Raw genomic sequence first — 230686 nt, 5'->3', positions numbered from 1 at the left:
TGTCCGGGGGATCATCGGAGGATCGAGATGGACGGGCGCGCCACTGCGTGACGAGGCGACGACGGCGAGTGCCAGACGGTGCGTGGCGACGGCGTCGGCGTAGGGGCATCGGATACGGTTTTCACCGCCACGCACCGCATCGATGAAGTCCCGGTCCTCTCGCCAGACCGGATCGCCGTCCGCTTGGCGAACCGGCCGGCCGCGGCCCACATCGACCATGATGTCCCGGTCGGTCAGCTCGATGGCGAGTTTGTCGGCAAAGATGTGCAGACCGACGCGGTGGCTCCAGCCGAGAAGGCAGGTCGAGGCGATGTTGGCAACCACGCCGGACTGGAAGGTAAGGCTGGCGGTGCTAACGGTCGGCACGTCGAGTCCGGGGAAGTCCTGACGGTCGACATGGCCAGCGCGGCCGTAGACCTCGGTGACGTCGCCAATGAGGAAGCGCGCCAGATCCAGAAGATGCGTCGTCTGCTCAACCATCTGGCCGCCTGATTTGTCTTCCTTCCACCACCACTGCGGCGGCGGCGTCGAATCCAGCCAGTAACCGGACAACAGCTGGGCGGGGTTCTCGGCCAGCAGTGCGCGGGCTTCCTCCACGGTGTCGAGATAGCGCCAGTGATAGCCGACCGCCGTCACGAGGTTCTTCGCCGCGATGCCGGCTGCGATCTCTTCGGCAAGAGCGATGTCGAGGGACACCGGCTTTTCAACGAAGAAGGGGATGCCATGGGCGATCAGGTCGCGCTCCGGATCGCCATGAGCAAAGGGTGGCACGCAGATGTAGACGGCGTCCAGGCGTTCGTTCTCCAGCATGTCGCGATGGCTGGTGAAGGATTTGGCGCCGAAGCGACGGGCCGCGGCATCGGCGCGGGCCGCATCCGGATCGGCGAAGGCGACCAGTTCGACATCCTCGAAGGTCGCGAGAATGTCGAGATGGCGGTGGGCGATGCCGCCGACGCCGATAAAGCCGAGACGGGTCTTTTGCATGGAATGGTCCTTTTGCAGGGATGGGTTCGGCGTCAGGAGTGGCCGGTAGACGGAGGCGGTTTCCGCGGCCATCCGGGCGGCGGAGAAGTGTTGGCGGAAGCGATCCTGTCCGGCTTGTCCAACAGCCGCTCGCCTGGCGGGGTCATCGAGAGCCCTTGCGATTGTGTCGGCGAGCGAGGCGGGATGTCCGGGTTCGGCGAAGAAGGCGTGGTCCTCGCCCAGCGCCTCCACAGTGCCGCCGATCTTTGTGGCCACCACGGGTATGCCGAGAGACATGGCTTCCAGTAGGGCGAGCGGAAGGCCCTCGAACAGGGAGGGGAGCACGAAGAGATCGGCGCATGCAACGAGATCCGCGATATCCTCGCGATGGCCGAGAAAGCGCACGGCATCGGCAACGCCGAGCTCGCTCGCCAAAGCCACGACCCGCGCCTGCTCCTCGCCCGATCCGACGAGAAGAAGAGCGAGGGATGGATGACGCTCGATCACCGCAGGCAGGGCGCGGATCAGGGATGCGTGGTCCTTCTGGGCCGAGAAGCGCGCGACGGAAAGGAGGATGATACGGCCGGAAAGATCCATGACCGTGATCGTCTGCTCCGCTTGCGCTTTCGGTTCGAGCGGGAAGATGCCATTGCGGACCACGGTCATGCGCTTGGGGTCGATATGACGGTCCGCATAGGTTTTGCGCGAGGCTTCGGAAACGACGATATGGTGGGCGAGGTGGCCCGTTTCCGCTTGGTAATGTGCCTGCTGGTCCGGGTCGGTCAGCAGATAGGGCAGGTGTTCCGTGCGGATGACGGGAATGCCGGCCGCTATGCCCGAGGCTGCGAGCGCATGGCCTTCCCATCCGATGCCGGCATGAACATGCAGCAGATCGATGCCCGCCCGTCGCAGCCATGCCTGCAACTCATCGGCAGTTGGCAGATCCTTGACGGCGATACCCCGCCTCACGGCCTTCGTTAGAAGATGGTTGGCGCTTTCGGGGTCGGCGACCAGGATGATGTCGTGATCCGGCGATAGTCCACGTGCCAATGCCAGCATGTGCTCGCCCAGCCCCGAAGGATCGCGGCTGTCGGTGGCAAGGACGATGCGGGGGCGTCTTGCGGACGGGTCAGGCATGGGATGCCGGCTGCTCCGGCGTCCGTGCGGTTAGCGGTGCCGTCGCCTCTGCCGCCAGCGGCTCTGGACCGCCCATGGACTGCTCGATAAGCAGACGCATCTGACGCGCCGTATCGTCCCACGACGAGCGGGCGAGAACGGTATCCACCGCTTCGAGCCAGGATGTGGACGATTGCCGCAGAGCCAGTGCGGCGGCGCAGGCATCGACGAAGCTTTCCACATCCTTTGCGATGTAGACGCCGGGCACATCGCTATAGCTTCTGATGACGTCGGTGATACCCGTGCTGACGACTGGCCGGCCAGCGGCAAGGTATTCCGGCGTTTTGGTCGGGCTGATGAACCGTGTCGCTTCATTGAGGGCGAACGGCATCAGCGCCACGTCCCAGCCGGAGAGATAGGCAGGAAGTTCGGCATAATTCTTCTGCCCGAGATAATGGATATTGGCCGCGCGGGGCAGGTCGTCCTGCGAGATCTTGACCACAGGGCCGAGGAAGACGAATGACCAGTCTGGACGGGCGGCTGCGGCGTCCCGGATCAGGCCGAGGTCGAGCCGTTCATCAATCACCCCGTAGAAGCCGAGGCGCGGACCCTTGATGCCGGCCTGATCCGGCGGAGAGGTGTGGCCGTTGCGCGCGGTGCGGAAGTGGTGCGCATCGACGCTTGAGGGGAAGGCGTGGAGATTGTCGTGGCGGTCGCGCTTGGCCTCGTAGAGGCTGTAGCCGCCGGTGAAGACGACATCGGCGCGCGCGAGCAGGGCCTGTTCCATGGCCTTCAACTCAGGCGGTGCGAACTTGAAATTGGCGAGTTCGTCCATGCAGTCATAGACGACGGCTGCCGCATCCACGTGGCGCGCAAACGCAAACATCAGCGGCGTATAGAACCAGAGAATTGGCTGGCGGCTGCCATACAGCGCCAGGAGGTCATCGAGAAGAGCCGCAAGCGCCGTCTCGCGTTGCACCTCATTCCACCAGTGTGGCACGCGCGGACGAATGGCCTTGACCGTGGTGCCGGCGAAGGGGTGAATTTCGAGGTAAGCGAGGTGATGGTCGGTCGGGATATATTCCTCGAAAAAGAAGACCTGCCGATCGGCTGCGAAACGCTGCATCAGATGCTGCGGCCGCTGGAGAACGAAATCCCAGCGGAGGTGGGAGAAACAGACGATCGGTGCGTCGGTGCAAAAAATGCCCTCAGAAACCTTTGAAAACGCACCCAGTAAATTCATCGAGCTCCCTTCCGTCAAGCTTGCAGGGAACTGCTTGGACATCTCTAGGTTCCAGAGGGAGACGGTCTTTTCTTGTCACTCGCCGATATCAAAGCTTCGAGTCTTCGGACCGAGTGCGGCCACGTCCAGTTTGCCCGGACGACAGCGCGCGGATCGAAGCTTGGAGAGGTCTCCAGCATCTCGGCGATCGCGAGGTGGAAGTCTTCCGCCGAAGCCGTTCGGCCGGTCTCGGGCGTGATGAACTGACGGCCGCAGTAGAGAGCGCTGTTGGCGAGAACGGGAAGGCCGGCCAGCATGTACTCCGTGAGGATCGCAGGCGCTCCATCATCGACACCGCAGACGACGCCGATGCGCGCCGTGTTCATCAGGCGGTTGACCTCCTCGAAGGGCACGCCCGGCGGATCGATGATATCGACCAAAATACCGCGTTCGGCGACCTGCTGCCGGAATGCCCCTGTCATATCGCCGTAACCACAGACGCAGAGCGCCCGCAAGGCGCGCGGCAGCCTCGCCATGGCATCGAACAGGATGTCGTGCCGCTTGTAGGCTTGAGCGGCGGCGACATAAATGATGTCGTAGGTTTTCGGCACGTCGAGCGGATGAAACGTCGTGTCCGATGCAAATTCGGGTCCGATCGGCAGGATTGCGGTCGGCATGTCGGGGTGCCGATCGTGCACGGCGTCAGACTGCCACTGGGCGCCCGTCAGGATGAGGTCGAAATGCCGGCTGACCTCGGGCGGAATGCGCAGGGCAGGTGCATCGATCGAATTGTAGATCTTGAAACTGTCGCGACAGGCGAGGAGGATCTCCTCGCTGACACCAAGACCCCAGACGCACAGGATGTGCGGCGCGCCGAACGCGGCGATGTGACCGAGGATATCGTTGGATGCGAAGGGAGCTTCCGGCCCGTTCATGCGGAAGACACTGCGTTTCAGGTGCGGGCTTGGCCCTGGCCGCGTGTCCGGCGGGTTGCTGCCACGCCAATGCGTCCAGATCTCGGCACTCTCGACAAGGCCGGCCTTCAGGCAAGCGAGCGGAAACCGCTCGATATAGCCGCCATCGACGGCGACATCATCGCGATTTTCAACCCGTTCAGGCCTGGTGCCGCGCTCGCCCGAGAGCCAGGCGGCACGGGCTTCCTCGACCGCCGGTAAAGAAGAGTCATCCCACTGCCCGTCCTGAAAGTCGCTGATGACGACGATGCGTCTGACGGTCATGGACGGGGATTGCCTTTTCTTGCTGAGGACTGATGACACTGCCTGTCAATCGATGACGCAGGCGCGACGCGGACCACTGTAGGGCTGGTACGTGTTGTCAGATGCCCGGTAGGAGGAATAGCGCTCCTGACACTGGCGAACGTGATCGTCCGTCGCCAGATCGGAAGGGGCCGACATCCTGCCGATGTCGTTGGTGGACGCAACGTCCATATAGGGGGAAATGCAGGTCCTGCGTTCGCCGCTATAGGCGCTGTAGCTGTTATCGGCCGCGCTGTAGGACCGGTAGCGACGCTCGCACCATGCCTGATGTTCCGGGTTGTTGGCGATTTCATCCTGCGCCATCGCAAGATCGGTCTCGCCCACGGGAGCGCCCGGCTCCGTCTTGTCGATCTCGGCGGACGCGTTGTCCATTGAGGCCACCGGCGGAGCGACGACCGGCTGATGGACGGCAAGGCTGTCGGACGATGCCAGATCGACCGGCGGCGCTGCCGGCGCGCGTTCAAGGCCCTGCTCAGCGGCAACGACGCGCTTCGGCTCGGATGTCCAGAGGTCGGGCACGTTGATGTTGGCAAGGGCTTCTGTCGCGGGTTTCGCCATGAGGGCGGATGCACTGAGGAAACCTGCGATAAAGAGCGTCATGGCGACGGTAAGGAAGAAAGCGAGCGCGGTCGTGGCTTTCATGATGATGCTCCTGACATGCTTGGAAACGTCTCGATTCTCAAGAATCTGATCGTCAACGCATGGTGTGGCGCAGAGTTCCGACAGCTTTTACGTGCCGAAAACATCGAACGTTCATAAAATACGTTCAGCGCGGAGGACGTTCGTTTTGACCCGACCTTACACGGCCAAAATCGCCGGTCAGACGCTCTTCAGATAGAGCACGACCGACGTTGCCATGCTGCTGACGGTGGCGAGCAAGACGATGCCGACGAGCACTGCGAAGATGAGTTTCGCCCGGCGGGAAGGCGGGGCGTGGTGGTCGAGATCATGGTTGGGCATGGCGCATCTTGGCCGATCCCGCCACCTGCCGTCAATGGCAGGCGGTGTCATCGTCCAGCGACGGATTGGCGCATCGGACTCGGGATAGACGGGCCTCAGGCCCGCCACCTGAGCAGGATCGTCGAAAGGGGCGGCAAGGTGAGCGACAGGGACTGCGGCTTGCCATGGGCGGGGTGATGCTCTGTCCAAGCTTCGACATTGCCGAGATTGGAGCCGCCATAGACGCCAGCATCGCTGTTGAACACTTCTTCCCAACGGCCTTCCGAAGGCACGCCGATCCTGTAGCCCTGGCGCGGCACCGGCGTCATGTTGGAGACGGCAAGGATCATCGAGGCTCTGTCCTCGCTGATGCGCAGCATGCCGAAGATCGAGTGCTCGGCATCGTCCGACACCGCCCAGTCGAAGCCCTGGGGATGCAGGTCGCCATATTGCAGGGCCGGCTCTGCGGCATAGAGACGGTTGAGGTCGCCGACGAGGCGCTGCATGCCGGCATGTTCCGGCCGGTCGAGCAGATCCCAGACGATCGAGCCGTCATGGTTCCACTCCGTTTCCTGCGCAATCTCGCCGCCCATGAAGAGCAGCTTCTTGCCGGGGTGCGCCCACATGAAGCCGAAATAGGCGCGCAGATTGGCGAGCTTCTGCCAGGCGTCGCCCGGCATCTTGCCGAGCAGAGAGCCCTTGCCGTGCACGACCTCGTCGTGGGACAGCGGCAGCATGAAGCGCTCGGAGTAGGCATAGACCATGCCGAAGGTCATCTGCCCATGATTGTAGCGCCGGTAGACCGGGTCTTCCTCCATGTAATGCAGCGTGTCGTGCATCCAGCCCATGTTCCACTTGAAGTCGAAGCCGAGGCCACCCTTCTCGACGGGCACCGTCACACCGGGCCATGCGGTGGATTCCTCGGCGATCATCAGCACGTTCGGGCAACGCTGGTGTACGATGCTGTTAAGATGCTTGAAAAATTCGACCGCTTCGAGGTTTTCCCGCCCGCCATATTCGTTCGGAATCCACTCGCCGGCATTGCGGCTGTAGTCGCGGTAGAGCATCGACGCGACCGCATCCACGCGCAACGCATCGACGTGGTATTCCTCCAGCCATTCGAGCGCGCTGGCGATCAGGAACCCCTTCACCTCATTGCGGCCGAAATTGTAGATCAGCGTGTTCCAGTCCTTGTGGAAGCCTTCGCGCGGATCCTCGTGCTCGTAGAGCGCGGTGCCGTCGAAGCGGGCGAGGCCCCAGACGTCGGTCGGGAAGTGGGCGGGGACCCAGTCGAGAATGACGCCGATGCCCGAGGCATGGCAGCGATCGACGAAATAGGCGAAATCCTCTGGGGTGCCGTAACGCCCGGTCGGCGCGAAAAGGCCGAGTGGCTGGTAGCCCCAGGAGCCGCCAAACGGATATTCCATGATCGGCAGGAGCTCGATGTGGGTGAAGCCGAGACGTGCGGCATAGGGGATGAGCCGCTGGCTGAATTCGATCCAGTCCAGAGACCGGTCTCCGTCCTCGGCGATGCGAAGCCAGGATTCCAGATGAACCTCGTAGACCGAAATGGCCGCTTCGCCATCGCGGATCTCCGTCTTCCGGCGCATCCAGTCTTCGTCGGTCCAGGGATAGGGTGATGCGGATGCGACGATGGAGGCCGTGGCAGGGGCTGCCTCGCTCGCGCGCGCGATCGGATCCGCCTTCTGCGCCAGGACATCGCCGGAGGCGTCGATGATTTCGAACTTGTAGCGCTCGCCCTTGCCAAGACGTGGGATGAAGATTTCCCAGACACCGGCGGAGGGGCGCAACCGCATCGGGTTGCGGCGTCCGTCCCAGGCATTGAAGTCGCCGACGACGGACACGCGCCGTGCGTTCGGTGCCCAGACGGCGAACCGTACGCCCTCGATGCCATCTACATCCATCACCCGCGCGCCAAATGTCCGGCCGAGGCTGTAATGCGTGCCTTGCGAGAAGAGGTGCAGGTCGAGGTCGCCGAGCAGCGGACCGAAGGCGTAGGGATCCTCGGTTTCCTGAACGGCTTCCGGCCAGGTGATCTGCAGCCGGTAACGGGGTAGATCGGTCAGCGCCGCAAAGAGACCGCCGGGGTGCACGAGTTCAAGGCTCGTTGCGACGGCGCCGCTCGACGGGTCGAGAAGGTCGATCCCGACGGCGCCGGGCATCAGCACCCGGACGATGGTTCGGTCGGCATGTGGATGAGGGCCGAGAACGGCGAAGGGGTCGCCGTGGCGCCCATCGATGAGGGCGGTGATGGCATCGTGGTCGATACCCTGGAGAAGGTCGAGGCGTTCCAGCATCAGGCGTTACTTTCCGAAAGTCGGCGGACGATGGCGGAGAAGCCAGCGAGCGGGATGGGCAGCCATTTCGGCCGGTTGCGGGCTTCGTAGGCGATTTCGTACGTCGCCTTTTCCAAGAGGAAGAGGTCGAGGATCTGCGTGCGGATCGCTTCCGGCATGCGCAGGTGATCCGACGTTTCGGTTACCGTGAAGTAGCTCGACAGGAATGCCGCCTCGGCCTTCTCGATGAAGGCGCGGATGAGCACGGTCCGTCTGTCGTCGTTCGGGTCGGTCACCGCCTCATTGTCGAGTTCGGCCGTTGCACCAAGGTAGCTCAGCGACCGCAACAGGCCGGCGACATCGCGCAGGGGATTGGTCTTTGCGCGGCGTTCGTCGAGGTTCCGGGCCGGCTCGCCTTCGAAGTCGATGAGATAGGCATCAGCTTCCGCAACGAGGATCTGGCCCAGGTGAAAATCACCGTGGTTGCGGATCATGAGCGTGTCCGTTGCACGATCTGCAAGCGCGCCGATGGAGGCGAACAAGGTCTCGCGCTCTTCGATCAGCCTGGAGATCTCGCCGCCAAGCGCCGGATCGATGTCGCGACGTGCGCCGTCGAGAATGTCGAGACCGTCCGAAATCTGGCCGATCACCTGACGGCGCAGGTCTTCGACGTCGTGCGTCCCGGCACGAACAGGGGCGAAGGCCTCATCCTCCGTCGGTTTCGCCAAGGCGACATGAAGTTCGCCGAGACGCGTGCCGACATTCGAGACGAAGTCCATCAGCGGCGAGAACAGGCCTTCCTGCACGTCTGTGGGGGCGATGTCGGAAACGGAGGTCAGCGTGTCGTCGAGCGTGCGGCGCAGGGTGCTGAGCATCCAGGTCCAGGCGTCACCCTGATTGCGAATGGCGCCCTGAACGATGATCAGCGTCGAGCGCGTGCCGTCCGGCGCGATGCGGGCGATCTCGCCAAGCAGCGGTGCAGTGTTGGCGTAGCCGACGCTGGTCAGATAGCGCGTCATCTCCACTTCCGGGTGGATGCCCGGAAAGATGTGGCGGATGAGCTTGACCATCGCGATATCGCCGACGATCAGGGAGCTGTTAGACTGCTCGGCCGACAGCCAGTGTATCGGCAGATCGTCGCGCACGTCGATGCCATCAAGCTGATCGCTTCCAATGAACTCCAGTGTGCCGCTGCGTCCGGAGATCTGGGTGCGTTCGCGCAATCCCTTGAGGACGCCGCGGGCAAATGCTTCGACTGCAAAGCCATCCGTCAGAAAGCCCACGCGACGACCCTGCCGCAGACGGGCAAGCGCCAGCTGTTGGGCGAGAGCCGGCGGGTTGGCGTCATCCCAGGCGATCGCGAGCGGCAGCATGTAAGTTTCTGTATGCCCTTCAAGTTCCGCCTCGAGTTCGCCGAGCAGGATGTCGTGCGGGAAGCCCATGGGCACGGCGCTGACGATCTTGGCGCTATGCAGCGTCTCGCCCTTCGAGCCGAACCAGCGGCGCTTGGCGAGATAGGAGGGAAGAACGTCGCGCGACAGGACGCTCGACAGACGCGGCTGCTCGACCACCTCGAGGAGGTCGCGGCGCAGCACCATGGTCGCGAAATCGGGCAGCTGTTCCGGCGGGTCATTGCGCCAGGTCGGGCCATCCGCTTCCGCGACGAGCTGGAACCAGAAGAAGCCGTAGGGCGGCAGGGTTAGAAGATAGGTGAGCTGGCCGATGGGCGGGAAGGGCGACATGCCGGTCAGTTCGATCGGCACGCGGTTCTCGAACTCCGAGAGATCGAGCTCGACGGCCTGCGGCAGGCGCGAGAGGTTGAAGACGCACAAGATCGTGTCGCCGTCATATTCCCTGAGATAGGCAAGGATCTTGCGGTTGCCGGGCTTCAGGAAACGCTGCGCGCCACGGCCGAAGGCGATGTGGCGACGACGGAGCGCCAGCATGTGCCGTGTCCAGTTCAGGAGCGAATGGGCATCGGCCGACTGTGCTTCGACGTTCACGGCTTCATAGCCATAGAGCGGATCCATGACGGGCGGCAGGACGAGGCGGGCGGGGTCCGCGCGCGAGAAGCCGCCATTGCGATCCGGCGACCACTGCATCGGCGTGCGCACGCCGTCGCGGTCGCCGAGATAGATGTTGTCGCCCATGCCGATCTCGTCGCCGTAATAGATGACGGGCGTTCCGGGCATGGAAAGCAGCAGCGCGTTCATCAGCTCGACGCGGCGGCGGTCGCGCTCCATCAAGGGCGCAAGGCGACGGCGGATGCCGAGATTGATGCGGGCGCGGCGGTCGGCGGCATAGATGTTCCAGAGATAGTCCCGCTCGGCATCCGTCACCATTTCGAGCGTCAGCTCATCATGGTTGCGCAGGAAGATCGCCCATTGGCAATTGTCCGGAATATCGGGCGTCTGGCGCATGATGTCGGTGATCGGGAAGCGGTCTTCCTTGGCGATGGCCATGTACATGCGCGGCATCAGCGGGAAGTGGAACGCCATGTGGCATTCGTCGCCATCGCCAAAATACTCGTTGGTATCTTCCGGCCACTGGTTGGCTTCGGCGAGCAGCATGCGGCCGGGATGGCTCGCGTCAAGCGCGGCGCGGATCTGCTTCAGGATGTCGTGGGTTTCGGCTAGGTTCTCGTTGTTGGTCCCCTCGCGCTCGATCAGGTAGGGGATGGCATCCAGCCGAAAGCCGTCGATGCCCGTCTCCAGCCAGAAGCGCATGACGGACAACAGCTCTTCGAGAACCTGTGGATTGTCGAAGTTCAGGTCCGGCTGGTGGGAATAGAACCGGTGCCAGTAATAGGCGCCGGCGACCGGGTCCCAGGTCCAGTTGGATTTCTCGGTATCGAGGAAGATGATGCGGGTTTCCGGAAACTTCTGGTCCGTATCCGACCAGACGTAGAAGTCGCGCTCCGGGGAGCCGACCGGCGCATTGCGGGCGCGCTGGAACCAGGGGTGCTGATCGGAGGTGTGGTTGATGACCAGCTCGATGATGACACGAATTCCCCGCTCATGGGCGGCATCCACGAAGGCGCGGAATTCGTCCATCGTGCCGTAGTCGGGGCTGACATCGCCATAGTCGGCGATATCGTAGCCATCGTCGCGTCTCGGCGACGGGAAGAACGGCAGCAGCCAGATCGCGGTGACGCCAAGCGAGGAGATGTGGTCGAGCTTCTCCTGCAGGCCTTTGAAGTCGCCGATGCCATCGCCGTTCCCGTCATGGAACGACTTGATGTGCAGCTGGTAGATGATGGCGTCCTTATACCATAGCGGGTCCGAGGAGCCGCTTTCGGCGTGGGTCTGCGGGCGGGTGCCACTGTCGTCCTGCATCTGATCGGTCAGCATATCCATGTCGGTTCCTCCCTATCGAACCCGCCAGATGCCGAACGGCATCGACGGATCGAGGCGGATGCGTTGTATCTTTCCCGTCCAGGTGAAGGCCCGGTCGGCAATGAGGTCTTCCATGGGAAGCGATCCGTTGTCGGGAAGGTTCCATGACCAGAGCGGCACTTCGACATCCGCTTCCTGTGCGGTGTGAGGATCGAGGCTGATGGCGATCATCAGCACGTTCTCGCGCCCGGCACTGGCCTTTTCGAAGAACATGACATTGTCGTTCCAGGCGGGCAGCAGCGTCAGGCCGAGATGCGTGTGCAGCGCCGGGTTTTCGCGGCGGATGCGGTTCAGAAGCGCGATTTCGCCCTTGATATGGCCCGGCCGGTCATAGTCCCATGCCCGGATCTCGTACTTCTCGCTGTCGGCATATTCCTTGCGCTTGGCATCCGGCCGGCCTTCGCAGAGCTCGAAGCCGTTATAGACGCCCCAGAGACCCGAAAGGGTCGCGGCAAGGGCGGCGCGGATCAGGTAGGCCGAACGCGGTGCGTTCTGTAGAAAATCCGGGTTGATATCATGCGTGTTGACGAAGAAGTGCGGGCGGAAGAAGTCTTTCGGCGCCTCTGTCGTGATCTCCCGCATATACTCCTCAAGCTCCCACTTCGCGTTTCGCCACGTGAAGTAGGTGTAGGATTGCGAGAAACCGACCTTGGCCAGTCGATACATGACCTTCGGCTTGGTAAAGGCTTCCGACAGGAACACGACTTCGGGATGACGACCGCGAATATCGGCGATCATCCATTCCCAGAAGGGAAACGGCTTGGTGTGTGGATTGTCGACGCGGAAGAGCTTGACGCCCTGATCGACCCAATGCTGGACGACGTCGCGCAGCGTCTCCCATAGCGATGGCACGGCGTCCTTCGCGTAGAAATCGACGTTGACGATGTCCTCGTATTTCTTCGGCGGGTTTTCCGCATAGCGGATCGTTCCGTCGGATCGCCAGTCGAACCAGCCGGGGTGATCCTTCAGCCAGGGATGATCCGGCGAAGCCTGGATGGCGAGGTCGAGCGCGATTTCGAGCCCGTGATCGGCTGCCGCCGCGACCAGCCTGCGGAAATCTTTGAGCGTGCCGAGTTCCGGATGGATCGCATCATGCCCGCCCTCCGGCGAGCCGATGGCGTAAGGGCTGCCGGGATCGTTCGTGCCGGGCGTCAGCGTGTTGTTGCGGCCCTTGCGGTTCGTGGCGCCGATCGGGTGGATCGGCGGGAAGTAGAGGACGTCGAAGCCCATCTCGCGAATGGCGGGAAGCCGGGCGATGACATCGTCGAACGTGCCGTGGCGGTTCGCATCGCCGCTTTGCGAGCGAGGGAAGACCTGAAACCAGCTGGCAAAACCAGCTGCCTTCCGCTCGGCATCGACGGGGATGACGGCGGAGCGGACGCTGAAGGGCCGGCGGTCTGCGCGGGCCATGAGCGAAAAGGTTTCCGGTGCGAGCAGCCGTTTGGTCTTCGCGTCGGCATCCTCGTCGGCGAGCATCGCCAGAAGCGCCTTCAACTCGGGTTGAACCCGCTGGGGACCATTCCCCTGCGCGGCCTTGATGAGGTTGATGCCTTCCTCGATCTCCAGCGTCAGGTCGAGATTGGCCTCATGCTTCTTACCGAGTTCGTAGCGGAAAATGGCGTAGGGGTTGCGCCAGGCCTCCACGACATATTCGTGGCGCCCCATGCGCTTCAGGGTGAATTCCGCTTTCCAGTGGTCGTTGACGACGAACTGCATCGGCACTTCGGTCCATTCCTGCGCATCCACCGGACGCCAGAGGAGCACGGCTGCCAGCGGGTCATGGCCGTCGCCGAAAATATCAGCTTTCACCTTCACGACATCGCCGACGACGCGCTTTACCGGGAAGCGGCCTTCGTCAACTGCCGGCGATACCTTCTCGATGGCCAGACGTGGCGTATCCGCAGCGGCGCGCGCATCCATCGCGGCACCTGCCATGAGGATCGGCCTGGAGGCCGTGCCCTCGAAAATCCGCAGCTCGCCCGGTGCAAGCCGCACATCGGCATCGAGCGCGCGTTCGGGCCGGGCGATATCGCACAGCGGCAGGAAGGCGGATGCCGCCTCGCGGATCGCATTGAACGGTGCTGCGGCACTGCGGCGAAGATCGCGGTTGCAGATGATCACGCGCACGGTCTCGGCCTGACGAAGGTCCGCATGGTCGCCCTGTACGAGCGCGCTCACGGATGTCGCGCTGCCGGCAATGAGGGTCAGCGGCGTTGCAGCCGACGGTATCGCGGCAGCCAGCCGTTCGTTGAGGGACCGTATCTCGGAGGAGATGTCAAAGGCACCAAGGGATTTCAGACCGCGAATGCCGCCGCCATGACCATGCATCGGATCTAGCGGTGTCGATGCTCCGAACTCGAAGCCCATCGGGATCAGGATGCCCTGGCCGATCGTCGCGGAGAGGCCAAGCGTGCGTATGGCACGCCGTTTCAGGATTTCGCCGCTCTCCGTGCCATGGGCTATGCGCTTTGCGAATGGCGCTTCGGGAAAGGCGATCTGGTAGGCGAAATTCCGCTGAAGTTCGTATTCATCAAGGAGCCAGCGATCCCTGAGGTTCCACCAGGCGAGCGATGAGAAGCTGCCCTCGAAACCGGCTTCGGCCAGGGTCCTGCGGTCATCGAAGGTCGTGCCTGGCGTCCAGGCGAGAAAGCGGACGTGCGGCTGACGTTGATGAACGTTCGAGATCAGCGTCCGCCATGCGTCCGCCGGTATGGCGGCAAGGCCGACGCAACGGAAGCCGCTGACACCGGCGTCGGCAAGCCTCTGAATACGATCCGTCCATGTGGTAATCAGCGTGGCTTCCGAATCCGGGTCATGTGCGCGGACAGTGCGGCTGCCGGCGACGGTGGGTGAGATACGCGGATCGACGGGAGCGCCGGCGTCGGAACGCGTATCCGCCTCGCGTCCGACGACGATATCCAGCATCAGGGAAAGGCCATGTCGCTGCGCGGCATCGACCAGAGCCGACAGGCCGTCCTCGACGCTCTCGCCAAGCCCAAGCTCCGGGCTCAGCTTTTCGAAGTCGGCCGTGACGAACACGCTGGTTGCATCGCCCTTTTGGAAGACGGGCGCCGATAGCACCGTGTCGAAACCAAGCGTTGCAGCATGCGCAAAGGCCGCGTCCCACGCTTCCATCCCTCGCAATTGCAAGGGGTGGACGTAGTAGATCCGCGGCGGCGTGATGACAGGTGTGTGTGCTTCGGCAAGCGAATGAACATTCATGAGCTGTCTCGCGTTGTTTCATCGAGAACCGTGCGAACCCCAAGCTTGTTCCACATCGTCTTGCCGATCATAGCAGAACGATGCCGCTAGCCGCGTGCAAACGTCATCCTACGACCGCGGGCGCTCCTCCCGCATGACCGTGGATAGGGTGACAAGAAGAGGCACCTCGGAAAGGGCTTCGAGCGTTACGGACAGCTTCGGCTTCCAGTTGGGATAGCTGTCGCTCGTCCCTGGAACGTTGGTCGGGTTCTTCTCTCCGGTCATATCGGCGAGACGCACGGCAGAGAGAGCCGATGCCGTCCTGGCGATGAAGCGGTGGGCATCGACCACGATACTGGTCAAGACCTGATCCTGTGCCAAACCCGAAGGCAGGTGGGAAGGTTGCTCGATACCCGCGTCGTCCAGTGCCCGTGCCAGATCCTTGCGCTCCGTCATGCGCTCTTCCTGATGCGCCTTGGTGATATCCGGCGGCAGGATGCCGTGTTCGGCGCGGGTGGTGATATCCGCGCCACGCCACCAGCCGGCGAGCGTCTGGTGGTCATGCGTGGAGATGCAGGCAAGCGACAGAGCCGGATACTCTTGCCCCGGCTTGAAGCCGTCTTCGGTGCGCTCGTACGAGAGAATCCGGTAGGAGAGGATGCGTGCCTCCGTGAGGTCGTCTTGCAGGCCATCTGGGAGGACACCGAGATCCTCGCCGATGACGAGGCATTCATGGTGCCTGGAGGTTTCCGCGAGAATGCCGAGGAGATCTTTTTCCGGATATTCGACATAGGCGCCGCCATCCGGCTTGAGGTCGAGCGGGACGAGGAACAGGCGACGCAGGGCCGCGGCGTGATCGATGCGGATGGCGCCGGCATAGCGCATGGCGGCGGTTACCATGCGCCGATAGGGCGAAGGGTCGCCGCTGGCGATGGCGGCCGGTTGGAAGGCGGCGAGATGCCAGTCCTGTCCATCGGCAGCGAAAGGATCCGGCGGGCTGCCGACGGTGGCCGCGGAAACATAGAGATCGCGCTCGCCCCAGGTGGCGGCGCCGTCCAGCGCCTCGCCGACCGCAAGATCGAGATAGAGCCCGATCCGCATGCCGGCTGCTTTCGCAGCCTTGGACGCCGCGTCGAGCTGGCCGTGTGCCAGCCATTGCAGCCACATATGGAAGCGGATCTCGTCCTCGTGCGTTTCAGCAAAGGCTGCGACGTCAAGGCTCTCCGGGTCCTTGAAGCTCTCCGGCCAAGCATGCCAGCCGGCGCCGAGGCCCTGTGCCGACATCGTGAAGGATAGGGCTTCAAACAGCGCGTGGAGACGCAGAGGCGTGCCCTCGCGCGCGATGAAGGTCTCGAAATCTTCCGGTGCGGATGATCCGCTCCGCTCGGGCATCCAGCCTGTCCAGATGTCGCGAAGGGCCTCCAGCTTCAGGCTGCAGACGCCGACATAATCAACCAGCGTGGTTTCCCGCAGTTCGGCTGCCCTGCGCTCTATCTCCGGGTGCGGCTCATAACCGGGAACGCGATCGACGGCGATGTAGAGCGGGTTCAGGCGCTGGCGGCTGGAGGGTTCATACGGGCTGCAACGATCGGGGTCGGCGAGGAACGGCGCATGCAGCGGCGTCAGTCCGATGAAGTCGGCGCCGAGCGGGCCGAAGACACGGGCGATATCGCAGAGATCCTGAAAATCGCCGATGCCCCAGTTGCGGGACGACCGAAGTGCGTAGGGCTCGAGCGTCACGCCCCAGACGCGGGTTCTTCCGAGGAAAGGCGGGAGGTAGGAGGCGGGCAGCGTTTTCGTCGTTGCGGTCTTCTGGCCGGCCAAGGGATTGCCCGGTTGATCGCGGGCATCAAGGTCGACGTTCAGCGCCTCTAGGATCTTGATCTTCGTCTCGGTGGAGACCGTAACATCGTTCTTCTCAGGGCTCGGTCGCGTTTCGCCGATACCGTGCCGGCGTGCAAGCTCGTCGATCGTCTCGCGCTTCATGGATGTCATCGCCTTCTGAGGAAGTCCTGATACGGGTGGTTCAGAAGACCTAAGGCGGTTCGTCCGGATGGCAAACGGCGGCGATGCGAATGTTATGACACGGGGCGCTTCCCGAAGACGGAGAAAAGCCCGGCTACCAGTCTCAGTGGCTCGTCGCTGCCTTGGCCTGGCGCATGGCGGCCAAATACTTCTCGCCAGGGCGCGAAGCCATGGCGGCAACCTTGATGCGGGTCTGTTCGCGGTGTGCCTCGGCACGCTGGCGGGCGGCTTCGCCCTGGGCGATCAGGATCCGGACGCTTTCGCGCAATTCGATCTGCTTATCCATCGCATACCTCATGCTGCTGCGAGATCGGCAACCTCGCCGAACTGGATGATCAGGCGGGGATCGCTCATGTCCCCGGACTCTTCGTCAACCTTGACCGCATAGGCTGCCACGCCGGGAAAGCGGGTGGACATGGACGTCGCGATCTTCTCGGCGCTGACGGCATTCGACGCCTGACGCATCTCACCGGGGGCAACGCCGCCGCGGACCTTCTTGAAGGGCAAGACAATGAATTTCTCTGCTATTGCCATCTCGAACCATCTCCTGATTTGTTCTCTAAATGTTCTGTTTTTGAACACATGTCAAGCGGTCTGTTTTCGGATGGGCAGTCATTGCTTTCAAAGGGATATCCCAAGCGTGGAGGAGGCCTTTCTTCAAAGTATGCAATCGACAAAATATTACTCCTTTAGATTGTGTAAAAAGTTCACAAATAAAAATATAAATTAATTAGAATGATGCATTAAACCGGCCTTAACGCTCTTGAGGGAAAGTTCTCTCTATCAGATCGGCCCGGGGAACCGGCTTCTGATCCGCATGAAGCGGATCGTCACGAGTGCCCGATCATTCCTCACTTTTCTTGGCCTCGGCACCTCCCAGTGTCTCCTAGATGCATGAACGGTACCGTACCGGCGCCGCCATCAACATTCCTGTCCCTCATGGGGACGCGGCTGTGGGCTCTGCCGCGCCCGTCGTTAAGGTTCTCTTCGTATGTCTGTTCAAGATCCCATGCCCTCGCTGCCTCTTGTGCTTCCGGTTGCATTGACCATTCGCCAATCCCGGGACATCGCCGAGACGCTGCGGGCCGCTTTCGAGCACTCCGGCGACGTTGTCATCAATGTTCCGGAAGCTGCTGACGCCGATCTTTCGTTCATCCAGCTTCTCGAAGCCTCGCGGCGCTATGCCGAGACGCTCGGCCGCAGCTTTTCCCTCTCAAGGCCTGCTGAAGGCAGCCTGCTGTCGACGCTCGCGCGCGGCGGATTTCTCACCGACATGACCCCGCAAGACAGCCGGTTCTGGCTGCACGGCAAGGAACAGATGCAATGAGCGCCCATATTCTCACCGTCGATGACAGCGCCAGCATCCGGATGACCACCCGGATCGCCCTGACAGGTGCCGGCTATCAGGTGACCGAGGCTGTGGATGGTGTCGATGGTCTGGCCAAGGCCAAAGGCGGCCGCTTCGACATGATCGTCACCGACCTGAACATGCCCAACATGAACGGCCTTGCCATGATCCAGGCGCTGCGCGCCTCGCCCGCCCATACCGGCATTCCCATCATCTTCCTGACGACCGAGTCTGATGCCGAGATGAAGGCCCAGGCCAAGGCCGCAGGCGCGACGGGCTGGATCACCAAGCCTTTCGATCCCGAGCAGCTCGTCAAGATCACCCGGAAGGTGTTGGGCAAATGAACCTGATGGATCCTGTGCAGGTCTTTCGCATGGAGGCCGCCGAACTGTTCGTCGTCATCGAGGAGGGTCTTCTCGACCTCCTCGGCGACCTGTCGAACCAGGCGCAAATCGACGCCGTGTTTCGCGGTCTCCACACGCTGAAGGGGTCGGGCTCCATGTTCGGCTTCGAGGCGCTGGCGGCTTTCACCCACCATTGCGAGACGGCGTTCGACCGGGTGCGCAAAGGCGAGGTGCCGGCCACGGCCGAACTCGTGGCGGCGGTGCTGGAAGCACAGGATCACATGAAGGCGCTGGTGGACACGCCGAACGGCGACCATGAGGCGACGGGGAACGACTTGCTGGCGAAGCTGCAGGCGGCCGTGGGTGCCAAGGCTGCGCAGGGTTGCGTCGTCGCGGCCCCGCTGCCAGCGGCTGTTGCGGGTATTTCCACTCCTGCCGCGTCGGCGGCCACGCGCTGGCGGCTACGCTTCCGCCTGCCGGTCAATGCCATGGCGAACGGAACCAATCCGCTCGGCCTGCTCGACGAACTGGCCGATCTCGGCGACTGCACCATCAAGGCCGATACCTCCGCCATTCCGAGCCTCGACGCGATCGAGCCCGACGACCTTCATATCGGCTGGACGGTGGAGCTGACGACATTGCTGCCGCAACCGCGCGCCGCCATCGAGGACGTTTTCATCTTCGTCATGGACGACATGGAGATGATGCTCGAAGAGGTCTCTTCCGCGCCGGCCCCGGCCGTCGCCTCTGCACCAACCCCAGCTCTGGCCCCGGCCTTGGCCCCGACCCCGACATCCGTCGTTTCCCCTCTCGCCGAAGCTGCACCCTCCGAGCCCGCGCGCGCCGTCAATACCGCCCCTGCCATCGCCGATGCCAAGCAGACGAAGCCCGCGGCCGAGAACGTTCGCGTTCCCGCCGAGCGGCTGGACGAGCTGATGGACCGCGTCGGCGAGCTCGTCATCGCCCAGTCCCGCCTGTCTCAGCTGGCCGGCGTCAGTGCCGATATCCAGCTGCGCTCGGTGTCCGAAGACGTCGAGCGGCTGTCGGGCGAGCTGCGCGACACGATGATGGTGCTGCGCATGGTGCCGGTCGGCAGCCTGTTCGGCCGCTTCCGCCGCCTCGTCCACGATCTTGCCCGGGAAACCGGCAAGGAGATCGAACTCGTCACCGAAGGCGAGACCACCGAGGTCGACAAGACGGTGATCGAGCGTTTGGCCGATCCGCTCGTCCATCTCGTGCGGAATTCGATCGACCACGGGCTGGAGATGCCCGAGGAGCGCGTGGCCTCCGGCAAGACGCGCACCGGCCGCGTCACGCTGTCGGCTCGTCAGGCCGGCGGCGAGGTCATCATCACCATTCGCGACGACGGGCGCGGCATCGACCGCGAGCGCGTCCGCGCCAAGGCCGAGGCCTCCGGTCTCATCCAGCCCGGCCAGATGCTGCTCGATCAGGAACTGCTGCAGCTGATCCTTCAGCCGGGCTTTTCCACCGCGGCCCAGATCACCAGTCTTTCCGGCCGCGGCGTCGGCATGGATGTCGTCAAGAAGACAGTCGAGGCGCTCCGCGGCGTCATCGATATGCACAGCACGCCGGGGGAAGGCTCCGAGATCTCGCTGCGCATCCCGCTGACGCTTGCCATCATCGACGGGCTTCTCGTGCGGGTCGGCACGGGCTCCTACGTCATTCCGCTCTCGGCGGTGGAGGAATGCCTCGAACTGTCGGCCGAGGAGGACCTGCGCTCGCGTGGTCGCAGCTTCATCTCGCTGCGCGATCATCTCGTGCCCTTCCTGCGGCTGCGCGAGCTGTTTCGCACCGGCACCCCGCCGGATCGCTACCAGAAGATGGTGGTCATCTCCACAGGCAACGAGCGCGTCGGGCTCGTGGTCGACCAGATCATCGGCGACCACCAGACCGTTATCAAGGCGATGTCGAAGCTGCATCACGACGTCGTCACCTTCTCCGGTGCCACCATTCTCGGCGACGGCAACGTTGCGCTGATCCTCGACGTCACGCATCTCGTGACCGTCGGCCAGCAGCAGGAGGCGCAGTTGCGGGCTGCCGGATGAACCAGCATCTCAGGAAACATGAGACCGATCTGCTCTGGAGGGACCGCGAGGATGTCGCCGTCCTGACCTTCAACCTCAATGGCGAGACCTTCGCCATCGAGGCGACGGTGGTCCAGGAGATCCTCGACCTCCTGCCCGAAACGCGGGTGCCCGGCGCCAAGGCCTTTCTCGGCGGCGTCATCAATTTTCGCGGCAAGGTCATTCCGCTGGCCGATATTCGCCTCGCCTTTGGCATGGAAGCCGGCGAAGCGACTATCGACAGCCGTATCATCGTCGTCCAGCTCGACATTGAGGGCGAGCCTTGCCTCGTCGGCATCCGCACCGACAAGGTCTACGAGGTCACCACCCTTGCCCAGGCATCCAGCGAACCCCCGCCCAGCATCGGCATGCGCTGGCGTGCGGACTTCATCGACTGCCTCGTCAAGCGAAACGGCGAGTTCATCATCGTGCCGAACCTGAAGAAGATCTTCTCGGTCGATGTCACCCCGACGGGAATGCTCTTCACGGGCTAGGGCTCCGGTTACACAGATTCCGACATTCTACCGACTCCCATATCTCGGTCACCCTTCACCCTCTCCACGAAAGCGAAATCCCGATGCGGATGACGATCAAACTGAAACTCGCCGGCGCGTTCGGCTTCCTCATTCTCCTCTCATGCGGCATGGCGGTGCTTGCCATCGTCAACCTGTCCTCGCTGAACAGTTCGATCACCGACATCATCCAGGGACCTGCGGCAAACCTCCGGGATTCCAGCGATCTTTCGGATGCCGTGCTGACATCCATCCAGCAGGAGAAGAACGCCATCATCAACACCGATGCGGCGCTGATCGAAGGCTACGTATCGGCCGTCGCCGGACAGCGTGAAACGATCGTCCGGATCGTCAAGAATTTCGACCGCGAGACCAATCCGCTCATCCGGCAGAAGGTCGCCGATTTCCAGGCGACCTATCCGGCCTGGATCAAGATGCAGGACGGGGTTCTGCAGCTCGCCCAAGAGAACACGCCCGATAGCAATCGCCGCGCAGGCGAGATTTCCATGGGCGACGGCGCACAGGTCACCAAGCAGTTGCTGGCGTCCCTCTCGGGCCTCAACGACCAGATTGCCGCCGACCTGACCACGACCGACCAAGCGACCAACGCGCAGTATGAATTCTCCCGCAACGTGTTGCTCGGCAGCCTCGTTGCCATGCTCCTGATCTCCACGGCCGTTGCTTCCATCATTGCGATGGGCATCAATAGCGGCCTGAAGAAGATCCGCATCATGGCCGAAGCCGTTGCCATCGGCGACCTCGACCAGACGGTTTCCGTGAAGACCAATGACGAAATCCGCGATGTGGTCGATGCCGTCACTGTTATGACCGGCAATCTGCGCAACACGGCAAAGTCTGCCGATCAGATCGCCAATGGCGACCTGACGAACACGCCGAAACCCCTCTCCGACAAGGATATTCTGGGCATTTCCCTGCAGCTGATGGTCGAACGCCTTCGCGGCGTCGTCGGCGATGCGCTGTCGGCCTCCGACAACGTCTCCTCGGGCAGCCAGGAACTGTCCTCGAGCTCCGAACAGCTGAGCCAGGGCGCGACCGAGCAGGCCTCGTCCGCCGAGGAAGCCTCCGCCTCGATGGAAGAGATGGCGGCCAACATCAAGCAGAACGCCGACAATGCCGCCCAGACCGAGAAGATCGCCCGCCAGTCGTCCAAGGATGCCGAAGCCAGCGGTGCCGCCGTCGCCCGCGCCGTCGTCGCCATGCGCACGATCGCCGAGAAGATTTCCATCGTTCAGGAAATCGCCCGCCAGACCGATCTGCTGGCGCTGAACGCCGCCGTGGAAGCGGCCCGTGCCGGCGAACATGGCAAGGGCTTTGCCGTCGTTGCCTCCGAAGTGCGCAAGCTCGCCGAACGCAGCCAGGCGGCCGCCGCCGAAATCAGCGGCCTCTCCGGCGAAACGGTGCAGGTGGCGACCGAAGCCGGCGACATGCTCGGACGCCTCGTGCCCGACATCCGCAAGACGGCCGAACTGATCGCCGAGATCTCCGCTGCCTGCCGCGAGCAGGACATCGGGGCGTCGCAGATCAACGAGGCGATCCAGCAACTCGACAAGGTGACGCAGCAGAATGCCGGCGCCTCCGAGCAGATGTCGGCGACATCAGAGGAACTGGCCGCCCAGGCCGAGGAGCTTCAGGCCTCCATCGCCTTCTTCCGGGTGGACAACGTCGGCCACAAGCATCAGCCGGCCCCGGTTGCCGCCGCTCCCCAGCGGGCTGCGCATCATGCGGCCCATCATGCAACACCGGCACGCCCGTCAGCCGCCCCGCGTAAGCCGGCCGCCGCCGCCCCCCGCCAGAGCGTTTCGGCCCAGCAGGCCCGCGTGAAGGGTTTTGCGCTGGATATGTCGATGGGCGGCCCGGACGCTGACGACGCCGACTTCAAGCAGAGCGCCTGATATGGACCATATGCCGGCGGAGTCCCAGTTCGTCACCTTCAGCCTCGGGGAAGAGCTGTTTGCCGTCCCCGTTACCGTGGTCCGGGAGATCCTGGACCACGAGGACCCGTTCAAGATCCCGCACGGGCCAGACTACCTGATGGGCCTGCGCGACGTGCGCGGCCAAGGCGTGCCGATCATCGACCTGCGCCTGCGGCTGGGCATGACGCCCACCGTGCGCACGCCCCACACCCGCATTCTGGTGCTGGACATTCCCCTGGGCGAGAAGGACCTCGCGCTGGGGCTGGTCGCCGACAAGGTGTTCGAGGTGACGCCCTTCCGGCGCGACAGCATCGAGCAGGCCCCCGACATCGGCGTGCGCTGGCGCTCGGACTACATCCGCGGCGTGGTCCGCCGCGAAACCGGCTTCGTCGTCATCATCGATCTTGCCCGGTTGTTTTCGGACAGCGGACCGGCGCTTGCCGCGACCGGCCTGCCGGAGCGGAGCGTCGCATGAACGCGGCAAGGCCAGCTATCCCAGGAGCATCTTTTCCGTGACACAGGCCGCTTCCTATCAAGACGCTCCCCGTCATGGCGCTTCCTCTACGGAAGGGGGACGGCTGAGTGCGCGCAACTTCAAGCGGCTCGGCGCCTATATCTACGACTATAGCGGCATCAAGATGCCGCAGAGCAAGGCCACCATGCTCGAAGGCCGGTTGCGGCGGCGGCTGCGCGCCACCGGCATCGAAACACTCGACGCCTATTGCGATTTTCTGTTCGACGGCCATGGGATCGAGCGCGAGGCGATCCACCTGATCGACGCCGTCACCACCAACAAGACGGATTTCTTCCGCGAGCCGAACCATTTCGACGTCCTGCGCCAGACGATCCTGCCGGGATTGAAGGAACAGGGCGTGCGGCGCGTCCGCACCTGGAGTGCGGCCTGTTCCACGGGTGCGGAACCCTACACGATGGCGATGGTGCTGGAGGACTACCGGCAGACCTGCAACGGTCCCGATTATTCGATCCTGGCCACCGATCTCTCGACCCAGGTTCTCGAGGTTGCGACCAAAGGCATCTATACACAGGAGATGATCCGGCCGGTTCCGGCCGATCTGCGCCGCCGCTTCGTCATGAGCGCTCGGGATCCGGCGCGCGGCGAGGTGCGGATCGTGCCTCAGCTCCGCTCCCGCGTCGGCTGCATGCGGCTGAACTTCATGGACGACGTCTATCGCGTCGGCGATCCGATGCATGTGATCTTCTGCCGCAATGTGCTGATCTACTTCGATAAGAAGACCCAGACGCATGTGCTGAACCGTCTGGTCGATCACCTGCTTCCCGGCGGGCATCTGCTGATCGGCCACTCCGAGTCGATCACCGGCATGAACCTGCCGGTCCGCCAGCTTGCCAATACTGTCTTCGTGAAGGAATAGCCTGTGCCCGGCAAACAGATCCGCGTCCTGATCGTCGATGATTCCGCGAGCGTCCGGCAGACGCTGACGGCCGTTCTGGAATCCGACCCTGCCATTACCGTTATCGGTGCTGCGTCGGATCCGTTCATGGCCGCCAAGCGCATCCAGGAGGAAATTCCCGACGTCATCACGCTGGATGTGGAGATGCCGCGCATGGACGGCATCACCTTCCTGCGCAAGCTGATGTCGCAACGGCCCATTCCCGTCGTCATGTGTTCATCGCTGACGGAGACGGGTACGGAAACGCTGATGCAGGCGCTGGAAGCTGGGGCCGTCGATGTCATCCTGAAGCCGAAGATCGGCGCGGCGGACTATCTCGCCGAACAGGCGGCCCGGATCTGCGATGTGGTCAAGAGTGCGGCCCAGGCACGCGTCCGGCAGAAGGCCGGACGTGGCACGTCGGCATCTGCAGGCGGACCCAGCGAGAAACTGACGGCCGATGCCATGCTGCCGCCGCCTTCCGGCAAGGCCATGGCGCGCACCACGGAGATGGTCGTCTGTATCGGCGCCTCCACCGGCGGCACGGAAGCGCTGCGTGAACTGCTCGAACGGCTGCCGTCGAATGCGCCCGGCATCGTCATCGTCCAGCACATGCCGGAGAAATTTACGGCCGCCTTTGCCAAGCGCCTGAACGGGCTTTGCGACGTCGAGGTGAAGGAGGCCGAGGATGGCGATCCGGTGCTGCGCGGCCATGTGCTGATTGCACCCGGCGACCGTCACATGATGCTGGAGCGGCAGGGTGCGCGCTATCACGTCTCGGTCCGGGCCGGGCCGCTCGTCTCGCGCCATCGCCCGTCAGTGGACGTTCTGTTCCGCTCGGCGGCGCGGGCGGCCGGCAGCAATGCCATGGCGGCGATCATGACAGGAATGGGCGACGACGGTGCGCGCGGCATGCTGGAAATGCATCAGGCTGGCGCCTTCACGATCGCCCAGGACGAAGCGACGTCCGTCGTCTTTGGCATGCCGAAGGAAGCGATCGCCCGTGGCGGTGTCGATCGGATCGTGCCGCTCGGCCAGATTGCTATGGAAATTCTCTCCGAGGACAGGCGCCGGTAGAGCGTTTCCGCTTTTCTCCGAATCGCGAAAACCCTCCATCTCATTGTTTCAACGCAATTCCGGACGCAAAACCGCTGCGCACTTTTGCGGGAATTGCTGTGGCTGTTTTAACCCGGCCTTAACCACGACGCCGCAAAACTTGTCTCCGACGCCATGTGAGCGGCGGTCGGGACGGGCGATGACAAGCTCTGTGACGGAAACGGGGTTTGCAATGGCTATCATCACTTTCGCCAATACCAAGGGCGGCGCCGGCAAGACCACGGCCGTCCTGCTGCTGGCAACGGAACTCGTGCGGCGCGGACATCGCGTCGCGATCATCGATACCGATCCGCAACGCTGGATTTCACGCTGGTTCGAGGCCGCCGAGCCCGTCGCCAACCTGACGGTCGCCACCTTCGTCTCGCTCTCGGCCTTGCCGCGCACGGTCGAGGAATATTGCTCCGCCGACTACGTCATCATCGATCTGCCCGGCGCCCAGTCGCCCTTGCTGGCAACTGCGCTCGGCCTGTCCGATCACGTGCTGATCCCCATTCAGGGCAGTTCGATGGATGCGCAGGGCGGAGCTCAGGTTCTGGAACTGCTGTCCTATCTCGATCGCAAGGCCGGTATCCGCATTCCCCATTCGGTGGTTCTCTCGCGGGTCAACTCCATGATCACCACGCGCGGCCTTCTCGCGGTCAAGATGCTGCTGCAGGAGCGCTCCGTGCATATGCTCTCGACCCCGATCATCGAGCGCGCCGCGTTCCGCGACATGTTCGAGTACAAGACTTTCCTGCATCTCATGAACCGCGACCGCGTCAGCAACCTCGACAAGGCAATCCTCAATGCGGAACGCTATGCCGACGAGGTGCAGGCGCTGGTGAAGGGCCGGGCGAGGGCCGGTGAGTCCGGCCTTTCCCTCAAGGCCGACGCAGCCTGACGGGGGTCAAGACTAGAACAACGCGTCCTCGAAGAGATCGTCATCGCTCATCGCGGTAACGGGCGTGGCAGCCGCAGGTGCCGTGTCCAACGCGTCCGTCGGGAAGATCGACAGGTGAATGTCGCGCTCCTGCGCCATCGTGTAGGTTCGGTAGATGGTCTGCGACAGGCTAGCCGCTGCCGCTGACGGCATGGGCGCACCCAGATCTTCGGCAAAACGGCCGGCCATCTCGACGCAGGCTTCCAGAACGGTGCCGAGGCTGCTTTCGAAGTCGAGCGCGCCGATGGCCGAAGCGATCTTTCCAAAGACGGCATCGCCCTGTTCGTTGAAGGCGTCTAGATTTTCGTCCATCTGCGTCGAGACCGCCGAGATCGACCGGAGGGCTATGTCGAGCGGCATTGCGATATTTGCGATCTCCGAGCCGCTGCCGGACGAGAGCGAGGCGGCGGAGGTTTCGATGCGCCGCATGCCGGCGACGACATTGTCGGCGGGCTCTTCCAGCCGGCCGGCAAACGTGCGCAGCTCGCCACTGACGACGTTGACCGAGCGCCCGGCATCGCCCAGTCGCGAGCATCGCAGGTTGGAGTTCAGCGCCATGTAGTGGATATCGACCTTGATCGATCGGATCATCTCGATCGCCGTGATCAGCGTCTGCACGGCATCGACGACAGAAGCGACGAGAGCCGTCGCATCGCGGTTGCGACCCTCGACACGGGCGGCGAGGTCGCAGGCGTGGCGGATGTCGCGCGCGATGACCTTCAGAATGTCCTCGTCCGGCGCGTCGCGAAAGCCCGCAAGCTCGGACCTGAGGTCGAGAATGCGGGAGGCATCCGCGGTGAAGCTTGAGATCGTCGTGAAGACGCTGGCGCATTTCTTCCGAAAATCCAGCAGCGTCTCTTCCAGCTGGGCGTGGGCCAGATGCAGCACGCAGGCGGCGATGCCGTCTCGCTCGGCACTGCCAAGGTGCCGGCCATCGCCTTCGAGGAAGGCGTCGAGATGGGTAAAGCTCGCTTGGACATGCTCGATCCGCTGCCGCGTGATATCGCCGATCTGAAGGGCAGACAACGCCGCGGCGATTTTCGTCTGGACGTTGGCAGCGACAGCCCTGACCTCGCCGGCGCGCTTGGCCATGGCCGCGTGCTGGGCGATCAGCCGGGTCGCATTGCCGGTGAGGTTGGCGGCGATCTCGGGGATAGCGACGCGAAAATCGCCGAGAACGGAGGAGGAAAAGCTGCGCGCGGTGGACAGTTCGCCCTGCATGGATTTGAGCTCGGTTGCGAAACGCTCGATCTCGCTCGCGCCCGAATGGATGCGGTCACGGATTTCATCGGCGAAATCGGCAAATTCGTCGAGGCCGGCGCCGGTAATCTTGACGGTGATGGCGAAGACCTTGAGGTAGCGAAAGGTCTCATGCATGTCATCGACATGGCGGCGCGATGCGGCGCAGAGATCGGCGATCTCGTCGAAGGACAATTGCCGTTCTGCCATGATGTCCGGCAGGCGGGCGAGCTCTGCGACCGTCCGGTGCAGACCTGCAATCGCCGCCGTCGTCGTCTCGCCGTCCAGAGCCCCGGTGACGCGATCGAGCGTGCCGACGAGCCCGGTCACGAGTTCCATCGCAGCTACGAGGGACGCTCCGCCATCCAGAAACGCCGTCTCTATGCGCTGATGCGCCTGCATCAACCTGTCTTCGAGGTTGCCGCGTGCATAGGTGCTCGATTGGGAATTACGCAGGGCTAGCGGCATGGTTCTGGGTCCACTCTTCGTTCTACCCATGTGTAGCGCAAAGACGCGAATGTGCCGTAAAGGAGCAGGCTTAAGGGATTGTAACCTGAGGTTTCCCCGATCCGATGCATCCTTCGGTGCGCTGGGCGGAACTTCCCCTTGTGTCATCCGTTGCTGTTTCGGCATGCCGAACCAGGGGCGAACGCCTCTTTCCGCCCGTGGATCGTTGTTTCCCCTGCCGTAGGCGCCAGCGACGACATTGTCTACGTCACGATCTTCAAACCATCAGATATTCCAAGACAAGGACAGAACCCATGGACCAGTCCGTAAAATCGCGCCGCAAGGCCGACCTGAAGACGCCGACAGGCCTTTCTCAGGATGGTGTGAAGGACATTTCGGGAGGCGCGTCGGCCCTTCTGGCCGATGTCTTCGCACTTTACCTGAAGACCAAGAATTTCCACTGGCATATGTCCGGTGCAAACTTCCGCGACTATCATCTGCTGCTCGACGATCACGGTGCGGAATTGCTTGCCATAACCGATCCGCTGGCGGAGCGTGTTCGCAAGCTCGGCGGATCGACCCTGAAGTCGATCGGCGACATCTCCCGCCAGCAGCGGATCAAGGACAATGATGCCGACTTCGTGCATCCGCACGAGATGCTCGCGGAGCTGCGCGACGATAATGGAGCCCTGGTCCAAAGCATGCGGGAACTGCACGACGTCTGCGATGAGCATGGCGATGTCGCCACCGCAAGCCTGCTGGAAAACTGGATCGACGACGGCGAGAAGCGCGTCTGGTTCCTGTTCGAGATCCTGCGCGGAACCAACACCTGATCGATCGTTCCGCACGGCGTAGAAATGAAAAGTGGCGCAGACTTTACAGCCTGCGCCTCTTTCACGTTCGATGCATTGTCGAGATTTCTTTCAGATCTTGCCGTCCTGCAGGCGCGACAGGAGATACTTGCCGTAGGTGCTCTTGCCGAGTTTCTTGCCGAGCACTTCCAGCTGGTTGGCGTCGATGAAGCCATTGAGATAGGCGATTTCTTCCGGGCAGGCGATCTTGAAGCCCTGGCGACGTTCCAGCGTGGCGACGAACTCGCCGGCATCGAGAAGGCTATCGGGAGTTCCCGTATCGAGCCAGGCATAGCCGCGGCCCATGAGTTCGACGCTGAGATTGCCGCGCTCGAGGTAGACCCGGTTGACGTCGGTGATCTCGAGTTCGCCACGCGGCGAGGGCTTGAGATTGGCGGCGATCTCGACGACGGCGGCGTCGTAGAAGTAGAGACCGGTCACGGCCCAGTTGGACTTCGGCGCCGGTGGCTTTTCCTCGATGGAGAGCGCCTTCATGCTCTTGTCGAACTCGACCACGCCGTAACGCTCGGGATCGGCGACGTGATAGGCGAACACGGTGGCGCCCTCTGTGCGCGTGCTCGCACGGTCGAAGAGGTCGGTAATCCCGTGGCCGTAGAAGATGTTGTCGCCGAGGATGAGGCAGGAGGGATCCGAGCCGACGAAATCGGCGCCGATGATATAGGCCTGCGCCAGACCATCGGGGGACGGCTGTTCGGCATAGGTGAGGTTGATGCCCCAGGCGCTGCCGTCACCCAGCAGACGCTGGAAGTTCGGCAGGTCCACCGGGGTCGAGATGATCAGGATGTCCTTGATCCCGGCCAGCATCAGCGTGGACAGCGGATAATAGATCATCGGCTTGTCGTAGACCGGCATCAGCTGCTTGGATGTGACCAGCGTCATCGGATGCAGGCGCGTACCGCTGCCGCCTGCGAGAATAATACCCTTCATCGAAATACTCCTAATGAAACTATGCCTGAAGGATACGGGTGACGACCGTTTCGGTCGCTGCGCGCCAGTCCTGCAGGGTGACGCCGTGGGTGGCGGAAAGCTTGCTGCCGTCGAGCTGGGAATTGGCCGGACGTTTTGCCGGCGTCGGATAGGCACTTGACGGGATCGGGTTGACCTTCGCAGACGGCCCGCCCTGTTCTGCCGACAGGCGGAAGATCTCGGTTGCGAACTCCGCCCAGCTGGCGCGGCCGGCATTGGTCAGGTGGAATATGCCGCGCAGCGCCGTGTCGTCGCTCTTCAGAAGGTTGCCGGCGACCATCAGAACGGCATCGGCGATGTCGAGCGCCGAGGTCGGGCATCCCACCTGATCGGCAACCACGTTCATCTCGTCGCGATCGGCCGCCACGCGCAGCATCGTCTTGACGAAATTCTTGCCGTAGGGGCTGTGAACCCAGGCGGTGCGCAGAATGGCATGGTTCGCCGTCGCCGCCGCCACGGCTTCTTCGCCGGCAAGCTTCGAGCGGCCGTAAGCGCCGATCGGCGCAACCGGGTCGCTTTCGACATAGGCGCCCGTCTTGGTCCCGTCGAAAACGTAATCGGTGGAGATGTGGACGATCGGAATACCGAGTCCGGCAGCCGCTCGCGACAGCGCGCCCGCTGCCTCGCCATTGACCTTGGTGGCGAGATCTTCCTCGCTTTCGGCCTGATCCACCGCCGTGTAGGCGGCAGCGGAGATGATGACGTCAGGCTTGATGGATGCGATGGCCGGTCCGAGCGTTTCCGGCGCGCTGAAATCCACCTCCGGGCGACCGAAGGTGACGATGGCGATATCAGGATGGTTGGCGGCCCGCTCGATGATCGAGCGGACGACCTGTCCTTCCTTGCCAGTGACGAGATATGTCAGGGCCATCAGGAAGCCTTCGGCTGTGTCTGGATAAGGCCGAGGCGACCGCCGTCATAGCCGTCGCGCAGCGGCTTCCACCACCATTCGTTCTCCAGATACCAGCGCACCGTCTTCTCGATGCCGGTGTCGAAGTTCTCGAGCGCCTTCCAGCCGAGTTCGGTTTCCAGGCGCGTCGCGTCGATGGCGTAGCGGGCGTCGTGACCCGGACGGTCGGTGACGTGCTCGATCAGCTTGGCATGCGGCGCGCCCTGCGGACGCAGCGTGTCCATGAGCTCGCAGACGCGGTGGACGACGTCGATGTTGCGCCGTTCGTTGCGGCCGCCGACATTGTAGGTCTCGCCGACCTGGCCGCGCTCGGCGATCAGATCCAGCGCGCGGGCGTGATCCTCGACATAGAGCCAGTCGCGGATGTTGGCGCCGCTGCCATAAACGGGCAGCTTCTTGCCGTGCATCGCATTGAGGATGATCAGCGGGATGAGCTTTTCCGGGAAATGGTAGGGGCCGTAATTGTTCGAGCAGTTCGACACCACGATCGGCAGACCGTAGGTGCGCTGCCAGGCCTTGGCCAGATGGTCCGACGATGCCTTGGAAGCCGAGTATGGCGAGCTCGGGTCGTAGGGCGTTGTTTCGGTGAAGAGACCTTCGTCGCCGAGCGATCCATAGACCTCATCCGTCGATACGTGCAGGAAGCGGAAGGCTTCCTTGGCATCGGCTTCCAGCGTGTTCCAGTAAGCGCGGGCGGCTTCCAGCATGGTGAACGTGCCGATGACGTTGGTCTGCACGAAGTCGGCGGCACCCGTGATCGAACGGTCGACATGGCTTTCGGCCGCGAGATGCATGACGCGGTTCGGGCGGAATGTGTCGAAGGCTTCCTGGATGGCGCTGCGATCGCAGATATCGGCCTGCAGGAACCTGTGGTTAGCCTGGTTGCTAATGCTGTCGAGCGAGGTCAGCGTGCCGGCATAGGTCAGCTTGTCGATGGTGAGAACCTCGTAGCTCTTCTCAAGGACGAGGTAACGAACCACGGCCGAACCGATGAAGCCGGCGCCTCCGGTAACAATAACGCGCATAGTCGGGTTTCCTGATGGTTACGAGTTGGCGGCGGGGCCGGTATAGGTGAAGCTTTCTTTCAACTCCGCCAGCAGCGGCTGAAGCGTGTCCTTCTTCGACAGGACAGGCGTCTTGGCGACATCGGGCCAGACGATGCCGATGGCCGGATCGTCCCAGCGCAGCCCGCGGTCGTGCTCGGCGCTGTAATAGTCCGTTACCTTGTAGCTGACCTCGGTGGCCGGCACCAAGGTGCAGAAGCCGTGGGCAAAGCCCGCGGGAACCCACAGCTGGTGACCGTTCTGCGCAGTCAGTTCCGCGCCGACATACTGGCCATAGGTGGGCGAGCCGACGCGGATATCGACGGCGACGTCATAGATGGCGCCCGCGATGCAGCGCACGAGCTTGCCCTGTGCGCGCGGTTCCAGCTGGAAGTGCAATCCGCGCACCGTGCCGGCATCCGCCGAAAGCGACTGATTGTCCTGACGGAACTCGACCCTGGCCGCCTGTTCCTCGAACAGGGACTGGCGGAACGTTTCCATGAAGTAACCGCGGTCGTCACCGATCTTGTTCGGCTTGATCAGGACCACGTCGGAAATCGAAAGGCGCTCAAAATTCATGCAGAAGTCCATCTATCGTTGCTGAAATATGTTTATCGGCCGAGAATGCTTGTATCAACTTGTCTGTGCAGCTTTCAAGACATCTGTGAAAGGCAAAAGGCCGGGGACCTGTCGTTCTTCTCTAATCCTTAATTGTGCCGTCTTCGCGATCCCGCGTCAGGTTGACATTGTAGAAGGGATCGTAGGTGATCCGCTGCTTCCAGCGGGCCAGCATCGTTTCGGCTTCGCGCCGGAATCTGGCCGCCTTCTCACCCGTCATGTCGAGGCCGCGGGTGGCGCTTTCGAGGTGGATGAGGCGCGCGGCCGGCACCATGAGGTTGCGGTAGCCGGCAGCATCCAGTTTGAGGCAGAGATCGACATCGTTGAAGGCGATCTGCAGGGCGGCTTCGTCCATTCCGCCGGCCTCGGCATATTTGCGGCTTTCGACCACGAGGCAGGCGGCGGTAACGGCGGAAACGCGGTGCGTGGCGACGAGGCTGTCCATGTCGCCGCGGTCGTCTCCAGCCTTGAACTTCTGCGGATGCGCGGTGACGATGCCGACGCCGCAGGCCACGCCGCCGTGCTGTACATGGCCGGAGGGGTAGAGGAGTTTCGCGCCGACGGCGCCGATCTCAGGCCGCACGGCCTCTGCCACCATGGCTTTCAGCCAGGAAGGCTCGATAGCGAGGATGTCGTTGTTGACGAGGCCGAGCACCGTACCTTTGGCCACAGTCGCTGCCCGATTGTTCAGATGCGCGAAGTTGAACGGGCCTGGCACGTTGACGATGCCGACCTGCCCGCTGGCCGCGATCTCGTCGAAATAGGCCAGCGTTTCGGCCTGCGAACTGCCATTGTCGATGATGAGGATATCGAAGCTCGGATAATCGGTCTCGCGAAGAAGCGAGGCAACGCCGTTGCGCAGGATATCGACGCTGTCGCGGGTCGGGATCATCAGCGTGACGTGCGGCCAGCCGCCGACCGGCGCCTCTGGAGGTTGCGGCAGGGAGGCGATAGGTTTCGGCGTGACGTGACGATGGTTCAGAACGTCGGGTATATGCAGCACGTCCGTTTCCGCGGCGCCAGCCAGCACGATCGCCAAAACGTCCTGCCACTGTGCGGACGGTCCGGAAAGAGCCTGACTCAGCCGGTCCTGACGGATCGTGACGAAGGTGCCGATATAGCCGGTCGAGGCCTGGAAGTCCGGATCCCAGTCGGGCTTGAAGAGCGGGTCGCGGCGCTCGCCTGAGACCCAATGATCCTCGTCCGTGTAGATGATGTCCGTGCCCTTTCCGCGTCTGGCGAAGATCTCTTCCGCAAGACGGAACAGCGCCGCGGGAGAAAGCCTGTCTCCTGCATCGACATGCACGATGTGGTTGCCCTGCCGGAGGTCGAGGGCTGCGGACAGGTTGGCGGGAAAGGTGGCGCTGGGAACGATGGTCTCGATCTGTTGCCGTTCCCCTGCCGTCAACGGGCGGGGTACAAGGATGTCGAGCGTCCAGTGCGGATAGATTTGCTCTGCGAGCGATGCCAGCGTCCTGGTGATGGGCATCGTTTCCGAAGCATCCCATTCGACGAGGACTGCCAGAGTCGGCTTTTTCGGCCAGCGGGCGATGTTCGTGCGGGCCTGATCCACGGAAAGTCGTGACGGCGTCTCGTAGCGGCGAATCCAGCGCTCGTAGGCATCGAGCGGAGGATTTGCGAGGCATTGCGCCAGTGCGGCTTCCATGGCTGCCGGGCCTTCGTTCCGGCGCTTGGCCAGCGCTTCGCGCGTCGCCGCGCGGTCCCGTTTCCACGCATGGCGCACGACGCGGCTCAGCCCGATCTGGCGCAGGCCGATCTGTGTGACGGTGAAGGGGCCGGCGGCGTCGGACGGGTCGAGCCGGAGGCCGAGGATGGGCGCATCCAGCCGGCACACCGCATGGAACCGACCATTGCGTGGGATGAGACGGAACGTCGAGAAGGCCTGCCACTGCGGTGCATGCTCGACATAGAGGATCGGCTCGACGATCGGCGTCTTCATGTCGATGCCGAATTCGATCTCGACCCAGCCGGTGGCGCAGGCGGTGGCGCACCGGATCTCGAATTGCGGATTGTCGGTGGTTCCTGTGAGAACGCCGTCGCGAATGACCAGATTGGCCTTGGGTACCAGTTCGGCCTTGAGGTCGGTCGAGCAGATGAGGGACGGGAGACGCGGGCGCGTCGTCGTGTCCGCCGCCGGTGCGGTATCGGTAAGATCGATGCCGGCACGCGCCAGTTCGCCCGAGAGGTCGTCCAGCAGGGCCTGGAGGCGCGGTGAAAGCGGAGAGGCGGGCGGTGGCGCTGCCGGGCGCTGGATCACGCTGTTTTCGGGCAGGAGCGCGACGCGCAATCCGGCGATCTCGTGTTCGACATTCGGTCCGTCCGGCAGCGCGCGGATGGTCTCGAACATCGTCAGCGCCTCCTGGAGCCGGTCGAGACGCTTCAACAGGTGGGCGAGGTGCAGTCTCGGATCCCATTCCGTGCCGTCGCACCGGATCGCCGTTCGATAGGCCTTCTCGGCTTCTTCCAGCGCGCCCGCGTCCTTCAGCAGATGCGCGAGCTGGACCCAGCGCGGTGAAGACGTGATCTCGCGCCGGAGATCGTCCGTCATGGCGGTGATGGCTGCAAGACGGCGTTGGTCGTCCAGGGAGATCTCGGCGGACACGAATGGCTTCTCCGAAAGCGTGCGATGCCGAACGCTTTAAACGATCTCTGCGCGAAGGGAAACGCCGACATCCCCCCACAGGCTGCACGGGCCGGTGATCCGGGTGGCTGCGCTTGCGGCGTTCTTTTCACCCCGATGGTCAGCAAGCGGCAAGCTCGCCGCTTCATGGTCGTTTTCCCGTGGGAGAGATTGCGGGGTGCGCTATAGTTTAGCGTAACATGATTTGGAAGAAAGCCGCAGACATGCCGCATCGCAGGGACGCTCGCAACAAGCAGACAGGGCGCGCTACCAGCGTGGCGGCAGGGGATCTGGAGGAAGAGCAGACGCTTGGTCAGCAGCTGCGCATGATGCAGCAGGCCTTCGTCGCCTCGCCGTCGCGACGCATCATCCTGTTGCTGGCGGCCGGTCTCCTTGCGGTCATCATCGCCATTGCCGTTGGGCAGATCTTTCTCAATCGCTGGTACAAGCCGTTCTACGACACGCTGGAGCGGCGCGACCTGCCGGCCTTTCTCGGGCAATTCGTCGTCTTCGGGCAGATTGCCGGCGTCATCCTCGTCCTCAACGTCATCCAGACCTGGCTTGGACAGTGGATCAAGATCAAGCTGCGGGAAGGCCTGACACGAGACCTGATCACCGAGTGGATGAAGCCGACGCGGGCGTTCCGCCTTGCCAATGCCGGTTCGCTCGGCATCAATCCGGACCAGCGCATCCACGAGGATGCACGGCACCTGACCGATCTGACGGCCGGTCTCGGCATCGGGCTCGTGCAGTCCGGCATCCTGCTCGTCAGCTTCATCGGCGTGCTCTGGTCGCTGTCGGCCGGCTTCGTCTTTCGTTTCCAGGGCTATGCTGTCGCCATTCCCGGCTACATGGTCTGGGCCGCCATCCTCTATGCCGGCATCGCCTCATGGTTCAGCTGGCTGGTCGGACGGCCGCTCGTGAAGCTGAACGGCGAGCACTACCAGCGCGAGGCAGCGCTCCGGTTCTCGCTCATGCGCGTCAACGAACATATCGAGGCGGTGTCGCTCTCGGGCGGGGAGGCGAACGAGAAACGCCGGATCGAGCGCGACCTTGCCTCGGTGCTGGAGATCAGCCGCGGCCTGATGTTTGCGATGACCCGCCTGACCTGGGTGACGGCCGGCTATGGCTGGGTGACGGTGATTGCGCCGATCGTCATCGCGGCACCGGTGTTCTTTGCCGGAAACCTTTCCTTCGGCGGGCTGATGATGGCCGTCGGCGCCTTCAACCAGGTGCATGCATCGCTGCGCTGGTTCGTCGACAATATCGAGGCTGTGGCCGATTGGCGTGCGACGCTGCTGCGGGTTTCCGCCTTCCGCTCGGCTATGCTGATGACGGATGAGCGCTACGAGAACGACAAACGGATCGTCTATGCTGAGCCGGGTGCCGGCACTATCGTCATGGACGACCTTGCGGTGGCGTCGCCGTCCGGCAGCGTCAAGCTCGCCGATGCGCATGTCGAGATCCTGCCCGGAGACCGCGTGCTGATCACGGCCCGCACCGACGTCGACAAAAGCTCGTTCTTCCGCGCGGTGACGGGCCTCTGGCCCTGGGGGCGCGGGCGGCTCGCGCTGCCGCCGTCGGACAGTATGGCGTTCATTCCACGCACACCCTATTTTCCGCCCGGTAGCGTGGCGGAAACCTTGATCCATCCCGCAGCACCCGACCGGTTCCCGCGCGAGCAGCTCGCCTCTGTGCTGACGCGCCTCGGGCTCGATCGTTTCGTGGCAGGGCTCGATCAGTCGCTGCAGTCGCAGGTGAAACCCACAGAGGCGGAGTTGCGCCTGCTCGCCATCGCCCGGCTCGGCCTGCATAAGCCGCGCTGGATCGTGGTCGAGGAGGTGCTCGATACGCTCGATCCGGAAACCTACCAGCGTGTCGTCACCTTCTTCACCGTGGAGACGGCGAAGGCTGCGATTATCAATATCGGGCGGATGCAGCCGAACGACACGTTCTTCAAGCGCGTGCTGCACCTGGAAAACGACCCTGGCGGCAAGACGCTGAAGCGCCTGCAGCCGCGAAGCCTGAGGACGCGTCGCGACGGTTAGGCGGCTTTTTCGCGCCGCCATTAATCGGCTATTGGAGAATTTGGCCTATTCCGGATGCAGCCGCCCTCAGGGGCGGACGCTACGGCATCCGCGCCTTTGGCGGATCGGGAGGTTCGACGTGGAAGGACCACTGCAACATCGCTTTTCCCTCGTCGTAGCAACTCTTGGGCGGGTCGATGAGATCGAGCGCCTTCTGCTGTCGCTCCTCGCCCAAAAACGTGGGGATCTCGAGGTTCTGTTCGTCGATCAGAACGGTGACGACCGACTCGTGCCGCTTCTCGCGCGGTTTTCCCAAGAGATCGACATCGTCCATATCCGCTCGGACGAAAAGGGCGTCTGTCGCGCGCGAAACCGCGGCGCGGCGCGGGCGCGCGGCATCTGGCTGATGTTTCCGGACGATGATTGCTGGTACCCCGACGAATTCTTCCGGACGCTGGAGGCACTGATGGCGTCGAAACCCGCCGACATCTATAGCGGCCGGCCGACGGCGCCCGATGGGCGGACGATCATGGGAAGCTTTGCAACAGAGCCGACGGCGCTCACGCGGGACACGGTCTGGAATACGCTGATGGAGTGGATCGTGGTCGTGCGGAAACCGGTATTCGAGGCCGCAGGCGGGTTCGATGCGGCGCTCGGGCCGGGGTCGGGCACGATCTGGGGTGCACACGAGGTCCAGGATATGGTGCTCAAATGCCTGGAGACAGGCGCGAGCGGACGGTATTATCCGACACTCACGGCCCATCATCCCGAAGACCATGGCGATCGGCGGACGCGCGAGAATGCGCAGAAGATGTACCGCTACGGTGCCGGGCTTGGCTATGTGCTGCGGCGACACGGTTTTTCGATGCGACGGTTCCTGCCGGAAATCCTTCGACCGCTGGCCGGTATCCTCGTTTACGGCCTGAAGGGCGACGGGGCGATGGCACGCCGTTCGCGACATTTGCTGCTCGGCCGCCTGCAAGGGTGGCGTACCGCACCTCCCCGAAATGCGGCGCCGCAGACCGTTCTCAAACACGTCTCGCCACAGGTCTGAGGGGGCGGATATTCATGAGAATGATCCAATATTAACCGGTACCGCCTTAAATTGACGATCCGCGCACGCCCGTGCGTCCAACCAACGGAACCGAATGCGCAATGACTGCCGCCAGCGTGGATGCCACCCAGATGCCCCGTCCTGCCGGTCGGCCGGTCACGTTCGAGAACACCGTTGGCCTCTTCACGCCGGCACAAGGGGTTTTAACGCGTGCCGCCGTTCTGTTTATCAGCCCCTGGGGCCTGGAAGAGCTTTGCGTGCACAAGGCGTGGCGCGAGTTTGCTGATAGCCTTGCCGATGCCGGCATTGCCAGCCTGCGCTACGACCATCCCGGCACAGGCGATGCACTCGACCTGTCCGAATCTTCGGGTCTCGAACCCTTCACGACGACGGCGCTGGCCGCTGCGCGATGCCTTCGCGATCTCGCCGGGCTTGATCGCCTGGTGGTGGTGGCGCAGGGGTTCGGATCGCTCCCGGTTCCGGACCTGCTGCAGGCCAATGAACCCTCATTTCTGTTTGCGGGCGTCGCGCTTCTCGCCCCTGTCACGAGTGGGCGGCGGTATCTGCGTGAGCTTTCGCTTTGGGCAAAGGTCGTGGACGAAGGATTGGGCCTGCCGCCCGGCAGTGGTGGTCCAGGCACGTCCATTGCCGGTCTGGTGATGGAGGACAGCGTTGCCGCCGCCGTGCGCAGCGCGGATGCAAAGGCGTTCAAGCCGGCGGGATCGACGCGTTTTTTCCTTGCGGAACGGCCGCAGTCGGATGCCGATGGGGCACTTGCAGTTCAATTGCAGGCAGAGGGTGCCGATGTCACCCGGATCGTCTTCGAGGGCTATTCCGATCTCGTGTCGAACCCGACCATCGCCGAGACGCCCGTTACGGTCTTTCGGGCGTTGACCCACTGGATCCTCGGGCTCGATCCGCTCGGGGTCGAGGCGGATGCCGGGCGGGGGGCACCCTCTTCCGGCGTCGTTGATGGTGGTGGCTTCATCGAATGTCCGATGCGGTTCGGCGCCGGCGACCGGCTGTTCGGAATCCTCTGCACGCCGGCCGATGCCGTTCCCTCAGGCACTGCCCTGCTGCTCGGCACCGGCTACGACCGGCAGTCCGGCTGGGCGCGCTCGACCGTCGAGACGGCGCGCATGCTGGCTGCATCCGGTATCGCCTCCTTCCGGTTCGATGCCGCCGGCATCGCCGACAGCCCGCCGGTGCCGGAGGGCGACCGGCAGGTGCTCTATTCGCCTGGACAGATTTCCGATGTGCGCGCCGCGCTCGATCGTATCGAGGCCATCGGCCTGCCCGATCCCGTCCTCGTCGGGCGATGCAGCGGGGCCTACCTTGCGTTCAACGCGGCACTGGCCGATCCGCGGTGCCGCGGGGTCATCGCGATCAATATCCTGACCTTCGCCTGGGACCCGCGCGACGATGTGGATCAGATGATCCGCTACAATCCCCGCTCGCTCGACGACTACAAGCGGCGCGCTCTTCGCATGGAAACGGCCTACAGGTTGTTTTCGGGCAAGATCGACGTCCCCCGCGCCGCCGGCAATATCCTGAAGATCGTCGCGCGCCGCGTCTCGCGGACGGCAGCCCCGGTGCTCGGTTCCCTGTCGGTCGAAGCGCGGCTGCGCAACGGCGTGCACCGCGCGTTCCGGCAATTGCGCGACCGTCATGTGCCTATCTCGCTCGTCTACAGCGAAGGCGATATCGGCCTTGCGCGGCTGTCCCAGCATTTTGGACGGGACGGCCAGCTTCTAGCGCGGTATCCGAACGTCTCGCGGATCCTGCTGGCCGATGCGGACCACAATGTCACGCCGCCCAAGGCCCGGCGCGAACTGCGCGAGCACATCCGCGATACGATCCTCGCAATCGCTTCCGCCACACGCAAGGCATCGTGATCGTCACACGCTGTGGGTGTCAAAAATGGACGGGCAGGGCGCTTCCGATGGCGGCGATCTCACCGGAGGGCCTCGCCGGCGTCTCCGATTGTGGCACGAGGTGGATGCGGCGCGCGGCGCCGGGCGCGAGGTGGAACCAATTGTCCGACGGCAGGAAGCCGGGGCAGGCGATGTGCACGGACTGGGCGAGGCGGTCGGTTGCGATATCGAGCGCGAAGTCTTCATCTGTTTCTATCAGGGTCGCCATCAGCGTTGCATCGTGGATCGCCGGGCGGCGGCCGAGCGGGAAGTCGAAGGCTTCGGCAAGGAGGGTATTCGTTCCCGCCAAGACGAGGCGGGCGACTGTCACGTCATGCTGCGGACCGGCGAACCGGTAGGCATAGGTCGTGTCGAAGAACGCGCCGAAGAGATCGGTTGCCGGCAGGCGCTGCCTCGATCGTGCCGGCAGGATGGTTTCGTGGTGGCCGGAGATGACCGGCCGGCGACCTGCGCGAAGGCAGGTGATTTCCAGCCGCACCGTCTCGTCGCGTGCCGTCTCGTTGACGAGGTGGATGTCGAGGCCGTTCGTTCCCTCATCCAGCAGAAGCACCTGAACGGGGCGGAAGGCGCGGCGGATGGCGTGCCAGACGGGTTTCGGCAGGCCCGTGGCGTCAACGAGACCCCAGCCGGCCCCGGCGAGCAGATCCTGGAACGTCCAGACCAGCGCGCCGCCGCAGGCTGAGCCCGCGCGCCGCCATTCGGAGAACGTCGCTTCGATCACCTCGCCGGTGACCGCACGCGACAGGTCGAGATAGCGTGCGGGGTCTTCCCGCCGCAACCGGGCTGGATCGAGATCGTAGAGGCGGCCCAGATAGTGGTCGCGCGTATCCTCGAAATCCCATGAGGCATCGCGGTCGCGGGGAACACGGGCCTTCCATCGGGGATCGTGGACGGGGGCGACGGGCAGGTGCGCATCGAGCGTCGCTTGCTCCGGCACATTGGCAAAGGCGAGGCATTCGGCAGCGAAGCTCACATCGGCGCGGCGCGCATCCTCGAGCGGCCGTTCATAGGCGCCGACGCCGTAGTAGTGGCCGACGCCGGCATTCGGCGAGAAGGGCTGTGCGCCGCCGAATGGCGAATTGGGGACATAGGCGATGTCAGGCCGCTCGCTGGCCACGATGCCCGGCAGGATGGTGCCGGTCAGCGGGCCTGACCACACCCGCTCCGCGAGACCCATCATCGCCGCCTGCTGGTGCATTTCGCTACCGCCGCAGAAGACGGTCAGCGAGGGCGAGGCGCGGGTTGCCTTCAGCAGCGTCTCGATCTCCTCGCGCAGCAGGGCGGCGAAGGCTTCGTCCTCGGTCGGATAGTCGAAATTGGCGAGCATGGCATCCTGCCAGACCATCAGTCCCAGTTCGTCGCAGAGCGCGAAGAAGGCGGCGCTCTCGTAGGTCATGGTTCCGCCGATGCGGATCATGTTCATGTTGGCGTCTGCCGCGAGCCGCAGCCACGGCGCGTAGGCTTCCCGCGTTCCCGGCAGGCCCACGATGTCGGCATTGGTCCAGACGGCGCCCCGGCAGAAGACGCCGACGCCGTTGATTTTCAGGGCGAACCGCGTGCCATCGGTGCCCCGGTCGATCTCGATCCGGCGGAAGCCGGTGCGGCCCAGCGTGAGACGATCCTCCCCGATGAGGATTTCGACCTCGTGGAGCACCGGTTCGCCATGGCTGCGTGGCCACCATGGGGTGATGCCGGGCAGGACAAGCGTGGCCTCCACGCGACCGTTCTCAACCAGAACAGGGATCTCGTGGCCGGCGCAGCGCAGCCGGATCGCCCCCGCCACCGTCGTCTCGAAGCGGACGTTCAGGCGGCCCGTGCCGTCGGCATCGAGCGAAGCAGCGATATCGACGGCGCTGACGGACGTCTGTCCGCTACGCTCAAGCATGACGGGACGATAGGGGCCGGCCGCGTGGATCTCCGGACACCAGCCGGGCATGTAGCCGAGCGCCGTCGTGCGCATGCCGCGCAGGCCGGCAGGCACGATCATCTTGGTGCGCCAGCGCGCGCGCTTCAGCTTGCGCGACAGATGCGGCAGGAGCGCCCGGCAGCAGATCGCCAGCCGGTCGTTGCCTGTCAGGCGCACGGAGACGTCGTGGCGCGTGAACATGCTCTGCGAGGACAGGATCTTTTCGCCGTTCAGAAAAACGTCGGAAAGGGTCGCAAGACCCTGGAAACGGAGAATGGCGTCACCCGGCGGCTCATCCGCGATGACGGTCACGAACCAGGCATCCTGCCCGTTCAGCGGCTCCGGGGCTGTGCGATCGAACAGGCCCGCCGCCTCCAGTGCTCCGGCCACGGTGCCGGGCACGGTTGCGGGGATGCCGTCGTCCTCGGCGAGCGTCGATGGATCGACGTGAAGCCCCGGGGGCGTCAGGACGAGGCGCCAGCCTTGCGTCAGGGAGCGTGCATCCACGAGACGAAGGCGGCCGGGCAGCGTTGTCATGATGTCCTGAGGTTTCCTGTCTGTCGTCGGCGGATGCGAGATCAGGCGAGCTTTGCCGCCAGCCCTTGCATCAGAGCATCCCAAGCCTCTGCGGCCGGCGTCAGCGTACCGGCCAGAGCGTCGAATTTCTTGCGGTTGACGGCGCGGGCGACCTGAAACTGCACGGTCTTGCCGACCTCGGAGATCTTCAGGGCTGCGAGCCGTTCCGCCTCATAGAGACCGTCCGGTGCAAGCCAGCCGAGATGGGTGGCGAGCAGTTCATAATTCGCGCCGAACTGGCGAAGCGTGTTGAAGGCGTACTTGTGGAAGAAATCGAAGTCGCGGCTGGCCAGAGCCTCAACCTGCGCCGGGAAAACGGCGGCAAAGGCGCGAAACGGGTTGTCCTGCGGGCGGCGGGCGAAGTGAAAGGCCAGCAGCGCCTGCGCCTTCTCCCGGATGCGCGCCTCGTCCGGCAGCACGGCCGGCAGCTTGGCGAATTCGGTATAGGGCAGGAGCGGCAGCGCCGCCGGGTGTCCGAGCGTCTGGAACAGGCCGTCGAAATCGTCGCCTTCCAGATGGAAGAAGCCGCCATTGTGGAAGTAGTCGAGGCTGCGCGAGGCCACGTCCAGCCGGTTGATGCCGATCGTCGTCTTGCCGTGTTCGCGGCCATAGGCGACGCCCGCGGTGTCGGGCATGAAGAAGCTGTCCATCTCGACGAGGCAGAGACGGCCGCGGGCGATCTGGGTCTCCAGATGCCGTTCGACCTTGTCGAAGATGGCAAGTTCCGTGCAGGTGATGCCGTAGAGCGCTTCGAGGTCCTCCAGCGGCACCTTGAAGAAGGTGAACTGGTCGCCCTCGAAGTCCTGCGTCAGTGTGAAGCCGAGCATGGCTTCCGGCGGCAGGCCCAGTGTGTTCAAGACCTCGATCCAGAGATCGATGTAGCAGTTGGTCTCCGGCCACATGCGCTCCTTGTCGTGGAGCGCATGCGGGCGATAGGTCTCGGGCACGATGCCGGGAAAGACGGCTTGCATGGTCGATCAGCCCCAGAGCGTCTTGCGGACGTGTGCCGGCCATTCGTTCACGTCGAGGCCGTGGTGCTTGAAGAGCGCCAGCGCGATGCGCTCCAGGCCGAAGCCGACGCAGGCGGTGTGCGCCGTTTCGCCGTCGTCCGTCGTCAGGCCCCAGGTCTTGCCGAAATGGTCCTGATGGTAGTTGAAGCTCATGCAGGCGGTCGGGCCGGCATTGGCGTTGACGGGGATCAGCAGCTCGAACTTGAGGTTCTGGTTGCGCTGGTTGTTCTTGTACATCTTGCCGGCGCGGCCGAAGAAGGGGTCGTTGGCGACGTCGATCTCGACGGGCAGGCCGACCGATTCCATCAGCTTGGTTCCACGCTCCATCCAATCCTGGCGGAAGGCGACGACGTCCGCCGGCTTGCCCATGCGGACATATTCCCGCATGCGGAACAGCTGCATGCGGGTCGGCTCCTTCGACGGCTCATGACGGAAGCAGTAGGACTGCAGGTCGAAGAGGCCGCCGCCGGCTGGCAGGGCGCCACGCTTGGCGATCGTCGGATAGAGCGGGTAGCAGGCGGCAGGCGTCAGAACGATGTCGGTCGCCTGTTGCTGGCCGGTCCAGTCCTTGCCCTCTTCCATGCAGGTCAGCAGGCTGACATGGTCGAGCTCGCAGCCGCAGAAGGAATGGATGGTGCCGGCGAGCTGCGGAAAGCTCTTCATGTAGCCCGAGCCTTCGAAATGGGCGCGGTTCATGCCGGGCGGGAAGCGGATCGCCTCCGGCTTGTCGACGCCGCCGAGGCCATCGATGACGGCTTCGAAGCGGGTGATGACGTCTTCGAACACGCCGCTGCGGCCGTAAAGGCCATCGACGCCGGTGTCGATGAGGAGGCCGGCCGCAAACAGCCGGTCAAGCAAGGAAAGCTGCATATCCATGGTCGGTTACCCCAGAAGGTTGGTTTCAATCTTGTTGACGAGAAGCATGTTCGACGTATTGGCGAGAATGCGGTCGTTGGAGATCATCAGCTGCGCGGACTGTGCGTCGCGCAGGTGGCGTCCGAGCGAGAACGGGGTGCCGTTCTTATAGCCCATGATGCCGGTGATCTGCATGGCGTGGTCGATGATCTGCGGCACGGTCCGGGAGACTGCGATCTTCACGTTGTTCATCGCGACGGAGAAGCCCATGGAGGAGAGCAGTTCCGGCTCGGCAAGGGCTGCCTCATAGCGGGCAAGGCCGGCCGTGACGTTGGCGCGGACCTGTTGCAGGAGGCTGGAGGCTTCCGCGAGGTGAAGCGCGCCGGGCGGTGTCTGGCCGGGGCTCTTGCGGGCTGCGGCGCGCACGAAAGCCTGGGCGCGGGTCATCGCATTGACCGCGATGCCGTACCAGACGCCGCCCCAGAGCAGGTGCGAGCTTGCCAGCATGGATTGCGCCGCGATCTCCGCGAAAGGTTTCGGCAGGATCTGTTCCTTCGGGGCCTCGCCCTTGAAGAGATAACCTTCCGAACAGGTGCCGCGCATGCCGAGCGTGTCCCATTCGTTGGTGCGCTCGAGTGTATACTGATCCTTCGTGAATACGGTCATGACCTGGTCGGTCGTCACGGCATCGGCATGGGCGCGGGAGGTGATGAGGATCGCGTCCGCATGGCGGCCGTAGGAAATGACCGTCGCGTCCTTCTGAAGCCGACAGGTATCCCCGTCGATCTCGATGGCGCAGATCGAATTGCGCATGTTGCCGCCGATGCCGCCTTCCGTCGTCGCCGAGGCGATGAGAAGCTGTTCGTCAACGATGCGGCGCATGAAGCTCTGGTGCCAGGGGCTGTCGATGCCGTGGGATACGAGGCTCGACAGTTTGATGTGGTGCATGGCGAAGACCATGGCAGAGGCGGAGCAGGCTTGGCCGAGAACGGTGCAGACTTCCGCGATCTGGGCGGTCGTCGCGCCCTCTCCGCCCAGCGTGACGGGGATCTGGATCGACAGCAGCCGTTCCGAGATCAGGGCATCCGCCGCTTCGCGCGGGAAGCGGGCATTGCGGTCCACGTCGTCGGCGTGCTGGCCGGCGATGCCGGCCACGCGGCGGGCGCGCTCCAGCAGCGTCGATCCTTGAGCGTTGAGGGCGACGTCCATCAGGCGGCTTCTTTCCCGGCCACCAGCTGGTTGACCGTCTGCTCGATGATGGCGATCGTGGAGAAGGACTTGCGGTTCAAGAGGTTGTCGGGAAACTCGACATCGAACGTGTCTTCGAGCGCCAGCATCAGCTGCACCGAGCCATGCGACGACATGCCGGCTGCATAGAGGTCCGCATCGTCGTCCAGACCGGCTGCCGAGGGCAGGGAGGCATATTGGGCAAGCATCTCACGGATCTGTGTCTTCACGGCGTCACTCCTTTGCAGCGCGGCTCGAGGGCCTGTGGCTCTGATGACGCAGGGATAGCGCTTGCAGGCTAAAAACGGCCTAAGGAATATAGCTAAAGTTTCCTCAAGTGACGCCTGATATGGCGCCGGCTCTGAAATCCGCTCGATTAAGTCCCTGCAAATGCTGTGCTTCGCGTCTACGTAAGCCGCAACGTTCAGGGGTTGTTAACCATAAGCTGTCAATTCTTCGGATCGAGAACCTCGTGCGGGCTGCTGGTCATTGTCCGAATCCCGCCGAGCCGAAACTGAGCGCTGACAAAACAACCTGGCGTGGATATGGAAGCCCTATGGACATCGACGTCTTTCAACTTCCGTCGATCGTGATGCGCCGCATCGGCATCGTCGTCGTGACGGCGCTGATCTTCGGTGGCCTGGGGTTTGCCTTCGTTCTCAGCCAGCCGGCCGTGTTCCGTGCCTCAACCCAGATCCTGCTCGACCCGGAGCGGCTTGCCGCCGTCGGCCAGTCTGCCGGCGATACCGCCGCACCGGCACAGGCGCAGCAGGCGATCGACAGCCAGATCTACGTCATGCAGTCCTTCAGCGTTCTCTCCGAGGCCGCGCGCAAGCTCGCATTGCAGGAGGATCCTTTTTTCCAGGCGAAGGTGGGACTGATCGGCCGGCTTCTCGGCCGGTCGGCACCGGCCCCCGTTTCGGAAGAGGCGGCAGCGGCGGGCGCTGCGGCGACGCTCGCACAGAACCTTATCATCGCCCGTGCCGACCAGTCGCTAGTCTTCACTATCACCGCCCAGCATCCGAACGCGGCGCGCGCCGCCGAGATCGCCAATACCGTCTCGGCGATCTACCTGGAAAAGGCGAACAAGATCGGGTCCGACAAGAGCCTCAAGGCCAGCATGAGCCTTCAGGTCGAGGCCGAAGAGCTGCGCAAGCGGTTGCTCGAAGCCGAAGACAAGGTCGTCAAGTTCCGTACGCAGAACGGCCTGATCAGCACCGGCGAAAAGGGCCTTGTGACCGACCAGCAACTCGAGGCTGTGACGCAGCAGCTCGGCAGTGCCCGCGCAGCCCTTGAGCAGCAGCAGATCAATTACAATCAGGTTCGCACTCTCACGACGGGCGATCTCGCCTCAGGCGCGATCCCCGAAGCGCTGCAGCAGACGTCGGTCACGACGTTGCGCACGCGCTATGCGCAGACGCTCGACCGGCTGGCGGAGTTGCAGACCAGCCTCGGCAGCCGCCATCCGCAGCTCCAAACGGCGCAGGCGCAGGCCGAAAGCATGCGGCGGGCACTGGAGTCGGAGCTGAAGCGCGTTCAGGATTCGGTGCGGAATACCTATGAGCGCAGCAAGGCCAATGTCGCGGCGCTCGAAACGCGCTTCGCCGCGCTTCGCAACGCCAATGGCGACAGCGGCGATGCGCGTACGACCCTTGCGCAACTGCAGAGCGAGGCCGATGCGATCCGCGGCGTCTACACCTCATTCGTCACGCGCTCGGAAGAGTTGAGCCGCCAGTACGATATCGGTTCGGGCAATTCCCGCATCATCTCGGAGGCCCTGCCGCCGACAAAGACGACGCGGGCCTCCGCCCTGCTGGTCGCCATCGCCGGCTTCCTGTTCGGGGCCGCGGCCGGATCGGCCATCGCCGTCGGGCTGGACCTGCTCGACGGGCGCGTGACCTCCGACCGGCAGATCGTCGATACGCTCGGCGTCCCCGTCATCGCCCGCATCGCGGCACGCCGGACGGGTAGCCAGACGCGGGGAACATCGGATGTGCCGGACGATGGCTGGCCTTCCGGGCGTTCGCGGCGCACCGGCGGTCTCGTCGGGCGGATGAAGCGCCGCCTGCCGTTTTCCGGCAAGGCGGCTGCACGGTCGCATGCCGCAGAACGCCAACGCGAGGCCGGCGTCACGCGCTCGGCCTATGTGCTGACCGATGCGGTTGCGGCCCTGCCGGCCCGGATCGTCTTTCTCTCGCCCGGCATGGAAAAGCCGGATGAGACGCTGGTGGGCGACATCGCGCTCGCGTTGGCCGATACGGGTGCGGCCGTCGATATCGCAGCGGCATCCGTGCCTGCCTCGTCTCTGCTGGCCGGCACGCTGAAGCGCATGCAGATGGGCGGTGTCCCGGCTTTCGACAGCGTCAGTTACCGCCGTCTCGATCGCCATGCCATGCCGCGGCAGCGCAGTCGCGCCTCGGGCTCGCTCCTGTCGGCGGCGATCAAGCCGGCACCGGCTGACTTTTCCGTGGTCGATGCCACGGGGGAAGAGAATGCCGCGCGGCTGATGGCCTTCGTGAAGGACAGCGACGCGATCGCCATCGTCATGCGGCCCGGCCGGGTGGGTCGCGCCGACCTCAAGGATCTCGCACAGACGCTCGGCCCCTGGAGAACCAAGCTCGTCGGCGTCGTGATCGTCGAGGCGGCCGCCTGATGAGCGTTCTTCAGGACGTATCCGCGCGATATGCCCTGCCGGTCGGCGGTCTTGCGGCCAAGAATGACGACGCCTGGCGGGGGCTCTACACGCGGCTTGCGGCCTTCAGCGTCATCGGTGGCCTCGTCTTCAACGCGCTTCTCTGCCTCGTCAACACACGTGTCATGCGGGTCTCCGACGGGCATGTGATGATGTCGGAAATGGTGCTGGTCGGCTGCGTCTTCATCGTGGCGCTCGGGCGGCGCACGGCACCCTACATGCTGCTGGCCGTCTACATCTCCTACATGATCTTCCTCTTCACCATGCGCGGCGCGCCCGACCTCAAGGCCGTGCGCGACATCCTCATTCCCATCGGCTTCTATTTCGCCGGCCGGACGCTGCAGGACCTGAAGCTTGCCGACAGGCTGGTCTTTATCTCGGCGGCTATCGTGGTGGCCGTCGGCCTGTTCGAGTACATGGCGCTCGACGTCTACATCTCCTTCTTCAACGTCATCGGCTACTATCTCGCGCGCGGCAGCGTCACCGTCGATCAGCTCTACGGCCAGACCACCGGCCTCTTCATCAGCGGCATGCGGCCGAGCGCGCGCACCATCCTGCCGTTTCTCGGCATGCACCGCGTGTCATCGGTCTTTCTGGAGCCGGTCTCGGTCGGCAATTTCGGGGCGATCGTCTATGGCTGGTGCCTGTTCCGGCCAACCATGCGTCTGCGCTTCGCGACGCTCTTTCTTGCCCTCACGGTGATCGCGCTCGGCGATGCGCGGTTCGGGCTCTACACCTGCATCCTGATGACGCTGCTTCTGCCGGTCTACCGCTTCATGCCGCGTCTTGCATGGTACGTGCTGCCATTCATCATGCTGGCGGTGCTTGCCTATTACGGCATCCAGTCGGGTACGCAGGGCGGGCCGAACGATATCGGCGGGCGGTTCCAGGTGACCGCGCACCTTCTCACCTCGCTCGATCTGCGCGTGGTGTTCGGCGCGCAGACGACGACGCAGTTCACGGCGGATTCGGGGCTTGCCTATACGCTGACGAAGTTCGGCCTGTTCGGCTTCATGGGACTCTGGGGCCTGCTCGTGTTCGCGCCGCTTAACAGCGTGAAGGCCCGGACCTTCCATGGCATGGTCATCGTCTACCTGCTGCTGCTGATGATCATCAGCGACAGCGGCTACTCCATCAAGACCGCGGGATTGCTGTGGTTCCTGTTCGGCACTATTTCGGTGCTCGAGGACGCAGCGCTCGGCCGCAAGCCGCAAGATCCGGGTTCCGCAGCGCCCGCCGGCCGGAACGTCAGCGCGGCTTGACGGCGTCCAGTGCCGGACAGGCGTCTTCCTCGCGGGCGAGCTTGCGCGTCGTCAGGGCTTTCAGCTGCAGTCTGTCGCCCGTTTCGGTCGGCTGGATGTTCAAAGGTTCCTCCGGCGACCACCAGTCACCGGCGGCCCAGTAGGTCCAGCCGATCCAGACGTCGTTGTCCTCCGCCATCACATCGACCATGCGGGCCAGCCCGATCATGCAGTCCGATGTCGCCGATCCGCCGAATTCACCGAGGAAGCCCCGTGTCCCGTTGGCCCGGAACCAGTCGGTCATGGCGCGAAGGGCTGCTGCGGCATCGTCGCCACGCGGGCAATCGTCATTCGTGCCAGAGAAGTCCTTGTCGAGATACTGGTGAACCTCGAAGGCAAGGTTGTTGGCCGTGTCCTTGACGTCGATCATGGTCGAGGCATTGGAGGAACCCTCGATATCCGCCTGCCAGCTATGTGCGCCCGTCCAGGACACGCCGGGCACCAGCACGAGGTTCTTCGCACCCGTCTTGCGGATCGCGGCGATCGCGGCATTGGCGGGCGGGAGCCATGCGGTGGGGGCCATGTCGAAGGGTTCGTTCATCAGTCCGAAGACCACGCCCTTCTGGTTGGCGAAGACCTTGGCAAGGCGTGCCCAGACATCGGCGAGCGCCGCGGCCGGCACGTCCTTCGTGCCGACGATCTTCTCGTTGTAGCGGGCGAAATTGTGGAGGTCGAGAATGACGGTCTGGCCGTGCGCGCGCATGGCCGCGACGCTTTCTTTCAGGCGGGCGAGCTCCTCCCGGTCAAGGGGGCCGTTCAGTCTGCGCTGGATGCGCTCCCAGCGAAAGGGGAGGCGGACGGTGTTAAAGCCCTTGCCGGCGAAGTAGTCGATCGTTTCCTGGGAGGGGTAGGTATATTCCTTGCCGAACACGCCGGGCATGGTGCCGAACTCCGCGCCTGCGAGATTGATGCCGTTGAAGCAGCCGGCCAGTGCCGGCTGGACGCCAGTGGAAAGGCAGGCCGCAAGCGCAAAGAGACGGGCGGCGCGTCCGGCGAGAGAACGTGTCGGTTGCATGGTGTCGGTCCTCATCGGGCAGGGGCGGTCGTGTCAAACGACATAGCGGGACGCGACAAGGAGGCAAGGCCAAGCACCGAGCGGTAGACGTCGCAGTAGCGGTCGGCCACGGCACTCCAGCCATAGGCCTGGGCCGCGGACATCAGATCGGCCCGGAGTGCGGGTCCTTGTGCCTTGAGGCGCGCATAGGCGGCTTCCACAGTATCGACCGTTGCGGCGATGTCGGTAAAATCACAGAGAGACAACTCCGGATGGCGACCCGCGAGATCGGTGAAGGCGGCGTTGGCGTTGAGCACCGGAAGCAGGCCTGCGCTCATCGCCTCGACGGCCACGAGGCCGAAGCCTTCATAGTCGGATGCCGAGACGAACAGGGATGCTTCGGAGAGGCGATGGCGGATTTCGGGATTGGTCAGTCCCCTGTGGACGGTCACGGCCGTCTCGACCCCCTGTCTGCGGGCCTCGGCCTGCAGCATGTCCACCGTGAGGTCGGAGGGAACGCCGATGATGTCGAGGCTCCAGTCCGGGTGGCTGGCCTTGAGTGCTGCGGTCAGCTCGATCAGCAAGGGCAGCCGCTTGTTGGAAGAGAAGCGGCCGATGGTAACGAGCCGGCGTGCCGGTACGCGGGCGGCAGCGTCCTCGAATTTGCGGATATCGACGCCGTTCTCGATCAGGCGAACGCGGTCGCCGGCGATCGGCTGGAAGGTGCGCACATCCGCCTCGCTGCAGCCGATAATGTTGGCGTAACCTTGGGCGGACACGCGCGTAACGCTGTTGAACCAGGTCTTCTTCAGGGCCGAAAAGGCCTTGGTGTGGAAGAAGCCGCCATGGGTCGTCGCGACCATCGGACGACGGTGAAGGAGACGTCCCCAGGACAGGGCATCGAAGAAGAAGTCAATGGCGTGGACATGGACGAGATCGGCTTGCCGCAGATGCCGGAAGACGGCTGGGGCGATGGGATAGCGGGTCGAGCCGCGCCAGGGAATGCGGACGATCTCAATGCCGTCGATGACCTCCTCGACGGGCAGGCGTCCCCGTTCCGGCTCGGAGAACAGGCTATCGCAGGTGACGACGCGCACGCGAAAGCCCCGCTCGGGCAGCGAATGGCAGAGATTGGCCACCACGTCTTCCAGCCCGCCGCGGTTGGGCAGGAACTGCCGCACGACCTGAACGATCAGTGGTTTGCGAACCTCGGGGATCATGTCGTTCCGCTCCTGCATCGCCACCGTCAGGCTCCCGGGTTCTCGACCGTCTGCGGCGCTGTGACCGCGGGCGGAAAGGTGCGTCCGACAGTCGACGGGTTCGTAACGGGGGCCGCTTCACCCCGTGATGTCCGGCGCTTCCATGTGCTGATTGCGACCGACAGGGTTTCATCGAAGATTGCCCGCTCCTGAAGGCGCAGAAGCACGATGGCGATGAGCATGCTGACGCAGGCGGCCCCGAAGAGAGCGACGGTCGAGCCCGCAAGGAAAAACTGGAGCACACCTGCCGCCACGACGAGAACCGCGGAGGGGATCAGCTCGCGAAAAATGCGCCGGGGCATCTGCGAGAAGAGAATGAGCAGGCTGCAATCGAGATAGCCGCGGCAGAGAAACGCGATGGCGGCGCCGAGAATACCGAACTGGTACGTCAGGACCAGCAGCAGGAGGACATAGGGCACCATCTGCGCCACATGGATTTTCGCCGTCATGTCGGGGCGGCCTTGCCCCTGTAAAAGGGTGTAGGGGGCGAAGGTCAGGGCATTCGGCCAGCTGCCCATGAGCAGGACGACGGCGACGGTGCCGGCAATCGCCGTGAAAGGCGGTCCCATCCACAGGTCGAGGAACGGCCGCATGAGGAAGATCCCGGACGCGCAAAGCCCGGCATAGAGAATGCCGCTCACCATCATCGCGCGCTCGGAAATGGCGATGGCTTCCGCGCGCGGAAGGCTCGACAGGCGGGGAAACAGCGTGCGCGCGAGCGAGCTGGTGAAGACCTGGCTGCGCATCACGAGGTTCATCGGCACGGAATAGTAGGTGACGGCACTGACACCGAGCGTCTTGCCGATGACGATCTGGTCGAGCGTGTTGAGAACCGGCAGGATGATCGAGGACAGCGTGATCCAGCCGCCGTAATTCATCAGGGAGCGGACCTTGGCGAACCGGAACCGGTCGAAGCGGAAGCCCTGCTCCGTATAGAGCGCGATCAGCGTCGCCAAGACGACGGAGGCCGCGCGGGAGAGGGCTGCGGCGGGAATGATGACCGAGAGATCGGGCGAGATGAAGATGGCGCAGAGAACGGGCACGATCTGCCCGACGATCATGCCGCCGATCTGCAGCGCGTTGGCGAGCAGGAAGCGCTCCCGCGATTCGAGGATGCCGATGGAGAAGCCGGAAATCAGGGCGAGCGGCAGCAGGCAGGCGATGAACGGCAGAGCCGTCGCGATTTCGGCTTCGAGTTCCGGCGGCACGGTGAAGACGGTGAGCAGGAGAAAATTGCCCGCGAAATAGAGAAGTATGGCACCGAGGCTCGCCAGCGCCATATTGAGAATGAAGGAGGTCGCGACGATCTCGGAGCGTTCCTGCTTTGCCGAGAATGGCAGGCGCGACAGGGCATTCGTCGATGCGCGCGACAGGCCGAGGTCGAGGAAGCCGAGATAGCCGAGCAGGACCCAGACGATCGACATGACGCCGTAGCGGGCATCGCCGATATGGCGCACGAGAATGGGTACCGTCACAAGCGCGATCACGATCGGTGCGATCGCTCCTGCAACGTTGATGGCGAAATTCACCGATAATTGCCGTTTGGGCTTTTCCGTGGACATAGGGTCTTCCCGGGTCATTACCGTCACCGAACAGGACAGAGCGCCGCTTCCGTACGCGGATCGTCGTTCAGAAGGCAGATGTAGCGGGCAAAGACTAATGGATGCTGCAGAGATCCGCGCATGTGCTCGGAAGGGTAACTGGGATGTTAACAGGGTTCGGACGATGCATCTGCGCCGGGGGGAAAGCCGGTTGGCTGAAAATTCATGGCGACGACGCGGGAGTGACCGGATGGCCGGTTCCTGCTAGCGGATGTCGCGAAGCGGATGGACGGAGGGTTCGCAAGCGCGCTAGCTTGCGGCCTGCCGGACGATTGCGTCCGCGGCGATCTGCGAAGGCGAGAGACAAACCCCATGAAGAGCTATGTGCTGACCGTCAGCTGCAAATCCACTCGCGGCATCGTGGCTGCCATTTCCGGCTATCTGACCACGCAAGGCTGCAATATCGTTGACAGTTCGCAGTTTGACGATCTTCAGACCGGCCTGTTCTTCATGCGTGTCAGTTTCATTTCCGAGGAAGGCGTCACTGAGGCCGCAATCCAGGACGGGTTCGTGGCCATCGCCGAGACCTTCGCCATGACGTGGCAGATCCACGACTCTGCAAAGCGCATGAAGGTGCTTCTGATGGTGTCGCGTTTCGGACATTGTCTCAACGATCTTCTCTACCGCTGGAAGATCGGCGCGCTGCCGGTCGAGATCGTCGGCGTGGTGTCCAACCACTTCGAGTATCAGAAGGTGGTCGTCAACCACGACATCCCTTTCCATCACATCAAAGTGACGAAGGAAAACAAGATCGAGGCCGAGGCGCGGCTGATGGAGATCGTCGAACAGTCGAATGCCGAACTGATCGTGCTGGCCCGCTACATGCAGGTTCTCTCGGATGCCGTCTGCAAGAAGATGTCGGGCCGCATCATCAACATCCATCATTCGTTCCTGCCGAGCTTCAAGGGCGCAAACCCATACAAGCAGGCCTATGAGCGCGGCGTGAAACTCATCGGCGCGACGGCTCACTATGTCACCGAGGATCTCGATGAGGGTCCGATCATCGAGCAGGACATCGCCCGCATCACCCATGCGCAGTCGCCCGACGATTATGTCTCCATCGGACGCGACGTGGAGAGCCAGGTTCTTGCCCGCGCCGTGCATGCCCATATCCACCACCGCGTCTTCATGAACGGCAACCGCACCATCGTGTTTCCGGCAAGTCCGGGTTCCTACGCGTCCGAGCGGATGGGCTGAGGTTTTCCGCTCGCGATGGCGGTTGACAGGCGCGGCCGCTTCACGTTCCCATGCGGCCGCGGAGGGCGTGACCTCCGTTCCCGTTCCCGCCTGCTACGCCGGATGACGCCATGGTCCAGACATCGCCGCCACGGCTGGTTATCCGGCTCGATCTGTCCGGCCCTTCCGGACTGGAGCGGCTGGGGCGCGGCAAGATCGCGCTGCTCGAACATATCCGCGAAACCGGTTCGATCTCCGCTGCGGGTCGTGCCATGAACATGAGCTATCGCCGCGCCTGGCTGCTGGTCAGCGCCCTCAACGCGATGTTCGAAGAGGATTCGGTCATCTCGCAGCGCGGCGGCAAGCAGGGCGGCGGCGCGCTGGTGACACCGTTCGGCGAAGCGCTGATCGCACGGTTTCGGGCCATGGAGGAAAAGGCGCTCGCGGCTATGGCGGAGGATATCGCCTGGCTCGAGGCGCATCGCGCCTCGTCTTGAGGCATGTCGTTTTCCAGACGCCGCTCCACACTTTCAGGCGACACGCTTTCAAGGATCCAGCGCCACCGTCTTGATCACGGCATGGACCGCCATTCCGGCCGAAAGGCCCAGCATGTCGGCGGAGACGCTGGTGATGCGCGCGGTCAGCCGGGTGCCGGCGCAATCGAGCGCGACATCGACCTGATCGTGACCGGCCGGCTCCATGCCGGTAACGACCCCTTCGATGATGTTCAGCGCGCTCAGACCGTCGGGCTTGCGGGTGGCGAGCATGACGTCGCGGGCGGCGATCCGCAGGCGCAGGTGCTTCCCCGGTCTTCGCTCGGTGCCGGCCAGCCAGAGCGTCAGGCTGCCGGCGGCGACCTTGACGATCCGGGGATCGGGTTGGTGTTGCGCAACCGTTGCCTCGATCACCGTTCCCGCCTCGCGGCGGCTGATCGCCCCGCTCGATCCGGGCAGGCTGAGCATCTGCGACGCGGTGCCGCTGGCCGTCAGCCGGCCGTTCTCGATCATCAGCACGCGGTCGGCAAGCTGCGTCACCTCCGTGACGGAATGGCTGACATAGAGAACGGGAATGTCCGTCTCGTCGCGCAGGCGCTGGAGATAGGGCAGGATCTCGGCCTTGCGCGCCTCATCGAGAGCGGCGAGCGGCTCGTCCATCAGGAGCAGGCGCGGGCGTGCCAGAAGCGCCCGACCGATTGCCACGCGCTGCTTTTCGCCGCCGGAGAGATTGGTCGTGGGGCGAGCGAGGAGCGGTGCGATGCCGAGGAGTTCCACGATGCGCGCAATGTCCCGTTCTCGCTCTTCGCGCGTGTCAGGCGCCTTGGAAAACCAGCGGCCATAGAGCAGGTTCTGCCGCACGCTGAGGTGCGGAAACAGGCGTCCCTCCTGAAAGACCGTCGCAAAGCGCCGGCGGTGCGGCGGGATGACGGTCCGGCTTGCGGTGTCGAGGATCGTCTCGCCGTCGAGCCGCACGTGGCCGTCGTCCGGGCGGATCAGGCCGGCAAGGATGCGGATGAGCGAGGTCTTGCCGGAGCCCGAGCGGCCGAACAGGGCGGTGATGCCGCCCTCGGCCGTAAAGGCGATGTCGAGCGAAAAGGCGTCGAGCCGGTGGCGTACGGAGACATCGAGCGTCATGTGCTGGACACCCTGCGCGCGGCGGCAGTGGCCAGCCACTCCGACAGCAGCAGCGCCGCCATGGAGATGACGACCGAGACGAGCGTCAGGCGGAGTGCGCCACTATCGCCGCCCGGCACCTGCGTGAAGGTGTAGATGGCGGCCGACAGCGTCTGCGTCTCGCCGGGAATGTTGGAGACGAAGGTGATGGTGGCGCCGAACTCGCCCATGGCCTTGGCAAAGGAGAGAATCATGCCGGCAATGATGCCGGGGAGGATCAGCGGCAGCGTGATGGTGGCAAAGACCCAGGCGGGGGACGCCCCGAGCGTGGCGGCCGCCTGTTCCAGACGTCCGTCCACCGCCTCGATCGACAGGCGGATGCTGCGCACCATCAGGGGAAAGCCCATGATGGCGCAGGCAAGGGCCGCTCCGGTCCAGCGGAAGGAAAAGACGAGGCCCGTATAGGTTTCGAGGAAGGCACCGACAGGACCGCGCCGGCCGAACAGAATGAGCAGCAGGAAACCGGTAACGACGGGCGGCAGGATCAGTGGCAGATGGACGATCCCGTTCAAGAGGGAGCGCCCCCAGAACCGGCCGCGTGCGAGCGCCATCGCAGCCAGAAGCGCCAAAGGCAGGCTCGACAGCATGGCCACGGTCGAAACCTTCAGGCTCAACCGGATCGCCGTCCATTCCGCATCGCTGAGCGCCAGCCAGTCCACAGTCGCCATGTCCTTCGCGCCGCCATTGGCCCGACTCGAAGGCCGGATGGAAGCCTTTCCCTATTTGTCGAGAACGGTAAAGCCCTGTGCCTCGAAGAGCGGCCTTGCGGCGGGCGAGCGGACGAAGTCGAGATAGGCGGCGGCGTCCGGATGGGTGCTTTCCGACAGGATGGCGACCGGATAGACGATCGGCGGGTGTGAGATCTCGGGGAAGGTGGCGACGATCTTGACAGACGGATCGGCAGCGGCGTCCGTTTCGTAGACGATGCCGAGCGGCGCCTCGCCCCTTGCGACGAGGAGGAGGGCGGCGCGGACGTTCTCCGCACCCGCGACATCCTTTTCGACCGACGACCAGACGCCGAGACTTTCGAGCGCCGCCTTGCCGTATTTGCCGGCCGGCACCGCTTCCACAGCCCCCATCGCGAGTTTGCCGCCGGCTAGCCGCGCCTTCAGGTCGAAGCCCTGCCGGATCTCCACCGGCCTCGCGTCCGCGGCAGGCGCGACGAGAACGAGACGGTTGCCGAGAAGCGTCGAGCGGCTGTCCTCGCGGATCAGCTTTTTCCCGGCGATGTCATCCATCCAGGCGAGATCGGCGGAGATGAAGATATCGGCCGGCGCGCCCGCCTCGATCTGCTTGGCCAGGGCCGAGCTTGCGGCATAGGAGGTGGTGACCGCATGCCCGCTCTGCCGCTGCCAGGCGTCGTTCACGGCATCGAGCGCGTTTTTCAGGCTCGCAGCGGCAAAGACCGTCACGTTATCCGCAGCGATGGCCGGGGCCGCCAACGTCGCCTGTGTCGCAAGCGACGCCAAGGCAACCATGGCAATCGCCAGCGCGGCTCGTGTTTTCGTCTTCAGTGTCTGGATGGCTGGCAGCATCGTGTCTCCGGCGCTTCGAGATATCATGCGGAATATAACGCATGCCCGTTCATTGGCCAGCGATATGTTTGTGGAAATACATTGCGACACAGGCCCTTGCGATGATCGCGCGATGATCTATCGTTTGCTGCGCGAGACACCGCTGAAAACAGGCATGGGACGGGCAGGATGGACGGAACGGTCAGGCTGGAGGAGAGCTGGAAACAGGCGCTTTCCAAGGAGTTCGACAGCGCCTACATGGGCACGCTCAAAAGCTTTCTTCAGACGGAGAAGCAGGCGGGAAAGCAGATTTTCCCCAAGGGATCGGAATATTTCCGGGCGCTGGACCTGACGCCGCTCGACAAGGTCAGCGTCGTCATCCTCGGGCAGGACCCCTATCACGGCGAGGGACAGGCGCATGGATTGTCCTTCAGCGTGCGGCCCGGCGTCCGCATTCCGCCATCGCTGGTCAATATCTACAAGGAACTCCAGAACGATCTCGGTATACCGCCGGCACGCCATGGTTTTCTCGAACATTGGGCGGAGCAGGGCGTCTTGCTTCTCAACAGCGTGCTGACGGTGGAGCGGGCGCTGGCGGCATCCCACCAGAAGCGGGGTTGGGAGACGTTTACAGACGCCATCATCCGCGCCGTCAACGACCAGCAGCAGTCGGTGGTCTTTATCCTCTGGGGTTCCTACGCGCAGAAGAAGGCGGCATTCGTCGATCAGAGCCGGCACCTCGTGCTGCGCTCGGCGCATCCGTCACCGCTGTCGGCGCATAACGGTTTCTTCGGCACGGCCCCGTTTTCCAAGGCGAATGCTTTTCTGGAAGCCAATGGCCGTCCGCCGATCGACTGGGCGCTGCCACCGCTCTGAAAGACGGTCTTATGCGCGCGGGTGGGTTCCCGCGGCGCCGGCCCGGCGGGCAACGACGCTCTCTCGCCAGACGGTGAAGATGCCGGCGGCAACGACGATGACAGCACCGACGATCATGTTGACGCTGAGCACCTCGCCGAAGACGGAGACGCCGATGATGCTGGCAAAGACCAGCTGGAGATAGGTCAACGGCTGCACCTCCGACGCGTCGAGATATGCATAGGCCTTGATGAGGAAGAAGTGGCTCGACGTGCCGGTGACGCAGAGAAGCCCCATCCACAGCCAGTCGACCGGTGCAAACCATGTCCAGTAGAACGGTCCGATCAGCGTGATCGCTACGGCACCGGCTGCACCCGTGTAGAAAAAGCTTGTCATGGCCGTATCCTCGCGGCTGACGAGACGGGTGGTGACGACGTAGAAGGCGAAGATCAGCGCGGAGGAGACGGGAACGATGAGCAGGGAGGCGGATTCGTCGCCGGTCGGGTCCAGGATGACGATGACGCCGATGAGGCCGACGAAGATCGCTGTCCATCGCCGCCAGCCGACGCGCTCGCCCAGAATGACGATCGAGAGGAGGGCGACGAAGATCGGCCCGACGGAAAAGATCGCCTGCGAATGGGCAAGCCCGACGCTGGCGAAGGAGGCGATGACCAGCACGATCTGGCTGACCAGCAGCAGTCCCCGCACGATCTGCAGGACGGGATGCTTCGTGCTCACTGCCGCCTTCAGCCCGCCGCTCGACCGGGCTGCGAGGATCAGAACGAAGGCCGCGAACGCCCAGTAGCGGATCATGGTGATAAAGACGGGGGGATAAAGCCCGCCCATGTGCTTGGAGGTCGCATCCTGCAAGGTGAAGATCAGGATCGCCATGAGGACGAAGAGATAGCCTTTGCGTTTGGATGTCATCCGTCGTCTTGCCGTGCTCGCCTCGACGGCCGTGTGGACGCGCTCAGGTCTTCTTTGGGACATGCCCAGGTCGGGCACGCTTGTCTCTACTGTATAATTTCCTGAACCGGTATCGGTTTCAGGATGAAATGATCCGGCACGTGTAAATGCTTGAGTGAAGCGGCATGCCGCGTGCTCGGCAGCCCTCCCCGAGGCGGGAGCGCCTGTTCGTCCTCTCAGTCTTCCCGGAAAGTCCGCTGCATCTGTTCGGTCAGCGGCTTGGCGAGATAGGAGATGACGGTGCGGTCGGCGATCTTGATATAGGTTTCCGCCGGCATGCCGGGATAGAGCGTGAGGCCCTTCAGAGCGGTGAGGCTCTCCGGCTTCGGGCGGATGCGCAGGGGGTAATAGCTTGCGCCCGTGCGCTGGTCGGTCACCTGATCCGGGGCGATATTGGCGACCTCGCCTTGGACAACGGGTGTGGTGCGCTGGTTGAAGGCGCTGAAGCGGATCTCGACCGGCTGGCCAAGCGTGATCTGGTCGATATCGCTGGTGGCGATGCGGGCTTCGACCGTCAGCGTGTCGGCGGCGGGAACGACGAGCATCAGCACTTCGCCGGCATTGACGACGCCATCGACCGTGTGGATGGCAAGCTGGGAGACGCGGCCCGATAAGGGCGAGCGGATGTCCAGCCGCTTCAGCTGGTCGAGGGCGGCGACGCCGCGATCCTCGTATTCCGCGATGCGCGCCTCGACATCGGTCAGGTCCTTGGCGTTCTCGGTCCGGCGATCTTCGTCCAGCTGCAGGATCTGCAAGTCGATCTCGCTCGATTTGCCGGCGGCCTGCGCGCGGGCGGCGATACGGGCGCCGCGGTCGCCTTCCAGTTGGGCGCGGTCGCGCTTGAGGGCGGTCACGCGCTGCATGGAGACGAGGCCCTGGGCGTAGAGCTTGTCGACGCCTTCCAGCTCCTGGCTGATGAGCGTCAGGCTGTCGGCGATGGCGTTGAGCTGAACCGTCTGTCCCTCGATTTCGTCCTTCAGCTGTGCCTTGCGGGAGGCGAGCTGGTTCTTCATGCCGACCAGCGCGCTCTTCCGGCTGTCGAACAGGCGCCGCTCGCTGTCCTCGAAGCCGGTGGACACCATGTCCGTCGGCACGACCTGCGCGAGCTTCGGCACGGTGAATGTCTTTTCTCCCGCCTGCTCGGCGAGGATCCGGGCGCGGCGGGCATAGAGCTGGGCGAGCGTGTTCTGGACGATCGACAGGTTGGCGCGCACGGTGGTGCCATCCAGCCGCACGAGCACCTGCCCGGCCTCGACGGTCTCGCCCTCGCGCACGTTCAGTTCGCCGACGATGCCGCCGGTCAGATGCTGGATCTTCTTGACGTTGTTTTCGACGACGACGGTGCCGGAGGCGACGATGGCGCTGGAAAGCTCGGTCGTACCGGCCCATCCGCCAATGCCGCCGACGAGCACCACCGCCATGACGCCGACGGCGGTAATGTGACGGGAGAGGGAGCGGCGTGACTGGGTCGGGCGCAACGGCGTCTCAGGAGGGTTGGCAGACGGTTCGCGCGTGCTCATGATGCGGTTTCCTGTCCATTGCCGACGGCTTTCAGCGCGGGCGGCTGCGCCTGAAGCTTTGTCTGGAAATTCGGCTGGAACGCCTGTGCGGTGGCCGGGCGCGGCGGCTCCCGGCGCAGGATCTGCGCCAGAACATCGTCCTTCGGTCCGAACGCCTGCATGCGGCCCTCGTTCATCATCAGCACGAGATCGACGCTGGCGAGCGCGCTCGGGCGGTGAGCGACGACGATGACGATGCCGCCACGGGCGCGCACGCCGAGGATCGCTTCGCTCAGCGCCTGTTCGCCTTCCGCGTCGAGGTTGGAATTTGGCTCGTCGAGAACGACGAGGAAGGGCTCGCCATAGAGTGCGCGGGCAAGGGCGACGCGCTGGCGCTGGCCGGCCGAAAGGGACGAGCCGCCATCACCGATCTCGGTCTCAAAGCCGTTCGGCAGTTTGAGGATGAGGTCGTTGACGCGGGCAGCCTTGGCAGCCTCGACGATCGCGCCGGGTGCTGCGTCTTCCTCGAAGCGCGCGATGTTCTGCGCCACCGTGCCGGAGAACAGTTCGACGTCCTGGGGCAGATAGCCGATATGCTTGCCCAGACGGTCACTATCCCACTGGTCGAGTGCCGCACCGTCGAGGCGCACGGCGCCGCGCAGGGTTGGCCAGATGCCGATGAGCGCGCGGGCGAGCGAGGACTTGCCCGAGGCGCTCGGCCCGATGATGCCGAGCGCGCTGCCGCTTTTCAGGGTGAAGGTGACCTCCGCGAAGGTCAGGCGCTGGACGCCGGGCGGTCCGCCGGCGATGCCTTCGGCCGTCAGCTTTTCGCGCGGCACCGGCAGTTCCAGCGGCGCATCGCGCTCGGGAAGCGCGGTGAGGAGGTCGCCCAGACGTTTCCAGCTCTGTCGTGCGGCGACGAAGGAGCGCCAGTTGCCGATTGCCAGTTCCACCGGCGCAAGCGCCCGGGCGGTCAGGATGGAGCCCGCGATGATGATGCCGGGCGAGGCCAGCCCCTCGATGACGAGCACCGCGCCGGTGGCCAGAACCGCCGACTGGAGGATCATGCGGGAGACCTTGGACAGCGCGCCATAGCCGTTCGAGACATCCGAATTGACGAGGTTATGGTGCCGATAGGCGTCGTTGCGTTCGCTCCAGAGCATCGACATGCGGCCCAGCATGCCCATGGACTGCATGACCTCGGCGTTGCGCTGCGATGCCTGGGCAAAGGCATTGCGCAGGTTTCCGGTCTCCGCTGCCTTCTTGGAGGGACCCTGCGTTCCCCGGTTGGTGAGGAAGGTGAGGGCGATGAGGATCAGGGAACCGACGACGGAGACGATGCCGATAACAGGGTGGAACAGGAAGCAGATGCCGATGTAGAAGGGCAGCCAGGGCAGGTCGAAGAAGGCGGCGGGTCCCGCGCCCGACAGGAAGGCGCGCACCTGATCGAAGTCGCGCAACGGCTGCAAGCCATCGCCGGCCGTGCGCATCTTCAGCGGCTGGCGGACGACGGTGCGGTAGATCCGCCCGGTCATCGCCTCGTCGAGTGCGCCAGCGATGCGCACGAGCATGCGGCCGCGGATCCACTCGAACGCGCCCTGGAAGGCGTAGAGCATGAGCGCGAGAATGCAGAGCGCAATGAGGGTGGGGATGCTCCGGCTCGGAAGGACGCGGTCATAGACCTCGAGCATGAAGAACGAGCCGGTGAGGTAGAGCACGTTGACGAGGGCGCTGGCGACGCCGACGCCAATGAAGGCGCCCTTGCAATCCCGCAAAGCCTGCGCCGGCTCGGCGCCTGAATGTCTGGTCTTTGTCATGGTAACCCCGAGTGCCCCGCCGTCGCCTGCCATCTCGAAGGTCGAGCCACCGGTTCCGGTCGATCCCGCCCTTGCAGATGGGGCACATTAGAGATGATGATGTCAATTTTTCATCACCGAACACGGATTCTCGATTTTATTTTAGCATTTCCCGTTTCTTGGCGCCAGGAGCTATAGAACGGGCCTCTGCCGCAGGCCCTGCGGCGAAATGAACGTGCTCTGCGTGAACGTGCCTGGAGGAGAAGCCATGCGACGGATTCTGGTGATCGGCATCGGTACGGGTCATCCCGACCATCTGACCCTCGAAGCCATCAAGGCGATCGGCGATGCAAATGTAATCTTCGTGCCGACGAAGGGCGAAGACAAGGCTGAGCTGGCCGATGTCCGCCGCAGCATGATCGCCCGGCATGGCGCGGCCGAGGCAAAGCTCGTGGATTTCGCCGTGCCGCGCCGACAGACGGACGGCATCGGCTATCGGCAGGGCGTCGATCTCTGGCATGCCGAGATCGCCGACATTCACGAACGGCTGTTTCTCGACCATCTGGCGGACGGGGAGACGGGCGCGTTCCTCGTCTGGGGCGATCCCATGCTCTACGACAGCACGATTCGCATTCTGGAGCGGGTGCGCGACGGCGGGCGTGTCGCGTTCGAGATGTCCGTGCTGCCGGGCATCACGAGCATGCAGCTGCTTGCCGCCCGCCACCGTATCCCCATCAACGGCATCGGGCAGCCGGTGACGATCACGCCCGGCCGCCGCCTGTCCGGCATCTTCCCGCAGACGGCGCAGTCGGTTGTGGTGATGCTCGATGGTGAAGAGGCGTTTTTGGCGGTCGAGGACCCCGAGACCGAGATCTTCTGGGGCGCCTATCTCGGCCTGCCGCAGGAGATCACGATTGCCGGGCGTCTTGGCGCGGTGCGCGATGCGATCGTTGCCGCGCGGGCGCAGGCGCGGGCGCGGCATGGCTGGATCATGGACATCTATCTCCTGCGCACGCCTGCGACATCGCCGGCCGTATAGACGATGTGCGTGTGACCCGGGATTTGCACCCTCGTGACCGCATGCTGTATGACGGCGGATCGAAAGGCGCTGACATGACGATGGCCGGGACTGCAATGCGCGGGGATGCGGAGACGACGAGGGCGACGGGTTCGCCGCCGGCGTTGCGCCGTGGCGCCTGCCCGACGCTGGCCGCCCCCATGCAGACCGGCGACGGACTGCTGGCGCGGCTGCGGCCGGCCTCCGGCTTCTTCACGGCGGCTGCGTTTCTGGACCTTCTGGATGCGGCTGAGGCGTTCGGCTCGGGCAGGCTCGATATTACCGCGCGGGGCAACCTGCAGATCCGGGGATTGCGGGCGGAAAGCGTTGCGCCCCTGTCGGCCGCCGTTGCCCGTGCGGGCATCGTCCCCTGCGAGGGCATTGCCGTGGAAGTGCCGCCGCTTGCAGGGCTGGACCCGTCCGAATGGGCCGATCCGCGCCCGCTTGCGCGAAAGCTTGCCGAACGAATCGCCGACAGCGGCCTTGACCTTGCGCCAAAGCTGGCCGTCATCGTCGATGGCGGGGGGAGGCTGCATCTCGATGGTGTCGCGGCCGATATCAAGCTCGTGGCGGGAGCGGCCGATCCCAGGCCCGTTTGGCATCTGCTGGTGGCAGGGAGGCCGACAGGCGTTTCGGGCTCGGTAGACGCGATGATCGAAGCGGCGATGTCGGTGGTCGCGGATATCGCCGCCTATGGTTCCGCTGCACGGGCGCGCGATCTTCCAGCCGAGCCTCTGCCTCCCGGCTCTTCATCGCTGGCACTGAGGGAGGCGGCGATGTCCCCCGTTGGCCGGTTCGACCTTGGTGCGTCGGTCGTGCTCGGTGTCGCACCTGCGTTCGGGCAGATGGCAGCCCATATCGTCCGGCCGTTGATCCTTGCCGCCGTGGCGGAGGGCGTATCCGCGGTGCGGCTCGCGCCCGGTCGCGCAATTTTGCTCGTCGGTCCTGCCGGTTGGAACACCTCGGTGCTTGTTTCTCTCGCCGCATCGCTCGGCTTCGTCGTCCATGCAGGTGATCCCGCTTTGCGCATCGATGCCTGTGCCGGTCAGGCCGGCTGTGCCTCGGGGCGCATCGATACGCATGCTGTGGCGAGCCATCTGATCGCTCACGCGCCGGCGCTGATGGACGGGTCGCTCGACCTGCATGTCTCCGGCTGCGCCAAGGGCTGCGCACGCCCGCGCGTCGCGGATCTCACGCTGGTCGCCATGTCCTGCGACGGTCGGCCGGGGCTCAGCATCGTTCTCGGTGGACGTGCAGGAGACTCTCCTGTCGCGACAAAGCGGCTGGAAGACGGCCCTTCCGCTATCACGGCGCTTGGCCAACGTGTCGCGGAGACGGTAGAGAAGGGCGAATCGGCTGCCGCCTGCCTTCAACGGCTGGGGCCGGCGCGGATCGCCGCCGCGTTTTCAGCGGCACGCTTCAACGGGATTGACCATGCCGGCTTATGACTACATCCGTGATGGCGACGCCATCTACGAACGCTCCTTCGCCATCATCCGGGCGGAAACCGACCTCTCGCGGTTCTCGCCGGAGGAGGCAGACGTTGCCGTGCGCATGGTTCATGCCTGCGGGCTGGTGGAAGCCGCCCGCGACTTCGTCTTTTCGCCCGGTTTCGTCACGGCGGCACGCTCGGCACTCTCCGGCGGTGCGCCGATCCTCTGCGATGCCTTCATGGTGGTGAACGGGGTGACACGCGCGCGGCTGACGGCGGGAAACGACGTGATCTGCACCCTGCGCGAGCCGGAAACGCCAGCACTGGCCCGCGAGATCGGCAATACCCGGTCTGCCGCCGCATTGCGGCTGTGGGGCGAGCGAATGGGCGGCGCTGTGGTTGCCATAGGGAACGCACCAACAGCCCTCTTCTACCTCCTTGAAATGCTGCGCGACGGCGCACCGAAGCCGGCGGCGATTCTCGGTATGCCGGTGGGATTCGTCGGCGCGGCGGAATCCAAGGATGCCCTTGCCGAACATTCCTACGGCGTGCCCTTCGCCATCGTCCGCGGCCGGCTGGGTGGCAGCGCGATCACGGCCGCTGCCATCAACGCGCTCGCGAGGCCGGGCCTGTGAGAGCAACGGTGACCGGAGATTTGGAGACAGTGGACCTAAGCGTGGGCGGCGCAGCGCTTTCGGGCGTGACGGCCGGGCGGTTGATCGGCGTCGGCACCGGGCCGGGCGATCCGGAACTGCTGACGCTGAAGGCGGTGCGGGCGCTCGCCGAGGCCGATGTGCTTGCCTACTTCGCAAAGGCCGGCCGGCGCGGCAACGGACGAACCATCCTCGATGGGCTCGGCAAGGCGGACGGCATTGCCAGCCTTTTTGCGCCGGGGCAGATGGAGGGCATCCTGAAGCCCGGGCGCATCGAACTGCCGCTCTATTATCCCGTGACCGTCGAGATCGACAAAGAACACGACGACTACAAGGGCCAGATCACCGGTTTCTACGATGCTTCCGCTGCCAGCGTTGCCGCGCATCTGGATGCCGGGCGGACGGTCGCGATCCTCAGTGAGGGCGATCCGATGTTCTACGGCTCCTACATGCACCTGCATGTGCGGCTGGCGGGTCGCTACGCCGCCGAGGTCGTGCCGGGGGTAACGGCGATGTCGGGCTGCTGGTCGCTCGCCGGCCTGCCGATCGTTCAGGGCGACGATGTGCTGTCCGTTCTGCCTGGCACCATGGACGAGGCCGAGCTTTGCCGCCGGCTCGCCGATACGCAGGCGGCGGTGATTATGAAGGTCGGACGCAATCTGCCGAAAATCCGCCGCGCGCTTGCCGCTTCCGGAAAGCTCGACAACGCCGTCTATGTCGAGCGCGGCACGATGGCGAATGCCGCGATGATCCCGCTCGCCGACAAGCTGACCGACGAGGCGCCATACTTCTCGCTGGTGCTCGTACCCGGCTGGAGCGGCCGGATTGTGGGCGGCGCGCTGTGAGCGGCCGCCTGACCATTGTCGGCACCGGGCCGGGGGATCCGCGCCAGACGACACCCGAGGCGCTGGAGGCGATCGATGCCGCCAGCCATTTCTTCGGCTACGGACCCTATCTCGACCGCCTGTCGCTGCGCCCCGATCAGGTGCGTGTCGCCTCTGACAATCGCGAGGAACTCGATCGCGCCAAAGCGGCGCTGACGCATGCCGCAGAGGGTGCAGACGTCTGCGTCGTCTCCGGCGGAGATCCGGGCGTGTTTGCGATGGCGGCTGCCGTCTGCGAGGCGATCGACCACGGGCCGGCCGTCTGGCGCGATATCGACCTTCGCGTGACGCCCGGCGTGACGGCCATGCTGGCGGTTGCAGCGCGGATCGGCGCGCCGCTCGGACACGACTTCTGCGCCATTTCCCTTTCGGACAATCTGAAACCGTGGGAAATCATCACCCGGCGGCTGGCGCTTGTCGCGGAAGCCGGGCTCGTCATCGCGCTCTACAATCCCATCAGCAAGGCGCGGCCATGGCAGCTCGGTGCCGCCTTCGACGTGTTGCGGCCGATCCTGCCGGCGCAGACGCCCGTGATCTTCGGCCGCGCAGCCGGCCGGCCCGACGAGCGCATGCGCGTGATGCCGCTTGCCGAGGCCGATGCCGGTATGGCCGACATGGCGACCTGCGTCATCATCGGCTCGCCGGAGACCCGCGTTATCGCCCGGCCCGGGCGTGGCGATCTGGTCTATACGCCGCGTTTCCTGCCCGGAGCGAGCACGTGATCGATGCGCGCCAGCGCCTCCGGCACCGTGCCGACCGTGGGCAGGCCAGCCTCGGACGAACGCTCGACGAGGATGACCGGGATCTTCAGCGCCCTTGCGGCCGCGATCTTGCCGTAGGTGGCATCGCCGCCGCTGTTCTTGGCGACGATACGGTCGATGCGATGCGTGACCAGCAGGGCGTGCTCTTCGGCCTCGTCGAACGGGCCTGTCGCGAGGATGTAACGCACATCCGGCAGGGTGAGCGGCGGGATGACGGGATCGACGCTGCGCACGAGATAGGCATGATGGGGCGCTTCCTCGAACAGCGCCGCTTCCTGCCGGCCGATGGCCAGGAGAACACGGCGCGGCGTATCGCCCAGCGCCGCGACGGCTTCGCGCATGGTCCCGACGCAGGTCCAGAGGTCGCCCGGCTGGCGCTCCCACGGCGGACGGCGAAGGGCGAAGGCGGGAATGCCGGTTTCCAAGGCCGCCTTGGCGGCATTGTCGGAAATGCGGGTCGCGAAGGGGTGCGTGGCATCGATGAGAAGATCGAAGCCTTCGGCCCTCAGCGCCCGTGCAAGGCCCGCAGCGCCGCCAAAGCCGCCGATGCGGGTGGGAACGGGCTGTGCCATCGGCGCGCGGGTGCGGCCGGCCAGCGAGAGAACCACGCGATGCGTGGTTTTTGCCAGGGCAGCGGCCAGCGCGCGGGCTTCCGTCGTGCCGCCGAGAATAAGGATATGATGGCCCATGTGTGACGTCGAAAACGCTTCCCTGACAACGCAACCCTGGCTGACCATCGTCGGCCTGGGAGAAGACGGTCTAGCGGGTCTCGGCGAGGAGGCCAAGCAGGCGATCTCCAAAGCACGCCTCGTCTTCGGCGGCGCACGGCATCTGGCCCTTGCCGCGCCGCTGATCACGGGGGAAAGCTGCCCCTGGTCGAGCCCGTTCGAGACGGCCATAGACGTGGTGGTGGCGATGGCCGGCATGCCGGTCGTGGTGCTCGCCTCGGGCGATCCGTTCTTCTTCGGCGTCGGGGTCACCCTGTCGCGTCGTATCGACCCGACCCAGATGCGCGTCCTGCCTGCTCCCTCGGCTTTCAGCCTTGCGGCGGCACGGCTCGGATGGGCGCTGCAGGATGTCGTCTGCCTGTCGCTGCACGGCCGGCCGCTCGACCTTCTCCGCCCGCATCTGCATGGGGGAGCCCGTATTCTCGCGCTGACCTCGGATGGTGACGGGCCGGCGGCCATTGCCGCCCTGTTGCGCGATACCGGCTTCAGCGCCTCCGCCTTTACCGTGCTCGAAGCCATGAGCGGGCCGCAGGAGCGGATCAGCCTTCATACAGCGGGCGGGTTCGATCTTGTGGATTGCCATTCGCTCAATGTCTGCGCCATCGAGGTTGTCGCCGGTGCGGACGCGCGGGTTCTTGGTCTTTCGCCCGGGCTTGCCGACGACCTGTTCGAGCATGACGGGCAGATCACCAAGCGGGAGGTTCGGGCGCTGACGATTTCGGCCCTTTCCCCGAGACGTGGAGAATGCCTGTGGGATATCGGCGCGGGGGCCGGGTCCATCGCGATCGAATGGATGCTGGCCGATCCCTCGTTGCGCGCCGTCGCCATCGAGGCGCATCTGGAGCGCGCAGCACGGATCGGCCGCAATGCCCGCGCCTTCGGCGTGCCGGACCTGCGTATCGTCGAGGGGACAGCTCCGCGGGCGCTGGTGGACCTTGCCGGGGAGTGCCGACCCGATGCGATTTTCGTCGGTGGCGGCGGCAGCGAGGCTGGCGTTATGGATGCGGCGCTCGACGCATTGCGGCCCGGCGGGCGGCTGGTCGCGAATGCAGTGACGACGGAGATGGAGGCCGTGCTGCTCGCCGCTCACGCCGCCCATGGCGGAAGCTTGACGCGGATCGACATTGCCCGCGCGTCGCCTGTCGGCGCAATGACCGGCTGGCGACCTGCCATGCCGGTAACCCAATGGGTCTGGATCAAGCCCGCGCCGACCGGGTCGGACGATGTTTCGGAAGACGACATGGGTATTGATGTAGGGAAAACGCAGGGAGAGCCGGCATGACCGTTCATTTTATCGGTGCCGGTCCGGGCGCTGCCGACCTCATCACCGTTCGCGGGCGCGATCTGATCGCGGCCTCTCCTGTGTGCCTGTTTGCCGGCTCCATCGTGTCGCGCGACCTGCTTGCCTATTGCCGACCGGGCGCCCGTATCGTGGATACCGCGCCCTTATCGCTGGACGAGATCGAGGCGGAATATGTGCGGGCGGAGGCTGCGGGGGAAGATGTCGCGCGGCTGCATTCCGGCGATCTCTCCGTCTGGAGCGCCGTGGCGGAGCAGGTGCGGCGGCTGGAGGCACAGGGTATCGCCTATACGATGACGCCCGGGGTCCCGGCTTTTGCGGCGGCGGCAGCGGCGCTCGGGCGTGAACTGACCTTGCCGGCGCTCGCGCAGAGCCTCGTGCTCACGCGCGTTTCCGGCCGTGCCTCGCCGATGCCGAATGCGGAAACGCTGGCGAATTTCGGTGCGACGGGCGCGACGCTCGCCATTCACCTTGCCATTCATGCGCTGCCGCAGATCGTCGCCGAACTCACCCCGCTCTATGGCGCCGACTGCCCCGTCGCCATCGTCGTCAAGGCATCGTGGCCGGACGAGCGGGTGGTCAGCGGCACGCTTGCGGATATCGAGGCGCGGGTGGCGGAAAGCCCGATCGAGCGGACGGCGTTGATCTTCGTCGGGCGAACCCTGACGGCGGATGGCTTTCGCGAGAGTGCGCTTTACGATGCGGGCTATCAGCGCCGCTTTCGCGGACGTGAGGGACTTTAGATATCGATGCCCGGATCGGCTTTCGCGGTTTCGGTCTTGCGCGGGACGTCCGTGCTCTTTTCCGCGCGATCGCGATAAAGCGCGGACTGGCCAAGCAGCATTAGCGTGACCGGTGTCGTGATGACCATGAAGATCACGATGAGAACTTCATGCACGATCCAGCGGTTTTGCAGGACGGCGAAGGTGAGCATCGAGGACATGGCGATCAGGAGAACGCCGCCGCTGGTGCAGAGCGTCGGCGCGTGCAGGCGCTCATAGAAGCTTCGGAAACGGACGAGGCCGATGGCGCCGGCGAGCGTGATGCCGGAGCCCGACAGGAGCAGCAGGCAGACCGGGATGGCGGCCCAGACCGGCAGATCGACCAGAAACGTCATTCGATCACCTCGCCGCGCATCAGGAACTTGGCAAAGGCGATGCTGGAGACGAAGCCGAGCAGCGCAATCGTCAGTGCAGCTTCGAAGTAGAGCACGTTGGATGTGCGTATACCGAACGTCAGCAGCAGCAGCATGCCGGTGATATAGACCGTGTCGAGCCCGAGAATGCGATCCTGTGCGCGCGGCCCCTTGGCGACGCGGTAGAGCGCGCAGATCATCGCAAGGCCGATCATGATCTGCGAGATCAACACCGACCAGATGATGAGAAGTTCCGTCATTCGAAGATCTCCTTGAGAAGCCGCTCGTACCTGTTGGTGACGATGGATTGCCAGTCCTTTCCATCGGCCGTGTCGAGCACATGAATGAGGAGCATACGGGTTTGCCGGTCATATTCGAGCCAAGCGGTGCCGGGCGTGGTCGTGAGGATACAGGCGAGCAGCGCGATGGCGTTGTCGTCCTTCAGCGTCAGTTCCACCATGACGAAGGCGGACTGGACGGGTGGCTTGCGACGCGACAGGACCGCGCCGAGAACGGCGACGTTGGATTGCGTGATATCCTTGATCACGGACCCCGTCAGTCGCAGCGCGGCGCCCGGACGGCGCACGCTCGATTTTCTCGGCTCCAGATTGACCATGGCCCAGGAGAGGGACACGGCCAGAATGGCGCCCAGCAGGATCTGTCCCGGCGACACCGACTGGTTGACGAGCAGCCAGAAGCCGAGAAGCAGGAGCGACAGAAGCGGATAGGGGAACCAGTAGCGCATCACGACCCCCCATGGGAAACGACCGGTACCGCATCGCGCACGCTGCCGATGTAGACCTGCGGCTGGGACAGGACCGTTGCCGTATCCTGGAGATAGCGCAGCGCATGGCCGGACTGCAGCGTCAGGAAGCCGCAGGCGGCAAGAAGCACCAGCACCGGCGTGATCTCGATCAGCCGGACGCGGGGCACGGTGCCCTCGATCGAGTTCCAGAAGGTGCGGATGCCCACGCGGTTGAGCGCGATCAGCGCGGCAAGACCGGAGAGGATGAGGAGGGCCACGAAGGTCCACTGAGCGCCCGTGACGGGCGCTGTTTCGCCGAGGCTCGCAAACAATCCGTGAAGGATCGCGAACTTGGCGACGAAGCCCGACAGAGGCGGCAGGCCGGCCATCAGCATGGTGCAGGCGACGAAGCAGATGCCGAGCACGGCCATGGTGCCGGGTACGGCCGCGCCGACTTCCTTCGCGGTCTCGTCGTCGTCGCCCTCGCCATAGGCTTCCATGGTCACCGCGAGAACGTCGGCGCCTGCGTCTCTGGCGCGCTCCACGAGGTCGATGAGCAGGAAGAAGGCGCAGATGCCGAGCGTGGACGAGATCAGGTAGAACAGCGTGCCGGGAATGACGCCGGTGATGCCGAGGCCGACGGCGGCCATCAGCGAGCCGGACGAGATCAGCACGTAATAGCTTGCAAGCCGCCCCATCGCCTGCGACGCCATGACGCCGATCGTGCCGAAGGTGACGGTGAGGAGGCCGCCATAGAGGAGAACGCCCTGTCCGAAGCCGGCGGAGATACCGGCCTCGCTGCCAAAGAGAAGAAGCGACAGGCGGAGCAGGATATAGACGCCGACCTTGGTGAGGATGGCGAACATCGCCGCCACCGGCGGTGTTGCCGCGGAATAGGCCTGCGGCAGCCAGAAGCCGAGCGGCCACATGCCGGCCTTGACCAGAAAGGCGACGCCCAGAACGGCAGCGCCAGCCTCCATCAGCATGCGGTTCTCGGCACTCAGATCGGCAATGCGCAAAGCCAGATCGGCCATGTTGAGCGTGCCGGAGGCTCCGTAGATCAGGCTGACGCCGATGAGGAAGAGCGATGACGCGGCGAGATTGATGGCAATGTAATGCAGGCCGGCTTTCACGCGCACGGGGCCGGACCCGTGCAGCATGAGGCCGTAGGACGCGGCCAGCATGATCTCGAAGAAGACGAACAGGTTGAACAGGTCGCCCGTCAGAAACGCGCCGTTAACCCCGACCAGCATGAACTGGAACAGCGTGTGGAAGTGGGGGCCGGCCTTGTGCCAGCGGGCCATGGAGAACATCTGGGCGCAAAGCGCCATCAGCGTCGTCAGCGTGATCATCATCGCCGAAAGGCGATCGACGACGAGCACGATGCCGTAGGGGGCTGCCCAGTTGCCGAGCTGGTAGACGAGGGAGCCATTGTCCTGCGCCGTGGCAGAGGCGATCATCAGGGCGGTGCCCGTGAGCAGCAGGACGAGCGACGCTCCGAAGCTCAACGCACCCTTCAGCGCTCTCTGGCGCTCGTCGATCGGGATGAGAACCGCTGCGGTGACGAAGGGCAGAAGGATCGGCAGGATGATCAGGTGTCCGAGCCAGCTCATCGCTCTTCCCTCCCGTCCACATGGTCGTTGCCGGTAAAGCCGCGCGAGGCGAGCAGCACCACAAGGAACAGGGCCGTCATGGCGAAGCCGATGACGATGGCGGTGAGCACCAGCGCTTGCGGCAGCGGATCGGTATGGGTGAGGAAGCCGCCGGCAACGCCCTTTTCGAGCACCGGCGGCGCGTTGAGCCGCAGGCGTCCCATGCCGAAGATGAAGAGATTGACCGCATAGGACAGAAGCGCCAGCCCGACGACGACCTGATAGGTGCGCGGACGGAAGAGGAGCCAGATGCCCGAGCCCGCGAAGACGCCGATGCCGGCGGACAGAACGAGTTCCATCAGGTCTTCTCCTTTCTGGACAGTTTGACGCTGCGCATATGGGCGCGCGGCGAGCGGACGGACTGGTGGGCAAGCGCAATCAGGATCAGCACGGTGGCGCCGGTGACGAGCGAGAACACGCCGAGGTCGAACAGGATGGCGCTCGCGAGCGGCATTTCCCCGATCAGCGGCAGGTCGGCATAGCGCGAATGCGTGGTGAGGAAAGGATATCCAAACATCCACGACCCCAGCCCCGTGGCGGTGGAGACCAGAAGGCCGACACTGATCCAGCGCAGCGGATGGATGCGCAGGCGTTCCTCCACCCAGCGCGTGCCGCTGCTCATATATTGCAGGATGAAGGCGATGGAGAGCGCGATACCCGCTGCAAAGCCGCCGCCCGGTAGATCGTGACCGCGAAAGAACAGGAAGGCCGCGAACATGCCGATGACGGGGAAGAGCCAGCGCATGATGACCGAGGGGATGTGCAGATATTCGGCGACGCTCTCCCCGGTCTCCCGCTCGGGGTGGCGTGCATCGAACGCATTCTGGACGCGCTGCTGCTCCGGACGCTCGAGGCTCTCGGCCGCCGGGCGAAAGCGCAGCAGCAGCGAGAATACGGTGAGCGCGACGATGGCGAGAACCGCGATTTCACCGAACGTATCGAACCCGCGGAAATCGACGAGGATCACGTTGACGACATTGGTGCCGCCGCCTTCGGAATAGGCGCGCTCGAGAAAATAGCTGGAGATCGTCTCCGGCATCGGCCGCGTCATGACCGTGTAGGAGATCAGCATCAGCCCGACCCCGGCGGTGACCGCAACCACGAGATCGCGAAGGCGGCGCATGCGCACGCCGACGGACATGGCCTCGGCATCGGCTTTCTCGAAACGCTTTGGCAGCCAGCGCAGGCCGAGGAGAATGAGAACCGTCGTGACGATTTCGACCAGAAGCTGGGTGACGGCGAGATCCGGTGCCGACAGCCAGACGAAGGTGATGCAGGTAACGAGGCCCGCGCCGCCGAGAAGAACGAGGGCCGCGAGACGATGGAACTTCGCCTGGTAGGCCGCGCCGATGGCGCAGGCCATGCCGATCAGCCAGAGAATGGCGAAGACCGGATCGATGCCGCGGAAAGCGAAATCGGCAGGCTGGAACCGCCCCCACAGGAGGGGCGTCGCCGTCGCCATGATCGCTGCGAAAACGAGGATGCGCATCTGCGGCTGAAGACGCCGCGTGCCCGCCTTCATTTCCACCATGCGCGCCCATTTCCAGGAGATGGTCACGAGGATGCGCTCGAAGATGCGCTGGCCCTGAAGCCTGCGGAAGTAGGGCGGACCCTCGACGCTGGTGGCGAGATAGGGCCGCATGACCACGTAGAGCAGGATGCCGGCCACGAGCGCAAAGAGGCTCATGAAGAAGGGCAGGTTCCAGCCATGCCAGACGGCGAGACTATAGACCGGTGTCGCATCGCGCAGCACGGAGACCACGGCGGTGTGGAGCAATGGCCCGATGGTCAGGCTCGGCACGATGCCGATCACGAGGCAGGCGAGCACGAGAAAGCCGATGGGCGCGATCATCCAATGCGGCGGCTCGTGCGGCTCGCTCGGCAGGTCGTGCGGCTTGGGGCCGAAGAAGACGGTATAGATGAAGCGCAGCGAATAGGTGACGGCAAAGAGGCTGGCCAGCGTCGCCACATAGGGCGTCAGCGTGTCGAGCAGGTTCACCCGGTGCGTCTCGATGGCTTCCGCAAAGAACATTTCCTTGGAGAGAAAGCCGTTGAGCAGCGGCACGCCGGCCATGGAGGCACTCGCCACCATGGCGAGCGTGGCGGTTATCGGCATGTATTTGAAGAGCCCGCTCAGGCGCCGCATGTCCCGCGTTCCGGTCTCGTGGTCGATGATGCCGGCGGCCATGAAGAGCGATGCCTTGAAGGTCGCGTGGTTCACGGTGTGGAAGATCGCGGCGACGGCGGCCAGCGGACTGCCGAGGCTGAGGAGAACGGTGATGAGGCCGAGATGGCTGATGGTGGAATAGGCAAGCAGGCCCTTGAGGTCCTGCTGGAAGATGGCGAAGTAGGCGCTCAGCAGCAGCGTCGACAGACCGGCAAGGCCGACGAGCCAGAACCAGGCATCCGTGCCCGCCATGACCGGCCAGAACCGGGTGAGGAGGAAGACGCCGGCCTTCACCAGCGTTGCCGAGTGGAGGAAGGCCGAGACGGGGGTGGGAGCCGCCATCGCCTGCGGCAACCAGAAGTGGAACGGGAACTGCGCGCTCTTGGTCAGCGCACCCACGAGCACCAGCACGAGGATCGGCACATAGAGCGGATGGTTGCGGATCGTATCGCCGGAGGCCAGCACCACGTCGAGATCGTAACTGCCGACGACATGACCGACGAGCAGCAGGCCGACGAACAGGCAGAGCCCGCCGGTTCCCGTGACGGTCAGCGCCATGCGGGCGCCATCGCGTGCATTGGCATTGTGATACCAGTAGCCGATCAGCAGGAAGGAGGTGATGCTGGTCAGTTCCCAGAAGATCGACAGGAGAATGAGATTGCCGGAAAGCACGAGGCCGAGCATGGCGCCCATGAAGGCGAGGAACATGGAGAAGAAGCGCGGAACCGGATCTTCCGCCGACATGTAGTAGCGTGCATAGACCACGACGAGCAGCGCGATCGCGCTGATCAGGGCGGAGAACAGCCAGGAAAAGCCATCCATGCGCAGCGTGAAGTTCAGGCCGAACTGCGGGATCCAGGCAATGTCGGTGCGCAGCACGCGGCCTTCGATGACGAAGACGTAGAGGGACGTGGTGATCGCGAGACACAGGAAGGCGATAGAGCCCGAAAGCCAGGCGGCCATCGTGCTGCGGTCGCTCGGCAGGCTTATGGCGATGAGGCTTCCCACGAATGGCGTCAGCACGAGCAAGAGCAACAGGGTTTGCGCGATCTCTATGGTCATTTCCCCAGTTTGGTCGTTACCATGGCAGGTTCCTCGTGCCGGCCTCTGCGCAGGTCAGGGCGGACGAAGGCTTCGGGGCCGAGTGGCGAAGGGTCGGCGCGAGCGAACGCCGCGCGACACGCCGGAAATTTATGCCGGTATTCCGCCGCGATGCCAACCCGCGAAAGGGGCAAATAGACACCCCTCGTCGTTTTTCCAGTTTGTCTTATAAACATCATGGGACATTTTCGACAGGCGATGTCTCTGCGTAACGTTTCGAGCCCGAGAGCCAAGAAAACATTGCGTTACCCGTTTGTGAAGTGCGGGAGGGCGCCGGACGAACAGGGCGGCAGGCTCTCTGAAGACACGACCCGTAAACGCAAAACGCACCGGAGACGGTATCTCCGGTGCGTTTGATGCCTGTCTTGCGTCTACCGCTTATTTCGTCGCGACTTCGATGCCCGAGCCGCCGCCGAGGGCGACGTTGAGGGCGACATAGTTTGCGGCGAGGCTGCGGATGGCGGCTGCGAGCTGGATGCGGCTGTCGGACAGCGTGCGCTCCGCGTCGAGCACGTCGAGCAGCGAGGTCGCGCCGCCGCGATAGCTTTCGCGGGCAAGGCCGAGAGCCTGTTCCGAGGAGGCAACAACCCGGCGCAGGGCGGACACCGTCTCGTAGTTCTTGCGCAGCGCGATCATCGCATTCTCGACTTCCTCGATGCCGTTGAGGACGGTCTGCTTCCAGACGAGATACTGCTCCTGTGCGACGGAGCGTTGCGCTTCGACATTGGCACGCAGGCGGCCGCCGTTGAAGATCGGCACGTCGAGCGTCGGGCCGAAGGACCAGCTTGTCAGGTTGCCGGTAACGGCATTTCCGAATGTGCGGCCGGCATTGATCGAGCCGCTGAGCGACAGGCTCGGATAGAGCTGCGCCTCTGCCACGCCGATATTGGCCGTCGCGGCGGCCAGCTGCCGCTCGGCAACGCGGATGTCGGGACGGTTGCGCACGAGATCGGCGGGAACGCCGACCTTGGTGTTGAACTTCGGCCACGGCTGCGCCTTGCCGCGTGTCAGTTCGGCCGTGATCGAGGTGGCGGGAAGGCCAAGCAGCGTTGCGATGTGGTTGGCCGCCTGATGGAAGCCTGTCTCATAGGCCGGAAGTTCGGCGAGCGTCGAGTTCACGAGACCTTCGGCCTGCACGACGTCGAGGCTGGAAGCGGCGCCGGCGCTGCGGATGTCGTTGGTCAGCTTCAGGGTTTCGCGGCGCGACGACAGGCTCAGCCTGGCAAGGGCCAGAGCTTCCTGATTGTAGCGGGCGTCGATGTAGGACGTCACGAGATCCGATAGATAAGCGAGACGGGCGACGTTGATGTTGTTGTAGGCGGCATCGAGCGACGCGTTGGCGCTTTCGCGGGCGCGGCGATACTGGCCGAAGAGATCGAGCAGCCAGGAGGCGCCAAGGCCGCTATCGAGCGACTTGGTCTCGGTGTGGCTAACGCCGGAGGTCTTCTGAAGGTACGAGCCGTCGGAGCCCTGCACGTTGCCGGAACCGCTGCCATTCAGCGCGGGAAGGCCATCGGCGCCGGCGATCACGACGTTTGCCCGCGCCTGGACGATGCGCTCTATCGACTGCTGGACGCTCAAGTTCTGGTTCATGCCCTGGGTCACGAGAGCGTCAAGCTTCTTGTCGTGGAAACTCTGCCACCAGGGGTTCAGGGTGACGTTGGCTGCGGGGGCATCGGCCTTGGAAAATTTGGCTGGCAGGTTATCGGCCGGCGTCTGGTAATCCGGACCCACGACACAGCCGGACAGCAGGAGCATGCTCATGGGAAGGAGCGCTTGAGCAATCTTCATAAGGGTCCCCATCCGGCAAACGATGCGCCGGTAACGAATGATTCACAATTGGTCTTTAGCATGTTCACCATCCGAAGCGAGGAAACAATCCAAAAGCTGAGGGCCTCCGCATTATTGTCTGAAAGTGTTCCCCGCATGCCACGCTTCGCGAGCGTCATGTGGTGCTTGACGTATGGGTGAAGGTGGCAGTCTTGTCCCTAAATCATTGGGATCAAAAGCGATTTTTGGCATGTCTCAATCCATGCCACCCACACGGATTGTGTTTTCCTTATTCGCTTTTCGGCCATCTGCCGGGCGATCGAAGCGCCGCATTTCGTGTTTTCCGGCCTCAGAGCTGGCTTAACGAGGACTTCCGGCGTCCTTTCCATTGGACAGGGCTGACGTGGCATCGCACCGCCGCCGCGATATGGACGACGAACGGTCGAGACGGAGGCGTGAGGGAGAATCACTATCTGTCGACCGACTGGAACAGCCATGCCGCGAAAATGTGCGATCGCCCGGAACAAACAGGCTTGCTGTTTCGCACATTCGAGCCGGTTGCAAAATCATCTTGAAACCAGATTACGCGTCCGTCACCGGAGCGCCCGCGTCGATCATCGATACCAGCGTCTCCAGCCTGTCGGCGTCGCGCGGCAGCTTGTCGGTGCGCAGGCGCGAGATGCGGGGGAAGCGCATGGCGACACCCGACTTATGACGGGAGGAGAAGGCGATGCCTTCGAACGCCACCTCCACCACGAAGCCCTGGTCGGGTTCCGCACGAACCGAGCGTACCGGGCCGAAGCGTTCGACCGTGTTGTTGCGGACGTAACGGTCGAGCACTTCAAGCTCGGCGTCGGTAAAGCCGAAATAGGCCTTGCCGACGGGCACGAGAATGTCGCCCTTACCGGCGTCGTCCATCGTCCAGACGCCGAATGTAAAGTCGGAATAATAGCTCGACCGTTTGCCATGGCCGCGCTGGGCATACATCAGCACGGCATCGATATTGTAGGGCTCGCGCTTCCACTTGAACCACGGCCCCTTCATCCGCCCGGGCGTATAGGGCGAATCGCGGCGTTTCAGCATGATCCCCTCGATGACAGGATCGGGCGGTGCGGTCCGCAGCCGGTCCAACTCTTCCCAGGATGAGAAGGGCACCAGTGGCGAGAGGTCGAAATGCAGCGGCGGCGTCGTGGCGATCAGCTTGTCCAGCGCTTCGCGCCTGACGTCGAAGGGCTCCGGGCGCATGTCGCGCGGGCCATCGAACAGGAGATCGTAGCCGCGCAGGAAGGCCGGGTATTCCTCGATGGTCTTGCGCGTCACCGTCTTCCGGTTCAGACGCTGTTGCAGGTCGGAGAAGCTTCGCGTCGCCTGGTTGGAGCGCAGCGTTCCCCCCACCAGAAGCTCGCCGTCGATGACGCCCTCGAAATCGACGGCTTCGAGGATGTCGGGGAAGGCGCCGGAGATATCGTCGCCGCTGCGGGAATAAAGCCGGCGCGTGCCCGAGAGGTTGGCGAGCTGCACCCGAATGCCGTCCCATTTCCACTCGGCCACGAAGTCGGCCGGGTCGAGATTGTCAAGGTCCTTGTCGCCGACCGGGGTTGCCAGCATGACCGAGTGGAAGACGGCGGGCATGGTGAGCTCGGGGCGGCCGGAATGTCCGTCGAGCCAGGCGAACAGTTCGACGTAAGGCGGCAACAGGCCGTGCCACAGCGTTTCGATCTCGCCGACATCGACGGCGCCCATCTCGCCCAGCGCCTGCTTGACGAGCCGGGACGAGACGCCGATGCGCATGGAGCCGGTGATGAGCTTGAGAAAGGCGAAGCGGCTGGAGCCGTCGAGGCGGTCGAGCAGGTTGCGCACAAGGTCGCGCACATTCGCGCGCCCGACGGACTGGAGCTGCGCGACGATCGACCCGAGCGAGAGATCGCCGACATCGGCCTCGTCAGGTTCCGTGCCTTCCCAGACGAGCGAGATGGTCTCGGCGAGATCGCCGACATAGTCGTAGGAATACTGGAAGAGGACCGGGTCCATCCGTTCCAGCATCAGCTGGCGCAGCACGTTCGGCTTGACGGTCGAGAGTGTAAGCGTGCCGGCCAGCGCGGCCAGTGCGTAACCCCGGTCCGGGTCGGGTGCCGTGCGAAAATAGTCGGTCAGAAGCCGGATCTTCGCATTGCGCGACGGAGTGAGGACGAGGCGGTCCAGAAGCTCGGCAAAATCCCGCATCATTCGCCCTCGTCGTCATAGCCGACCAGATGCAGCGGGCGGGCCTTGATGCCCTCCAGCTCGCACCAGCGGACGAGCGCTTCCTCGCGCCCATGGGTGACCCACACCTGTCCCGGCCGGATCTCGCGGATGGTGTCGGTCAGTTCCGCCCAGTCGCAGTGGTCGGAAATGATGATCGGCAGTTCGACGCCGCGCTGCTTTGCCCTCTGGCGCACCAGCATCCAGCCGGAGGCGAAGATCGGGATCGGATCGGGAAAGCGGCGCGCCCATTTATCGGCAAAGGCCGAGGGCGGGCCGATGACGACAGTGCCTGCAAAGGCCGGCTTCTCCTTCGCCGTGACGGTTGCCGGGCGCAGGTCGCCGAGCGCGATACCCTTGGAGAGGTAATAGTCGCAGAGCTTGACGAGCGCGCCGTGAATATAGATCGGCTCATGATAGCCGGCCTCGCGCAGGAGCATGATGACCCGCTGGGCCTTGCCAAGCGCGTAGGCGCCGACGAGATGCGCGCGCTCGGGAAACTGGCGCAGCGAGGTGAGGAGCTTTCCGACCTCGTCCGCATCCGGCGGATGATGGAACACGGGCAGGCCGAACGTTGCTTCGGTGATGAAGACATCGCAGGCCACGGGCTCGAAGGGCAGGCACGTAGGATCGCGGCGACGCTTGTAGTCGCCGGAGACGACGATCTTCGTGCCGCCGCAGCTGACCGCGATCTGCGCGGAACCGAGAACATGGCCGGCCGGATGGAAGCTGACGGTCACATCGCCGATCGTCATGGTTTCGCCGAGCACCGCCTCCTGCGACCGGCGGCAGAAATCGGCGCCGTAGCGGATCGCCATGATCTCCAGCGTCTCCCGCGTCGCCAGCACCTCGCCATGGCCGGAGCGGGCGTGGTCAGCATGGCCGTGGGTGATCAGCGCCTTGTCGACCGGATGCACCGGATCGATGTAAAAGCCGCCCGCTTCGCAGAACAGGCCCTTGGGCGTCGGATAAAGCAGCGTTTCCGGTCTCATGAGGATCTAGATAGCCGGACCGCGGCCGGCCGCCAGAGAGGCGGCCGGGATTCTTTGCGCGGGAAGCTTACGCGCGCGACAGCGTTTCGGTGATCAGCGCGATCACGGCCTCCGCGTCGATATCCGTGCAGACGGTCTGGCTCGGCAGGCCGTCCCACGAGCTTGGCGGGAAGGTGCGGCCATCGGCCTTCTGGATGGTCTGGCCATCGGCGATGCCGCCGCAGACGACGCGGATCGCGCCGGTCCGCGTGGTGAAAAGCTCGGGCGCGACGATATAGACGCAGGCGCAGCTGTCGTGCACGACCATGCCGTCTTCCACGATGTGGCCGTAGAAATCGATGTAGAAATCGGAAATATTGGCCAGAAGCTTTGCGCGCGGGCCGGAGGCTGCGGCGATGGCGGCAAGGGCTTTCCGCGTCATCACCGTCTTCATCGTCACGTCGAGTCCGACCACCGTCACGGGCCATGCGGCACCCATCACGATGTCGGCCGCCTCGGGATCGCCATGGATATTGGCTTCGGCGGCGGGCGTGATGTTGCCGGCGACGTCGAAGGCGCCGCCCATGATGACCACGGCCTTGACCAGCGAGACGATCTCCGGATCGTCCGCAAGTGCCCGGGCAAGATTGGTCATGCGGCCGACGGCGACCAGCGTGACCTCGCCGGGATGGGCGCGCACCGTGTCGATGATGAAGCGATGGGCGGGACGCGCATCGGGCGCGCCATCGACGGTGTCGGGAACCCCGATATTGCCGAGCCCGTCATGGCCATGGATCATGACGGGCCAGCCGGCATGGGCGCGGGCGGGGTCGATCGTCTCCGCCACGCCTTTGGCGACCGGTGCCGGAATGTCCCAGGTCTTCTTGAGGAAGAGAGCGTTGCGGGTCGTCGTCTCTATGGAGGCGTTGCCGAAGATGGTCGTGATACCCAGAAGGTCGATGTCAGGGTGCTGATGCAGGAAGAGCAACGCCATGGCGTCGTCTACGCCGGGGTCGGTGTCGAAAATGACTTTGTGCATGATGCCCCCTCAGGCCTTGGTGCCGCGCTGGAAGCGGCGGATGCTGAATGGCGCGAGCGCCGGTTGCTCGCCCGTGTCGAACAGGTCTGCGACGAGCCGGCCTGTGGTGGCCGAGAGCGTGAGGCCGAGATGTCCATGGCCGAAGGCCAGCGCGATGCGCGGATCGTCAGGGCTGAGGCTGATGACCGGCAGGCTGTCGGGCGTCGAGGGCCGCCGGCCCATCCACTCCTTGCCGCCCGTCTCGGGCAGGGCGGGAACATAGCGACGCATCTTGGTGCGCATAGCCTTTGCGCGGGCGAAATTTGCGGGTGCGTCCGGCCTCGCCAGTTCCACGGCGCCGCCGACCCGCAACGCATTGTCGAACGGTGTGGCGCAGAAGCCGTGCTCGGAGAAGAAGATCGGCATTGGCAGGGTCACCTGCGGATCGGCGAATGTCGTGTTGTAGCCGCGCTCGGTTTCCAGAGAGACGCGAAGGCCAAGTCCGCGCACGAGATCGCGCGACCAGACGCCGGCGGCAATGACGACCTTGTCGAAGATGTGGGGCGCGCCAGCCGATGTGGTGAGCGTGATGCCATCTGCGCCCGGGCGCACTGCGGAAATGCCCGCATCGATCATCGTTGCGCGTGTGCGCAGGTGCGCCTGCAGCGCGCGCAGGAAGGTTTCCGGGTGGCGGAACGTGTGGTAGCCGGCCGAGAAGATGCCGCCGGCCAGCGAACCCTCGAGGGCCGGAATGCGCGCGCGGACCTCGGCGGGGCTCAGGCGTTCCACCGAAAAGCCGAGCAGCTTTGCCGTTTCGCTGTCATGGCGGAAGGCGGCATCGAGAGACGTGGGCGCGTCGAAGATCGTCATGGCGCCGGTGTGCTGCACGGGATCGACAAGGGACGCCATGTCGGCGAGGGACCGGTGGTCTTCGAGCACTGTGCGCATCAGGCCGAGAAGCGCTGTGCGGGTGCGGGCGGCCTGTGCCGGGCGGGCCGAGCGCAGGAAGGCGAGCAGCCAGGGCGTGAGGGCCGGCAGATCGCTCCAGCGCAGGGTCAGCGGTCCCAGCGGATCGGCAAGCCAGCGCGGGGCGGACATCAGCATATCCGGCCGGGCGATGGGGTCGATCTCCGGGATCGCCATGATACCGGCATTGCCGACGGAGGCGGGAAGCCCTGTCGCGTCCTGCTCGAACAGCGTGACGTCATGACCGCGCGCGATCAGGTGGATCGCCGTCGCGCAACCGATGATGCCGCCGCCCACTATGCCGATCCGTGCCATGCCGTGCTGTCCGATGCTCTGAGAAACCGTTGCTCAAGGTCATGCTCTATCCGGGCATCGGCAATCAAGAGCAAACACAAGGCCGGTAAGGTTTTCGTCCAGAGTGGCTCGCTCTGGCGTCGCGCCGATTAAAGCTTCCTCAACCCTGTTCGTTTACGGTCCAGCCGTGATGTCTGCCGCTGGCAGGCCATTTGGAGCGTGTGATCGGGCATGATGGAGCGGCTGAGGTGAAAGGTATTTCCCTGAAAGGCCGGCTGTCGAAGAAGCTTCTTCTCGGCTGTGCCGCCGTCTTGGTTCTCGCGGGTGGAGCGGGCGGCTATGTGCTGCTGAGCGGCGCTCTCGCGCATGAAGAAGAGGCCAAGGCCGAGGCGTCTCAGCCCTCCGGCGTCGCCTGCACCTCTGCGGATCTCATCAAGCTCAATCGCGGCGGCCAGCGCTGGCTGCGCAAATATGTCCGCACGGATAATGTCGATGGCATCGCGCGGGTGCGCACCGCGCTTCGTATTGCCGGCGTTCTGGCGCAATCGGAAAAGGCCGACCTCTATCAGGTCGTCGTGCTCGACCGGGCGGGGCCGGAGGGACGGGCGAACCTGCGCGGTGCCGCGATTGGCGCCGAGGTGCTGTTTGCGCCCGACCCGACGAAACTGCCGGATATGGAGCAGCCCTTCATTGCCCGCTACGCCGATGGCAAGGCCAACGCCGTCGGCCTGTTCTATGGCGAGCGCAAGGCGCTCTCTCCCGAAGATATCCGCACCACGCTGACGGCGATGACCGATCGCGCCGATTGCGAGACCCTCGTTGCCGACGCCGGCGCGACGGGTGAAGAACATGGAGCGCCTGCCGAGCATGGCGAAAGCGCTCCCGAAGGCCATGGCGCGCCTGCGGAGGGGCATGGCGAGGCTGCGGAAGGCCACGGCGAAGCCGGGGCAGAGCATGGAGCGCCTTCCGAAACACACGATGCGCCGGCAGCCGCGGGCGAAGCGGGCCACGGTGCTCCGCCGAGCGAACATGCCGAAGGCAGCGCCGGTGGCGAGCAGGATGCTGCGGCGAAGGACGGATGGTTCTCGACCGTGACGGCGTGGATTCCCGGCATGGGCGGCAAGGCTACGCATGGGGAAGCGCCGGAGGGTGTGGAGCCGGCTGGAGACGGCATGCTGTCCACCGTCATGCGGCTGATCCCGGGAATGGGCGGCGACAAGGCGGAAGCGCCAGTGGCGAACGCCGATCATGCGCCGGAGACGCCCGAGCACGGCGCACCCGAACAGGCCGTGACGGTTCCCGAAAGCGGTCACGAGAAGGATGCGGCGGAAGCCGAGGGGCATGGAGTTGTTGCAGGCAATGCAGCCCATGCACCGGAGACGCCGGAACACGGCGTGCCTGAACAGGCGGCAACGGCACCCGAGGCCGGTCACGAGCAGGATATGACGAAGGGCGAGGGGCATGGGCAGAGCGCGGATGACGCTGCGCATGAACCTGTCGCTGCAGAGGCGAAGCACGAGGCGGCGGTGCCGCATGGCGTAACGCCCGAGGAGACCGGCGCCACGCATTGATGGCGCCGATCCTTTGAAAAATTTCAGTCTGCCTTGCGGCGTGCCGGGAAGAGGATGACGTCGCGGATCGACGGGGCGTTGGTCAGGAGCATCACGAGGCGATCGACGCCGATGCCGAGGCCGCCGGCGGGCGGCATGCCTTGGTCGATCGCATCGAGGAAATCGTCGTCCAGCTGCTTTTCCTTCTCGCCGCGGGCATGGGCCTGCTCCAGCTGTTCCTCCATGCGGCGGCGCTGTTCTTCCGGATCGTTCAGCTCGGAGAAGGCGTTGCCGACTTCCCAAGCGTTGCAATAGGTCTCGAAGCGCTCGACCAGACGCGGCTCACCCGGCACTTCCTTGGCAAAGGGCGAGATGTCCTTGGGGAAATGCGTGACGTGGCTCGGCTGGATCAGCGTGGCCTCGACCTTTTCCTCGAAAATGAAGGCGAGGCATTCGCCCCAGGTCCAGTCCTTCTCGATTTCGAAGCCGGCCGCTTTTGCCGCAGCACGGGCTTCCTCATCCGTCTTGATGGCAAGGAAGTCGATGCCGGTGACCTCCTTCACGGCATCCGGCATGGGGACGCGCTTGAACGGACCTGCGAAGGACAGCGTCTTGTCGCCGAAGGTGACGTCTGTCGAGCCGTGGATGCTCATCGCGAGCGAGGAGAACAGACGCTCCACGAGGTCCATGATGTCCTCGTAGTCGGCATAGGCCCAGTAGCATTCCATCATCGTGAACTCGGGATTGTGCCGGGTGGAGACGCCTTCGTTGCGGAAGTTGCGGTTGACCTCGAACACCTTGTCGGCAAGGCCCGAAACCAGCGTGCGCTTGAGGAACAGTTCCGGCGCGATGCGCAGGTACATGTCGAGCTTCAGCGTGTTGTGATGCGTCTTGAAGGGTTCGGCAGTCGCGCCGCCATAGACGGAGTGCAGCATGGGGGTCTCGACCTCCATGAAGCCGTTTTCCTCCATGAAGCGGCGGATACCGGAGATGATACGGGCGCGCTGCTGGAAGCGCAGCTTCGAATCCTCGTTGGTGAGGATGTCGAGGTGGCGCTTGCGATAGCGCAGCTCGATGTCGGAGAGGCCGTGCCACTTCTCCGGCATCGGCAGCAGCGCCTTGGTGAGCATGGTGATCTCTTGCGCATTGATCGTCAGCTCGCCGCGCTTGGTGCGGCGCACAACGCCGGTGACGCCGATGATGTCGCCGATATCGACCATCGGCAGAAGCGCGCGGGCTTCCTCCGGCGTCGTGTCCTTGTGCGAGAAGATCTGGATTTTAGCCTCGGCATCGCGGATGTCCATGAACATGCCGGAGTTGCGCGACGAGAACACACGGCCGGCAACGGTGACCACATCCTCCGTCACGGCGTCCGGCTCCAGCCCTTCGTATTTCGCCGCAAGTTCACCGTTGGTGATCGTGCGGTGGAAGTGCGCGGGGTAGACATCGCCGATCTGCTCGCGCAGCAGCTTCAGCTTCTGCGCGCGGACTTCGGTCACGTCGGATGAGAGGGCGGTATCAAGCTTTTCGGTCATGGTTGCCTGTCCTGTGGCGGCAAGGCCGCGAAATGGTTTGTTCTTCGGCGGGTCTATGGGAGGTCGTCGCCCCTCACCCTAGCCCTCTCCCCGCAGGCGGGGAGAGGGGACGTGCCCTGAGAGAGGTGGGCGGACGCCGCGTGTCCCTTCGCCCCGCAGGCGGGGAGAAGGTGGCGGCAGCCGGATGAGGGGCTGCCAAGCCCGCGATCTTACTTTGCGGCGGCCGCCATCGCCGCAACCACCTGGCCTGCGACCTTCAGGCGCTGGCGCACGACGGAGCGGCCGAGAATGGCCATGCTGTCGAAGAGGGGCAGCGAGCGCGACGAGCCGGAGATGGCGATGAAGAGCGGTGCGAGCACGATCTTCAGCTTCTTGCCCATGCGGTCGGCGCTGGCGCGCAGCTCGGCTTCCACCGATTCCGCGTTCCACTCGACAATGGTTTCGAGATCGGGCTGAACCGTCTTGAAGATCTCGACCAGCTCTTCCGGCGATGTCTTCACCTTGGCGAAGGAAGCGGCATCGAGCCCCAGATCCGCCTTGAGCAGGAAGCCCGCGAGATCCGGCAGATCGCCGAGCTTGGAGATGCGCGACTGGGAGAGGCGCAGGCCTTCTTTAATGCGGTCGTTCTCCATGGCCCAGGCCAGCACGCGGCCGACGAACGCCTCTTCCGAAAGACCTTCGCGCAGCCAGCGGCCGTTCAGCCAGTCGAGCTTCTGGACGTCGAAAATGGCGCCGGCCTTCGACAGGTTTTCCGGATCGAAATGCTCGGTCAGCTGCGCCATGGTCAGCATCTCCTCGCCCTCGGCGATCTGGATGAAGAACAGGCCGAGGAAGTTCATCAGCGCTTCCGGCAGATAGCCGAGCGCGGAGTAATAGGAGATCGAAGTCGGGTTCTTGCGCTTGGAAAGCTTCGACTTGTCGGCGTTGCGCATCAGGGAAAGATGCATGAACACCGGCGGCTCGAGGCCGAGATAGCGATAGAGCAGGATGTGCTTGGGGACCGAGGACAGCCATTCCTCGCCGCGCGCCACATGGGTGATGCGCATCAGATGGTCGTCCACGACGTTGGCCATATGGTAGGTCGGCATGCCGTCCGCCTTCAACAGGACCTGCATATCGACGGCATCCCACGGGATTTCGACGGGGCCGTAGACACCGTCCACGAAGGAGCAGACGCCTTCGGTCGGGATCTTCATGCGCACGACATGGGGCTCCCCGGCATCCACCCGGCGCGTCACCTCTTCGGCGCTCAGGTGCAGGCAGAGGCCGTCATACTTCGGCGGCTTGCCGGCGGCGCGCTGGGCCTCGCGCATTTCGGCCAGGCGCTCGGACGTGCAGAAGCAGCGGAAGCCGTGGCCGGCATCGACGATCTTCTCGACGTAGGGCTTGTAGATGTCCTTGCGGTCGGACTGGCGATAGGGGCCGTAAGGGCCGCCGATATCGGGACCTTCCGCCCATTCCAGTCCGCACCATTTCAGGGCGTCGAGCACCTTGGTCTCGAATTCCGGCGTCGAACGGGTCGCATCCGTGTCCTCGATGCGCAGGATGAAGGTGCCGTTGTTCTTCTTGGCGAAAAGATAGTTGAACAGTGCGATATAGGCCGTGCCGACATGCGGCTCGCCGGTGGGGGAGGGGGCGATGCGCACCCGGACTGGTGTGTCTGTCATGATCTCGGCCTGTTGGCGTGCTGCTGGCGTTTCCGGGCAAGCGCCGCCGCACCGGCCCAAGCCCTCAAAGGCGGAGACGCGCGTCCACGCGCCTTGCGGGGCGCGGCCGGCATCTTCAATCGCGGGCGTGAGACCATATTCCCCTGCGCACGTCAAGGCTGAGGCCTTGCGCGGTCGAGGCGCGGCACACGGAAAAACGGCCCGGCAGGTGCTGCCGGGCCGCCTGTTTCAGGCGATCAATGCTGCGTCGGCGTCACGCTGCCGTTTGCGGTGCGTTCCCGCTCGCGCTTGCGGCGCGTGAACATATTGAGCGCCTCGACGCCGGCCGAAAAGGCCATGGCGGCGTAGATGTAGCCCTTGGGGACGTGAACGCCGAAGCCTTCGACGATCAGCGTGCCGCCGATCATCAGCAGGAAGGCGAGGGCCAGCATGACGATGGTCGGGTTCTTCTCGATGAAGTTGGCGAGCGGCGTCGCGGCCAGGAGCATGACCGTGACGGCGGTGATGACGGCAATGAACATGATTGGCACATGCGGCGTCATGCCGACGGCCGTGATGATGCTGTCGATCGAGAAGACGAGGTCGAGGATCAGGATCTGGCCGATCGCCGCGCCGAAGGTCATTTTCACGACGTTCTTGCCGGCGCCGACGAGATCTTCCTTGTGGTCCTGGACGTCGACCGAGTGGTGGATCTCCTTGGTGGCCTTCCAGACGAGGAAGATACCGCCGGCGATCAGAATCAGGTCCTTGCCGGAGAAGCCCATGCCGGCGATCGTGAACAGGTCGGAGTCGAGCTTGACAATCCACGCGATGGCGAAGAGCAGGCCGAGACGCATGATGAGAGCCAGGCCGATACCGATCTTGCGCGCCCTGTCACGATGCTCCGGGGGCAGCTTGTTCGTCAGGATGGAAATGAAGATCAGGTTGTCGATGCCGAGCACGACTTCCATGACGACGAGCGTGATAAGCGCAATCCAGGCGGCTGGGTCTTGCATGAGCAGCAGGAATTCCTGCATCGGGGCGGGTCCTTCTTCGATAGGAGTGGCCTCTTTGAGAGGCTGATACGGGATGCCTGCGGCGTGCGGGCGTCGACGTTCCCCATGTAAAGGCAAATCGCCAGACGACAAGTCGCCTGACGCGCGCCAAACCTGTCCCGAAGTCACATTACTTCACGTTTTCGCGATATAGAACGTCATGAACATCGCGATGGCCGAGCGAACCGTCCGGTCGATCTCGTCCGCGTCCGGCGGGACAGGCAGCCAGCCGAACAGACGACGCTTGAAAAGGCCGGGCATGCAGAGCTCTATGAACTGCCGCGCAGCGAGATCCGTATCCTCGATCTTCAGCTGTCCCTCGGCGATCTTGCTTTCGAGATAGGTCTTCAAGATCGAATAGCCGTTTTCCGGCGAGGCCGAGAAGAAGCGCTGGCAGAGGGCCGGCATGCGCTCGCTGACGCTCAATACCATCTTCATGCCGCGGACGGTCGTGTCCGAGCATATATGCGTGACGAACGTTACGCCGAAATCATGCAGGACGGCATCGACAGGCCCGTGATTGCTCTGCAGCACATGCTTCATGCTGGCAACCACCTTGGCACGCTCGCGCTCGATCATGGCCGCGAACAGGTCTTCCTTGCCTCCGAAGTAGACGTAGATCGTGCCCTTGGAGACGCCGGCTTCGCGGGTGATGTCGTTCATGCTGGCGGCATCGAAGCCAACGGCCATGAAGACGCGCTTGGCGCCGTCGATGATCTGATCACGTTTGACCGGATCCTCGCCCGCCACCCGTCGGCCACCCGTCCCGACATCCGCCAGCGACGCGCCGGGCTGCAGCGTTTCGGCGCCGAGAGCATCGGCCTTAACGGTTACCGTCGGGGCATCGGCTCGCTGCAGCGCAGGCATCGCATTCTCCCATCGTTAACTTTTCGAACCGAACGGTTCGATTTCGCTTGATATGCGGGATGGACTTGCCTATGTCAAATCGAACTGAGCGGTTCAGTTTGCTTTTCTTACTATTTTTTCAGCCAATTTTCGGGGACGTCGACCATGGCAGGTTCCAGCAAGACATCGGCAGCGCATGTACGGCCGGTGGTTGAGGATTTCGACGCTGCGGATGCTGTGCCCACGGCCCGTGCCGAGGATGCGCCTGCTGCCGTTGCGCCCATCGCCGCACCTGCCCCGGATGCGCCTGAAAAGCAGCCGAAACGCCGCCGTCTGGTCGTACCCATCATCGGTCTTGCTGTTCTCGGGGCTGCCGGCTGGTTCGGCTATGAGTGGTGGACCAATGGCCGTTTCATGATCTCGACCGACGATGCCTATATCGAAGGTGACCTGACGTCGATCGCGCCGAAGGTTTCCGGCTATGTGGAAACGGTGAATGTCGTCGCCAACCAGCGGGTCAAGGCGGGCGACCCGCTCGTCACGCTCGACAATGGCGACTACCGGATCGCCGCCGATCAGGCGCAGGCCCAGATCGAAACTGAAAGACTGTCTCTTGCGCGGTTTGACGCGCAGATCGCCGGTGCGCAGGCGAGCTTGCAGCAAGCCCGGGCGCAGAAGACCGCCTTGGAAGCGACCGTGCGCGGGGCCGAGATCACGCAGAAGCGTGCCAGCGACCTCCAGTCAAAGGCCGTGGGCTCGGTCGCTTCCCTCGACAGTGCCAATGTGGCGCTCGACCAGGCGCGAGCCAACGTGCTCGCAGCCGATGCGACGATTGCCGCGGCGGCCGCCAACGTCTCGGTGCTGCAAGCCCAGCGTGCCGAAGCGGAAAGCACGATCCGCTCGCTGGAACTGTCGCGCGACAAGGCTGAGCGGGATCTCGGCTTCACGGTTCTGAAAGCGCCCTATGACGGCGTCGTCGGCAATCTCGCGGTTCAGGATGGCGATCTCGTCTCGGCCGGCCAGCGTCTTGCGGCGCTCGTGCCGGTCAACAAGCTCTACATCGATGCGAACTTCAAGGAGACGCAGATCGCCGGTCTCGTGCCGGGCTCCAAGGTGAAGGTGCATGTGGACGCCTATGACGAAAAGCCGATCGAGGCGACCGTCGAGTCCATCGCGCCGGCTTCCGGTTCCGTCTTCTCGCTGCTGCCGCCGGAAAATGCGACGGGCAACTTTACCAAGGTCATCCAGCGCGTGCCGGTGCGCATCGCCCTGCCGCAGGACGTGCTCGATAGCGGGCGCTTGCAGGCGGGCCTCAGCGTTGTCGTGGATGTGGACACGCGCACTGCGCCGCAGACGACCGACACGGCCGCCGTGCGATAGTACCCTCTTCTCAGGCCCCCGGGCGACAGCGGCTCCGCCCCGCCGCCCGGGAGGACCATTTCTGACGATATCGAGCGTTCTGCGGGCCTTTCGACAGGCAGCAGCGTTCGCACGGGAGCAAGCCGATGGCTGCGAGTGCAACTGCGATCGCCGGCGGGCGGCCTGGCGCGATGACGGCGGGTTCCGGCTCGGGTCCAGGTTCTGGATCTGGCGCCAAGGCTGGTGCGGAAGAGAAGATGGACCCGCGCAGGCTGATCGCCTTCTTCGCGATGGTGGTGGGCATGTTTATGTCGATCCTCGACATCCAGATCGTGTCGGCATCGCTTGCCGAAATCCAGGCCGGTATTTCCGCCGGTTCCGACGAGATCGGCTGGGTGCAGACGGCCTATCTCATCGCCGAAGTCATCATGATCCCGCTTTCGGGTACGCTGGCGCGCATCGTCTCCACCCGAGTGCTCTTTGCCTGCTCGGCCGCCGGCTTCACGGTCGCGAGCGCGCTTGCGGCGACGGCGACGAACATCGACCAGATGATCATCTACCGCGCGCTCCAAGGCTTCATCGGCGGCGGCATGATCCCCTCCGTCTTCGCTGCGGCCTTCACCATTTTCCCGCCCTCCAAGCGCAACATCGTCTCGCCGATCATCGGCCTGATCGCGACGCTCGCGCCTACCATCGGGCCGACCGTCGGCGGCTATCTCAGCCACGCCTTTTCCTGGCACTGGCTGTTCCTCGTCAACATTCCCCCGGGAATCGTGGTCGCGATCGTCACCTGGAATTATATCGACTTCGACAAGCCGGAACTGAGCCTCGTGAAGAAATTCGACTGGTGGGGTCTCCTCTCCATGGGCTTGTTTCTGGGCTGCCTCGAATATGTGCTGGAGGAGGGCAATACGAACGACTGGTTCAGCGACGGGCATATCTTGGCGGGTGCCGTCGCCTGCGTCGTCGCGGCCATCGTCTTCTTCTACAGGGTGTTCACCGTCGATTTCCCCGTTGTGGACCTGCGCGCCTTCACAAACCGGAACTTCGCCTTCGGCTCGCTCTTCTCCTTCATCATGGGCATCGGACTGTATGGGCTCACCTATCTTTACCCGCTCTATCTCGGGCAGATCCGGCACTATGATTCGCTGATGATCGGGGAGACCATGTTCGTCTCGGGCGTCGCCATGTTCTGCACGGCGCCGATCGCCGGCATTCTCTCGGGCAAGTTCGATCCGCGCGTGCTGATGGTCATTGGCTTCGCCTCGTTCTCGAGCGGTACCTACATCATGACCAATATCACCACGGACTGGGATTTCTACGAACTCCTCGTGCCCCAGATCCTGCGTGGCTTCGGGATGATGATGTGCATGGTGCCGATCAACAACGTGGCGCTCGGCACGCTGCCGCCGGACAGGATCCGCGGCGCGTCCGGCGTGTTCAACCTTACCCGAAACCTCGGCGGCGCCGTCGGGCTCGCAGCGATCAATACGATTCTCACGCGGCGGCAGGACGTGCATTACGCCCAGCTTTCCGAGCATGTGACGTGGAGCAACCCGGAGGCGATGGAGCAGCTGAACCAGATCGCCGGCAACTACAATGCCCACGGCATGGATGGTACGACGATCGCCATGAAGCAGCTCGCAGGCATCGTCCAGCGGCAGGCCTCCATCCTGTCGTTTGCCGATATCTTCGTGCTGCTGACGTGCCTTTTCGGCGCGCTGATCTTCTGCGTCCTGGTCATCCAGAAGCCGAAACCCGTCGCGCCCAGCGCTGGCGGCGGGCACTGACAGACGTTTATTCTCAGTCATCGACGCCGGCCTTCGTGCCGGCGTTCTTCGTTTTGGGGTGCGCACCAAAATTTCTGATTTACGTACATCAGAAATTCCTCTAGACCTCGTTTCCGGAGGAGCCATGCGACCGACCGTTCACGATATCGCCGCAGAAGCGGGCGTCAGCCTGGCCACGGTCGACCGGGTCCTGAACCGGCGGCCGGGTGTGAAGGCGGCAACGCGCGTTCGCGTGGAGGCGGCGATCGCAGCCATCGGGTTCGTCCGCGATATGGCGGCTGCAAACCTTGCCAAGAGCCGGGTCTATCCCTTCACCTTCATTCTCCCCGCCGGCGACAACTCGTTCATGCGCGGGCTGGAACGGCATGTCCGCGAGGCCATGGCACGCCCTGCCGCCGACCGTGTGGCGATCTCGCTCGTCGTCGTTCCCCCGTTCGACGGGGCGGCTGTTTCCCGTGCGCTCGACGCGGCGATCGCTGAGGAGCCGGCGGGTATCGCTGTGGTGGCAGTGGATGCGCCGGATGTGGTGGATGCGGCACTCCGCGTGCAGGCGGCCGGCATTCCGCTGGTGACGCTGGTGTCAGACCTTGGACCTTCCTGCCGCGATCACTTCGCGGGTATCGACAATCACGCGGCGGGGCGTACGGCCGGTGGCCTGATGCGCCGCTTCGTCGGGCGGCAAAGGGCAACGATCGCCGTGCTCGCAGGCTCCATGCTGGTGCGCGACCATCGCGACAGGCTCGACGGATTCCGGGCCGCATTGTCCGACACCTGCGATGTGCTGCCGGTGCTCGAGGGTCAGGACGATCCGGCGGCGACGGAGCGGCTGATCGCCGATCTTCTGGCGCGGCATCCGGATGTCGCGGGCATCTACAGTCTCGGCGCCGGCAATCGCGGCCTGATCGCAGCCCTGCAACGCCATGACAGGCCGCGCCCGCGCGCCGTCATTGCACATGAGTTGACGCCGCACACGCGTGCTGCGCTCGAAGCCGATCTGATCGACGCGGTGCTCAATCAGGACGCGGGCCACGAGGTGCGCAGCGCCATCCGCGTTCTCAAGGCCAAGGCCGACGGCATTCCCACGGTCGAGGCGCAGGAGCGCATCCGCATCGATATCTTTCTCAAGGACAACCTGCCGTTCGCAGATGATGCGGACGGCCTTTCCCGTCTCCCGTCCGGTGTGGTCGGCGAGGCAAACTAGGAGCATCCCATGTATCTCGGCATCGATCTCGGCACGTCCGGCGTCAAAGCGCTGCTTATCGACGGCGAGCAGCGCATCGTCGGTTCGGCGACCGGCGCCTGCGACGTTCTGCGCCCGCATCCCGGCTGGTCGGAGCAGGACCCGGCCGACTGGGTCCGCGCTACGCAGGAAGCGATCGCCGGGTTGAAGGCATCGCATCCCGCCGAGCTTGCCGCCGTGCGGGGCATCGGTCTGTCTGGGCACATGCATGGCGCGACGCTGCTCGACGAGAGTGACAACGTGCTGCGCCCCTGCATTCTCTGGAACGATACGCGCTCCCATGCCGAGGCCGCAGCGCTCGATGCCGATCCGCAGTTTCGCGCCATCACCGGCAATATCGTCTTCCCCGGTTTCACCGCGCCGAAGCTTGCCTGGGTCGCGAAGAACGAACCGGACGCGTTTGCCAAGGTGCGCTGGGTGCTGCTGCCGAAGGACTATCTGCGCCTCTGGCTGACGGGCGAGCACATCTCGGAAATGTCGGATTCCGCCGGCACGTCCTGGCTCGATACGGGCAAGCGCGCCTGGTCGGAAAGTCTGCTGGCAGCAACGGGCCTCAGCGAACGGCAGATGCCGTCTCTGGTCGAGGGAACGGCACCTGCCGGCACGCTGAAGTCGGATCTTGCGGCCGGCTGGGGCATGGGGGCCGGGGTCGTGGTGGCCGGTGGTGCCGGCGACAATGCGGCGTCTGCCTGCGGCATGGGCACGATCGGCGAGGGTCAGGCTTTCGTTTCGCTCGGCACGTCGGGTGTGCTCTTCGCGGCAAATGCGCGCTATTTGCCCAATCCGGAAAGTGCCGTTCACGCCTTTTGCCATGCGCTTCCCGACACATGGCACCAGATGGGCGTTATCCTGTCGGCCACCGATGCGCTGAACTGGCATGCGGGCGTCACCGGCCGCAGTGCCTCCGAGCTGACGCAGGAACTGGGCGACACGCTGCAGGCGCCGACCGGCGTTACCTTCCTTCCATATCTCTCCGGCGAGCGCACGCCGCACAACGATGCGACCATCCGCGGCGCCTTCATCGGCCTTGGCCATGAGAGCGGTCGGGAGGTGCTGACGCAAGCCGTGCTGGAAGGCGTGTCCTTCGCCATCCGCGACAGCCTGGAGGCCTTGAAGAGCGCTGGCACGCAGTTGCACCGGGTAACCGCGATCGGCGGCGGGTCGCGTTCGCCCTATTGGCTGTCGTCGATCGCGACCGCGCTCGACCTTCCGGTCGACGTGCCGGCCGATGGCGACTTCGGTGCGGCCTTCGGGGCTGCCCGTCTCGGCCTCGTTGCGGCCACCGGCGCCGATCCGCTTTCCGTCTTCACACCGCCGAAGACCGCGCACACGGTCGAGCCCGTTGCTTCGCTGCGCGAGGCTTATGAGGACGCCTATCAGCGCTATGGCCGGCTCTATCCTGCCATCCGCGCCGCCTACTGATCCCAGATAACGACACCATTGGAGGAAACATCATGAGCACCGGTTATTTCAAGGACATCCAGAAGATCCGCTTCGAGGGGCCTGACAGCACCAATCCGCTGGCCTTCCGCCACTATGATCCGAACGAAGTGGTCATGGGCAAGCGGATGGAAGACCATCTGCGCTTCGCCGTTGCCTACTGGCACACCTTCGTCTGGCCGGGTGGCGATCCCTTCGGCGGGCAGACGTTCGAGCGTCCCTGGTTCGAGGACAGCATGAAAGCGGCGAAGCTGAAGGCCGATGTCGCCTTCGAATTCTTCGACCTGCTGGGCGTACCCTATTACTGCTTCCATGACGCGGACGTGCGGCCGGAAGGCAAGACCTTTGCCGAGAACACGAAGAACCTGAACGAGATCGTCGATTACTTCGCCGGCAAACAGCAGGAGACCGGTGTCAAGCTGCTCTGGGGTACGGCCAACCTCTTCTCGCACCGCCGCTACATGTCGGGTGCTGCGACCAATCCGGATCCGGACGTCTTCGCGTTTGCCGCGGCGACCGTGAAGACCTGCATGGACGCGACCGTGAAGCTCGGCGGCGAGAACTACGTGCTCTGGGGCGGGCGCGAAGGCTACGAGACGCTGCTCAACACCAATCTGAAGCAGGAGCTCGACCAGCTCGGCCGCTTCGTCAACATGGTGGTGGAGTACAAGCACAAGATCGGCTTCAAGGGCGCGATCCTGATCGAGCCGAAGCCGCAGGAGCCGACCAAGCACCAGTACGACTACGACGTTGCGACGGTCTACGGCTTCCTGAAGTCCTACGGTCTGGAGAACGAGGTCAAGCTCAACATCGAGCAGGGTCATGCCATCCTGGCGGGTCATTCCTTCGAGCATGAACTGGCGCTTGCCAATGCGCTCGGCCTGTTCGGCTCGATCGACATGAACCGCAACGACTACCAGTCCGGCTGGGATACCGACCAGTTTCCGAACAACGTCCCGGAAATGGCGCTCGCCTACTATCAGGTTCTGGCAGGCGGCGGCTTCACCACCGGCGGCACGAATTTCGACGCCAAGCTGCGTCGTCAGTCGCTGGATGCGGAAGACCTGCTCATCGGTCACATCGGCGGCATGGATTGCTGCGCCCGCGGCCTGAAGGCGGCGGCGAAGATGGTCGAGGACAAGGCCCTGTCCGGCCCGCTGGACGCGCGCTATGCCGGCTGGAGCACGGAGGAGGGCCGCAAGCGGCTGACCTCGATGTCGCTCGAAGAGCTTGCAGCCCATGTCGAGGCGACCGACCTCAACCCGCAGCCGCGCTCCGGCCGGCAGGAATATCTGGAAAACGTGGTCAACCGCTACGTCTGAGCGATCCATGAGCATATCCCGGCGCGTTCGTGGAAGCGGGCGCGCCGGATGCGTTTTCTGCGCCTTTCTAACCCTAATTTTCAGGGTAATCGTACTTTAACAATGCCTTAGGGAAGGTTGAACACCTCTCCGTGATCAGGCAGACAAAGCTGCTTTACGTACCTCATCAATTGCGCTAGCTTCGATTTCGGAGGAGATTCAGCGTGATTTCGACAGCACCTTTTGGCGCTTGCGGCGTATACCCGTCAGCGCGCCGATTTGTATCTTTGCGCTTGCGTTGCGCAGTTCGCGTTTCGTCTCGGGCGTTTGCGATGTGGAGTGCCGTATGAGCGCTGCCGCTGTTTCCACTTCACCTCTTCTGCAAACGAGCGGACTGTCCAAGACGTTCGGTATCGTCGAAGTGCTGAAGGGCATCGATCTCACAATCGAGGCCGGTAAGGTGCATGCGATCATCGGCGAGAATGGCGCCGGCAAATCGACGCTGATGAAGTTGATCGCCGGCAATCTTCCGCCGACGCGGGGTGAGATCTTGATCGACGGCCAGCCCGTCACGCTGTCCGGGCCTGTCGATGCGGAGGCGCGCGGCATCGTGCTGGTGCATCAGGAAATCCTGCTCGCGCCCGACCTCACCGTCGCCCAGAACATCTATCTCGGTCGCGAAATGGTCAGGGGCTTGACGCTCGACGACAATGCGATGAATGAAGGTGCGCGCGAGGCTGTCCATGCGCTCGGAGCCCACATCGATCCGCGCACGGTTGTTGCCCGGCTGTCGATCGCGCAGCGTCAGCTCGTGCAGATTGCCCGCGTGCTGCTGGTGCCCCACCGGGTCGTCATCTTCGATGAACCCACCGCATCTCTCACGCCGCACGAGACGGCGGCACTTCTGCAGCTGATCCGGCACATCCGGGATCGCGGCGTTGCCGTGCTCTACATTTCGCACCGCCTGCCGGAGGTGAAAGACATCGCCGATACAGTAACCGTCCTGCGCGATGGTCGCACCGTCGCCACGCACGCCGCCTCCACGCTGCAACCCGCCGACATGGCGCGGCTGATGGTTGGGCGCGACGTCGCCAAACTTTATCCGGATCGCGTATCGGTCGCGTCCCGCGAGGCGGTGCTGGAGGTGTCCGGCCTGTCCGTGCCCGGCTACGCGACGAATGCCACCTTTCGGCTCGGCAAAGGCGAGATCCTCGGATTTGCCGGTCTGGTTGGGGCCGGGCGGACGGAACTGATGGAGGGCCTGGTCGGTCTTCGCCCGGCGCATGGCACGGTCATGCTGCATGGACGCCCGGTCCAGTTTCGCGACGTGCACGCCAGCCTCAAGGCCGGCATCGTCTATCTCTCGGAAGACCGCAAGGGCAAGGGGCTCCTGCTTTCCAAGGATTTGCGCGTCAACCTGACGCTGGCATCCCTCGGGCGTTTCGTGCGTGGCTTTCAGGTGGATCGCAAGAAGGAGCATGCGGCACTCGATACGGCGATTCAGGATTTCGATATCCGCACAGGCCGCAAGGATTTGCTGGCGGGCCAGTTATCGGGCGGCAACCAGCAGAAGCTGCTGATCGCCAAGATGATGTTGCTCGACCCGCAGATCGTCATCATTGACGAGCCGACGCGCGGCATCGATATCGGCACGAAAGAACAGATCTATGCCTTTATCGCCCGCTTGGCTGAGGAGGGCCGGTCCATCATCGTGGTCTCCTCCGAGATGCCGGAACTGATCGGCATCTGCGACCGGATCGTCGTCATGCGGTCGGGGCGCATCGTCGGTGAGGTCGCGGGCGAGCGGATGACGGAAGACGACATCGTCGTGCTGGCGACGGGAGTTTCCGGCGGCGTTTCTGGGGAGGCCGCGTGACGCGGGGGACAATGACCAATATCACGGCAGACGGCGCAAAGCCGGCACGATCCATTCGCAATATCGATCTCGGGGCCGTCGCGCCCTTCATCGCGCTGGCGCTGCTGTTGGTGCTCGGCGCCTTCGCGCATCCGAATTTCCTCAGCATCGACAACCTGACGAACGTGCTGGCGCGCAGCGCCTTCATCGCGGTCATAGCCGTCGGTGCGACCTTCGTGATCTCGTCCGGCGGGCTGGATCTTTCCGTCGGAGCCATGGTCGCCTTCGTCGCGAGCGTCATGATCCTGTTTTTGAACAGCGGTGCGGCGGGCAGTCCCGGCATGACGCTTCTGGCGGGCGTCGGCATCGCCCTTCTGGTGGGGGCTGCCTGTGGGCTGGCCAACGGTCTGGTAACCACCGTCGGGCGGATCGAGCCGTTCATCGCGACGCTCGGCGCCATGGGCATCTATCGCGGGCTGACGACGTGGCTGTCGCAGGGCGGCGCCATCACGCTGCGCGATCCGGCCGTCCAGTCGCTCTATCGGCCGGCCTATTTCGGCACCATCCTCGGCGTTCCCGTGCCGATCGTCGTGATCTTCGTCACGGCGGCCATCGGTGCTTTCGTGCTTTATCGAACCCGCTACGGCCGTCACGTCGTCGCGGTCGGCTCCAACGAGGATGTCGCGCGCTATTCCGGCATTAAGGTCAACCGCGTCCGCACCATCGCCTACATTATCCAGGGTGTGTGCGTCGCCATTGCGGTTCTCATCTACGTGCCCCGGCTCGGATCGACATCGGCGACCACGGGCATTCTGTGGGAGCTGCAGGCGATCACCGCCGTCGTGGTCGGCGGCACGGCGCTGCGTGGCGGCGTTGGGCGCATCTGGGGGACGATCTGCGGCGCGTTCATTCTGGAGATCGTCGGCAACATCATGCTCCTGTCGAATGTGGTCAGCGAGTATCTGCTGAGCGCCATCCAGGGCGCCATCATCATCATCGCCATGCTGGTCCAGAGGTTCCTGATTCGGCGGCCATGAGCGGGTAAGGGTTCGCGGGCGCCCGGGCAAATGCCCAGAAGCCCGCATCATCGGGAGGAGAGAAACATGAAGAAACGCATTCTGGGACTGGCACTGGTCATGGCATTGGCAGGCACTGCCCTGTCGGGTGGCGCCCTTGCGCAGGAAACGAAGACCATCGGCGTATCGATACCGGCAGCCGATCATGGCTGGACGTCCGGTGTGGTGTTCCATGCCGAGCGTGTGGCGAAGCTGCTCATGGCCGAACATCCCGGCCTGAACGTCATCGTCAAGACCTCGCCGGATGCGGCGAACCAGGCAAACGCCGTGCAGGATCTGAGCACGCAGGGCATCGACGCGCTCGTCATCCTGCCGTCCGATCCGGATCCGCTGGTCAACGCCATCAAGGAAGTCAAGGACAAGGGCAAGTTCGTGACCATCGTCGACCGCGCACCGAGCGTCAACGACGACACGATCCGCGACCTTTACGTGGCCGGCAACAACCCTGCACTCGGCGAAGTCGCAGGCAAGTATATCGCGGGCAAGACGCCGGATGCCGAAGTCGTCGTCATCCGCGGCCTGCCGATCCCGATCGACCAGCAGCGTCAGGACGGCTTCGACAAGGGCATCGCCGGCTCCAACGTCAAGGTTCTCGACCGCCAGTTCGGCAACTGGAATCGCGACGATGCTTTCAAGGTCATGCAGGACTTCCTGACCAAGTACCAGAAGATCGATGTGGTCTGGTGCCAGGACGACGACATGGCCGTGGGCGTGCTGCAGGCGATCGAGCAATCCGGCCGCAAGGACATCCAGTATGTCGTCGCCGGTGCCGGCTCCAAGGACATGATCAAGAAGGTCATGGACGGCGACAAGATGATCCCCGTCGACGTTCTCTATCCCCCGGCCATGGTCGGCACGGCGATGGAACTGACGGCGTCGGCGCTCTACGATCAGGTCCCCGTCAGCGGCACCTATACGCTGGATGCGACGCTGGTGACCAAGGAGAATGCCGAGACGTTCTACTTCCCGGATTCGCCCTTCTGATCATTGAACAGAGGCCGCCTGCGGACATCCGCAGGCGGCTTTTTCATGTCGAAAGCGGGCGAAACACGACGTCTCAGGTGGTCGCGAAGGGTTGCCTGCATATCTCATAGTGGTACCGTAGTTGCTCCTGCAACGTTGCAGGCGGCGGTTGAATTTCAGACGATGGCAGGCCCGGAGGGTCTGTCCGACAGGATTGCCGCGTGGGCGGCTGTCGACAGGATGGAGGAGTTGCGAGATGAAGACGATCAAGGGGCCGGGCTTGTTTCTGGCACAGTTTGCGGGCGACGAGGCCCCGTTCAATTCCTTCGATGCCATCACGAAATGGGCAGCCGATATCGGCTACAAGGGCGTGCAGGTGCCCACATGGGATGCGCGGCTCATCGACCTGAGACAAGCGGCGGAATCCAAGGGCTATTGCGACGATCTGGCAGGCCAAGCGCGCGACAACGGCGTTGTCATCACCGAACTGTCGACTCATCTTCAAGGCCAGTTGGTCGCCGTGCACCCGGCCTATGACGAGGGCTTCGACGGGTTTGCGGCACCGGAGGTGCGGGGCAATCCGAAGGCGCGTCAGGAATGGGCCGTCGATCAGGTCAAGCTCGCGCTGACCGCGTCGAAGCACCTCGGTCTCAACGCGATGGCAAGCTTCTCCGGCGCGCTCGCCTGGCCTTACCTCTATCCATGGCCGCAGCGCCCGGCGGGTTTGGTGGAGACGGCCTTCGACGAGCTTGCTAGGCGCTGGAAGCCGATCCTCGACCATGCCGAGGACTGCGGCGTCGATATTTGCTACGAGATCCATCCCGGCGAAGACCTGCATGACGGCATAACCTACGAGATGTTTCTGGAGCGCACCGGCAACCATGCCCGCGCCTGCATGCTCTACGATCCCTCGCACTATATCCTGCAGTGCCTCGACTATCTCGACAATATCGACATTTACAAGGACCGGATCCGGATGTTCCACGTCAAGGATGCCGAATTCAATCCGACCGGCCGGCAGGGCGTCTATGGCGGTTTCCAGAGCTGGGTGAACCGGGCAGGGCGCTTCCGGTCGCTCGGCGACGGGCAGGTGGATTTCGGCGCGGTGTTTTCGAAGATGACGGCGAACGATTTCGACGGTTGGGCCGTGGTGGAGTGGGAATGCGCGCTGAAACATCCGGAGGACGGTGCCCGTGAGGGGGCGGAGTTCGTTAAACACCACATCATCCGCGTGACGGAAAAGGCGTTTGACGATTTTGCCACCGGCGGCACGGATGAAGCCGCCAACCGGCGCATGCTCGGTATCTGACAGCACATCGACGCCACATCAAAACGGAGAATAGGAATGGCCATCGAAGGTAAGGCAGCGGAGGCGAGGCAGCCGCGTATCCGGCTCGGAATGGTGGGTGGCGGGCAAGGTGCCTTCATCGGCGCCGTCCACCGCATGGCGGCGCGTCTCGACGACCAGTTCACGCTGGTGGCGGGCGCTCTGTCCTCGACGCCGGAAAAGGCGCAGGCTTCGGGTCTGGAACTCGGTCTGGATCCGGCGCGGACCTATGCCGACTACCGGCAGATGGCGATCCGCGAGGCGAAGCTGAAGGACGGCATCGAGGCCGTGGCCATCGTCACGCCGAACCACGTGCATTACGAGGCGGCGCGGGAGTTTCTGAAGCGCGGCATCCACGTCATCTGCGACAAGCCGCTGACGTCCACGCTGGGTGACGCCCGCAAGCTGAAGGCGCTTGCCGATGAGAGCGAGGCGCTGTTCATCCTGACGCACAACTACACCGGCTATCCCATGGTTCGTCAGGCGCGTGCCATGGTCGCGAAGGGCGATATCGGCACGGTGCGCCTCGTTCAAGTGGAGTATCCGCAGGACTGGCTGACGGATGCGGTGGAGAAGTCGGGCTCCAAGCAGGCGGAATGGCGCACGGACCCGACGCGTTCGGGCGCTGGCGGCTCGACCGGCGATATCGGCACGCATGCCTATAATCTCGGCGCTTTCGTTTCCGGGCTGGAGCTTGACGAACTCGCGGCCGACCTCGACAGCTTCGTGGAGGGTCGGGCACTCGATGACAACGCCCATGTCATGATGCGCTTCAAGGAGAAGGACGGCGTGCGCGCCAAAGGTCTGCTCTGGTGCAGCCAGGTGGCGCCGGGCCACGAGAACGGGCTGCAGGTTCGCGTCTACGGCACGAAGGGCGGGCTCGAATGGACGCAGAAGGACCCGAATTATCTCTGGTACACGCCGTTCGGCCAGCCGAAGCAGCTGCTGACCCGCATGGGTGCCGGCGCGCTTGAGGAGGCTAACCGCGTTTCCCGCATCCCCTCCGGCCATCCCGAAGGGTATCTCGAAGGGTTTGCGACGATCTATGCCGAGGCTGCCCGCGCCATCCAGGCGAAGCGCTCTGGCGGCACGGTAGACCCTGCCGTCGTCTACCCCACCATCGATGACGGAATGAAGGGCATGCTGTTCGTGGACGCCTGTGTGCGTTCTTCGAAGCGCAACGGGGCCTGGGTCTCGGTCTGATCTTCCCACACGCTTTCGGATCAGAGCCACCGGATGTTCCACGTCCGGTGGCTTTTTCGTGTGCTCATGGTGTTTCCGGTCATCCGCCGTTCATGTTCGCGTGGATAGTCTCTTGCGCTTGCCGAACGGCGTGGCGGCTCTGGATGTCCCTGCGCGGCGGCGGTACGGGCGTCGCCCGAGACGACGATTGAAGAGGACACGAGTGATGACCGATTCCAAGACGCTGGCCGACCGCTTCCCCGGCGATTTCCTGTTCGGAGTGGCCACGGCCGCTTTCCAGATCGAGGGCGCTTCGAAGGCGGACGGGCGCAAGCCGTCGATCTGGGATGCATTCTCGAACATGCCGGGCCGCGTCTTCGGCCGGCACAACGGCGATGTCGCCTGCGATCATTACAATCGGCTCGAGGAGGATCTCGACCTGATCGCGAGCCTCGGTGTGAAGGCCTATCGTTTCTCCATCGCCTGGCCGCGCATCGTTCCCGATGGCACCGGGCCGGTGAACGAGGCTGGCCTCGACTTCTACGACCGGCTGGTCGATGGCCTGAAGGCGCGCAACATCAAGGCCTTCGCGACACTCTATCACTGGGACCTGCCGCTGACGCTGGCCGGAGATGGTGGCTGGACCGCGCGCTCCACGGCGTTTGCCTTCCAGCGCTATGCCCGCACCGTCATCGCCCGTCTCGGCGACCGGCTGGATGCGGTTGCGACCTTCAACGAGCCCTGGTGCTCGGTCTGGCTCAGCCATCTCTATGGCATTCATGCGCCGGGCGAAAAGAACATGGAGGCAGCGCTGCACGCGATGCACGTGACCAATCTCGCACACGGTCTCGGCGTTGCCGCCGTGAGGGAAGAGCGGGCGAACCTGCCGGTCGGTATCGTCATCAATCCCATGCATATCTATCCCGGCACCGATAGCGAGGCCGACAAGGCGGCTGCCGAGCGGGCGTTCGATTTCCACAATGGTGTGTTCTTCGGCCCGATCTTCAAGGGCGCCTATCCCGACAGCGTGCTGGAGGCGCTCGGCGCGCGCATGCCGGAGGTCGAGGCCGGCGACATGGCGGTGATCAGCCAGAAGCTCGACTGGTGGGGCGTGAACTACTACACGCCGATGCGCGTCAGCGACGATCCGACCGAGGGAACGGACTTTCCCGCCACCAAGGCGGCACCCTTCGTCAACGAGGCGAAAACCGATATCGGCTGGGAGATTTTTCCCCAGGCGCTGGGCGACCTCATCCGCACCGTCAACGAACGCTACGACCTGCCGGATTGCTACATCACCGAGAATGGCGCCTGCTACAATATGGGCGTTGAAAACGGCGAGGTGAACGACCAGCCGCGGCTCGACTATATCGCCGAGCATCTGGCCGTGACGGCCGACCTGATCGCCGAGGGATATCCCATGAAAGGCTATTTCGCCTGGAGCCTGATGGATAATTTCGAATGGGCGGAAGGCTACCGCATGCGTTTCGGCATCGTCCATGTCGATTACGACACGCAGGTCCGCACCATCAAGAAGAGCGGTCACTGGTATCGGGATCTCGCAGGTGCGTTTCCGAAGGGAAATCACGCGGAAACGACTTCGGCTTAAGGGCTAGGCGACTGTGCTGCGGCGGAAGATATTGACGCCGTCGACATTGGTTTCGAGCCGGTTCCAGCCCCGGCGCTCGTAGAAGGGCGTGTTTTCCGGCGTGCAGTAGAGATGGATTTCCGCCGCCAGCCGGGAGACTTTTTCGAGAGCGACGTCGATCACACGCTCTCCGACACCCTGGCGGCGGGCCTGCTCCTCGACCCAGAGGGCGGCGAGCCAAGGGCGATACTGCGGACGAGCGGGCATATCGTCCTCGATGACGGAGACGGTGCCACAGAAGACATCGCCGCGATGGGCAATCAAGCTGAAGGGGATGCCGGTCGATGTGAAATTCTCGCCGATCTTTCGGACAAGCTGATCCTTCGTGATCAGACCCTCGTCGCGCCACCAAGCGGTCCAGAGGCGATCGGCCATAATCTCACGAAATTGCGGCGCATCCCGCAGATCCGAAACGGTGATGTTGTCCGGCATCGGTTCAGCCTCCCAGATGCTTCGATCCGCGCTTCTTCGCAAGCTCGATCTGGCGCTGCCGCTGCCGGTAGCGCTCGCGGTCTTCGTCCGTTCGCGTGTCATGGCAGTGAACGCAGGCAACGCCTTCCTCATGCACGGGCGAGGTGCGCTCTTCCAGCGTCAGCGGCTGGCGGCAGGCATGGCAGAGCGTGTGTTCGCCTTCGCCGAGCCCATGCGTCACTGATACGCGATCGTCGAACACGAAGCAGGCACCTTCCCACAGGCTCTCCTGCGGCGGCGTTTCCTCCAGATATTTCAGGATGCCGCCCTTGAGGTGGTAGACCTCGTCGAAGCCCTGGCTCTTCATGAAGGCTGTCGCCTTCTCGCAGCGTATGCCGCCGGTGCAGTACATAGCGATCTTCGGCTTGTTGTGCAGGCCGGTATTGTTCTTCACCCAGTCCGGAAATTCGCGGAATGTCTTCGTCTGCGGGTCGAGTGCGCCACGGAAGGTGCCGATCGCGGTCTCGTAATCGTTGCGCGTGTCGATGACCAGCGTTTCCGGGTTCGAAATCAGCGCGTTCCAGTCCTTCGGTTCGACATAGGTGCCGACGATCGTCAGGGGGTCGATATCCTCGACGCCCATGGTGACGATCTCCTTCTTGACCCGCACCTTCATGCGAAGGAAGGGCATGGTCGCCGCCCGGCTTTCCTTGTGTTCCAGAGCCTCGAACTCCGGCTGGGCGCGCAGAAAGGCGAGAACGGCGGCGATGCCGGCGTCCGTGCCGGCGATCGTCCCGTTTACACCCTCCTGCGCCAGAAGAAGCGTACCCTTCACCCCGTTCTCGTCGCAGACAGCCTGCAACGGATCGCGCAGATCCGCGAACCGGTGGAGCCGGGCAAAGTGGTAAAGGGCCGCTACCAGAAACCCGCCTTGGGCTTCCCGGGGCATTGTCGTCGCGCTGTTCGTCATAAGCGGTGAAATACCGCGTTCGGCGCGCGCGCGCAATCACCCGGCTGCGCCCGGAGCCGGGCATTACCCCCGTTGCGACGGGCAGAAGGTGCGCAGGCGGTGGCCGTCGGGGTCGGCAGCGGTGAAGGTATAGCCGAAATCGGCCTCGACCGGCGTCTGCAGGATCGGCAGATCCTGTGCCTTCCACGTCTCATGGCAGGCGTCCACGGCCTCGGCGCTTTCCAGAGCGAAGCAGAGTTCGGCGCTGCCGGGCGCGACGGTGACCGGTGGCTCGATCGTATGTTTCGACCAGAGGCCGAGCATGGTTGTCGGGTTCATGTGGAAGAGGGCGAAGGTCTTCTGGGCTTCCACCGGGGTCGTGCCGAGAATGCTCTCGTAGAAGGCGGCGCTCGCCAGCGGGTCATTGACGACGAGAAGGATGTAGGTCGGTTGCATGAATGTCTCCTGATGGCCAGCCTGTCTGGCGGATCAGGTTTACGTCGCGCTCCTGTCAGTTTCTGTCAGCATGGGGCATGCTCATCAGAAATCGTGGACGATGCCGTTCTCGCGGCGCCATTCCGCCAGGAGCACCTCGCCGCGACGGGGGCAGATCTCCTGCGTCGGCATGACCTCGATCATGCGGTCGATGCGAAAATGCCGGAACCCTCCCCGCAACTCGCACCAGGCAACGAGGATGCGCAGGGATTCGAAATAGCCGAGAGCGACCGGCCAGACACGGCGCGTGGTTTCCTGCGCCTGCTCATCGCGATAGCAGATGTCGAGCTTCACGCCCGCCTTGATGGCATCGCGCAAGGCTGCGCGATCCTGCTCCGGGCTGTCCTTGCGGCGTTTTGTGGGAACGAGGAGGGCGGATGTTTCCAGCTCCCGGCGCAGGTCCTCGGGAAGAACGGCGGCGATTTTGGCGAGCGCATGCATGGCGGACTGCTTCAGGCGGTCGTCGGTATAGGCGCGAACCCAGCGCGCGCCGAGCACCAGCGCCTCGATTTCCTCGCTCGACAGCATGATCGGCGGCAGGAGAAAGCCGGGATTGAGCACGTAGCCGAGGCCCGGCGCGCCGGTGATGTCCGCACCCTGCGCCTGCAGCGTCACGATATCTCGATAGACCGTGCGCAGGCTGACGCAGGTCGCCTCCGCCAGGGCCGCGCCGCTGACCGGCCGGTGGTGGGTGCGCAGGATCTGGAGGAGATCGAGAAGGCGGGCGGAGCGGGACATGGCGGACAGGCATAACCGGTGGTCACGCGCTTCTCAACAGGGATGGACCGTTTGTTCGCCGCCTCAGGCGGCAGCAAGCCAGAGGATGGCGATACGCTCGGCTTCCTTGCCAGCGACGTCGCCAAAGAGGGCGTCGGCCTCACCGAGCGCATGGCGCTCTTCGCATCGTATGTCCAGGCTGATCGCGTGGCGCAGGATGGCGATGTCCTGCGGCGGCAGAAGCTCGGGTTCTCGGGCGAGCGTGTCACCGAGGACGGCGAGATCGTGAATGAAGCCGAGGCGGTCGATCAGGGCCTTGACCTGCCGTTCGCGTGCCAGAATGACGCCCGGCCAGGCCGACTGAAGAAGGAGATGATAGAAACGATAGTCCTGCGTGCGCTTGCGCAGCGTGTGGAAATGCTCCGGCGTCGGCTGCTCGTGGCAGGCGGCAAGGGCGACCTGCGCACGTTCCATGGCCTTGCGCCATGCCGCCGCCATCATGTAGGCCGTCGGGCGCACACCATTGGCAAAGCTGCGCTTTCCTGCCGTCGATTTCGCATCGCGCAATTCGGCGATCAGCGCGTCGATCGTTGCATCAAGGTCGCCTTCCGCGGTCACCACCCAGCCCTTGCGAACGCGCAGCGCTTCGACAGCGCGCTCGGCCGCGGCCTGCTCTTCCCCCGAGAGGTGCTCCGTGAGGATCGTCGCGGTGTCGATCAGCGCCGTCGCATCGCGCAGGTCGGCCACCGTGCGGGCGGCGTCCCGCAGGCGGGCATTTTCGCTTTTGTAGAATTTGCGCGCTTCGGGTGCGGCAAGCCGGTAGAGTGCGCGCGTGCGTTTCAGGCAACGTCGCGCGACATGAATCGCCCCGGAGGTTCCCTCGGGACGCAGTTCCAGTGCCGAGATGGCCTTGTCGAGTTCCCGCCCCGCAATACGCCGGAATTCGTCGGTGAAGCGTTTCGCGGGTTTCAGTCTGTAGGCCATGATCTTTCCCGTGGGTTTCTCAGTGTGCGGCCGCCGCGATATCGGGGCGCCGCTTGTCCTTCTGCGTCGCAAGGGCGAAGTTCGAATAGCGCCGGTCGTCCGTCACCTCCTCGCCGATCCAGTCCGGCAAAACCGGGTCGTCGGCCTCGGTGCGCATTTCAACCTCGGCAACGATCAATCCGGCATAGGGTTCCTCGAACACGTCGACTTCCCACACATGCGTCTCGCCCGGCACGCGATAGCGCGTCTTGGCAATCACGGTGCCGATGGCCGATGCGATCAACTCCTCGCCGTCGCCGAGCGGCACCGCATATTCGAACTCGTCCCGCGTCAGCATGCCCGTTCCGATCTTGATGGTCAGTCGCGCACTCTCGCCATCGATCAGGCGGATGCGAATGGTGCGGTCGTCCATGGCGGCGAGGTAGCCCTGGCGCATGGCGGCGCCCGGTCCGGCCTCCGCCCTCCAGCCCTCGTGCTTCACAAGGAACTTCCGTTCGATTTCCTTCGCCATCCCGTTCCTCATGCCGCATTCTTGCAACAAGGCCAACGTAATTCAGAAAATGCGAAAGTCCACCATCTTACCCTCGCGATACCGCCGTATTAAGGGCATGGAAGCATCTCGACATTGGCGGGTGCGGACGGTATTGCGAGGGAAGATTCAATCGATTGAGGAGTGAAGCCGCATGATCGAGAAAACCGAACGCCTTCTGTCCGTCCTCAAGCTGCAACCGGTCGTGCCGGTGCTCATCATCGAAGACCTCGCGACGGCCGTGCCGCTCGCTCGGGCATTGGTGGCCGGCGGCCTGAAGGCGATCGAAATCACGCTGCGCACGCCGGTGGCTCTCGCCGCCATCGAGGCGGTCGCCAAGGAAGTCGAGGGCGCCGTGACCGGTGCCGGCACCATCCTCAACCCCGAGCATTATGCCGCTGCCGTCGAGGCCGGCGCGCAGTTCATCGTCAGCCCGGGCACCACGCCCGACCTGCTGGATGCTGCCGACGATCACGAAGCGTCGTTCCTGCCGGGCGCGTCCACCGCCAGCGAGGCGATGATCCTGCGGGCCGAAGGCTACGAGATCATGAAGTTCTTCCCGGCCGAACAGGCAGGCGGCGCGGCTTTCCTCAAAGCCCTGGCATCGCCGCTCGCCGGCACTCTGTTCTGCCCGACCGGCGGCATCTCGCTGAAGAACGCGATGGACTACCTCTCGTTGTCCAACGTCATCTGCGTCGGCGGCTCCTGGGTCGCGCCGAAGGAATTGGTCGCGGCTGGCGACTGGGCCGGCATCACAAAGCTGGCATCGGAAGCCTGCGCCCTGACAGCCTGAGGCGACTGCTTCAAGATGGTAACTGCCGGAAACGTTCGCTAGATCAGCCTCTTAGCTGGCTGATCGGTGCGATGTCTTCCGGCAGGACATCGCTCGACTTTCCGGGCGGCGCATTTGTTTTCCGCGTGCCGTTTCCTATGTCTCTTCTTCAGATGAACCAATCAGGAGGTTGACGACAGGATGTTCGACGCGAAAAAACTGCTGGACCAGTTTCTCGGCTCTCAGGGGCTTGGGGGGCAGGGGCTTGGGGGCCAAGGAAACCAAGGCACGCAGGATCGTTCTGGATCTCAGTCTGGATCACAGGGTTCGTCGCAGGGTGGCTTTCTTGGCGGTGCTGGTGGAAGTTCTGTCGGCGGTGCGCTTGGCGGCCTGCTGGGTGGTGGTTCGATGAAGGACAAGGCCGGGCAAATCGTCCAGATGGCCCGCAACAATCCCCTGAAGACCGGCGGTCTTGCTGCCGTGCTGCTCGGCACGGGCACCGGACGCGACATCGCGGGCACGGCGCTGAAGCTCGGCGGCCTCGCGGCCATCGCCGGTCTCGGTTATACCGCCTACAAGAACTATCAGGCTGGACAGGCACCGCAGCGGGTCGACCCGCAGACCGCTCCTGAGATACTGCCGCCGCCGGACAACTCCGGCTTCTCCATCTCGCCCTCCGTCGTTCGCAATGATTTCGTGCTCGTTCTTGTACGCGCGATGATCGCAGCCGCGCGGGCTGACGGGCATATCGATGAGAGTGAGCGTGCCCGCATTATGGAGCGTGTCGGTGCGAGCGGGCTCGACAGCGAGGCGGAGGCTTTCCTGCGCGACGAGCTGGCGAGCCCGGTCGATATCGACGGTCTTGTCGCTGCCGCGCGCACGGAGGAGGAGAAGGTCGAACTTTACACCGCGTCGCGCCTGACCATCGAGCCGGACAGCCGCACCGAGCGTGGCTATCTCGACATGCTTGCCGGACGTCTCGGCCTGCCGGATGCGCTGGTCGATCACATCGAGGCTACGGTCGCCTCAGCCAAGGTGCCGGTGGGCAGCAGCCCGTCTGTGGTCGATCCCTCGATCGTCTGACGACGTTCCTGTCTTTGTCGTCCATGCGCGGCGGTGATGACCGTATCACCGGATTGCATTTGCACCGCCGCGCACCTTCGCCTATGCCGGAAAGCGAGGTCTGCCGGCTTGATGCCGGGCAGGCTATGTCTCGATCTGGGCGAGGATGACATGACGAACCGCGATCTTACCAAATGGGCAGGTTGCCCGGCGCCGAAGCCCGTAACGCTGGAGGGCGCGTATGTTGTCCTCGAACCTTACGACCGGCTGCTGCATCTCCAGGCGCTCTGGGAGGCTTTTGGCGGTCTCGCGATCAACGAGCGCCTGCGCTATTTTCCGCAATCAGCCTTTGCCGATGCCGACGCCTTCGGGGCGTGGCTCGATGCCGCTCAAGTCAACTGGGTGACGCTGATCTTCCGGGACAAGGCCAGCCGCAATGTCGTGGGCATGGCGAGCTACATGCGCCCGGACCCCACTTACGGCGTCGTGGAGGTGGGCTCCGTCGCGCATGCTGATGCCATGGCGCGCTCGCCGCTTGCCACCGAGGCCCATTATCTTATGGCCCGGCATGTCTTCGAGGATCTCGGATATCGCCGTTACGAGTGGAAGTGCCACAACGACAATACACCCAGCAAAGTCGCGGCAGCGCGGCTCGGCTTCACCTTCGAGGGTGTCTTCCGCCAGCATATGGTGGCCAAGGGCGCTAACCGCGATACGGCGTGGTTCTCGATGATAGACGGGGAATGGCCGCTGCTCGACGCCGCGTTCAAAGCGTGGCTCGCGCCTGAGAACTTCGATGCGGATGGGCGCCAGCGCCGGCGCCTCGAAGACGTGCGAGCGGAGATTGCCGCCGCCACCGGTGCTGCATGAAGAAATGGGATCCGCGGGACCGGTCGGCGGCGATAGCCGCTGCGGTTTTTCTCCTCGTCTTCGGCGCCGGTTTCATGTTCCTGCCGACGGCCATGATCTACCTGGGTACGATTTCGCCCTATCTCGCGGCCGTCGTCGGCACGGTGTTTGTGCTAGCCTTCTTCTTCGTGTTCTGGCTGCGCGCCCGCTACCAGCGCCGCCGCTGACCCGCTTCGCCTGAAAGACGTCAGCCCTGCAGCGATGCGCCAAGCAGGGCCAGACCGAGACCGAGGACTAGGACGGCGCCGAAGATCTCGATGCCGTTCGTCACCCGCATGGCCGTGCCGGCGCTCGACGCGTAGCGGACGGCCAGATCCTTGGCGGTGACGGCAAGCGTGGCCAGCACCGAGACCGTGATCGCCGTACCCATCGACATCGCCAGTACGGACAGCACGCCGCCGAGATAAAGACCGTTCAGCAGCGCGAAGGACAGCACGATCAGCGCTCCCGAGCAGGGACGCAGGCCGACGGCCAGCACGGCCGACCAAGCCTCGCGCAGCTGGAAACGGTCGCCCTTCAGCATGGACGGATCGGGCGCGTGGGCATGGCCGCAGCTGGAGCAAACCTCTCCCGGCCCATGGGCATGTCCCGCATGATCATGATGGTCATGGCCGTGCGCGTGCCGGTGATGATGATCATGAGCCTCCGGCATCGCATGAGCGAAATCGAGACCGCCGGCGAGCGCCAAGGCGGGCCTCGAGGTCGGGCGGGCAAGCGCCCGCATCTTGCGGAACAAGAGCCATGCGCCGAAGGCGGCGACGAGGGCGTAGCTGACGCGCTCCAGGAAGGTCGTCGCCTGTGTCATCGAGATCGAGCTACCGCGCAGCACCAGATAGGCTGCACCGACAAGCAGGATCGCAACGCCGCCCTGCAGGAAGGATGACATGAAAGACAGGGTGACGCCACGCTTCAGTTCGGTCTCGTTGGCGATCATGTAGGACGAGATGACGGCCTTGCCGTGGCCGGGACCGGCCGCATGAAAGACGCCATAGGCAAAGGACAGCCCGACCAGCGACCAGAGGTGCCAGGGATTGTCGCGCATGCCCTTCAGCGCGTCCGTCAGGGTCCGGTAGAAACCCTGCTGCTCCATGTTCACCCAGGAGAGGAAGCCGCCGAGAAAGCCGGATGTGTTGAACGCCGGTTCGGCGGTGCCGATGCCGAGCGGGGACTGCGCATGCGCCGCCGCGGCGGCCAGCATCAGCAGGGCGCCGGCCATGAGGGGGAGGCGAAGGGCACGGGTCAGCATGTGAATTCTATCCTCGTCGCAAAGAGCTTCGACATGTCGGTACCGGTCGGGTCCGTGAAGAAGGCGTCGGTCAGAGTCGACTGGTTTTGCGAGATCACCTCGTCCGGGTCCGGCCGCACCACCTTGTGCTGGCAGGCGGCAAGCTTGTCGCCGACAACGGCAAGATCGCCATCGCTCGGGAAATCGATTGCGGTATAAAGTGTCGGGTCGTAGATGCCGAACGACATCGTGCCCTTCAGCGGCATCGGCTCGGCCGGCTTGACCGCGAAGATCAGCAGCAGCTGGTTGTCCTTGAAGTCGGCATGGATCGCATCGGGCTTCGAGACCTTCACCAGTTTTCCATTGTCGTAGATCGTCGTGTAGTAATTGTATTCGCTGAGCGAATCCAGAACGGTCTGCCCGACCTCCGCCAGTTCGTCGGGATCGAGCGTGGCGTTGGAATTCTTGTCGAAATCGAGGAGAACGCTTGCCGAGAATAGCTCGTCGAAGCGCCAGACGTTGCGCAACTGGCTGATATGGCCCGTCTCGTCCGAGACGACCTCAAGGCGGGCCTCCGCAAAGATGTGCGGATGGGCGAAAGCCTGCGCCGGTAGAATGAGCGCTGCGGCAAGCCCGGCAAGCAGGCTTCGCGACGAAAGGGTACGTCTCATGGAAAACAGTGTCCTTGCCTAGAGCGCTTCCGGCGCGAAAGATCTCGTGTCCGACGCAGATGCGGAGCAGGTCGCCCTGTCATCCGGCCGAAAGTAGACGGAATTGGGACAGCCGCGCCGTGACCCGTCTCGGCTTGCTTAAGCATCCGCCCTTTTGCGAAACCATCCATGCAGGAAATCGACCAGCGTGCGCACTTTCGTCGGCAGATACCGGCGGTGAGGATAGATGGCATAGATGCCGCGATCATGCGGCAGAAAATCGTCCAGCACCGCGACAAGGCTGCCGTCCTCCAGCTTCTGCCGGGCAATGAAATCAGGAACGCCGGCGACACCAAGACCCGATTCGGCCGCGCGCAGGCTCGCCAGCGGACTGTTGACCTCCATCGGGCCACTGACGGGCACCGAGAAGTTCGTGCCGTCGCGGTCCACAAACCGCCAGTTGCTGTAGGAGCGGCCATTGGTGTCGATCACACAGGGCATGTGGGCGAGATCCGAGGGATGGGTGATCGGTCCGTGTTTTTCGAGAAAAGCCGGGGAGGCGCACATTCTGACATGGAAATCGTCGAGCTTGCGGGCGATGAGGGTGCTGTCCTCCAGCCGGGTGATGCGGATGGCGACGTCGAAGCCTTCCTCGACCAGATCGACAAAGCGATCGTCGGAAATGATTTCCAACGACAGTTCCGGATGGGCAAGGCCGAAGTCGATCAGGGACTGCCCGATATCGGCATCGATGAATGTGCGGGGTGCGGAGATGCGCAGCCGTCCCTTGAGATCGCTGTTTCCGGCGCGCACGAGATCGGCAAGATTGTCGATCTCCTTCAGGATTTCGGCGGCGGTGCGATAATAGATGTGTCCGGCTTCCGTCAGCGAAAATTGCCGGGTGGTGCGGTTGAGGAGGAGGGCACCGAGCTCGTCCTCCAGCTCGCGCACATATTTGGAGAGCAGCGCCTTCGAGCGGCCGACGCGGCGGCCGGCCGCGGAAAAGCCCTCGGCATCGACGACGTCGATGAAGGCTCGGATGCGTGTCAGTGTGTCGATCTCGGCTCCCTTGCGCGGCTCCCCTGCCTCATAGCCGGGCATTCTCCGGGAACCATTGTCGCGCGCCGCCATTCAAAACATAGGGTTGGCGATGTCCGCAACCCTGTTGACGATCCGGCGCGGGCCGGACGACCATCCGTTCGTTGTTTGAAGCTGGTGCGAGGCTTGCGGCGGGGCGAAAAAAGATCGGGCGCGGATCAAAAACCGCTTGATTACGACAGTGATCTTTCTTATCTCCGCTTTGCCCAAAGTCGCACGTGCCTGTGGGTGTCCGCCGATCCCTCGTTTGGTGAGGAAATCGGTAAGGTACCTGGATCTAACCGCTCCAGTCGTTTTTCCGGCCAACCGGAATTGCGAGGACATCTTGAAGCAACGACGGTGCGGGCCTTTTTGTTCTCTGCCGGCTTTCCATCAGCCGGGGTTACTGAAGAGGCACACCTTCATTGCCGGACGTGCGGTAGGTTCCAACCTCCAATCTATGGCAGACAAAGCCGGATGAACGCCTCGGCGGGCTTCATCCACAATTCGCGCTGTACGAGCGCATGTTAGGATTCCGGGGTCTCCACCGGCTGGTATCCGAACGCGCACCCGTACGCCCTTTGTCCTTCACACCTCGGCGAGGTTTCCTCGCTGATCGTGAAGCCTAACGTATTGGGATTGAAACCATGACGACTGCTCGCATCATCGACTTCCTGAACACCCGTCGCCCGGAAGGCCCCTGCCTTGTCGTGGATCTCGATGTCGTCCGGGACAATTTCAAGGCTTTCCGCCACGCGATGCCGGACAGCTCGATCTATTATGCCGTCAAGGCCAATCCTTCGCCGGAAATCCTGCGCCTGCTCGCCGGTCTCGGCTCCAACTTCGATTGCGCCGGCGTGGCTGAAATCGAAATGGCGCTGGATGCCGGTGCAACGCCTTCGCGCGTCTCCTACGGCAACACGATCAAGAAGGAACGCGATATCGCTCGTGCGCATGCGCTCGGCGTTTCGCTCTTTGCGGTCGACAGCCATGAGGAAGTCGAAAAGGTTTCGCGCGCCGCTCCGGGTGCCCGCGTGTTCTGCCGCGTCCTGACGGATGGCGAAGGTGCGGAATGGCCGCTGTCGCGCAAGTTCGGCTGCGTACCCCAGATGGCCGTCGACGTTCTCGTCTACGCGCACCAGCTCGGTCTCGTCTCGCATGGCGTCTCGTTCCATGTCGGCTCGCAGATGACCAAGGTCGATGCCTGGGACGTGGCTCTTGCCGATGCCAAGCGCGTTTTCGTGCAGCTGGCCAAGCAGGGCATCGAACTGAAGATGGTCAACATGGGCGGTGGTTTTCCGACCAAGTACCTGCGCGACGTTCCCTCGGCCGAAGCCTATGGCAAGGCCATCTATGCGGCGCTGCGCAAGCACTTCGGCAACCAGCTTCCGGAAACGATCATCGAGCCGGGTCGCGGCATGGTGGGCAATGCGGGTGTCATCAAGGCGGAAGTCATCCTGATTTCGAAGAAGTCGGACAATGACAACCACCGCTGGGTCTTCCTCGACATCGGCAAGTTCGGCGGTCTCGCCGAAACGATGGACGAAGCGATCCGCTACCCCATCCGCACCGCGCATGACGCGGACGAGATGGAGCCCTGCGTACTCGCCGGCCCGACCTGCGATTCCGCCGACGTGATGTACGAGAAGAACATGTACCCGCTGCCCGTATCTCTCACGATCGGCGACGAGGTTCTGATCGAAGGCACCGGTGCCTACACGACGACCTACTCGGCCGTCGCCTTCAACGGCTTCGACCCGTTGAAGGCCTACGTCATCTGACGTTTCCGGTTCCCTCCCATGGGAACTTGCGGTTCCCGGATACGGGAACCGCACCTTCACAATGATCCTTCGATACCGTTTGAATCGGTTTTGAGTACGGGAGGCCTTGCCATGGCCGCTGTTCTTGATTCTGTCCGCGCCTTCTTCGCGCAGAATGCCTTCACCATCGACGCCGAGAACCCCGGCGACATCGTTGCGCGCGAGCGACTGCTCGATCGCGCCATGGGCGTCAACCGCCGCCGCAAATCGTCGGAGCAGATTCGCCGCGGGCGTGTGCCGGCCGAAGGTCTGGCGCTCGTCGCGCGCGATTGCGATGGTCACGTGATCGGCACCGTGCGCCTGTGGAACGTCGATGCCGGTGTCGACGCTGAGGGCCACGCCATTCCGGCGCTGCTTCTCGGTCCGCTCGCGGTCGATGCCGCGCAGGAGGGCAAGGGTGTCGGCGGCGCGCTGATGCGTGCGGCGATCGGCGAAGCGACGCTTCGGGGACATGGCGCCATCCTGCTCGTCGGCGATGCGCCCTATTACGAGCGCTTCGGCTTCCAGGCGCAGTATGCCCAGCACCTCGTCATGCCCGGCCCGTTCGAGCGCCATCGCTTCCTCGGCCTCGAGCTGAAGGACGGCTGGCTGAAGGGTGCCGCCGGCATGCTCACTGCCAGCGGGCGCAAACTCTCGCAGGCGATGCCGATGCGGAAGGTTGCCTGAACGGATCTCTTCGTCAAACGGCCGCTGATGCGGTCGTTTGACTTGGCGGCAAGCCTGATCTAGCATACGGCGGTACGGGTCAGAGCCCCGGCCGTCCGCAAGCCGTCCCGGCTTTGGTGAAGTCTCTTTTCAAAGTCTTTTCGGTCATCCCTCCCGGCATGTTCCCGATGGCAATGCGGACCCCACGGATATCACGGCATGCCATTGCTGGAGAGATCCCGATGCGATCATCGTCACCAACCCCATTGCCCTGCCTTGAGGCGCTCAAGGAGCAGGCGAAGCGGCTGCGGTCGTCCTTTGCCGCGCGCGGTATCGATATGTCCCATTCCCATGCTCTGGAAACGATCGCGGAGCAGTATGGCTGCCGGGACTGGAATACCCTTCATGCGGCCGTTGGCAACCGGCCGCCGCTCGATCCCTATCAACTGGGTTCGCGCGTGCGCGGCTTCTATCTCGGCCAGCCGTTCGAGGCGCAGGTTCTCGGTGTGCAGGCGCTGACGGCGCAGGCTGGGCGCTACCGGTTGACGCTCGATTTCGACGAGCCTGTCGATGTCGTGACCTTCGAGAGCTTTTCGGCATTCCGCAAGCGGGTCCACTGCACGATCGACGCGTCCGGGCGAACGGCTGCGAAGACGTCGGACGGCAGGCCGCATGTCGAATTGCTGTGGTGAGGCGTCACGTTGACGTGAGGGCGGCGCGCGTGACGCGCCGCCACCTTGCGGCACGGCCGAGAATGCCTACCTCGGTCTCATGAAAGCGATCTCCTCCACATCCATCCTCGCGCTCGCTTTGTCGGGCATTCTTGTCTGCGCACCAGCCCTGGCCCAATCGACAGTTGCTCCGACTGCGGTCACGACTTCCTTGGATACGACGCGGCTGTCTAGCGTCCTCAATGACGCCGCCCGTCTCTCGCCACTGGAAACGGTCGTCGTCGCCCGCAACGGAGAGATCGTCGCCGAGCGGGGCTACCGGTCGAACAAGACGACGGACAGCACCAATATCAAGTCGGCCTCCAAGACGATCATTTCCGCCATGGTCGGGATTGCGATCGAGAAGGGGCTGCTGACCGGCGTGGACCAGCCGATCGCGCCGATCCTGTCGCGGGACCTGCCGGCCAATCCCGATCCGCGGTTGGCGAAGATCACCCTCGGAAATCTCCTCTCCATGCAGGCGGGGCTCGACCGGATGTCGGGGCCGAATTACGGGCGCTGGGTTTCCAGCGGTAACTGGGTCCGGTTCGCGCTGGCGGCGGATTTCGTGGACGAACCCGGGGGGCAGATGCTCTATTCCACCGGATCGACGCATCTTCTGTCGGCCATTCTCACGAAGGTCGGGGGCAAATCGACGCTGGCGCTGGCGCGCGAATGGTTTGCGCCGGTCGAGGGCTTCCGCATCGGGGCCTGGGAACGCGACCCGCAGGGGATTTATCTCGGCGGCAACCAGATGGCGATGAGCGCCCGCTCGCTTCTGGCCTTCGGCGAGCTCTATCGAAATGGCGGGCGAACGCCAGAAGGCCGACAGGTGGTGCCGGAGGATTGGGTCGCGGAATCCTGGGCCGTGCGCACGCAGTCGCGCTTCTCGGGCGATGGCTACGGCTATGGCTGGTTCACCCGCGAGATCGGCGGGCGTGAGGTTCACTTCGCCTGGGGCTTTGGCGGGCAGATGCTCTACATCGTGCCCAACCTCGGGATAACCGTCGCCATGACCTCCAATGAGGGCGCGCCATCCGCCCGAACCGGCTATCGCGACGATCTGCACGATCTCCTCGCCCGGATCATCTCGACCGCGGGCGCGTGATGCGGACAGATTCTTGCGGTCCTGCATCGCAAGGATCTTAACGACCGGTGGGTGGCCTCATGCGCGGCGGATGGAGAGAAGCTTGTAGTGGAAGGGACCCTTGATCCCATCCTTCGGATAGGTGGAGATGCTGACGCGATCGCCCTGATTGCCGCCGAGGCAGGTCACGGCGCTTTCCGTCATCGAGTGGAAGAAAGCGACGTGTCCTCCGTTGGTCTTCTCACCCTTCCGGCTGAAGACGACGATATCGCCTGGCTGGGGCGCCGTGGTTACGTCGTGTCCCCATTTTTCATCATGCCACGACCGTGCCCATTTGCTGTCCGTACCCTTGATGCCGGCCTGCTCGACGCAATAGTTGACGAAAGAAGAGCACCAGGCGGTTTCGTCGGGCGCTTTCCCGCCTTCGGTGGTTGCGTGGTACATGACGATCCGCGGGTTGTTGCCGGGTCCGGGAACCTCCGCGACACCCAAAGCAAGTTCCGCATTGGCGATATCGATCGGTTTCCGGGACCCACTGCCGGTGAAGGCTAGCGGCAGGCCGCCGATCTCGGCCTTGAGATAGGAGCTGTGCATGTAGCCGTCCGACGCGCCGTCGCCCTGGATATCGACCTGCGTCCAGTCGCCGGTCTGCTTCACGCCGCGCACGAGCGTGTCGAGCGGATACTTCTGGATGACGCCGAAGGTCTCGCCGGGGCCGGCCCGAAGGTTGAGCCCGCCGCGTGCGGTGATGGAGAAGGTGGCGGATGCGCCGACGGTGCGCGGGGTCTCGACGGGACCGTCGGCCGAGAACTGGCCGAAACTCGCCTCCGCAGAATTGAAGACGTTGCCGTCATAGTCGATGCCGCCGAAGGGCAGATCGTGCTCCATGTCTTTCTGGAACAGGGTCCAGAGACCGTCCTTCAAAGCGCTTCGCGTGCCCGTCCATCCGAGCGATCCGGAAAGCCAGATGAGATCGACGAGACCCTTGTGATGGAGTTTGCGGGCGACGAGACCTGACCCGTAGACGCCGAGGACGTAACGCCCGGCGAGTTCGGCTTTGACCTTGGCGAAGTAGTTTGCGATCTGAACGAGATCGGCCGCCGCGACATAATCGTGATCGACAGCGAAGTAAATGCCGGAACCGGTCGGCTGACCGAGTTCCGCTGCAAGCTTCAACGCGCGTTTTGCGTCGCGGGTGCCATTGGCGTCGGAAAGATCGCCCAGCTTGCCGTTCGCGCCACCGCCGGCCTGAAACACGACGGCCACGGTGAGGCCGGCTGCGTGAATCGCCGTAAGTTCTGCCTTCGTCAGGCACTTTGACGGCAGGTTGCTGCTGTTGCCGATATTGTAATAGCGGATCACGGAGACGACTCCGAGATCGGCAAGCTTCTGCGCATAAGGCCCGACATTGTGGGCGACGTCGATGATCTGCTGCATATCGCTTCTCCGGTTCAACGGAAAGTTAGACATGCAAAATTTTTAATTCAATCTAAAATACGATTAAACTAAAAACACAACCTATGCGCGCTTCTGGTTGTGCGCCTACGAGGTGAGGTCGATGACGCCGGCTTCGCCAGCTTCCGTTCCGAATGCCAGCTGCTGACCGGATCTCGACCAAGCGAAAGCGCTGACTGCACCCTTGCCGGGACGGCGCAGGAGGACTTCCTTGCTGTCGGCAAAGCGAACCGCGAGCACCATGCCGTCGGAATAGCCGATGGCTGCGACCTCTTCGGACGGGTGGCAGGCGACCTGCGAGACCATGACGTCGGCGCGTGTGCCGAGTTCCAGCGGCGCCTTGCCCATAGGGCCATCCTTGGACTGGAAGGGCCAGACGATGGCGGCCGGCGCGCCGGAGGATGCGAGCCATTTGCCGCGCGTCGACCACGACCAGGACTTTACCTTAGCCGGATAACCACTCATGCGCATGTGCCGTGCTTCCGCACCGGGCTTGGTGTCCAGCTTCCAGCCATGCAGGGCGTTTTCCTGCATCATGGTGACGACGAAGCGCCCGTCCGGCGAGAACGTCACACCTGTATGCGCGCCCTTCCAGTCGAGATCGATAGCCGGGCTCGATGTCGCCACCCAGTGCAGGGAGACGCCGTTATAGCGCGCGAGCGCAATGCGAAGCCCCTTCGGCGCGAAAGCGATGCCCTCGACCGTGCGCTCTTCGGTAAAGTCGCGCGTTGTGCCGTCCGACAGCCGCACGGTTGCCGTCTTGCCGCTCGCGAAAGCGACAGCGCCTTGCGGGCCGGCGGCGATCCTGGAGATCCATTTGCGCGGCTGGTGCGCCAGTTCGGTCACGGCGCCATCGCGCGTGATGCGCAGAACCCGGCCATCCTCGCCGCCGGTCAGCAGCGTGTCGGTCGCGTCGTCGCGCAGCGCAACGAGCAGGCCTTCATGAGCAGGGGTGACCGCGTGACCGCCATCCAGACGATGTACGAAACCCGCGGCATCGGCAAAGACGGGGACGTCGCCCAGATAGGCGACGCCGACGACATGGGCTTCGAGATCGAGCGGGGCGACTGTCGGCATCAGTTCGGCTTTGCCGCGCAGGCCTGGAAGGTGCGTTCCAGCTTCTCGCGGTCGAGATCGCGGCCGATGAACACAAGGCGGCTCTCGCGCGGCTCGCCGTCCTTCCACGGGCGCTGATGGTCGCCCTCGATGATCATGTGCACGCCCTGCACCACGTAGCGATCGGCGTCGCCCGCAAAGGCGATGATGCCCTTGAGACGCAGAATGTTCGGGCCGTCCGTCTGGGTGATCTTCTGGATCCAGGGGAAGAATCGATCCGGGTTCATCTCGCCGCCTCGTAGCGAAACCGACTGCACGGTCACGTCGTGAATGTCGGACGGGGCATGCGCGTGGTCATGACCATGCCCGTGATCGTGGCCATGATGATGGTGGTGATCGTGACCGCAATCGGGACCGCAAGCATGATCGTGGTCGTGGTGATGATCGTCCTGCTTGAGGAAGTCCGGCTCGTTCTCCAGCGCGCGCTCCAAGTTGAAGGCGCCCTGATCGAGAACCTTGGCGAGATCGATTTCCGAGCGCTGGGTCCGATGGATGCGGGCCGACGGGTTGATGACGCGGATCGTCGCCTCGACCTTCGCCAGTTCTTCCGGCGTGACGAGGTCGGTCTTGTTGAGGAGCACGACATCGGCGAAGGCAATCTGGTCTTCGGCCTCGCGGCTGTCCTTCAGGCGCAGCGGCAAGTGCTTCGCGTCCACGAGCGTGATGACCGCGTCCAGCTCCGTCTTGGCGCGAACGTCGTCATCCATGAAGAATGTCTGGGCGACCGGAACAGGATCGGCGAGGCCCGTCGTTTCCACGATGATTGCATCGAAGCGGCCGGGACGCTTCATCAGGCCTTCGACCACGCGGATCAAGTCGCCACGCACCGTGCAGCAGACGCAGCCATTGTTCATCTCGTAGATTTCTTCGTCCGACTCGACGATCAGATCGTTGTCGATGCCGATCTCGCCGAATTCATTGACGATAACCGCATATTTGCGACCATGGTTCTCCGAGAGGATGCGGTTCAGCAGCGTCGTCTTGCCGGCGCCGAGGTATCCGGTAAGGACGGTGACGGGGATTGGCTTCTGGACGGTTGCTTCGGACACTGGTGCTTCGGACATGGGAAACCTCGAGGGGCAGAGGAGGGATGCCCACCGGCGCGCCGGAGGGCGGCCAATGCGCGGGATTATCGGGGTGATATAGGAGATGGCGCACGGCAGTGCAAATGCTCTGCCGCACATATTCCAACCTTTATAACATTACATAGTTTTGGTCCGCTGAGGCGTCGAACTGCGTGAGATCGAACGCAGCTACATCCGACAGGAGGGCGATCAGACCGGAGACTGCATAGTCGAGCAGGTGTTCACCCCGCTCGGCCGTGGCCGCAGCGGCATTTCCAGCGGCGCCCTTGGGGTTCAGGTCGCGCATGCGCCAGCCAAAGGCGTGGGGGCCATAAGCGCGGAGATGCGCGAACTGTGCCTGCCATTCGCTTTGGCGGGAGGAGAAGGCCTCTGCCCGCGACCGATCGACCTTGTCGGGATGGAGGGCGAGCATGACCGAGGTTTCGATATCGCCACCATGGATGTCGATGGATTTGGCGACGGGATCGATCCAGCCTTCGGGCTGGCCAAACCGGGTCCAGCTGGTGGCAACGGCCAGCATGTCGTAGCGCACCCGGGCTTCCGTCGCGACGATGGTCATCAAAGGGGCATTGCCACCATGGGCGTTAAGCATGACGAATTTGCGGATGCCCTGCGCCCGAAGGTGCTCGGCAATGCCGAGCCATCGCTCGACGGCTTCGTGGTAGGTCAGTGTCTTTGTTCCCGCGACATCCATATGCTCGATCGAGTAGCCTACCGGTTCCGTCGGAAGGAAGGTGACCGGCAGATCGCCACCCGCCGCGACGAGACGTTTCACAACGCCGTCGGCGATCAGCGTGTCGGTCTCGAACGGCAGGTGCGGCCCATGCTGCTCATGCGCACCCAGCGGCAGAACGGCAATCCAGCCGGCGCGTGCGGAAGGGGCTAAGCCCGGATCGTTGTCCGCCCAACGCGCTGCGGGTCTCGTCATCGCATGTCTTTCCTGGCAGTGTCCCCGCAATAGGCATTTCGCAAGGTCTTGCGGCCCTATTGTCATATGAGTCATACAAGCTCGACAAGGCGGTGCAAGCCTTCGGCAGGCAGGGGAGCGAGCATGGGCAAGAAAGACAAGTCCGAGAAGAAAGCCAAGCAGAAAAAGATCAAGATCGCAGATCACACCGGCATCGACGGCGAGGATGCTCCGGATGCAGCCTCCGCGCCGGTTCTGGCCCCCCTGCTGGCGCAGGCGGCCCGCTCCATGCGGACCGTGCTGTCGCGCAATCTGCTGGAAAGCGGACTCTATGCCGGGCAGGACGGCGTGATGCTGGCGCTGGCGGAGACCGACGGCATGACCGCCGGTGCGCTTGCCGGCCATCTCGGGGTCAAGGCGCCCACGATGACGCGCACCATCGGCCGCATGGAAGCGCAAGGGTTCCTCGAGCGCAAGGCTGACGCGGGAGATGCGCGGCTGACCAAGGTCTATCTGACCGCGAACGGCCGCGAGCGGCTGCAAGCCATCGAGGCTGCGGCGGACCTGTCCGAAGCGACGGCGCTGAAGGGCATGACCGACAAGCAGATCCGTACGCTTGCCAAGCTCTTGAAGGTGGTGGATGCCAATCTGCAGGGTGCCGAGTAGGCTCGCAGGCGGCGGTGAGTAGGTCTTGCTGCGCCATCTCGCGCAGGGATTGCAGTCTCGATTTAAACAGTTTAAAGAGGGTTTAAGAGCGCTTTCAGGCATTGCCGACGGCGTTAGGGAGAGGGCCGTGCGAACCGGGAGGACACGTGGCGCAGAAGATCAAGCTGTCGACGATCGCGGAAACACTGGGCGTTTCCACCGCGACCGTTTCTCTCGCCCTGCGTGACAGTCCCCTTGTCGCGTCGGTGACGCGGGACAAGATCAAGGATCAGGCGCGGGCGCTCGGCTATATCTACAATCGCCGTGCCGCCAGTCTGCGCACCTCGCGCTCCGGCATCATCGGCGTCGTCGTGCACGACATCATGAACCCGTTCTACGGCGAGATTCTGAAGGCCATCGAGGCGGAACTCGACCGCGACCGCCAGACGTTCATTCTCTCCAATCATTACGACTCGGTCGAAAAGCAGCGCGTCTTTATCGAGACCCTGTTGCAGCTCGGCGGCGACGGGGTGATCATGTCGCCCGCCATCGGCACGCCGCCGGAAGATATCAAGCTTGCCGAAGACAATGGCATGCCAGCGATCCTCGTTGCCCGGTCGATCGAAGGCGTCGATGTCCCGATCTTCCGGGGAGACGACGCCTACGGTATTTCGCTGGCCACCAACCACCTGATCAGCCTTGGTCATCGCTGCATCGCCATGGTCGGGGGCACGGACCTGACATCGACCGGTCGCGACCGTTATCTCGGCTACGTTCAGGCGCTGCGCAAGGCCAATATCGATGTCGATCCCGATCTGCGTATTCCCGGCCCCCGCTCCATGCAGGGCGGGTTCGAGGCGGCGGTTCATCTCCTGTCGCTGCCGCAGAAACCGACGGCCGTCGTCTGCTGGAACGATCTCGTCGCCATCGGCATGATGAACGGCATCGCGCGCGCGGGCCTTGTGCCGGGCCGCGATGTATCCGTTACCGGTTACGACGATCTCGAAGAAGCGGCTATCGCCACGCCGGCGCTGACGACGGTCTGGAACGGGCAGTCGGACGTGGGGCGCAGTGCCGCGCGTGCGCTGCTCGACCGGCTGAATGGCAGCCACGAGCCGGACGGCATTCATTTGATCAAGCCGGAAATGCGCATTCGCCAGTCAACCGGGCCTTTGCGTTTGCAGCAGGGCGACTGATCGATCCGTCTGCGGGTTACCCTCCATTGCCGCAAAACTTGGAAACCCGGAGCTTCGGTTGACGCGCGAGATGGGTGCGGTACTTTCCGCTGTGCTCAATCGTTGCCGCCGAAACCTGTTGCGGCCTCTCTCGTCGACGACGCCTGAAAGGATCCCTCATGTCGCAAGACCGTCCGGTCATTCTCATTCCCGGCAAGATGCATCCGCGCGCGCTCGAACGTATGACGGATCTCTTCGATGTCCGGCAGATCGACGCGGCCGATGCGGGGCAGATCACGCCCGAGCTTGCCAGAGACGTTGCCGGCATCGCAACCTTCAACAAGGTTCCGGCAGCGCTGATGGATGCGCTGGACAATCTGGAAATCGTCTCCAATTTCGGCGTCGGCTATGATGGCGTCGATGCCGCGCACGCGGCCGGCCGCGGCATCGTGGTGACGCATACGCCGGATGTTCTGAACGACGAGGTTGCCGATACGGCGATCGGCCTCCTGATCAACACGCTGCGCCGTCTGCCGGCCGCCGAGCAGTGGCTGCGCGACGGGCGCTGGGTCAAGGACGGGCCGTTCCCGCTCAGTCCGCTGTCTCTCAGCGGTCGCAAGGTGGGTTTCTACGGGCTCGGTCGTATCGGGCAGGCGATCGCGCGCCGGCTGGAGGGCTTCGGCCTCGAGATCGCCTACCACACGCGCTCGCGTCGTGACGGGGTGGCCTATGCCTATCACGATACGCTGCTGGGTCTCGCGCAGGCGGTGGATACGCTGATCGTCATCGTGCCCGGTAGCGCGGAAACGAAGCACACCGTTAATGCGGAGATCCTGCAGGCGCTGGGAACGCACGGCGTCGTCATCAATGTCGGGCGCGGTATCACGGTCGATGAGACCGCGCTGATCGCCGCGCTGGAACAGGGCGTGATCGCCGGCGCCGGGCTCGACGTGTTCGAGCGCGAGCCGCATGTGCCGGAAGGCCTGACGGCTCTGCCGCAGGTGTCGCTGCTGCCGCACGTGGCATCCGCGTCCGTTGCCACCCGCAACAAGATGGCCGACCTCGTGGTCGACAACCTCGTTTCCTGGTTCAAGACGGGCAAGGCGCTTACGCCGGTGTCCGAAACGCCGTTCACGCGGCCGGCTCGCTGACGCATTTCCAGCCGGAGCGGAATCGCTTCAGCGTCGAACAATGCGGCGAAAACGGTAGGTTAGACCTTTTCCGGTGAACCCGTGTGCACCGGAAAGGGTCTAACCGGCTGCTTCGTCTCGCTATAGGCGCGGACAGCCTCGCCAAAGGCTGCGAACAGGTCATTGGAGGTCTTGTCGCGGCCGACCCAGTATTCCGGGTGCCACTGCACGCCGACGGCGAAGGCCTTTGCGCCGATGACGGACACGGCTTCCACCGTGCCGTCGTCTGCGACCGCTTCCACGGCAAGGCTCGGTGCAAGGTCTGAAATGGCCTGCCGGTGCAAGGAGTTGACCTGTACCGCGCCGGCACCGACCACGCCCGCAAGGCAGCTTCCCGGCTCCACCATCACGGTCTGGCGAATGCCATAGGCGATGTCGAGATCCTTGACGTCGGGCTTGCGATGGTCCTGCCGGCCGGGAAGATCCTGAATTTCCGAGGCGAGGGTGCCGCCGAGCGCGACGTTCAGTTCCTGGATGCCGCGGCAGATGGCCAGCACCGGAATACCGCGGGCGAGCGCCCGGCGGATCAGCGGCAGGCTGGTGGCGTCGCGACCGGGATCGAACGGCCCATCGGCCTCCACGGCCTCCCGTCCATAGAGCGTCGGATGCACATTGGAGCGCGAGCCGCTGACCAGAAGCCCGTCCACGCGGTCGAGAATTGCATCCGGCTCGTTTCCGGCCTCGAGGGCCGGCACCAGAAGCGACATGACGCCCGAGCCGTTCAGGGCGGCGCGCACATATTGGTGCGGGGCGGCATGCCAGACATTGCCCTCGATCTCACGGAAATCGGCGGGTATGGCGATGATCGGCTTCGGCATGGGGTTCTCCGGTGCGTGGGGTTTCTCCTCCGACTTGCCGGGAACCTGCCGCGCCGTCAATGCCTCGCTTAACGCGGAAAATTCTGTCCTGCCCGCGCGACGTGTCCATGCGTAAGACAAGGCTGTCGCTCTTGCCTCCCGCTGTCTACGGGCCTTGACGTCGTCGGAGAGTGCGGGCATGTCTTGATACCAAGAGGTGCCGCGTTTCGCGGCGTGGAAACCTGGCGGGAGAGAGACAATGGCCGAACATCACACGGGACCTTCCGAAACCGGTGCGCCGATGGATTATCCCGAGCACGAGAAGACCTATCTTCACTTCCTGAGCGCTGCGAAGTTCCTGACCATCTTTTGCGTGGCGCTGTTGATCGCCATGGCGGCCGCCTTCTTCACGAGTGCGGGCTGGTTCACGGGCTTCGTGCTGTTCGTGCTGCTGAACGTCGCTGGCGTGGTGCTTTTGCGCTAACGTCCTACCGCCCGACGCCACCATTGGTCTGTTGGCGAAAATCCGTTGTATCTCTCCGTGATTTGCTCTTAGCTGCCGGCGTTGCCCAAGCAGCGAGAGGGATCAGGATGACGGAAACGACACGGCCGCTCGGCGCGACGATCAACGGGCGGTGGACGCGGTTTGCCGTGCGCTCGCAGACGGCCGAGCGCATCGATCTTTGCCTTTTTGACAGCGATGGCGAAACAGAGCTGCGCCGCCTGCCGATGGGCCGCGAGGAAGGCGATGTCTTCGCGCTGACACTGCCGGACGCACCGGTCGGTACCCGCTACGGACTGCGCGCGCACGGCACCTACGATCCCGATCGCGGTCTGTGGTTCGATCCGGCGAAACTTCTCATCGACCCTTACGCGCTCGAACTTGACCGGCCTTTCCGTCACGACGCCCGCCTGACGCAGTTCGGCGCGGAGACGGCCGACCTCGTGCCGAAGGCGCTGGTTACAAAGGTGCCGAAAGCCCGCGTCGCCCCGGCACGGTTCTCAACGAATGGGCTGATCTACGAGGTGGCCGTGCGGCCCTTCACCATGCTGCATCCGGATGTGCCGGACGAGCAGCGCGGGACGGTGGCGGCGCTGGCGCATCCAGCCGTCATCGCTCATCTCAAGCGCATCGGCGTTTCCGCGGTCGAGCTGATGCCGATCACCGCCTGGATCGACGAGCGCCACCTGCCGCCGCTCGGGCTGACCAATGGCTGGGGCTACAATCCCGTCGCCTTCATGGCGCTCGACCCGCGGCTCGTACCCGGGGGGTTGACCGAACTCAAGGACACCGTCGCCGTGCTGCATCGCGAGGGCATCGGCGTCATTCTCGATCTCGTCTTCAACCATTCGGGCGAAAGCGACCGGCAGGGTGCCACGATCTCCATGCGCGGCCTCGACAACGCCGTTTACTACCGTCATGCAGCGGGCCAACCTGGGCAACTGATAAACGACACCGGCTGCGGCAATACCATCGCCTGCGACCATCCGACGGTTCGCTCGCTCATTCTGGACACGCTGCGTCACTTCGTCGGCGCGGCCGGCATCGACGGTTTCCGCTTCGATCTCGGCTCCATTCTCGGCCGCGATGCCGGCGGCTTCCGGCGGGATGCAACCCTGCTGACGGAGATGCTGGCCGACCCGCTCCTGAAGGATCGCGTGCTGATTGCCGAGCCTTGGGATATCGGGCCGGGCGGCTACCAGCTCGGCCATTTCCCGCCGCCTCTCCTCGAATGGAACGACCGCGCGCGCGACGATATCCGGCGCCTGTGGCGCGGCGACGGGTGGATGATCGGGTCGCTGGCCGGCGCGCTGGCCGGCTCCTCGGATATCTTTTCCCAACATGGCGGCACGCGCAGCCGCAGCGTCACCTTCATCGCTGCGCATGACGGCTTCACGCTCAAGGATCTCGTCTCCCACAGCCACAAGCACAATGCGGCGAATGGCGAGGACAATCGCGACGGTCACAACGAGAATCATTCCTGGAACAACGGCGCCGAAGGGGCGACCGACGATCCCGCTATCGTCGCGGCGCGCACACGCGATGTGAAGGCGCTGCTCGCAACGCTGTTCGCCACGCGTGGTGCAATCATGATCACTGCCGGCGACGAGTTCGGACGGACGCAGCAGGGCAACAACAACGCCTACTGCCAGGACAATCCCATCACCTGGCTCGACTGGGCATCAGTGGACGAGGCGCTGATATCGCAATGCGCAGCCCTCGGCGAGCTTCGCCATCGTTTCGATGTGTTTGAGGGCGACAGCTTCTTCACAGGGCGGGGCGATGTCACCTGGATCCGCCTGGACGGCAAGCCGATGGAGGTTGCGGACTGGGAGGGCGAGCGCACGGACGGGCTTGTCATGATCCTCTCGACCCGCGACGCCACGACGCGCAAGGCCTGCCGGCTGGCGGTGGTCTTCAATCGCGCTCCTGTGGCGACCGCGCTGACGCTTCCGGGCAAGGGGTGGCAGTCGCTGTTGCCGGACGCGGGAACGCAGACGGAGATTTCGGCCCGCTCGGTCGGCTGGTACGTCGCGCCGGGACGCGTCTGAACGACCGCGAATGCTGTAACGGGAATGATCGGGATGGATGTGGAAGGTAAGAAGAGCGCCAGCGTCAGGGAGATTGCGCTCGCCGAGGTGAAGGACCTCGTCGGCCAGGAGGTCGGAATCTCCGACTGGATCACGGTCTCGCAGGATATGATCGACCGTTTCGCCGATGCGACGGAGGATCACCAGTTCATCCACACCGATCCGGTGCGTGCCGCAGCCGAGACCCCCTATGGCGGCACGATTGCGCACGGGTTCCTGTCGCTCTCGCTGCTTTCAGCTATGAACTACAACTGCCTGCCGGCCGTGCGCGAGCAGACGATGGCCATCAACTACGGCTTCGACAAGGTCCGCTTTCTTGCGCCCGTTCATTCGGGCGCGCGGGTTCGCGGTCATTTCACCCTCACGGAAGCCCGCTTCCGCGGTGCCGGCATGCTCGTCGTCACCTATGACGTCTCCGTCGAGGTGGAACATGAGGGCAAGCCGGCGCTGACGGCGACCTGGCTGACGATCATCCAGTTCGATCCGAAGGACCGGCCGGAGGATGCCTGAGGTCGCAACCGGCGATGTCGCTGTACGCGCAGCATTCCGGTCGCAGGCAAAAAGCTGCCGCGCTCTGGGATGGCCTTTCGTCGCGACGCTGTCGCTTATGCCGGTCCATGCCGATCACAGCTGGGTTCAGTAACCGGCGTTCTGCGCACCCGCCGCCAGTAGCCCCGAGACATAAGGCGCGAACGAACGCCAGCACTCGACCCGAAAAGCGGCATCGCCTGTCCGGTAGAGCACGATCTCGGCCTTGCCGAAGACGGTGCGCGAGCAGGCGCCGACGGGGAAGACTTTCAGCGACAGGTCCTGCGGGCAGCCCGCATTGATGGCGGCGGAGGCGCCGGAACCTTCCACGAGAACGGCCGTATTGCGGTGGGAGATGTCGGTTGCCGAATGCAGCACGCCGGCTGCGCCTGCAAGCGTCATGAGATCGGTATCCGTCTCGTCGATGACAAGCCATTCGTCAGGCCCGAGCCAGAGCCCGTGGCGGGTGCCGCTCGTGGCCGAAGCCTTGGGGCGGGTCGGCAGAGAGAGGCCGAGCGCTGTCGAAAGCGCCTCGACCGCATCCGGCTTCGCGCGAAGCGAGAGGCGGCTTGCGGGCGCTGCCGGCGTCAGGCGGACCGTGGCGGAACCGCCGTGGAAGCCGCCAAGCGGCAGGGTGCGTGTCGCGAGATCAGCCATGGATGCGTCCACCTTCCTTGTCAAAGAACACCATGTCGCTCACCTCGACGGCGATGGTCCGGTCGGCCATCGGCACGTAGAGGGTTTGGCCAAGCCGCGCCTTGCCGCCCGCGACCACGGCCATCGCGATGGAGCGCCCGCAGTTTTCCGACCAGTAGGACGAGGTGACATGGCCGAGCATGGTCATGGGTTTGGGCTGGTTGGGGTCGGCGACGATCTGCGCGCCTTCCTCCAGCACGACGCCGGGATCCTTCGTCAACAGGCCGACGAGCTGCTTGCGGCCCTCGCGCATGAGGTCGGGACGCTTCATGCCGCGGATGCCGACGAAGTCGGTCTTCTTCTTGCCGACCGCCCAGGAGAGGCTCGCATCCTCCGGCGTCAGTGTACCATCGGTATCCTGGCCGACGATGATATAGCCCTTTTCGGCGCGCAGGATGTGCATGGTCTCCGTGCCGTAGGCGCAGCCATCGACCGCCTCGACGCGTTCGCGGATCGCGTTCCAGACGGCGGGGCCGAAGTCGGCGGGGACGTTGACCTCGAAGCCGAGTTCGCCGGTGAACGACATGCGGAAGAGCCGTGTCGGCACGCCGCAGATCCGGCCTTCCGCCACGCTCATATGCGGGAAGGCCTCGTTGGAGATGTCGATGCCTTCGATCAGCGGCGCGATGATCTCGCGTGCCTTGGGGCCTTGCAGGGCGATGACGGCCCATTGCTCGGTGGCGGACGTCAGCCAGACATCCAGATGCGGAAACTCCGTCTGGAGATAGTCTTCCATTTGGTGCATGACGCGGGCCGCGCCGCCCGTCGTGGTGGTCACGTGGAAGCGATCGTCCGCCATGCGGCCGACGACGCCGTCGTCATAGATGAAGCCGTCTTCCCGCAGCATGATGCCGTAGCGGCAACGGCCCGGCTTCAGCGTATCCCAGCTGTTGGTGTAGATCAGATTGAGGAAGGCGGCCGCATCCGGGCCGACGACCTCGATCTTGCCGAGGGTGGAGGCGTCGAACATGCCGACCGTCTCGCGCACCGTCCGGCATTCGCGGTTGACGGCGGCATGCATGTCCTCGCCGGCGCGGGGATAGTACCAGGCGCGCTTCCACTGGCCCACATCCTCGAAGGCCGCGCCCATCGCCTCTTCTGCCTCGTGCATCGCCGTCTTGCGCGTGGGATCGAACAGGTCGCCGCGGGAATGGCCGATCAGCGTGCCGAAGGTCACGGGCGTGTAAGGCGCGCGGAAGGTGGTGAGGCCGACTTCGGGAATACCCCGACCGAGCGTCTCCGCTGCGATGGCGAGACCGTGGATGTTGGAAAGCTTGCCCTGATCCGTTGCCATGCCATTGGTGGTGAAGCGCTTGATATGTTCGATCGAGTGCATGCCTTCGCGCACCGCGAGCCGGATATCCTTGGCGCAGACATCGTTCTGGAAGTCGATGAAGGCTTTCACGTCGTCCTCAGGCCCGGCACCATAGGCGGCGCCCGCCATGCCGCCGGTCCAGGCGAAAGCCTGCGCGCCGGAGAGTGCGAGGCGCGTGCTGGCTGAAAAGCCTGCCGCCTGCGCTGCAAGCTCGCCACCGGCAACAGCTTCGTCAAGGGTCGCGGCGATGTCGGTGGTGCCGTTGCAGGCTCCGACCGAGACGCAATCCTGCGCGTAGATGCCGGGCAGGAACCGCTGCGTTTCCGCGTCGAACGCCACCTTGCCGCGCGACTGCGAGAACATATGCACCGACGGTGTCCAGCCGGAGGAGGTGATGAGTGCATCCACGACGATCGAACGGGCGCTGCTGCCGCCGCTGACGCGACGAACTTTCATGGAGGAGATGCGCAGCTTGCCCCGGGTGTCGGTTACCGCATGACCTGCCAGAACCTCGATGCCGAGGGACTGCGCTTCTGCCAGCACGTCAGCACCCGGCTGCTCGCGGCTGTCGACGATGGCGGGAATGGCGATGCCGGCGCGGTGCAGGTCGAAGGCGGCCTCATAGGCGCTGTCATGCGCGGTGTAGACGCCGACCTTGCGACCGATGGCGACGCCGAAATGGTTGAGATAGGTGCGCGCCGCCGAGGCCAGCATGATGCCGGGGCGGTCGTTATTGGCAAAGACCATGTGCCGCTCGATGGCGCCGGTGGCGATGACGACGCGCTTGGCGCGCACCTGCCAGAGCCGCTCGCGCGGTGCGGCGCGGGCCGGGCGGGACACATGGTCGGTGACGCGTTCGGCAAGAGCCACGAAGTTCTGCGCGTAATAGCCGAAGGCGGTCGTGCGGGTCAGGAGCGTGACATTGTCCATGGCGCCAAGCCGGCGGGCGGCATCCTGCGCCCAGGCATAGCCATCCTGGCCGTCGACCGTCACGCCCGCATCGTAATGCAGTGCGCCACCCACCTCCGGCTGCTCGTCGCAGAGGATCACGCGCGCGCCGGTGGCGGCAGCCGCAAGCGTTGCGGTCAGGCCGGCGACGCCTGCGCCCATGACCAGCACGTCGCAATGGGCGTAGCGGCTGGCATATTCGTCCGTGTCTTCTTCTGTCGGCGACACGCCGAGGCCGGCTGCGGCGCGGATGCGGGGCTCGTAGATGTTCTTCCAGGCCTGCTTCGGCCACATGAAGGTCTTGTAGTAGAAGCCGGCGGCGAAGAAGGGCGCCAGGATGTTGTTGATGCCGCCGACGTCGAAGGTGAGCGACGGGTAGCGGTTCTGCGACGCCACGGTCATGCCGTCGAAAACCTCCTGAACGGTGGCGCGTACATTCGGCTGGCGGCGGGCATTGTCGCGCATCACGTCGATCAGCGCGTTCGGCTCTTCCGGGCCGGCCGAGACGATGCCGCGCGGGCGGTGGTACTTGAACGAGCGGCCGACGAGATGGACGCCGTTGGCGATCAGCGCCGAGGCGACCGTATCGCCCTGAAGGCCCTGATAGGTGCGGCCGTCGAAGTTGAAGCGCGCCGTTTTCGCAGGCGTCAGGCGCCCCTTGCCGGGGATGCGGTTCGCTCCACCCGTGTTGTCGGCTTTTACCGTCCGATTGGCGCCGCTCATTCCGCGCGTCCTTCCGTGGCTTCGTAGGTTTCGACGACGGTCTCGTCGGTCATGGCGGCAATCGGCAGCGAAGGCTTCGGCTCGCCCGCCTTGTAGGTCTTCAGGAACCGGTCGCTGACGGTGTCGCGTGCCGCGTTGAAGAACCGGCCGCAGCCGGCAATGTGACGCCAGCGCTCGAAGATCAGGCCCTTGGGGTTGTCCCGCAGGAAGAAATATTCCTGAAATTCCTCGTCGGAAATGGACGCGATGTTTTCCGGCCGGGCGATATGGGCGTCACCGGCTGCGCGAAACTCGAGTTCGGAGCGCTCTTCCTCGCAATAGGGGCAATGGATCAAAAGCATGGGCGTGTTCCTGATGCGGGATGGGACAGGCGACGGCAAGAGCGAGCGGGGGCGGCCATCCTCAGTGCGCCACGGCCGCGGCTGCCGCCTCGTCGATCAGGCGTCCGGTGCGGAAGCGATCGAGCGTCAGGCCTGCCGCCAGCCGGTGCGGCTCGCCCTTGGCAATGAGGTGGGCGAACAGGTTTGCCGAACCCGGCGTCGCCTTGAAGCCGCCCGTGCCCCAGCCGCAATTGACGAAGAGGTTCGGCACGGGCGTGACGCCCTGAATGGCCGAGCGGTCCGGCGTGTTGTCGGTGATCCCGCCCCACTGGCGCATCATCTTGACGCGGCGGAAGATGGGGAACAGTTCGCAGATCGCATCAAGCGTATGGGTGATGATCTGCAGGCCGCCGGTCTGGGAATAGGAATTGTATTGGTCGGTGCCGGCGCCGATCACGAGTTCGCCCTTGTCGGACTGCGAGATATAGGCATGCACCGTGTTCGACATGACGACGCAGGGGAAGATCGGCTTCAGCGGTTCCGACACCAACGCCTGCAACGGCACGGAATGCAGCGGCACGCGGACGCCGGCCATGGCCATGATGACGGAGTTGTGGCCCGAGGCGGAGACGCCGATTTTCTTTGCGCCGATGAAGCCGCGATTGGTGTCGACACCCGTCACGGCACCGTCAGGCCCACGGCGGATGCCGGTAACCTCGCAGTTCTGGATGATATGGACGCCGCGGTCGGAGGCGGCGCGGGCATAGCCCCAGGCAACCGCATCATGGCGCGCCGTACCGCCGCGGCGCTGCAAGGCGGCGCCGTTGATGGGGAAGCGGGCGGACGCGGAAATGTCGAGCGGCGGACAGAATTCCTTGGCCTGCTCGGGCGAGAGCCACTCATTATCGATGCCGTAGAGACGGTTGGCATGGATATGGCGCTTGAAAACCTGCTGGTCGTGGATGCCGTGCGACAGCATCATGACGCCGCGCGGCGAATACATGACGTTGTAGTTCAGGTCCTGCGACAGGTTTTCCCAGAGCTTCAGCGAATGTTCGTAGATGTCCATGCTCTCGTCATAGAGATAGTTGGACCGGATGATGGTCGTGTTTCGGCCGGTATTGCCGCCGCCGAGCCAGCCTTTTTCGAGCACCGCGACATTGGTGATGCCATGCTCCTTGGCGAGGTAATAGGCAGCCCCCAGGCCGTGTCCGCCGCCGCCGATGATGATCGCGTCATAGGCGGCGCGCGGCTCGGGAGAGACCCATTGCGCTTCCCAGCCCTTGTGCGCCCGCATGGCTTCGCGTGCCACGGCAAAAACCGAATATTTGCGCATTCGCCTCATCTCCTGTTCGGGATGCCCCGATCCGTCTGCCCAACACATCGCAAATCGAGACGCGTCGCAACGTCCATTTTGCGACGTGGCAGGCCCTCACTTTCGACACTGCGAAAATGGCTGGACTGCAGGGTTTGAAAAGCAGAACTGTGACAGCGGCCAACTCATTTAATCAACGGGCGATTAAGGGCTTTGCGTGGCACGACTGAGGCGGATCGGCCCCTTGAGATGTCATTTTTGTGTGCCAGATACCCTGAAACAACGCCGCACTCCGGCGCGGGTGGACTTTGCAGCATTGATCTGCTACTTGCCGCCCATCATCGCAGCGCTCGAGCCCTTGCGATCAACGGACCATGCCGTCCGGCGGTGCCTCAAGCGCAGCCTCGGGTTCGGCCCATACACAGCAGCCTGAGCTTGTCTCGGCTCGATATCAAGGAATGTAAACACGTGCAGGTACTCGTTCGCGACAACAATGTTGACCAGGCGCTTCGCGCCCTGAAGAAGAAACTGCAGCGCGAAGGCGTCTTCCGTGAGATGCGCGCCCGCGAGGCATATGAAAAGCCGTCGCAGCGCCGCGCGCGCGAAAAAGCAGAAGGCATCAGCCGCGTTCGCAAGCTGGCCCGCAAGCAGGCGCAGCGCGAAGGCCTGTTGCCCATGCCGAAGTCTGCTGCCAAGTTTGCGGCGAAGGCACGCTGATCGGCGCTTGCTCCGGGAATGGTGACGGCGGAGGCGATGCATACGCCGCCGCCTTTTTTGCGTTAGACGTATGCGGCGTCCGTCGCGTATTTGCTGTGGATGCGGCGCTTGCATGAACGAACCGCCTGTTGCGGCGTTACCGTTGCAGCCGGGGCGAGACCGCGGGCCTGTGACGTGCCTGAGGCATTCTTGATTTGAGGGATCGATCTTGACATCGACTGTGACGACAGAGGGTTTCGCCGGCCGGGACGCATCCCGCAAAGGCACGCAGCGCTCCAGCCGCCTTGGCGTCCTCTCCGCGCTTGGAGCAGCCCTGCTTTTGACGGCCTGCCAGACGGATCCCTCGAACGACAGCACGCTTCAGGTCGAGCGGGCGCAGGGCTCCGAGCAGAACATCGCCTCGCTGTCGGGCGTCATCAACAGCAATCCGAGCGATCCCGAAGGCTACAATGTGCGTGGTTCGGCCTATGGTCGCGCCGGCGAATTCCGCCGCGCGGTGGCCGATTTCAACAAGGCGATCGAGCTCAACCCGCGCTTCTACCAAGCTTATGCCAACCGGGCGCTGGTCGAGCGCAATATGGGCGATCTTGCCGAAGCGCTTGCCGACTATAATTCTGCGCTGCAGCTCAACCCACGCTATGACGTCGCCTATATCGGCCGCGGCAATCTTTATCGCCAGAGCGGTCGGCTGGATCAGGCCTTTGCCGACTTCAACAAGGCGATCGAGAACGACACGACCGATCCGCGCGCCTACCATAATCGCGGTTTGATCTATCAGGCACGCAACCAGCATGGGCAGGCGATCGAGGATTTCTCGACCGCGATCTCGCTGTCGCCGAGTTCGCCGGAACCCTATAACGGCCGTGGCATCTCCTACGTCGCCCAGAACGACGACGATAACGCCTTTGCCGATTTCAACACGGCCATCAATCTCAACGGCAAGATCGCGGAATCCTGGGCCAATCAGGCGCTTGTCTACGAGCGTCGTGGCGAAAAGGCGAAGGCACAGCGCTCCTACGGCCATGCCTTGCAGCTCGACCCGAAATACGAGCCCGCCCGGGCAGGTCTTGCGCGCGTCAAAGCGGCAGGCTGAGACATCCAATCTCATTTCATAAAAAAACGCCGCTTCGAAGCGGCGTTTTTCGTCTGTGACCTTACGGACGGGCCGATGATCAGGTGATGACGGTCGGCTCCGTGCGCCCGGTCCGCTCCTTGATGCCCGCCAGCGTATCGGCGGCTTCGATCAGGTCGGCGAGAGCGATCTGGGTATCGACGTCGTGCTTCGTCGCGTCTGGTTCGAAGCGCTCGATGTAGACACGCAGCGTCGCGCCGGACGTGCCGGTGCCCGACAGGCGGAAGACCACGCGGGAGCCGCCTTCGAACAGGATGCGGATGCCCTGATTGTTGCTGACGGACTGATCGACCGGATCGTGATAGGAGAAATCGTCGGCCGTCTCGATCGTGAGATCGCCGAGCTTGCGGCCAGGCAGCGTGCCAAGTTGCGCACGCAGCGCATCCATCAGGCCGTTGGCGGCAGCGGAATCCACCTCTTCGTAGTCATGGCGCGAATAATAGTTGCGGCCATAGGTCGTCCAGTGCTCACGGGCGATATCGACGACGCTTTCCTTGCGGACGGCAAGAATGTTCAGCCAGAGCAGCACGGCCCAAAGACCATCCTTCTCGCGTACGTGGCTGGAGCCCGTCCCCGCACTTTCCTCGCCGCAGATCGTCGCCAGACCCGCGTCGAGCAGATTGCCGAAGAACTTCCAGCCAGTCGGCGTCTCATAGATGCCGATGCCGAGCTTTTCGGCCACGCGGTCGGCCGCACCCGAGGTCGGCATGGAGCGGGCGATGCCGGCAAGACCCTTGGCGTAGCCGGGCGCCAGCGTCGCGTTTGCTGCGAGCATGGCGAGGCTGTCGGAGGGCGTGACGAAGATGCCCTTGCCGATGATGAGGTTACGGTCGCCGTCGCCGTCCGAGGCTGCGCCGAAATCGGGTGCGTCGTCACCCATCATTTCCTCGTAGAGCGCACGGGCGTGGACGAGGTTGGGGTCCGGATGATGGCCGCCGAAGTCGGGCAGGGGGACGAAGTTCAGCACGGAGCCCTTGGCGGCACCGAGACGGTTTTCGAGGATTTCCTTGGCATAAGGACCTGTGACGGCGCTCATCGCGTCGAAAACGATGCGGAAGCCGCCGGCGAGGTGCGCGCGGATGGCCGGGAAGTCGAACAGGGTTTCCATCAGCTCGGCATAATCGGAGACCGGGTTGATGACCTGCACGGTCATGCCCGCGACCTCCTGCTCACCTTCGGCGTCGAGATTGACGTCCGCGACATCGGCGATCTTGTAGCGCTCGATGGTCTTGGTGTGGGCGTAGATCGCGTCCGTCACCTTCTCCGGTGCCGGACCGCCATTGCCGATGTTATACTTGATGCCAAAGTCTTCGGTCGGGCCACCCGGATTGTGGCTGGCGGAGAGAACGATGCCGCCGAAGGCTTCGTACTTGCGGATGACGTGCGAGGCGGCGGGTGTCGAGAGGATGCCGCCGCGGCCGACGAGCACGCGGCCGAAACCGTTTGCCGCCGCCATCTTGATGGCGATCTGGATGACTTCGCGGTTGTAGAACCGGCCGTCGCCGCCGATGACCAGCGTCTTTCCCTCGAAGCCTTCGAGGCTGTCGAAGATCGACTGGATGAAGTTCTCTGCGTAGTTCTGCTGCTGGAACACCGGCACCTTCTTGCGAAGCCCCGACGTTCCGGGTTTCTGGTCGGTGTAGGGGGTCGTGTTTACGGTTTTCGTCATGATTCAACCTTTCGCAAGAAGACCGGCATAAAGCGCGGCATAGCGCGTGGCACTCATATCCCAGGAGACATCGGATTTCATACCGCGCGCTTGCAGGCGCGCCCAGATTTTTGGCTGGCGCCACAGGGAAAAGACGCGGCGGAGTGCCAGCCGAAGGCTTTCCTCTGAGACGGGGGAGAAGAGGAAGCCGGTGGCAACATTTGCCGCCACCGCCGCCTCGTTGGCATCGATGATCGTGTCGGCAAGGCCACCGGTGCGGGCGACCACCGGCACGCAGCCATAGCGCAGGCCGTAAAGCTGTGTCAGGCCGCAGGGCTCGAAGCGTGACGGCACGAGGATGGCATCTGCGCCGGCCTGCATGAGGTGCGACAGCGGTTCGTCGTAGCCGACAACGATGCCGACGCGACCGGGATGCACGGCGGCCGCGGTTCGGAAGGCGGCTTCGAGCGCCGGATCGCCAGAGCCGAGGACGGCCAGCGTACCGCCATTCCCGACGATCATGTTCACGACACCGGCGAGCACGTCCATGCCCTTCTGGTCGGTCAACCGGCTGACGACGCAGAAGAGCGGACCGTCTGTCGCCACGAGGCCGAAGCGCTCGCGCAGGGCATCGCGGTTGGCCGCCCGCTTCTTCAGGCTGGCTGAAGCATAGTTTGCGGCGATGTGCGGATCGGCGGCGGGGTCCCATACATCCGTATCGATGCCGTTGACGATTCCATGCAGGTCGGCAATGCGGCTGGCAAGAACGCCTTGCAGGCCCATGCCGAATTCGGGGGTCAGAATTTCCTGCGCATAGGAGGGGCTGACGGTGGTGATGGCCGTTGCCGCCATCAGGCCGCCCTTGAGGAAGGAGACATCGCCGTAATATTCGACGCCCTGCACCGAGAAGGCGCCCCAAGGGAGGGCGAGTTCCGGAAAGGTGCTGGCGGAAAACTGGCCGCGAAAGGCGATATTGTGGATGGTCAGCACGGTCGGGACATGGGCGGCACCGCCATGCTGCATATAGACCGGGGCGAGTGCCGCCTGCCAGTCATGGCAATGGACAAGGTCCGGCGTCCATTCGGGCAAGATCCCGCGCGCGATCTCGGCTGCCGCCAGCGACAAGGCGGCAAAGCGGCGGAAATTGTCGGTGTGGTCCAGCCCTTGGGTGTCGAGATAGGGCCCGCCTGGCCGGTCGAACAGCGCAGGCGCGTCGAGCACTAGAAGGTCGAGACCGTCATGTTCGGCAGCCAGAATCGCGGCGGGGTGGCCGAACAGCGTGTCGATGCCGTCGAGCCTTGTCGTCTCTCCGATTTTCGCCATCACGGCGGGATAGCCGGGCAGCAGCGTGCGCATGCGGATGCCATGGGGCTTGAGCGCCGCGGGCAAAGCCCCCGCGACGTCGGCAAGGCCGCCGGTCTTGATCAGCGGAAAGACTTCGGAGGCGACCGAAAGGACGTTCATCGTCCTCACAGTCCCAGCTTGTCGATCATCGGCTGTGTAATCAGGCAGATGCCGTTTTCCGAGCGACGGAACCGCTTGGCGTCGAGGTCCGGATCCTCGCCGACGACGAGACCTTCCGGAATGACGACACGGCTGTCGATGACGACGTTCTTCAACTGCGCGTGGCGACCGATCTTCACGCTCGGGAGGATGACCGCGCCGTCGAGGCGGGAGAACGAGTTCACGCGGACGCCGGTGAAGAGCATGCTGCGATTGAGAGACGCGCCGGAGATGATGCAGTCGCCCGAGACCAGCGAGGAGGTGGCCGAACCGCGGCGATTCTCGTCGTCATGGACGAACTTTGCCGGCGGCTTGATTTCGGCGAAGGTCCAGATGGGCCAGGTGCTGTCGTAGATGTCGAGTTCCGGCGTGACATGCGTCAGGTCGATATTGGCCTGCCAGTAGGCATCGATCGTGCCGACGTCGCGCCAATAGGCCTCACGCTCGAAATCCGAGCGTACGCAGGACTCGTTGAAGCGGTGGGCGATCGCCTTGCCGTGCTGCACGATGTAGGGAATGATGTCCTTGCCGAAGTCGCGGCTGGAGGTCGGATCGGCCGCATCGCGGCGCAGGATGTCCATCAGGAATTTCGTGTGGAACACGTAGATGCCCATGGACGCCAGCGCCATCTCCGGATTGCCGGGGATGCCCGGCGGGTCGGACGGCTTCTCGACGAAGGCGATGATACGGTCCTTATCGTCCACATGCATGACGCCAAAGCCGGTCGCTTCCATGCGCGGCACTTCCAGGCAGCCGATGGTGACGTCGGCGCCACTGTCCACGTGCTGCTGAAGCATCAGCTCGTAGTCCATCTTGTAGATATGGTCGCCCGCCAGGATGACCATATACTCGACGCCGTGGTCCTCGATGATGTCGATGTTCTGGTAGACGGCATCGGCCGTGCCCTCGTACCACTGTGTTTCCGAGACGCGCTGGGAGGCGGGCAGGATGTCGAAGCTTTCGTTTCGCTCGGGCCTGAAGAAGTTCCAGCCGTTTTGCAGGTGGCGGATCAGCGAATGCGCCTTGTACTGCGTCGCGACGCCGATGCGGCGGATACCCGAGTTCATCGCGTTCGACAGCGCGAAATCGATGATGCGCGCCTTGCCACCGAAGTAGACGGCGGGCTTGGCGCGACGGTCCGTCAGTTCCTTCAGACGGCTTCCGCGGCCACCGGCCAGAACGTAAGCCATGGCATCGCGTGCCAGCGGCTGTATGCGTTTTTCCATGATATCCTCCCGATTTTGCGGTCTCTTGGCCGGTCTGCCCGCCCTCTCAAACGGGCCGACCGGCATTATTATGCTTTCGTCTCGGCCGGATGCCCGGCCTCGTCGGTTTTCAGTCCTGCTCCAGCATCAGCGTGGCGAGCGGGGGCAATGTGAGGTTCGCCCGGATCTCGCCAGATGCGGTGCGCACGGCATGAACCACGCCGCCATTGCCCTTGCCGCTGCCGCCGTAGATCTCGGCATCGGTATTGACGATCTCGCGCCAGCGGCCTTCACTCGGCAGCGGGATCGAGTAGACCTCGCGGTAGACGGGGGTGAAGTTCGAGATGACGGCGACAGCCTTCTGACCCGGCGCCTTGCGCAGCCAAGCAAAGACCGAATTGTCGCTGTCGTCGGCGATCAGCCACTCGAAACCTTCGCCCTCGCAGTCGCGTGCATGCAGCGCCTGCTTGTTGCGGTAGGTGCCGTTCAGGTCGCGGATCAGGCGGCGCATGCCCTGATGCAGGGGATATTCGAGCAGGTTCCAGTCGAGCCCGCGCTCCTCCGACCATTCCGCCCACTGAGCGAACTCCTGACCCATGAATAGCAGCTTCTTGCCGGGATATCCCCACATGAAGCCGTAATAGGCCCGAAGATTGGCGAATTTCTGCCAGTCGTCGCCGGGCATCTTCGCCACGAGCGATCCCTTGCCGTGCACCACTTCGTCATGGGAGAGCGGCAGTACGAAATTCTCGCTGAAGGCGTAGACGAGGCCGAAGGTCAGGTCGTTATGGTGATGCTTCCGATGGATCGCGTCACGTGCAAGATATTGCAGCGTGTCGTGCATGAAGCCCATGTTCCACTTGAACCCAAAACCCAGGCCCCCGGTGTGAACGGGCGCAGAGACGCCCGGCCAGGAGGTGCTCTCCTCCGCAATGGTCAGGATGCCGGGGTGGCTGCCGTAGACCTCCTTGTTCATCGTCTGCAGGAAGCGCACCGCATCGAGGTTCTCGTTGCCGCCATATTCGTTCGGAACCCATTCGCCGTGCTTGCGGGAATAGTCGAGGTAGAGCATGGACGCGACCGCATCGACGCGCAGCCCGTCGAGGTGGAATTTCTCGGCCCAGTAGAGGGCGTTATTGACGAGATAGGCAAAGACCTCGGCTCGGCCGAAATTGTAGATCGCCGTGTTCCAGTCAGGGTGGAAACCCTGGCGTGGGTCCTCGTGTTCGTAGAGGGCGGTGCCGTCGAAGTTGCGCAACCCATGCGCATCGACCGGGAAATGGGCGGGTACCCAGTCGAGGATGACACCAAGGCCGACCTTGTGGGCGCCATTGACGAACCGCGCAAAGCCCTCCGGCTCGCCGAAGCGGGCCGTCGGCGCATAGAGGCCTGTCGTCTGATAGCCCCAGGAGGGATCGTAGGGGAATTCGCTGATTGGCAGGAATTCGATATGGGTGAAGCCCATGTCCACACAATAGGGGATCAGCCGGGCGGCCATCTCGTCCCAGCTCAGGAACGCGCCATTATCGCCGCGCTGCCACGAGCCGGCATGCACTTCGTAGATGGAGATCGGCTGGCGGCGCGGATCGGCCGAGGCCCAGTGCGCGCGATGCGCCTGGTCTTCCCAGTCCTGTGCGATCTCGGACGTGGTGACCGACGCCGTTTCGGGCCTTAGTTCCGATCGGCGGGCAAACGGATCGGCCTTCAGCGGCTGCAACTGGCCGTCCGAACCGACGATTTCGTACTTGTACGGTGTTCCCGCGGGGACGTCGGGAATGAAGATTTCCCAGATGCCGGTGTCGAGACGCAGCCGCATGACGTGGCGACGCCCATCCCAGGCATTGAAGGCGCCCACGACCGAAACGCGCCGCGCATTCGGCGCCCAGACGGCGAAGTGGAAGCCATCGACACCTTCATGGCGGACCGGGTGGGCGCCGAGCTTGTCGAACAGGCGAAGGTGTGAGCCCTCGCGAATGTAGTAATCGTCCATCGGCCCGAGAACGGGGCCGAAGCTGTACGGGTCGGTGACCGTCCAGCATCCGCCTTCATTCTCGGCCTTGTAGCGTACCGGCTGCACCTTGCGCAGGTTCACCGTGCCTTCGAAGAAACCCGCTTCATGGCGAAGCGCCAATGTGCCGAGGTCCTTGCCGGACAGAGTCTCGACCGAGACGTGTGTGGCGCCCGGTAGAAAACATCGGACGACGACGTCCTTGCCGACCGCATGAGGCCCGAGGCTTGCAAACGGATTGGTATGCGTACCCTCGATGAAGGCTGCTACCTCGTCATCCGGCAGACGTGCCGGCGACGAGGCCTCTTTCAGCTCGGAGGTCATCCGGCTCTCCAAATCTCATCGGCATACTGCCGAATCGTCCGATCGGATGAGAACCAGCCCATCCGTGCGGTGTTGCGGATGGTCTTGCCGTACCATTGGCTGGGATTGGTCCAGATCGCATCTACTTCGCGCTGCGCCTTGGCATAAGCATCGAAGTCGGCCGCGACCATGAACCAGTCGTGTGAATAGATGCCATCGATCAGGCCGGAAAAGCGGTTGCGGTCATCTGGCGAGAACACGCCGGACGCTATCGCCTGGAGTGCCTGCGAAAGCTCGCGCGACGCCTCGATCACGGCCCGTGGTTCGTGACCTTCCTGGCGCAGGTTGGATACTTCTTCCGCGGTCATCCCGAAAATCTTGATGTTCTCCTCACCGACGCAGTCGCGCATTTCAACATTGGCCCCGTCCAGCGTGCCGATGGTCAGCGCACCATTCAACGCGAACTTCATGTTCCCGGTTCCAGACGCTTCCATGCCGGCGGTCGAAATCTGCTCCGATAGGTCTGCAGCAGGCACCATGATTTCTGCCAGCGAGACGTTGTAGTTCGGAATGAACACCACCTTCAGCAGACCGCGCACCGCCGGGTCGTTGTTGATCACGCGGGCCACGTCGTTCGCCAGCTTGATGATGAGCTTGGCATTGTGATAGCTCGGCGCCGCCTTGCCTGCGAAGAGCTTTACGCGTGGAACCCAGTCGAGCTCGGGATGCGAGCGGATCTGGTCGTAGAGCGAGATCGCTTCGATGATGTTCAGAAGCTGGCGCTTGTATTCGTGGATACGCTTGATCTGGATGTCGAACATGGCCGACGGGTCGATGCGGATACCCATCCGGCTTTGGACGAGCTGAGCGAGCCGCACCTTGTTGTTGCGCTTGATGGCCGCGAAACGATCCTGGAAAACGGCGTTGTCGGCATGCGGATCGAGTGCCTTCAAGGCCTCGGCGTCATCCATGAAGTCGTCGCCGATCGTCTCGCGGATCAGCGAAAACAGTTCCGGATTGCACTGCATCAGCCAGCGGCGCGGGGTAATGCCGTTGGTCTTGTTGTTGATGCGCTTGGGGTAGAGTTTGTGCAGATCGGCGAAGACGGTGATCTTCATGAGATCCGTGTGTAGCGCGGAAACGCCATTGATCGAGTGCGAGCCGACAAAGGCGAGGTTGCCCATGCGCACGCGGCGGTCGCCGCTTTCGTCGATCAGCGAGATGTTGCGCACCTGCTGGTCGCTGTAATCCGTCAGCTTGCGGGCCTCGAGCAGGATCTTCGCGTTGATCGCGTAGATGATCTGCATATGCCGTGGCAGCAGACGCTCGAACAGCGGCACGGGCCAGGTTTCCAGAGCTTCCGGCAGCAGCGTATGGTTGGTGTAGGAGAAAGTGCGGCGGGAGAGATCCCAGGCCGTGTCGAAATCGACGCCGTGGACGTCCGTCAGCAGGCGTACCAGTTCGGCGACCGACACGGCAGGGTGCGTGTCGTTCAGCTGGATGGCGACCTTGTCCGGCAGGGAGGTGAAGTCCGGATACTGCTGGAGGTGGCGGCGCAGGATGTCCTGCAGCGAGGCGGAGGAGAAGAAGAACTCCTGGCGCAGACGCAGCTCCTGTCCGGCCGGCGTCGCGTCGGCCGGGTAGAGAACGCGGGCGAGCGCTTCGGCCTTGTTGCTTTCGCGCAGCGCGCCGATGTGGTCGCCGGCATTGAAGGCGTCGAGCAGGATGGGGTCGATCGGATGCGCGCTCCAGAGGCGCAGCGTGTTGGTGCGTTTGCCGCGCCAGCCGACGACGGGCGTGTCGCAGGCCGTGGCGATGACGCGCTCGGCCGGTTTCCAGACGTAGCGCGTCAGTTCTTCGTCGATATTGACTGTCTCGACCGATCCGCCGAAGCCGATCTCATAGGAGCTTTCGCGGCGCTCGAACTCCCAGGGGTTGCCGTGCGCCAGCCAGGTTTCCGGCAGCTCCACCTGCCAGCCGTCCGCCATCTGCTGGCGGAAGAGGCCGTGTACGTAGCGGATGCCGTAGCCATAGGCCGGGATGTCGACGCTTGCCATGCTCTCCATGAAACAGGCGGCAAGCCGGCCGAGGCCGCCATTGCCGAGTGCGGCGTCAGGCTCCAGTTCGGCGACCACGTCGATATCGACGCCGAAGGAGGCGAGCGCTTCCTTCAACTCGTCCATCAGGCCGATATTGGTGACGGCATCGCGCATCAGGCGGCCGATCAGGAACTCGAGCGACAGGTAGTAAACGCGCTTGGAACTGTCGGTGTAGGCCTTTCGGGTGGACTCCATCCAGTTGTCAGTGATGCGGTCGCGCACGACCAGGATCGCGGCCGTCAGCCAGTCATGCGGCTTGGCGACCTTCGGGTCCTTGCCGATGCGGTAGGTCAGGCGCTCGATGATCTCCTGCGCCAGAATGTCGGCGCTCGACTCGCGGCGCGCGGCGTTCGGAATTTTCTCATTTGAGATACGGCTGACCATGGATCCGGGCTACCCTTTTGGACGTTGTTCCGACACCACCGAAGGCGCATGCCGACGGAGAATTCCAGCAATGTATGCACCGATACGAAGCGCTTGCAATAAGTGTTTTCAAGAGGATGTAAAATGAAGCCGCCGGGCGGCAGGCGCGTGCTCGGTGGCGCAAGGCTTCATCGCCGCCGCTTCCGACCTATCCGCCGCCGCGCCTGTTTTTCCCGTGCCCTATCGCCGTCGGCCGCGTGCTGCGGCCGGATGATCTGCAACGGCGAAAACCCGCGCGAACAGGTCGCGCGGGTTTGAAAGAGGTGACGTCGATGTCGGTTTACTGCGTCAGCCGGACCATGAGGTTGCTGGCCTTGTCGCCGATCGTCTTGAAGGCTGCGACGAGATCCTCGCTCTTTTCGGCCTGGAAGTAATAGGTCGGGTCCGTGGCGCAGCCCTGCAAGAGATCCTGGCCGCGCTTGGGTGCCTTGAAGGCGACAGTGAAGACCTTAATGCCGTCGTCGCGGGCCTTGTCGCAATAGAACTTCGTGGTCGCGTCGGATCGCGCCGCCTGACTGTCGCCGGTTCTGTTCTGATAGAAATTGTTCTCGCCATCCGTCATGAAGACGATGTACTTGGTCGGTGTCGCCCCGGTCTTCTGCGCATGGGCCTTCGTCTCTGTATTTCCCGACAGGTCCCTGTAGGCAGAGGTGAAAGCGTCGCTCGAATCCGTTCCTCCCTCTGCCACGAGGGTATTGACGTAGGTTCCCGTGCCGGCCGTTCCCCAGGCAAGCACGCCGGCTGCATCCTGCGCGTTGTTGTAGGAGACTGCGGAAGTTCTCACATAGATCGAGGTCGGGTCGGCGGCCTTCAGCTGGGTCAGCAGGCTGTTCACGGCCTTTTTGAGCGTCGCGATCTTCGAGACGTAGCAGGGCGTGCTCCACTTCGCGTAGGGCCAATAGGCCTCCTCGTAGATGTAGCAGCCATTGGTCGAGATGTCTTTGGTATCGGTCTTCCAGGCCATCGAGCCGGATCGATCGAGGACGAGCACCATCGACAGGGCGTTCTTGGTGTCCGAGACGCCTTCCGACTTGCCGGTGGCCGACAGGCTGATGCCGTTGCCGCTCATGAGGCGCGTCATGGCATTGAGGTCGATGGACAGGTTGGATTTGACGCTGATGTCGTAGCCCTTCGCGCCCGTCTGGAGGGTCTTCGGCTCGATCGTGACCGATGTGTTGTCGATCAGCAGCTTATCCGCCGCCGCCTGCTTTAACAGGGCTTCCGCCGCCGCGGGCGTGCCGACCTCTATCGCGCTGGAACTGGTGTTCCGCATGGCCATGACCACATAGTCGCGCGCTGTTTTGCGGGCCTCGTCCACGCTCATATGTTTGTTGGCAAGGCCGGAGGCGGCGGCAAGAGCGCCGCTGTCCACCGCCGCCTGGAGGCGGCTTTTCTGGAGCACGATGTTGGTGGTGTCGATCGCCACGCCGGCGCCGAAGAGAACCACGGGAAGCGCTACGGCCGCCATCAGCGCGATGTTGCCGCCCCGATCTTCCATGCAACGCCCGATCATGCCAAAAACTCGCCTCATGTTCCGCTCCTGCGCCCACGGTCCGCTTCGCGATATCGCTGAAGCCCATCTTGTTGCTTCGATATCAGGGGTTCGTTGGTGACCGCTTACAAGAGAGATTAAACTTTTACGGACAAGGCAGGATTTCCGGCAGGAACCTGTTCCGCATGGCGGACAGGTGATGCAGAACAGGACAGGTGAGCGAAAAGAAGACCGTCAGGAAACCGGGACGACATCGACGGCCTGGTCCGTCTTGTGGCTGCCATAGCTCTTGAGGACGCCGATAACCGGCGCGACATCGGAATAGTCGCGGCCATGACCGACGACGATGTGGTCCGTGCCGGCGGGTACATTGTTGGTGGGGTCGAGCTCCACCCAGCCCAGCATCTTGCCGCACCAGACGCGGACCCAGGCATGCATGGCGTCGGCACCTTCCAGCCGCTCCTTGCCCGGTGGCGGCAGCGTGCGCAAGAAGCCGCTGACATAGCCGGCGGGAATGCCGAGTGCGCGCAGCGCAACGATCATGATATGCGCGAAGTCCTGGCAGACGCCCTTCTTCAGCCGGAAGGCCTCGATCGGCGTGCTGTCGACCGACGTCGCCTTGGGGTCGTAGGTGAAGTCCTTGTAGATCCTCTCGCACATCAGGCCGGCGATCTCGCGAACGGTCATTCCGGGCTTGACCATTCCCCGGGCATAGGCCGCGATCGTCGGATCCTCGGCAAGGCGCGGGCTCGGTGCCAGGAAATGGTGGGGGGACCCCGGATCGAGCGACCAGACGGCACCGATCTCTGCGGGAAAGGCCGCGAGGTCAGGCGAGAAATCTGCGGTCGGCATCGCGGCATCCAGCTGGACCCGCGCCTTCATATGAATGACCAACTCGTCGTGAAGCTTGCGAAAGAGGATCGACGTCGAGGGGTTCTGAAAGAAATCGAGCATGTCGGTTCGCTCTTCGGGCACCGGCGTGCAGGTGACGGTGCCCGCCACCAGACGCTGGCGCGACGGCAGGGACAGCGGCAGCACGCGCACGATGTGGCGTCCGCCGGAAACAGGGATCTCGTAGCTATAGGTGATCTTGAGGCTGATATCGTAGAGCATGGATCCCCCGCGGTCTGGTCCGTCCCGACTCTATGCCCTGTTTGACGTGTCTGCGCATTCTAAAAGCGGCAGTGTCACAAAAGCATCGGACAGCTCGGATCGCGCGCGATCAGCTCAGATAGGTCTGGGCGAGAATGTCGGAGAAGCGTTCCATCTCCTTCTCGAGGTGCTCGTAGACCTCGCTCGTCATGCCTTCGGGCGTCATCACCGCGAGACCCGAATGCAGGCGCACCGCCTCGCGGTAGAAGGGCGACATCTGGCCGTTCTGGTAAGCGTTCGGCAGTTGCTCGACCTCGGCGCGGATTTCGTTCAGCTGGTAGAGAATGGAGCGCGGGTTGAGCGGATCGAGCGCCAGGAGGTCGGTGACCGTCAAAGGTGCGGTGTTCACGTTGTAGCGGCGGCGATGGGTCATGACGCTGTCGCCGATCTCCAGCAGCATGTCGAGCGCGCCGTCCGGCGCATCCCGGCCGGACATATGGCCGAGCAGGCGGGTCATGTGCATGCCGCGCTCAAGATAGCGGCCGATCGACAGGAAGCGCCAGCCGGTGAAGCGGTACATGTTTTCGTGCACGAGACCGGCAAAGCCCGCGAGCTTGCGCAGCAGGATGGTCATCGCGTGCGTCGCGTCGTCGCCGGCCTCCACCGTCGCGCGGAACTTGCGCACCGTTTTCGACAGATCGTTCAGCGCCAGCCAGCCATCGGCCGAGAAGCGGTCGCGGATATTGCTCGCCGAATAGAGCGCGCTGTCGATGTTCGCGACGAGACTGTCGGGAACCGGCTGCGCCGAGTCGATGTCGAGCACCTTCAGATATTCCGAAACGTCCTTCAGCAGCGGCATTTCGCTGTTGGCGTTTTCGGCAAAGCGCCCGTGCCAGGCGCGCAGGATGCGCAGCGCGCCTTCCGAGCGCTCGATATAGCGACCGAGCCAGAACAGGTTGTCCGCAGCCCGGCTCGGCAGGCTGCCGGGCATGGTGCGGATAAAGGTTTCGTCGGAGGTGAGGAGTGTGGTGCGCTCGACAGGACGATCGCTGACGATCCAGACGTCGGCGGCTGAGCCGCCGGCCTGCATGGCGATGGCGGCAGCGTCCGCGCCGCTGGAAATCCGGGCGAAGCCGCCGGGCATGACCTGCCAGCCATTTCGCGTACGGGCAAGATAGACGCGCAGGCTCATCGGGCGCGGCGTCAGCTTGCCATCCACCCAGGCCGGGGTCGTGGACAGCGTCACGACCTCCTGACCCACCAGCTTCTGGCCCTCGTTTGCCAGCCAGTCGCGGATCGAGAGCTTGGCGTTTTCTCGCATCGACGATCCGAGGACGGATTGGCCATTGTCGTCGAAGAAGGGACGCGTGGAATAGGCGGGTCCGATGACCATCTTCTCGATGTTGCGGGCCACCTGCTCGCGCTCGGGCTTCTGCCCGCACCACCATGTGGCGATGCTCGGCAGCAGCAGCTCTTCGCCGAGCAGATGATGGCAGATCGTCGGCATAAAGGCGAGGAAGGCGCGTGTTTCCAGAATGCCGGAGCCCAGCGCGTTGACGATGGAGACGGTGCCGGAGCGCAACGCCGCCAGCAGGCCGGGGGTGCCGATGTGGGAGCGCTGGTTGAGCTCCAACGGGTCGGCGAAGGAGGAGTCCAGACGGCGCCAGAGAATGCCGATCGGCTTCAGGCCGGCGACGGTGCGCACCATCACGCGCCCGTCCACCACCGTCAGGTCCTCGCCCTCCAGCAGCATGAAGCCGAGATAGCGGGCGATATAGGCGTGCTCGAAATAGGTCTCGTTGGCGAGACCCGGCGTCAGCACGGCAATGCGGTCATCCGGCGAGCGTTTGCGCATTTGCAGCGCATCGCGGAAGGCGACGAAGAAGCGGGCGAGACGGTGGACATGGGTTTCGGCATAGATGTCGGAAAAGGCGCGCGTGGTCGCGACCCGGTTTTCCAGCGCGAAGCCGGCGCCGGAGGGCGCCTCCGTACGGTCGGCCAGCACCCACCAGTTTCCGTCCGGGCCGCGGCCGATCTCGAACGAGACGAAATGCAGGAAGTTGCCATCTGCCGGCTGTACGCCGACCATGGGACGCAGGAACTCGGTGTTTCCGGCCACCAGAGCCGGCGGCAGGAAGCCTTCGTTGACGAGCGTGTTCGGCCCGTAGATGTCGGCGGCGATCCGCTCCAGCAGGTTCGCACGCTGGATCAGGCCCCGCGACAGCTCTTCCCATTCGCGCTCGGCGATCAGGACCGGGATGTGCGACAGCGGCCAGCTGCGTTCGGAGTTCTCCTTGGTGCCGTAGGCGCGGTAGAAGACGCCGGCGTCGCGGAGATAGCGGTCGGCCCGGGCGAAACGGTTGGCAAGCTCCGCCTCGTCCATGCGGCCGATGGCCGAGACGAGATGCTGCCAGACGGGGCGCACATTGCCCGCGGCATCCATCATCTCGTCGGCGATGCCCGGCAGGGCGCGATAGTCCGCGACCGGGTTGCCAGCCCGTTTCGGAATTCCAGCGTTCGTCCCGACCGCTTCCTCCTTGATGGTCCCGGCCGTCGGCTTCTGTGTCATGTCGTCCTACAGTCCCGCCGGCCGACGCAGGTCGAGCGTGAAGGGGAACTCCGGCGACGGGGTTTCCGGCGTCAGAGCATAGCCGCCGGCCGTGTGGCCCCAAGGCTCGAACCGCGCCAAGCGTCGTGCCTCGGCCTCGTTGCCGTTCACCGGGAACGTATCGTAATTCCGGCCGCCGGGATGGGCGACGTGGTAGATGCAGCCGCCGATCGAGCGGCGCGACCAGGTGTCGTAGACGTCGAAGGTCAGCGGCGTGTTGACCGGGAGCACGGGGTGCAAGCCGGCTGCCGGCTGCCATGCCTTGTAGCGTACGCCGGCCACCGAGACGCCGTTGACGCCGGTCGGGGTCAGCGGCACGGGGCGGCCGTTGCAGGCGACCGTGTAGCGGCCGGGATTGGCGGTCTCAAAGCGAACCTGCAGGCGCTCCACGGAGCTGTCGACATAACGCACGGTGCCGCCGATCGCGCCCTGCTCGCCCATGACGTTCCAGGGCTCTAGCGCCTGCCGCAGTTCGAGCTTCGTGCCCTCGTAGGTGACTTCGCCGCAGAAGGGGAACCTGAACTCCAGCTGCGCCTCGAACCATTCGGGGCGGAAGTCGAAGCCGTTGGCGCGCAGGTCTGCCAGCACGTCGAGGAAATCGGCCCAGACATGGTGCGGCAGCATGAAGCGGTCATGCAGGGTTGTGCCCCAGCGCACCAGCCTGCCATCGGCCGGGTTTTGCCAGAAGCGGGCGATGAGCGCGCGGACCAGAAGCTGCTGGGCAAGCGACATGCGCGCATTCGGCGGCATTTCGAAGCCGCGAAACTCGACGAGACCGAGACGACCGGTCGGGCCGTCCGGGGAGAACAGCTTGTCGATGCAGATTTCCGAGCGGTGCGTGTTGCCGGTGACGTCCGTCAGCAGGTTGCGGAACAGGCGGTCGGTCAGCCACGGCAAGGGAGCCGGTCCCTCTCCGGGCAGCGGCACCTGCGCCATGGCGGTTTCGAGTTCGTAGAGACTGTCGTGACGCGCCTCGTCGATGCGCGGCGCCTGGCTGGTCGGGCCGATGAACATGCCGGAAAACAGGTAGGAGAGCGACGGATGCCGCTGCCAGTGCAGGACGAGGCTCTTCAACAGGTCGGGGCGGCGCAGGAAGGGGCTGTCGTTCGGGTTGCGCCCGCCGACCACCACATGGTTGCCGCCGCCGGTGCCGGTGTGCCGGCCGTCGATCATGAACTTGTCGGCGCCAAGCCGCGACTGGCGCGCTTCCTCGTAGATGACAGAGGTAATGTCGACGCATTCCTGCCAGTTTGCCGCCGGGTGCACGTTGACCTCGATGACGCCGGGATCGGGCGCGACGCGCATGACGTTGACGCGTTCGTCATGCGGCGGCGCATAGCCTTCGATGTGAACGGCGAGGCCAAGGTCGCTGGCAGCGGTTTCGGCCGCGGCGATCAGGTCGAGATAGTCCTCGATCCGCTCGACCGGCGGCATGAAGATGCAGAGGCGGCCGTTCTGGGGCTCGACTGTCATGGCCGTGCGCACGGCGCCGCCGATTTCGGCGAGCACCTGCTCGTTGCGGTCCTGCTGGGCTTCGGCCGCCTGGAAGGATGCCTCCGCCATCGCCCGGTCCGGTTTCGGCTCGGTTTTCTCACCGAACTTCTCGGTGACACCGGCAGCACGGCTCGGGCCGACCGGAAAGTCCGGCAGGGCGGTGCGGGGTATCGAGGGATCCGCCTCGTGGATATAGGGGAACTGCGATGGCGGGATGTAGGGCAGGGCACCGAGCGGGATGCGGTAGCCGACAGGGCTGTCGCCCGGCACCAGGAAGATCTTGCCGCGGCGCGTGCGCCAGCGCTCGCTCATCCAGCGGCGCCCCGCCGGTTGGCCGCCTGCGGCCTGAGCGTTCCATGCCTGCACCGGCAGAACGAAGCCGGTGGGAACCGTCAGGCCGCGTTCGAAGACGCGGGCGATACGGCTGCGCTCCTCGGCATCCTTCAGCCTGGAGTTCGAGGGATCGACGTTCTCCGGCAGGCTGCCTTCCTTGATGATCCATTCGGCCGGATCCTCATAGGCCGGCAGAACCATGTCCGGCTCGATGCCCAGCGCGACGGCAATGCCGGTCAGAAGCTTTTCGGCCTCTTCCGGTCCTGCCTTGGTGTCGACATCCTCGCGCGCGACGAGATCGGGATTGCGCCAGATCGGCACGCCGTCGCGGCGCCAGTAGAGCGAGAAGGTCCAGCGCGGCAGGCTTTCGCCGGGATACCACTTGCCCTGACCGTAATGCAGGAAGCCGCCGGGTGCAAAGCGCTCGCGCAGGCGCCGGATCAGGTCGTCGGCCTTTTCGCGCTTGGTCGGCCCCACGGCGTCCGTGTTCCATTCGCCGGATTCGAAGTCGTCGATCGATACGAAGGTCGGCTCGCCGCCCATGGTCAGGCGGACATCGTTGGCGGTGAGGGCTGCATCGACCTCGTGGCCGAGCGCGTTCAGTGCGTCCCAGCTCTCGTCGGAAAACGGCTTGGTGATGCGCGGATGCTCGGCGACGCGGTCCACCCGCATCTCGAAGGCGAATTCGGTCTTCGTGTCGGGATCGCCGGCAAAGCCGCCGGAAATCGGTGCGGCGTTGCGGTAATGCGGCGTTGCCGACAGCGGGATATGACTTTCGCCGGTCAGGAGCCCGGAGGTCGGATCGAGCCCGACCCAGCCGGCGCCGGGAAGATAGACCTCGCACCAGGCGTGCAGGTCGGTGAAATCGACCTCGGTGCCGGACGGTCCGTCGAGGGCCTTCAGGTCCGGGGCGAGCTGGATGAGGTAGCCGGATACGAAGCGGGCGGCGAGACCGAGATGGCGCAGGATCTGGACGAGAAGCCAGCTGGAGTCGCGACACGAGCCGAGCGCCTTGGTCAGCGTTTCCTCGGGCGTCTGCACGCCGGGCTCCATGCGGATGACGTAGTTGACGGCCTGTTGCAGGCGCATGTTGATGCCGACGACGAAATCCACCGTGTTCATCGGCGTCCGGTCGAGGCCGTCGAGATAGGCCTGCAAGGCCGGGCCGGCCGGCTCGGGCTGGCTATAGATGGCAAGGTCTTCGCGAATGTCCTCGGGATACTCGAACGGCCAGGTCTCGGCGCTCTCTTCCACGAAGAAGTCGAACGGATTGTAGACCGTCATATCGGCGACGAGATCGACCTCAATCTTGAATTCGGTCACCGGGTCGGGAAAGACGTAGCGCGCGAGATAGCTGCCATAGGGATCCTGCTGCAGCGTCACGAAGTGATTGGCGGGCGTCACTTTCAGGGAGTGGCTGAGCACCTTCGTCTTGGAATGCGGGGCCGGCTTGAGCCGGATCACTTGCGGGCCGAGGCGGACTGGCCGGTCATAGGTATAATGCGTCAGATGGTAGATGCTGGCTTTAATCGACATGCGGTCCCCTCGATGACGGATGGTGGCCATCACGGAGGGACTGTGTGCAATGCAACGAAATAAAGCAAGGCTGAAAAATCGGCAGGTCGGCTATGAGCCTGTCATCGCGCTGGCGCATGGGCCATCCGCCGAGGCGGCTCTGTCCACCGGTTTGTAAGCTGTGAATTTCATATAGGATCTGCCCGCATGGCGGGCGAACAGGATGTCCCCGAAGAGGGATCCGGGCCTGCGGTGCGTTGCAGGCCCGGCTGTGCCGGTTATTCCGGCAGGATGCGCACGGCGCCCTTGTCGGCGGACGTTGCGAAGGCGGCATAGGCCTTCAGGGCCGTCGTCACCTTGCGCTTGCGCTGCTCGGTCGGCTTCCAGCCATTAGCGTCCTGCTCGGTGCGGCGCAGTGCCAGTTCGTCTTCCGACACGCGCAGCGAAATCGTGCGGTTGGGAATGTCGATGTCGATCATGTCGCCTTCGCGCACCAGCCCGATCATGCCGCCATTCGCCGCTTCCGGCGAGACATGGCCTATGGAGAGGCCCGACGTGCCGCCCGAGAAGCGGCCATCGGTGATGAGCGCGCATGCTTTGCCGAGGCCTTTCGACTTCAGGTAGCTGGTGGGATAGAGCATTTCCTGCATGCCGGGGCCGCCCTTGGGGCCTTCGTAGCGGATGACGACGACGTCGCCGGCCACGACCTGATTGGACAGGATCGCCTTGACGGAGGCGTCCTGGCTTTCGAAGACGCGGGCCGGGCCGGAGAATTTCAGGATCGACTCGTCCACGCCGGCCGTCTTCACGATGCAGCCGTCGAGCGCGATGTTGCCCTTGAGCACGGCAAGGCCGCCATCCTTGGAGAAGGGGTGCTGGGCATCGCGGATGACGCCCCTTTCACGGTCGAAATCGAGTTCCTTCCATCGGGCGCTCTGGCTGAAGGCGACCTGCGTCGGCACGCCGCCGGGCGCGGCCGAGAAGAGTTCGAGAGCGGCCGGATTGTCGGTAACGGCGATATCCCATTGCGACAGCGCGTCGCCGAGCGTCTTTGCATGGACCGTCGGCAGATCGGCATTGATGAGACCGGCGCGGTTGAGTTCGCCGAGGATGGCCATGATGCCGCCAGCGCGGTGCACGTCTTCCATGTGAACGTCGGCCTTGGCCGGCGCCACCTTGGAGAGGCAGGGTACCTTGCGCGACAGGCGGTCGATATCGTCGAGGTTGAAGTCGATCTCGCCTTCATGGGCGGCCGCAAGAATGTGAAGGACGGTGTTGGTGGAGCCCCCCATGGCGATGTCGAGTGCCATGGCGTTCTCGAAGGCGCCCTTGGAGGCGATCGTGCGCGGCAGGGCGGTTTCGTCGTCCTGCTCGTAGTAGCGCTTGGTCAGGCCGACGATGGTGCGGCCGGCTTCCAGAAACAGCTTTTCGCGATCCGAATGCGTGGCGAGCGTCGAGCCGTTGCCGGGCAGGGAGAGGCCGAGGGCTTCCGTCAGACAGTTCATGGAATTGGCCGTGAACATGCCGGAGCAGGAGCCGCAGGTCGGGCAGGCGGAGCGCTCGATGGTCTGGACGTCCTCGTCCGACATCTTGTCGTCGGCCGCAGCCACCATGGCGTCCACCAGGTCGAGCGCATGGATCTTGCCGTCGGACAGGAGAACCTTGCCGGCTTCCATCGGGCCGCCGGAGACGAAGATGGTGGGGATGTTGAGGCGCAGCGAGGCCATCAGCATGCCGGGCGTGATCTTGTCGCAGTTGGAAATGCAGACCATGGCGTCGGCGCAATGGGCGTTGACCATGTATTCGACCGAGTCGGCGATGATCTCGCGCGAGGGCAGCGAGTAGAGCATGCCGTCATGGCCCATGGCGATACCGTCATCGACCGCGATGGTGTTGAATTCCTTGGCGACGCCGCCGGATGCCTCGATCTCGCGGGCGACCAGCTGGCCGAGGTCCTTCAGGTGCACGTGGCCCGGCACGAACTGGGTGAAGGAATTGACCACGGCGATGATCGGCTTGCCGAAGTCGCCGTCCTTCATGCCGGTGGCGCGCCACAGGCCGCGGGCACCGGCCATGTTGCGGCCGTGGGTGGTGGTTCTGGAGCGATAGGCTGGCATGGCGTTTCCTCGAAGCGTTTATGAGGCTCGGGCGGGGCCGGGTTTTGGCTTGGGCGCGACGTCCGACGACAGTTTCGGGGTCTCTAGCGCAAAACGGGCGTCGCGTCACGGTCTTCATACGGCAATCCGGTACGGTGCGATCCGGTTTTTGAGCGACCAAGTTCTTCGCATCTGCAAAAGAGTTTGCTCATGCAGCACGTGTGGCGGGAACCAACAGGCAGGGATGCCTGTTGATGCAGCGCCCGCGTGACAGTCCGTCACCTCATCCCGGGTCCCCGCGCCGTTTCGTCCGCTCCTCTCCAGAAGGCAGGTCCTCCACGATGTCAGTCCCGATCGCCACCTATCGGCTCCAGTTCCGCAACGGCATGACCTTCGACAAGGCCATCACGCTGATCGACCACTGGAAGGCGCTCGGCATCAGCCATCTCTATGCGTCCCCGATCTTCGCAGCGACGGAGGGATCGACCCATGGCTATGACGTCACAGATGCCAATGCGTTCGACGCGGCGCTCGGCGGACGCGAGGGCTTCGACCGGCTTTCGGCGGCGCTAAAGGCTGCCGATATCGGCCTGATCCTCGATATCGTGCCGAACCATATGGCGGCGTCGCTTGAAAACCGCTGGTGGCGGAGCGTGGTCGAGTGGGGGGAGCAGAGCCCCTATGCGCATTACTATGACATCGACTGGTCTCGTCCGCTAACCATTGCCGAATTGGGCAAAAGCTTTGACGAAGCGCTGGATGACGCGGATGTCGAAATCCGGCTGGACGAGGTCGCTGGCAATTTGGCACTCGGCTATTACGAGAGCAATATTCCGCTGCACCCGTCGAGCTATAGTGCTGTGCTCGACGGCGCGCCGGGCACGCTCGGCGCGAAGATATCGGCTCTGGCTGCCTCCGCTACCGCGCAAGAAGACGAGGCCTTCCACCACACGATGCAGACGCTGATGACGGGCAGTTCGGAGAGTGACCGAAAGGCGCTGTCGTCCTTCCTTGCCGGCCTGCCGGTGGAGCGGGTGAAGGCTGCGCATGAGGCGCAGGCTTTCCGGCTCGTACACTGGAAGACGGCGGCGAGCGATCTCAGCTATCGCAGGTTCTTCGAGGTAGCAGGCCTTGCCGGTCTTCGTGTCGAGGCGCCGGATATTTTCGATGCGGCACACCGTCTCGTTCTGGAACTCGTCAAGGACGGAACGGTCGATGGGTTGCGCATCGATCACGTCGATGGTCTCGCCGATCCCGAGGGGTATCTGAAGACGCTGCGTGACGCGGTTGGCCCCGACGTCTATCTTGTGGTCGAGAAGATCATCGAGGAAGACGAGCGCGTACCCGCAAGCTGGCCTATCGCGGGAACAACTGGCTACGAGTTCATCGCGGCTCTCGCGCACCTGTTCGTGGATTCGGCTCAGGCAAAGACGCTGGATGAGGCCTATGCCGACTTTGCCGGGGGCGAGGATTATGCGTCCGTCCTGACGGACGCCAAGCAGCTGATGCTGGATCGCAATTTCGAAGGCGAGATCAAGCGGCTCGTGGCGCTGGCCGGTTCGTCTGTGGGTGAGGGAAACGATGCCAAGGCGCTGGAGCAGGCGCTGAAGGCCCTGATCAAAGCATTTCCGGTGTACAGGACCTATGGCACGCGCGATGCGCTGGGCGAGGACGATCGCAAGATCCTCCACGGTGCGGCGGAAGAGGCGGCGCACACGCTGTCCGGCAACAGCCGCGAAGCGCTCGACGCCATCGTTGCCGTGCTCTCGGGTGCGGCGAAGGGCGACGCCTTCGAGTTCCGCAGCCGGTTCCAGCAGGTGACCGGGCCGATCATGGCGAAGGCGATGGAGGACACCGCCTTCTACCGCTATCACCGTCTTCTCGCTCTCAACGAGGTCGGCGGCAATCCGGCGGAAGAGCAGATGTCGGTCGCGCATTTCCATGCCGCCATGCGGCGTCGGGCGGCGGAACAGCCGCACGCGATCACCACCACATCGACCCACGACACCAAGCGCGGCGAGGATGCGCGCGCCCGGCTTTACGCCATCAGCGAGGCACCGGATGTCTGGGCCAGAGCCGTTGCCCGGTGGCACGATATGAATGCCGGTCTTATCCAGACACTGGCGGACGGCCCGGCGCCGGAGCCCGCGGTGGAATGGGCGCTCTATCAGGCACTTGCCGGTGCCTGGGAAGATACGTCAGCGACGCCGGACGCCGAAGTCCTCGAAGCGTTCCAGGAGCGCTTCTCCGCCTATGTGGAAAAGATGATGCGCGAGGCGAAGGAGCGTAGCGACTGGTCCGAGGTGGACGAGGACTATGAGCGAGCCGTGCAGGCCTTTGCTGCCGGGCTTCTTTCGCCGGATAACAAGATGTTCCTCAGCGATTTCCTCAAAACGGTGCAGCCGTTCGCTGAAGCTGGCCTTGTCAATGGCCTGACCCAGACACTGGTGAAGATGACGGCACCGGGCGTGCCGGATGTCTATCAGGGGTCGGAACGTGCCGATTTCAGTCTGGTTGATCCCGACAATCGCCGCATGCCGGATTATCCGGCCATGGCCTCTCTGCTCGAATCGGCAGATGGCTTTCCGTTCGACAGCACAGCTCTTGCTTCAGGACAGGCGAAGATCGCTCTCACCGCTCGGCTGATTGCAGAGCGGCGTGCCTCGCCAGCGCTGTTTGAGGATGGCGACTATTGCGCACTTGAGGTCTCAGGGGAGGGGTCCGACAGCGTCGTTGCCTATGCCCGCCGGCTGGGCGATGCGGCCGCGATCGTCATTGCCCCCTGTAAGGTGCTGGCATTGCTGGAGAAGGGCGATCTGGAGCGTGCCTTCGACGCGATCGAGGTCTCTCTGCCGGAAGATCTGGCCGACCGCTCGTACCGCAACGTCCTGCAGAGCGGAACTGTCGATGCGGGCCGGACCCTGCATATGCGCAATATCTCCGGAGCACCTTACATTCTCCTGATCACGGAATAGTTGCCGCCTCCGATCACATCTCATGGAACTTTCTAACCCTCGTGGCGTTTTCAATCGCCACGAAGTTTGGCCGTGGCATAACGGTCGGGGGAAGTGCACGTGTATCATGTCGGCCAGGAGAATGACGGCGATCATCTCGGCGAGGATTCTTCAGGCAGCGGTGAGACTGCTATCATCCGGATCGGCGAAAATGCCTGGCGTCGGGAAATGGCAGACAAGATCGCCTTCATGATTGATGGCAAGGCGTACTTCCAGACGCTCGATCAGGCGCTGCGGCTGGCTTCCCGGCGCATCTGGATCATCGGCTGGGATTTCAACCCCGACATCCGCCTGACGCCCGAAAATTCGGACAGTCCCACGCTCGGAAACCTGCTTCTCACGCTGGTCGAAGCGAAGCCGGAGCTTGAGATCCACATCCTCGTCTGGGCCATGGGGCCGATCTATTCCGGTAAGTCGCTGAAGCTCTTCCGCAAGAAGGGCTGGGCGAGCCATCCGCGCATTCACCTGAATTTCGATACGCATCACCCGCTGCGTGGTTCGCATCACCAGAAGATTGTCTGCATCGACGACACGGCCGGCTTCATTGGCGGCATTGATCTGACCGCCCGCCGCTGGGATGACAGCGACCACAGACCGGGCAACCCCCTGCGCGTGACGCCGGACGGCGAGGCCTACGAGCCGGTGCACGACATGCAGGCCGCCGTATCCGGCCCTGCGGCGCGCATGCTCGGCGATATCTGCCGCGAGCGCTGGCTGTCTGCCATGGAGGAGACGATCGCGCCCGTCGAAGGCGCTGCCACTGCATGGCCCGATAGCCTCGTGCCGGCCTTGACCGGGTGCCCGGTCGCGATCGCCCGCACCACGCCGGCGACAATCGGCCATGACGGCATCCACGAGTCCATCCACATGCTCACGGATGCGCTGAAATCGGCGCAGCGAACCGTCTATATCGAGGCGCAGTATCTCGCCGCCTTCGGCATCGCCGATATTCTCATCGAGCGGCTGTCTCGACCGGATGGACCGGAAGTGCTGATTGTCGTCACGCGCATCTCGCACGGCTTTATCGAGAAGGTGATGATGGGCACCAATCGCGATCGCCTGATCCGCCGGCTGAAGCGCAATGATCCGCATGACCGGCTGCGCGTGATGTATGCCGTCGTACCCTGCGACGATGAGGATGGGCAGCAGGAGGTGCTGGTGCATTCCAAGCTCGTCATCATCGACGACCGCTTTCTGCGGCTGGGATCCTCGAATCTCAACAATCGTTCCGAAGGCATGGACACGGAAGCCGACATGGCGATCGAAGCCGTTAACGATGATCAGCGCGCTGCCATCGCCGATGTGCGCTGTCGAATGCTGGCCGAGCACCTCGACTCGACGCCAGACGCGGTGCGGCAAGCAATCTTCCGGCTGAAATCGCTGCATGACGGCGTGGAATCTCTGAACACCAGAGGCCGCGGCCTGCGCCACTTCGATATCGATCTGGCAGAAGGCGAGGAAGACCCATTGCCCGGCACCGATGTTATCGATCCCGCCGGGCCGATCCATCCGATCGATACGCTGCGCCGCCGCGCTGGCGCGATCGCCAGCCGCATTTTCGGCAGTGCCTCGTAACAGGTCGTTCGGCGCTTTACGTCCCTCTCAGGCCGGCGATCCCGCATGCCGACCTTGCGGCTCATCGCTCTTGCTTGCCGGTGCTTTCAAGGTCTTGTCCTTCATCACGATCTCGCTGATTAGAAGGGTGGGAAGACCGATTGCGAGCGGGATGAAGTAGTAAATCACCCGGAAGGCGATGACGGCGGCAACCGACTCCGCGCCCGGCAAGATATGCGCGACCGTCGCTTCGAGAACGCCGATGCCGCCGGGGACATGGCTGATGATCGCGGCGACATTGGCGATGATCGAGACGGAGGCGACCTTGAGATAGCCAGCCTCGGCGAATGCCGAAAGCATCTGGTGCAGGCTTGCCGCCACGAAGGCGAAGTTAAGCGTTCCCACGACGATCTGTGCCGCGGCGATAGGTAGCTTCGGCAGGTCGAAGCTCCAATCCCTGACCGTCAGCGGCTTTCGCACGACGGCGGACAGAACGAGGTAGATGACAGGGGCGATCAATGAGGCGATGCCGATGGCAAAGACGGCGCTGCGGCTGAGCCCGGTCATGTCGGCTGCATCCTGCGGGCGCAGCAGTAGGCTGGCGCCACCGAGAGTCATGAGCCCCAGCGCCACGGTGACACCGCAGAAAAGCACGATCTTCGCCACATCCTCGGTCGTCAGGCCCCAGCGCGCATAATAGCGATACCGGACGGCACCGCTGCTGAGCGCGGCGACGCCGACATTATGGCCGATGGACAGGCTGACAAAGGAGGCCAGCGCCGTCTTGTGGATCGGCAGGCGCTTGCCCGTGTAACGAACGCCCAGCGCATCGAAGCAGGAGAGGCACGCATAGGAAGCGGCGGCAAAGGCCAGGCCGAGAAGCAGATGCGAGACCGGTATGGCCCGCAGCGCGGTCAGAATCTCGTCCAGCGTATACTGCCGCAAGGTCTGGAAGAGCAGGTAGAGGGCGAAGAGGACGGCCGCCACGGCAACCACGCGGAAGATTATGCGAAGGCTCATTCTGTGGTCGCTCTCTTGAAATACGGGCTGATGAAGCGGCGTGTAGGCGATCTCCGACACCGCAACGCAGCACGCATTCGCGACTGCATTGTTGCACGGAACGAATTGGCCCCGCTCCGGGTTCCCTCGGCATGCCTGATCACGATTCGCTGCCTTCGCTCGACCGTTCTTACGCAACGCTGCCTCGCGCCGCCGGCGTCCTTTCCATCCTCACCTACAATGTTCACAGCTGCATCGGCACCGACCGGCGGATGGACCCGGAGCGCGTCGCGGAGGTCATTGCGGCGGCGAGCCCCGACGTCATCGCGCTGCAGGAACTCGATGTCGGCCGCGCCCGCACCGGCGGTATCGACCAGGCGGCGCGGATCGCCAATCTGCTCAAGATGACGTCGCATTTCCATCCCGCGCTGCATGTTCGCGAGGAGCAGTATGGCGATGCCATCCTGACGGCGCTCCCTTCGCGCCTGATCAAGGCCGGACCCATCCCGTCCGTCGGCGAGACGCGCGGCGCGCTCTGGGTGGAGGTCATGGTCGATGGGCGGCCCGTGCAGATCTTCAATACGCATTTCGGCCTAAGGCGCGGAGAAAGACGGCAGCAGGCGGAAACACTTCTCGGAGATGGGTGGATCGGCAACGACGCCTGCCGGGACCAGCCCATCATTCTGACCGGAGATTTCAACGCAATCCCCTCATCGGTCGCCTATGGCCTTCTCAAGCGCCGGCTTCCGCCCGTCAGCGTCGGCATTAGCCCCGGGCGTGCCGCCGGTACGAGGATGGCGCCCACCTTCCCCTCGCGCTTTCCGCTCCTGCGTCTCGACCATATCTTCGTCTCCGAAGGCATAGAGACGATCACAGCAGGCCCCGTGTGCACGCCGCTTTCGCGGATCGCGTCCGATCACTTGCCGCTGCATGCAGCCCTCAGGATCAGCGGTTCATAAACCTTCGGAACCATCACCAGACCGGGCCGTTTACCTCGCGAACGTAATGGAAAAGGATGAGATCATGCCAAATCGTGACCCACTTCCGACGCCCGAAACCGATACGCCGCGTGGCCCTACCTCAACGCCGGGTGTCCCCGATCGCGGACAGGACCCGTCACCGGTACCACCCGTGATTGCCCCGGGCGATACGAAGAACCCGAATGATCCGGCTTTGCTGCCGATTGGAGATCCTGCCGGGATCGCCTGACACCGAGCCGCGTGTATGATATACGAAGATCGCCTTTACAGAGATGTAGAGGCGATTTTTTTGGACTTAAGCCTCTCAGAGACTGCCTTCTCCTTTGAAATAGCCCGGATATTGTACGAATTCAGGATCCGGCTTTCCCGGAACCGGCGAAGGCGCGTTCTCGCCTTCCTCCTCATCCGCCAGAAAACCGTGCGTCCGCATCCATTCCCGAAGGATCCTACGGACAGCTTCGTCACGCGAGATGTTCTGCTGACGGGCGTGGGCGGCAAGGGCTGTTTCGAGATCGTCGGGGAGGGTCGTCATGCGGCAAGCCTCTCGGGTCTGGTGTTCATGCTGGACAACGTCTGCGTGTCCGGATCGTTCCCAATCCTCGCGAGACGTCCGGCGAACGGGCGGCGGCCATCATCCGTCGCTTCGAAACCCATCCATTCGGCAAGCTGAGCTGCGGCGCAGCGAACCAATATCCACTGCGCCGTTCCGTCAACGATTGGAGAAGGCGAAGACGGGCATGCAACGCCGTCTTACGGCGTCACCGTCAGCTTGGCCTGCATTCCCGCCTCGTAGTGGCCCTTGATGTTGCAGAACACCAGATAGGTTCCTGCCTTCAGGTGCGTCTTCAATTGACCATCGGCACCCGGCTTCAGGTCTTCCACCTCGCCGAGGCTTTTCAGCTGGCTTTCATCGACCCGGTGCCGGGTCACCTCCAGCGGAATTTTCTGGTCGGCAGATTTCAGCCGCACGACGATCATCTCGTGCTCCTCGCCGACGGCGGCATTGTGGACGCTGAAGACAGCGGGACCGGCTTTGACGGTCGCAGGCTCCAGGCTCAAGCCCATCGCGCTGCCGCCTTCACCTGTTTCCACGACCGTGATCGTGCCGGCGGCAAAGGCGGTTGTGCAGAGAAGTGCGCATCCGGCAGCCGTGAAAAGGGAAAGCGCCGTTCGGGACAGGGAGATCATGGGACAATCCTTCAGATGTGACCTCGCGCCGCGCAGGGTGCATTCGCATCCCGCCACGCGAGCGACGATCCTCGCTGACCTACCCTGTCGATCAGCCGTCGGCCGTGATGCGAAGCGCATGCGTTTGGAGGTCTTCCGGGAGGCGCTGCATTTTCTAGGCGTGGAACAGTTGTTGTGCCGATGGTCGCGACACGGCTTCCGTCATTGAAAATCCGAGCGAGCGATCAATGTCTCCCTTCGAGGCGCAGGCCGCGCGGGCCGTGTCCCCTGTCCTGCACGTTCGCAATGATGATCGAGGGGAATATGGCCAACAAATTCGAGTTTCTCGCCCGGTGGGGATATGCCGCCCGTGGCGTTGTCTACATAACGCTCGGCTTGATCGCCCTTCTTGGCTCGTCTGCCGGTGAGGAGGCGAGCACCCATGGTGCCCTGTCCAATCTGCTCGGTCAGCCGTTCGGGCGCTTCCTGCTGGGAACCGTCGCCATCGGCCTCATCGGGCACGTCCTCTGGCGGCTGGCGCAGGCGCTGCTCAATGCGGACAATCAGGACAGCAGCCTGAAGGGCTATCTGGCGCGCGGGGGGAACCTTGCAAGCGGTATCATCAACGGCACCCTGGCGCTTGCCGCAGCACGGCTGGTCATGGCGTCCGGCGGATCTTCGAATGGCGAAGGCGGTCCGGCAGCTTGGCTGATGCAGCAACCGTTCGGCCGATTCCTCGTCGGCGCCTTGGGTCTGATCGTCATTGCCGCCGGCGCCGTTCAGGCATGGCGCGGGATCTCGGGGAAATATCGGGAGCGCCTCCAACTGCCGTCCGGCAGAAGCGATCTCCTCGGCGGCGTTTCCGTTTTCGGTCTCGTCGCGCGCGGCCTCGTGCTCTCGATCACCGGCGGGTTCTTCGTGTTCGCAGCCATGGTGGTGGACTCAGGGCAAGCAGGAAGTGTGCCCGAGGCGCTGGACTGGGTGCGCAACCTGCCCTCGGGAACCTATCTCTACGCTCTCGCCGCTGCGGGTCTGGTGGCTTTCGGTCTCTACAGCTTCATCGAAGCGCGCTACCGACGGATCGATGCACCCGAGCAGGCGGATGTAAAGCGCGGCATGGCGAAGGCCGCATCGGCCGTCGATAGACTTTCATAGCGCTGTTTTTGATCAGTTAGGCCCTGATTCTGCGTTGGCATTGTCATGAAAGCGCGAAGAACAAGGAAACGTCCAAAACAAAAAAAGCCCTGTCGAAACAGGGCTTTTGAATGGGATGGTGGGCGTGACAGGGATTGAACCTGTGACCCCTACGATGTCAACGTAGTGCTCTCCCGCTGAGCTACACGCCCATCCGTGCCGCGCATAGACCACAAACCTTTTTGAGCGTCAACTGGCATCATGATGCTTTTTTGACAAAAGAGGCGGGCCGGTGCGGGGGCTTGTGTCGGCGCCTTGTCAGGCGGCGAGCATCTTGTTCACTTCGTCGACCAGGTCGCGCAGGTGGAAGGGCTTGGAGAGGACCTTGGCGTCCTTCGGGGCCTTGCTGTCGGGGTTCAGCGCCACGGCAGCGAAGCCGGTGATGAACATGACCTTGAGGTCAGGGTCGAGTTCGGTCGCGCGGCGCGCGAGTTCGATCCCGTCCATTTCCGGCATGACGATGTCGGTGAGGAGAAGCGAGAAAGGCTCTTCCCGCAGCCGGTCGTAGGCACTGGCGCCGTTGTCGAAGGAAAGGACCTTGTAACCGGCTTTTTCCAGCGCCTTCACCAGGAAACGGCGCATGTCGTTGTCGTCTTCTGCGAGGAGAATTTTGGGACTCATGGATTTCCAGCCGTTGCTGTCTAGGTCTTATTGTTATGACGGGAAGGTGCGGTCGCCTCATGAAACCGCTTCGGGGTAAATATCCCGTGAAGACCGGCCGTCAAGGGCCGGGCACCACGCGAGCCCGCAACCCTCGTGAGGGGCGACTATGGACACAGATGCGGCCAACTGGCAACATGAACGAAGCGGCAAGATGACGACATGGTAAAAAGGATCGTGATGGAGGAGACGGTTCGGGAGCACGACCTGTTTTACGTTCGCGAGCCGGACCATCAGCGAATTCCCTTTGTTTTCAACTCTCCGCACAGCGGCAGGCTCTATAGCGACGCGTTTCTGGCGCAGTCGCGGCTTGATGCGCGCACGATTCGGCGCTCCGAGGATCATTATGTGGATGAGCTTTTCGGGCGTGCGGTCGGGCTCGGCGCGCCGATGCTGGTCGCGCATTTCCCCAGGGCTTTTCTCGACGTCAATCGCGAACCTTACGAGCTCGATCCGCGCATGTTCGATGGTGCGCTGCCGCCGCATGCCAATATCGGCTCCATGCGGGTTGCCGGCGGTCTCGGCACCGTGCCGCGCCTCGTGGCCGAGAACATGGAAATCTACCGCACCCGCATGCCGGTCGAGGACGCGCTGGAGCGGATCGAGACGATCTACAAGCCGTATCATGCGACGCTTCGGCGGCTGATTGCGCGCACCCATGTGCTGTTCGGGCGGGCGATCCTGATCGATTGCCATTCCATGCCCGGCAATGTCCGCGTGGCGGGCAGCAGCATGCGGCCGGATATCATCATCGGCGATCGCTACGGCACCAGTGCCTCGGCCGATCTGTCCCGCATGGCGGTGACGCTGCTGGAGGATCTCGGCTTCACGGTAACACGCAACAAGCCTTATGCTGGCGGGTTCATCACCGAGCACTACGGGCGTCCGAGGCGAGGCCTGCATGCGCTGCAGATCGAGATCAATCGCGGGCTCTATGTGGACGAGACGACGCTCGTGAAGAAGCCGGAATTCGATTGGCTGGCGCATATTCTCGGAACGTTCTTCGCGGAATTCGCAGCTCATGTGGAAAGCTCGACCGAGAGCCTGCCGCTCGCCGCGGAATAGGCGCCCCCGACATGCTCAGTCGGTTCTGCCGTGGAGGCGACCGGCCAAAAAAAACCGCGCTTGTCGCGCGGCTAAGTCTAGGGAGGAAACACCCAAGGAGGGTATTTACAGCCACGAGTGACTGTAGGGCGAGTTTGATATTGCGGCGCACAATTGTCAAGGCCACTTTGCCGCGTGTGGCGAATCGGCGACGGGTTAAGTCTTAGCTTTCGCAAGTAAATTTTCACTCTTGCCTAATCATTGAGCGGAAATGTCGGCGTGGCGTGCGAATGTGCATACGACTTGTGCGGATCGCCCGAGAACTGCTGAAATCTTGTTCGGCATTTTCTTTTAAAAAAATTCGTCTAAGCATCCACAGATCGGCTTCGGGTCGATCTTCACGTCCATCGCCAGGAGAGTGCCATGTTGCCGGACCGCCCGTTCTTCGATCGCCTTGCGGATGCAGCCAAGGCGGAGACGTTGCCACGGTTTCGCATGGGCATCGGCGTTTCCAACAAGCTGGAGAGCGGGTTCGATCCGGTGACCGAAGGCGACCAGGCGGCGGAGCGGGCGATCCGGGCCTTGATCGAGGACGCTTTTCCGGAACATGGCATCCTTGGGGAGGAATACGGCACGGTGGGGGCGGATCGCGATTACGTCTGGGTCATCGATCCGATCGACGGCACGCGCGCCTTCATCTCCGGCCTGCCGGTCTGGGGCACGCTGATCGGCCTTTACCACAAGGGCCGGGCCGTGATGGGGCTGATGGACCAGCCCTTTACCGGCGAGCGCTTCTTCGCGGCGGACGGCGTTACGCATTACCGGGGGCCGGAGGGCGAGCGGACGCTGGCAACGCGCGACTGCGCGTCCCTGTCGGAAGCCACCATGTTCACGACCTCGCCGGCGCTCTATCACGGCGACATCAAGACGAAGTTCGAGGCGGTGCAGGACAAGGTGCGTCTCGCCCGCTACGGCTGCGATTGCTATGCCTTTGCGCTTCTGGCGGCCGGGCATATCGATCTCGTCATCGAAGCCGGCCTGAAGCCTTACGATGTCGGCGGCCTCATTCCGCTGATCGAGCAGGCTGGCGGCATCGTGACCGACTGGAATGGCGGGCGCGCGGAAATGGGCGGGGAGGTGATCGCGGCGGGAAGCGCGGCACTCCACGCGGAGGCTCTGGCGATCCTCAGGGGCTGACCCGCAAAGAGGCTCAGAGCACGAGCATATCGTCGCCGCTTAGGCTCTCCGTCACGTCGGGGCCGGTGCTGCCGGGGATGAAGGCGTCGATCGCCGCGATTGCCTGCGCACGGTAGCGGTCGTCCTCCTGGAAGACCTCATGGCGGGCGCCATCGATGGGGATGAGCGTGGCGGCGCGGAAGTTGCGGGCCAGCGCCTCGATGGCGGCATAGGGCACCAGACGGTCGCGCGTGGGGGCGAGCAGCAGCGTCGGCACGGTGATGCGCGTCAGGTGCTCGCGGCGCGTGACGCGGCGGATGGCGCGGAAGGTTTCATGCAGCCAGCGCGCGCTCGGGGCTCCTAGCGCCAGTTCGGGATGGGCCTGCGCGATTGCGGCGTTGCGGGCGTAGCGCACGGGGTCCGATGAAACGAGGTTCTGCGGGAAGAGCATGGGCTGCTCCTTCGAGAGGGCCAGGGCGCCAAGGCCGAACAGGCTGAAGGCGGCCGAGAGCAGGCCGATCTTGCCATGGCTCATGCGCTGGTTGCCGAGCGCCACGAACGGCGCGTTCAGCACCATGCGGTCGATCCGCGTTGCCAGTCGCGGCGCCTGTGCCAGCGCCACCAGCGCACCCATGGAGTGGGCGACGAGAAAGAACGGCAGGCGCGTATCCGGCAGCACGATCTTCTCAAGGAAGATCGACAGATCTTCTTCATAATCCGAGAAGCGGCGCACATGGCCCCGGCGCAACTGCTTCAGCAGACGCTCCGACCCGGCCTGTCCACGCCAGTCGAACGTTGCGACCCAGAGGCCGCGCGCGAGCAGATCGCCGATCATCTCGAAATATTTCTCGATGGATTCGTTGCGGCCGTGGAGAAGAACGACAGTGCCCTTGGCTGCGGTGTCGCCGCTGCGAAACACGGCATAGCGCAGGCGTCGTCCACCGGCGCCGGTAAAGAAGCCGACGGTGTGGCGACGCGGATCGGCGGCGGCAGGCGGTATCGGATTATCCGGCGTTGGAAACAGGCGCGGCTTTAGAAGCGTTTCATCCTCGGCGCGCGGCACGTCCCCGGACCTCGTCGCGATCGTGGCGACAGCGTTCCTAGAGTTACCGGTGTCATGTCTTTGCGGAGCGGAGCGTGTCTGCATCTGGGGTTCCCGATCGGCGGTCTCGGCGTCGTGCGGCAGTGCCGTCAAGCGTCATCCTAGACCCGCAGCCTTTCGGGCGGGTGAACGACAGACGCCGCGGCCGGACGGCAAGGAATAGTGTTCGCGCGGTGGGCGGTCAAAGGATTGTCTTCCTCCGCTGCGCCCGACCAAAAAAGGGGCCGGAGCGGCGGGGAACCGCTTCCGGCCCGGAAGGGCGAAACAGGAGCACAACGGGGAATGCAACCTTTCAGGGACGATCCGGCTGCTGTCTTGTTCCTGTCTCGATGAACCCGTTCTAGCGCAGGTCAGGTGAACCGAAACGGAACCGGCCGTTCATCCTGCGTTTATGTCGATGCCGGCACGCGGCCATGGATATGCAGATGTAAGAAATCAAGGGCTTGGCTTCGTTCGAGCGACAATCGAAAAATGTCGATGCCTCGTAATTTTGTCGTTCGAAGACCTCTTGACGGTCGAAATCGCCATTCCCATCTCATGGTCACAGGCGCCGAAGATGGCCTGACCACCGGCCTTGCCATCGCCGCTTACGGGATGACGGGCCAGACATCGCAACACGTTGCTCGAATAGTGAGGACACCATGCGTCACGTTGATTTTTCTCCCCTCTACCGCTCCACCGTCGGCTTCGACCGGCTGTTCACCATGCTGGACAGCCTCGGCCAGCCGGACCAGTCGCAGAGCTATCCGCCCTATAATATCGAGCGGACCGGCGACAACACCTACCGGATCACCATGGCGGTTGCCGGTTTCGACGAAAGCGAACTTTCGATCGAAGCGCGGGAACACACGCTGACGGTCAAGGGCGAAAAGAGCGAGGAGCAGACGGCTGAAAACCAGTTCCTGTATCGCGGCATTGCCAAGCGCGCGTTCGAGCGCCGCTTCCAGCTGGCCGAATATGTGGAAATCCGCTCCGCTTCCCTGAAGAACGGCCTGCTGCACATCGATCTCCTGCGTGAGATCCCGGAAGCAGCCAAGCCGCGCCGCATCGAAATTTCGGCCGCGCAGAGCGCACCGAAGCAGATCGAGGCGAACCAGGTCGAAGCCAGCGTCAACTGATCGACAGCCGATCGCTTGATGCCAAGAGACGGCGTCCCGGAAGGGGCGCCGTTTTTCGTTTGTGGTCTCACGCGCTACGGCAGCCTTCGAGGAAGGCATCGACATCGGCTGCTTCGGTGGCGAAGCTGGTGACCAGACGGTACAGGTCCTCATTCGCACCGAGCGTGCCGGCCAGCGCATGCGGCACGGGCCAGTCGTAGAAGAGTGCACCCTTCTCTTTCAGGGCGTCTGCATTCGCGGTTTTCAGGATCACGAAAAGCTCGTTGGCATTGGAGGGCCAGGCAAGCCGGGCGCTGTTGCTGTCGGCGATGCCGTCGGCCAGTCGCTTGGCCATGGCATTGGCGTGACGCGCAAGGTCGAGCCAGAGATTCTTGTCGAGATAGGCTTCGAGCTGGGCCGAGACGAAGCGGGTCTTGGAGAAGAGCTGGGCCGAGCGCTTGCGGAGATACGGCATATCGCCGGTCTTCTTCGGATCGAAGAGAATCAGGGCTTCGGCGCACCAGCAGCCGTTCTTGGTACCTCCGAAGGAGAGAATATCGACGCCGCGCTTCCAGGTCATCTCTGCGGGCGTAGCATCCAGCGCGACCAGCGCATTGGCAAAGCGCGCGCCATCCATGTGCAGCGGCAGGGCATAGCGCTGCGCGATCTGCGAAATCGCCGATATTTCGTCGAGCGTATAGACCGTGCCGGCCTCCGTCGCCTGCGTCAGCGTCACAGCCATCGGCTGGCCCGCGTGAACGAAGCCCGGCGGGAAGCGCTTGATCTCGGCCTCCAGCCGCTCCGGTTCCATCTTACCGAAGGCGCCGTCGACCGGCGCCATGCGCGCGCCGAGCGAAAAGAACTCGGGGGCGCCGCATTCGTCGGAATTCACATGCGCCTCGCGGTGGCAGAACACATGGCCGCCGGGGCGGGTGACGCTGGCGAAGGCCAAAGAGTTTGCCGCCGTGCCGGTGCCGACGAAGAAGACGGCGACCTCCCGCTCGAAGACCTCGGCCAGCATCGCCTCCACCCGGCGGTCGAGCGGGCTCGTGCCATAGGCCGGGGCAAAGCCCGGCGCTGCCTTGACCAGGCTTTCCGCAATGAGGGGATGGGCGCCGGCCCAGTTGTCGGAGGAGAAGATCATGGGGCTTCCGATGGTCGAGAGAGGAGGGCGGATCCCGCCGCGAGGCACGCGGCGAACCGTGACCGCGACGATAATCCGACGGCGTCGGCAATCCAATCCTGACACTGCACGATCGGAACAATCGCAGACCATTTTGAAACCAAAGGAAAGGTGTCGGCCATTCCGCGTAATATTCTTTCGTCAATGTCGGGGCAGCCGACATTTTCGGATTGATGACGCCGATTATTTAACCCTTCTCCCTTGCAGTCACTGGCACTTTCTGGCATAGAGCCTGTGAAATAGGACAGGCTTGCTGTCCTATTTCGGTCTGACGACCGAAGGGCCTGAAGCGCACATCCAAGCGGCGCGGGGCCTGAACAGGGAAGCACCTGCGCATGCGACGAACCACAAGGTCTCTCGTGTGTCTGGCTTGAAGCCGGTGTTCTCTGTCAAATGGTCGCGGATCATCTGACCCGGCACCGCCAAGCTTCGTTTGCGAGCGGCACAGGATCATGCAACGATAGACCGGGCGACACAACGCGGTTGAAGCCGCGCGTGCGCCCCGACGACGGCAGGCCCGAGAGAGAAGGGCCGCAACTGGAGGGAAGACGATGACGCAGATCACGCCATCACATGACGCCGCATCCCATCGCGTAGAGGCCGAGGTCTCCGCGACGACGACGGCCGTTTTCCCGAAAGCCTTTCCGGAAAATACGTACAAGGGTGGCCTGCCGGCAAAGCAGGGCCTCTACGACCCGCGCAACGAGCACGATGCCTGCGGCGTCGGCTTTGTCGCTCATATGAAGGGCGTCAAGTCGCACCAGATCGTGCGCGACGGCCTGTTCATCCTTGAGAACCTGACGCATCGCGGTGCCGTGGGTGCCGATCCGCTGATGGGCGACGGCGCCGGCATTCTGGTGCAGATCCCGGACCGCTTCTTCCGCGAGGAGATGGCGGCGCAGGGCGTCATCCTGCCGCGGGCCGGCGACTACGCCGTCGGCTACCTGTTCATGCCGCAGGACGAGGCGCAGGTCGCGCATTTCAAGCAGGTCATCGCCGATGTCGTTGCTGAAGAGGGGCAGTCCCTGCTTGGCTTCCGCGATGTGCCTGTCGATAATGCCTCGCTGTCGAAGGCGCCGCATATCGCCGCGACCGAGCCGCGCCACGTTCAGATCTTCATTGGTGCGGGTCGCGATGCCGCGACGAACGCCGAATTCGAACGCCGTCTCTTCACGCTGCGCAAGGTGATCTCCAACCGGATCTACGACGCCTACAAGGGTGCGGAAACCGGCTTCTATCCCGTGTCGCTATCGTCGAAGACGATCATCTACAAGGGCATGTTCCTCGCCTATCAGGTCGCCGCCTATTTCAAGGATCTGGAGGACCCCCGGTTCGAGAGCGCGGTCGCGCTCGTGCACCAGCGCTTCTCCACCAACACCTTTCCGTCCTGGAAGCTCGCGCACCCCTACCGCATGGTCGCCCATAACGGCGAGATCAACACGCTGCGCTCCAACGTCAACTGGATGGCAGCGCGTCAGGCGTCCGTGTCCTCGCCGCTCTTCGGCGACGACATCTCCAAGCTGTGGCCGATCTCCTATGAGGGCCAGTCGGACACCGCCTGCTTCGACAACGCGCTCGAATTCCTCGTGCAGGGCGGCTATTCGCTCTCGCATGCGGTGATGATGCTGATCCCCGAAGCCTGGGCCGGCAACCAGCTGATGGGCGCCGAGCGCAAGGCATTCTACGAGTACCATGCCGCTTTGATGGAGCCGTGGGACGGACCGGCAGCGGTCTGTTTCACCGACGGCCGCCAGATCGGCGCGACGCTCGACCGCAACGGCCTGCGTCCCGCGCGCTACCTCGTCACCGATGACGACCGCGTCATCCTCGCCTCCGAAGCCGGCACGCTGCCGGTGCCGGAAGAGAGCATCGTCAAGAAGTGGCGCCTGCAGCCGGGCAAGATGCTGCTGATCGACATGGAGGAAGGCCGCATCATCTCCGACGAGGAGGTGAAGTCCTCGCTCGCCAGCCAGCACCCCTATCGCAAGTGGCTGGACAACACGCAGCTGATCCTCGAGGAGCTGAAGCCGGTGGAGCCGCGCGCGCTGCGCCGCGACGTGTCGCTGCTCGACCGCCAGCAGGCCTTCGGCTACACGCTCGAAGACACCAAGATCCTGATGTCGCCGATGGCGACGACGGGTCAGGAGGCCATCGGCTCGATGGGGACGGATACGCCGATCTCGGCCATGTCGTCGAAGTCGAAGCTGCTCTACACCTATTTCAAGCAGAACTTCGCGCAGGTCACCAACCCGCCGATCGACCCGATCCGCGAAGAGCTGGTGATGAGCCTCGTCTCCTTCATCGGGCCGCGGCCGAACATCCTCGATCATGTCGGCGCATCGCACGCCAAGCGGCTCGAAGTGCGCCAGCCGATCCTGACCAATGGCGATCTCGAAAAGATCCGCTCCATCGGCCATACGGAAGACCGGTTCGACACCAAGACGCTCGACTTCACCTATGATGTCGCGCGCGGTGCTGAAGGCATGCCGGAAATTCTCGACCGGCTCTGCGAGCGGGCAGAAGCCGCCGTCAAGGGCGGCTACAACATCATCGTGCTTTCCGATCGTCAGGTCGGTCCAGACCGCATCGCGATCCCCGCGCTGCTCGCGACCGCTGCCGTTCACCACCACCTCATCCGCAAGGGGCTCCGCACCTCGGTCGGTCTTGTGGTCGAATCGGGCGAGCCGCGCGAGATCCATCATTTCGCGCTTCTCGCAGGCTACGGCGCGGAGGCGATCAACCCCTATCTCGCTTTCGACACGCTGACCGACATGCACAAGCGCGGCGAATTCCCCAAGGAAGTCGACAGCAGCGAAATCGTCTATCGCTACATCAAGGCTGTGGGGAAGGGGATCCTCAAGGTCATGTCCAAGATGGGCATCTCGACCTACCAGTCCTATTGCGGCGGGCAGATCTTCGATGCCGTCGGTCTCTCGAGCGAGCTGATCGAACGCTATTTCTTCGGCACGGCGACGCAGATCGAAGGCATCGGCCTCAAGGAGATCGCCGAGGAGACCTTCAACCGTCACCAGGCGGCCTTCGGTCCCGATCCGGTGCTGACCAATACGCTCGACGTCGGCGGCGAATATGCCTACCGCATGCGCGGCGAGGGCCATGCCTGGTCGCCGGACTCGATCGCCTCGCTCCAGCATGCGGTCCGTGGCAATGCGCAGGACCGTTACCGCGAGTTCGCCGACATGGTGAACGGCGACGCGTTGCGCATGAACACCATTCGCGGCCTCTTCACCATCAAGGGCGCGGAAGGTCTCGGCCGCACGCCGATCTCGATCGAAGAGGTCGAGCCGGCGACCGAGATCGTGAAGCGCTTCTCGACCGGCGCCATGTCGTTCGGCTCCATCTCGCGTGAGGCGCACACGACGCTCGCCATCGCCATGAACCGGATCGGCGGCAAGTCGAACACCGGCGAGGGCGGCGAGGAGAGCGACCGCTATTTCCCGCTTCATGACGGTTCGGCGAACCCGGAACGTTCCGCCATCAAGCAGGTGGCATCGGGGCGCTTCGGCGTGACGACGGAATATCTGGTCAATGCGGACATGCTGCAGATCAAGGTGGCGCAGGGTGCAAAGCCCGGCGAAGGCGGTCAGCTGCCCGGCCACAAGGTGGACGCGACGGTTGCCAAGACCCGGCATTCCACGCCTGGCGTCGGTCTCATCTCGCCGCCGCCGCACCACGACATCTACTCGATCGAAGATCTGGCCCAGCTGATCTACGACCTGAAGAACGTCAATCCGGAAGCGAATGTTTCTGTCAAGCTCGTGTCGGAAGTCGGTGTCGGCACGGTTGCGGCCGGCGTCGCCAAGGCGCGCGCCGACCATATCACGGTCTCCGGCTATGATGGGGGTACCGGGGCATCGCCGCTGACCTCGCTCAAGCATGCCGGCAGCCCGTGGGAAATCGGCCTTGCCGAGACGCACCAGACGCTGGTGCTGAACGGCCTGCGGTCGCGCATCGCCCTGCAGGTGGACGGCGGCCTGAAGACCGGCCGCGACGTCATCATCGGCGCGCTTCTGGGTGCCGACGAGTTCGGCTTCTCCACCGCGCCGCTGATTGCCGCCGGCTGCATCATGATGCGCAAGTGCCACCTGAACACCTGTCCGGTGGGCGTGGCGACGCAGGATCCCGTCCTGCGCAAGCGCTTCAAGGGTGCGCCCGAGCATGTGGTCAACTACTTCTTCTTCGTGGCCGAAGAGGTGCGGGAAATCCTCGCCTCGCTCGGCGTATCGAAGTTCGACGACATCATCGGCGCTTCGGAGCTGCTGGAGAAGGACACGCTGATTTCGCACTGGAAGGCGAACGGGCTCGATTTCTCCAACATCTTCTACAAGGTGGATGCGCCGAAGGCTGCGACCTACTGGACGGAGAGGCAGAACCACCCGATCCACGATATCCTCGACCGCAAGCTGATTGCGGAAGCGATGCCGGCGCTGGAGTCCAAGACGCCCGTGAAGATCGAGGCGACGATCAAGAACGTCGACCGGTCGGCCGGTGCGATGCTCTCGGGCGAGGTTGCCAAGCGCTGGCGCCACAAGGGGCTGAAGGACGATACGATCTTCGTCACGCTGCGCGGCACGGCGGGCCAGTCGTTCGGCGCGTTCCTCGCGCGCGGCATCACCTTCGATCTGATCGGTGACGGCAACGACTATGTCGGCAAGGGCCTCTCCGGCGGCCGCATCGTTGTGCGTCCGTCCGAAGCGTCCAAGATCAAGGCCGCGGAATCGATCATCGTCGGCAACACGGTGCTCTACGGCGCGATCTCGGGCGAGTGCTACTTCAATGGCGTGGCCGGCGAACGTTTCGCGGTGCGCAACTCGGGCGCCATCGCGGTGGTCGAGGGCGTGGGCGATCACGGCTGCGAATATATGACGGGCGGCGTGGTGGTCGTGCTCGGCGAGACGGGCCGCAACTTCGCGGCCGGCATGTCGGGCGGCGTCGCCTATGTTCTGGACGAGAGCGCCGACTTCCCGCAGCGCTGCAACATGGCCATGGTCGAGCTGCAGCCGGTGCCGGAAGAGGATGACATGCTGGAGAAGCTGCATCATCACGGCGGCGACCTCATGCACAAGGGCATGGTGGACGTCTCCGGCGACATGACGCGCCATGACGAGGAGCGGCTGGTACAGCTCATCTCCAACCATCTCCACTATACGGGTTCGCCCCGCGCCAAGGATATCCTCGACAACTGGGCGGACTTCCGGCCGAAATTCCGCAAGGTCATGCCGGTCGAGTATCGTCGCGCGCTCGAAGACATGGAGCGGATGAAAATGGCGGAGGCTGCCGAGTAATCGGCAATCTCGTCCGGGGCGACGTTCACTGTTGCCCCGGTTGAGCCTCCAGCGATCTGTCTTGCCCAGGCGGGCGGATGGTGCCGCTCCGGCCTCTCCTGCGGGTCCTGTCCCCAAGCCGATACGGGCGCGCCCGATCCGGCTGGGGCGTTCTCGCGAAATCTTGAAGTTGCGCATTTCGATCCGCGCTAGAATGAACATGGTGTAACGTGTCCAAGGACCTTCTCGACATCGTCGCGTCGAAGGCTGCCATCCCGGTCTCCTGGGTGACGCCGCCGGCTGGCGAGGATTATCTCAATCTCGGCGACGCGCTGTCGCCGGTGATCGTTTCGATGATGTCGGGACTGCCGGTGACACATGCGCCGAGCAAGAGCCGGCAGACGCGTCTTGCGGCCGTCGGCACCATCGGCCACATGATGGCAGGTGGACATGTGCATGTCTGGGGAACGGGCACGTCTCCCAATCTCAATCCCGGCCAGCATGGTGACGACAAGATACCCTATACCCGGCCAGTCGATACGCGCTTCACCTTTCACGCGACACGCGGACCGTTCAGCCGCCGCGTTCTCGGCAGCGACGGGCCAGCCGTCTATGGCGATCCGCTCTGGCTTCTGCCGCATTTCCATGATGCGCCTGTCAAAAAGACGCATGAACTCGGCGTCATCCTGCATCTGGCGGAATTGTCCGAGCGCACCTTCGATGCCCGTCCGAAGGACACCGAAGGCCGCCACCATGTGGGGCCGTCGGATGCGGGAGCCGTCAAGCTGATCAACACGGTCACGCCGACGACGATCGGCGCGCTGCGCGAGCGGCTGGACGAGATCCTGTCCTGCAAGCGGATCGTCTCGACCAGCCTTCATGGCATGGTCTTTGCCGAATCCTACGGCATTCCCTGCCTCTATTTCTCGCCGCGCTCGCGCAGCACCGGGCTGGGTCGTATCGATCTCTCCGACGAGAGCGGCGTCATCGACCTGCGTTTCGTGGATCTCTATCGCGGTCTCGGCCTTTCCGAACTCGACATCTGGTACCAGCCCCGGCAGGTCAAGACGAACTGGCAGGCTGTGATCGACGCCGTTGATAAGGTCTGGGCGCCAAAGGTCTTCGACGACAGACCCCTGATCGAATCCTTCCCGCTGCCGCTTGCCATGATGGGCAAGGGCGCGCGCGGCAGCGCCTTTGATGCGCCGGTGATCGCCGCGCTGCCGACACAACGAAAACGGCTTCCGGGCCAGGCCTTCATCGAAGGGCTCGCGGACCGGTTCTTGAGATGACGATCATGAAACGTCTTATGGTCACGAAATTCGATTGAGTGTTCGCCGCTCTGGCGACAATGTGAAAAAAAGCCTGCCGGATTGCCGGCAGTCAGGAACAGAAACGGGTGGACGCGGAGCGGGTGGCATCAGCGCTTCCACGGCGACGATTGAGGGTTACGTCATGGGCAAGGTTACAGGTTTCATGGAAATCGACCGGCAGCTGGCAAAGTATCAGCCGGCCTCCGATCGTATCCGCCATTTCCGGGAATTCACGATTCCGATGTCGGAACCGGAAGTACAGAAGCAGGCGGCACGCTGCATGGATTGCGGCATTCCCTTCTGTCACGGCCCGACCGGCTGCCCGGTGCACAACCAGATCCCCGACTGGAACGACCTCGTCTACAGCGGCAACTGGGAAGAGGCGATCCGCAACCTGCATTCGACCAACAACTTTCCCGAGTTCACCGGCCGCATCTGCCCCGCGCCTTGCGAGGAAGCCTGCACGCTGAACCTCGAGGATGCCCCTGTTACCATCAAGACCATCGAGCAGGCGATCGCCGACAAGGCCTATGAGATGGGCTACATCGTGCCGAAGCCTGCGGTGACGAAGACCGGCAAGTCGATCGGCATCATCGGCTCAGGCCCTGCCGGCATGGCGGCGGCCCAGCAGCTGGCGCGCGCCGGACATGCCGTGCATGTCTACGAGCGGGAGACCAAGGCCGGCGGCCTGCTGCGTTATGGCATTCCGGACTTCAAGATGGAGAAGAACTTCATCGACCGCCGCGTCGAGCAGATGACCGGCGAAGGCGTGACCTTCCATTATGGTGTCAATATCGGTGTCGATCGCACGGTGGAAAGCCTGCGCGAAGAGCATGACGCCGTGCTCTATTGCGGCGGCTCCGAGACACCGCGCGACGCCGGCATTCCCGGCGGCGATTTCGCCGGCGTGCATGATGCAATGCCCTATCTCGTGCAGCAGAACCGTCGGGTCGGCCGCGAGAATATCGACAGCGTCGGCTGGCCGTCGGACCCAATCCTTGCCGGTGGCAAGCACATCGTCGTCGTCGGCGGCGGCGACACGGCGTCGGACTGTGTCGGCACCGCGTTCCGTCAGGGCGCCGTCAAGGTGACGCAGCTCGACATCCGCCCGCAGCCGCCGGAAAAAGAGGACAAGCTCGCCGTCTGGCCGTTCTGGGCCACGAAGATGCGCACCTCCTCGTCGCAGGCCGAAGGCGCCGTGCGCGAGTTCCAGGTCGCAACGCTGGAATTCGTCGGCGAGGACGGCGTGCTGACCGGCGTGAAGTGCTGTCAGGTCGACGATCGCCGCAAGCCGGTTCCCGGCACGGAGTTCGTCATCAAGGCCGACCTCGCCTTCATTGCCATCGGCTTCAGCGGCCCGTTGAAGGCCGGCGTTCTGGAAGAGCTCGGCGACGCGCTCGCCATCAACACCGACCGTCGCGGCTCCAGCAACGTCATCGCCGACGACAAGGATTATCGCACATCGGTCGACAAGGTCTGGGCTGCCGGCGACGTGCGTCGCGGCCAGTCGCTGGTCGTCTGGGCCATCCGCGAAGGCCGACAGGCCGCACGCGCGATTGATGAGGCCCTGATGGGCTCCAGCGTCCTGCCGCGCTGATCCCGCGAAACTTCTCCATGGAAGGAGGATGCCCGGTAAAGCCGGGCATCCTCGGCCCTCAGGCCTGTCGCCGGTCGTAAGCCAGCCGCGCCTGATCGATCTGCTCCTGATGCTCGAACGCCCAGTTGCCGAGCGCCTGCACGGGCTCGCGCAGCGACTGGCCGAGATCGGTCAGGGCATATTCCACCTTCGGCGGAATGGTCGGATAGATCGTCCGCGTCACCAGCCCGTCCCGCTCCAGGTTGCGCAGCGTCAGCGTCAGCATGCGCTGGGAAATGCTCCCGAGCGCGCGCTTCAGCGCGTTGAACCGCTTCGGCTCCGGCGCCAGCAGCATCACCACGAGCACCGACCATTTGTCGCCGATCCGGGAGAGGAGGGCGCTGGCCATACGGCAGTCATGGGTTTCGTGCAGCGTCTCCAGCGTCATGTCCATATTTGTAGGTGTCATGAATGTGCCTCCTTGCGCGCGCTCCTCAACGTCATTCATAGTGCCTCGGTATGGAAAAGTAACTCAAAAACGCGACGCACCCGGTAACGCAGCGGGGCGTCGGCTTTTCATGCGGACCGCATTCGAACGACCTGCACATGGTACACAAAGGATAGACACATGAAGCTTCTTCACCTCGACTCCAGCATTCTTGGCGACCATTCGGTCAGCCGCGCGCTGTCCAAGGCTGCGGTCGAGCGTCTCACGGCAGAGAACCCCGCAATCGAAATCACCTATCACGACCTCGTCGCCGAGCCGATCGCCCATCTCACCGGCCGCTACCTCGCCGGCCAGAGCGACGACGTGCAGCACGATCAGGCGCTTCAGGAAGATCTGGCACTGGGCGGAAAGGTGCTGGACGCGTTTCTTGCGGCCGACATCGTCGTCATCGGCGTGGCGCTCTACAATTTTGGAATTTCGAGCCAGTTGAAAAGCTGGGTGGACCGGATCTGCGTGGCCGGCAAGACGTTCCGTTACACCGAAACCGGTCCGGAGGGTCTGGCGGGCGGCAAGCGCGTCATCCTGACGGTCGCGCGTGGTGGCCTCTATGGTCCGGGCATGCCGTCGCAGCCCTTCGAACATGCCGAGACTTACCTGCGGTCGGTTCTCGCCTTCATCGGCGTGACCCATCCCGAGGTCATCGTGGCTGAAGGCCTGGCGCTCGGTGCCGAGCCACGCGAAGCAGCGACCAAGGCGGCACTCGAGACAGTCGCCACGCTCAAGGCCGCCTAGAGAAATTCCAGCAAAAGTGCGCAGCCATTTTGCGTCCGGAATTGCGTTAAAACACTCTTTGGAAAAGTCAGGGCGCCCGCTCTGAGCCTATCGCAGCGGGACGACCTGCCACGGCGGTGCGGCCCCCAGCCGGGGGCCAGTTCCGGTCTTTGGCGGGGCTGCGGCCTTCGATGGTGATGGATCGGCATTGCCTAGAGATGAGCCTGCCGCCGATGAGGCTGTCTCCGGTGTCACGGCCGGCGGCGCCAGCACCGTCTTCACAAGCCGAAAATCGTCAACCCGGCCGAACGGGGCGGGCGGGGCTTCGCCTTTCTCGATCAGCAGGTCCCGCGCGCTGCGCCCGGTACTTGCCGGCAGGCTGGCGCCGTCCAGCAGGGCGGACGCGCCGTCGAGGTCGGGATCGACAAGGCTGATCGGCTGGGTCTTGATGATGGTCTCGCTGGTCGGGGCCGTTACCACCAAGTCCTTCATGTCGCTCGGATCGGGAATGTCGCTACCGGGCGCTGCCGTCTCGCCCAGAAGGCGGCGGATGTCCTTTTCCACGTAGAAGGCGAGCTTGCGTTTGCCGGCCGGCGTCAGGTTGATGCCGTCGGCACCGCGCAGGCGCACCTGCTGGCCATTGATGTCGGAGCCCGTCGTCACGAACTTGCCCTGCTCATCGACGAAACCATCCCAGATATCAATGAACTGCCCACCGACCTTCTCGGCTTCGGTGCGGAAGATGCCGTTGAACGTCACCATGTCCGCCGTCATCGCGGGTGACTGGAACGACGGCATGCCGACCCAGAGAAGCGGCACGTTGCGGCTGCGGGCAAGGGCTGCAAACGCTGCGACGCGCTGTGTGTACTCGGCCATCCAGGCATCCGTGCGGTATTTTTCCCGCACCGCACCGATCTTCATCTGCTGTCGGTCGTTAGCGCCGAAGCTGACGACGATGAGGGCCGGCTTCACGTCATCGGCATAGACGGGGAGCATGTTGGGCCAGTCGAAATAGTCGTCGCGCACCATGCCGGAGGAGCCTTCGCTCCGGTTCTCGACCACGATGCCCGGGCTGTCGGCAAAGGCGGTTTGCAGCCCGTCACTGAGGCTGCCGGCGATGAAGTCGCCGACGACAAGCACGGTCTTGGCATCCGCCTGCTTTGCCACGATTTCGGGTGCCGGCGTCTCGACAGGGGCGGGACGGGGTTTCGCCCGCTGCGGCTTCGGCTGACGCCGCACCGGCGGCGGCGCCTCGCGGTTGATATTCCCGCCGTCGCCATAATCCTCATAGACGCGCTGCTGCTGGCGCGGTCGTCCAAAGAACATATCAAGGATTGTGCGTCGCTCCTGCGCCTCGGCGCGGCTGACGGGCGGGAGGAAGGCGACGGCCGGCAGAGCGATGACGATGGCGAGAATGAAGGCCGCAAGCCGGCGCAGACGAGCACGCCGCGACGGTTGCGGCGAGACTTTGCTCTGATCAGCGCGTGGTGTCACCGCTTTGGGCATCTCGGCTCGGGGCATCGACATCTGCATTCCGGCCGGGCGTCCTGCCCGGTCCTCTTCATTTCCACCAGACCATCGGACGATGGCTTGCCCGTTCCGGATTCTGTGCCCGAAAACGGCCTGGTTGCCCGGTGTCGCCGATCAATCCCGCAGGGCGCGGAGAAGGTTCTGCGTCGGCTGGCCGTCCGGGGTCATGCCCTTGCGGTTCTGGAAGGCCTGGATCGCAGCTTTCGAGCCGGAGCCGAAATTGCCATCGACCTCTCCGTCGTAATAGCCGAGTTCCTTGAGGCGCGACTGCAGTTCGAACTTCTGCTTGACGTCCAGCGTGCCGTCCGGCCGGCTCCAGGCCTGCTGCATACCGCCATAGCCGGCAATTTCGTCGGCAAGAAGACCGACGCCGAGCGCGTAGGAGTCGGAGGCGTTGTAGCGCTTGATGACGGAAAAATTCTTGGTCATCAGGAAGCCCGGGCTGCCGCTGCCGCCCGGCATCTTCAGCGTGGCGCGAATGCTGCCGTCGCGGAATCCCTTGCCGTTCGGACGGGTGAAGCCGAGGGCCGTCCACTGCTTCAGCGTCTTCGTCTGGCCCTGGAGGTCGGAGCCGCCGGCGGGCACCGCCGTCTCGTAGCCCCAGGTCATGCCCGGTTGCCAGCCGTTCTTCTTCAGAAGGTTCGCGGCGGTCGCCAGCGCATCGGGGATCGAGTTCCAGATATCGCGGTGCCCGTTGCCGTCCGCATCGATCGCGTAGAGGAGGTAGCTCGTGGGAATGAACTGCGTGTGGCCCATGGCGCCGGCCCAGGAGCCGTTGAGTTCGCGTGGGCTCACATCGCCCGACTGCAGGATCTTCAGCGCGGCGATCAGCTGTGTCTTGGCGAATTTCGCCCGCTTCGGATCGGCATAGGCAAGGGTCGCCAGCGCTCGCGGCACGTAATGCAGCCGATCGTCCTTCTCCAGCACGGCGCCGTAGTTGGACTCCATCGACCAGATGGCGAGCAGCACGTTTCGATCGACGCCGAAATGCTTCTCGATCGCATCCAGCGTGCGGCGGTGCTTCACCGACATTTCCTGGCCGACCTTCTGCGTGTAGGGGTTCACGCGGCTGTCGATATATTCCCAGATCTTGTGCTTGAATTCCGGCTGGTAATTGGCCTTCTCGATCACGGTCTCGTCGGGCGTCTTCACGCCGGCAAAGGCCTTGCGATAGGTGCTCTCGGAGATGCCCGCTTTGGCGGCCGTGGGATAGAAGCCGTTGATCCATGTCTGGAAGCCGGCATCGGCGAAAGCAGGCGTGGTGGCGAGGAACGCGGCGGCGGCAACAAAGGCGGCGCGGAGGCGGCGGCGAAGGGGCAGACTGTTGCTGTTCATCGGTCTGTCGTTTCCGTAATCTCGGTCTCGCGCGTCGGGGCGACGGGCGAGACATCACTGTACCATTCCAGAACCGTCCCATCTTGCGCTGCCGGTGACGGATCCGACGAGTGCCGGCTCTGCTGTGAGGGCCGGTTTGAGGAAGAGTATCGAAATGAGGTCAACAAGTTCTTTACCATGCCGAAGGACTTGCGTCTTCCTTAGGGAAAAAATAGCCTCTTACCCTTAGATACGTTCACGTTCTTGTGACGCGCATGCTGCATGTTCACCGGGCATTCACCCGGGGTCGTGCATCTAGGCGGTGCATGCCCGGCACTCCTTTCGGGCCGACTTTTGGGGGCGGGACGTGGACGCTCTGGAAACTGCGGGGAAGTCGGATAGATCCATGTCATCCGTCGCCGGGCTTGGGGGAGAGGTGCGTCGCAATTGCGTGGAAACGGAGTTGCTACGAACGAGAACATCGGGATCGACGTTCATTTTAAGCCGGTTTCCGGTAAGACGACATCACGCCACGGTGGATCAGCGCTCGTTGATCTCCACCGTCCTTTTTAAGAATGACTGAGAACTGGAGATATTGATGAGTGAGAAGCGTAAGGTCCGCAAGGCCGTCTTTCCTGTTGCCGGCCTCGGCACGCGTTTTCTGCCCGCCACCAAGGCTGTCCCGAAGGAAATGCTGACGGTCGTCGACAAGCCTGTCATCCAGTACGTCGTCGATGAGGCGATCGAAGCCGGTATCGAACACCTGATCTTCGTGACCGGTCGCGGCAAGGGCGTCATCGAAGACTATTTCGACATTCAGACAGAGCTTGAGCAGACGCTGCGCGAGCGCAACAAGACCGCCGAACTGACGCTGCTCGCCGACATTCTGCCGAAGGCCGGGATGGCCAGCTTCACCCGCCAGCAGGCGCCGCTTGGCCTCGGCCACGCCGTGTGGTGCGCCCGCGATATCGTCGGTGATGAACCCTTCGCGGTTCTCCTGCCCGACATGATCATGCGCGGCGAAAAAGGCTGCCTCAAGGGCATGGTCGAGCTGTACGAGCAGAGCGGCGGCAACGTGCTCGCCGTCGAGGAATGTGCGCCGGAAGTGGCCCACAAGTACGGCATCGTCGGCGTCGGCGAGACGATCGGCGAGGGCTTTGCCATCAATGCCATGGTCGAGAAGCCGGCCGCAGGCACAGCCCCATCCAACTATTTCATCAACGGCCGCTACATCCTGCAGCCGGAGATCTTCAATATCCTGGAAACGCAGGAGCGGGGCGCCGGCAACGAGATCCAGCTGACCGACGGCATGCTGAAGCTGCTGAAGAGCCAGGATTTCGCGGGTTACGTTTTCCGCGGTGAGACCTACGATTGCGGCGCCAAGGATGGCTTCATCCTCGCCAACGTCGCTTTTGCGCTGTCGCGCGACGATATCCGCGGCTCGGTCGAAGGCCCCCTCAAGGCCCTTCTCGCCCGCTGATCGATCGATACCGAACAAGAGAGCCGCGTTGCATTTGCAGCGCGGCTTTTTTCGTTTCGGGACCGATATGTTCGCGACGGTGCCTTTGCTCAGCGCCGTAGCGTCAGGCCAACCCCGATCCGGGCGACCGAGGTCGCTTCGCCGCGATCGGGGGTCGTCCGCTCATAGCTGACATCGCCGGTCAAAGCGAGATAGCGGTTGATGTCGTAGGTCAGGCCGGCGCCGGTCAGCCAGACCTTTGTGTCCGACGAGGCGCTGCCGGAGGGATAGTTGCGGAATGTCAGGCTGTTGGAGAGCCGCGCCACGAGCGCCGAGCGCAGCTCGTGTGTGACGCGGCTCGACAGCGTATAGGCGAGCGCGCCACTTTCGCCCGAGGTTGTGGAGGGCTCCAGCGTCGTGGAGAGGCCGGTCGAGACATCCGTTCCGCGTTGCGGCGACCAGTTGATGAGGCCGTCGATGGTGGCGCCGTTCAGGTTCTTCAGCCGCGCGTCGTCGAAGCGGTAGGTGTTGTAGCCCAGCGCCAGCTCGCCCTTCAGCTTCTCGCCGAGATCGGCTTCCACCCCGGCGCGGCCGGAATAGGTTTTGTAGGATCGGCTGTAACCCAGGCTGTCCGAGCGCAGCTCATAGACGCCACGGCCGATGGAGGCTTCGAGGAACGGGATGAGGGCCGGCGACAGTTCATAGCCGATGCGTGTCGTCAGCGTGCCGACATCGCGGTTGCGGTCCGTCTGCGACAGTGTGGTGCCATCGGAGAGATCGACATCGGAATAGGTCAGGCGGTTGACATCGACCTTGGCCGAGCCGCGCAGAATGCCGAAATCATGCTCGATTCCCGCACCAAGAGAATACTGGTTCACGCCGGCTTGCGTTTCTGCGCCGTTGATCGCGTTCGGGTCGGTCGCATCCTCGCGGTCGAAGCTGTAGCCGGCACGCAGCGTGGCGATGGTGTCGCGGCTGATATCGAGGCGAAAGGCGCCGTCGATGTCGGCTCGCGGCTTGGTTTCGCCGGTGCCGGAGAGATTGCGCTGCCAGTAGCCCTCGCCGGTGATGCTCAGTTGGTGGCGGGACCAGTCGGAGGTCAGCGTGCCCTTGAGGCCCGTTTCGGTGTAGGTGCGCCGCTCGCGGTTTTCGCCGCTGCGTGTCGTTTCCGAGTTCAGCGTCTGCCCGATCGAGGGCTTGAGGGTGAAGGTGCCGAGCGGAATGCCGGGTACGTCGTCATCGTCCGCAAGTGCCGATTTCAGCCCATCCACGCTGCTTTCCCGCAAGTTGGACCGGATCAGGTCCTGATCGCGCAACAGCCCGCCATCGACCACGGCATCATCGCCGATGGCGCCGGTGATATCGGCGTCACTGGCCGCCGTCGTGATGCCGCCCGTCGTGGGCACGGCGGCTGCGGCCGCGCCGGCCGCCTGAGGGCTGAGTGTTGCCGAGGTCGGATCCTGCGGTCCTGCAAGGTCGGTATCGCCTGCGTCATCCTCCACCGCTTGCGCCCGGGCGGTGCCGGGCAGAGCAAGCTGTGTGAGGCAGACGGAGAGAAGCAAAAGGACCATGGCAGCACGAGCGGGCCGGAGGCCACGCGCATCAGTGTCCGGGAGGTGAGAAGGCGCCATGGGCCGGGTCCGCAAGCTCGAAGCAATTGTTTCGCAATCGTAAACGCTTGTGGTTAACCAATCCTTATCTGAAGGCGTCCTCGCTGAAGCTTTCGGCTCAGGCGGCTGGGGCTTCTTCCACGAGAAGCCGCTGGCCATCTGCGGACAGGACGCGGACGCGCGCGCCGGTCGGCAGGTCGGGGCCGCTGACGGGCCATGTCGTATCGCCGAGACGAACGCGGCCGCGTCCTTCGGCGATCGGTTCCTCGAGAATGGCGGTACGCCCGATCAGGCTGCGGCCGCGCTGGTTCAGCATCGGCGTGTCGGAGGCATGATCGAAGCGCGCCAGCAGGCGGCGGCCGACGAGCACGGCGACGACGGAGAGGATGGCGAACAGGGGTAGCTGCACATGCCAGCCGAAGACGTCCGCGTTCCAGAAGATCAGCGCCAGCGCTCCGGTGACGATCGCCGCCATGCCGATCCAGACGAGAAAGACGCCGGGAACGAGGATTTCGGCCGCGAGGAGGACGAGGCCGAGAACCCACCAGGCCCAAGGGCCGAGCTCCTCGATGACGCGCGCGACCATCAGACGCCGGTCCGCGGCGGGGCGAAGGGCGAGGGGGTGTTCGGTGTGCTTGGCGGAACGGATCGCGTCGGGCCGCGCGGACGTTCCGGCGCCGTCGCGGCGTCGCCGAAGACTTCGCGGGCGATGGCACCGATGCCGCCGAGCGAGCCGATGAGGGCTGAGGCTTCCATCGGCATCAGCACGATCTTCGAATTGGGCGCAGTGCCGATCGCGGCGACGGCTTCGGTGTATTTCTGGGCGACGAAGTAGTTGATGGCCTGCACGTCGCCGGCAGCGATCGCCTCGGAGACCATGCGCGTCGCCTTCGCCTCGGCCTCGGCTAACCGCTCGCGGGCTTCCGCGTCACGAAATGCAGCCTCGCGCTGGCCTTCGGCCTGAAGGATCGCCGACTGCTTGGCGCCTTCGGCCCGCAGGATCTGCGCATTGCGCGAGCCCTCGGCCTCCAGCACCTGGGCGCGCTTTTCGCGCTCGGCCTTCATCTGGCGCGCCATGGCGTCCACCAGATCCTTCGGCGGCTGGATGTCCTTGATCTCGACGCGGGTGACCTTGATGCCCCAGGGGCCGACAGCCTCGTCCACGACACGGAGCAACTGGTCGTTGATCTTGTCACGATTGGAGAGAAGCTCGTCGAGATCCATCGAGCCCATGACCGAACGGATATTGGTCATGGTGAGGTTGAGGATCGCGCTCTGGAGATTGGAGACCTGATAGGCGGCCTCTGCCGCGTTCAGCACCTGATAGAAGGCGACGGCATCGGCCGAGCAGCTGGCATTGTCCTTGGTGATGACCTCCTGGGTCGGCACGTCCAGTACCTGCTCCATCACGTTCATGCGTGCGCCAACGCGGTCGATGAAGGGAATGATAAGGTTCAGGCCCGGCTCCAGCGTGCGCGTATAGCGGCCGAAGCGTTCGATCGTATGGCGATAGCCCTGCGGAACCGTCTTGATGCCGGCGATGAGCACGAGGATCACCAGGACCGCAAAGGCCACCACAACGATGTCGAATCCGCCCAAGATCATCTCCTCCGTGTAGCGATTGACCCCGGCTTAAAGCGTGCCGCGATCCCTCGGATTCGCTCGGTACGCTGTAAGCTTTTGTTTTTACGCATGTCGTTATCGCAAAACCGCTGCGCACTTTTGCGCGACATGCTTAGCATGCCGGGGCGCAATGCGGAACCTTGCCGTTCCCGCGACGCGGGAACGGCGGGGATCAGATGCTCGGTGCGCCCAGCACCCGGTCCAGCGAAACGGCCTGCGGTGCTGTCACATCCACCCAGCCGCCGAGTTCGCGGCGGACCACGTGTTCGAGGACGCGCATGCCGTCGTCGCTGTCGTTGAGGCAGGGGATATGCGTGAACTTCTCGCCGCCCGCATGGTGGAAGGTCTCGGCAGCCTCCACGGCAATTTCCTCAAGCGTTTCCAGACAGTCGGACACGAAGCCGGGGTTCATCACCGCGATCCGCTTGATGCCCTTCTGCCCGAGCGCCTCCACGGTCTTGTCCGTATAGGGCTGCAGCCACTCCTCCGGGCCGAAGCGCGACTGGAAGGTCACCTGCAGCTTGTCCTTGGACCAGCCGAGCCGCTCGCGCAGCAGACGCGCCGTCTTGTAGCACTGGCAGTGATAGGGGTCGCCCTTCTTGAAGTAGGACTGGGGAATACCGTGGAAGGAGGTAAGGACCACTTCCGGCTCCCAGTCGAGCGTCGCGAGATGCGTTTGGATCGAGTTCGCAAGACTTTCGATATAGACCGGATCGTCGTGATAGGGCGGCACTGTGCGCAGCGCCGGCTGCCAGCGGGACTTCAGCAGCCGGCGGAAGGCCTCATCGTTGACGGTCGCCGTCGTGGCGGCGGCGTATTGGGGATAGAGCGGGAAGAGCAGGATCTTCTCGCAGCCGGCCTGCTTCAGGGCCTCCATGCGCGAGGGAATCGAGGGCTGGCCGTACCGCATGGCCCAATCGACCACGACATTGTCATGGCCGGCAAGACTTGCCGCCATCTTCTCACTTTGGCTGCGCGTGTACGTGCGCAGGTAGCTTTCGTTCAAATCCTTGTTCCAGATCGTCTCATAGGCCTTGCCCACCTTGGCGGGGCGCGTGTTGAGCACGATGCCGTAGAGGATCGGGTACCAGAAGACGCGGGACCATTCGATGACGCGCTTGTCGCTCAGGAACTGCTTGAGGTAGCGCCGCATGGAGACCTTGTCGGTTCCATCGGGCGTGCCGAGATTGACCAGGAGGACGCCGACTTTTCCAAAGGCCACCTTGGGGTGGTCGGCGGGGAGGGGCGTGACGGTCATGTTCATGGCGGTTCCCTAGGCAGGAGATGGAGACGGTGTCCGGTACGGACACGGGCTGCATCGGTTCACATCGCCTTATGTAAAACAAAAACCGGCCCGGGGAACCCCGGGCCGGTGCAATAGGATGAGGCCGATTGTCTCATTGCCTGCCGATAGCGCCCATCCGGGTGTGACGCCTTTCGAAAAGGCGTTCTCCCCGGGCTGTGTTCCCGCCGGTGCAGGTTGGCGAAAAAGCCTTCGCGGCCCCAACGGGTTCACGCGGGCCTACCCCTATGACCGCGCGCGTCAGGAAAAGACCGCGAAGAAACCCGTCAGCGCGGCGGCAGGGTCAGTTCCGTGCCGACATGCAGCCGCTCGGGAACCGGATTGCCGTTCGCTCCGGCGATCGTCTTCCACTTTTCGCCATCGCCGTAGACGGATTTGGCGATGTCCCACAGCGTATCGCCCTTGACGACGACATGGCGTGTTTCGGCCGGTGCCGTGGCTGCCGGTGCGGGTGCCGGCGGTGCAGTTGTTGCCGGCTCCGCGGATGCTGGCTCTGGTGCAGGCGTTGCAGGAGCCGGTGTTGCAGGAGCCGGTGCTGCCGGCGCGGGCTCGACTGGCGCAGCGGGCGTCGCAGGTTCAGGCGTAGCGGGCGCTGCGGGCGTTGGTGCTGGTGTTGTCGGAGCAGGCTCGGGCGATGTGGCAGCCGGAGGCGTTGCGGGTGCTGCCGGTGTCGATGCAGCGGGCGGGTTTGCCGGTGCCTGTGCCGGTGCCTGTGCCGTCGTCGTTGCCGCGGGCGGGGCGGCGGGCGCCTGTTTTGCCGGAGGCACGTAGCTTGCCGGCGTCAGGTCGGTGATGCGGCCGTCGGTGTAGGGCTTGTAGGGGTTGTGCGCGCCGAGATAGGCGGCCACCGCCTCTTCCAGATTGGGGCCGAAGTCGTAGGCGTTCTTGGCGTTGGTCGCGAAGATCTTGAAGCCGTCGCCGCCGCCGCGCACGTAGTTGTTGGTGACCACGCCATAGGTCTTGGCCGGATCGATCGCCGTGAAAGCATCGCCCTCCTTCACTTCAACGGCGCTGATGCGGCTGCCGACGGGCTTCGATCGGTCGAACGCATATTTCAGGCCGGCGACCTGCAGGAAGCGGCCGCCGCCATCGTCGATCTGGCTCACGGCATTTTCAAGCGCGGTCACGAGATCGGCGCCGGTCAGCTGGAAGGTGGCGATGGTGTTCTGGAACGGGAGCACGGTCAACACTTCGCCCATGGTCACCGGACCGGCATCGATCGGCGCGCGCAGCCCGCCGCCATTTTGCAGCGAGATGGTGATGCCCTGATCCTTCACGCGGTCGAGCTGGGCGTCGGCCAGCAGGTTGCCCATGCTACATTCCCTGGCGCGGCAAACCTTCCGGTCGCCCTCGATGGGTCCGGAGGTCTCGCCGACCACCTTCTGCTTCAGCGCCTCGATCGGCGCCTTCAGTTCGTTGATGCGCGCTGTGAGCGCGGCGTCGGGCTGGAATTTGCTGTCGATCAGGATCGGCTCGCCGGTCGCTTCCTTCACCACGCCCGCATCGTCGAAGACGATCTTCAGGTCGCCGAGATAGCGCGAGTACTGGAAGGCCTGCACGACCGGCACCTTGTGGCCATCGGGGTTGTCGACCCAGGTCGGGTAAGGCCCTTCGGCACCCTCGACCGTGTTCGACAGCAGCGTGTGGGAATGCCCGCCGACAACGACGTCGACATCGGGAATCTTGGCGATGGCCGAAAGGTCGCGCGGATACCCGACATGGGTGAGCGCGATGATCTTGTTGACGCCTTGCGCCTTCAGCGCGGCCACGGCCTCGGTGATCTTGGCGACATCGTCGGTGATGGTGATGTTCGGGCCGGGATTGGCGATATCGGGCGTATCATTCGTGACGGCGCCGACGATGCCGATCTTCTGCCCGCCCTTTTCGATCACGATGGAGGGCTTGATGCGGTCGCCGATCTTGGCGGCAGCGCTCGGCACGACATTGGCGGTGACGACGGGGAACTGCACCTTGTCGAGGAAGGTCGCGAGCACGTCGTCGCTGTCGTCAAATTCATGATTGCCGACGGTCATGGCGTCGAACTTCATGGCGTTCAGGACCTCGGCTTCCGTCGCGCCCTTGTAGGTCGTGTAGAACAGGGAGCCCTGGAAATTGTCGCCGGCATTCAGCAACAGCGTGTTCTTGCCGGCACCGTCCAGCGCGCCGCGCGTGGTGTTGATGGCGGTCAGCAGGCGGGCGGCGCCGCCGAAGCAGGCGTTCTTGGCTTCCTCTTCTGCGGAGCAGGTCGCATCGGACTTGTTGATCGCCTCGATGCGGGAATGGAAGTCGTTGATATGAAGGATGTTCAGTTCGTAATCGGCAAAAGCGGCACCTGTGGACAGGGCCAGCAGGGACGCAGCCATCAGGCCGGTCTGCAGGGTGCGGATCATCACGATCTCCTCTTTGTCGAACGCATGCCCGCTGCCGGGATTCCGGCACCGGACAACGGGATCGTTTCATCCCGCCGTCCCGACTTCAAGGAGAAAGAGCAGTGCCCGGCGATTTTTGCCGCCGGGTCGTCGGGTTTTACACGCGGCGCGACAGCGAGAATTGAGCGCCGGTGTCGGTCGTGCAGTTGAGCTGAGAATTGGTGACCATGGCGCAGTTGACCTTCTGCTGGGTCTTGCGAACCATCGAGGTCATGTTGATCTCGACGAGCTTCGGCGTGATGCTGACATAGCTGCCGGAGGCGAGAATCTGGTTCGTATCGGTCGTGCGGGTGGAGAAGGTGCCGCTTGCGAAGGTCGAGACGATGCCGTTCGGATCGGCCCAGGTTCCTTCGACGCCCACTGGCATGGCCTGGCTTCTCGGCATCTGGCTGACCTCGCGCGGAGCGGACTGGCACGAAGCGAGTGACGCGGCGACAGCAAGGGCGGTCATGATGGCTTTGGGATTCATTGCAGGGTCTCCGTGGTGCTCGGAACGATCGGAACGTCGAAAAACCATGACGTGATCGACTCTTGTTTGCAAGCGGCGCGGGCATCGCCGTTGCCGCGGTGGATGACGCAGGCCTGTAAGCGCGGCTTTCGGGAGACAGTTAAGCTCGACCTGCGCAGAAAAAAACCCGGAGCGATGACGCTCCGGGTTTTGTCCGGTCTCGATTGGTCGCGGCCTAGCGAACCAGGATGTTCTTGAACTGCCAGGCATCGCTCTCGTCGATCTCTTCCGGGAAGAGGCCCGGGCGGCCGTCGAGCGGGGTCCAGTCGGTGTAGTGTCCTTCGACGGGGCCGAGATAGGGCGTCTGCACTTCGAGGCAGCGCTTGTAGTCGATCTCGTCGGCTTCCACGATGCCGGCCTTCGGGTTTTCCAGCGCCCAGACCATGCCGGCGAGAACGGCCGAGGTTACCTGCAGGCCGGTCGCGTTCTGATAAGGCGCGATGCGGCGGGTTTCTTCCAGCGACAGGCGCGAACCGTACCAGTAGGCGTTCTTGTCGTGGCCGTAGAGCAGGACGCCGAGTTCGTCGACACCGTCCACCAGTTCGTTCTCGTCGAGAACGTGGAGAACCGGCTGCGGCGTGCCGCCATTGCCGAACATTTCGTGCAGCGACAGCACGGCGTCGTTGGCGGGATGGTAGGCATAGTGGCAGGTTGGGCGGAAGGTAACTTCGTCGTCCTTGTCGCGAACCGTGAAGTAGTCGGCGATAGAGATTGACTCGTTATGCGTCACAAGGAAGCCGTATTGCGGGCCGGGGGTCGGGCACCACGTGCGCACGCGGGTGTTGGCGCCGGGCTGCTCCAGATAGATGGCGGCCTGGCAACCCTTCTTGTGCTTCTTGGCGTTCTTCGGCATCCAGTTTTCATGGGTGCCCCAGCCAAGTTCGGCCGGCTGCAGACCTTCCGAGATGAAGCCTTCGACAGACCATGTGTTCCAGAAGACGTTGAGCGGCTTCGGGTTCTTCGCACGCTGCGTGTCGCGCTCGGCAATGTGGACGCCCTTGACGCCGACCTTCTTCATCAGCTTCGCCCAGCCTTCGCGGTCGTGCTGGTCCGGCTCGTCGAACTTGATGTCGAGGTCGTTGGCAAGGTTCACCAGCGCCTGCTTGACGAACCAGGAGACCATGCCCGGGTTTGCGCCGCAGGTGGAAACGGCCGTGGTGCCGCCCGGGTTCTTCTTCTTTTCGTGGCGCATGGTTTCGCGCAGCGCGTAGTTGGTGCGCTCGGAGTTCTTCATGCTCTTGTCGAAATAGAAGCCGAGCCAGGGCTCGACGACCGTGTCGATGTAGAGCACGTCGAGCTTGCGGCAGAGCTTCACGAGATCGACCGAGCCGGTATCGACCGACAGGTTGACGCAGAAGCCCTGGCCGCCGCCAGCCGTCAGAAGCGGCTTCAGCAGCTCCTTGTAGTTGTCCTTCGTGACGGCCGCCTTGATGTGCTTGACGCCGTGCTTCTTGAGGATCTTCAGGTCAGCTGCGTCGTCACGCGGGTCGATGACGACCATCCGGCTCTTGTCGTAGGTGAAATGCCGCTCGATCAGCGGCAGGGTGCCGCGACCGATGGAACCGAAGCCGATCATGACGATCGGGCCGGTGATTTCGCCGTAAACCGGATGAGAGGCTTCCGCCATAGGGTCTTCTCCTGAACGTTTCTTTTTTAGGCAAGCCGATCCGGGTTCGGTCGACTCTGGGCAATATGCGCGCCCCTAGATCATAAATCGATGTCACAATAAAGGGCCGGCTTCTTTCGGTGTTCCCTTAAATGACAACTCTCGTGGTGCGGAAGGGTTCGGACTCGACCAGCCGGGCGGGAATGAGGCCGCGCAACGCATTGCCCATGAACAGCGAGCCCGCGCGCACGGCATCGAGCGTCAGGCGCTCGACACGAGCGCGGCGGGCGCAGATCAGCTCGGTGCGCAACACGCCGGCCAGCAGGCCGCAGGCGATCGGCGGGGTTTTGAGAATGCCTGTGCCATCGTCCAGAAACAGCGAGGTGATGGTTCCCTCGCAGGGTTCGCCGCGCTCGTTGAGCAACAGCACCTCGTCGGCCTCACCGGGCGGCCACTCGCCACGCGCCGCGTCATAGGCTTCCCGCCGGCTCGTCTTGTAGCGCAGAAGCGAATCGGTCGAGGCAAGCCGGGTTTCGGCGATGCGGACGCGCCAGACGGTCCCCGGCGGCTGGGCGGTGAAGGGCACGACGGCGATATCGAGGTGGCCGTCGCGCGCCAGTTCCAGACGGACGCGGGAGGGGCTGGTCGCGTGCGCAACGGCGTGTTCGAGCCGGGAGGTCACGTCGTTCGGCAGGGTGAAACCGAGGCGCCGGGCGGAGCGGGAGAGGCGGGCCATGTGCAGGCGCAGGCGCGCAAAGCCCATGTCGAGGCCTATATCGCTGCTCCCAGCCGGTTCGTATCGCAGCGTCTCGATCAGGGTGAAGTCGCTCACGGCGTATTCCCCAGTGCGGGGGCCTCGTCGCCCAGCGCAAAGCGGGCCTTCAGCAGGCATTCGGCATATTCGGCCTCGGCGGTGGAGTCATAGACGATGCCGCCGCCGACATGGAAGATCGCTTCGCCGGTGTCGAACAGCGACAGGGTGCGGATGGCCACGCTGAAACGCATGTCGCCGTTCGGCGCGATATGGCCGATGGCGCCGCAATAGGCATCGCGCGGGCCGGTTTCCAACTCGCTCAGGATCTCCATCGCCCGGATTTTCGGCGCGCCCGTCACCGAGCCGCAGGGAAAGATCGCCCGGAAGATGTCGGCGATGGAGAGGCCGGGGGTGAGCCTTGCCTTCACATGGCTCACCATCTGGTGGACGGTCGGGTAGGTCTCGATGTCGAACAGGCGGGGCACATCGAGCGTGCCGATCTCCGTGATGCGCGAGATGTCGTTGCGCAGGAGATCGACGATCATGCGGTTTTCCGCCTGGGTCTTGCCGTCGGCCAGCATGGCGGCGACGATCGCCTCGTCTTCGGCAGGAGACGCGCCGCGCGGGGCGGTTCCCTTCATCGGATGCGTCTCGACCATCCCGTCGGCGATCTTGAAGAACAGTTCCGGCGAGCGGGAGAGAAGGATCGGGCCGTCAAGGCTGACAAGCGCGCCGTATCGCACCGGCTGGTGCTCGATCAGCGACCAGAAGGCATCGAGCGGATCGCCGTTCCAGCGCGCCGTGATCGGCATGGTGAGGTTTGCCTGATAACAGTCGCCCTGCCGCAAATGCCGGTGCAGCCGGTCGAAGCGATCGCGATAGGCGGCGAGATCCCAGGCGGCGCGGGGCGACGTGAGAAACGGCGTGTTGTCGCGCCGGCGGCGCGGCACCGCAAGTGGATGGGCGGCGTCCGCCGGACGCTCGAAGACGCCGAAGCAGAGGAGCGGCGTTTCCCGGTTCTCGGGCGCCAGCGGCGCGAGCCGGTCCTCGAAAAGATAGCCCGCTTCATAGGCCATGAACCCCGCCAGCCAGTGGCCGGCCGCCTTTACCGCTTCCATGCGGGCGAAGGCGGTGAAGACCTCGGCGCGCGTGCGTGCGGTGATGATCTCCAGCGGCTCGGCAAAGAGCGTCACCGTGCCGGTCGTGTCGTCGCTGAAGAGGATGAACGGGTCGGTGGGCATCGGGGTTTCCGGGTTGTGGCATGACCCTAATCCGGCTGCCGCCACCTTCCGCCGCATGCGGGGAGAAGGACGATGTGGCACGCGCTCGCTATGCGCTCGAAAATGCGTGGGCCACGTCCCCTCTCTCCGCAAGCGGGAAGAGGATTAGGGTGAGGGGCGGAGGTGGGCGAAGAGTGTCATTTCAATCCAGCGCTCACGCGGGTCACGCCGCGTCCAGTGCTTCCAGCTCGTCAATCAGGCCTTCGATCATCGAAAGGCCCTTTTCCCAGAAGGCGGGGTCTGTGGCGTCGAGGCCGAAGGGGGCGAGAAGTTCGCTATGATGCTTGCTGCCGCCGGCCTTCAGCATCTCGAAATACTTCTGCTGGAACCCACCTTCGGCCTTCTCGTAGACCGCATAAAGCGAGTTCACCAGGCAATCGCCGAAGGCATAGGCATAGACGTAGAATGGCGAATGGATGAAGTGGGGGATATAGGCCCAGTAGGTCTCGTAGCCCTCCGAAATCCCGATGGCCGGGCCGAGACTTTCCGCCTGCACTGACAGCCAGAGCTGGCCGATGGCCTCGGGCGTCAGTTCGCCGTCTTTCCGCGCCGTGTGCAGCTTGCGCTCGAAGTCGTAGAAGGCGATCTGGCGCACGACCGTGTTGATCATGTCCTCCACCTTCTGGGCGAGCATCGCCTTGCGCTCGCGCTTGTCCGTCGTACGCTCCAGCAGGGCGCGGAAGGTCAGCATTTCGCCGAAGACGGAAGCGGTTTCTGCGAGCGTCAGCGGGGTCGAGGCCATCAGCGCGCCCTGTCCGCCAGCCAGAACCTGATGCACCCCATGGCCGAGTTCGTGGGCAAGCGTCATCACGTCGCGCGGCTTGCCCATGTAGTTCACGAGCACATAGGGGTGGGCTGAGGGCACGGTCGGATGCGCGAAGGCGCCCGGTGCCTTGCCCGGGCGCACGGCTGCGTCGATCCAGCCGCCGTCGAAGAAACGGCGGGCGATGGCGGCCATTTCCGGATCGAAGGCGCCGTAAGCCGAAAGCACCGTCTCGCGCGCCTCGTTCCAGGGGATCAGGTGGTTGGGCGTTTCCGGCAGGGGCGCGTTGCGGTCCCAGAAGTTCATCCGCTCCATGCCCAGCCACTTCGCCTTCATGGCATAGTAGCGGTGCGACAGGCGCGGATAGGCCGCGCGCACGGCCTGCGCCAGCGCGTCCACCACCGCACGCTCCACGCGGTTGGCGAGGTGCCGGCTGTCGGCGATGTCGGTGAAGCCGCGCCAGCGGTCGGAGATCTCTTTATCTTTGGCCAGCGTGTTGGTGATGAGCGCGAAGGTGCGGATGTTCGCCTTGAACGTCGCGGCCAGCGCCTGCGCGGCTTTGCGGCGCGTTTCCGCATCCGGCTCCTGCAAAAGGCTCAGTGTGCGCTCCAGCGGCAGCACCGCGCCATCGACGGTGAAGGTCAGCGCGGCCATGGTCTCGTCGAACAGGCGGTTGAAGGCACCGGCACCGGTCATCGATTTCTCAAGGAACAGCTGCTCCAGCCGGTCGTCCAGCTGGTAGGGCTTGTCCATCCTGAGGTCGACGATCCAGGGCCGGTAATGCGCGGCCAGCGCGTCGGCCGCGAGCGCCGCATCGAGCACCGCATCGTCGATCCGGTTCATTTCCAGGGCGAAGAACAGGAGATGGCTCGCATCGTCCGTAAGCTTGGCCTGGACGTCGCCAAAGAACTTGCCGATTTCGGGGTCGGAGGTGTCGGTGTAATATGTGAGGCCTGCATAGGAGCCGATGCGGCCCATGAGGTCTTCCAGCGCTTCGAATTCCTGCACGGCCTTCCCCAGGCCCTCGTCACCGGTCTTCGCGGCCGCGTCCGCCAGGCGGCCCTTCCACTTTGCCTCGAAGGCCAGGCATTCGGCGCCGGCCTTTTCCATGTCGTCGCGGAAGGCCTGCGAATTCGGTGCGGGAAAGAGATCCTCCAGCTTCCAGCGCGGCAGATCGCCCAATGCAGCGTCCATCGTTGCGGCGTCGACGGTCGCGGCATCTGCGGGGCTCATGACATGCTCGGGAAAAGACGACGTCCGGGGAGAAAGGGTCATTGCGGTCACTCGCTTGCTTCGGCGCGCCAAGGCACTCGGCCGGGCTTGGCGCGGGGCCGGAACCTAACGTCCCCGTTGGTTAAAATGCAAGTCTTTCGCCAAACACCGTGTTCAATCCTTTGTGCCAGGAATGGACGCTGAAGGTGGCGTGCAGGACTGTGCGCCGATGACGTTGAGGCAGGAGGTCCCATGGCAGCGCAGATTCTCGTGATCGAGGACGATCCGGTCCAGCGGCGGATCCTGACAGGCATGATCGACCGGCTCGGCCATATCGCGCATGTGGCGGAAAACGGTCGCGCGGGGCTCGATGTGCTGCTGCGCCGCGGCGCGCGGATCGATGTCATTCTTCTCGACCTGATGATGCCGGAAATGGATGGCCATGCGGTACTCGCGGCGCTGGCCGAACGCAATATCACCACGCCCGCCATCGTGCAGACCGGGCAGGGCGGCATCGAGACGGTGGTGCTCGCCATGCAGGCCGGTGCCTTCGATTTCGTGGTGAAGCCGGTCTCGCCGGAGCGCCTGGCTGTCGCCATCGGCAATGCGTTGAAGCAATCCGGTCGTCCGGTGCGCGGCTCGACCAGCCGGCGCAGCCGTGGCGATGTCGTGCGTTTCGAGGATGTGGTGTCCGCCAGCGAAGCGATGATCCGCGTACTCGATCTGGCCAAGCGCGCCGCCCAGTCGAGTATACCGGTGGTGCTCGAAGGTGAATCGGGCGTCGGCAAGGAAATGGTGGCGCGTGCCATCCAGTCTGGCAGCGACCGGTCGGGCAAGTCCTTCATCACCGTCAATTGCGGTGCGATCCCCGCCAATCTTGTGGAAAGCATCCTCTTTGGTCATGAGAAGGGTGCTTTTACCGGTGCGACCGAAAAGCATGCCGGCAAGTTCGTGGAAGCGGATGGCGGCACGCTGTTTCTGGACGAAATCGGCGATCTGCCGCTGGCCGTGCAGGTCAAGCTACTGCGCGCCGTGCAGCAGGGCGAGATCGAGACGGTCGGCGCGCGCCTGCCGCAGAAGGTAGATGTGCGGCTGATCTCGGCCACCAACAAGGACCTGATCACCGAAGTCCGCGAAGGCCGGTTCCGGGAGGACCTCTATTACCGCCTGAACGTCTTCCCCATCGCCATTCCCGCGCTGCGCCGCCGCAAGGAGGACATTCCGTTGCTGGTGCGCAACTTCGTGGAGATCTTCTCCAGCGAGCAGCGACTGGCTAAGACACGCACGGTCAGCCATGGCGCCATGGCGCTCCTGACGGCTTACGATTGGCCGGGCAATATCCGCGAACTGGAAAGCGCCATCTACCGCGCCGTCGTCATGGCGGACCGTTCCGAACTCGACGTCACGGATTTTCCGCAGTTGGCCGTCACGCTGCCGGACAGACTGGCGCATGGCGTGATCCCGCATCTCTCGTCCGAGCCGTTGCGGAGCGAGGGTTCGACCGACGAACCGTTGTCCTTTGCCGGACTGTCGCATGCCCGCCCGGCACAGAGCGAACCGCCTCTCTCGCCATCCGAACGGAGAGCGATGCGGTCGGTGGAAACGGTGACCGATTCGGCCATTCCGAGCGTCGATGCCGGTGGCAATGTGCGAAAGTTGGCCGAGGTTGAGGAGGAGCTGATCCGGTTTGCGCTGAAATTCTATCGCGGGCAGATGAGCCAGGTGGCGCGAAAGCTCGGTATCGGGCGCTCGACGCTCTACCGCAAGCTCAAGGATTACGGGATCGATCCGGACGATCCGTTCTCGGAAGCCGCATGATTCACGTCCTGTTGGGACAAGCTTGCCTTACGCTTTCGTCGAAAACATGCAGTGTCGTTTAGACCTTGTTAGTGGTCCGTTCACTATATTATAAGGATAGGGGACGACTGTGGCATAAATGCCATGCTGTCACCGTATTTGACAGTCAACTGGATAGCCACAGGGAGCGGCGTGTCCGTCGACGGGGAAGAAGGTTTGCAGGATTTGTCGGGAATGATAACGCCTTTCGGCGCCAAAGTGCGCGACCTTTGCCGCCGTTGGGCCGGCCGCATGCCGCGTCTTCTCGGATCGCTGGTCATTGCCGCATCCATGGTGACGCCTGGCGTGGTGCCCGCCGTCGAGGCCGCCGGACAGACCCGGACGCTCAAGATCTTTTTCATTCATACCCGCGAAAAGGCCGAAATCACCTTCAAACGCAATGGCCGCTACGACCCCAAGGGTCTGCAGCAGGTCAACAACATGCTGCGCGACTGGCGCCGCAACGAGCCGACGAAGATGGATCCGCGTCTTCTCGATCTGATCTGGGAAGTCTACCAGAAGAGTGGATCGCGCGATTATATCCACGTCGTCTCCGCCTACCGCTCCCCGGCCACCAACGGCATGCTGCGCTCGCGCACTAAGGGTGTTGCCAAGAAGAGCCAGCACATGCTCGGCAAGGCGATGGACTTCTACCTGCCCGACGTGAAGCTGAAGACGCTGCGCGAAATCGGCATGAAATTCCAGGTCGGCGGCGTCGGCTACTATCCCACATCCGGTTCGCCCTTCGTCCATATGGATGTCGGCGGCGTGCGTGCCTGGCCGCGCATGAGCCGCGGCGAACTGGTTCGCCTGTTCCCGGACGGCAAGACCATGCACCTTCCCTCCGACGGCTCGCCGCTTCCCGGCTATGAGCAGGCGGTGGCGGACTACAAGCGCCGTGTCGGGTCCAGTGCTATCGAAGTGGCCGGCGGCGGGACAAAGGGTGCCGGCGATCGCGATACCAAACGCGGCGGCAAGAACCTCTTTGCCATGCTGTTTGGCGGCGGCGATGAGGACGAGGATGCAACGGCGATCGCAAGCGGTGCTCCCAGCGGGTCTGAGAGCGACGATGCCGAAGCGCCTGCCCGGGCGCCCCGTACCACCAAGCCCGCGACCGCCCCGGTTCAGCAGCCGGTTCTTGCCGGTGTAGAGGGTGCGGACGAAGGCCCGGTGGTGGCCGAACAGACCGTCAAGGCGCCGGTTCCGCTCGTTCGCCCCGCTTTCCAGGAAGCCGACACAGCCGTCCAGACCGCGCTCGTGGCGCCGACCCGGAATGCCGCGCAGGATGCTCTTGCCGCAGCGCTTCCCGATTCGACGGCGACAGGCCTGGCGACCACAGCGGAGGAATTTGCCGATCTGCGGAGCTACAAGGTTCCCGTGCCGATGGCGCGCCAGACCGATCCGCAGGGTAGTGAGGCATTGCTTGCCAGTGCCGACCCGAATGCGATGACCGAGGACTCCGAGGCTCTTGGCTTCGTGCCCGTACCGGCCCTTCGTCCGGCTGGTGAAGCTGCCCTGATGGCTGTCGCCCAGGCCGACGTTTCCGGCGCAACGGCCGGCATGGCTGCACAGCCGCTGCCGGCACCGACGACGACGGCGCCGGCTGTGATCGCGACCGCACAGGCCCCGGTCGATACCGCGGCGGAAGCCGGAGCCAAGGTTGCCCTTGCGGCCCCGACCGTCGCCACCATTCCCGCTGCACGGCCGGAAGCCGTGGCCACGGCGCAGACGCCGCCGGCCGCTCCGGCCCATGATCCGACCCGCATCGCTGCGGCGCCGGTTCGACCGGCCAACCCGCCGGTCGAGCTTGCGTCCTACGCGCCGGCTCCGTCGTCCGCCCCGCGTGACCCGTTCGGCAGTGCTTTCGATGTGCCTGCCGAGGTGCCGACCAAGGCTGCCCGTCCGAAAAAGGTTCAGGCCGACGCCGCGCATCGCACCTCCGTGCGGACGGAGCCGAAGCTGACGCAGAAGATCATTGCGGAATGGGCGCTTTCGACCAGCCGCATGGCGACATTGTCGAAGCCGGTCAAGGCACCGCGCTTCGTCTCCCGCTCGTTACGTGCGTCGCCGACGACGGTCTACTCCGCCGGTTTCACCAACCGTCCAGCCGTTGCCGATACGGCAAAGTTCAGCGGTACAGCCGTTAACTTCATGGAAGTTCAGCGCTTCAACTGAGGGTAGTGGTTTGTGAGGTGAAATCTTGTATATTCCCGCTCCCCAAAACAAAAATGCCCTGAAAATACGGGGTATTTTTTTCTCTATACGGTAAATCCCCTAAAAATAGATCTTTTGGTTGTAAACTCGGGCGAAATTTGACACCGTCTCACCAGACTTACAGTAAGTCGGCATTCGGAGTCCGGTCATGGCCACCAAGGCGCACTCATCGCTCTCCCCATTCAGCCCGGAATGGCGCGATTTGAATTCCGTTCCTCCGCATCGCTATTTCACGTCGAATCCCGTGGTCGATCGCCTCAGGCGTGCCGTGCCGTTCGATCATATCGTGATCAGCGGGCTCGACCTGGAGGGGTATCATTTCGGACGTGGCGTGTCCGTGGATACCGATCTGCCGCCGGCCTATGTCGAGACCTATGCGCGCGAGCGGCTCTATGAGATCGATCCCTTCGTCGAGGCCGCGCTTTCGGGAAAGGTCGTGATCGAGGCCGAGGTCTTCGCGGAGACGCCGAGGCCGGCCCTTCTGGAGCGCGTGACATCGACCTTCAACGTTCACAATCGAACGCTCGTGCCGGTCATGCGCAGTTCCGTGGTCTACGGTGCCGTCACCTTCATGCGGGAGACGCCGTTCGACAGCGAGGAGCTCGCGTTCGTTACTCTGATCGCGCCCTCCCTGCATGCAGAGGTCACGCGGCCGCTGATGGAGCGCTTTGCCGTTTCGCATCTGCGCTTGTCGCGCGGTGAGGTCGCCTGTCTGAAGCAGGCGAGCCATGGCCTGACCAGCGAGGGCATCGCGCGGGCGACAGGTTACCAGAACGATACGGTGAACAGCTACATCAAGTCGGCCATCAAGAAGCTGGGGGCCGCGAACCGCACCCACGCCATCGCCGATGCCATCCGGCGAAACCTCATCCATTGAGCCTGATCCACAGCGCTGGCCGTCAAACGCAAAACGCCGCCCGTCGATCCTGACGTGCGGCGTTGACGTTGCCTGCAGATGACGCGGCCGGACTATTCCATGCCGAGAGCGGCCATGTAGGTCTGGAGGATCGTTTCCTCTTCGATGCGTTCGTTCGCATCCTTCTTGCGCAGGCGAATGATCGTGCGGATCGCCTTGGTGTCGTAGCCGCGGCCTTTCGCTTCGCCCATGACGTCCTTGATGTCGTCGTTTACACATATTCTCTTTAAAGTGTACTCGTGCGAAGCACTCCGTTTCGGCTTTAGCCGACAAAGGCATGGCCGGGCGAGCGGCTCACCATATTGCAAGCAAGCCGGCCAATGCCGTCTTTCTAAGAAAACAAAGGCGGCGTTAGCCGTCTATATCCGGCACTGCCGGTTCGGACCCCGAACGAAGCGCAGCGTAGCGAGGGGCTCTCAGAGCTCGACGTCAGCGCTTCCCTGCCGTTATATTAGACAGTCATTATTTTCGGCGCGAATTTTTGATGGATGAATCCAAGCTGGGAAAATCGGTGGGTCCACGTCGTCGCTGGGCATCAACGATTGAATGCCGAATTGTGAGCGAACCTCTTGAAAAGAAGCGAGGATTACACAGACGCTTTACCCTTGCCTAACACCCACGCCTAAGTACCTATCGGTTACGGTATCACGCCTCCCGAGGAGAACTAGGCCGCGCGCTTTGTAGAACTGGAAAAGTTTCTCCCTGTCGGGCCGCGATATAGCTTCTCCATTTTCAGCCGCACTTACTACGCGATATTCGACTCCTGCATTTTCCGAGACGATCTTCATGCTGAGAGCCTCGAATGCACGAGCAGCAGCAAACGCGATGGCGCCTGTACAGTAAGTGTATTCGGAGTTCGCCGACACTCTTGGTGTCCGCGTCTCCGGGTCCCACCATCGAGCGCCCGAGCAGCGCACCTCACCCGAGCCAATCTCTACGGTGCCCAGGAACTCAATGTCAGCACGCTCGTAATAATCTCGAAGCCTAGAATTGACCTCGTCAATTGGTCGGATTCCCGTCTCAGCAATTCGCAGGGACTTAGGGCTAACGCTGGCCGCAGCGGCAGCATCTAGCTGTGTAAGGCCTGTCAAGGCGCGAGCGGCTCGAAGGGCGGCGGGTGGTACTGGCGGCTTCATAAACCGGTTCAGCCGGTCGCCAGTGAGAAAGTCAACAAAAACCAAAATGGGGTCTTTAAATACCCATGAAACTCTGTAAGGTTCAAAAAATAGGATTCGTATTGACCTATTATTGAACAGGAAATCTAGCTTGAGCGACTCATCTTCCCTTCACTGGTTTGGGCTCACCAAAAAAGAATTGGAGTTTCGACTACGCAAGATTGCCGACGACATTTACGCCGGTCCGCCGAAGATTGATGCCGTGCCCGCGATTATCGAGAACTGGGCCTTAGCTCGGCGCACCGTTCCCTGCCTTGTTGGCATTCCCATCGGTCACCCGACAATAGAGGACGGAAAGCCTCTGTTCTCTAGCGAGCTATTTTATCTCGATGAACAGAGGGGCGTAGCTCGGTCATTTTCTCGTTGGTACCGGTTAGGTACTCGTGTCGAGCCAGAATTCTGGGATCAGCGCACCCCGAGGCAACAATGAGAGCGTGGATTTTCTCCGACCTTCATTTGGAAATCGACCCGAATTTTGCATTAACAAAAATTCCCGATGCCGACATCTGCCTCTGTGCGGGTGACATCTTCGACGGTGGTGTTCTGGCAAGCATTCTCTGGCTGGGAGAGTTCGTTGCCCCGCACATGCCTGTCGTTTTCGTGCCTGGGAATCACGAATACTATCGCAGCTCCTTCAAAGAAGGACGAGCCGGCGGCTACAAGCTGGCGGAAGCCTATGACGACCTATTCCTGCTAGACGGTGATTCGATCATCCTTGGCGGATATCACTTCATCGGGGCGACGCTTTGGACCAATTTCGATCTGCACGACGAGCCAAGATTAGCAATGGCGCTCGCCAAGAATGAATTGAACGACTACCGCCGTATAAAGTTATCAAAGACCCCGTTCAAGCGGTTCTCGCCACACGAGAGCCTTTACCTTCATCTCCGATGAGAGCGGCGGTGCAAAATTAGACCACGGTAGCGGCGGGATTGTCCCGCTTCGGGCGGCGTAAAAGTCGGCCACCTATTTCTCTTCTGCAATGAGCGCAGGAGGGCCTGGGGATCTATACCGTGGAATTATATCTGAAGGTTCGACTGGCTTGCTCGGAAGGCATGAGCCGGCGTCAGGCTGCAAAGCATTTCAACATATCGCGCGACAGCGTTTCCAAGATGCTGTCCTATTCGACGCCACCTGGCTATCAGCGACAATCACCGATCCGGCGGCCCAAGCTGGATGCGTTTGTCTCGACGATCGATCACTGGCTGGACGAAGACAGACAAGTGCCGCGCAAGCAGCGCCATACGGCCAAGCGGGTGTTTGACCGGCTTCGAGACGAATGCGGGTTCACTGGCGGCTATACGATCATCAAGGATTACATGCGCGAGCGGGATCAGCGCCGCCAGGAAGTGTTCGTGCCGCTGTCGCATCCGCCCGGCCATGCGCAGGCCGATTTCGGTGAGGCGATGGTGGTCATCGGCGGTGTCGAGCAGAAGGCGCATTTCTTCGTGCTCGACCTTCCGCACAGCGACGGCTGCTACGTGCGGGCCTATCCGGCGGCAGTGGCCGAGGCCTGGGTCGATGGCCATGTCCATGCGTTCGCTTTCTTCGGCGCCGTGCCGCAATCGATCGTCTACGACAACGACCGTTGCCTGGTGGCGAAGATTTTGCCTGACGGCACCCGCAAGCGCGCGACGTTGTTCAGCGGCTTCCTGTCCCACTACCTTATCCGGGATCGCTATGGCCGTCCCGGCAAGGGCAACGACAAGGGGAACGTCGAGGGTCTCGTCGGCTATGCCCGGCGCAACTTCATGGTACCGATCCCGCAGTTTGCGACATGGGAGGCGTTCAACACCTTTCTGGAGGAGCAGTGCCGGAAGCGCCAGCGCGACAGGCTGCGCGGCGAGAGCGAGACGATCGGCGAGCGCTTGCGGCGCGATCTGGCTGCCATGCGCGCCTTGCCAGCCTCGCCATTTGATGCCTGCGACCAGGCAAGTGCCAAGGTGACGGCGCAGTCGCTGGTGCGCTACAAGACCAACGACTATTCCGTCCCGGTCGCCTATGGCCATCAGGATGTGTGGGTGCGCGGCTATGTCAACGAAGTGGTCATTGGTGGCCGTGGCGAGATCATCGCCCGCCATCCTCGGTGCTGGGAACGGGAAGACGTCGTCTTCGATCCTGTCCATTACCTGCCGCTGATCGAGCAGAAGATCAATTCGCTGGATCAGGCAGCGCCCCTCCAGGGCTGGGACTTGCCGCAAGAGTTCGCTACGCTGCGCCGGTTGATGGAAGGCCGCATGGCCAAACACGGCCGGCGTGAGTACGTGCAGGTCCTCCGCCTGCTGGAGAGCTTCGAACTCGCCGATCTGCATGCGGCGGTGAAGCAGGCGATCCAGCTTGGCGCCATTGGCTTTGACGCCGTCAAGCATCTGATCCTGTGCCGGGTGGAACGCCGGCCGCCCAGACTGGACCTGTCCATCTACCCGTATTTGCCGAGGGCGACGGTCGAGACGACATCGGCGAAGGCGTATATGCGTCTCCTGTCGTCGGATGCGGGAGAAGTCGCATGAACACCCAAGCACCCGAGATCCTTCTCACCCATTATCTCAAAACCCTGAAGCTGCCGAGTTTCCAGCGCGAGTACCAGAAGCTGGCCCGGCTGTGCGCCACCGAAGGCGTCGATCATGTCGGATACCTCACCCGGCTTGCCGAGCGGGAGATGATCGAACGGGACCGTCGCAAGGTCGAGCGTCGCATCAAGGCGGCCAGGTTCCCGGTCGTCAAAAGCCTCGACAGTTTCGACTTCGCCGCCATCCCAAAGCTGAACAGGATGCAGGTGCTGGAACTGGCGCGCTGCGAATGGATCGAGCGCAGGGAGAACGTTATCGCTCTCGGCCCCAGCGGCACGGGCAAGACCCATGTGGCGCTCGGCCTCGGCCTGGCCGCCTGCCAGAAGGGCCTGTCCGTTGGGTTCACGACAGCGGCCGCACTGGTCAGCGAGATGATGGAGGCGCGCGACGAGCGGCGTCTCATCCGGTTCCAGAAGCAGATGGCCGCCTACCAGCTGTTGATCATCGATGAACTGGGCTTCGTGCCGCTGTCAAAGACCGGCGCGGAATTGCTGTTCGAGCTGATCTCGCAACGATACGAGCGAGGCGCGACCCTGATCACCAGCAACCTTCCTTTTGACGAATGGACGGAAACCTTGGGGTCCGAGCGCCTGACCGGCGCTTTGCTCGACCGCATCACCCATCACGTCAGCATCCTCGAGATGAACGGCGACAGCTATCGTCTCGCCCAAAGCCGCGCCCGAAAGGCCGGCTGACGCCCTTCGAAAATCGCAACGCGCGCATGAGACCCCCGCTCGGGCCTAAGCCCTCCCGGCGGTCTCATGCGCGCGCCACAAGTGGCCGACTTTTGCGCCGCCGCGTGGCAGGATTTTACTCCGCCGTTGACAAACTACTACGAATTTGGAGGACGTTTCCAAGCCCTTTCGCAGGCATTGGATCATGCAACCGTCGGTGCGACACTGCGATATGCGGGAACGACGATTCAGGGTGACGCTCTCTCGCGCCAGCAGAAGGAGCTGGCGGTGAAGGTTATGGGAAAACTGATCACGGGCGATCTTCGTGCGTCAGGACCCATTGCGAACGAGCTTATGCGTTTTCAAAATCGCCTGCGGATAAGGGTCATGCCTCCGGAGCAGCTTCTTGATTGGACCATTCAGCGCACAGAGCGAAATGACACAATGTTATATCCTATGCCTTGGGGGTATTGTGCATGGTCCAAGACCAGCGGCAGGTATGCTCAATGCTTGGAGAAAGCGCAGAGAAAGGTCGGCATTTCACGGCCAGATAATAAGAAGAGACCATGCATTTGCGGCAGCGGTTGCAAACAATTCCTCCGTACGCCTGAGTTCGAGGGTTTTTGGGAGCACGCTGGGGAACGTCACCAGCAAATAATCGATAATCCTGCCGCACCCGATCGCCTCGTGGAAGCTGCGAGGGAGGGTGTTCGGATAGCTCGCCAATCTGAAAGGATGGAGACGTTGTAATGCGTACCCTGAAATTGATAAAGCTGCCACCGAAAACCCGAAAGGCTACCGGTGAAGAAGCCGCGGTTCTTTCGGAGGGTACAGAGGCCTCGGTAGAGTTGAACGCCGAGCAACGGTTTCAGCGAGGCCTCGATGAACTGCGAGCTGTCACAACGTTTTCAGAATACCAGCAGGCTGTGGAGCGTGGTGTTTCCTTTACCGTCGATGGATTTCGGCGAAGGATTAAGGTCGGGAACACGGCGATGCGGACAACGCACAGAGAGCTATTCTCACAACTGAACGATATTTTGGACTACATTTATCCAGAAATTCTCGGCGTTCGGCGTAATCTGAAAGGACGGTCCAGAAACCCAAATCAAAAACCCAAGAGGCGATCCAAGGACGATGAGGTCAAAAGGCTAAAGGTGCAGCTGGATCGAATGGATCGCGACTGTCTCGATCTACTCGCGGAATTACGCATTCTGAGAGCGAACTAATATATTGCTGGTATTGACCGCGTGCTGCCCGTCTCGTGGCAGCACGCGGTCTCGTCATTCTCTACTCCATGCCCAGGGCGGCCATGTAGGTCTGGAGGATCGTTTCCTCCTCGATGCGCTCGTTCGCGTCCTTCTTGCGCAGGCGAATGATCGTACGGATCGCCTTCACATCGTAGCCACGCCCTTTGGCCTCGCCGAAAACGTCTTTCACATCGTCGGCGATCGACTGCTTCTCTTCTTCCAGCCGTTCAATCCGTTCGATGAACTGACGCAGCTCAGCCGCCGCTACATTTTCCACCGTATTGCTCTCGTCCATCGTCAAACTCCCAAAAATTCTTGAGCCTCAGTAGGCTACTAGATATAATGTCCCGATAAGTAGCTGATATTGAATGCTTTAGTGGCTCGGTCTAATTGGACGATGTGTGCAAATCACTCGCGATTGCAGCCTTTTCTTCTTCCAGGCGCTCGATACGCTCGATGAACTGGCGAAGCTCGGCAGCGGCGACGTTTTCCACGCCCGTTTCCGGGATTGTTCTCTCGTCCATTCCTGTTGTCCTTTTCGTTCAGGCTGTTTGATAGAGCATACGCCTCGTCGTCCCGCCGGGGAGGGCAAAGACGGGATGCGGGAATTTCGGAGGCTTTCGGGCCTCATGCCCGGCTGGGCCGTCACCTGCCGTGAAGCGGCGTCGAGGTCAAGTCACTTTGCGCAAAGATTGCCGCGCGCCGCTGCCGCCTGCACCGTGCTCACGCCTTCGGGCGGTTGATCTCGAAGGCCGGCTGCGTGTCGGTATTCGCCTCGCGCTGGTGCTTCTCGCGCCATTCGTCATAGGGCATGCCGTAGACGATCTCGCGGGATTGCTCCTTGGTCAACGGCTGCCCGCTCGCCTCGGCCGCATCGCGATACCAGTTGGACAGGCAGTTCCGGCAGAAGCCGGCAAGGTTCATGAGGTCGATGTTCTGCACGTCGCTCCGCTCGCCGAGATGCGCCAGCAGGCGGCGGAAGGCGGCAGCCTCGAATTCGGTGCGCTGTTCCGGTGAGAGTGCGGGCATCGGGCTTGTGTCGGGCATGGGCATATCCTTTCGGTCGGCGGAGCGAACAGGGCGCTCCCAAGGCAAAGTGTTACGCGGCGTAGGGTCCCGTGCGGGAGGGGTGCCGCTCCGTGCGGTGCAGGTCGGCGCGGGCGTTCAGCCGCTCGAAGATCGGCGCCAGACGGTCGATCCAGGCGGCGACGCCCTCCGGCGTGCCGATCTCGTCCTGGCGCACCTCGATCAGCGCATGCGGCATGCCGGTTTCCATGCAGTGGCGGTAAAGCGTGTCACCGCGCAGGGCGCCGTCATAGGGCTCGTTGTCGCCGACCACGACATCGCCGGGTTCGCGCAGCGCTGCCAGAAGCGGCAGCACGGCGCGCGCGTCTGTGTCCCAGAGCACGGTGACATGCCATGGGCGGGGTTCGCCCTTCCAGGCCGGGGTGAAGGAGTGGAGCGACAGGATGAGCGGCGTGCTGCCGCTCGCCTCTGCAACCTCGGCGATGGTGTCGGCAACGGCCCGGTGATAGGGGCGATGGAAGCCCTGAAGGCGCGCCTCGGCTTCTTCCGGCGATAAAGGATGATTGCCGGCGATGATCGCGCCGTCGGAAATCTTCATGATCAGGGTCGGATCGTCCTCGCCGCGGTTCGGGTCGATCAGCAGGCGGGAATAGCGGCTCATCACGGCGGGCACGTCGAGACGCGCGGCCAATCCCCGGATCAGAGGCTCCACGCCGATGTCGTAGGCGATGTGCCGGGCAAAGGCGCTTTCGGCCAAGCCGAGCGTGCCGTAGCGGGATGGCAGCCGGTTGGTCGCGTGGTCGCCGAGCAGCACGAGCCCGCGGCTCATCTCGCCTCTGATAATCTCGAACGGCGCCTCGTCGGCCATGGGGTTCAACCTCCTTGCATGCCTTTACAATTTTGATGACATGCCGAAAAGGCGATCGCAAGGCAGGCGCTTAGGGACTACGCGGTGTCCGCCCGGAAAAAGCCGGAAATGAGACCTTACACTTCCGTTGACTTTCGCCCCGCACCGTCGCAAGAAAGTGCCTCGACAAAATGCAATGGAGCACCATTGGAAACCGTGTCTCGACATCTTCTCTCCCCGTCGAACATGCGTCGCTTGTCTCTCGGTGGATTGACTGTCTTCGCGCTCGCGCTCGCCTCCCCCCTCGTGGCAACGGAGGCGCGCGCCGAATTTCGCGTCTGCAACGGTACGCAGAACCTCGTCGGGGTGGCCATCGGCTACCGCGCCAAGGAAGGCTGGATCACCGAAGGTTGGTGGCAGGTACCTGCCACCACCTGTGCGACGCTGATCGAGGGCGAACTGCAATCCCGCTACTACTATCTCTACGCCGAGGATGCGGCGCGTGGTGGCCGGTGGACAGGCAACGTCAACATGTGCGCCGCTGAAAACGAGTTCAAGATCGTCGGCGTGCAGGACTGTTTTGCGCGCGGTTTCCAGCGCATGGGCTTCAAGGAATACGACACGGGACGCCAAGGCAGCTGGATGGTTCAGCTTTCCGATACGCCCGCGACTCAAGAAGGCCAGAATTGATGAGACGGAATAGAAAAGCCAAAATCCTTGCGACGCTGGGACCGGCGTCGAACGAAGAGGCGATGATCCAGAAGCTGCACGAGGCCGGTGCGGATCTCTTCCGCATCAATATGAGCCATGCCAGCCACGACATGATGCGTACGCTCATCGAGCGTATCCGCTCCGTCGAGGCTCGTTGCGGCCGCCCCATCGGCATTCTCGCCGACCTTCAGGGTCCCAAGCTTCGCGTCGGCAAGTTCGTCGACAGCAAGGTCGACCTCGTTCCCGGCCAGACCTTCACGCTCGACGACAACGAGACGCTCGGCGACAAGACCCGCGTCTTCCTGCCGCATCCCGAAATTCTCGAAGCGGTCAAGGCCGGCGACCGGTTGCTAATCGATGACGGCAAGCTGCATCTGCGCGCCGAAAGCGCCGACGGCAAGAGCATCGTCTGTACCGTCGTGTCCGGCACCAAGATCTCCGACCGCAAGGGCGTGAGCCTGCCTGATACGCTGCTTGGCGTCGGCGTCCTCACAGACAAGGACCGCGCCGACCTCGATGCCGTGCTTGCCACGAATGAAGTCGACTGGGTGGCGCTCTCCTTCGTCCAGCGTCCCGAAGACCTGATCGAAGTTCGCAAGATCTCTGGTGGCCGCGTTGGCCTGATGTCGAAGATCGAGAAGCCGCAGGCGATCGAACGGATCGACGAAATCATCGAGCTTTCGGATGCGCTGATGGTTGCCCGCGGCGACCTCGGTGTCGAAATGCCGCTCGAGGCCGTGCCCGGCCTGCAGAAGCAGCTCATCCGCGCATGCCGCCGCGCCGGCAAGCCGGTCGTTGTCGCCACGCAGATGCTGGAATCGATGATCTCGGCACCGGTCCCGACTCGCGCCGAAGTCTCCGACGTCGCCACCGCCGTGTTCGAAGGTGCGGATGCCGTCATGCTGTCGGCCGAGTCCGCCTCCGGTGATTACCCGGTCGAGGCCGTTGCGACCATGTCGTCAATCGCCAGCAAGGTCGAAACCGACCCGCATTATTCCGGCATCATCTACGCCCAGCGCACGCCGCCGGAAGCGACGGGTGCGGACGCCATCTCGCTTGCCGCGCACCAGATCGCCGAAACGCTGAAGCTGTCGGCCATCGTCTGCTACACGTCTTCGGGCAATACCGGCCTGCGCACGGCGCGCGAGCGTCCGCAGGTGCCAATCCTCGCCCTCTCGCCTGTCATCCAGACGGCGCGCCGGCTCTCGGTGGTCTGGGGCATGCACTGCGTCGTCACCAGCGATGCGACCGACCTTGACGACATGGTCAATCGCGCCTGCCGCATTGTCGCCTCGGAAGGCCTTGCCGATCCGGGCGACCGCATCATCATCTCGGCAGGTGTTCCGCTCGGCACGCCCGGCGCCACGAACATGCTGCGCATCGCCTATATCAGCGAAGACGGCGCCGGCGGCGTCTGAGCCTTCGAAATACCGAACGACAAAACGCCGCGTTCCCGCATGGGGACGCGGCGTTTTGTCGTTCAGTCCTCGTTGTCGCCGGCGATGCGCTTTTCCGCTGCGCGGGCGATGCCATCGAGATCGGGCGTTTCACCGGCAACGGTCTCGATGGCGGCGATGGCGACGTCGGTAACGATATAGTCGGGCTTGTGGCCGAGATTTTGGATGGTGACCAGCCGTGAACCCGCGATCGCCTCATGCAGTTGGCGGGAGTGAATGTCCGGCAGGACGACCTTGTCCCGGTCTCCGGTGATGATAACCGTGGGCGCTGTGATTTCGCCATAGCGCGGCGCGACCTTCGTGACATAGGCGAGCAGATTGGCGATATCGACGGCATTGTTGCGGAAGGTCGCGGGGCGAAGCGCCAGATAGGTCTTGCTCTGGGCGATGTAATCGTCCGGCCGGTGGTTGGGCGCAAAGACGCTGCGGGTGGCCTTGTCCACCAGCAGGCGGCCGACGGTGGGTGCGACGAGGGTCGCGAAGAGATCGCCGAGCAGAGGCGTCTTGGCGACGTCATAGTACCACTCGACGCCGCCCGGCCAGGGATGGGTGGCGGGGGAGAGGAAGACGAGGCCGGCCACCATGTCCCTGTGGTTCAGGGCAAAGGTCGCGGCAATCGCGCCGCCGAAGGAATGGGCGACGATGATCGCTTTGCGGATCCCGCGCTTCTTCATGAGGGCGGCCACCGCATCCGCCTGTCCGTCCGGATAGGCGTTGCGCGGCCCGCCGCGCTCGGAATAGCCGAAGCCGGGGCGATCGAGGAACAGCATCTCGGCTCGGCCTTCCAGCTTCGCACGAAAGGCTGCCATCGGGTCGTTGAGGTTGGCGCTGGCGCCGTGGATGAAGACGATGGGCGGCAGGTCTGCGCCGGGCGGGCGGGGCACGTGAACGCTGTTCATGCTATAGCCGCCGACATCTGTGAGGTCGCCCTCATGGCCGCTGGTCCGCTCGAAGGCCGATGCCTGATAGGTTCCGGCACCGATCCCCACGGCCATCAGGATGAGGAAGGCGGTGAGCGTCGAGAGCATGATGATCCTGCGGGTCGGGAAGGGAGGCATGGTCTATCGTCGTCACACCGTTAGCGATACTGGAGCCGATGCGCTAAACCGAGGGTAGGGCTTGCGGTCTGAATCGGATTGTCGATGTCATACGGAGCGCTCCGGGGAACGGTTCACCGGAGCGCGGATCGGCGCATTGTCGGAAGGTAGAGCAAGACCCTCTTAGGTACGGTTGCCCGCCAGCTTCTCTTCCAGTTCCCCCACCTGCTCCTGCGCCTTGCGCTCGGCGGGGTAGACGGCGAGGAACTGTTCCCAGGCGCGCAGGGCCAGTTCGTCCTTGCCGGAGGCGGCGAGGATTGCTGCCATTCCCGCAAGCGCACCGAAGTGCCGCGGCTCCAGCGCCAGCACGCGGTTGATGTCGGACATGGATTTCCGGTAGTTGCTCATCTGGTAATGCAACGTCGCCCGCTGGTTCCAGCCCTCGACATAGTCGGGCGCCAGCGCGATGACCTGATCGTAGAGGTCGAGGGCACTCGGCTGCTTGCTGTCGGCCACGGCCTTTGCCGCCCACTGCATGAGCAGGTTCACGGTCGCACTTCCCGAATCCTGCCATTCCAGACGGATCTGCTCGGCAATGCCGCGCGCCTTCTCGGCATCCCGCTCGCGCTTCAGCGCGGCAAACAGGGTGTCGAGCTTCTCGGCCCGCGTCGGGAGTTTTTCCGGCTCGGCAGGCTTCGCTGTGGGCCTGTCTGCCGTTGGCGCCTGCGCGGTATCCGCCGCCTGGACAGGGACAAGGCACGACACGACAAGACATGCCGCAACCAGAGGCGCCAGGCGAGACAGTGCGGAAATCAGGGTACGGGACATGAAAAAGGCCATGGTGAGAAGGTATCCCGCCATGGCCTCAGATCAAATCAATTTTATGACATGCCCCTCGACCAAAGGTCGAAACACAGGTCAATTCAGTCCCGCTTCGGCAGATATGCCTCAGCCCTGACGGGCCTTGAAACGCGGGTTGAGCTTGTTGATGATATAGACGCGGCCCTTGCGGCGAACCAGACGGTTTTCGCGATGACGGGCCTTCAGCGACTTAAGCGAATTTTTGATCTTCATCTTTCTGATCCGCAGTTGCGGCGAATGCACATTCGCACAGGGTCTAAACAATCAAAAAGCGCGCCTGCGAGCCTGTCAGGGCTGAGCGCGCTCTTTACGGTGGCTGGCAAATACCCCGAGCCCGGGCTGCTGTCAACCATAACGGCCGGGATTTTGGACGCGAAGCCCGGTTTTTAGCAGGTTTGCGACATCCGGCGCAAAGCTCAGCCCAGCACCGTCACATGGCCCATCTTCCGGCCCGGACGGGCTTCATCCTTGCCATAGAGGTGAACGAGCGTACGGGGCTCCTGCAGCCAGCGCGGCAGGTCGTGGATGTCGTCGCCGATGAGGTTCTGCATCACTGCGTCCGAATGACGGGCCGTATGCCCAAGCGGCAGACCGCAAACGGCGCGGATGTGCTGCTCGAACTGCGAGACCACGCAGGCGGCCTCCGTCCAGTGGCCGGAATTGTGGACGCGGGGTGCGATCTCGTTGACGACAAGCCCACCATCCGGCCGTACGAAAAACTCCGCGCCGATGACGCCGACGTAATCCAGCGTTTCGAGAATCGCTCTTGCCGCAGCGGTCGCAGCCTGCGCGGCTGCCGCGTCGATCGCCGCGGGAACGGTGGAGGTGTGCAGAATGCCGTTGCGGTGAACGTTCTCCGCTGGATCGAAGGCCGCGAACGCGCCATCCGTGCCGCGCGCGGCGATGATGGAAATCTCGCGGTCGAAGGCGACGAAGCTCTCGAGGATTAGCGGCACGGCGCCCAGACGTTCGTAAACGGCGGCCGAATCTTCGCCATCGTCGCGGAAGACATGCTGTCCCTTGCCGTCATATCCGAAACGGCGGGTCTTGAGCACGCCTTTTCCGCCGAAATCGGCAAGGGCAGCCGTCAGCTCCGCGGCGCTGTCGATCGTGTGAAAACGGGCCGTCTCCAGACCGCAGGCATTCAGAAACCGCTTCTCGGTGACCCGGTCCTGCGCCACTTCCAGCGCCTTCGGCGGCGGATAGACCGGCAGGCTGCGCGCAAGGCGCGTGGCAGCGGAAACCGGCACGTTCTCGAATTCGTAGGTCACGATATCGCAGGCCTCAGCCAGTGCGTCGAGCGCGGCTTCATCGTCATAAGCGGCGACGATCTGCCGGTTGGCGGCCTGCGCTGCCGGACAATCCGCCTGCGGCTCGAGGATGACGGTGCGCACGTTGAGACGCGCGGCGGCCATGGCGAGCATGCGGCCGAGCTGGCCGCCACCGATGATGCCGAGTGTGATCATGCCGGGTCGACCGGATATTCGGCGACCGCGGCGCTCTGCTCGGCGCGCCAGATATCCAGCCTGTCGGCAAGATCCGGATCGGACAGCGACAGTACGGCGGCAGCCAGCAGGGCGGCATTGATGGCGCCGGCGCGGCCGATGGCGAGTGTGCCGACCGGAATGCCGGCCGGCATCTGCACGATGGAAAGCAGGCTGTCCTGGCCGGACATGGTCTTCGACTGCACCGGCACGCCGAAGACGGGCAGGGGGGTCATGGCGGCGGTCATGCCGGGAAGGTGGGCGGCACCGCCGGCCCCGGCGATGATGACCTTGAAGCCTTCCTCGCGGGCGGAGGTGGCGAAGGTCACCAGCCGGTCGGGCGTGCGGTGGGCCGAAACGATGCGTGCTTCATAGGGAATGTCGAGCGCATCGAGCATGTCGGCGGCATTCTTCATGGTTTCCCAGTCGGACTGGCTTCCCATGATGATGGCGACGGGGGGCGGACCGGGGTTCGTCACGTCTCGCACTCCTTGAAGAGAGGTTCGCGGGAAAGAGGTTGGCGCCGGCCTTCATGCAAAGCCCGCGCTGTGAGGTAAAGGGTTCACGCTCGGTCGTGTGTCGCAAATCCGCATCAGGCCCATTCAGGCGATGATGTCGGGAATGATCACATCCTCGATCTTGGTGATCCTGTCCTTGATGACCAGCTTTTTTTTCTTCATCCGCTGAATTCGCAGCGCATCGCAGCCGGTCTGGATCATCGCATTGATGGCGACATCGTAATCCTCGTGCTCCTGCCGCAGACGCGCAACGCTCAGTCTGAGTTCGGCCTGGTCCTGATCGGGCATGCGGATTTCCCTGTCGGCATCCGGCGGCAGAACTGTCGTCGGGTAAGAAAGTTGGTGCGTGGCCGCAGGGTCTCAAGCGGCCGGTTCGGATCATTGCGGCGCGGCGGGAACCTTCCGGCCCCGTGCGCGATTCATCCAAGGCGCGATCCTCTAGCATAGAACGATCGTTCACGGGAAGTTATCCGTTTCTGCGATTTCGCCTTCGACAAATCGGCAAACGCATGGCACACTTCCCCGGTTAGAACCTGAACATCCGGCGCCTGGCGACCGGATGCAAGCAAAAGGAAGGGACTGCCACATGAACATTGAGGCTCATCTTGCAACGCTTGAGAAGAAACACACCGTTCTCGAAGAAGAGCTGCATTCGGCTCTGACAAGACCGTCTGTAGAAGACGAATATATTGCCACTATCAAGCGTCGGAAGCTGCGTTTGAAGGACGAGATCGCGAAGATCCGTTCGACGACTCATTGATTACGTACAGCATTCTCTCCAGGGAAATTCACGTGACAGCCGGACCCAGCCGATCATGACGGCATGAGATCCGCGCTCATGAAGCGAGGCGCCTCGCGGATCGGCTCACCCCGTCTGCGAGGCGTCGGCTTTTTTCAGTGCCGGGATTGGTGCGCTCTATGATGGAGTGCCGATACCTGCGACCTGCTGCCGGGTCGTCCATACGGGCACACTGCTGGACCATCGTCTACGCGACCTCCCCGTCTGCCATTCTTGCCAAATCTCAGGGCCTGCTCGCTGATTCTGCCCGCTAGACCCCACGGCGGGGATAACCGCTATGCAATGCGCACGGACACGGTGGCGCGCGCCGCTGGAGCCGCGCCGCCGATCTGCTGCCGGCGCGTTTGGCATCGGGCGATACGGGTCGAAGCGCACCATCGCGGGATGCTGACTTCGGGACGCAGGGCGTCACGCCGAAGAGTGCATGGTAAGCGAGCAAATACAAAAATGGCTGGAAGCATGGGATGTCGCGCATCTGTCGGGAGCATGGTCTCGGCGCACCACGAACGAACATCCCGCGCGCACGCTGCCCTAAAGGGTGTGGAATGCGAAGCACCAAACATGTCCGTTAAGCGACACGAGAATGAGCCAATGCAGAATAACTTATTCTGCGAACAGTTTGATGAAGAGACCAAAAGCGTCGCAGATATGCGACTTTGACGGGAATGTATTATAGCATGTGCGTCAAACGTAACGGACGTCGCTCCGTTGAAACGCTCGATACCCGCTGCACGATCAATCCCGATTCGGGGACGTACGTAGCATACTCTCGAATCGGACACCGTGCACCGATCGTGCCCCGGCTGAAACAGCGCAAGTCCTTATCGAAAGCTTCCCGAAAGCCGCGTTCCTATCACGGATGGAGCCTTGCCCTCACTATGGCGGTTATCTTCAAACGGTCGCCAAGTCTCTGCTCTTGGCTACCGCTGATAACCGTATGCACAGCGGCGACTAGGCCCAGAACTGATCCAACCAGAGATTGACGGCGTCGAGTCCCGGCTTGTTGATATGGTAGATGCGTTTCGTCCCGTTGGGCGAGACCGAAACGAGGTTGGAATCGAGCAGAGCCTTGAGGTGCTGCGAAACGGCCGGACGACTGATTGGTAAGCCTTCGGCAAGCTCATTGACGGTCTTCGGCGCACGCCGAAGCTCCTCGAGCAGGTAGCGGCGGTTCGGGTCTGCGATGGCACTGAAGGGTGATAAATTTGACATATTAGAACGTTATTAGAAATGCACATTATCATCAAGTAAATTGTGCGTTGCCACAACCTATTTTTCGCAACCTGCTAATACTCGCCATTTGCGAGTATGTATTTTGGCGGAATTCTCTTGCAAGTAGAGATGCGCGTTCTGGCGGCGTGCCCTGGCATGGTTGATCCCCGACGCGCGAGCGGCTATCGCTGAGCGCACAGATAACACGCAGATGCACGCCCCTGTGGCCTGCTGGAGCACCTTCATGAGCCAGACCGACAATCGCTGCCGCCTCGTCCTCATCGTTCCCGATATCGCGGATGCCACGGAGCGCGCCCGCATCGTTGGCGACGCCCTGAAAGGCGGCGACGTCGCCTCCGTCATCGTGCCGCAATACGGGCTCGACGACCAGGCCTTCCAGAAACATGCGGAAGCGCTCGTTCCGCTCATCCAGGAGGCCGGCGCCGCGGCGCTCGTCGCGGGCGATACCCGCGTCGCCGGGCGGGTCCGCGCCGATGGCTTGCATGTCGAGGGCAATCACGAGGTCATGACCGAGGCGATGGAGAAATTCTCGCCGAAGCTCATCGTCGGCGGCGGCAATGCGGCCGACCGGCATCATGCGCTGGAAATCGGCGAGGCAAAACCGGACTATATCTTCTTCGGCAAGCTGAATGGCGACATCAAGCCGGAGGCGCATGGGAAAAACGTGGCGCTCGGCGAGTGGTGGTCCTCGATGATCGAGATCCCCTGCATCGTCATGGGCGGTGCCGACCCCGCCTCCGCTCTCGCGGTTGCGGAAAGCGGTGCGGAGTTCGTGGCGCTGCATCGGGCCGTTTTCGAGGTGCCGAAGCGTGCTGCTGCCGTGATTGCGGAGGTCAATGCACTGCTTGACGAAAAAGCGCCACGGTTTGGCGCTTAAGACCGGGAATGCTGGATCGTTTGCCCCGTCTCTGCCTTTTTTCCGTTGCCCTGTTCTCTGTGAGTGTGGCGTGCCTGCCTGCGAGCGCGCAGGACGCGCTTCCGGGCGTCGAGCCCGACACGGCCATTGTTGCCCCGGCCGAAACACCGGCACAGCCTGATGCGGAAGCGGGCGCCGAGCCGGAGGACGACGCGACGAGCGAGACCGGCGTGACGGCCAAGCGCGGCCGCATCACCCCGTTCAATGGCGCAGCCCTTCCGGAAAACGAAATCCCGGCGCTGCGGCGGCCGGGCGGCGAGGGAAAGCCTGCCGACGGCAAGATCGCGCCGTCCGGCGGCGTCAACGTGCTGGAGCGGATGGGCGTCGCCCTTCCAGCGCTTCCCGCCGAAAAGCCCTTCGAGGGCAAGGCCGACGACGCCTATGGTGCGTTCCAGCGCGGCTACTACCTCACGGCCATGGAGCTCGCTCTGCCGCGCGCACAGCTGGGCGATGCCTCGGCGCAGACGCTGGTCGCAGAAATTTTCGCCCAAGGGCTTGGCGTGCCGCGCAAACCGAAGGACGCGGCCTTCTGGTACGGGCAGGCCGCAGCCGCCGGCGATCCCTCCGCGATGTTCAAATACGCCATCCTCCTGATGGAGGGCCGGGACGTGCCACGCGACAAGGCCCGCTCCGAGGAGCTGATGAAGAAGGCGGCCGATCGTGGCAATGCCTCCGCCCAGTTCAATTATGCCCAGCTGCTTGTGGCCGACCTGCCGGGACAGGCCGGGCTGAAGGCCGCGATGCCCTATTACGAAAAATCGGCCAGCCAGGGCATCGCGGACGCGCAATATGCGCTGTCGCAGATCTACCTGAATGTCGATGGCATTCCCGACGACAAGCGGGCGCGGGCGCGGGAATGGTTGTTGCGGGCGGCCGCGGCCGGGATCGATACGGCCCAGCTCGATGCCGGCATCTGGCTTGTGGACGGCATCGGCGGCAGCCGCAACCTTGAACAGGGTTTCGGCTGGATGCTGCGCGCGGCGAATTCCGGCAATGTCGTTGCGCAGAACAAGCTCTCGCACCTCTATATCAATGCCATCGGCACGCGGCCCAATCCGGTGGAGGCGGCCAAGTGGTACGTGCTGTCGCGCCGTGCGGGCCTGAAGGACGACGATCTCGAGGACTTCTACCTCGGCATCGGCGAGGCCCAGCAGAAGGCGGCCCGTGAGGCCGCGAACCGTTTTCGCGCGGTGCGCGGGTAGAGTTTGTCAGGGATCAGTGGAATCCGGTTATCTCGAAAAGACAAGGCCCTTCCGGCAGCCGTGAGGCTCGGCAGGTTTGCAGGGACTTGAAATTCGCGGGGATCTGTGGTCTTGAGGCGCCGCCCGGTGGATCGTCAGGACGATCCGCCGCGTTGTCGGCTTGATCCCCGGTGTCCGCGATGGATACCGTCGTCGCCGACCGTTCTGTGACAGCCCCGCGATCTGCCGGTCCTCTTTCCGGCGCTTTTTTCAGAGGAAGCCCGAAATGGCCCGTTCCGCCCTTCTCAACGTCATGGTCCAGGCCGCCTTCAAGGCCGGCAAGTCGTTGTCCCGCGATTTCGGCGAGGTGCAGAACCTGCAGGTTTCCATGAAAGGGCCGGGCGACTACGTGTCGCAGGCCGATCGCAAGGCTGAAAAGATTCTTCGCGAGGAACTGATGAAGGCCCGCCCGACCTATGGCTATCTCGGTGAGGACGGCGACGAGGTCGAGGGCACGGACGGCGCGCATCGCTGGATTGTCGATACACTCGACGGCGCCACCAACTTCCTGCACGGCATTCCGCATTTCGCCATCACCGTCGCGCTGGAACGTCAGGGCGAGATCGTCACGGCCGTGATCCTCAACCCGGCAACCGACGAACTCTACACCGCCGAGCGCGGCGGCGGGGCCTTCCTCAACGATCGCCGCTTGCGCGTGGCCGCGCGCCGCAGTCTGGCGGATTCCGTCATTTCCTCGGGGACGCCGTTCCTCGGCCGCGGCCACCACGGCAACCACCTCATCGAACTGCGGCATGTCATGGGCGAAGTCGCCGGCGTCCGCAGCCTCGGCTCGCCGTCCCTGGCGCTGGCCTATGTCGCGGCCGGCCGGTTCGACGGCTACTGGGAACGCGGCCTGATGCCGTGGGATCTGGCCGCCGGCATGCTGATGGTGCGCGAGGCGGGCGGCTGGATCGCCGATATCGATGGCGGGAACAAGCCGATCGAAGACGGCTCGATCATCGCCGGCAACGAATACATCCGCAAGGCGCTGCACGAGGTCCTGCACCGCCCGATGCCGGGCAAGTAATCGAGACCGGATCGTGCCGGCCGCTTGGCATCCGGCACGTCCCATTTCTGCCGTTTTTCCGCGTCGATATCGGCGCGCCGGCGCGGGTTTCCCGGGCCGGCCGTTGCTCTGCCCAGGTCGTTGATCTCTTGCAGAATATGTGCGCGAACCGTTCCGGTTTGGTAAATTATGCAGTAGGGTCTGCGCCATATGGCCGGGCCTGGCCGAGAGATGACCGGGCGGCCGGCTGGGAATCGAGAGAAGCGGCATGGCGAAACTGACATTGTCTGGCTGGGATGCGGAGCAGGACGGGGACTACAATCCGAACAAGCTGACGAGCCCCATGGTGTTCTTCTGGACCATGGTCATCTTCCTCATCATCGTCGGTTTCGTCGGTGCCATCCTGTTCCGGCAGGCGCAGGCCGCCTTTCTCAGCAATCCCGGCCTCAACGGGCTGATCCTCGGCGTTCTGCTGATCGGCATCCTCCTTGTCTTCACCCATGTTCTGGCGCTCAGGCCCGAGGTGCGCTGGTTCAACAGCTTCCGCGCCGCCGGCAGCGCCGACAAGGTCGGGCGCGATCCGGTTCTGCTCGCCCCCATGCGCGCGCTGATCGGCAAGCGCCATTCGATGGCGATCTCCACCGCCGCGCTCCGCTCCATTCTCGACAGCATCGCAACCCGTCTTGATGAATCGCGCGATACATCGCGCTATCTCATCGGCCTTCTCGTCTTTCTCGGCCTGCTCGGCACCTTCTGGGGCCTGCTCGGCACCATCGGCTCCATCAACACCGTCATCCAGTCGCTGGATGCCGGAAGCGGCAGCACGGAGGATGTGCTGTCCGCGCTGAAGACAGGCCTGTCCGCCCCGCTCACCGGCATGGGAACCGCCTTCTCCACCTCGCTCTTCGGCCTTGCAAGTTCGCTGGTTCTCGGCTTCCTCGATTTGCAGGCCGGTCGGGCGCAGAGCCGCTTTTATACCGAACTCGAAAACTGGCTGTCTTCCGTGACCGATGTCAGCTCGGATGTGAACGTGCGCTCCGAAGTCAGTGCGGGCGATCGCTCCGAGGACCTGCGGCTTATCGCGGAGGAGCTGAGCCGCATGACGCAGGAAGGCGGCACGAGCCAGCGCACGACGGCGGCCATGGCCAGCCTTGCCGAAGGCATTCAGGGTCTGGTGAAGAACATGCGCGGCGAGCAGCAGATGCTGCGCGACTGGATCGAGGCCCAGCAGGAAGAGGCACGCTCGATGCGCCGCACGCTCGACAAGCTGGCCGCGCGTCTCTCCGATAACGACCGGAAGACCCTGCCGACGCCGCGTCGGGCCAGCGAAGAGACGGGACAGGACTGAGATGGCGCTACGCAGGGGTCGCCACCAGCGCACCGTGGATTACTGGCCCGGCTTCGTCGATGCCCTATCGACGCTGCTGCTCGCCATCATGTTTCTGCTCTCCGTCTTTGTGCTGGCGCAGTTCCTGCTCAGCCGCGAAATCAGCGGCAAGGACGAGGTCCTGACGCGGCTGAACAGCCAGATCAACGAGCTGACCCAGCTTCTGGCGCTGGAAAAGAGCGGCAAGCAGGATCTGGAGGATTCGCTCGCCAATCTGCAGGCATCGCTCCAGACATCGGAGGGCGAGCGCTCGCGGCTGCAATCGCTGCTCGACCAGGGCAGCGGCAGCACGGCTGCGGCCGACCAGCGGATCGGCGACCTCACCGGACGGCTGGAAGCCGAACAGCAGGCGAGCGGCCGGGCGATGAGCCAGATCGATCTCCTCAACCAGCAGATCGCCGCCCTGCGGAACCAGATCGCCGCCATCGAGAGCGCCCTTCAGGCCTCCGAGGCGCGCGATGCGACGTCGCAGACCAAGATCGCCGATCTCGGTCGCCGCCTGAACGTAGCGCTGGCGCAGCGCGTGCAGGAACTCAACCGCTACCGATCCGATTTCTTCGGCCGCCTGCGCGAAATCCTGTCGGACCGCGAGAACATCCGCATCGTCGGCGACCGCTTCGTCTTCCAGTCGGAAGTCCTCTTTCCCTCCGGCGGCAACGAGCTGAACCCGGCGGGGCAGGAGGAGATGGGCAAGCTCGCCATGGCGCTGCTCGATCTTGCCAAGGAAATCCCGGCCGAGATCAACTGGGTGCTGCGGGTCGATGGCCACACGGACAACGTGCCGCTGTCGGGCTCCGGTCGTTATATCGACAATTGGGAGCTTTCGTCGGCGCGCGCCACGTCGGTCGTCAAATACCTCATCTCCAAGGGCGTTCCCCCCGGCCGCTTGGTCGCTGCCGGCTTCGGCGAGTTCCAGCCGATCGCCGAGGGCGACACGAAGGAAGCCCGCGACCAGAACCGCCGGATCGAGTTGAAGCTGACGGAGAAGTAGGGGAGCAGGGGGCAGCCTTCCGACCCGGCGACAGCTCCTGACCCTAGCCCTCTCCCCGCCGGCGGGGAGAGAGGACGTGGCATGCTCGACGTTTTGATATGTGGCGAAAGCAGTGCCTCGAGGTCCCTTCTCCCCGCGCGCGGGGAGAAGGTGGTGGCAGCCGGATGAGGGGCTGTGCCCCGGTTACAAACGCCCCATCAATCCAGCGTCACATTCGCGTCCTTCACCACCGGCGTCCACTTGTCGATCTCTGCCTTCACATGCGTCTTCAGTTCCTCCGGTGTCGAGGCGACGATGGTGGCGCTGAAATCCTTCATGCGGGCGACGACATCGGGATCGGCCATGGCCTTCTTTGCGGCGGCGTTCAGGCGGGCGATGACGGGTTCGGGCGTGCCGGCCGGGGCAAACAGGGCATTCCACGTATACGTCTCGTAGCCTGGCACGGTCTCCGCGATCGTCGGCACGTCGGGGAAGGAGGCTGCCCGCTCGGCGGTGGTCACGCCCAGCGCCCGCAGCGTGCCGGCCTTGATGTGGCCGGAGGACGAGGGCAGGTTGTCGAACATGATCGGCACTTGATTGCCGATCACATCGTTCAGCGCCGGGCCGGAGCCCTTGTAGGGGATATGCTGCATGCTGACGCCGGCCATTTTCTTGAAGAGTTCGCCCGACAGGTGCAGCGGCGTGCCGTTGCCCGACGAGGCATAGGCATATTTCTCCGGATCGGCCTTCAGAAGTGCGATCAGTTCGGCCACGGTCTTTGCCGGCAGTTCCGGATTGACCACAAGCACGTTCGGCACCAGCACGAGAAGCGAGACCGGCGCGAAGTCCGTCTCGGGATCGTAGGGCTTGGTCTTCAGGATCAAGGGGTTGAGCGCGTGGGTGGCGACGGTGCCCATCAGGATCGTGTAGCCGTCCGCATCGGCGCGGGCGACGTTCGTCGCGCCGAGGTTGCCCCCTGCACCCGCGACGTTCTGGACGATGACCTGCTCGCCGAGATCGTCCGACATCTTCTGCGCGACGATGCGCGCCACCACATCCGTTGAGCCGCCGGCGGCGAAGGGCACGACCATGGTCACGGTTCGCTGTGGAAACTCCTGCGCCTTTGCGCTGCCTGCGCCGAATGCAAGCGGCAGAGCCATCGCCAGGGCTGGCAGAGCTCCGGTCAAAAAGGATTTGAAGACAGACATCGCGTTCCTCCCGTCACTGTCTGAGATCGGCTCGGCGCAACCTCCGAAGCGCCAGCCGGGATGCAGAGTGACATCGGGGGACGGGAAGAGACAACCGCCTCTTTGGGCGAAAGACGCCGCCTCGCCGCATTTTGCCGCGCGGGGCTTCGTTCATGGGTAAACTTCCACCCGCCCATGAGCGAGATGGGTGGAAAGATACCCAGTTGGACTTAAAGGCTGGCGAAGTTGAGCGCTTGCGCGCCATGGTCGAACTGCAGCCGTGCGAGACGCGCATAAAGCCCGCCCTGGCGCACCAGCGAGGCGTGGGTGCCGTCCTCGACGATGCGCCCCTGATCCATGACCAGAATACGGTCGGCCTTCAGCACGGTCGCCAGCCGGTGGGCGATGACCAGCGTCGTGCGCGTGCGCATCAACCCGTCGAGCGCCGTCTGCACCAGCGTCTCGCTTTCGGCATCGAGCGCGGATGTCGCCTCATCGAGCAGCAGCACCGGCGCATCCTTCAGGATGGCGCGGGCAATGGCGATGCGCTGGCGCTGGCCGCCCGACAGGGTGATGCCGCGCTCGCCGACCGGCGTGTCGTAGCCATCGGGCATGGCCCGAATGAAGGTATCGGCCTGCGCGGCGCTCGCCGCCGCTTCCACCGCCACCCGCGTCGCACCCGGCGTGCCGAAGGCGATGTTCTCGTGGATGGTGGCGGCAAAGATCGTCACGTCCTGCGGCACGATCGCCACCCTGCTGCGCAAACCGCGCGGCGAGAGATCGCGGATGTCGATGCCATCGAGCCTGACGGTGCCGTTATCGGGATCGTAGAAGCGCAGGAGCAGTGAAAAGAGTGTGCTCTTGCCGGCGCCCGACGGGCCGACGATCGCAACGGTCTGGCCGGGCTCGACCGCAAAACTCAAACCTTTCAGACTCTTTTCGAGCGGGCGCGTGGGATAGGCGAAGTGGACGGTCTCGAACGCCACCCGGCCGATGGCGGGCTGCGGCAACACCTTGGCATGTGCGGGCTCGGTGATCGCGGGCTGTTCCTGCAGCAGTTCGCTCAGCCGCTCGGCAGCACCCGCCGCCTGCGAAAGCTCGCCCCAGACTTCAGACAGGGCGCCGAGGCTGCCGGCCGCAAAGACGGAGTAGAGCAGGAACTGCCCGAGCGTTCCGGGCGAGATCGTGCCCGCGAGCACATCCTGCGCGCCGAACCAGAGCACGGCGACGACGCTGCCGAAGATCATGGTGATGGCGAAGGCGGTCAGCGCCGAGCGCGCGGTGATCGCACCGCGTGCGGCCCTGTATGCGTCTTCCACCGTGCTGCCGTAGCGCGCCATGGCTGTCGCCTCGCCATTGAAGGCCTGCACGGTGCGGATCGCGCCGATTGCTTCGCTCGCATAGGCGGACGCGCCCGCCAGCCTGTCCTGTGCCTCGCGCGAGCGGCGGCGGACGTTGCGGCCGAAGGCGACCAGCGGAAAGACGATGACCGGTATCGCCATCAGCACGAGGCTCGAGAGTTTCGGGCTGGTATAGACCATCATGGCGATGGCCCCGAGGCAGAGGATGATGTTGCGCAGTGCGACGGAGGCCGTGGCGCCGACCGCCGACTTGATCTGCGTCGTATCCGCCGTCAGCCGCGAGACGATCTCGCCGGACTGGTTGACGTCGAAGAAGGCGGGGGACAGCCGGGTGATATGGTCGAACACCTCGCGCCTGATATCGGCCACCACTCGCTCGCCGAGCGTGATGACGAAGAAGTAACGCCCGGCGCTCGCCAGCGCCAGCACGATGGCCAGCACCATCAGCATGGCGAAATAGGTGTTGATGAAGGCGCTATCGGAATTGGAAAAGCCGTGGTCGATCATGCGGCGCACTGCCAGCGGCAGCGTCAGCGTGGTCAGCGCCGCGGCCACCAGACAGACGGCGGCCCCGGCCATCAGGCCGCGATAGCGTTTCACATAGGGAAGAAGCCCGGCCAGCGGCCGGACCTTCCGCGTGGCCCCCACCGCCTTGTCGTTGTCGATCGCCACACTGTCCTCCAGTCGCCCAGCGTCTGGACGAAACATTTCACGCGTCTTGCGGCCAAATCCCGTCATCCGGCTTTGCTGCCGGGCCTTGCTCATCGGGCCTTGTTATCTCTTAGGCCTTCATGTATAGGCACCGCATCCAATTGAAAAGACGTTGGCCGAAATGCGGTCTGCGGCTTCATTATCGTGTTCGGTCCCGCAGCCGCAAGTGGTTGCGACAAATGGACCCGGGAACTGCAGGAAGAGTGTTATGAAGGCTGATATCCATCCCGCTTACCACATGATCAAGGTGGTCATGACCAACGGCACCGAGTACGAGACCCGCTCGACCTGGGGCTCCGAAGGCCAGACCATGAACCTTGAAATCGACCCCCATTCGCACCCGGCCTGGACCGGCGGCAACCAGCAGCTCATGGACCGCGGCGGCCGCGTTTCCAAGTTCAAGAAGCGCTTCGAAGGCCTCGGTCTCTAAGATTCGCTTTGGACAGTGCGTCGTTTGGCGCGCTGGATGCATGGAATTATTGGAAAAGCCCGGTTTGCCGGGCTTTTTTGCGTTTGTCGGGTAATCTAAAGAGAGGTCTCCGAGAGGCCGCCTCAAACTCAGCTAATGGCCGAGAACACGTCCACCAGACACGAAAAAGCCCGGCGTGCCGGGCTCGTTTCTTCTGATAGGAACCGTCTGATACCTCAGTTCGCGCCAAACGCCGTTTGAAGCAAGTTCAACTGGGCCTTTACGCCGTTCTGATTGTCAGGCACGAAGCTGCCGGCTTCCTGGGGGCGGTAGATTTCGCGGTCGAGCAAAGCGACGCGGTTCTGGAGACGGAGCGAGCGGTCTATGAGGTCGCGGAAGCCTTCCGGAAGGTCGGACCAGCCAGGAGCCGTTCGATCGACATTGAAACTGTCGAGGCGAACCTTGTTCTTTTCGGAAAGCACCTGATCGCGGGTCATTTCGCCATTGTTCACGGCGCGCTGGAGAAGAAGCCAGGACGCCATCTGCATCAGGCGGGTGGTGAGGCGCATGGATTCGGCCGCATAGAGGACCGACGCCATGCGCGGCAGAACTTTGGAAGCTGCGCGGCCGTGGCCATCGAGATAGCTCGCCGTTTCCTCGACGAGCCCCATGCCCTCAGCGTAGAGCGCCTTGAACTGTGCCGATGCTGCGGCGTGGCCTGCAAAACTGACGGTGTTCAATCCGCGTTCGGACATGTTTCATTCCCTGGTTAGACGCATTCACTCGGTCAGGTAACGGGCGGGTCGATAAAAAGTTTCTAACGCCGCTCTTCTCAGCACGAAGAATGATCTCATAGCGCATTTCACGCAAGTATATTCTTAAGAAAGGGTTAACATCCACACCTTGATGAAGACCTCCGCCCGAAGGCGCAACGACGGCAAAAAAAAAGAGCCGCAAAAGCGGCTCTCAAGGTAAAACAGGGAGAAAA

The 230686-nt window shown here is 63.6% G+C and carries 188 protein-coding genes, 1 tRNA gene and 4 pseudogenes (1 of these 193 cut by a window edge); 83 read left to right on the top strand and 110 right to left on the bottom strand.

The features are described from left to right. The 11 genes and pseudogenes from GA0004734_RS01570 to GA0004734_RS01525 all read right to left on the bottom strand — a co-directional run. A protein-coding gene (locus GA0004734_RS01570; RefSeq protein WP_092930623.1) for a glycosyltransferase crosses the window boundary here: on the bottom strand, positions 1-2100 show its 5' portion. It extends 1155 nt beyond the left edge of the window; only the first 2100 of its 3255 coding nucleotides appear in the window; its start codon is at positions 2098-2100; its stop codon lies off the left edge, out of view. A 76-nt stretch (positions 2101-2176) separates the two neighbouring features. After that, positions 2177-3322: pseudogene (locus GA0004734_RS01565) on the bottom strand (glycosyltransferase family 1 protein); the annotation flags it as partial. Positions 3323-3366: 44 nt separating this feature from the next. After that, a complete protein-coding gene (locus GA0004734_RS01560; RefSeq protein ID WP_092930621.1) occupies positions 3367-4539 on the bottom strand; it encodes a glycosyltransferase in 1173 nt (390 codons plus the stop codon). A gap of 45 nt (positions 4540-4584) precedes the next feature. After that, positions 4585-5220 (bottom strand): BA14K family protein, encoded by a 636-nt coding sequence (locus GA0004734_RS01555; protein WP_092930619.1) that lies wholly within the window; start codon positions 5218-5220, stop codon positions 4585-4587. 177 nt (positions 5221-5397) lie between these two features. Then, complete coding sequence (locus GA0004734_RS25840; protein WP_175386175.1) at positions 5398-5538, bottom strand: hypothetical protein; 141 nt, start codon at positions 5536-5538, stop codon at positions 5398-5400. Positions 5539-5633: 95 nt separating this feature from the next. After that, a complete protein-coding gene (glgB, locus tag GA0004734_RS01550) occupies positions 5634-7838 on the bottom strand; it encodes a 1,4-alpha-glucan branching protein GlgB (protein ID WP_092930617.1) in 2205 nt (734 codons plus the stop codon). Then, positions 7835-11149 carry a maltose alpha-D-glucosyltransferase gene (gene treS / locus GA0004734_RS01545; RefSeq protein ID WP_092935750.1) on the bottom strand — a complete coding sequence of 1105 codons (3315 nt, stop codon included), beginning with the start codon at positions 11147-11149 and terminating at the stop codon, positions 7835-7837. The genes glgB (GA0004734_RS01550) and treS overlap by 4 nt, the downstream gene beginning before the upstream one ends. Positions 11150-11182: 33 nt before the next feature. Further along, on the bottom strand, positions 11183-14431 hold the full coding sequence (locus GA0004734_RS01540) for a maltotransferase domain-containing protein (RefSeq protein WP_092930615.1): 3249 nt from the start codon (positions 14429-14431) through the stop codon (positions 11183-11185). Between the two features lie 108 nt (positions 14432-14539). Beyond that, positions 14540-16396 (bottom strand): 4-alpha-glucanotransferase, encoded by a 1857-nt coding sequence (malQ, locus tag GA0004734_RS01535; protein WP_092930613.1) that lies wholly within the window; start codon positions 16394-16396, stop codon positions 14540-14542. Between the two features lie 142 nt (positions 16397-16538). After that, the gene (locus GA0004734_RS01530) at positions 16539-16721 is read right to left on the bottom strand and encodes a hypothetical protein (RefSeq protein ID WP_062475557.1); all 183 of its coding nucleotides are present in this window, start codon (positions 16719-16721) and stop codon (positions 16539-16541) included. An 8-nt stretch (positions 16722-16729) separates the two neighbouring features. Then, the gene (locus tag GA0004734_RS01525) at positions 16730-16969 is read right to left on the bottom strand and encodes a hypothetical protein (protein WP_092930611.1); all 240 of its coding nucleotides are present in this window, start codon (positions 16967-16969) and stop codon (positions 16730-16732) included. A gap of 475 nt (positions 16970-17444) precedes the next feature. Between GA0004734_RS01525 and GA0004734_RS01520 the strand changes: the two genes are divergently transcribed. The 9 genes from GA0004734_RS01520 (at position 17445) to GA0004734_RS01480 (ending at position 26062) form a co-directional block, all read left to right on the top strand. Continuing rightward, entirely contained in the window at positions 17445-17762 is a 318-nt protein-coding gene (locus tag GA0004734_RS01520; RefSeq protein ID WP_175386173.1) for an STAS domain-containing protein, read from the top strand. Beyond that, on the top strand, positions 17759-18127 hold the full coding sequence (locus GA0004734_RS01515; protein WP_092930607.1) for a response regulator: 369 nt from the start codon (positions 17759-17761) through the stop codon (positions 18125-18127). Before GA0004734_RS01520 ends, GA0004734_RS01515 begins: the two co-directional genes overlap by 4 nt. After that, positions 18124-20193, top strand: a complete 2070-nt coding sequence (locus GA0004734_RS01510; protein ID WP_092930605.1) for a chemotaxis protein CheA — start codon at positions 18124-18126, stop codon at positions 20191-20193. Before GA0004734_RS01515 ends, GA0004734_RS01510 begins: the two co-directional genes overlap by 4 nt. Next, positions 20190-20705, top strand: coding sequence for a chemotaxis protein CheW (locus GA0004734_RS01505; protein ID WP_092930603.1), 516 nt, complete (start codon positions 20190-20192; stop codon positions 20703-20705). The genes GA0004734_RS01510 and GA0004734_RS01505 overlap by 4 nt, the downstream gene beginning before the upstream one ends. Positions 20706-20788: 83 nt before the next feature. Further along, positions 20789-22636, top strand: coding sequence for a methyl-accepting chemotaxis protein (locus GA0004734_RS01500; protein WP_092930601.1), 1848 nt, complete (start codon positions 20789-20791; stop codon positions 22634-22636). Between the two features lies 1 nt (position 22637). Next, complete coding sequence (locus GA0004734_RS01495; RefSeq protein WP_092930599.1) at positions 22638-23132, top strand: chemotaxis protein CheW; 495 nt, start codon at positions 22638-22640, stop codon at positions 23130-23132. Between the two features lie 37 nt (positions 23133-23169). Beyond that, positions 23170-24048, top strand: a complete 879-nt coding sequence (locus GA0004734_RS01490) for a CheR family methyltransferase (protein WP_245292315.1) — start codon at positions 23170-23172, stop codon at positions 24046-24048. 3 nt (positions 24049-24051) lie between these two features. Continuing rightward, a complete protein-coding gene (locus tag GA0004734_RS01485; RefSeq protein ID WP_092930597.1) occupies positions 24052-25143 on the top strand; it encodes a protein-glutamate methylesterase/protein-glutamine glutaminase in 1092 nt (363 codons plus the stop codon). Between the two features lie 211 nt (positions 25144-25354). Further along, on the top strand, positions 25355-26062 hold the full coding sequence (locus tag GA0004734_RS01480; RefSeq protein ID WP_092930595.1) for a ParA family protein: 708 nt from the start codon (positions 25355-25357) through the stop codon (positions 26060-26062). Positions 26063-26074: 12 nt separating this feature from the next. On the opposite strand, the gene GA0004734_RS01475 is transcribed toward GA0004734_RS01480, so the two are convergent. Continuing rightward, complete coding sequence (locus GA0004734_RS01475; protein ID WP_139056216.1) at positions 26075-27808, bottom strand: chemotaxis protein; 1734 nt, start codon at positions 27806-27808, stop codon at positions 26075-26077. A gap of 293 nt (positions 27809-28101) precedes the next feature. Here GA0004734_RS01475 and GA0004734_RS01470 point away from each other — a divergent pair, with 293 nt between their 5' ends. Further along, entirely contained in the window at positions 28102-28620 is a 519-nt protein-coding gene (locus tag GA0004734_RS01470) for a Dps family protein (RefSeq protein ID WP_092930591.1), read from the top strand. Positions 28621-28710: 90 nt separating this feature from the next. Here the strand turns inward: GA0004734_RS01470 and rfbA are convergent, their stop codons facing one another. From rfbA to GA0004734_RS01445, 5 genes are all read right to left on the bottom strand, one after another. Beyond that, on the bottom strand, positions 28711-29586 hold the full coding sequence (gene rfbA, locus GA0004734_RS01465; RefSeq protein WP_092930589.1) for a glucose-1-phosphate thymidylyltransferase RfbA: 876 nt from the start codon (positions 29584-29586) through the stop codon (positions 28711-28713). Positions 29587-29605: 19 nt separating this feature from the next. Then, complete coding sequence (gene rfbD, locus GA0004734_RS01460) at positions 29606-30490, bottom strand: dTDP-4-dehydrorhamnose reductase (RefSeq protein WP_092935746.1); 885 nt, start codon at positions 30488-30490, stop codon at positions 29606-29608. A gap of 5 nt (positions 30491-30495) precedes the next feature. Beyond that, positions 30496-31560, bottom strand: a complete 1065-nt coding sequence (rfbB, locus tag GA0004734_RS01455) for a dTDP-glucose 4,6-dehydratase (protein WP_092930587.1) — start codon at positions 31558-31560, stop codon at positions 30496-30498. An 18-nt stretch (positions 31561-31578) separates the two neighbouring features. Continuing rightward, positions 31579-32157: a dTDP-4-dehydrorhamnose 3,5-epimerase gene (gene rfbC, locus GA0004734_RS01450; RefSeq protein ID WP_092935744.1), complete on the bottom strand. Its 579-nt coding sequence runs from the start codon at positions 32155-32157 to the stop codon at positions 31579-31581. Between the two features lie 121 nt (positions 32158-32278). Then, the gene (locus tag GA0004734_RS01445) at positions 32279-34819 is read right to left on the bottom strand and encodes a glycosyltransferase (protein WP_092930586.1); all 2541 of its coding nucleotides are present in this window, start codon (positions 34817-34819) and stop codon (positions 32279-32281) included. Positions 34820-35061: 242 nt separating this feature from the next. On the opposite strand from GA0004734_RS01445, the gene GA0004734_RS01440 reads away from it, so the two are divergent. The 3 genes from GA0004734_RS01440 to GA0004734_RS01430 all read left to right on the top strand — a co-directional run bounded on the left by GA0004734_RS01440 (position 35062) and on the right by GA0004734_RS01430 (position 39813). After that, complete coding sequence (locus GA0004734_RS01440; protein WP_245292314.1) at positions 35062-36885, top strand: ABC transporter ATP-binding protein/permease; 1824 nt, start codon at positions 35062-35064, stop codon at positions 36883-36885. Positions 36886-37003: 118 nt separating this feature from the next. Continuing rightward, positions 37004-37918, top strand: coding sequence for a glycosyltransferase family 2 protein (locus GA0004734_RS01435; RefSeq protein ID WP_175386171.1), 915 nt, complete (start codon positions 37004-37006; stop codon positions 37916-37918). A 101-nt stretch (positions 37919-38019) separates the two neighbouring features. Then, entirely contained in the window at positions 38020-39813 is a 1794-nt protein-coding gene (locus tag GA0004734_RS01430; protein WP_092930580.1) for a hypothetical protein, read from the top strand. A 19-nt stretch (positions 39814-39832) separates the two neighbouring features. Here GA0004734_RS01430 and GA0004734_RS01425 read toward each other — a convergent pair whose 3' ends face one another. Genes GA0004734_RS01425 through GA0004734_RS01405 form a run of 5 tightly spaced genes read right to left on the bottom strand, consistent with a single transcriptional unit; the run spans position 39833 to position 45656 of the window. Then, positions 39833-42295 (bottom strand): glycoside hydrolase family 2 protein, encoded by a 2463-nt coding sequence (locus GA0004734_RS01425; protein ID WP_092930578.1) that lies wholly within the window; start codon positions 42293-42295, stop codon positions 39833-39835. A gap of 41 nt (positions 42296-42336) precedes the next feature. Beyond that, complete coding sequence (locus GA0004734_RS01420; protein WP_092930576.1) at positions 42337-43305, bottom strand: DUF1839 family protein; 969 nt, start codon at positions 43303-43305, stop codon at positions 42337-42339. 6 nt (positions 43306-43311) lie between these two features. Beyond that, positions 43312-44220: an amino acid--[acyl-carrier-protein] ligase gene (locus GA0004734_RS01415; RefSeq protein ID WP_092930574.1), complete on the bottom strand. Its 909-nt coding sequence runs from the start codon at positions 44218-44220 to the stop codon at positions 43312-43314. Positions 44221-44226: 6 nt separating this feature from the next. Beyond that, complete coding sequence (locus GA0004734_RS01410; protein WP_092930572.1) at positions 44227-45408, bottom strand: acyl-CoA dehydrogenase family protein; 1182 nt, start codon at positions 45406-45408, stop codon at positions 44227-44229. Continuing rightward, a complete protein-coding gene (locus GA0004734_RS01405) occupies positions 45408-45656 on the bottom strand; it encodes an acyl carrier protein (protein WP_092930570.1) in 249 nt (82 codons plus the stop codon). The genes GA0004734_RS01410 and GA0004734_RS01405 overlap by 1 nt, the downstream gene beginning before the upstream one ends. 326 nt (positions 45657-45982) lie before the next feature. Between GA0004734_RS01405 and GA0004734_RS01400 the strand changes: the two genes are divergently transcribed. Beyond that, on the top strand, positions 45983-48079 hold the full coding sequence (locus GA0004734_RS01400) for a GumC family protein (RefSeq protein ID WP_175386169.1): 2097 nt from the start codon (positions 45983-45985) through the stop codon (positions 48077-48079). After that, on the top strand, positions 48079-49380 hold the full coding sequence (locus tag GA0004734_RS01395; RefSeq protein ID WP_092930566.1) for a hypothetical protein: 1302 nt from the start codon (positions 48079-48081) through the stop codon (positions 49378-49380). The genes GA0004734_RS01400 and GA0004734_RS01395 overlap by 1 nt, the downstream gene beginning before the upstream one ends. Here GA0004734_RS01395 and GA0004734_RS01390 read toward each other — a convergent pair. Genes GA0004734_RS01390 through GA0004734_RS01380 form a run of 3 tightly spaced genes read right to left on the bottom strand, consistent with a single transcriptional unit; the run spans position 49367 to position 53234 of the window. Beyond that, a complete protein-coding gene (locus GA0004734_RS01390) occupies positions 49367-50434 on the bottom strand; it encodes a glycoside hydrolase family 5 protein (protein WP_092935742.1) in 1068 nt (355 codons plus the stop codon). The genes GA0004734_RS01395 and GA0004734_RS01390 overlap by 14 nt on opposite strands. 11 nt (positions 50435-50445) lie before the next feature. Further along, entirely contained in the window at positions 50446-51633 is a 1188-nt protein-coding gene (locus GA0004734_RS01385; protein ID WP_245292313.1) for a glycosyltransferase family 4 protein, read from the bottom strand. Positions 51634-51659: 26 nt separating this feature from the next. Further along, on the bottom strand, positions 51660-53234 hold the full coding sequence (locus tag GA0004734_RS01380) for a flippase (protein ID WP_175386167.1): 1575 nt from the start codon (positions 53232-53234) through the stop codon (positions 51660-51662). A gap of 351 nt (positions 53235-53585) precedes the next feature. Between GA0004734_RS01380 and purU the strand changes: the two genes are divergently transcribed. Beyond that, entirely contained in the window at positions 53586-54470 is an 885-nt protein-coding gene (gene purU / locus GA0004734_RS01375; RefSeq protein ID WP_092930560.1) for a formyltetrahydrofolate deformylase, read from the top strand. Positions 54471-54580: 110 nt separating this feature from the next. Further along, a complete protein-coding gene (locus GA0004734_RS01370) occupies positions 54581-54946 on the top strand; it encodes a winged helix-turn-helix domain-containing protein (protein ID WP_092930558.1) in 366 nt (121 codons plus the stop codon). A gap of 48 nt (positions 54947-54994) precedes the next feature. On the opposite strand, the gene modC is transcribed toward GA0004734_RS01370, so the two are convergent. Genes modC through modA form a run of 3 tightly spaced genes read right to left on the bottom strand, consistent with a single transcriptional unit; the run spans position 54995 to position 57597 of the window. Further along, complete coding sequence (gene modC, locus GA0004734_RS01365; protein WP_092930556.1) at positions 54995-56080, bottom strand: molybdenum ABC transporter ATP-binding protein; 1086 nt, start codon at positions 56078-56080, stop codon at positions 54995-54997. Beyond that, on the bottom strand, positions 56077-56778 hold the full coding sequence (modB, locus tag GA0004734_RS01360; protein ID WP_092930554.1) for a molybdate ABC transporter permease subunit: 702 nt from the start codon (positions 56776-56778) through the stop codon (positions 56077-56079). Before modB ends, modC begins: the two co-directional genes overlap by 4 nt. Positions 56779-56838: 60 nt before the next feature. Continuing rightward, positions 56839-57597 carry a molybdate ABC transporter substrate-binding protein gene (gene modA / locus GA0004734_RS01355; RefSeq protein ID WP_092935740.1) on the bottom strand — a complete coding sequence of 253 codons (759 nt, stop codon included), beginning with the start codon at positions 57595-57597 and terminating at the stop codon, positions 56839-56841. Between the two features lie 225 nt (positions 57598-57822). Between modA and ung the strand changes: the two genes are divergently transcribed. Then, positions 57823-58509 (top strand): uracil-DNA glycosylase, encoded by a 687-nt coding sequence (ung, locus tag GA0004734_RS01350; RefSeq protein ID WP_092930552.1) that lies wholly within the window; start codon positions 57823-57825, stop codon positions 58507-58509. Between the two features lie 9 nt (positions 58510-58518). Here the strand turns inward: ung and GA0004734_RS01345 are convergent, their stop codons facing one another. The 3 genes from GA0004734_RS01345 to GA0004734_RS01335 all read right to left on the bottom strand — a co-directional run bounded on the left by GA0004734_RS01345 (position 58519) and on the right by GA0004734_RS01335 (position 62770). Beyond that, on the bottom strand, positions 58519-59415 hold the full coding sequence (locus GA0004734_RS01345; protein WP_092930550.1) for a DMT family transporter: 897 nt from the start codon (positions 59413-59415) through the stop codon (positions 58519-58521). Between the two features lie 215 nt (positions 59416-59630). Next, positions 59631-60974 (bottom strand): HlyD family type I secretion periplasmic adaptor subunit, encoded by a 1344-nt coding sequence (locus GA0004734_RS01340; protein ID WP_092930548.1) that lies wholly within the window; start codon positions 60972-60974, stop codon positions 59631-59633. Continuing rightward, complete coding sequence (locus GA0004734_RS01335; protein WP_092935738.1) at positions 60971-62770, bottom strand: type I secretion system permease/ATPase; 1800 nt, start codon at positions 62768-62770, stop codon at positions 60971-60973. The genes GA0004734_RS01340 and GA0004734_RS01335 overlap by 4 nt, the downstream gene beginning before the upstream one ends. A gap of 247 nt (positions 62771-63017) precedes the next feature. Here GA0004734_RS01335 and cobF point away from each other — a divergent pair, with 247 nt between their 5' ends. The 5 genes from cobF (at position 63018) to GA0004734_RS01310 (ending at position 67497) form a co-directional block, all read left to right on the top strand. Further along, positions 63018-63788 carry a precorrin-6A synthase (deacetylating) gene (gene cobF, locus GA0004734_RS01330; protein ID WP_092930546.1) on the top strand — a complete coding sequence of 257 codons (771 nt, stop codon included), beginning with the start codon at positions 63018-63020 and terminating at the stop codon, positions 63786-63788. Positions 63789-63868: 80 nt separating this feature from the next. Further along, positions 63869-65254 carry a precorrin-3B synthase gene (gene cobG / locus GA0004734_RS01325; protein ID WP_175386165.1) on the top strand — a complete coding sequence of 462 codons (1386 nt, stop codon included), beginning with the start codon at positions 63869-63871 and terminating at the stop codon, positions 65252-65254. After that, positions 65241-65873: a precorrin-8X methylmutase gene (locus GA0004734_RS01320; protein ID WP_092930542.1), complete on the top strand. Its 633-nt coding sequence runs from the start codon at positions 65241-65243 to the stop codon at positions 65871-65873. Before cobG ends, GA0004734_RS01320 begins: the two co-directional genes overlap by 14 nt. Before the next feature lie 29 nt (positions 65874-65902). Beyond that, positions 65903-66736 carry a precorrin-2 C(20)-methyltransferase gene (locus GA0004734_RS01315; RefSeq protein WP_245292312.1) on the top strand — a complete coding sequence of 278 codons (834 nt, stop codon included), beginning with the start codon at positions 65903-65905 and terminating at the stop codon, positions 66734-66736. Beyond that, positions 66733-67497 (top strand): precorrin-3B C(17)-methyltransferase, encoded by a 765-nt coding sequence (locus GA0004734_RS01310; RefSeq protein ID WP_092930538.1) that lies wholly within the window; start codon positions 66733-66735, stop codon positions 67495-67497. The genes GA0004734_RS01315 and GA0004734_RS01310 overlap by 4 nt, the downstream gene beginning before the upstream one ends. Here the strand turns inward: GA0004734_RS01310 and GA0004734_RS01305 are convergent. After that, positions 67461-68225 carry a cobalt-precorrin-6A reductase gene (locus GA0004734_RS01305; protein ID WP_092930536.1) on the bottom strand — a complete coding sequence of 255 codons (765 nt, stop codon included), beginning with the start codon at positions 68223-68225 and terminating at the stop codon, positions 67461-67463. The genes GA0004734_RS01310 and GA0004734_RS01305 overlap by 37 nt on opposite strands. On the opposite strand from GA0004734_RS01305, the gene cbiE reads away from it, so the two are divergent. Next, a complete protein-coding gene (gene cbiE / locus GA0004734_RS01300) occupies positions 68224-69546 on the top strand; it encodes a precorrin-6y C5,15-methyltransferase (decarboxylating) subunit CbiE (protein WP_092930534.1) in 1323 nt (440 codons plus the stop codon). The two genes, GA0004734_RS01305 and cbiE, sit on opposite strands and share 2 nt — an antisense overlap. Then, positions 69543-70307, top strand: coding sequence for a precorrin-4 C(11)-methyltransferase (gene cobM, locus GA0004734_RS01295; protein ID WP_092930532.1), 765 nt, complete (start codon positions 69543-69545; stop codon positions 70305-70307). The genes cbiE and cobM overlap by 4 nt, the downstream gene beginning before the upstream one ends. Here cobM and mnhG read toward each other — a convergent pair. From mnhG to GA0004734_RS01240, 11 genes are all read right to left on the bottom strand, one after another. Further along, the gene (gene mnhG / locus GA0004734_RS01290) at positions 70304-70681 is read right to left on the bottom strand and encodes a monovalent cation/H(+) antiporter subunit G (RefSeq protein WP_092930530.1); all 378 of its coding nucleotides are present in this window, start codon (positions 70679-70681) and stop codon (positions 70304-70306) included. The two genes, cobM and mnhG, sit on opposite strands and share 4 nt — an antisense overlap. Continuing rightward, positions 70678-70959 (bottom strand): K+/H+ antiporter subunit F, encoded by a 282-nt coding sequence (locus GA0004734_RS01285; protein ID WP_092930528.1) that lies wholly within the window; start codon positions 70957-70959, stop codon positions 70678-70680. The genes mnhG and GA0004734_RS01285 overlap by 4 nt, the downstream gene beginning before the upstream one ends. Then, the gene (locus GA0004734_RS01280) at positions 70956-71444 is read right to left on the bottom strand and encodes a Na+/H+ antiporter subunit E (RefSeq protein WP_092930526.1); all 489 of its coding nucleotides are present in this window, start codon (positions 71442-71444) and stop codon (positions 70956-70958) included. The genes GA0004734_RS01285 and GA0004734_RS01280 overlap by 4 nt, the downstream gene beginning before the upstream one ends. Beyond that, entirely contained in the window at positions 71444-73057 is a 1614-nt protein-coding gene (locus tag GA0004734_RS01275; RefSeq protein WP_092930524.1) for a monovalent cation/H+ antiporter subunit D, read from the bottom strand. The genes GA0004734_RS01280 and GA0004734_RS01275 overlap by 1 nt, the downstream gene beginning before the upstream one ends. Next, entirely contained in the window at positions 73054-73395 is a 342-nt protein-coding gene (locus tag GA0004734_RS01270) for a Na+/H+ antiporter subunit C (protein WP_092930522.1), read from the bottom strand. The genes GA0004734_RS01275 and GA0004734_RS01270 overlap by 4 nt, the downstream gene beginning before the upstream one ends. Beyond that, entirely contained in the window at positions 73395-76325 is a 2931-nt protein-coding gene (locus GA0004734_RS01265; protein ID WP_092930520.1) for a monovalent cation/H+ antiporter subunit A, read from the bottom strand. The genes GA0004734_RS01270 and GA0004734_RS01265 overlap by 1 nt, the downstream gene beginning before the upstream one ends. Positions 76326-76742: 417 nt before the next feature. Beyond that, positions 76743-78155, bottom strand: coding sequence for an efflux transporter outer membrane subunit (locus GA0004734_RS01260; RefSeq protein WP_092930518.1), 1413 nt, complete (start codon positions 78153-78155; stop codon positions 76743-76745). Between the two features lie 561 nt (positions 78156-78716). Beyond that, positions 78717-80357, bottom strand: coding sequence for a cisplatin damage response ATP-dependent DNA ligase (locus GA0004734_RS01255; protein WP_092935736.1), 1641 nt, complete (start codon positions 80355-80357; stop codon positions 78717-78719). Further along, on the bottom strand, positions 80357-81367 hold the full coding sequence (locus tag GA0004734_RS01250; protein WP_092930516.1) for a ligase-associated DNA damage response exonuclease: 1011 nt from the start codon (positions 81365-81367) through the stop codon (positions 80357-80359). Before GA0004734_RS01250 ends, GA0004734_RS01255 begins: the two co-directional genes overlap by 1 nt. A 67-nt stretch (positions 81368-81434) precedes the next feature. After that, a complete protein-coding gene (locus tag GA0004734_RS01245; RefSeq protein WP_092930514.1) occupies positions 81435-82385 on the bottom strand; it encodes a nucleoside hydrolase in 951 nt (316 codons plus the stop codon). 9 nt (positions 82386-82394) lie between these two features. Further along, a complete protein-coding gene (locus GA0004734_RS01240) occupies positions 82395-83645 on the bottom strand; it encodes an NAD(P)/FAD-dependent oxidoreductase (RefSeq protein ID WP_092930512.1) in 1251 nt (416 codons plus the stop codon). A gap of 227 nt (positions 83646-83872) precedes the next feature. On the opposite strand from GA0004734_RS01240, the gene GA0004734_RS01235 reads away from it, so the two are divergent. Further along, positions 83873-85195 carry a hypothetical protein gene (locus tag GA0004734_RS01235; RefSeq protein WP_092930510.1) on the top strand — a complete coding sequence of 441 codons (1323 nt, stop codon included), beginning with the start codon at positions 83873-83875 and terminating at the stop codon, positions 85193-85195. A 23-nt stretch (positions 85196-85218) separates the two neighbouring features. Here GA0004734_RS01235 and lysS read toward each other — a convergent pair whose 3' ends face one another. The 4 genes from lysS to GA0004734_RS01210 form a co-directional block, all read right to left on the bottom strand. After that, the gene (gene lysS, locus GA0004734_RS01230) at positions 85219-86709 is read right to left on the bottom strand and encodes a lysine--tRNA ligase (protein ID WP_092930508.1); all 1491 of its coding nucleotides are present in this window, start codon (positions 86707-86709) and stop codon (positions 85219-85221) included. Between the two features lie 209 nt (positions 86710-86918). After that, a complete protein-coding gene (gene gltX, locus GA0004734_RS01220) occupies positions 86919-88376 on the bottom strand; it encodes a glutamate--tRNA ligase (RefSeq protein ID WP_092930506.1) in 1458 nt (485 codons plus the stop codon). 236 nt (positions 88377-88612) lie between these two features. Beyond that, positions 88613-89392 carry a TerC family protein gene (locus tag GA0004734_RS01215; protein ID WP_092930504.1) on the bottom strand — a complete coding sequence of 260 codons (780 nt, stop codon included), beginning with the start codon at positions 89390-89392 and terminating at the stop codon, positions 88613-88615. A 153-nt stretch (positions 89393-89545) separates the two neighbouring features. Continuing rightward, positions 89546-90277 carry a TetR/AcrR family transcriptional regulator gene (locus tag GA0004734_RS01210; RefSeq protein WP_092930502.1) on the bottom strand — a complete coding sequence of 244 codons (732 nt, stop codon included), beginning with the start codon at positions 90275-90277 and terminating at the stop codon, positions 89546-89548. A gap of 144 nt (positions 90278-90421) precedes the next feature. Between GA0004734_RS01210 and GA0004734_RS01205 the strand changes: the two genes are divergently transcribed. From GA0004734_RS01205 to GA0004734_RS01155, 11 genes are all read left to right on the top strand, one after another. Further along, positions 90422-91636 carry an HlyD family secretion protein gene (locus GA0004734_RS01205; RefSeq protein ID WP_092930500.1) on the top strand — a complete coding sequence of 405 codons (1215 nt, stop codon included), beginning with the start codon at positions 90422-90424 and terminating at the stop codon, positions 91634-91636. Between the two features lie 170 nt (positions 91637-91806). Further along, the gene (locus GA0004734_RS01200) at positions 91807-93405 is read left to right on the top strand and encodes a DHA2 family efflux MFS transporter permease subunit (RefSeq protein WP_092935734.1); all 1599 of its coding nucleotides are present in this window, start codon (positions 91807-91809) and stop codon (positions 93403-93405) included. A 124-nt stretch (positions 93406-93529) separates the two neighbouring features. Then, a complete protein-coding gene (locus tag GA0004734_RS01195; protein ID WP_092930498.1) occupies positions 93530-94606 on the top strand; it encodes a LacI family DNA-binding transcriptional regulator in 1077 nt (358 codons plus the stop codon). A 9-nt stretch (positions 94607-94615) separates the two neighbouring features. Continuing rightward, complete coding sequence (gene xylB, locus GA0004734_RS01190) at positions 94616-96067, top strand: xylulokinase (RefSeq protein ID WP_092930496.1); 1452 nt, start codon at positions 94616-94618, stop codon at positions 96065-96067. A gap of 32 nt (positions 96068-96099) precedes the next feature. Beyond that, positions 96100-97407, top strand: a complete 1308-nt coding sequence (gene xylA, locus GA0004734_RS01185; protein ID WP_092930494.1) for a xylose isomerase — start codon at positions 96100-96102, stop codon at positions 97405-97407. Positions 97408-97732: 325 nt separating this feature from the next. Beyond that, positions 97733-99262 (top strand): sugar ABC transporter ATP-binding protein, encoded by a 1530-nt coding sequence (locus GA0004734_RS01180; protein ID WP_092930492.1) that lies wholly within the window; start codon positions 97733-97735, stop codon positions 99260-99262. Between the two features lie 11 nt (positions 99263-99273). Beyond that, on the top strand, positions 99274-100278 hold the full coding sequence (locus GA0004734_RS01175; protein WP_092930490.1) for an ABC transporter permease: 1005 nt from the start codon (positions 99274-99276) through the stop codon (positions 100276-100278). A gap of 66 nt (positions 100279-100344) precedes the next feature. After that, on the top strand, positions 100345-101301 hold the full coding sequence (locus GA0004734_RS01170; protein ID WP_092930488.1) for a substrate-binding domain-containing protein: 957 nt from the start codon (positions 100345-100347) through the stop codon (positions 101299-101301). Positions 101302-101536: 235 nt separating this feature from the next. Further along, positions 101537-102589 carry a sugar phosphate isomerase/epimerase family protein gene (locus tag GA0004734_RS01165; protein ID WP_092930486.1) on the top strand — a complete coding sequence of 351 codons (1053 nt, stop codon included), beginning with the start codon at positions 101537-101539 and terminating at the stop codon, positions 102587-102589. 36 nt (positions 102590-102625) lie between these two features. Then, on the top strand, positions 102626-103810 hold the full coding sequence (locus GA0004734_RS01160) for a Gfo/Idh/MocA family protein (protein WP_092930485.1): 1185 nt from the start codon (positions 102626-102628) through the stop codon (positions 103808-103810). A gap of 205 nt (positions 103811-104015) precedes the next feature. Beyond that, on the top strand, positions 104016-105398 hold the full coding sequence (locus tag GA0004734_RS01155; protein WP_092930483.1) for a GH1 family beta-glucosidase: 1383 nt from the start codon (positions 104016-104018) through the stop codon (positions 105396-105398). A gap of 3 nt (positions 105399-105401) precedes the next feature. Here the strand turns inward: GA0004734_RS01155 and GA0004734_RS01150 are convergent, their stop codons facing one another. The 6 genes from GA0004734_RS01150 to GA0004734_RS01125 all read right to left on the bottom strand — a co-directional run bounded on the left by GA0004734_RS01150 (position 105402) and on the right by GA0004734_RS01125 (position 109504). Continuing rightward, on the bottom strand, positions 105402-105869 hold the full coding sequence (locus GA0004734_RS01150; protein ID WP_175386163.1) for a GNAT family N-acetyltransferase: 468 nt from the start codon (positions 105867-105869) through the stop codon (positions 105402-105404). Between the two features lie 4 nt (positions 105870-105873). Then, positions 105874-106818, bottom strand: a complete 945-nt coding sequence (locus GA0004734_RS01145; protein WP_092930479.1) for an oxygen-dependent tRNA uridine(34) hydroxylase TrhO — start codon at positions 106816-106818, stop codon at positions 105874-105876. Positions 106819-106881: 63 nt separating this feature from the next. After that, positions 106882-107253 carry a VOC family protein gene (locus GA0004734_RS01140; protein WP_092930477.1) on the bottom strand — a complete coding sequence of 124 codons (372 nt, stop codon included), beginning with the start codon at positions 107251-107253 and terminating at the stop codon, positions 106882-106884. An 84-nt stretch (positions 107254-107337) separates the two neighbouring features. Beyond that, positions 107338-108030 (bottom strand): helix-turn-helix transcriptional regulator, encoded by a 693-nt coding sequence (locus GA0004734_RS01135; protein ID WP_092930475.1) that lies wholly within the window; start codon positions 108028-108030, stop codon positions 107338-107340. Positions 108031-108093: 63 nt separating this feature from the next. Beyond that, entirely contained in the window at positions 108094-108993 is a 900-nt protein-coding gene (locus GA0004734_RS01130) for a CHAD domain-containing protein (protein ID WP_092930473.1), read from the bottom strand. A 19-nt stretch (positions 108994-109012) separates the two neighbouring features. Next, on the bottom strand, positions 109013-109504 hold the full coding sequence (locus tag GA0004734_RS01125) for a CYTH domain-containing protein (RefSeq protein WP_092930471.1): 492 nt from the start codon (positions 109502-109504) through the stop codon (positions 109013-109015). Between the two features lie 172 nt (positions 109505-109676). Between GA0004734_RS01125 and GA0004734_RS01120 the strand changes: the two genes are divergently transcribed. The 4 genes from GA0004734_RS01120 (at position 109677) to GA0004734_RS01105 (ending at position 112432) form a co-directional block, all read left to right on the top strand. Continuing rightward, positions 109677-110315, top strand: a complete 639-nt coding sequence (locus tag GA0004734_RS01120; RefSeq protein WP_092930469.1) for a 2-dehydro-3-deoxy-phosphogluconate aldolase — start codon at positions 109677-109679, stop codon at positions 110313-110315. A 180-nt stretch (positions 110316-110495) separates the two neighbouring features. Next, complete coding sequence (locus GA0004734_RS01115; RefSeq protein ID WP_245292311.1) at positions 110496-111377, top strand: tellurite resistance TerB family protein; 882 nt, start codon at positions 110496-110498, stop codon at positions 111375-111377. Positions 111378-111527: 150 nt separating this feature from the next. Then, a complete protein-coding gene (locus GA0004734_RS01110) occupies positions 111528-112226 on the top strand; it encodes a GNAT family N-acetyltransferase (protein WP_092935732.1) in 699 nt (232 codons plus the stop codon). After that, positions 112223-112432 carry a hypothetical protein gene (locus tag GA0004734_RS01105; RefSeq protein WP_092930465.1) on the top strand — a complete coding sequence of 70 codons (210 nt, stop codon included), beginning with the start codon at positions 112223-112225 and terminating at the stop codon, positions 112430-112432. The genes GA0004734_RS01110 and GA0004734_RS01105 overlap by 4 nt, the downstream gene beginning before the upstream one ends. Before the next feature lie 20 nt (positions 112433-112452). Here GA0004734_RS01105 and GA0004734_RS01100 read toward each other — a convergent pair whose 3' ends face one another. From GA0004734_RS01100 to GA0004734_RS01090, 3 genes are all read right to left on the bottom strand, one after another. After that, positions 112453-113511 carry a nickel/cobalt transporter gene (locus GA0004734_RS01100; protein ID WP_092930463.1) on the bottom strand — a complete coding sequence of 353 codons (1059 nt, stop codon included), beginning with the start codon at positions 113509-113511 and terminating at the stop codon, positions 112453-112455. Continuing rightward, positions 113505-114161, bottom strand: a complete 657-nt coding sequence (locus GA0004734_RS01095; RefSeq protein ID WP_092930461.1) for a DUF1007 family protein — start codon at positions 114159-114161, stop codon at positions 113505-113507. Before GA0004734_RS01095 ends, GA0004734_RS01100 begins: the two co-directional genes overlap by 7 nt. Positions 114162-114299: 138 nt before the next feature. Further along, on the bottom strand, positions 114300-115199 hold the full coding sequence (locus GA0004734_RS01090; RefSeq protein ID WP_092935730.1) for a LysR family transcriptional regulator: 900 nt from the start codon (positions 115197-115199) through the stop codon (positions 114300-114302). A 665-nt stretch (positions 115200-115864) separates the two neighbouring features. Between GA0004734_RS01090 and odc2 the strand changes: the two genes are divergently transcribed. The 4 genes from odc2 to GA0004734_RS01070 all read left to right on the top strand — a co-directional run bounded on the left by odc2 (position 115865) and on the right by GA0004734_RS01070 (position 119500). After that, complete coding sequence (gene odc2, locus GA0004734_RS01085) at positions 115865-116998, top strand: ornithine/lysine decarboxylase (protein ID WP_092930459.1); 1134 nt, start codon at positions 115865-115867, stop codon at positions 116996-116998. A 111-nt stretch (positions 116999-117109) separates the two neighbouring features. Next, on the top strand, positions 117110-117703 hold the full coding sequence (locus tag GA0004734_RS01080; RefSeq protein ID WP_092930457.1) for a GNAT family N-acetyltransferase: 594 nt from the start codon (positions 117110-117112) through the stop codon (positions 117701-117703). 221 nt (positions 117704-117924) lie between these two features. Beyond that, positions 117925-118374 carry a glyoxalase superfamily protein gene (locus GA0004734_RS01075; RefSeq protein ID WP_092930455.1) on the top strand — a complete coding sequence of 150 codons (450 nt, stop codon included), beginning with the start codon at positions 117925-117927 and terminating at the stop codon, positions 118372-118374. A 79-nt stretch (positions 118375-118453) separates the two neighbouring features. Continuing rightward, a complete protein-coding gene (locus tag GA0004734_RS01070; protein ID WP_092930453.1) occupies positions 118454-119500 on the top strand; it encodes a serine hydrolase domain-containing protein in 1047 nt (348 codons plus the stop codon). A 57-nt stretch (positions 119501-119557) separates the two neighbouring features. On the opposite strand, the gene GA0004734_RS01065 is transcribed toward GA0004734_RS01070, so the two are convergent. From GA0004734_RS01065 to GA0004734_RS01050, 4 genes are all read right to left on the bottom strand, one after another. Next, complete coding sequence (locus GA0004734_RS01065; protein WP_175386161.1) at positions 119558-120916, bottom strand: TIGR02594 family protein; 1359 nt, start codon at positions 120914-120916, stop codon at positions 119558-119560. Positions 120917-121021: 105 nt separating this feature from the next. Then, positions 121022-122011, bottom strand: a complete 990-nt coding sequence (locus GA0004734_RS01060; RefSeq protein ID WP_092930449.1) for a WD40 repeat domain-containing protein — start codon at positions 122009-122011, stop codon at positions 121022-121024. Then, positions 122011-123099 carry a CobW family GTP-binding protein gene (locus GA0004734_RS01055; protein WP_092935728.1) on the bottom strand — a complete coding sequence of 363 codons (1089 nt, stop codon included), beginning with the start codon at positions 123097-123099 and terminating at the stop codon, positions 122011-122013. Before GA0004734_RS01055 ends, GA0004734_RS01060 begins: the two co-directional genes overlap by 1 nt. 145 nt (positions 123100-123244) lie before the next feature. Then, positions 123245-124063 carry a creatininase family protein gene (locus GA0004734_RS01050; protein WP_092930447.1) on the bottom strand — a complete coding sequence of 273 codons (819 nt, stop codon included), beginning with the start codon at positions 124061-124063 and terminating at the stop codon, positions 123245-123247. A 123-nt stretch (positions 124064-124186) separates the two neighbouring features. Here GA0004734_RS01050 and GA0004734_RS01045 point away from each other — a divergent pair, with 123 nt between their 5' ends. The 3 genes from GA0004734_RS01045 to GA0004734_RS01035 all read left to right on the top strand — a co-directional run bounded on the left by GA0004734_RS01045 (position 124187) and on the right by GA0004734_RS01035 (position 127013). Next, entirely contained in the window at positions 124187-124708 is a 522-nt protein-coding gene (locus GA0004734_RS01045; RefSeq protein WP_092930446.1) for a MarR family winged helix-turn-helix transcriptional regulator, read from the top strand. Positions 124709-124854: 146 nt separating this feature from the next. Then, positions 124855-125883 (top strand): LacI family DNA-binding transcriptional regulator, encoded by a 1029-nt coding sequence (locus GA0004734_RS01040; protein ID WP_092930444.1) that lies wholly within the window; start codon positions 124855-124857, stop codon positions 125881-125883. Between the two features lie 158 nt (positions 125884-126041). Then, on the top strand, positions 126042-127013 hold the full coding sequence (locus tag GA0004734_RS01035; protein ID WP_092930442.1) for a 2-hydroxyacid dehydrogenase: 972 nt from the start codon (positions 126042-126044) through the stop codon (positions 127011-127013). A gap of 59 nt (positions 127014-127072) precedes the next feature. Here the strand turns inward: GA0004734_RS01035 and GA0004734_RS01030 are convergent, their stop codons facing one another. Further along, a complete protein-coding gene (locus tag GA0004734_RS01030) occupies positions 127073-127870 on the bottom strand; it encodes a gamma-glutamyl-gamma-aminobutyrate hydrolase family protein (RefSeq protein WP_092930440.1) in 798 nt (265 codons plus the stop codon). Between the two features lie 238 nt (positions 127871-128108). Between GA0004734_RS01030 and GA0004734_RS01025 the strand changes: the two genes are divergently transcribed. The 3 genes from GA0004734_RS01025 to GA0004734_RS01015 all read left to right on the top strand — a co-directional run bounded on the left by GA0004734_RS01025 (position 128109) and on the right by GA0004734_RS01015 (position 130951). Beyond that, a complete protein-coding gene (locus tag GA0004734_RS01025) occupies positions 128109-128333 on the top strand; it encodes an aa3-type cytochrome c oxidase subunit IV (RefSeq protein WP_092930438.1) in 225 nt (74 codons plus the stop codon). Between the two features lie 107 nt (positions 128334-128440). Then, positions 128441-130402: a glycogen debranching protein GlgX gene (gene glgX, locus GA0004734_RS01020; protein WP_092930436.1), complete on the top strand. Its 1962-nt coding sequence runs from the start codon at positions 128441-128443 to the stop codon at positions 130400-130402. Between the two features lie 33 nt (positions 130403-130435). Continuing rightward, the gene (locus GA0004734_RS01015; protein WP_092935726.1) at positions 130436-130951 is read left to right on the top strand and encodes a MaoC family dehydratase; all 516 of its coding nucleotides are present in this window, start codon (positions 130436-130438) and stop codon (positions 130949-130951) included. Between the two features lie 126 nt (positions 130952-131077). Here GA0004734_RS01015 and GA0004734_RS01010 read toward each other — a convergent pair whose 3' ends face one another. The 4 genes from GA0004734_RS01010 to GA0004734_RS00995 all read right to left on the bottom strand — a co-directional run bounded on the left by GA0004734_RS01010 (position 131078) and on the right by GA0004734_RS00995 (position 136307). Next, on the bottom strand, positions 131078-131626 hold the full coding sequence (locus GA0004734_RS01010) for a sarcosine oxidase subunit gamma (RefSeq protein WP_092930434.1): 549 nt from the start codon (positions 131624-131626) through the stop codon (positions 131078-131080). Continuing rightward, the gene (locus tag GA0004734_RS01005; protein WP_092930432.1) at positions 131619-134651 is read right to left on the bottom strand and encodes a sarcosine oxidase subunit alpha; all 3033 of its coding nucleotides are present in this window, start codon (positions 134649-134651) and stop codon (positions 131619-131621) included. The genes GA0004734_RS01010 and GA0004734_RS01005 overlap by 8 nt, the downstream gene beginning before the upstream one ends. Next, on the bottom strand, positions 134648-134992 hold the full coding sequence (locus GA0004734_RS01000; RefSeq protein WP_092930430.1) for a sarcosine oxidase subunit delta: 345 nt from the start codon (positions 134990-134992) through the stop codon (positions 134648-134650). The genes GA0004734_RS01005 and GA0004734_RS01000 overlap by 4 nt, the downstream gene beginning before the upstream one ends. A 61-nt stretch (positions 134993-135053) precedes the next feature. After that, positions 135054-136307, bottom strand: a complete 1254-nt coding sequence (locus GA0004734_RS00995) for a sarcosine oxidase subunit beta family protein (protein ID WP_092930428.1) — start codon at positions 136305-136307, stop codon at positions 135054-135056. Positions 136308-136754: 447 nt separating this feature from the next. On the opposite strand from GA0004734_RS00995, the gene rpsU reads away from it, so the two are divergent. Continuing rightward, the gene (rpsU, locus tag GA0004734_RS00990) at positions 136755-137003 is read left to right on the top strand and encodes a 30S ribosomal protein S21 (protein WP_062595880.1); all 249 of its coding nucleotides are present in this window, start codon (positions 136755-136757) and stop codon (positions 137001-137003) included. Between the two features lie 208 nt (positions 137004-137211). Next, a complete protein-coding gene (locus GA0004734_RS00985) occupies positions 137212-138096 on the top strand; it encodes a tetratricopeptide repeat protein (RefSeq protein ID WP_245292310.1) in 885 nt (294 codons plus the stop codon). A gap of 79 nt (positions 138097-138175) precedes the next feature. On the opposite strand, the gene GA0004734_RS00980 is transcribed toward GA0004734_RS00985, so the two are convergent. The 10 genes from GA0004734_RS00980 to ilvD form a co-directional block, all read right to left on the bottom strand. Then, on the bottom strand, positions 138176-139804 hold the full coding sequence (locus GA0004734_RS00980; protein ID WP_092930424.1) for an alpha-D-glucose phosphate-specific phosphoglucomutase: 1629 nt from the start codon (positions 139802-139804) through the stop codon (positions 138176-138178). Positions 139805-139807: 3 nt separating this feature from the next. Next, on the bottom strand, positions 139808-141247 hold the full coding sequence (gene glgA, locus GA0004734_RS00975; RefSeq protein WP_092930422.1) for a glycogen synthase GlgA: 1440 nt from the start codon (positions 141245-141247) through the stop codon (positions 139808-139810). 5 nt (positions 141248-141252) lie between these two features. Beyond that, complete coding sequence (glgC, locus tag GA0004734_RS00970) at positions 141253-142515, bottom strand: glucose-1-phosphate adenylyltransferase (RefSeq protein WP_092935724.1); 1263 nt, start codon at positions 142513-142515, stop codon at positions 141253-141255. A 106-nt stretch (positions 142516-142621) separates the two neighbouring features. Further along, complete coding sequence (gene glgB / locus GA0004734_RS00965; RefSeq protein WP_092930420.1) at positions 142622-144823, bottom strand: 1,4-alpha-glucan branching protein GlgB; 2202 nt, start codon at positions 144821-144823, stop codon at positions 142622-142624. Next, a complete protein-coding gene (locus tag GA0004734_RS00960; RefSeq protein ID WP_092930418.1) occupies positions 144820-147285 on the bottom strand; it encodes a glycogen/starch/alpha-glucan phosphorylase in 2466 nt (821 codons plus the stop codon). The genes glgB (GA0004734_RS00965) and GA0004734_RS00960 overlap by 4 nt, the downstream gene beginning before the upstream one ends. A gap of 319 nt (positions 147286-147604) precedes the next feature. After that, positions 147605-148837: a vWA domain-containing protein gene (locus tag GA0004734_RS00955; protein ID WP_092930416.1), complete on the bottom strand. Its 1233-nt coding sequence runs from the start codon at positions 148835-148837 to the stop codon at positions 147605-147607. Between the two features lie 213 nt (positions 148838-149050). After that, positions 149051-149929, bottom strand: a complete 879-nt coding sequence (locus GA0004734_RS00950) for a transglutaminase family protein (RefSeq protein WP_092930414.1) — start codon at positions 149927-149929, stop codon at positions 149051-149053. Positions 149930-150038: 109 nt separating this feature from the next. Next, positions 150039-152477: a circularly permuted type 2 ATP-grasp protein gene (locus tag GA0004734_RS00945; RefSeq protein ID WP_092930412.1), complete on the bottom strand. Its 2439-nt coding sequence runs from the start codon at positions 152475-152477 to the stop codon at positions 150039-150041. 6 nt (positions 152478-152483) lie between these two features. Next, positions 152484-155879 (bottom strand): transglutaminase family protein, encoded by a 3396-nt coding sequence (locus GA0004734_RS00940; protein WP_092930410.1) that lies wholly within the window; start codon positions 155877-155879, stop codon positions 152484-152486. Between the two features lie 257 nt (positions 155880-156136). Continuing rightward, positions 156137-157975, bottom strand: a complete 1839-nt coding sequence (gene ilvD, locus GA0004734_RS00935) for a dihydroxy-acid dehydratase (protein ID WP_092930408.1) — start codon at positions 157973-157975, stop codon at positions 156137-156139. Positions 157976-158295: 320 nt separating this feature from the next. Between ilvD and treY the strand changes: the two genes are divergently transcribed. Both treY and GA0004734_RS00925 read left to right on the top strand, forming a co-directional pair. Further along, a complete protein-coding gene (gene treY / locus GA0004734_RS00930; protein WP_092930406.1) occupies positions 158296-160929 on the top strand; it encodes a malto-oligosyltrehalose synthase in 2634 nt (877 codons plus the stop codon). Between the two features lie 99 nt (positions 160930-161028). Continuing rightward, positions 161029-162543, top strand: coding sequence for a phospholipase D-like domain-containing protein (locus GA0004734_RS00925; RefSeq protein WP_245292309.1), 1515 nt, complete (start codon positions 161029-161031; stop codon positions 162541-162543). A gap of 27 nt (positions 162544-162570) precedes the next feature. On the opposite strand, the gene GA0004734_RS00920 is transcribed toward GA0004734_RS00925, so the two are convergent. Further along, positions 162571-163542 carry a lysylphosphatidylglycerol synthase domain-containing protein gene (locus tag GA0004734_RS00920; protein ID WP_092930404.1) on the bottom strand — a complete coding sequence of 324 codons (972 nt, stop codon included), beginning with the start codon at positions 163540-163542 and terminating at the stop codon, positions 162571-162573. Positions 163543-163673: 131 nt separating this feature from the next. Between GA0004734_RS00920 and GA0004734_RS00915 the strand changes: the two genes are divergently transcribed. After that, the gene (locus GA0004734_RS00915; RefSeq protein WP_092930402.1) at positions 163674-164480 is read left to right on the top strand and encodes an endonuclease/exonuclease/phosphatase family protein; all 807 of its coding nucleotides are present in this window, start codon (positions 163674-163676) and stop codon (positions 164478-164480) included. Between the two features lie 64 nt (positions 164481-164544). Then, the gene (locus GA0004734_RS26350; protein ID WP_092935720.1) at positions 164545-164730 is read left to right on the top strand and encodes a hypothetical protein; all 186 of its coding nucleotides are present in this window, start codon (positions 164545-164547) and stop codon (positions 164728-164730) included. A gap of 75 nt (positions 164731-164805) precedes the next feature. Here the strand turns inward: GA0004734_RS26350 and GA0004734_RS00905 are convergent, their stop codons facing one another. Together GA0004734_RS00905 and GA0004734_RS00900 are read right to left on the bottom strand one after the other, a co-directional pair. Further along, on the bottom strand, positions 164806-165033 hold the full coding sequence (locus GA0004734_RS00905) for a ribbon-helix-helix protein, CopG family (RefSeq protein ID WP_092930400.1): 228 nt from the start codon (positions 165031-165033) through the stop codon (positions 164806-164808). 218 nt (positions 165034-165251) lie between these two features. Further along, positions 165252-165689 carry a plastocyanin/azurin family copper-binding protein gene (locus GA0004734_RS00900; protein WP_092930398.1) on the bottom strand — a complete coding sequence of 146 codons (438 nt, stop codon included), beginning with the start codon at positions 165687-165689 and terminating at the stop codon, positions 165252-165254. Between the two features lie 303 nt (positions 165690-165992). On the opposite strand from GA0004734_RS00900, the gene GA0004734_RS00895 reads away from it, so the two are divergent. Next, the gene (locus GA0004734_RS00895; RefSeq protein WP_175386159.1) at positions 165993-166823 is read left to right on the top strand and encodes a DUF1206 domain-containing protein; all 831 of its coding nucleotides are present in this window, start codon (positions 165993-165995) and stop codon (positions 166821-166823) included. Positions 166824-166939: 116 nt separating this feature from the next. On the opposite strand, the gene GA0004734_RS00890 is transcribed toward GA0004734_RS00895, so the two are convergent. Next, positions 166940-167014, bottom strand: a tRNA-Val gene (locus tag GA0004734_RS00890). Positions 167015-167120: 106 nt separating this feature from the next. Then, positions 167121-167483, bottom strand: a complete 363-nt coding sequence (gene cpdR1 / locus GA0004734_RS00885; protein ID WP_018327941.1) for a response regulator CpdR1 — start codon at positions 167481-167483, stop codon at positions 167121-167123. 219 nt (positions 167484-167702) lie between these two features. Here cpdR1 and GA0004734_RS00880 point away from each other — a divergent pair, with 219 nt between their 5' ends. After that, a complete protein-coding gene (locus tag GA0004734_RS00880; protein ID WP_092930394.1) occupies positions 167703-168587 on the top strand; it encodes an N-formylglutamate amidohydrolase in 885 nt (294 codons plus the stop codon). A gap of 402 nt (positions 168588-168989) precedes the next feature. Then, on the top strand, positions 168990-169763 hold the full coding sequence (gene hisN, locus GA0004734_RS00875; RefSeq protein WP_092930392.1) for a histidinol-phosphatase: 774 nt from the start codon (positions 168990-168992) through the stop codon (positions 169761-169763). Between the two features lie 13 nt (positions 169764-169776). Here the strand turns inward: hisN and GA0004734_RS00870 are convergent, their stop codons facing one another. After that, the gene (locus GA0004734_RS00870; protein ID WP_245292461.1) at positions 169777-170742 is read right to left on the bottom strand and encodes an alpha/beta fold hydrolase; all 966 of its coding nucleotides are present in this window, start codon (positions 170740-170742) and stop codon (positions 169777-169779) included. 743 nt (positions 170743-171485) lie between these two features. Here GA0004734_RS00870 and GA0004734_RS00865 point away from each other — a divergent pair. Further along, positions 171486-171962, top strand: a complete 477-nt coding sequence (locus GA0004734_RS00865) for an Hsp20 family protein (RefSeq protein WP_092930390.1) — start codon at positions 171486-171488, stop codon at positions 171960-171962. A gap of 67 nt (positions 171963-172029) precedes the next feature. Here GA0004734_RS00865 and GA0004734_RS00860 read toward each other — a convergent pair whose 3' ends face one another. Continuing rightward, positions 172030-173085 (bottom strand): threonine aldolase family protein, encoded by a 1056-nt coding sequence (locus GA0004734_RS00860; protein WP_092930388.1) that lies wholly within the window; start codon positions 173083-173085, stop codon positions 172030-172032. Positions 173086-173675: 590 nt separating this feature from the next. On the opposite strand from GA0004734_RS00860, the gene gltB reads away from it, so the two are divergent. The 3 genes from gltB (at position 173676) to GA0004734_RS00845 (ending at position 181316) form a co-directional block, all read left to right on the top strand. Next, positions 173676-178427, top strand: a complete 4752-nt coding sequence (gene gltB / locus GA0004734_RS00855) for a glutamate synthase large subunit (RefSeq protein WP_245292307.1) — start codon at positions 173676-173678, stop codon at positions 178425-178427. Between the two features lie 209 nt (positions 178428-178636). Then, the gene (locus GA0004734_RS00850; RefSeq protein WP_092930386.1) at positions 178637-179698 is read left to right on the top strand and encodes a polysaccharide pyruvyl transferase family protein; all 1062 of its coding nucleotides are present in this window, start codon (positions 178637-178639) and stop codon (positions 179696-179698) included. A 163-nt stretch (positions 179699-179861) separates the two neighbouring features. Continuing rightward, positions 179862-181316 carry a glutamate synthase subunit beta gene (locus GA0004734_RS00845; RefSeq protein WP_092930384.1) on the top strand — a complete coding sequence of 485 codons (1455 nt, stop codon included), beginning with the start codon at positions 179862-179864 and terminating at the stop codon, positions 181314-181316. Between the two features lie 58 nt (positions 181317-181374). On the opposite strand, the gene GA0004734_RS00840 is transcribed toward GA0004734_RS00845, so the two are convergent. Continuing rightward, positions 181375-181764 (bottom strand): winged helix-turn-helix transcriptional regulator, encoded by a 390-nt coding sequence (locus tag GA0004734_RS00840; protein ID WP_092930382.1) that lies wholly within the window; start codon positions 181762-181764, stop codon positions 181375-181377. 159 nt (positions 181765-181923) lie between these two features. Between GA0004734_RS00840 and GA0004734_RS00835 the strand changes: the two genes are divergently transcribed. Next, positions 181924-182535 (top strand): FMN-dependent NADH-azoreductase, encoded by a 612-nt coding sequence (locus tag GA0004734_RS00835; RefSeq protein ID WP_092930380.1) that lies wholly within the window; start codon positions 181924-181926, stop codon positions 182533-182535. 87 nt (positions 182536-182622) lie between these two features. On the opposite strand, the gene GA0004734_RS00830 is transcribed toward GA0004734_RS00835, so the two are convergent. Continuing rightward, positions 182623-184041, bottom strand: coding sequence for an SGNH/GDSL hydrolase family protein (locus GA0004734_RS00830; RefSeq protein WP_245292306.1), 1419 nt, complete (start codon positions 184039-184041; stop codon positions 182623-182625). Positions 184042-184158: 117 nt separating this feature from the next. After that, positions 184159-185379, bottom strand: a complete 1221-nt coding sequence (locus GA0004734_RS00825) for a lytic murein transglycosylase (protein ID WP_092930378.1) — start codon at positions 185377-185379, stop codon at positions 184159-184161. 577 nt (positions 185380-185956) lie between these two features. Here GA0004734_RS00825 and galU point away from each other — a divergent pair. Next, positions 185957-186838, top strand: coding sequence for a UTP--glucose-1-phosphate uridylyltransferase GalU (gene galU, locus GA0004734_RS00820; RefSeq protein ID WP_092930376.1), 882 nt, complete (start codon positions 185957-185959; stop codon positions 186836-186838). Positions 186839-186927: 89 nt separating this feature from the next. On the opposite strand, the gene GA0004734_RS00815 is transcribed toward galU, so the two are convergent. The 10 genes from GA0004734_RS00815 to GA0004734_RS00770 form a co-directional block, all read right to left on the bottom strand. Beyond that, positions 186928-188448, bottom strand: coding sequence for an outer membrane beta-barrel protein (locus GA0004734_RS00815; RefSeq protein ID WP_245292305.1), 1521 nt, complete (start codon positions 188446-188448; stop codon positions 186928-186930). Between the two features lie 97 nt (positions 188449-188545). Then, entirely contained in the window at positions 188546-189013 is a 468-nt protein-coding gene (locus GA0004734_RS00810) for an NfeD family protein (protein WP_092930372.1), read from the bottom strand. Continuing rightward, positions 189013-190032, bottom strand: a complete 1020-nt coding sequence (locus tag GA0004734_RS00805) for an SPFH domain-containing protein (RefSeq protein ID WP_092930370.1) — start codon at positions 190030-190032, stop codon at positions 189013-189015. Before GA0004734_RS00805 ends, GA0004734_RS00810 begins: the two co-directional genes overlap by 1 nt. 190 nt (positions 190033-190222) lie before the next feature. Continuing rightward, on the bottom strand, positions 190223-191308 hold the full coding sequence (hemH, locus tag GA0004734_RS00800) for a ferrochelatase (RefSeq protein ID WP_092935714.1): 1086 nt from the start codon (positions 191306-191308) through the stop codon (positions 190223-190225). A gap of 311 nt (positions 191309-191619) precedes the next feature. Continuing rightward, the gene (locus tag GA0004734_RS00795) at positions 191620-193743 is read right to left on the bottom strand and encodes a bifunctional metallophosphatase/5'-nucleotidase (protein WP_092930368.1); all 2124 of its coding nucleotides are present in this window, start codon (positions 193741-193743) and stop codon (positions 191620-191622) included. A 136-nt stretch (positions 193744-193879) separates the two neighbouring features. Next, positions 193880-194251, bottom strand: a complete 372-nt coding sequence (gene omp10 / locus GA0004734_RS00790; RefSeq protein WP_092930366.1) for an outer membrane lipoprotein Omp10 — start codon at positions 194249-194251, stop codon at positions 193880-193882. Positions 194252-194465: 214 nt separating this feature from the next. After that, a complete protein-coding gene (locus tag GA0004734_RS00785; RefSeq protein WP_092930364.1) occupies positions 194466-195917 on the bottom strand; it encodes a homospermidine synthase in 1452 nt (483 codons plus the stop codon). Between the two features lie 127 nt (positions 195918-196044). Then, positions 196045-196728 carry an aminotransferase class IV family protein gene (locus GA0004734_RS00780; protein WP_175386157.1) on the bottom strand — a complete coding sequence of 228 codons (684 nt, stop codon included), beginning with the start codon at positions 196726-196728 and terminating at the stop codon, positions 196045-196047. Next, positions 196725-197891, bottom strand: a complete 1167-nt coding sequence (locus GA0004734_RS00775) for an aminodeoxychorismate synthase component I (RefSeq protein ID WP_092930362.1) — start codon at positions 197889-197891, stop codon at positions 196725-196727. The genes GA0004734_RS00780 and GA0004734_RS00775 overlap by 4 nt, the downstream gene beginning before the upstream one ends. Positions 197892-198093: 202 nt before the next feature. Next, positions 198094-199926: a M3 family oligoendopeptidase gene (locus tag GA0004734_RS00770; protein WP_245292304.1), complete on the bottom strand. Its 1833-nt coding sequence runs from the start codon at positions 199924-199926 to the stop codon at positions 198094-198096. Positions 199927-200157: 231 nt separating this feature from the next. Between GA0004734_RS00770 and GA0004734_RS00765 the strand changes: the two genes are divergently transcribed. The 3 genes from GA0004734_RS00765 (at position 200158) to GA0004734_RS00755 (ending at position 204832) form a co-directional block, all read left to right on the top strand. Beyond that, positions 200158-201723, top strand: coding sequence for a sigma-54-dependent transcriptional regulator (locus GA0004734_RS00765; RefSeq protein ID WP_092930359.1), 1566 nt, complete (start codon positions 200158-200160; stop codon positions 201721-201723). 195 nt (positions 201724-201918) lie between these two features. Continuing rightward, positions 201919-203916, top strand: a complete 1998-nt coding sequence (locus tag GA0004734_RS00760; protein WP_092935710.1) for a DUF882 domain-containing protein — start codon at positions 201919-201921, stop codon at positions 203914-203916. A 187-nt stretch (positions 203917-204103) separates the two neighbouring features. Continuing rightward, entirely contained in the window at positions 204104-204832 is a 729-nt protein-coding gene (locus tag GA0004734_RS00755; RefSeq protein ID WP_092930357.1) for a LuxR C-terminal-related transcriptional regulator, read from the top strand. 92 nt (positions 204833-204924) lie between these two features. Here GA0004734_RS00755 and GA0004734_RS00750 read toward each other — a convergent pair. Further along, positions 204925-205077 (bottom strand): annotated as a pseudogene (locus GA0004734_RS00750) (GapR family DNA-binding domain-containing protein); the annotation flags it as partial. Positions 205078-206137: 1060 nt separating this feature from the next. On the opposite strand from GA0004734_RS00750, the gene GA0004734_RS00745 reads away from it, so the two are divergent. The 5 genes from GA0004734_RS00745 (at position 206138) to GA0004734_RS00725 (ending at position 210516) form a co-directional block, all read left to right on the top strand. Next, entirely contained in the window at positions 206138-206476 is a 339-nt protein-coding gene (locus GA0004734_RS00745; protein WP_092930355.1) for a hypothetical protein, read from the top strand. After that, positions 206473-206940, top strand: a complete 468-nt coding sequence (locus GA0004734_RS00740; protein WP_092930353.1) for a metallophosphoesterase — start codon at positions 206473-206475, stop codon at positions 206938-206940. Before GA0004734_RS00745 ends, GA0004734_RS00740 begins: the two co-directional genes overlap by 4 nt. A 119-nt stretch (positions 206941-207059) precedes the next feature. Further along, positions 207060-208556: an IS21 family transposase gene (gene istA, locus GA0004734_RS00735; RefSeq protein ID WP_139056207.1), complete on the top strand. Its 1497-nt coding sequence runs from the start codon at positions 207060-207062 to the stop codon at positions 208554-208556. After that, on the top strand, positions 208553-209311 hold the full coding sequence (gene istB / locus GA0004734_RS00730) for an IS21-like element helper ATPase IstB (protein WP_092930036.1): 759 nt from the start codon (positions 208553-208555) through the stop codon (positions 209309-209311). The genes istA and istB overlap by 4 nt, the downstream gene beginning before the upstream one ends. Positions 209312-210039: 728 nt before the next feature. Further along, a complete protein-coding gene (locus tag GA0004734_RS00725) occupies positions 210040-210516 on the top strand; it encodes a hypothetical protein (protein ID WP_092930349.1) in 477 nt (158 codons plus the stop codon). A gap of 61 nt (positions 210517-210577) precedes the next feature. Here GA0004734_RS00725 and GA0004734_RS00720 read toward each other — a convergent pair whose 3' ends face one another. The 4 genes and pseudogenes from GA0004734_RS00720 to GA0004734_RS00705 all read right to left on the bottom strand — a co-directional run bounded on the left by GA0004734_RS00720 (position 210578) and on the right by GA0004734_RS00705 (position 212431). Further along, positions 210578-210832, bottom strand: coding sequence for a DUF2312 domain-containing protein (locus GA0004734_RS00720; RefSeq protein ID WP_092930346.1), 255 nt, complete (start codon positions 210830-210832; stop codon positions 210578-210580). Positions 210833-210941: 109 nt separating this feature from the next. Further along, positions 210942-211061: pseudogene (locus GA0004734_RS00715) on the bottom strand (GapR family DNA-binding domain-containing protein); the annotation flags it as partial. A 199-nt stretch (positions 211062-211260) separates the two neighbouring features. Next, a complete protein-coding gene (locus GA0004734_RS00710; RefSeq protein WP_092935708.1) occupies positions 211261-211566 on the bottom strand; it encodes a DUF1244 domain-containing protein in 306 nt (101 codons plus the stop codon). A gap of 70 nt (positions 211567-211636) precedes the next feature. Continuing rightward, positions 211637-212431, bottom strand: a complete 795-nt coding sequence (locus GA0004734_RS00705) for an N-formylglutamate amidohydrolase (RefSeq protein WP_092930342.1) — start codon at positions 212429-212431, stop codon at positions 211637-211639. Positions 212432-212728: 297 nt separating this feature from the next. On the opposite strand from GA0004734_RS00705, the pseudogene GA0004734_RS00700 reads away from it, so the two are divergent. After that, positions 212729-213100, top strand: a pseudogene (locus GA0004734_RS00700) (DUF1036 domain-containing protein); the annotation flags it as partial. Then, positions 213100-214539 carry a pyruvate kinase gene (gene pyk / locus GA0004734_RS00695; protein WP_092930340.1) on the top strand — a complete coding sequence of 480 codons (1440 nt, stop codon included), beginning with the start codon at positions 213100-213102 and terminating at the stop codon, positions 214537-214539. The pseudogene GA0004734_RS00700 and the gene pyk, both read left to right, overlap by 1 nt. 62 nt (positions 214540-214601) lie before the next feature. Here the strand turns inward: pyk and GA0004734_RS00690 are convergent, their stop codons facing one another. The 6 genes from GA0004734_RS00690 to GA0004734_RS00665 all read right to left on the bottom strand — a co-directional run bounded on the left by GA0004734_RS00690 (position 214602) and on the right by GA0004734_RS00665 (position 218766). Next, positions 214602-215636 (bottom strand): alpha/beta hydrolase, encoded by a 1035-nt coding sequence (locus tag GA0004734_RS00690; protein WP_245292303.1) that lies wholly within the window; start codon positions 215634-215636, stop codon positions 214602-214604. Positions 215637-215798: 162 nt separating this feature from the next. Further along, positions 215799-216455 (bottom strand): tetratricopeptide repeat protein, encoded by a 657-nt coding sequence (locus GA0004734_RS00685; protein ID WP_245292302.1) that lies wholly within the window; start codon positions 216453-216455, stop codon positions 215799-215801. Positions 216456-216563: 108 nt separating this feature from the next. Continuing rightward, positions 216564-216689, bottom strand: coding sequence for a type B 50S ribosomal protein L36 (ykgO, locus tag GA0004734_RS00680; RefSeq protein ID WP_034855034.1), 126 nt, complete (start codon positions 216687-216689; stop codon positions 216564-216566). Positions 216690-216892: 203 nt separating this feature from the next. After that, positions 216893-217942 (bottom strand): 5-(carboxyamino)imidazole ribonucleotide synthase, encoded by a 1050-nt coding sequence (locus tag GA0004734_RS00675; RefSeq protein WP_092930338.1) that lies wholly within the window; start codon positions 217940-217942, stop codon positions 216893-216895. Then, positions 217939-218403: a 5-(carboxyamino)imidazole ribonucleotide mutase gene (gene purE / locus GA0004734_RS00670; protein ID WP_092935702.1), complete on the bottom strand. Its 465-nt coding sequence runs from the start codon at positions 218401-218403 to the stop codon at positions 217939-217941. Before purE ends, GA0004734_RS00675 begins: the two co-directional genes overlap by 4 nt. 159 nt (positions 218404-218562) lie before the next feature. Continuing rightward, positions 218563-218766 carry a YdcH family protein gene (locus tag GA0004734_RS00665; protein WP_092930336.1) on the bottom strand — a complete coding sequence of 68 codons (204 nt, stop codon included), beginning with the start codon at positions 218764-218766 and terminating at the stop codon, positions 218563-218565. A gap of 298 nt (positions 218767-219064) precedes the next feature. Between GA0004734_RS00665 and GA0004734_RS00660 the strand changes: the two genes are divergently transcribed. Further along, entirely contained in the window at positions 219065-219238 is a 174-nt protein-coding gene (locus tag GA0004734_RS00660) for a YdcH family protein (RefSeq protein ID WP_082477274.1), read from the top strand. Positions 219239-220228: 990 nt separating this feature from the next. On the opposite strand, the gene GA0004734_RS00655 is transcribed toward GA0004734_RS00660, so the two are convergent. Then, positions 220229-220489 (bottom strand): ArsR/SmtB family transcription factor, encoded by a 261-nt coding sequence (locus tag GA0004734_RS00655; RefSeq protein ID WP_092930334.1) that lies wholly within the window; start codon positions 220487-220489, stop codon positions 220229-220231. Between the two features lie 244 nt (positions 220490-220733). On the opposite strand from GA0004734_RS00655, the gene GA0004734_RS00650 reads away from it, so the two are divergent. From GA0004734_RS00650 to GA0004734_RS00630, 5 genes are all read left to right on the top strand, one after another. Then, entirely contained in the window at positions 220734-221387 is a 654-nt protein-coding gene (locus tag GA0004734_RS00650) for a thiamine phosphate synthase (RefSeq protein WP_092930332.1), read from the top strand. Between the two features lie 8 nt (positions 221388-221395). Further along, on the top strand, positions 221396-222628 hold the full coding sequence (locus tag GA0004734_RS00645) for a tetratricopeptide repeat protein (protein WP_092930330.1): 1233 nt from the start codon (positions 221396-221398) through the stop codon (positions 222626-222628). A 265-nt stretch (positions 222629-222893) separates the two neighbouring features. Next, positions 222894-223694: an inositol monophosphatase family protein gene (locus GA0004734_RS00640; RefSeq protein ID WP_092930328.1), complete on the top strand. Its 801-nt coding sequence runs from the start codon at positions 222894-222896 to the stop codon at positions 223692-223694. A 247-nt stretch (positions 223695-223941) separates the two neighbouring features. Further along, positions 223942-225021, top strand: coding sequence for a MotA/TolQ/ExbB proton channel family protein (locus GA0004734_RS00635; RefSeq protein ID WP_139056213.1), 1080 nt, complete (start codon positions 223942-223944; stop codon positions 225019-225021). Position 225022: 1 nt separating this feature from the next. Then, a complete protein-coding gene (locus tag GA0004734_RS00630; RefSeq protein ID WP_092930326.1) occupies positions 225023-226051 on the top strand; it encodes a peptidoglycan -binding protein in 1029 nt (342 codons plus the stop codon). A gap of 197 nt (positions 226052-226248) precedes the next feature. On the opposite strand, the gene GA0004734_RS00625 is transcribed toward GA0004734_RS00630, so the two are convergent. Then, positions 226249-227190: a Bug family tripartite tricarboxylate transporter substrate binding protein gene (locus GA0004734_RS00625; protein WP_245292460.1), complete on the bottom strand. Its 942-nt coding sequence runs from the start codon at positions 227188-227190 to the stop codon at positions 226249-226251. 257 nt (positions 227191-227447) lie between these two features. Then, the gene (locus tag GA0004734_RS00620; protein WP_280949513.1) at positions 227448-229226 is read right to left on the bottom strand and encodes an ABC transporter transmembrane domain-containing protein; all 1779 of its coding nucleotides are present in this window, start codon (positions 229224-229226) and stop codon (positions 227448-227450) included. Between the two features lie 271 nt (positions 229227-229497). On the opposite strand from GA0004734_RS00620, the gene rpmE reads away from it, so the two are divergent. Next, the gene (gene rpmE / locus GA0004734_RS00615; protein ID WP_092930322.1) at positions 229498-229719 is read left to right on the top strand and encodes a 50S ribosomal protein L31; all 222 of its coding nucleotides are present in this window, start codon (positions 229498-229500) and stop codon (positions 229717-229719) included. A 215-nt stretch (positions 229720-229934) separates the two neighbouring features. Here the strand turns inward: rpmE and GA0004734_RS00610 are convergent, their stop codons facing one another. Further along, positions 229935-230453: a protease adaptor protein RcdA gene (locus GA0004734_RS00610; protein ID WP_062475155.1), complete on the bottom strand. Its 519-nt coding sequence runs from the start codon at positions 230451-230453 to the stop codon at positions 229935-229937. Between the last annotated feature and the right edge of the window lie 233 nt (positions 230454-230686).

It is taken from the genome of Rhizobium sp. 9140 (assembly GCF_900067135.1).
In the GTDB taxonomy this organism is placed as follows: domain Bacteria; phylum Pseudomonadota; class Alphaproteobacteria; order Rhizobiales; family Rhizobiaceae; genus Ferranicluibacter.
This window is presented reverse-complemented; position numbering and strand designations above follow the sequence as displayed.

Excerpts from the sequence above, each read along its gene's own strand:
- GA0004734_RS01195 (WP_092930498.1), top strand. The coding sequence starts at position 93,530 with ATGCGACCGACCGTTCACGATATCGCCGCAGAAGCGGGCGTCAGCCTG.
- pyk (WP_092930340.1), top strand. The coding sequence starts at position 213,100 with ATGAGACGGAATAGAAAAGCCAAAATCCTTGCGACGCTGGGACCGGCG.
- GA0004734_RS01180 (WP_092930492.1), top strand. The coding sequence starts at position 97,733 with ATGAGCGCTGCCGCTGTTTCCACTTCACCTCTTCTGCAAACGAGCGGA.
- GA0004734_RS01215 (WP_092930504.1), bottom strand. The coding sequence starts at position 89,392 with ATGCAGGAATTCCTGCTGCTCATGCAAGACCCAGCCGCCTGGATTGCG.
- GA0004734_RS01035 (WP_092930442.1), top strand. The coding sequence starts at position 126,042 with ATGTCGCAAGACCGTCCGGTCATTCTCATTCCCGGCAAGATGCATCCG.
- GA0004734_RS26350 (WP_092935720.1), top strand. The coding sequence starts at position 164,545 with ATGCCAAATCGTGACCCACTTCCGACGCCCGAAACCGATACGCCGCGT.
- GA0004734_RS01500 (WP_092930601.1), top strand. The coding sequence starts at position 20,789 with ATGCGGATGACGATCAAACTGAAACTCGCCGGCGCGTTCGGCTTCCTC.
- GA0004734_RS00640 (WP_092930328.1), top strand. The coding sequence starts at position 222,894 with ATGGCCCGTTCCGCCCTTCTCAACGTCATGGTCCAGGCCGCCTTCAAG.
- GA0004734_RS01030 (WP_092930440.1), bottom strand. The coding sequence starts at position 127,870 with ATGCCGAAGCCGATCATCGCCATACCCGCCGATTTCCGTGAGATCGAG.
- GA0004734_RS00825 (WP_092930378.1), bottom strand. The coding sequence starts at position 185,379 with ATGAACAGCAACAGTCTGCCCCTTCGCCGCCGCCTCCGCGCCGCCTTT.
- GA0004734_RS00915 (WP_092930402.1), top strand. The coding sequence starts at position 163,674 with ATGCCTGATCACGATTCGCTGCCTTCGCTCGACCGTTCTTACGCAACG.
- GA0004734_RS01250 (WP_092930516.1), bottom strand. The coding sequence starts at position 81,367 with ATGAGACCGGAAACGCTGCTTTATCCGACGCCCAAGGGCCTGTTCTGC.
- GA0004734_RS01155 (WP_092930483.1), top strand. The coding sequence starts at position 104,016 with ATGACCGATTCCAAGACGCTGGCCGACCGCTTCCCCGGCGATTTCCTG.
- GA0004734_RS00635 (WP_139056213.1), top strand. The coding sequence starts at position 223,942 with ATGGCGAAACTGACATTGTCTGGCTGGGATGCGGAGCAGGACGGGGAC.
- GA0004734_RS01305 (WP_092930536.1), bottom strand. The coding sequence starts at position 68,225 with ATGGGCCATCATATCCTTATTCTCGGCGGCACGACGGAAGCCCGCGCG.
- GA0004734_RS00705 (WP_092930342.1), bottom strand. The coding sequence starts at position 212,431 with ATGGCCGACGAGGCGCCGTTCGAGATTATCAGAGGCGAGATGAGCCGC.
- GA0004734_RS01515 (WP_092930607.1), top strand. The coding sequence starts at position 17,759 with ATGAGCGCCCATATTCTCACCGTCGATGACAGCGCCAGCATCCGGATG.
- GA0004734_RS01480 (WP_092930595.1), top strand. The coding sequence starts at position 25,355 with ATGGCTATCATCACTTTCGCCAATACCAAGGGCGGCGCCGGCAAGACC.
- GA0004734_RS01240 (WP_092930512.1), bottom strand. The coding sequence starts at position 83,645 with ATGGCACGGATCGGCATAGTGGGCGGCGGCATCATCGGTTGCGCGACG.
- GA0004734_RS01440 (WP_245292314.1), top strand. The coding sequence starts at position 35,062 with ATGCCGCATCGCAGGGACGCTCGCAACAAGCAGACAGGGCGCGCTACC.
- GA0004734_RS01065 (WP_175386161.1), bottom strand. The coding sequence starts at position 120,916 with ATGCAGCAGATCATCGACGTCGCCCACAATGTCGGGCCTTATGCGCAG.
- GA0004734_RS01045 (WP_092930446.1), top strand. The coding sequence starts at position 124,187 with ATGGGCAAGAAAGACAAGTCCGAGAAGAAAGCCAAGCAGAAAAAGATC.
- GA0004734_RS00625 (WP_245292460.1), bottom strand. The coding sequence starts at position 227,190 with ATGGCTCTGCCGCTTGCATTCGGCGCAGGCAGCGCAAAGGCGCAGGAG.
- GA0004734_RS00755 (WP_092930357.1), top strand. The coding sequence starts at position 204,104 with ATGGCCACCAAGGCGCACTCATCGCTCTCCCCATTCAGCCCGGAATGG.
- rfbC (WP_092935744.1), bottom strand. The coding sequence starts at position 32,157 with ATGAATTTTGAGCGCCTTTCGATTTCCGACGTGGTCCTGATCAAGCCG.
- GA0004734_RS00845 (WP_092930384.1), top strand. The coding sequence starts at position 179,862 with ATGGGCAAGGTTACAGGTTTCATGGAAATCGACCGGCAGCTGGCAAAG.
- rfbA (WP_092930589.1), bottom strand. The coding sequence starts at position 29,586 with ATGAAGGGTATTATTCTCGCAGGCGGCAGCGGTACGCGCCTGCATCCG.
- GA0004734_RS01200 (WP_092935734.1), top strand. The coding sequence starts at position 91,807 with ATGACGGCGGGTTCCGGCTCGGGTCCAGGTTCTGGATCTGGCGCCAAG.
- GA0004734_RS00815 (WP_245292305.1), bottom strand. The coding sequence starts at position 188,448 with ATGGCGCCTTCTCACCTCCCGGACACTGATGCGCGTGGCCTCCGGCCC.
- GA0004734_RS01105 (WP_092930465.1), top strand. The coding sequence starts at position 112,223 with ATGAAGAAATGGGATCCGCGGGACCGGTCGGCGGCGATAGCCGCTGCG.
- GA0004734_RS01125 (WP_092930471.1), bottom strand. The coding sequence starts at position 109,504 with ATGGCGAAGGAAATCGAACGGAAGTTCCTTGTGAAGCACGAGGGCTGG.
- cobF (WP_092930546.1), top strand. The coding sequence starts at position 63,018 with ATGCGACGGATTCTGGTGATCGGCATCGGTACGGGTCATCCCGACCAT.
- GA0004734_RS01390 (WP_092935742.1), bottom strand. The coding sequence starts at position 50,434 with ATGCAACCGACACGTTCTCTCGCCGGACGCGCCGCCCGTCTCTTTGCG.
- GA0004734_RS01255 (WP_092935736.1), bottom strand. The coding sequence starts at position 80,357 with ATGCGGGATTTTGCCGAGCTTCTGGACCGCCTCGTCCTCACTCCGTCG.
- GA0004734_RS00610 (WP_062475155.1), bottom strand. The coding sequence starts at position 230,453 with ATGTCCGAACGCGGATTGAACACCGTCAGTTTTGCAGGCCACGCCGCA.
- GA0004734_RS01015 (WP_092935726.1), top strand. The coding sequence starts at position 130,436 with ATGGATGTGGAAGGTAAGAAGAGCGCCAGCGTCAGGGAGATTGCGCTC.
- cobG (WP_175386165.1), top strand. The coding sequence starts at position 63,869 with ATGGCCGGGACTGCAATGCGCGGGGATGCGGAGACGACGAGGGCGACG.
- GA0004734_RS00940 (WP_092930410.1), bottom strand. The coding sequence starts at position 155,879 with ATGTCGATTAAAGCCAGCATCTACCATCTGACGCATTATACCTATGAC.
- GA0004734_RS01165 (WP_092930486.1), top strand. The coding sequence starts at position 101,537 with ATGAAGACGATCAAGGGGCCGGGCTTGTTTCTGGCACAGTTTGCGGGC.
- GA0004734_RS01050 (WP_092930447.1), bottom strand. The coding sequence starts at position 124,063 with ATGACGAGACCCGCAGCGCGTTGGGCGGACAACGATCCGGGCTTAGCC.
- GA0004734_RS00770 (WP_245292304.1), bottom strand. The coding sequence starts at position 199,926 with ATGAGCCCCGCAGATGCCGCGACCGTCGACGCCGCAACGATGGACGCT.
- GA0004734_RS01345 (WP_092930550.1), bottom strand. The coding sequence starts at position 59,415 with ATGACATCCAAACGCAAAGGCTATCTCTTCGTCCTCATGGCGATCCTG.
- GA0004734_RS01340 (WP_092930548.1), bottom strand. The coding sequence starts at position 60,974 with ATGAGCACGCGCGAACCGTCTGCCAACCCTCCTGAGACGCCGTTGCGC.
- GA0004734_RS00900 (WP_092930398.1), bottom strand. The coding sequence starts at position 165,689 with ATGATCTCCCTGTCCCGAACGGCGCTTTCCCTTTTCACGGCTGCCGGA.
- GA0004734_RS00810 (WP_092930372.1), bottom strand. The coding sequence starts at position 189,013 with ATGGTCGCGCGCGTCATCGAGGAGCTCGGCCCTTGGGCCTGGTGGGTT.
- ilvD (WP_092930408.1), bottom strand. The coding sequence starts at position 157,975 with ATGCCAGCCTATCGCTCCAGAACCACCACCCACGGCCGCAACATGGCC.
- GA0004734_RS01075 (WP_092930455.1), top strand. The coding sequence starts at position 117,925 with ATGCGATCATCGTCACCAACCCCATTGCCCTGCCTTGAGGCGCTCAAG.
- cobM (WP_092930532.1), top strand. The coding sequence starts at position 69,543 with ATGACCGTTCATTTTATCGGTGCCGGTCCGGGCGCTGCCGACCTCATC.
- GA0004734_RS01525 (WP_092930611.1), bottom strand. The coding sequence starts at position 16,969 with ATGGCAATAGCAGAGAAATTCATTGTCTTGCCCTTCAAGAAGGTCCGC.
- GA0004734_RS00955 (WP_092930416.1), bottom strand. The coding sequence starts at position 148,837 with ATGATCGGGCGTTGCATGGAAGATCGGGGCGGCAACATCGCGCTGATG.
- GA0004734_RS00740 (WP_092930353.1), top strand. The coding sequence starts at position 206,473 with ATGAGAGCGTGGATTTTCTCCGACCTTCATTTGGAAATCGACCCGAAT.
- GA0004734_RS01415 (WP_092930574.1), bottom strand. The coding sequence starts at position 44,220 with ATGGATATGCAGCTTTCCTTGCTTGACCGGCTGTTTGCGGCCGGCCTC.
- GA0004734_RS00895 (WP_175386159.1), top strand. The coding sequence starts at position 165,993 with ATGGCCAACAAATTCGAGTTTCTCGCCCGGTGGGGATATGCCGCCCGT.
- GA0004734_RS00765 (WP_092930359.1), top strand. The coding sequence starts at position 200,158 with ATGGCAGCGCAGATTCTCGTGATCGAGGACGATCCGGTCCAGCGGCGG.
- purE (WP_092935702.1), bottom strand. The coding sequence starts at position 218,403 with ATGGGAAGCCAGTCCGACTGGGAAACCATGAAGAATGCCGCCGACATG.
- GA0004734_RS01080 (WP_092930457.1), top strand. The coding sequence starts at position 117,110 with ATGGCCGCTGTTCTTGATTCTGTCCGCGCCTTCTTCGCGCAGAATGCC.
- ung (WP_092930552.1), top strand. The coding sequence starts at position 57,823 with ATGGACGGAACGGTCAGGCTGGAGGAGAGCTGGAAACAGGCGCTTTCC.
- GA0004734_RS00865 (WP_092930390.1), top strand. The coding sequence starts at position 171,486 with ATGCGTCACGTTGATTTTTCTCCCCTCTACCGCTCCACCGTCGGCTTC.
- GA0004734_RS01275 (WP_092930524.1), bottom strand. The coding sequence starts at position 73,057 with ATGAGCTGGCTCGGACACCTGATCATCCTGCCGATCCTTCTGCCCTTC.
- GA0004734_RS01280 (WP_092930526.1), bottom strand. The coding sequence starts at position 71,444 with ATGCGCTACTGGTTCCCCTATCCGCTTCTGTCGCTCCTGCTTCTCGGC.
- GA0004734_RS01430 (WP_092930580.1), top strand. The coding sequence starts at position 38,020 with ATGACTGCCGCCAGCGTGGATGCCACCCAGATGCCCCGTCCTGCCGGT.
- GA0004734_RS01410 (WP_092930572.1), bottom strand. The coding sequence starts at position 45,408 with ATGGACGTCGCCCTCAACGCTCAAGGATCGACGCTGCTGGAGCGCGCC.
- GA0004734_RS00685 (WP_245292302.1), bottom strand. The coding sequence starts at position 216,455 with ATGGCCTTTTTCATGTCCCGTACCCTGATTTCCGCACTGTCTCGCCTG.
- GA0004734_RS00655 (WP_092930334.1), bottom strand. The coding sequence starts at position 220,489 with ATGTCAAATTTATCACCCTTCAGTGCCATCGCAGACCCGAACCGCCGC.
- GA0004734_RS01265 (WP_092930520.1), bottom strand. The coding sequence starts at position 76,325 with ATGACCATAGAGATCGCGCAAACCCTGTTGCTCTTGCTCGTGCTGACG.
- GA0004734_RS01495 (WP_092930599.1), top strand. The coding sequence starts at position 22,638 with ATGGACCATATGCCGGCGGAGTCCCAGTTCGTCACCTTCAGCCTCGGG.
- GA0004734_RS00945 (WP_092930412.1), bottom strand. The coding sequence starts at position 152,477 with ATGACACAGAAGCCGACGGCCGGGACCATCAAGGAGGAAGCGGTCGGG.
- GA0004734_RS01025 (WP_092930438.1), top strand. The coding sequence starts at position 128,109 with ATGGCCGAACATCACACGGGACCTTCCGAAACCGGTGCGCCGATGGAT.
- GA0004734_RS01005 (WP_092930432.1), bottom strand. The coding sequence starts at position 134,651 with ATGAGCGGCGCCAATCGGACGGTAAAAGCCGACAACACGGGTGGAGCG.
- GA0004734_RS00920 (WP_092930404.1), bottom strand. The coding sequence starts at position 163,542 with ATGAGCCTTCGCATAATCTTCCGCGTGGTTGCCGTGGCGGCCGTCCTC.
- malQ (WP_092930613.1), bottom strand. The coding sequence starts at position 16,396 with ATGAAGCGCGAGACGATCGACGAGCTTGCACGCCGGCACGGTATCGGC.
- GA0004734_RS01120 (WP_092930469.1), top strand. The coding sequence starts at position 109,677 with ATGATCGAGAAAACCGAACGCCTTCTGTCCGTCCTCAAGCTGCAACCG.
- gltX (WP_092930506.1), bottom strand. The coding sequence starts at position 88,376 with ATGACAGACACACCAGTCCGGGTGCGCATCGCCCCCTCCCCCACCGGC.
- GA0004734_RS01110 (WP_092935732.1), top strand. The coding sequence starts at position 111,528 with ATGACGAACCGCGATCTTACCAAATGGGCAGGTTGCCCGGCGCCGAAG.
- cpdR1 (WP_018327941.1), bottom strand. The coding sequence starts at position 167,483 with ATGAGTCCCAAAATTCTCCTCGCAGAAGACGACAACGACATGCGCCGT.
- GA0004734_RS00980 (WP_092930424.1), bottom strand. The coding sequence starts at position 139,804 with ATGACGAAAACCGTAAACACGACCCCCTACACCGACCAGAAACCCGGA.
- GA0004734_RS01555 (WP_092930619.1), bottom strand. The coding sequence starts at position 5,220 with ATGAAAGCCACGACCGCGCTCGCTTTCTTCCTTACCGTCGCCATGACG.
- GA0004734_RS01420 (WP_092930576.1), bottom strand. The coding sequence starts at position 43,305 with ATGCAAGCCGTCTTTCCCGGCATCGTGCCCGAGACCTATCGCCCGCAT.
- GA0004734_RS01505 (WP_092930603.1), top strand. The coding sequence starts at position 20,190 with ATGAACCAGCATCTCAGGAAACATGAGACCGATCTGCTCTGGAGGGAC.
- GA0004734_RS00675 (WP_092930338.1), bottom strand. The coding sequence starts at position 217,942 with ATGATCACACTCGGCATCATCGGTGGCGGCCAGCTCGGCCGCATGCTC.
- treS (WP_092935750.1), bottom strand. The coding sequence starts at position 11,149 with ATGCAGGACGACAGTGGCACCCGCCCGCAGACCCACGCCGAAAGCGGC.
- GA0004734_RS01285 (WP_092930528.1), bottom strand. The coding sequence starts at position 70,959 with ATGACGGAACTTCTCATCATCTGGTCGGTGTTGATCTCGCAGATCATG.
- GA0004734_RS01560 (WP_092930621.1), bottom strand. The coding sequence starts at position 4,539 with ATGACCGTCAGACGCATCGTCGTCATCAGCGACTTTCAGGACGGGCAG.
- GA0004734_RS00995 (WP_092930428.1), bottom strand. The coding sequence starts at position 136,307 with ATGCGCAAATATTCGGTTTTTGCCGTGGCACGCGAAGCCATGCGGGCG.
- GA0004734_RS01205 (WP_092930500.1), top strand. The coding sequence starts at position 90,422 with ATGGCAGGTTCCAGCAAGACATCGGCAGCGCATGTACGGCCGGTGGTT.
- GA0004734_RS01520 (WP_175386173.1), top strand. The coding sequence starts at position 17,445 with ATGCCCTCGCTGCCTCTTGTGCTTCCGGTTGCATTGACCATTCGCCAA.
- GA0004734_RS01095 (WP_092930461.1), bottom strand. The coding sequence starts at position 114,161 with ATGAGACGTACCCTTTCGTCGCGAAGCCTGCTTGCCGGGCTTGCCGCA.
- GA0004734_RS00650 (WP_092930332.1), top strand. The coding sequence starts at position 220,734 with ATGAGCCAGACCGACAATCGCTGCCGCCTCGTCCTCATCGTTCCCGAT.
- glgX (WP_092930436.1), top strand. The coding sequence starts at position 128,441 with ATGACGGAAACGACACGGCCGCTCGGCGCGACGATCAACGGGCGGTGG.
- GA0004734_RS01270 (WP_092930522.1), bottom strand. The coding sequence starts at position 73,395 with ATGGAACTCGTTCTGTCCGCCGGCATCGGCGTCTTCGCGGGCTCGGGC.
- glgB (WP_092930420.1), bottom strand. The coding sequence starts at position 144,823 with ATGACCTCCGAGCTGAAAGAGGCCTCGTCGCCGGCACGTCTGCCGGAT.
- GA0004734_RS01245 (WP_092930514.1), bottom strand. The coding sequence starts at position 82,385 with ATGCACAAAGTCATTTTCGACACCGACCCCGGCGTAGACGACGCCATG.
- GA0004734_RS01260 (WP_092930518.1), bottom strand. The coding sequence starts at position 78,155 with ATGAAGATTGCTCAAGCGCTCCTTCCCATGAGCATGCTCCTGCTGTCC.
- GA0004734_RS01335 (WP_092935738.1), bottom strand. The coding sequence starts at position 62,770 with ATGACAAAGACCAGACATTCAGGCGCCGAGCCGGCGCAGGCTTTGCGG.
- GA0004734_RS01320 (WP_092930542.1), top strand. The coding sequence starts at position 65,241 with ATGCCGGCTTATGACTACATCCGTGATGGCGACGCCATCTACGAACGC.
- GA0004734_RS00785 (WP_092930364.1), bottom strand. The coding sequence starts at position 195,917 with ATGGCGGAAGCCTCTCATCCGGTTTACGGCGAAATCACCGGCCCGATC.
- gltB (WP_245292307.1), top strand. The coding sequence starts at position 173,676 with ATGACGCAGATCACGCCATCACATGACGCCGCATCCCATCGCGTAGAG.
- GA0004734_RS00645 (WP_092930330.1), top strand. The coding sequence starts at position 221,396 with ATGCTGGATCGTTTGCCCCGTCTCTGCCTTTTTTCCGTTGCCCTGTTC.
- GA0004734_RS00840 (WP_092930382.1), bottom strand. The coding sequence starts at position 181,764 with ATGACACCTACAAATATGGACATGACGCTGGAGACGCTGCACGAAACC.
- GA0004734_RS01115 (WP_245292311.1), top strand. The coding sequence starts at position 110,496 with ATGTTCGACGCGAAAAAACTGCTGGACCAGTTTCTCGGCTCTCAGGGG.
- GA0004734_RS01175 (WP_092930490.1), top strand. The coding sequence starts at position 99,274 with ATGACCAATATCACGGCAGACGGCGCAAAGCCGGCACGATCCATTCGC.
- GA0004734_RS01400 (WP_175386169.1), top strand. The coding sequence starts at position 45,983 with ATGGACATCGACGTCTTTCAACTTCCGTCGATCGTGATGCGCCGCATC.
- xylA (WP_092930494.1), top strand. The coding sequence starts at position 96,100 with ATGAGCACCGGTTATTTCAAGGACATCCAGAAGATCCGCTTCGAGGGG.
- GA0004734_RS01530 (WP_062475557.1), bottom strand. The coding sequence starts at position 16,721 with ATGGATAAGCAGATCGAATTGCGCGAAAGCGTCCGGATCCTGATCGCC.
- GA0004734_RS00880 (WP_092930394.1), top strand. The coding sequence starts at position 167,703 with ATGGAGGAGACGGTTCGGGAGCACGACCTGTTTTACGTTCGCGAGCCG.
- GA0004734_RS01395 (WP_092930566.1), top strand. The coding sequence starts at position 48,079 with ATGAGCGTTCTTCAGGACGTATCCGCGCGATATGCCCTGCCGGTCGGC.
- treY (WP_092930406.1), top strand. The coding sequence starts at position 158,296 with ATGTCAGTCCCGATCGCCACCTATCGGCTCCAGTTCCGCAACGGCATG.
- GA0004734_RS01070 (WP_092930453.1), top strand. The coding sequence starts at position 118,454 with ATGAAAGCGATCTCCTCCACATCCATCCTCGCGCTCGCTTTGTCGGGC.
- GA0004734_RS01540 (WP_092930615.1), bottom strand. The coding sequence starts at position 14,431 with ATGAATGTTCATTCGCTTGCCGAAGCACACACACCTGTCATCACGCCG.
- GA0004734_RS00950 (WP_092930414.1), bottom strand. The coding sequence starts at position 149,929 with ATGCTCTACGATATCAGCCTCAAGATCACCTATAGCTACGAGATCCCT.
- GA0004734_RS01385 (WP_245292313.1), bottom strand. The coding sequence starts at position 51,633 with ATGATCCCCGAGGTTCGCAAACCACTGATCGTTCAGGTCGTGCGGCAG.
- GA0004734_RS00710 (WP_092935708.1), bottom strand. The coding sequence starts at position 211,566 with ATGCCCGCACTCTCACCGGAACAGCGCACCGAATTCGAGGCTGCCGCC.
- galU (WP_092930376.1), top strand. The coding sequence starts at position 185,957 with ATGAGTGAGAAGCGTAAGGTCCGCAAGGCCGTCTTTCCTGTTGCCGGC.
- purU (WP_092930560.1), top strand. The coding sequence starts at position 53,586 with ATGAAGAGCTATGTGCTGACCGTCAGCTGCAAATCCACTCGCGGCATC.
- GA0004734_RS01210 (WP_092930502.1), bottom strand. The coding sequence starts at position 90,277 with ATGCCTGCGCTGCAGCGAGCCGATGCCCCGACGGTAACCGTTAAGGCC.
- GA0004734_RS01000 (WP_092930430.1), bottom strand. The coding sequence starts at position 134,992 with ATGCTTTTGATCCATTGCCCCTATTGCGAGGAAGAGCGCTCCGAACTC.
- odc2 (WP_092930459.1), top strand. The coding sequence starts at position 115,865 with ATGACGACTGCTCGCATCATCGACTTCCTGAACACCCGTCGCCCGGAA.
- GA0004734_RS01470 (WP_092930591.1), top strand. The coding sequence starts at position 28,102 with ATGGACCAGTCCGTAAAATCGCGCCGCAAGGCCGACCTGAAGACGCCG.
- GA0004734_RS01160 (WP_092930485.1), top strand. The coding sequence starts at position 102,626 with ATGGCCATCGAAGGTAAGGCAGCGGAGGCGAGGCAGCCGCGTATCCGG.
- xylB (WP_092930496.1), top strand. The coding sequence starts at position 94,616 with ATGTATCTCGGCATCGATCTCGGCACGTCCGGCGTCAAAGCGCTGCTT.
- GA0004734_RS01130 (WP_092930473.1), bottom strand. The coding sequence starts at position 108,993 with ATGGCCTACAGACTGAAACCCGCGAAACGCTTCACCGACGAATTCCGG.
- modA (WP_092935740.1), bottom strand. The coding sequence starts at position 57,597 with ATGGTTGCCTTGGCGTCGCTTGCGACACAGGCGACGTTGGCGGCCCCG.
- omp10 (WP_092930366.1), bottom strand. The coding sequence starts at position 194,251 with ATGAATCCCAAAGCCATCATGACCGCCCTTGCTGTCGCCGCGTCACTC.
- GA0004734_RS01100 (WP_092930463.1), bottom strand. The coding sequence starts at position 113,511 with ATGCTGACCCGTGCCCTTCGCCTCCCCCTCATGGCCGGCGCCCTGCTG.
- GA0004734_RS01140 (WP_092930477.1), bottom strand. The coding sequence starts at position 107,253 with ATGCAACCGACCTACATCCTTCTCGTCGTCAATGACCCGCTGGCGAGC.
- GA0004734_RS00795 (WP_092930368.1), bottom strand. The coding sequence starts at position 193,743 with ATGATCCGCACCCTGCAGACCGGCCTGATGGCTGCGTCCCTGCTGGCC.
- cbiE (WP_092930534.1), top strand. The coding sequence starts at position 68,224 with ATGTGTGACGTCGAAAACGCTTCCCTGACAACGCAACCCTGGCTGACC.
- GA0004734_RS00860 (WP_092930388.1), bottom strand. The coding sequence starts at position 173,085 with ATGATCTTCTCCTCCGACAACTGGGCCGGCGCCCATCCCCTCATTGCG.
- GA0004734_RS00660 (WP_082477274.1), top strand. The coding sequence starts at position 219,065 with ATGAACATTGAGGCTCATCTTGCAACGCTTGAGAAGAAACACACCGTT.
- GA0004734_RS00665 (WP_092930336.1), bottom strand. The coding sequence starts at position 218,766 with ATGCCCGATCAGGACCAGGCCGAACTCAGACTGAGCGTTGCGCGTCTG.
- modC (WP_092930556.1), bottom strand. The coding sequence starts at position 56,080 with ATGACGCTCGATGTCTCCGTACGCCACCGGCTCGACGCCTTTTCGCTC.
- GA0004734_RS01135 (WP_092930475.1), bottom strand. The coding sequence starts at position 108,030 with ATGTCCCGCTCCGCCCGCCTTCTCGATCTCCTCCAGATCCTGCGCACC.
- glgA (WP_092930422.1), bottom strand. The coding sequence starts at position 141,247 with ATGAACGTCCTTTCGGTCGCCTCCGAAGTCTTTCCGCTGATCAAGACC.
- GA0004734_RS01425 (WP_092930578.1), bottom strand. The coding sequence starts at position 42,295 with ATGACAACGCTGCCCGGCCGCCTTCGTCTCGTGGATGCACGCTCCCTG.
- GA0004734_RS01060 (WP_092930449.1), bottom strand. The coding sequence starts at position 122,011 with ATGCCGACAGTCGCCCCGCTCGATCTCGAAGCCCATGTCGTCGGCGTC.
- GA0004734_RS00775 (WP_092930362.1), bottom strand. The coding sequence starts at position 197,891 with ATGCCCACCGACCCGTTCATCCTCTTCAGCGACGACACGACCGGCACG.
- GA0004734_RS00835 (WP_092930380.1), top strand. The coding sequence starts at position 181,924 with ATGAAGCTTCTTCACCTCGACTCCAGCATTCTTGGCGACCATTCGGTC.
- GA0004734_RS25840 (WP_175386175.1), bottom strand. The coding sequence starts at position 5,538 with ATGCCCAACCATGATCTCGACCACCACGCCCCGCCTTCCCGCCGGGCG.
- hisN (WP_092930392.1), top strand. The coding sequence starts at position 168,990 with ATGTTGCCGGACCGCCCGTTCTTCGATCGCCTTGCGGATGCAGCCAAG.
- GA0004734_RS00720 (WP_092930346.1), bottom strand. The coding sequence starts at position 210,832 with ATGGACGAGAGCAATACGGTGGAAAATGTAGCGGCGGCTGAGCTGCGT.
- GA0004734_RS01475 (WP_139056216.1), bottom strand. The coding sequence starts at position 27,808 with ATGCCGCTAGCCCTGCGTAATTCCCAATCGAGCACCTATGCACGCGGC.
- rfbB (WP_092930587.1), bottom strand. The coding sequence starts at position 31,560 with ATGCGCGTTATTGTTACCGGAGGCGCCGGCTTCATCGGTTCGGCCGTG.
- istB (WP_092930036.1), top strand. The coding sequence starts at position 208,553 with ATGAACACCCAAGCACCCGAGATCCTTCTCACCCATTATCTCAAAACC.
- GA0004734_RS01150 (WP_175386163.1), bottom strand. The coding sequence starts at position 105,869 with ATGCCGGACAACATCACCGTTTCGGATCTGCGGGATGCGCCGCAATTT.
- GA0004734_RS01010 (WP_092930434.1), bottom strand. The coding sequence starts at position 131,626 with ATGGCTGATCTCGCGACACGCACCCTGCCGCTTGGCGGCTTCCACGGC.
- GA0004734_RS01170 (WP_092930488.1), top strand. The coding sequence starts at position 100,345 with ATGAAGAAACGCATTCTGGGACTGGCACTGGTCATGGCATTGGCAGGC.
- GA0004734_RS01145 (WP_092930479.1), bottom strand. The coding sequence starts at position 106,818 with ATGACGAACAGCGCGACGACAATGCCCCGGGAAGCCCAAGGCGGGTTT.
- GA0004734_RS01510 (WP_092930605.1), top strand. The coding sequence starts at position 18,124 with ATGAACCTGATGGATCCTGTGCAGGTCTTTCGCATGGAGGCCGCCGAA.
- GA0004734_RS00630 (WP_092930326.1), top strand. The coding sequence starts at position 225,023 with ATGGCGCTACGCAGGGGTCGCCACCAGCGCACCGTGGATTACTGGCCC.
- rpmE (WP_092930322.1), top strand. The coding sequence starts at position 229,498 with ATGAAGGCTGATATCCATCCCGCTTACCACATGATCAAGGTGGTCATG.
- GA0004734_RS00725 (WP_092930349.1), top strand. The coding sequence starts at position 210,040 with ATGCGTACCCTGAAATTGATAAAGCTGCCACCGAAAACCCGAAAGGCT.
- GA0004734_RS00690 (WP_245292303.1), bottom strand. The coding sequence starts at position 215,636 with ATGCCTCCCTTCCCGACCCGCAGGATCATCATGCTCTCGACGCTCACC.
- GA0004734_RS00960 (WP_092930418.1), bottom strand. The coding sequence starts at position 147,285 with ATGGTCAGCCGTATCTCAAATGAGAAAATTCCGAACGCCGCGCGCCGC.
- lysS (WP_092930508.1), bottom strand. The coding sequence starts at position 86,709 with ATGACCGAAAAGCTTGATACCGCCCTCTCATCCGACGTGACCGAAGTC.
- GA0004734_RS01380 (WP_175386167.1), bottom strand. The coding sequence starts at position 53,234 with ATGTCCACGGAAAAGCCCAAACGGCAATTATCGGTGAATTTCGCCATC.
- mnhG (WP_092930530.1), bottom strand. The coding sequence starts at position 70,681 with ATGACGTTTCTGGTCGATCTGCCGGTCTGGGCCGCCATCCCGGTCTGC.
- GA0004734_RS01370 (WP_092930558.1), top strand. The coding sequence starts at position 54,581 with ATGGTCCAGACATCGCCGCCACGGCTGGTTATCCGGCTCGATCTGTCC.
- GA0004734_RS00905 (WP_092930400.1), bottom strand. The coding sequence starts at position 165,033 with ATGACGACCCTCCCCGACGATCTCGAAACAGCCCTTGCCGCCCACGCC.
- GA0004734_RS00805 (WP_092930370.1), bottom strand. The coding sequence starts at position 190,032 with ATGATCTTGGGCGGATTCGACATCGTTGTGGTGGCCTTTGCGGTCCTG.
- hemH (WP_092935714.1), bottom strand. The coding sequence starts at position 191,308 with ATGACCGTCACGCCCCTCCCCGCCGACCACCCCAAGGTGGCCTTTGGA.
- GA0004734_RS00830 (WP_245292306.1), bottom strand. The coding sequence starts at position 184,041 with ATGTCGATGCCCCGAGCCGAGATGCCCAAAGCGGTGACACCACGCGCT.
- ykgO (WP_034855034.1), bottom strand. The coding sequence starts at position 216,689 with ATGAAGATCAAAAATTCGCTTAAGTCGCTGAAGGCCCGTCATCGCGAA.